Origin of the sequence: Taibaiella lutea, assembly GCF_008629695.1 — a bacterium.
GTDB lineage: Bacteria > Bacteroidota > Bacteroidia > Chitinophagales > Chitinophagaceae > Taibaiella > Taibaiella lutea.
Map to the genome: position 1 here is coordinate 1358762 of NZ_VWSH01000001.1, position 230686 is coordinate 1589447.

Annotated in this window: 188 protein-coding genes and 2 tRNA genes (2 of these 190 cut by a window edge); 80 read left to right on the forward strand and 110 right to left on the reverse strand. The window is 39.0% G+C overall.

Annotated features, from left to right (window positions below; translation table 11 throughout):
* The 4 genes from F0919_RS05845 to F0919_RS05860 all read right to left on the reverse strand — a co-directional run.
* A protein-coding gene (locus F0919_RS05845; RefSeq protein ID WP_150031771.1) for an efflux RND transporter permease subunit crosses the window boundary here: on the reverse strand, positions 1-1662 show its start. It extends 2073 nt beyond the left edge of the window; the window shows 1662 of its 3735 coding nt (coding positions 1-1662); the start codon lies at positions 1660-1662; its stop codon lies off the left edge, out of view.
* 104 nt (positions 1663-1766) lie between these two features.
* Entirely contained in the window at positions 1767-2957 is a 1191-nt protein-coding gene (locus F0919_RS05850) for an efflux RND transporter periplasmic adaptor subunit (protein WP_150031772.1), read from the reverse strand.
* A 78-nt stretch (positions 2958-3035) separates the two neighbouring features.
* A complete protein-coding gene (locus tag F0919_RS05855) occupies positions 3036-4382 on the reverse strand; it encodes a TolC family protein (protein ID WP_150031773.1) in 1347 nt (448 codons plus the stop codon).
* 50 nt (positions 4383-4432) lie between these two features.
* On the reverse strand, positions 4433-4918 hold the full coding sequence (locus F0919_RS05860; RefSeq protein WP_150031774.1) for a MarR family winged helix-turn-helix transcriptional regulator: 486 nt from the start codon (positions 4916-4918) through the stop codon (positions 4433-4435).
* 549 nt (positions 4919-5467) lie between these two features.
* Between F0919_RS05860 and F0919_RS05865 the strand changes: the two genes are divergently transcribed.
* Positions 5468-6724 (forward strand): pyridoxal phosphate-dependent aminotransferase, encoded by a 1257-nt coding sequence (locus F0919_RS05865; protein ID WP_150031775.1) that lies wholly within the window; start codon positions 5468-5470, stop codon positions 6722-6724.
* Positions 6725-6784: 60 nt separating this feature from the next.
* Positions 6785-8050, forward strand: coding sequence for an aspartate kinase (locus F0919_RS05870; protein WP_150031776.1), 1266 nt, complete (start codon positions 6785-6787; stop codon positions 8048-8050).
* A 126-nt stretch (positions 8051-8176) separates the two neighbouring features.
* On the opposite strand, the gene F0919_RS18815 is transcribed toward F0919_RS05870, so the two are convergent.
* The 7 genes from F0919_RS18815 to F0919_RS05910 all read right to left on the reverse strand — a co-directional run bounded on the left by F0919_RS18815 (position 8177) and on the right by F0919_RS05910 (position 18149).
* On the reverse strand, positions 8177-8908 hold the full coding sequence (locus F0919_RS18815) for an NAD(P)/FAD-dependent oxidoreductase (protein WP_394349705.1): 732 nt from the start codon (positions 8906-8908) through the stop codon (positions 8177-8179).
* Between the two features lie 1043 nt (positions 8909-9951).
* On the reverse strand, positions 9952-11166 hold the full coding sequence (locus F0919_RS18590; protein WP_235903462.1) for a TraR/DksA family transcriptional regulator: 1215 nt from the start codon (positions 11164-11166) through the stop codon (positions 9952-9954).
* Between the two features lie 2 nt (positions 11167-11168).
* Positions 11169-14660 (reverse strand): isoleucine--tRNA ligase, encoded by a 3492-nt coding sequence (ileS, locus tag F0919_RS05890; protein ID WP_150031778.1) that lies wholly within the window; start codon positions 14658-14660, stop codon positions 11169-11171.
* Positions 14661-14770: 110 nt separating this feature from the next.
* Entirely contained in the window at positions 14771-15280 is a 510-nt protein-coding gene (locus tag F0919_RS05895; RefSeq protein WP_150031779.1) for a hypothetical protein, read from the reverse strand.
* Positions 15281-15567: 287 nt separating this feature from the next.
* The gene (locus tag F0919_RS05900; protein WP_150031780.1) at positions 15568-16014 is read right to left on the reverse strand and encodes a hypothetical protein; all 447 of its coding nucleotides are present in this window, start codon (positions 16012-16014) and stop codon (positions 15568-15570) included.
* 237 nt (positions 16015-16251) lie between these two features.
* The gene (gene hisS, locus F0919_RS05905) at positions 16252-17637 is read right to left on the reverse strand and encodes a histidine--tRNA ligase (RefSeq protein ID WP_150031781.1); all 1386 of its coding nucleotides are present in this window, start codon (positions 17635-17637) and stop codon (positions 16252-16254) included.
* Positions 17638-17681: 44 nt separating this feature from the next.
* Complete coding sequence (locus F0919_RS05910) at positions 17682-18149, reverse strand: low molecular weight protein-tyrosine-phosphatase (RefSeq protein ID WP_235903463.1); 468 nt, start codon at positions 18147-18149, stop codon at positions 17682-17684.
* A 240-nt stretch (positions 18150-18389) separates the two neighbouring features.
* On the opposite strand from F0919_RS05910, the gene F0919_RS05915 reads away from it, so the two are divergent.
* On the forward strand, positions 18390-20318 hold the full coding sequence (locus F0919_RS05915) for a polysaccharide biosynthesis protein (protein ID WP_150031782.1): 1929 nt from the start codon (positions 18390-18392) through the stop codon (positions 20316-20318).
* Positions 20319-20371: 53 nt separating this feature from the next.
* On the opposite strand, the gene F0919_RS05920 is transcribed toward F0919_RS05915, so the two are convergent.
* The 3 genes from F0919_RS05920 to F0919_RS05930 all read right to left on the reverse strand — a co-directional run bounded on the left by F0919_RS05920 (position 20372) and on the right by F0919_RS05930 (position 22128).
* Positions 20372-20812 (reverse strand): energy transducer TonB, encoded by a 441-nt coding sequence (locus F0919_RS05920; protein ID WP_150031783.1) that lies wholly within the window; start codon positions 20810-20812, stop codon positions 20372-20374.
* Positions 20812-21630, reverse strand: a complete 819-nt coding sequence (locus F0919_RS05925; protein ID WP_150031784.1) for a peptidase associated/transthyretin-like domain-containing protein — start codon at positions 21628-21630, stop codon at positions 20812-20814. The genes F0919_RS05920 and F0919_RS05925 overlap by 1 nt, the downstream gene beginning before the upstream one ends.
* A gap of 63 nt (positions 21631-21693) precedes the next feature.
* A complete protein-coding gene (locus F0919_RS05930; protein ID WP_150031785.1) occupies positions 21694-22128 on the reverse strand; it encodes a GNAT family N-acetyltransferase in 435 nt (144 codons plus the stop codon).
* A 262-nt stretch (positions 22129-22390) separates the two neighbouring features.
* Between F0919_RS05930 and F0919_RS05935 the strand changes: the two genes are divergently transcribed.
* From F0919_RS05935 to F0919_RS05950, 4 genes are all read left to right on the forward strand, one after another.
* Positions 22391-25762, forward strand: a complete 3372-nt coding sequence (locus tag F0919_RS05935; RefSeq protein ID WP_190277284.1) for a DUF7948 domain-containing protein — start codon at positions 22391-22393, stop codon at positions 25760-25762.
* Between the two features lie 41 nt (positions 25763-25803).
* A complete protein-coding gene (locus F0919_RS05940) occupies positions 25804-26940 on the forward strand; it encodes a DNA polymerase III subunit (protein WP_150031787.1) in 1137 nt (378 codons plus the stop codon).
* A gap of 304 nt (positions 26941-27244) precedes the next feature.
* Positions 27245-28738, forward strand: coding sequence for a cysteine--tRNA ligase (gene cysS / locus F0919_RS05945; protein ID WP_150031788.1), 1494 nt, complete (start codon positions 27245-27247; stop codon positions 28736-28738).
* 774 nt (positions 28739-29512) lie between these two features.
* Positions 29513-34987, forward strand: a complete 5475-nt coding sequence (locus tag F0919_RS05950) for a T9SS type B sorting domain-containing protein (RefSeq protein ID WP_190277285.1) — start codon at positions 29513-29515, stop codon at positions 34985-34987.
* A 16-nt stretch (positions 34988-35003) separates the two neighbouring features.
* Here the strand turns inward: F0919_RS05950 and F0919_RS05955 are convergent, their stop codons facing one another.
* On the reverse strand, positions 35004-36017 hold the full coding sequence (locus F0919_RS05955) for a formimidoylglutamase (RefSeq protein WP_150031790.1): 1014 nt from the start codon (positions 36015-36017) through the stop codon (positions 35004-35006).
* A gap of 146 nt (positions 36018-36163) precedes the next feature.
* Here F0919_RS05955 and F0919_RS05960 point away from each other — a divergent pair, with 146 nt between their 5' ends.
* On the forward strand, positions 36164-36580 hold the full coding sequence (locus tag F0919_RS05960) for a BrxA/BrxB family bacilliredoxin (RefSeq protein ID WP_150031791.1): 417 nt from the start codon (positions 36164-36166) through the stop codon (positions 36578-36580).
* 84 nt (positions 36581-36664) lie between these two features.
* On the opposite strand, the gene cphA is transcribed toward F0919_RS05960, so the two are convergent.
* The 3 genes from cphA to F0919_RS05975 form a co-directional block, all read right to left on the reverse strand.
* Positions 36665-39283, reverse strand: a complete 2619-nt coding sequence (gene cphA / locus F0919_RS05965) for a cyanophycin synthetase (RefSeq protein ID WP_150031792.1) — start codon at positions 39281-39283, stop codon at positions 36665-36667.
* A 267-nt stretch (positions 39284-39550) separates the two neighbouring features.
* Positions 39551-39880 carry a 2Fe-2S iron-sulfur cluster-binding protein gene (locus F0919_RS05970; RefSeq protein ID WP_150031793.1) on the reverse strand — a complete coding sequence of 110 codons (330 nt, stop codon included), beginning with the start codon at positions 39878-39880 and terminating at the stop codon, positions 39551-39553.
* Positions 39881-40029: 149 nt separating this feature from the next.
* Positions 40030-41040, reverse strand: a complete 1011-nt coding sequence (locus tag F0919_RS05975; RefSeq protein ID WP_150031794.1) for an NAD(P)/FAD-dependent oxidoreductase — start codon at positions 41038-41040, stop codon at positions 40030-40032.
* Positions 41041-41370: 330 nt separating this feature from the next.
* Here F0919_RS05975 and F0919_RS05980 point away from each other — a divergent pair, with 330 nt between their 5' ends.
* From F0919_RS05980 to F0919_RS05990, 3 genes are all read left to right on the forward strand, one after another.
* Positions 41371-42393 carry a rod shape-determining protein gene (locus F0919_RS05980; protein ID WP_150031795.1) on the forward strand — a complete coding sequence of 341 codons (1023 nt, stop codon included), beginning with the start codon at positions 41371-41373 and terminating at the stop codon, positions 42391-42393.
* 86 nt (positions 42394-42479) lie between these two features.
* A complete protein-coding gene (gene mreC / locus F0919_RS05985) occupies positions 42480-43397 on the forward strand; it encodes a rod shape-determining protein MreC (protein WP_150031796.1) in 918 nt (305 codons plus the stop codon).
* A 20-nt stretch (positions 43398-43417) separates the two neighbouring features.
* Entirely contained in the window at positions 43418-43972 is a 555-nt protein-coding gene (locus tag F0919_RS05990; RefSeq protein WP_150031797.1) for a rod shape-determining protein MreD, read from the forward strand.
* 69 nt (positions 43973-44041) lie between these two features.
* Here F0919_RS05990 and F0919_RS05995 read toward each other — a convergent pair whose 3' ends face one another.
* A complete protein-coding gene (locus F0919_RS05995; protein ID WP_106521565.1) occupies positions 44042-44263 on the reverse strand; it encodes a DUF2795 domain-containing protein in 222 nt (73 codons plus the stop codon).
* A 321-nt stretch (positions 44264-44584) separates the two neighbouring features.
* Between F0919_RS05995 and F0919_RS06000 the strand changes: the two genes are divergently transcribed.
* Both F0919_RS06000 and F0919_RS06005 read left to right on the forward strand, forming a co-directional pair.
* Positions 44585-45526 carry a glycosyltransferase family 2 protein gene (locus F0919_RS06000; RefSeq protein WP_150031798.1) on the forward strand — a complete coding sequence of 314 codons (942 nt, stop codon included), beginning with the start codon at positions 44585-44587 and terminating at the stop codon, positions 45524-45526.
* Positions 45527-45627: 101 nt separating this feature from the next.
* Positions 45628-46305, forward strand: coding sequence for an ABC transporter ATP-binding protein (locus tag F0919_RS06005; protein WP_150031799.1), 678 nt, complete (start codon positions 45628-45630; stop codon positions 46303-46305).
* A gap of 47 nt (positions 46306-46352) precedes the next feature.
* Here F0919_RS06005 and F0919_RS06010 read toward each other — a convergent pair whose 3' ends face one another.
* Positions 46353-46829 carry a septal ring lytic transglycosylase RlpA family protein gene (locus tag F0919_RS06010; protein WP_150031800.1) on the reverse strand — a complete coding sequence of 159 codons (477 nt, stop codon included), beginning with the start codon at positions 46827-46829 and terminating at the stop codon, positions 46353-46355.
* Positions 46830-47050: 221 nt separating this feature from the next.
* Positions 47051-48832 (reverse strand): DEAD/DEAH box helicase, encoded by a 1782-nt coding sequence (locus F0919_RS06015; protein ID WP_150031801.1) that lies wholly within the window; start codon positions 48830-48832, stop codon positions 47051-47053.
* Between the two features lie 131 nt (positions 48833-48963).
* On the opposite strand from F0919_RS06015, the gene ftcD reads away from it, so the two are divergent.
* A complete protein-coding gene (ftcD, locus tag F0919_RS06020) occupies positions 48964-49971 on the forward strand; it encodes a glutamate formimidoyltransferase (RefSeq protein WP_150031802.1) in 1008 nt (335 codons plus the stop codon).
* A gap of 5 nt (positions 49972-49976) precedes the next feature.
* Here the strand turns inward: ftcD and F0919_RS06025 are convergent, their stop codons facing one another.
* The gene (locus F0919_RS06025; protein ID WP_150031803.1) at positions 49977-50636 is read right to left on the reverse strand and encodes an NAD(P)H-binding protein; all 660 of its coding nucleotides are present in this window, start codon (positions 50634-50636) and stop codon (positions 49977-49979) included.
* A gap of 386 nt (positions 50637-51022) precedes the next feature.
* On the opposite strand from F0919_RS06025, the gene lpxK reads away from it, so the two are divergent.
* Both lpxK and F0919_RS06035 read left to right on the forward strand, forming a co-directional pair.
* Entirely contained in the window at positions 51023-52105 is a 1083-nt protein-coding gene (gene lpxK, locus F0919_RS06030) for a tetraacyldisaccharide 4'-kinase (protein WP_150031804.1), read from the forward strand.
* Between the two features lie 82 nt (positions 52106-52187).
* Positions 52188-52436, forward strand: a complete 249-nt coding sequence (locus F0919_RS06035) for a 2TM domain-containing protein (protein WP_150031805.1) — start codon at positions 52188-52190, stop codon at positions 52434-52436.
* 189 nt (positions 52437-52625) lie between these two features.
* On the opposite strand, the gene F0919_RS06040 is transcribed toward F0919_RS06035, so the two are convergent.
* Positions 52626-53153: an AAA family ATPase gene (locus F0919_RS06040; RefSeq protein ID WP_216629374.1), complete on the reverse strand. Its 528-nt coding sequence runs from the start codon at positions 53151-53153 to the stop codon at positions 52626-52628.
* A gap of 79 nt (positions 53154-53232) precedes the next feature.
* Between F0919_RS06040 and F0919_RS06045 the strand changes: the two genes are divergently transcribed.
* Both F0919_RS06045 and F0919_RS06050 read left to right on the forward strand, forming a co-directional pair.
* Complete coding sequence (locus tag F0919_RS06045; protein WP_150031807.1) at positions 53233-54924, forward strand: S41 family peptidase; 1692 nt, start codon at positions 53233-53235, stop codon at positions 54922-54924.
* A gap of 21 nt (positions 54925-54945) precedes the next feature.
* Entirely contained in the window at positions 54946-56991 is a 2046-nt protein-coding gene (locus F0919_RS06050) for a gliding motility-associated C-terminal domain-containing protein (RefSeq protein ID WP_150031808.1), read from the forward strand.
* An 83-nt stretch (positions 56992-57074) separates the two neighbouring features.
* On the opposite strand, the gene mdh is transcribed toward F0919_RS06050, so the two are convergent.
* From mdh to F0919_RS06070, 4 genes are all read right to left on the reverse strand, one after another.
* Positions 57075-58010: a malate dehydrogenase gene (gene mdh, locus F0919_RS06055; RefSeq protein ID WP_150031809.1), complete on the reverse strand. Its 936-nt coding sequence runs from the start codon at positions 58008-58010 to the stop codon at positions 57075-57077.
* Between the two features lie 111 nt (positions 58011-58121).
* Positions 58122-58811 (reverse strand): YdcF family protein, encoded by a 690-nt coding sequence (locus tag F0919_RS06060; protein ID WP_235903464.1) that lies wholly within the window; start codon positions 58809-58811, stop codon positions 58122-58124.
* Positions 58812-58822: 11 nt separating this feature from the next.
* Positions 58823-60142, reverse strand: a complete 1320-nt coding sequence (locus F0919_RS06065; RefSeq protein ID WP_150031810.1) for an MFS transporter — start codon at positions 60140-60142, stop codon at positions 58823-58825.
* A 65-nt stretch (positions 60143-60207) separates the two neighbouring features.
* The gene (locus F0919_RS06070; RefSeq protein WP_150031811.1) at positions 60208-61374 is read right to left on the reverse strand and encodes a sigma-54-dependent transcriptional regulator; all 1167 of its coding nucleotides are present in this window, start codon (positions 61372-61374) and stop codon (positions 60208-60210) included.
* A 199-nt stretch (positions 61375-61573) separates the two neighbouring features.
* Here F0919_RS06070 and F0919_RS06075 point away from each other — a divergent pair, with 199 nt between their 5' ends.
* Positions 61574-63817, forward strand: a complete 2244-nt coding sequence (locus F0919_RS06075) for a patatin-like phospholipase family protein (protein ID WP_190277286.1) — start codon at positions 61574-61576, stop codon at positions 63815-63817.
* Positions 63818-63877: 60 nt separating this feature from the next.
* Here F0919_RS06075 and alaS read toward each other — a convergent pair whose 3' ends face one another.
* Complete coding sequence (gene alaS / locus F0919_RS06080; protein WP_150031813.1) at positions 63878-66604, reverse strand: alanine--tRNA ligase; 2727 nt, start codon at positions 66602-66604, stop codon at positions 63878-63880.
* Between the two features lie 258 nt (positions 66605-66862).
* Here alaS and F0919_RS06085 point away from each other — a divergent pair, with 258 nt between their 5' ends.
* The 5 genes from F0919_RS06085 (at position 66863) to F0919_RS06105 (ending at position 72510) form a co-directional block, all read left to right on the forward strand.
* Positions 66863-67726 (forward strand): DUF4271 domain-containing protein, encoded by an 864-nt coding sequence (locus F0919_RS06085; protein ID WP_150031814.1) that lies wholly within the window; start codon positions 66863-66865, stop codon positions 67724-67726.
* A gap of 56 nt (positions 67727-67782) precedes the next feature.
* The gene (locus F0919_RS06090) at positions 67783-68580 is read left to right on the forward strand and encodes a uroporphyrinogen-III synthase (RefSeq protein WP_150031815.1); all 798 of its coding nucleotides are present in this window, start codon (positions 67783-67785) and stop codon (positions 68578-68580) included.
* Positions 68581-68707: 127 nt separating this feature from the next.
* The gene (locus F0919_RS06095; RefSeq protein WP_150031816.1) at positions 68708-69493 is read left to right on the forward strand and encodes a C40 family peptidase; all 786 of its coding nucleotides are present in this window, start codon (positions 68708-68710) and stop codon (positions 69491-69493) included.
* 61 nt (positions 69494-69554) lie between these two features.
* Positions 69555-70577, forward strand: a complete 1023-nt coding sequence (locus tag F0919_RS06100) for an acyltransferase family protein (protein WP_190277287.1) — start codon at positions 69555-69557, stop codon at positions 70575-70577.
* A 130-nt stretch (positions 70578-70707) separates the two neighbouring features.
* The gene (locus F0919_RS06105; RefSeq protein WP_150031818.1) at positions 70708-72510 is read left to right on the forward strand and encodes an ABC transporter ATP-binding protein; all 1803 of its coding nucleotides are present in this window, start codon (positions 70708-70710) and stop codon (positions 72508-72510) included.
* Positions 72511-72616: 106 nt separating this feature from the next.
* Here F0919_RS06105 and F0919_RS06110 read toward each other — a convergent pair whose 3' ends face one another.
* The 4 genes from F0919_RS06110 to F0919_RS06125 form a co-directional block, all read right to left on the reverse strand.
* Positions 72617-73609 carry a T9SS type A sorting domain-containing protein gene (locus F0919_RS06110; protein WP_150031819.1) on the reverse strand — a complete coding sequence of 331 codons (993 nt, stop codon included), beginning with the start codon at positions 73607-73609 and terminating at the stop codon, positions 72617-72619.
* Positions 73610-73666: 57 nt separating this feature from the next.
* Positions 73667-77602, reverse strand: coding sequence for a trifunctional MMPL family transporter/lysophospholipid acyltransferase/class I SAM-dependent methyltransferase (locus F0919_RS06115; RefSeq protein WP_150031820.1), 3936 nt, complete (start codon positions 77600-77602; stop codon positions 73667-73669).
* A gap of 182 nt (positions 77603-77784) precedes the next feature.
* Positions 77785-79599, reverse strand: a complete 1815-nt coding sequence (gene rpsA, locus F0919_RS06120) for a 30S ribosomal protein S1 (protein ID WP_235903465.1) — start codon at positions 79597-79599, stop codon at positions 77785-77787.
* A 146-nt stretch (positions 79600-79745) separates the two neighbouring features.
* Positions 79746-81950, reverse strand: coding sequence for a choice-of-anchor L domain-containing protein (locus tag F0919_RS06125; RefSeq protein ID WP_150031822.1), 2205 nt, complete (start codon positions 81948-81950; stop codon positions 79746-79748).
* Positions 81951-82224: 274 nt separating this feature from the next.
* Between F0919_RS06125 and F0919_RS06130 the strand changes: the two genes are divergently transcribed.
* A complete protein-coding gene (locus tag F0919_RS06130; RefSeq protein WP_150031823.1) occupies positions 82225-84153 on the forward strand; it encodes a gliding motility-associated C-terminal domain-containing protein in 1929 nt (642 codons plus the stop codon).
* Between the two features lie 23 nt (positions 84154-84176).
* Positions 84177-84929 (forward strand): SDR family NAD(P)-dependent oxidoreductase, encoded by a 753-nt coding sequence (locus tag F0919_RS06135; RefSeq protein ID WP_150031824.1) that lies wholly within the window; start codon positions 84177-84179, stop codon positions 84927-84929.
* Positions 84930-85207: 278 nt separating this feature from the next.
* On the opposite strand, the gene F0919_RS06140 is transcribed toward F0919_RS06135, so the two are convergent.
* Positions 85208-86884 (reverse strand): OmpA family protein, encoded by a 1677-nt coding sequence (locus tag F0919_RS06140; RefSeq protein ID WP_150031825.1) that lies wholly within the window; start codon positions 86882-86884, stop codon positions 85208-85210.
* Between the two features lie 385 nt (positions 86885-87269).
* On the opposite strand from F0919_RS06140, the gene F0919_RS06145 reads away from it, so the two are divergent.
* The 6 genes from F0919_RS06145 to F0919_RS06170 all read left to right on the forward strand — a co-directional run bounded on the left by F0919_RS06145 (position 87270) and on the right by F0919_RS06170 (position 93294).
* Positions 87270-88238 carry a polyprenyl synthetase family protein gene (locus F0919_RS06145; protein ID WP_150031826.1) on the forward strand — a complete coding sequence of 323 codons (969 nt, stop codon included), beginning with the start codon at positions 87270-87272 and terminating at the stop codon, positions 88236-88238.
* A gap of 117 nt (positions 88239-88355) precedes the next feature.
* Positions 88356-89099 (forward strand): acetoacetyl-CoA reductase, encoded by a 744-nt coding sequence (gene phbB, locus F0919_RS06150; RefSeq protein ID WP_150031827.1) that lies wholly within the window; start codon positions 88356-88358, stop codon positions 89097-89099.
* Between the two features lie 172 nt (positions 89100-89271).
* Complete coding sequence (locus F0919_RS06155; RefSeq protein ID WP_150031828.1) at positions 89272-91224, forward strand: glycosyltransferase family 2 protein; 1953 nt, start codon at positions 89272-89274, stop codon at positions 91222-91224.
* 113 nt (positions 91225-91337) lie between these two features.
* Positions 91338-91411: transfer RNA gene (locus F0919_RS06160), tRNA-Asn, on the forward strand.
* Between the two features lie 111 nt (positions 91412-91522).
* Positions 91523-93100: a Na+/H+ antiporter gene (locus F0919_RS06165; RefSeq protein WP_150031829.1), complete on the forward strand. Its 1578-nt coding sequence runs from the start codon at positions 91523-91525 to the stop codon at positions 93098-93100.
* Between the two features lie 120 nt (positions 93101-93220).
* A tRNA-Asn gene (locus F0919_RS06170) sits at positions 93221-93294 on the forward strand.
* Positions 93295-93393: 99 nt separating this feature from the next.
* Here the strand turns inward: F0919_RS06170 and F0919_RS06175 are convergent.
* From F0919_RS06175 to F0919_RS06190, 4 genes are all read right to left on the reverse strand, one after another.
* Positions 93394-93789, reverse strand: coding sequence for a helix-turn-helix domain-containing protein (locus F0919_RS06175; protein WP_150031830.1), 396 nt, complete (start codon positions 93787-93789; stop codon positions 93394-93396).
* 256 nt (positions 93790-94045) lie between these two features.
* Complete coding sequence (locus F0919_RS06180; protein ID WP_150031831.1) at positions 94046-94480, reverse strand: VOC family protein; 435 nt, start codon at positions 94478-94480, stop codon at positions 94046-94048.
* Positions 94481-94537: 57 nt separating this feature from the next.
* Positions 94538-95035 (reverse strand): SRPBCC family protein, encoded by a 498-nt coding sequence (locus F0919_RS06185; RefSeq protein ID WP_150031832.1) that lies wholly within the window; start codon positions 95033-95035, stop codon positions 94538-94540.
* On the reverse strand, positions 95032-95349 hold the full coding sequence (locus F0919_RS06190; protein ID WP_150031833.1) for an ArsR/SmtB family transcription factor: 318 nt from the start codon (positions 95347-95349) through the stop codon (positions 95032-95034). The genes F0919_RS06185 and F0919_RS06190 overlap by 4 nt, the downstream gene beginning before the upstream one ends.
* A 206-nt stretch (positions 95350-95555) precedes the next feature.
* Between F0919_RS06190 and F0919_RS06195 the strand changes: the two genes are divergently transcribed.
* Positions 95556-95879 carry a hypothetical protein gene (locus tag F0919_RS06195; RefSeq protein ID WP_150031834.1) on the forward strand — a complete coding sequence of 108 codons (324 nt, stop codon included), beginning with the start codon at positions 95556-95558 and terminating at the stop codon, positions 95877-95879.
* Between the two features lie 177 nt (positions 95880-96056).
* On the opposite strand, the gene F0919_RS06200 is transcribed toward F0919_RS06195, so the two are convergent.
* The 4 genes from F0919_RS06200 to F0919_RS06215 all read right to left on the reverse strand — a co-directional run bounded on the left by F0919_RS06200 (position 96057) and on the right by F0919_RS06215 (position 99529).
* The gene (locus tag F0919_RS06200) at positions 96057-97037 is read right to left on the reverse strand and encodes an electron transfer flavoprotein subunit alpha/FixB family protein (RefSeq protein ID WP_150031835.1); all 981 of its coding nucleotides are present in this window, start codon (positions 97035-97037) and stop codon (positions 96057-96059) included.
* Positions 97038-97169: 132 nt separating this feature from the next.
* Complete coding sequence (locus F0919_RS06205; RefSeq protein ID WP_150031836.1) at positions 97170-97913, reverse strand: electron transfer flavoprotein subunit beta/FixA family protein; 744 nt, start codon at positions 97911-97913, stop codon at positions 97170-97172.
* Positions 97914-98072: 159 nt separating this feature from the next.
* Positions 98073-98951, reverse strand: a complete 879-nt coding sequence (gene porG, locus F0919_RS06210; RefSeq protein WP_150031837.1) for a type IX secretion system protein PorG — start codon at positions 98949-98951, stop codon at positions 98073-98075.
* A 197-nt stretch (positions 98952-99148) separates the two neighbouring features.
* A complete protein-coding gene (locus F0919_RS06215) occupies positions 99149-99529 on the reverse strand; it encodes a hypothetical protein (RefSeq protein WP_150031838.1) in 381 nt (126 codons plus the stop codon).
* Positions 99530-99659: 130 nt separating this feature from the next.
* Here F0919_RS06215 and F0919_RS06220 point away from each other — a divergent pair, with 130 nt between their 5' ends.
* Positions 99660-101639, forward strand: coding sequence for an alpha-ketoacid dehydrogenase subunit alpha/beta (locus tag F0919_RS06220; protein WP_150031839.1), 1980 nt, complete (start codon positions 99660-99662; stop codon positions 101637-101639).
* 71 nt (positions 101640-101710) lie between these two features.
* Here F0919_RS06220 and F0919_RS06225 read toward each other — a convergent pair whose 3' ends face one another.
* Together F0919_RS06225 and F0919_RS06230 are read right to left on the reverse strand one after the other, a co-directional pair.
* Positions 101711-102202, reverse strand: coding sequence for a gliding motility-associated C-terminal domain-containing protein (locus tag F0919_RS06225; protein WP_150031840.1), 492 nt, complete (start codon positions 102200-102202; stop codon positions 101711-101713).
* A 138-nt stretch (positions 102203-102340) separates the two neighbouring features.
* A complete protein-coding gene (locus tag F0919_RS06230; protein WP_150031841.1) occupies positions 102341-102775 on the reverse strand; it encodes a hypothetical protein in 435 nt (144 codons plus the stop codon).
* A 373-nt stretch (positions 102776-103148) separates the two neighbouring features.
* Here F0919_RS06230 and rpmH point away from each other — a divergent pair, with 373 nt between their 5' ends.
* The 5 genes from rpmH to F0919_RS06255 all read left to right on the forward strand — a co-directional run bounded on the left by rpmH (position 103149) and on the right by F0919_RS06255 (position 105590).
* Entirely contained in the window at positions 103149-103304 is a 156-nt protein-coding gene (gene rpmH / locus F0919_RS06235) for a 50S ribosomal protein L34 (protein WP_150031842.1), read from the forward strand.
* A gap of 30 nt (positions 103305-103334) precedes the next feature.
* Positions 103335-103754: a ribonuclease P protein component gene (rnpA, locus tag F0919_RS06240; RefSeq protein ID WP_190277288.1), complete on the forward strand. Its 420-nt coding sequence runs from the start codon at positions 103335-103337 to the stop codon at positions 103752-103754.
* A gap of 37 nt (positions 103755-103791) precedes the next feature.
* Complete coding sequence (yidD, locus tag F0919_RS06245) at positions 103792-104004, forward strand: membrane protein insertion efficiency factor YidD (RefSeq protein ID WP_150031844.1); 213 nt, start codon at positions 103792-103794, stop codon at positions 104002-104004.
* A gap of 115 nt (positions 104005-104119) precedes the next feature.
* Positions 104120-104962: a sulfite exporter TauE/SafE family protein gene (locus F0919_RS06250; RefSeq protein WP_150031845.1), complete on the forward strand. Its 843-nt coding sequence runs from the start codon at positions 104120-104122 to the stop codon at positions 104960-104962.
* A gap of 100 nt (positions 104963-105062) precedes the next feature.
* Positions 105063-105590 (forward strand): ferritin, encoded by a 528-nt coding sequence (locus F0919_RS06255; protein WP_150031846.1) that lies wholly within the window; start codon positions 105063-105065, stop codon positions 105588-105590.
* Between the two features lie 71 nt (positions 105591-105661).
* On the opposite strand, the gene scpB is transcribed toward F0919_RS06255, so the two are convergent.
* Entirely contained in the window at positions 105662-106471 is an 810-nt protein-coding gene (gene scpB / locus F0919_RS06260; protein ID WP_235903466.1) for an SMC-Scp complex subunit ScpB, read from the reverse strand.
* A 163-nt stretch (positions 106472-106634) separates the two neighbouring features.
* Here scpB and F0919_RS06265 point away from each other — a divergent pair, with 163 nt between their 5' ends.
* A complete protein-coding gene (locus tag F0919_RS06265; protein WP_150031847.1) occupies positions 106635-107108 on the forward strand; it encodes a ribonuclease H-like YkuK family protein in 474 nt (157 codons plus the stop codon).
* Positions 107109-107210: 102 nt separating this feature from the next.
* On the opposite strand, the gene F0919_RS06270 is transcribed toward F0919_RS06265, so the two are convergent.
* Positions 107211-107522, reverse strand: a complete 312-nt coding sequence (locus F0919_RS06270) for an HU family DNA-binding protein (RefSeq protein ID WP_150031848.1) — start codon at positions 107520-107522, stop codon at positions 107211-107213.
* A 456-nt stretch (positions 107523-107978) separates the two neighbouring features.
* Here F0919_RS06270 and F0919_RS06275 point away from each other — a divergent pair, with 456 nt between their 5' ends.
* The 8 genes from F0919_RS06275 to F0919_RS06310 all read left to right on the forward strand — a co-directional run bounded on the left by F0919_RS06275 (position 107979) and on the right by F0919_RS06310 (position 113096).
* The gene (locus F0919_RS06275) at positions 107979-109169 is read left to right on the forward strand and encodes a DegT/DnrJ/EryC1/StrS family aminotransferase (protein ID WP_150031849.1); all 1191 of its coding nucleotides are present in this window, start codon (positions 107979-107981) and stop codon (positions 109167-109169) included.
* Between the two features lie 106 nt (positions 109170-109275).
* Positions 109276-109506 (forward strand): DUF433 domain-containing protein, encoded by a 231-nt coding sequence (locus F0919_RS06280; RefSeq protein ID WP_150031850.1) that lies wholly within the window; start codon positions 109276-109278, stop codon positions 109504-109506.
* 1 nt (position 109507) lies between these two features.
* A complete protein-coding gene (locus tag F0919_RS06285) occupies positions 109508-109864 on the forward strand; it encodes a DUF5615 family PIN-like protein (RefSeq protein WP_150031851.1) in 357 nt (118 codons plus the stop codon).
* 68 nt (positions 109865-109932) lie between these two features.
* On the forward strand, positions 109933-110703 hold the full coding sequence (gene rsmA / locus F0919_RS06290; protein WP_150031852.1) for a 16S rRNA (adenine(1518)-N(6)/adenine(1519)-N(6))-dimethyltransferase RsmA: 771 nt from the start codon (positions 109933-109935) through the stop codon (positions 110701-110703).
* The gene (locus F0919_RS06295) at positions 110696-111634 is read left to right on the forward strand and encodes an NAD(P)-dependent oxidoreductase (protein ID WP_150031853.1); all 939 of its coding nucleotides are present in this window, start codon (positions 110696-110698) and stop codon (positions 111632-111634) included. Before rsmA ends, F0919_RS06295 begins: the two co-directional genes overlap by 8 nt.
* Positions 111635-111752: 118 nt before the next feature.
* A complete protein-coding gene (gene greA / locus F0919_RS06300) occupies positions 111753-112226 on the forward strand; it encodes a transcription elongation factor GreA (RefSeq protein ID WP_150031854.1) in 474 nt (157 codons plus the stop codon).
* Positions 112227-112306: 80 nt separating this feature from the next.
* Positions 112307-112696, forward strand: coding sequence for an HIT family protein (locus F0919_RS06305; RefSeq protein ID WP_150031855.1), 390 nt, complete (start codon positions 112307-112309; stop codon positions 112694-112696).
* 16 nt (positions 112697-112712) lie between these two features.
* Positions 112713-113096: a ribosomal maturation YjgA family protein gene (locus F0919_RS06310; protein WP_150031856.1), complete on the forward strand. Its 384-nt coding sequence runs from the start codon at positions 112713-112715 to the stop codon at positions 113094-113096.
* A 4-nt stretch (positions 113097-113100) separates the two neighbouring features.
* Here F0919_RS06310 and pnuC read toward each other — a convergent pair whose 3' ends face one another.
* Positions 113101-113748, reverse strand: coding sequence for a nicotinamide riboside transporter PnuC (pnuC, locus tag F0919_RS06315; protein WP_150031857.1), 648 nt, complete (start codon positions 113746-113748; stop codon positions 113101-113103).
* A 114-nt stretch (positions 113749-113862) separates the two neighbouring features.
* On the opposite strand from pnuC, the gene clpX reads away from it, so the two are divergent.
* Together clpX and F0919_RS06325 are read left to right on the forward strand one after the other, a co-directional pair.
* The gene (gene clpX, locus F0919_RS06320; RefSeq protein WP_150031858.1) at positions 113863-115110 is read left to right on the forward strand and encodes an ATP-dependent Clp protease ATP-binding subunit ClpX; all 1248 of its coding nucleotides are present in this window, start codon (positions 113863-113865) and stop codon (positions 115108-115110) included.
* Between the two features lie 107 nt (positions 115111-115217).
* Positions 115218-115454 carry a hypothetical protein gene (locus F0919_RS06325; protein WP_150031859.1) on the forward strand — a complete coding sequence of 79 codons (237 nt, stop codon included), beginning with the start codon at positions 115218-115220 and terminating at the stop codon, positions 115452-115454.
* Between the two features lie 135 nt (positions 115455-115589).
* Here F0919_RS06325 and F0919_RS06330 read toward each other — a convergent pair whose 3' ends face one another.
* The 9 genes from F0919_RS06330 to F0919_RS06370 all read right to left on the reverse strand — a co-directional run bounded on the left by F0919_RS06330 (position 115590) and on the right by F0919_RS06370 (position 124585).
* Positions 115590-116639: an aldo/keto reductase gene (locus F0919_RS06330; protein WP_150031860.1), complete on the reverse strand. Its 1050-nt coding sequence runs from the start codon at positions 116637-116639 to the stop codon at positions 115590-115592.
* Positions 116640-116768: 129 nt separating this feature from the next.
* Positions 116769-117989: a beta-ketoacyl-[acyl-carrier-protein] synthase family protein gene (locus tag F0919_RS06335; RefSeq protein ID WP_150031861.1), complete on the reverse strand. Its 1221-nt coding sequence runs from the start codon at positions 117987-117989 to the stop codon at positions 116769-116771.
* A gap of 48 nt (positions 117990-118037) precedes the next feature.
* The gene (locus tag F0919_RS06340) at positions 118038-119285 is read right to left on the reverse strand and encodes an ABC transporter permease (protein WP_150031862.1); all 1248 of its coding nucleotides are present in this window, start codon (positions 119283-119285) and stop codon (positions 118038-118040) included.
* 84 nt (positions 119286-119369) lie between these two features.
* A complete protein-coding gene (locus tag F0919_RS06345; RefSeq protein WP_190277289.1) occupies positions 119370-119792 on the reverse strand; it encodes an OmpA family protein in 423 nt (140 codons plus the stop codon).
* Positions 119793-119926: 134 nt separating this feature from the next.
* Positions 119927-120622, reverse strand: coding sequence for a response regulator transcription factor (locus F0919_RS06350; RefSeq protein ID WP_150031864.1), 696 nt, complete (start codon positions 120620-120622; stop codon positions 119927-119929).
* Between the two features lie 2 nt (positions 120623-120624).
* Positions 120625-121908, reverse strand: a complete 1284-nt coding sequence (locus tag F0919_RS06355; protein ID WP_150031865.1) for a sensor histidine kinase — start codon at positions 121906-121908, stop codon at positions 120625-120627.
* Between the two features lie 141 nt (positions 121909-122049).
* The gene (locus tag F0919_RS06360; RefSeq protein ID WP_150031866.1) at positions 122050-122823 is read right to left on the reverse strand and encodes an alpha/beta fold hydrolase; all 774 of its coding nucleotides are present in this window, start codon (positions 122821-122823) and stop codon (positions 122050-122052) included.
* A 39-nt stretch (positions 122824-122862) separates the two neighbouring features.
* Positions 122863-124059 (reverse strand): lipoprotein N-acyltransferase Lnb domain-containing protein, encoded by a 1197-nt coding sequence (locus F0919_RS06365; protein WP_150031867.1) that lies wholly within the window; start codon positions 124057-124059, stop codon positions 122863-122865.
* A gap of 52 nt (positions 124060-124111) precedes the next feature.
* A complete protein-coding gene (locus tag F0919_RS06370; protein WP_150031868.1) occupies positions 124112-124585 on the reverse strand; it encodes a GAF domain-containing protein in 474 nt (157 codons plus the stop codon).
* 167 nt (positions 124586-124752) lie between these two features.
* Between F0919_RS06370 and F0919_RS06375 the strand changes: the two genes are divergently transcribed.
* The 8 genes from F0919_RS06375 to F0919_RS06410 all read left to right on the forward strand — a co-directional run bounded on the left by F0919_RS06375 (position 124753) and on the right by F0919_RS06410 (position 131973).
* Positions 124753-125103, forward strand: a complete 351-nt coding sequence (locus tag F0919_RS06375) for a DUF983 domain-containing protein (RefSeq protein ID WP_235903467.1) — start codon at positions 124753-124755, stop codon at positions 125101-125103.
* 59 nt (positions 125104-125162) lie between these two features.
* On the forward strand, positions 125163-125948 hold the full coding sequence (locus F0919_RS06380; RefSeq protein ID WP_150031870.1) for an SDR family oxidoreductase: 786 nt from the start codon (positions 125163-125165) through the stop codon (positions 125946-125948).
* A 52-nt stretch (positions 125949-126000) separates the two neighbouring features.
* The gene (locus F0919_RS06385) at positions 126001-126726 is read left to right on the forward strand and encodes a shikimate dehydrogenase family protein (protein ID WP_150031871.1); all 726 of its coding nucleotides are present in this window, start codon (positions 126001-126003) and stop codon (positions 126724-126726) included.
* Positions 126727-126889: 163 nt separating this feature from the next.
* Positions 126890-127198 carry a PadR family transcriptional regulator gene (locus tag F0919_RS06390; protein ID WP_216629375.1) on the forward strand — a complete coding sequence of 103 codons (309 nt, stop codon included), beginning with the start codon at positions 126890-126892 and terminating at the stop codon, positions 127196-127198.
* A complete protein-coding gene (locus tag F0919_RS06395; RefSeq protein WP_150031873.1) occupies positions 127191-127889 on the forward strand; it encodes a hypothetical protein in 699 nt (232 codons plus the stop codon). The genes F0919_RS06390 and F0919_RS06395 overlap by 8 nt, the downstream gene beginning before the upstream one ends.
* Before the next feature lie 2 nt (positions 127890-127891).
* Positions 127892-128545 (forward strand): alpha/beta fold hydrolase, encoded by a 654-nt coding sequence (locus F0919_RS06400; protein ID WP_150031874.1) that lies wholly within the window; start codon positions 127892-127894, stop codon positions 128543-128545.
* 95 nt (positions 128546-128640) lie between these two features.
* Positions 128641-131208, forward strand: coding sequence for a DNA gyrase/topoisomerase IV subunit A (locus F0919_RS06405; RefSeq protein WP_150031875.1), 2568 nt, complete (start codon positions 128641-128643; stop codon positions 131206-131208).
* Positions 131209-131361: 153 nt separating this feature from the next.
* Entirely contained in the window at positions 131362-131973 is a 612-nt protein-coding gene (locus tag F0919_RS06410; RefSeq protein WP_150031876.1) for a bifunctional nuclease family protein, read from the forward strand.
* A gap of 71 nt (positions 131974-132044) precedes the next feature.
* Here F0919_RS06410 and F0919_RS06415 read toward each other — a convergent pair whose 3' ends face one another.
* The gene (locus F0919_RS06415) at positions 132045-133799 is read right to left on the reverse strand and encodes an Ig-like domain-containing protein (protein WP_150031877.1); all 1755 of its coding nucleotides are present in this window, start codon (positions 133797-133799) and stop codon (positions 132045-132047) included.
* 21 nt (positions 133800-133820) lie between these two features.
* A complete protein-coding gene (gene lnt, locus F0919_RS06420; protein WP_150031878.1) occupies positions 133821-135332 on the reverse strand; it encodes an apolipoprotein N-acyltransferase in 1512 nt (503 codons plus the stop codon).
* 156 nt (positions 135333-135488) lie between these two features.
* Here lnt and F0919_RS06425 point away from each other — a divergent pair, with 156 nt between their 5' ends.
* On the forward strand, positions 135489-136019 hold the full coding sequence (locus F0919_RS06425) for a hypothetical protein (RefSeq protein ID WP_150031879.1): 531 nt from the start codon (positions 135489-135491) through the stop codon (positions 136017-136019).
* 35 nt (positions 136020-136054) lie between these two features.
* On the opposite strand, the gene chrA is transcribed toward F0919_RS06425, so the two are convergent.
* From chrA to mraZ, 15 genes are all read right to left on the reverse strand, one after another.
* Complete coding sequence (gene chrA, locus F0919_RS06430; protein WP_150031880.1) at positions 136055-137275, reverse strand: chromate efflux transporter; 1221 nt, start codon at positions 137273-137275, stop codon at positions 136055-136057.
* Positions 137276-137356: 81 nt separating this feature from the next.
* A complete protein-coding gene (locus F0919_RS06435) occupies positions 137357-138196 on the reverse strand; it encodes an MBL fold metallo-hydrolase (protein WP_150031881.1) in 840 nt (279 codons plus the stop codon).
* 181 nt (positions 138197-138377) lie between these two features.
* Positions 138378-140030: a cell division protein FtsZ gene (gene ftsZ, locus F0919_RS06440; RefSeq protein ID WP_150031882.1), complete on the reverse strand. Its 1653-nt coding sequence runs from the start codon at positions 140028-140030 to the stop codon at positions 138378-138380.
* Between the two features lie 105 nt (positions 140031-140135).
* The gene (ftsA, locus tag F0919_RS06445; RefSeq protein ID WP_150031883.1) at positions 140136-141572 is read right to left on the reverse strand and encodes a cell division protein FtsA; all 1437 of its coding nucleotides are present in this window, start codon (positions 141570-141572) and stop codon (positions 140136-140138) included.
* A 17-nt stretch (positions 141573-141589) separates the two neighbouring features.
* Entirely contained in the window at positions 141590-142669 is a 1080-nt protein-coding gene (locus F0919_RS06450) for a cell division protein FtsQ/DivIB (RefSeq protein WP_150031884.1), read from the reverse strand.
* Between the two features lie 22 nt (positions 142670-142691).
* Positions 142692-144050: a UDP-N-acetylmuramate--L-alanine ligase gene (murC, locus tag F0919_RS06455; RefSeq protein ID WP_150031885.1), complete on the reverse strand. Its 1359-nt coding sequence runs from the start codon at positions 144048-144050 to the stop codon at positions 142692-142694.
* Positions 144051-144065: 15 nt separating this feature from the next.
* Positions 144066-145157, reverse strand: coding sequence for an undecaprenyldiphospho-muramoylpentapeptide beta-N-acetylglucosaminyltransferase (gene murG, locus F0919_RS06460; RefSeq protein WP_216629376.1), 1092 nt, complete (start codon positions 145155-145157; stop codon positions 144066-144068).
* A 43-nt stretch (positions 145158-145200) separates the two neighbouring features.
* Positions 145201-146367 (reverse strand): FtsW/RodA/SpoVE family cell cycle protein, encoded by a 1167-nt coding sequence (locus F0919_RS06465; protein WP_150031887.1) that lies wholly within the window; start codon positions 146365-146367, stop codon positions 145201-145203.
* 109 nt (positions 146368-146476) lie between these two features.
* Positions 146477-147835, reverse strand: a complete 1359-nt coding sequence (gene murD / locus F0919_RS06470; RefSeq protein ID WP_150031888.1) for a UDP-N-acetylmuramoyl-L-alanine--D-glutamate ligase — start codon at positions 147833-147835, stop codon at positions 146477-146479.
* A gap of 11 nt (positions 147836-147846) precedes the next feature.
* Positions 147847-149118, reverse strand: coding sequence for a phospho-N-acetylmuramoyl-pentapeptide-transferase (gene mraY, locus F0919_RS06475; protein ID WP_150031889.1), 1272 nt, complete (start codon positions 149116-149118; stop codon positions 147847-147849).
* Between the two features lie 28 nt (positions 149119-149146).
* A complete protein-coding gene (locus tag F0919_RS06480; RefSeq protein ID WP_150031890.1) occupies positions 149147-150610 on the reverse strand; it encodes a UDP-N-acetylmuramoyl-L-alanyl-D-glutamate--2,6-diaminopimelate ligase in 1464 nt (487 codons plus the stop codon).
* 15 nt (positions 150611-150625) lie between these two features.
* Positions 150626-152713 carry a penicillin-binding protein gene (locus F0919_RS06485; RefSeq protein WP_150031891.1) on the reverse strand — a complete coding sequence of 696 codons (2088 nt, stop codon included), beginning with the start codon at positions 152711-152713 and terminating at the stop codon, positions 150626-150628.
* Between the two features lie 3 nt (positions 152714-152716).
* On the reverse strand, positions 152717-153175 hold the full coding sequence (locus tag F0919_RS06490) for an FtsL-like putative cell division protein (RefSeq protein ID WP_150031892.1): 459 nt from the start codon (positions 153173-153175) through the stop codon (positions 152717-152719).
* 10 nt (positions 153176-153185) lie between these two features.
* Positions 153186-154115 carry a 16S rRNA (cytosine(1402)-N(4))-methyltransferase RsmH gene (gene rsmH / locus F0919_RS06495; protein WP_150031893.1) on the reverse strand — a complete coding sequence of 310 codons (930 nt, stop codon included), beginning with the start codon at positions 154113-154115 and terminating at the stop codon, positions 153186-153188.
* A 46-nt stretch (positions 154116-154161) separates the two neighbouring features.
* Positions 154162-154617, reverse strand: coding sequence for a division/cell wall cluster transcriptional repressor MraZ (gene mraZ, locus F0919_RS06500; RefSeq protein WP_190277290.1), 456 nt, complete (start codon positions 154615-154617; stop codon positions 154162-154164).
* Between the two features lie 254 nt (positions 154618-154871).
* Here mraZ and F0919_RS06505 point away from each other — a divergent pair, with 254 nt between their 5' ends.
* Together F0919_RS06505 and F0919_RS06510 are read left to right on the forward strand one after the other, a co-directional pair.
* Positions 154872-155264 (forward strand): group III truncated hemoglobin, encoded by a 393-nt coding sequence (locus F0919_RS06505; RefSeq protein WP_150031895.1) that lies wholly within the window; start codon positions 154872-154874, stop codon positions 155262-155264.
* 35 nt (positions 155265-155299) lie between these two features.
* Positions 155300-155992 carry a TIGR02117 family protein gene (locus F0919_RS06510; RefSeq protein ID WP_150031896.1) on the forward strand — a complete coding sequence of 231 codons (693 nt, stop codon included), beginning with the start codon at positions 155300-155302 and terminating at the stop codon, positions 155990-155992.
* A 59-nt stretch (positions 155993-156051) separates the two neighbouring features.
* On the opposite strand, the gene F0919_RS06515 is transcribed toward F0919_RS06510, so the two are convergent.
* From F0919_RS06515 to F0919_RS06540, 6 genes are all read right to left on the reverse strand, one after another.
* Positions 156052-156783 carry an acyl-CoA desaturase gene (locus F0919_RS06515; protein ID WP_150031897.1) on the reverse strand — a complete coding sequence of 244 codons (732 nt, stop codon included), beginning with the start codon at positions 156781-156783 and terminating at the stop codon, positions 156052-156054.
* Positions 156784-156945: 162 nt separating this feature from the next.
* Positions 156946-159774 carry an excinuclease ABC subunit UvrA gene (gene uvrA / locus F0919_RS06520; protein WP_150031898.1) on the reverse strand — a complete coding sequence of 943 codons (2829 nt, stop codon included), beginning with the start codon at positions 159772-159774 and terminating at the stop codon, positions 156946-156948.
* 81 nt (positions 159775-159855) lie between these two features.
* Entirely contained in the window at positions 159856-160161 is a 306-nt protein-coding gene (locus F0919_RS06525; protein WP_150031899.1) for a type II toxin-antitoxin system RelE/ParE family toxin, read from the reverse strand.
* Positions 160158-160406 carry a hypothetical protein gene (locus F0919_RS06530; RefSeq protein WP_150031900.1) on the reverse strand — a complete coding sequence of 83 codons (249 nt, stop codon included), beginning with the start codon at positions 160404-160406 and terminating at the stop codon, positions 160158-160160. Before F0919_RS06530 ends, F0919_RS06525 begins: the two co-directional genes overlap by 4 nt.
* Before the next feature lie 111 nt (positions 160407-160517).
* Positions 160518-162617 carry an NAD-dependent DNA ligase LigA gene (gene ligA / locus F0919_RS06535; protein ID WP_150031902.1) on the reverse strand — a complete coding sequence of 700 codons (2100 nt, stop codon included), beginning with the start codon at positions 162615-162617 and terminating at the stop codon, positions 160518-160520.
* 247 nt (positions 162618-162864) lie between these two features.
* Positions 162865-164094 (reverse strand): aminotransferase class V-fold PLP-dependent enzyme, encoded by a 1230-nt coding sequence (locus F0919_RS06540; protein WP_150031903.1) that lies wholly within the window; start codon positions 164092-164094, stop codon positions 162865-162867.
* A 182-nt stretch (positions 164095-164276) separates the two neighbouring features.
* Between F0919_RS06540 and F0919_RS06545 the strand changes: the two genes are divergently transcribed.
* Entirely contained in the window at positions 164277-165482 is a 1206-nt protein-coding gene (locus tag F0919_RS06545) for a glycosyltransferase family 4 protein (RefSeq protein WP_150031904.1), read from the forward strand.
* 11 nt (positions 165483-165493) lie between these two features.
* Here the strand turns inward: F0919_RS06545 and F0919_RS06550 are convergent, their stop codons facing one another.
* Positions 165494-166063 (reverse strand): hypothetical protein, encoded by a 570-nt coding sequence (locus tag F0919_RS06550; RefSeq protein ID WP_150031905.1) that lies wholly within the window; start codon positions 166061-166063, stop codon positions 165494-165496.
* Between the two features lie 211 nt (positions 166064-166274).
* Between F0919_RS06550 and F0919_RS06555 the strand changes: the two genes are divergently transcribed.
* Genes F0919_RS06555 through F0919_RS06565 form a run of 3 tightly spaced genes read left to right on the forward strand, consistent with a single transcriptional unit; the run spans position 166275 to position 172072 of the window.
* The gene (locus F0919_RS06555) at positions 166275-169388 is read left to right on the forward strand and encodes a tetratricopeptide repeat protein (RefSeq protein ID WP_150031906.1); all 3114 of its coding nucleotides are present in this window, start codon (positions 166275-166277) and stop codon (positions 169386-169388) included.
* A gap of 18 nt (positions 169389-169406) precedes the next feature.
* On the forward strand, positions 169407-171059 hold the full coding sequence (locus F0919_RS06560; RefSeq protein ID WP_150031907.1) for a porin family protein: 1653 nt from the start codon (positions 169407-169409) through the stop codon (positions 171057-171059).
* Between the two features lie 53 nt (positions 171060-171112).
* The gene (locus F0919_RS06565; protein ID WP_150031908.1) at positions 171113-172072 is read left to right on the forward strand and encodes an HU family DNA-binding protein; all 960 of its coding nucleotides are present in this window, start codon (positions 171113-171115) and stop codon (positions 172070-172072) included.
* Between the two features lie 148 nt (positions 172073-172220).
* On the opposite strand, the gene F0919_RS06570 is transcribed toward F0919_RS06565, so the two are convergent.
* The 10 genes from F0919_RS06570 to mce all read right to left on the reverse strand — a co-directional run bounded on the left by F0919_RS06570 (position 172221) and on the right by mce (position 181439).
* Entirely contained in the window at positions 172221-172985 is a 765-nt protein-coding gene (locus F0919_RS06570; protein WP_150031909.1) for a DUF2490 domain-containing protein, read from the reverse strand.
* A 132-nt stretch (positions 172986-173117) separates the two neighbouring features.
* The gene (locus tag F0919_RS06575) at positions 173118-173453 is read right to left on the reverse strand and encodes a nucleotide pyrophosphohydrolase (RefSeq protein WP_150031910.1); all 336 of its coding nucleotides are present in this window, start codon (positions 173451-173453) and stop codon (positions 173118-173120) included.
* 27 nt (positions 173454-173480) lie between these two features.
* Positions 173481-174137: an SCO family protein gene (locus tag F0919_RS06580; protein WP_150031911.1), complete on the reverse strand. Its 657-nt coding sequence runs from the start codon at positions 174135-174137 to the stop codon at positions 173481-173483.
* Positions 174138-174294: 157 nt separating this feature from the next.
* On the reverse strand, positions 174295-175209 hold the full coding sequence (rsgA, locus tag F0919_RS06585; RefSeq protein ID WP_150031912.1) for a ribosome small subunit-dependent GTPase A: 915 nt from the start codon (positions 175207-175209) through the stop codon (positions 174295-174297).
* A 6-nt stretch (positions 175210-175215) separates the two neighbouring features.
* Positions 175216-175947: a gliding motility-associated ABC transporter permease subunit GldF gene (gene gldF / locus F0919_RS06590; RefSeq protein ID WP_150031913.1), complete on the reverse strand. Its 732-nt coding sequence runs from the start codon at positions 175945-175947 to the stop codon at positions 175216-175218.
* Positions 175948-176116: 169 nt separating this feature from the next.
* A complete protein-coding gene (locus tag F0919_RS06595) occupies positions 176117-176785 on the reverse strand; it encodes a hypothetical protein (protein WP_150031914.1) in 669 nt (222 codons plus the stop codon).
* 49 nt (positions 176786-176834) lie between these two features.
* Positions 176835-177491 (reverse strand): hypothetical protein, encoded by a 657-nt coding sequence (locus F0919_RS06600; RefSeq protein ID WP_150031915.1) that lies wholly within the window; start codon positions 177489-177491, stop codon positions 176835-176837.
* Positions 177492-177525: 34 nt separating this feature from the next.
* Positions 177526-177924: an SET domain-containing protein gene (locus F0919_RS06605; protein ID WP_150031916.1), complete on the reverse strand. Its 399-nt coding sequence runs from the start codon at positions 177922-177924 to the stop codon at positions 177526-177528.
* Between the two features lie 126 nt (positions 177925-178050).
* Positions 178051-180918: a DEAD/DEAH box helicase gene (locus F0919_RS06610; RefSeq protein WP_150031917.1), complete on the reverse strand. Its 2868-nt coding sequence runs from the start codon at positions 180916-180918 to the stop codon at positions 178051-178053.
* A 113-nt stretch (positions 180919-181031) separates the two neighbouring features.
* The gene (gene mce, locus F0919_RS06615; protein ID WP_150031918.1) at positions 181032-181439 is read right to left on the reverse strand and encodes a methylmalonyl-CoA epimerase; all 408 of its coding nucleotides are present in this window, start codon (positions 181437-181439) and stop codon (positions 181032-181034) included.
* Positions 181440-181627: 188 nt separating this feature from the next.
* On the opposite strand from mce, the gene F0919_RS06620 reads away from it, so the two are divergent.
* From F0919_RS06620 to F0919_RS06655, 8 genes are all read left to right on the forward strand, one after another.
* The gene (locus tag F0919_RS06620; RefSeq protein WP_150031919.1) at positions 181628-182773 is read left to right on the forward strand and encodes a cysteine desulfurase family protein; all 1146 of its coding nucleotides are present in this window, start codon (positions 181628-181630) and stop codon (positions 182771-182773) included.
* Positions 182774-182839: 66 nt separating this feature from the next.
* A complete protein-coding gene (locus tag F0919_RS06625) occupies positions 182840-183166 on the forward strand; it encodes a HesB/IscA family protein (protein WP_150031920.1) in 327 nt (108 codons plus the stop codon).
* Between the two features lie 224 nt (positions 183167-183390).
* Complete coding sequence (gene cyoE / locus F0919_RS06630; RefSeq protein ID WP_150031921.1) at positions 183391-184302, forward strand: heme o synthase; 912 nt, start codon at positions 183391-183393, stop codon at positions 184300-184302.
* Between the two features lie 38 nt (positions 184303-184340).
* Complete coding sequence (locus F0919_RS06635) at positions 184341-184907, forward strand: cytochrome c oxidase subunit 3 (protein ID WP_150031922.1); 567 nt, start codon at positions 184341-184343, stop codon at positions 184905-184907.
* A 207-nt stretch (positions 184908-185114) separates the two neighbouring features.
* Positions 185115-185858: a cytochrome c oxidase subunit 3 gene (locus F0919_RS06640; RefSeq protein ID WP_150031923.1), complete on the forward strand. Its 744-nt coding sequence runs from the start codon at positions 185115-185117 to the stop codon at positions 185856-185858.
* 83 nt (positions 185859-185941) lie between these two features.
* Positions 185942-186382, forward strand: coding sequence for a cytochrome C oxidase subunit IV family protein (locus F0919_RS06645; RefSeq protein WP_150031924.1), 441 nt, complete (start codon positions 185942-185944; stop codon positions 186380-186382).
* A gap of 59 nt (positions 186383-186441) precedes the next feature.
* On the forward strand, positions 186442-187137 hold the full coding sequence (locus F0919_RS06650) for an SCO family protein (RefSeq protein ID WP_150031925.1): 696 nt from the start codon (positions 186442-186444) through the stop codon (positions 187135-187137).
* 44 nt (positions 187138-187181) lie between these two features.
* Positions 187182-187769, forward strand: coding sequence for a DUF420 domain-containing protein (locus tag F0919_RS06655; protein WP_150031926.1), 588 nt, complete (start codon positions 187182-187184; stop codon positions 187767-187769).
* 45 nt (positions 187770-187814) lie between these two features.
* Here the strand turns inward: F0919_RS06655 and F0919_RS06660 are convergent, their stop codons facing one another.
* The 11 genes from F0919_RS06660 to F0919_RS06710 form a co-directional block, all read right to left on the reverse strand.
* Positions 187815-188555 (reverse strand): ParA family protein, encoded by a 741-nt coding sequence (locus tag F0919_RS06660; RefSeq protein WP_150031927.1) that lies wholly within the window; start codon positions 188553-188555, stop codon positions 187815-187817.
* A gap of 22 nt (positions 188556-188577) precedes the next feature.
* Positions 188578-189204: a deoxynucleoside kinase gene (locus tag F0919_RS06665; RefSeq protein ID WP_150031928.1), complete on the reverse strand. Its 627-nt coding sequence runs from the start codon at positions 189202-189204 to the stop codon at positions 188578-188580.
* 148 nt (positions 189205-189352) lie between these two features.
* The gene (locus F0919_RS06670) at positions 189353-193249 is read right to left on the reverse strand and encodes a beta strand repeat-containing protein (protein ID WP_150031929.1); all 3897 of its coding nucleotides are present in this window, start codon (positions 193247-193249) and stop codon (positions 189353-189355) included.
* 777 nt (positions 193250-194026) lie between these two features.
* Positions 194027-201067 carry a T9SS type A sorting domain-containing protein gene (locus F0919_RS06675; RefSeq protein ID WP_190277291.1) on the reverse strand — a complete coding sequence of 2347 codons (7041 nt, stop codon included), beginning with the start codon at positions 201065-201067 and terminating at the stop codon, positions 194027-194029.
* 971 nt (positions 201068-202038) lie between these two features.
* Positions 202039-202527: a 2-amino-4-hydroxy-6-hydroxymethyldihydropteridine diphosphokinase gene (gene folK / locus F0919_RS06680; protein ID WP_150031931.1), complete on the reverse strand. Its 489-nt coding sequence runs from the start codon at positions 202525-202527 to the stop codon at positions 202039-202041.
* A 23-nt stretch (positions 202528-202550) separates the two neighbouring features.
* A complete protein-coding gene (locus tag F0919_RS06685; protein ID WP_150031932.1) occupies positions 202551-203108 on the reverse strand; it encodes a 3'-5' exonuclease in 558 nt (185 codons plus the stop codon).
* A 6-nt stretch (positions 203109-203114) separates the two neighbouring features.
* Complete coding sequence (locus F0919_RS06690) at positions 203115-203624, reverse strand: DUF2480 family protein (protein WP_150031933.1); 510 nt, start codon at positions 203622-203624, stop codon at positions 203115-203117.
* An 85-nt stretch (positions 203625-203709) separates the two neighbouring features.
* A complete protein-coding gene (locus tag F0919_RS06695; protein WP_150031934.1) occupies positions 203710-204510 on the reverse strand; it encodes a DUF3108 domain-containing protein in 801 nt (266 codons plus the stop codon).
* A gap of 43 nt (positions 204511-204553) precedes the next feature.
* Complete coding sequence (locus F0919_RS06700; RefSeq protein WP_190277292.1) at positions 204554-206347, reverse strand: tetratricopeptide repeat protein; 1794 nt, start codon at positions 206345-206347, stop codon at positions 204554-204556.
* Between the two features lie 423 nt (positions 206348-206770).
* Positions 206771-208201: a hypothetical protein gene (locus F0919_RS06705; protein WP_150031936.1), complete on the reverse strand. Its 1431-nt coding sequence runs from the start codon at positions 208199-208201 to the stop codon at positions 206771-206773.
* 160 nt (positions 208202-208361) lie between these two features.
* Complete coding sequence (locus tag F0919_RS06710; RefSeq protein WP_150031937.1) at positions 208362-211163, reverse strand: TonB-dependent receptor; 2802 nt, start codon at positions 211161-211163, stop codon at positions 208362-208364.
* 365 nt (positions 211164-211528) lie between these two features.
* Between F0919_RS06710 and F0919_RS06715 the strand changes: the two genes are divergently transcribed.
* Both F0919_RS06715 and F0919_RS06720 read left to right on the forward strand, forming a co-directional pair.
* On the forward strand, positions 211529-212176 hold the full coding sequence (locus F0919_RS06715; RefSeq protein WP_150031938.1) for a DUF47 domain-containing protein: 648 nt from the start codon (positions 211529-211531) through the stop codon (positions 212174-212176).
* Between the two features lie 63 nt (positions 212177-212239).
* The gene (locus tag F0919_RS06720; protein WP_150031939.1) at positions 212240-213703 is read left to right on the forward strand and encodes an inorganic phosphate transporter; all 1464 of its coding nucleotides are present in this window, start codon (positions 212240-212242) and stop codon (positions 213701-213703) included.
* A 221-nt stretch (positions 213704-213924) separates the two neighbouring features.
* Here the strand turns inward: F0919_RS06720 and F0919_RS06725 are convergent, their stop codons facing one another.
* On the reverse strand, positions 213925-216057 hold the full coding sequence (locus tag F0919_RS06725; RefSeq protein WP_150031940.1) for a PKD domain-containing protein: 2133 nt from the start codon (positions 216055-216057) through the stop codon (positions 213925-213927).
* 349 nt (positions 216058-216406) lie between these two features.
* Between F0919_RS06725 and F0919_RS06730 the strand changes: the two genes are divergently transcribed.
* The 3 genes from F0919_RS06730 (at position 216407) to F0919_RS06740 (ending at position 219197) form a co-directional block, all read left to right on the forward strand.
* The gene (locus F0919_RS06730; protein WP_150031941.1) at positions 216407-217180 is read left to right on the forward strand and encodes an enoyl-CoA hydratase/isomerase family protein; all 774 of its coding nucleotides are present in this window, start codon (positions 216407-216409) and stop codon (positions 217178-217180) included.
* Positions 217181-217241: 61 nt separating this feature from the next.
* A complete protein-coding gene (infC, locus tag F0919_RS06735; RefSeq protein WP_150031942.1) occupies positions 217242-217790 on the forward strand; it encodes a translation initiation factor IF-3 in 549 nt (182 codons plus the stop codon).
* A 258-nt stretch (positions 217791-218048) separates the two neighbouring features.
* Positions 218049-219197, forward strand: a complete 1149-nt coding sequence (locus tag F0919_RS06740) for a hypothetical protein (protein ID WP_150031943.1) — start codon at positions 218049-218051, stop codon at positions 219195-219197.
* 83 nt (positions 219198-219280) lie between these two features.
* On the opposite strand, the gene F0919_RS06745 is transcribed toward F0919_RS06740, so the two are convergent.
* The 3 genes from F0919_RS06745 to F0919_RS06755 all read right to left on the reverse strand — a co-directional run bounded on the left by F0919_RS06745 (position 219281) and on the right by F0919_RS06755 (position 221420).
* On the reverse strand, positions 219281-219784 hold the full coding sequence (locus F0919_RS06745; RefSeq protein ID WP_190277293.1) for a hypothetical protein: 504 nt from the start codon (positions 219782-219784) through the stop codon (positions 219281-219283).
* An 84-nt stretch (positions 219785-219868) separates the two neighbouring features.
* Positions 219869-220771, reverse strand: coding sequence for a tRNA (adenosine(37)-N6)-dimethylallyltransferase MiaA (gene miaA / locus F0919_RS06750; protein ID WP_150031944.1), 903 nt, complete (start codon positions 220769-220771; stop codon positions 219869-219871).
* A gap of 76 nt (positions 220772-220847) precedes the next feature.
* Positions 220848-221420 carry an IS1096 element passenger TnpR family protein gene (locus F0919_RS06755; protein WP_150031945.1) on the reverse strand — a complete coding sequence of 191 codons (573 nt, stop codon included), beginning with the start codon at positions 221418-221420 and terminating at the stop codon, positions 220848-220850.
* 190 nt (positions 221421-221610) lie between these two features.
* On the opposite strand from F0919_RS06755, the gene F0919_RS06760 reads away from it, so the two are divergent.
* Both F0919_RS06760 and F0919_RS06765 read left to right on the forward strand, forming a co-directional pair.
* Positions 221611-221949, forward strand: coding sequence for a hypothetical protein (locus F0919_RS06760; protein ID WP_150031946.1), 339 nt, complete (start codon positions 221611-221613; stop codon positions 221947-221949).
* A 223-nt stretch (positions 221950-222172) separates the two neighbouring features.
* Positions 222173-224671, forward strand: a complete 2499-nt coding sequence (locus F0919_RS06765) for a TonB-dependent receptor (protein ID WP_150031947.1) — start codon at positions 222173-222175, stop codon at positions 224669-224671.
* Between the two features lie 79 nt (positions 224672-224750).
* Here the strand turns inward: F0919_RS06765 and F0919_RS06770 are convergent, their stop codons facing one another.
* The 6 genes from F0919_RS06770 to mqnC form a co-directional block, all read right to left on the reverse strand.
* Positions 224751-225785, reverse strand: a complete 1035-nt coding sequence (locus F0919_RS06770) for a glycosyltransferase family protein (RefSeq protein ID WP_150031948.1) — start codon at positions 225783-225785, stop codon at positions 224751-224753.
* Between the two features lie 50 nt (positions 225786-225835).
* The gene (locus F0919_RS06775; RefSeq protein ID WP_150031949.1) at positions 225836-226678 is read right to left on the reverse strand and encodes a UDP-2,3-diacylglucosamine diphosphatase; all 843 of its coding nucleotides are present in this window, start codon (positions 226676-226678) and stop codon (positions 225836-225838) included.
* 165 nt (positions 226679-226843) lie between these two features.
* Positions 226844-227986 carry a methionine aminotransferase gene (locus F0919_RS06780; protein WP_150031950.1) on the reverse strand — a complete coding sequence of 381 codons (1143 nt, stop codon included), beginning with the start codon at positions 227984-227986 and terminating at the stop codon, positions 226844-226846.
* An 81-nt stretch (positions 227987-228067) separates the two neighbouring features.
* Positions 228068-228418 (reverse strand): hypothetical protein, encoded by a 351-nt coding sequence (locus F0919_RS06785; RefSeq protein ID WP_150031951.1) that lies wholly within the window; start codon positions 228416-228418, stop codon positions 228068-228070.
* 97 nt (positions 228419-228515) lie between these two features.
* A complete protein-coding gene (locus F0919_RS06790) occupies positions 228516-229481 on the reverse strand; it encodes an AAA family ATPase (RefSeq protein WP_150031952.1) in 966 nt (321 codons plus the stop codon).
* Between the two features lie 186 nt (positions 229482-229667).
* Positions 229668-230686 carry the 3' portion of a cyclic dehypoxanthinyl futalosine synthase gene (mqnC, locus tag F0919_RS06795; protein WP_150031953.1) on the reverse strand. Its footprint extends 103 nt past the window's final position, so 1019 of the gene's 1122 nt are visible here — the last part of the coding sequence; its start codon lies off the right edge, out of view; it ends in the stop codon at positions 229668-229670.

Consider the following 230686-nt stretch of genomic DNA (forward strand, 5'->3'; position numbering starts at 1 on the left):
ACCGGACATTTTAGCAATGAACCCGAATAGTACAAAAAGCAAACCACCGATGAAAGGAATAAGGAATGCACGTTTTCTGAAAATGGCTTTCTTAGGTTCAGGTTTTGCATGTTCTTCAGGATGGTTCATGAAGTCAACGGCAAATACCGGGTTCATGATAAAGGCTACAATCAATGAAGCTGCAAGGGTAAAGATAAGCATGGTAGGCAGGTACACCATAAACCGCCCGATGATTCCCGGCCAGAAAAGCAATGGTATAAAGGGAGCCAATGTGGTAAGGGTACCGGACAATACGGGTACAAATACTTCACCGGCGGCCATCATTGCTGATTTTACAGAGGTTATCTTTCCTTTGTGTTCAACAAAAATGCGGTGTGTGTTTTCAATAACCACAATGGCATCATCCACAATAATACCGAGGCCGAAGAGCAGGGCAAAGAGTACGATAAAGTTGAGGGTAACATGCGAACCGACTATGAGGTCGGCAGCAGGCAGGAAGAAGAACGCTACGAACATACTTAAGGGTACGGACAATGCCACGAAGAAGGCATTGGTTACACCCATAAAGAACATTAAGATGATCAGTACCAATACGAAACCGATAACGATAGAGTTCACCAGGTCTTTAAAGGAAGTCCTTGTGGTATTACTCTGGTCGCCTGTAATTCTCACTTCAAGGTCTCTCGGAAACTGAGCCTGCTTCACTTCTTCTGTAACTCTTTTTACATTGTCAGACGTTTCAATCAGGTTTTCTCCGGAACGTTTAATGATATTGAGAGTAATTACATTTTTACCATCCAGACGTGCAAAGCTTTCATGCTCTTTGACGGTATCTTTAATGTCAGCAATATCTTTCAGGTAAATAGGAGAGCCTTTGGTGTTGCGGACTACGATTTGAGAAATATCTGCAGCTGTTTTTATTTGCCCTTTCAGTTGCAGTGTACGTTTCATGTTGCCTACCTGCAGCAAGCCTCCCGAAACGTCCATATTCTCGTTAGCTACAGCAGTGGCAATATTGTCGAAGGTAATGCCGGCGGCCTGCATACGCAGGTTGTCGACATTGATTTGAAATTCTCTTTCAGGGGCACCGACAAGATCCACACGGTTGATAGCAGGCAGTTCTTCGAGCTTATCTTTTAACTGATCGGCATATTTTTTAAGGCGCATCATGTCGTAGTCGCCACTAACGTTTACGTACATGATGGGCTGATCGGAAAAGCTGACTTCAATGGCTGTCGGTTCCTGTGTAAGGTCTGTAGGCAAATCCTGCTTGGCTTTATCAATCGCATCTTTCACTTTTTGCACTGCCACGTCTACCTTTACGTCGGTACCAAATTCCACCATGATTGCTGAATAATCCTGCACGGAGGTACTTGTTACTTTATTGATCTTGGCTCCTGTAATGCCTTTGATTTGTTTCTCAATAGGCTGCGTTACAAGGTTCTCCATGTCTTTCGGAGAGTTACCTACATAAATGGTTTGTACATAAATGGTAGGAATTACGATATCGGGGAATTGTTCTTTTGGTAAGGTTATAAATTGAATGATTCCCCAAAGACTCAATATTACCATCAACAGGTAAATAGAAGTCTTGTTACGCACACTCCAACTGGTTGGCCCAAATTGCTTGAATTTGTCGCCGATATTTTCTAAAACGCTCATGAGTTATAATGCTAAGAGGTTGTTGATAATTAATTCGAAAAAGTACCCGGAATGTTTCCGGTGATCGCTATTATAAAAACAGCATCATGAAAATCTATGTTTGGCTATTTACCTGAATCAATAATAATGGGTTGGCCTTCATATAGATTCTGGAATCCGTTAACGATAACAATATCGCCGATTTTCAATCCGCTTTTCACTTCCAGTCTGTCGCTGTATAATTCTCCGATAGTGATTTGTCTTTTACGCGCAAACCATTTTCCTTTTTCGTTTGAAGCAACCATAATGTATTTACCTTTTTCATCGTTCTGAATTGTATTTACAGGAATGGTTATAGCGTCAGGTGCGGTATAATCTCTGATGCTGACTTTTGCAATCTGGTTAGGGCGTACGCTTTGGTCAACCGGTATTTTTCCTTCTACATAAAAGGAACGGTTAACAGGGTCGATCAGTTTACCTGTAACGTTTACCTTGGTATTGATAACTTTATTACCTGCTTCAGGCAATGTTACTTTCAGGTCTGAACCCACTTTTATTTGTTCCAGATAATTTTCAGGAACGTTAACGGTAACTTTAAGGTCGCTGTTGCTTACGATCTGTACCTGATTCCCGCCTGTGAAAACTTCGCCTATTTTTACGTTTACAATATTGGCAACGCCGCTGATAGGTGCGTGTATGTTTGCAAAGCCTAATTGCTCCTGTGCTATCTTAAGGTTGGCAAGCGCTGCATTATATTGGCTTTGCATGGCTTCAACACTTGTTTTGGCATTTAATACCTGTAATTCGGTACCTATGTTTTGCGACCACAGGTTTTGCTGACGTTTATATACACTTTGCGCCTGGTCTAATTGTGCTTTCGCGCCATTAACCTGTTGCTGCATGGCAATTACATTCTGGTTTTGTGTGCTTGATTCCAGCTTCAATAATAACTGGCCTTGTTTTACAGGATCGCCTTGCTTTACCATAACGGCCGTTACTACTCCACCCTGTCCGCGCGGTGCAACATTGGCTGTGTTCAAGGCATCAATTTTTCCCTGAAGGTCAATATAGTGGTTGAATGTTTCGGTACCGATGGTTTCAACGGAAACGAGTTTGGTTTTTGCACTTACAACTGTTGAGGGATCAAGTTTTGCAATCTCATCCTGAAGCTTTGTTATTTTATCGGAAAGTGATGATTGTTCTTCCTGTAATTTTTCCAGATCGGCTTTCTTCTTTTTCAGGTCATTGCCGCCGCAAGAGGACAAGAGTCCCAAGGCTAAGGCAACAGTCGGTAAAATAATCAATGCTTTTTTCATTTGAATGTATTGAATTGAATAAATTAATGTTTGATTGAAAGCCGCACCTTAAAAGAAGCACAGCATTTATGTTTTGATTTATAGGTTGCCTGTAGCTTTTAAGAAATCAACTCTGGCAATTACAGCATCGTACAATGAGTTGACATAATTGCTCTGAGCGGTTTCAAGTCCTGCCTGGGCGGTCACAACTTCTGTCTGGGAACCGGTACCGACTTCGTATTTCTTTTTGGTTTGCTGATAAACCCTATCAGCCAGTTCCATGTTTTTCTTTTGATAGTCCATCACTGCAATAGCGGTTTTGAAATTGTTGGTTGCAGTTATAACATCATTATCAATTGTGTGCTTCATGTCTTCCAATTGATTTTCTGTTTTCTGCAATTTTAATTTAGCCTGTGCTACTCTTGAATGAATGGCAAAACCTTTGAACAATGGTACAGAAATACGCAGGCCAACATAAGAAGAGCTGTACCAGTCTTTGCTGTAATCTATTTTATCGCCATAGTTCTGCGTAGCGTAGGAAGCATTCAAGGTCAGTGCCGGTAGTCTGCTGTATTGGTAACGTTTAATATCGTATTCATTAAGCTGCCGGGTAAGTTGCAGGTATTGGTATTCCTTTCTGTCTTCATAGTTGTATGCCTGATTGATAAGCACCTGGTCTTTAATCTGGTCATCACTAAGGCTGTCTGTCAATACCAGCATGTCTTTAGGCGACATGCCCAACAATATTTTCAGGCCGTTGTATCCGTTTGCAACGGAAAGCAATACTTTTTCCTTTTCTGTTTTCAGGTTAGCAAGCTGCACATCATTCTTATCAACATCGAGTTGCTCTGCAAAACCGTTTTCATACATGGCTTTTGTATCGTGCCTTTGCTTTTCTACCAAACCGATGTTCACATCCAGAAGTGCTATCTGCGTTTTGCTCAGTACCAATTGGTAATAAACTTTTATGACATTGGCTTTGATGTTTTGCTTTGTGATTTCGGCGTTTAAGGTTTGCCATTTCATGGATGTGCTGCGAGCCTGTAAGCCTACAAACACCTGTCCGTCAAACACAACCTGACTTAAATCCAGGCTTCCCGAGGTAGCATATTGTGTTCCGAATTTAAGCGGAATAAAAGTACCTGCAGGCTGGCCCAGAAATTCGCCGGGAATTAATTGCACGGGTAATTTAAGGTTATCTGTAAATGAACCATTTGCTGCCAGGGAAGGATAAGCGGTAGCGGTAATTTCATTATTACTTTGCTTTTGGAGTAAAATATCTACCAGCGCATTCTTTACCTGCACATTATTCTGCTCTGCATATTCCACGGCTTCTTTTACGGAAAGCCTGTGAATTACAGCAGTAGTATCTGCCTGGGCATTAGCATGCAAGCCCAAAAAAGATAGGCTACAAATAATCATCGATGTCTTTAAGAGTAACTTCATTGCAACGTATGTTTCAAAAATAAAGTATAATATACCTGTTGATACTTCAACTAATGTTTCAACTGCTCCAGCTTATCAGCAGTTTCTTTTATGGTATTAATGGTATTCAATCTGTCTTCGGAGTTGAATGCCGAGAAAATTTCCGTTTCCACCTTCTGCATAATGTCTTTGATCTGCAATGCCACGAATGTGCCGGTCTTTGTCGTTCTCAGATTATTCTTACGTTTGTCGTTCTTATCCGGGGCTATGCTTATCAACCCTTTCTTTTCTAACACAACCACTGTCCGCTGCACCGATGATTTGTCCCTGTGTACCATATCGGCTATTTCCTGCTGGCTGATACAACCACAACTGTGAATACACATCAGTATAGGAAGTTGTTCCATTTTAACCGGAACGGAGGCCTCTTCAATAAGCCGGTTGGCTACTCTGAACATAACGCAATGAATGCGGTGCATCTGAAAAATAAGGGTGTCTTTCATTTCTGAAAAAAAACCTTCCCAATGCTTCGAGTCTACTTCACAATTATTTTTCACTTAATAAATTTTACTAAATACATCAAAATGACTGTATCATATTAAAGTCATAGTAAAACGTGGATAATTCAACTAAGAAATAAAAATCTTCCTTAAAGAAAAGCTAAAACCGCGTTTTCACTAAATCGCCGCAAAGATATTATTAAGTTGACCTATCAACCAAATTTAATTTTTATCTTTTTTTACGTTGCAAATGTAGAATCGAAACAGATGGCAATGAATTTATATTATGTCAAACAACTATTGCCTTCGACGAATGCAGGTATTTTTTCGGTGAATGAAGAAAACAAAAGAAAATAATTCAACCTGACAGTGCTAAAATGTTTTTTATGAAAGCTTTTGCTTCATCCCTATAGCCCAAATTTTGAAATACAAAAAACACGATTTATCTTCGTCGTCCGATTATGAATATGAACATGACATATAAGAATGTGAAACGCATTACCCAAAACAGGTAATCCTTGCATTGTATTATGTGTTATCAACTAAATACAGAGAGGCTTACCTGATACGGTGAGCCTCTTTTTTAACTTTAAAAATTGCGCGTCGATGAGCAAACTCAGCAATCTTGCAGAATCTTTAGTGGGTTCTGAAATCGTAAAACTCGGTAATGAAATCAACAACCGTATCCGCAACGGTGAAAAGATTTACAATTACACTATCGGTGATTTTGCTCCTGCAATTTTCCCGATTCCCGTACAGCTGAAAGATGCTATCATAAAAGCTTACAATGATGGATTTACTAATTATCCCGCTGCCGATGGCATTTTACCTTTAAGAGAAGCGGTGAGCGCTTTTATTGAGACAAAGGAACATATCAAATATGATGTTTCCGAAATTCAGATTGCGAGTGGCGGCCGTCCGTTAATTTACTCTTTGTTTGCTACGGTTGTCAATCCCGGCGATAAAGTGATTTATGCGGTACCATCCTGGAATAACAATCATTATACGAATCTGAATCATGGAAAGGCTTGTGAGATTGTGGTTACACCTGAAAACAACTTCATGCCAACGGCGGCTGACATTGCGCCGCATATTGAAGGTGCGGCATTGCTTTGTTTGTGCACGCCCCAAAATCCTACGGGGACAACTTTAGGCAAGAAAGAGCTGGAGAAAATTTGTGATATGGTTCTTGCAGAAAATGAAAAACGTGGCGCGGATGAAAAGAAATTGTATGTGCTGTTCGACCAAATGTATTTCACCCTTTGTTATGGCGATACTAAGCATTATCATCCGGTGGCATTGCGTCCTGAAATGAAGGCTTATACCATTACAGTTGATGGTATATCCAAATCGTTTGCTGCAACGGGTGTGCGTGTGGGTTGGTCATTAGGACCTGCGCCTGTAATGGCAAAAATGAAGGCGTTGCTGAGTCATATCGGGGCCTGGGCACCGATGGCGGAGCAAAAAGCAACGGCAGATTTCTTAGTGAATACGGAAGCGGTTGATGCTTATCTTGCTGATATCAAAGGAAAGCTGGAAACAAGGTTATGGAAGATTTATAATTCTTTTGAAGACCTGAAGGCAAAAGGTTATAATGTAGATGCTATTGTTCCGCAAGCAGCTATTTATCTTACTGCAAAGATTGATTTAAAGGGTAAGAAACTGGGTGATAAAGTACTGGAAGCACAAGCTGATGTTACTCAATTTTTATTGTCGGAAGCATGTGTGGCATTGGTACCGTTTAATTGTTTCGGCGCTGATAAAGAATCACCATGGTACCGTATAAGTGTTGGTACTTGTACTTTAGAGGATTTGGATATTGTATTCAAGAACCTTGAAAATGCATTGAGCAGATTAAAATAAAATTCCAAATTCCAAAACACAAATTTCAAAACACAAATTCCAAATTTCCAATTAATCTAAATGCAAGTTTATAAATTCGGAGGCGCTTCTATTGCTACACCTGAGAGAATGCGTGCGCTGCTTCCTATTATTGATTATGGTAAAACACCTTTAATCATTGTGGTTTCTGCTTATGGCAAGACTACGAATGCATTGGAGGCAATTGTAAATGCTGCCAATGAAGGCAACCGTGAGGAAGCTTTAAAAAAGATTGAGCTTTTAGAACAGGCACATAACGAGTACGCGTCTGAAATACTTACAGAACAAGGTTTTCAGGACATTCAAATCAAATTGAATGAATACTATACCGAAATGCATTGGGCTATTGATGATGCAGGCAGGCAATCGAAGGATTATGTGTATGACCAGATAGTTTGCATCGGAGAAATTCTTTCTACTTCTATTTTCAGTGCATTCTTAAATGAACAGGGTTTTAAAAATCAATGGATGGATGCGCGTGATCTGATTCGTACGGATGATAATTATCGTGACCCGGAAGTTGATTTTGAATTTTCAAAGAAGCAGGTGCAGGAAAAACTTGTACCCGTTTTGGAAAAGAATGGCATTGTTGTTACACAAGGTTTCATCGGAAGTACTGCGGATAATAATTCCGTTACTTTAGGGCGTGAGGGTTCCGATTATTCTGCGGCCTTGCTGGCAGCAATGACGGGCGCTTCCAACGTAAGCATCTGGAAAGATGTGGAAGGCTTGCTGAATGCAGATCCCAAGCTTTTTCCGAATACAGTTAAGATCGAGGAAATTACTTATGATGAGGTAATTGAAATGGCTTATTACGGCGCTCAGGTCATTCACCCTAAAACCATTAAGCCATTACAAAATGCCAATATTCCGTTACACGTAAAATGCTTTCTGGATACTAAACTGAAAGGGACTGTTATTCAATCGAAGACAGATACTTTTGTTTATCCGCCATTGATAGTATTGAAAAAAGAACAGGTGTTGCTACAGGTTACAAGCCGCGATTTCTCTTTTATTACGGAAGAAAATTTGCGGAACCTGTATGATATATTCAATGGCCAGCATGTAAAAATCAATCTGATTCAAAATGCGGCTATCAGTCTGGTTGTTTGTGTGGATAACCGTCCGGAGAAAATTCAATCATTAGCAGATGAGCTTGAAAAGGGTTACAAAGTCCTTCGCAACGAGGATGTACAATTGTTGACCATCAGGCATTATACGCCTTCTATTATGGAGGAGATGACTAAAGGCCGCGTGATTTTATTGGAACAAAAGACAAGGAATACGGTTCAGGTTGTGATCAAGTAAGTACAATGGGCGTTTAAATAAAGTATAACATCAAATACACTTTTGCTTCATTCAAAGAAACCTATGAGGTTTTAAAAATCTCATAGGTTTATTCAAAGGCCTGAATTAAATGATGTTCTGTTATTATCACAAAGTGGCAATTTGCAAGGCTACTCTCTCCCCGTCCATAGCGGCAGAAATGATACCCCCTGCATAACCTGCCCCTTCGGCACATGGATACAGGCCTTTAATTTGTGTATGTTGCAAGGTTTCATTATCTCTCGGAATCCGCACAGGTGAGGACGTCCGTGATTCTGTTGCGGTTACAATGGCTTCGTCTGTGAAATACCCTTTCATCTTTTTACCAAAAGTTATAAAGCCTTTGCTTAATGACTGATAAACTTCTACCGGCAAAACTTCCTGCAATAGTGTGCTTGTTACGCCCGGCAGATAAGAACATTCCGGTAAAGATGCTGAGCGTTTCCTGTTTACAAAATCAGTCATTCGCTGAGCAGGGGCTTTTAATTTTCCGCCGCCTGCCTGCCAAGCTTTTTGCTCTACCATTTGTTGGAAATGCATGGCGGCAAGTGGTCCGGTAAAACCATATTTTGCAAAATCTTTTTCATCCACAGCAACTACCATTCCTGAATTTGCATATGGGTTATCGCGTTTGGAAGGTGACCATCCATTGACAACAAGTTCGCCTTCCGTTGTAGATGCCGGTGCAATAATGCCTCCCGGACACATACAAAAAGAAAACACGCCGCGCCCCATTTCCTGGCTTACTAAAGAATAGGAAGCGGGACCAACCATATCACCAAAAACAGAAGGGTCGCATTTGTATTGCGCCTGGTTGATTAAAGCTTGCGGATGTTCGATGCGGACACCTAATGCAAATGGTTTGGATTCGATTTCAATTCCTTTTTCATGCAGCAAAAGAAAAATATCACGAGCCGAATGACCGGTAGCGAGTATCAGCGCATCTGCATATATCTTTTCATTGCCATTAACAATAGCACCTTTCAGTGTATCGCCTTCTATAATCAAGTCCGTCAATTTGGTATCAAACAGAACCTGACCGCCACATGCCACAATAGCTTCACGCATTGCCACAATGATGCCGGGCAATTTATTGGTACCGATATGGGGATGCGCTTCAAACAAAATCCTTTCATCTGCTCCAAAGTGCTTAAACCATTGCAGGCTGCGCAAAACATTGCCGCGTTTCGTGGCTCTGGTATATAATTTACCATCACTGTAAGTGCCAGCCCCGCCTTCTCCAAAACAATAGTTGGATTCGGGATTTACGATGCCTTGCTTATTCATAGCTGCTAAATCCCTTCGACGGTTCCTTACATCTTTCCCTCTTTCTATAATTATGGGACAAAAGCCTTGTTCAATCAAAGTCAATGCAGCATACAACCCTGCAGGGCCGGCACCGGCAATCAATACAGGCTTTTTATTAGTTACATTTTGCAACTTAGGCTCAAAGGCGAAAGCATCTGCAAAAGGCTCCTCAACAAAAACATTGACTTGCATCTGCATCATAATCTGGCTGCCACGCGCATCTATAGAACGGCGAATGACTTGTGTGGCGGTGATTTTGTTAATTGAAACCTGTAATTTATTCGCAGCATGCAGGTGAATGATGTGTTCCTGTGCAGCATCGGCAGGACTGAGGCGAAGTGTAATTGTCTGAGGCATTCTATTTATGAATGAATTCGTGAGCTGCAAAAATATTGAATTTTGTTTTCAGATGGGTATCTTATCCGGACGGGTATTGCATTTCTTCTGAATACAATAGCTATTAACTGTTCAAATTCTTTCGCTGCGAGGCGACGACGGCATTACGAGAGAATAATATCCAAAAAAATGCGCCCTCTTTCGGAGGACGCATACTATAAATGATTTGTGTAAAAATCTTATTTGTTCATCACGTTTTTAGCTTCAATGCTCAATGTAGCATGTGGCACAGCACGTAAACGCGCTTTATCGATCAATTTTCCTGTAACGCGGCAGATTCCGTAAGTTTTGTTTTCGATACGAATCATTGCTTTTTCAAGGTGATTGATAAACTGAATCTGACGACCGGCCAATTGAGACAATTGCTCACGCTCCATAGCGCCGCTTCCGTCTTCCATGTGGTTGAAACGGTTGTCGGTATCATCGGTACCCGCTTCATCTTTACGCGTAATCAAACCTTGTAAATAGGCCAATTCTTTTCTTGCGTTGTCCAATCTTTTGTTGATCAACTCTTTAAATTCATTCAACTCTTCATCACTATAGCGATAAACAGGTCCGGAGGTCTGTTCCGGCTCGTCCAATAATGAACGTACAGATGGATTATATTCTTTCATAGTTAGTCCTGGTTCTTCCTGAGGAGCTTTTTTTTCTATTATACGATGCGCTATTACGACACCCGGCTTTGGAGCGGTTTTACGTGGCAATTGTCTTACTGCGTCTACAATTTCTGACCTTGCTGAAGGTACAGATGTTACGACATGTTGCTGTTGTGATTTCCTCTTCGGAGCCGGTGCCGGTGCTTGTTTTGTCATTTTTGTTTCTTTCACCGGAGCTTCGGCTGCTTTTTCTTTAGCTGTTACTTTTGTAACGGGTTCTGCCTTTTTTTCAACCGGTTTTGCTGCAATCTTTTTAGCAGGCGTTGCCGGAGCTGCTTGTTTCTCAACCTTTTTTACTGGCGCGGGAGCTGCTTTTTTCGCAACAACTTTCGCCGGAGCTGCTTTTTTTGCAGGTTTTACAGCAATTGCTTTCTTAGGAGCAGGTGCTGCTTTCTTTGCAACTACTGCCGTTTTCTTTGCAGCAGGTTTTACAACGGCTGTTTTCTTTGCAGGAGCAGCTTTTGCAGCCGGTTTTGCAGGAGTAGTCGCTTTTTTAGACGCAGGAGCTGCTTTTTTAGCCGCTGCCTTTTTTGCTGCTACTTTTACGGGAGCCGCTTTTTTCGCCGGAGCTGCTTTCTTAGCCGGAGTAGCTGTTTTCTTAGCTGCAGGTTTTACTGCGGCTACCTTTTTTGCCGGCACTGCTTTTTTCGTAGCCACAGACTTCTTGACAGCAGCTACCTTTTTTGCGGGTGCGGCTTTTTTTACAGTCTTCGAAGCTGTTGATTTTTTTGTGGCCATGATTATGAATTTTTAGTAATTAATACTTTTAATGTTATATCATTAACTTCTATCGTCGTGCCATCACTTTCCATAACAGGCACCATATTAACGGTATCTGCAAGAATTTCCGCACGAATATAATCATTAAAGTTTATGATTGCAGGTTTTAATGCCTCATTTTCTTCAATATCCACTACAATTCTGTCAGTAAGTTCCAGTCCTGTATCTTTTCGTATTTTCTGTATTCTGTTAATTATTTCCCTCGCATTACCTTCATTTTGCAATATAGGACTAATCGTAATATCTAACGCTATTGTTAAGTTGTCTTTATTTGCCACTGACCATCCGGGAATGTCTTCTGCTATAATTTCAACGTCACTTATGTTCACCATAACATCTTCGCCATCCACCAAAATATGCAAACTTTTCTCTTTTTCCAACTGAGCAATCTGATGCTGGTCCAGGGCTGTAATTACTGCCGCGGCAGCCTTCATTTTGCCGCCTAACCTTTTTCCTAATGATTTAAAGTCGGGCTTTATTTTCTTCTTTATAAAACCATCATTATCAACTAAATATTCAATAGCTTTTACATTTACTTCAGAAAGGATAATATCTTCCACTTTTTCTATCTGATGCTGAATATGTTCATTTAACACCGGCACCAGTATTTTTTCAAGCGGCTGACGCACTTTGATATTTACTTTTTTTCTGATGGATAATACCAGAGAGGAAATATCCTGCGCCAATTGCATCCTTTCTTCCAAATCTTTATCAATGGCACTGTTATCGCAAACAGGGAAATCAGCATGATGTACTGATTCTGCATTGATATTTTGGGTTACCGAATTCAGGTTATTGAATAACCAATCGGCGAAAAATGGCGCAACCGGAGCGATTAACAAAGCTAATTTCTCCAGACATTCAAATAAAGTCTGATATGCGCTTATCTTATCCTGCTCATATTCTCCTTTCCAGAAACGGCGGCGACAAAGCCTAACATACCAGTTGCTTAAATGTTCATCTAAAAACAATTCGATAGCACGGCCTGCCTGTGTAGGCTCGAAATCATCCAGCGATTTTGTAACCGTATCCACCAAAGTATTTAAGGAAGACAAAATCCAGCGATCAATTTCCGGCCTTTGTTCCAACGGAATGTAAGCCTCTTTGAAGGCAAATCCATCCACATTGGCATATAATGCAAAGAAATTATAAGTGTTATACAGCGTTCCGAAGAATTTGCGTTGCACTTCTCTAATCCCTTCAATATCAAACTTCAAGCTGTCCCAGGGCGATGCATTGGTGATTAAATACCAACGGGTTGCATCAGCACTGTATTTTTCAATGGTTTCAAACGGGTCGATTACGTTACCAACGCGTTTACTCATTTTGTTACCATTCTTATCCAAAACCAAACCATTGGAAACAACGGCTTTGTAAGCTACGCCCGGATATTTTTCTTCTGAAACGGGTAATCCTGCTTTTTTCAGCTCTTCATGTACCGATTCTTTTAGTAGAGAACCCAAAGCATGAAGGGTATAGAACCAACCTCTTGTCTGATCCACACCTTCGGCAATGAAATCAGCCGGATAATTCTGGGCAAAAACTTCTTTATTTTCAAACGGGAAATGCCATTGTGCATAAGGCATAGCACCGGAATCGAACCAAACGTCTATTAAGTCGGGTTCGCGTTGCATTGTTTTACCGGAATCAGACACTAATTTGATATCATCTACAAATGGTTTGTGCAAATCCGAGGTCAAACGGTCGATATCGCTGTCTTTTGGCATAACACCGGCTTCGATAGCTTTTGCCAGTTCTGCCCTCAATTCGGCAATCGAACCAATGCATTTTTTTTCTTCACCATCTTCTGTCACCCAAACCGGTAATGGAGTGCCCCAAAAACGGCTACGGCTCAGGTTCCAGTCCACCATATTCTCTAACCAGTTACCAAAACGACCTTCTCCGGTTGCTTTAGGTTTCCAGTTAATGGTTTTGTTCAATTCTACCATTCTGTCTTTCAGGGCAGTAGTACGGATAAACCAGGCATCTAAAGGATAATATAATATAGGTTTGTCCGTTCTCCAGCAATGCGGGTAACTGTGCTCATATTTTTCTACTTTAAATGCGCGGCCCTCCAGTTTCAATTTCACGGCAATATCCACATCCACATCGACATAATTCGGGTCGTCTTTGTAATTTTTCACATAGCGACCTGCAAATTCTCCGCTTCCTTCAATAAATTTACCTTGTTTATCTACCAAAGTAAAAATACCGATGTTGTTTTTCATGCCAACCTTGTAATCGTCCGCACCAAAAGCAGGCGCCGTATGCACGATACCGGTACCGTCTTCCGTTGTAACGAAATCGCCAGTTATAACGCGGAATGGGTCGCCGCCGCTGGTTTCAGCCGTATTGCTCTCAAAAGGCAATATTTGCTCGTATCTGATGCCTTCCAGATCCTTGCCTTTGTATTCGGCAACGATTTTATAAGGTAATTGCTTTTTCTTTAATAATTGGTCGAATGCAGCTTTGATTTCTGCATTTTGGTCAATTAAATTGCTGTCATTCCCTCTTTCCAGCCAATTAGTAATGGCATCAAACAAATCATTGTTTTCGCCTTCCTTCCATTCGTCGAGATGTTCAGGAAAATATTTATGTAATAATGCTTTAGCCAAAACCACCGTACAAGGCTTGCCTGTATATGGATTGAATGTCTTAACCAAAACATAATCTATATTAGGTCCGACAGTCAGGCCGGCATTCGAAGGTAATGTCCATGGCGTAGTTGTCCAGGCCATGAAGAAGACTTCATCCGATCCATCTAATCTAACTATTTCATTAGGAACTACTTTAAACATTACGACCGCAGTCGTATCTTTTACATCTTTATAAGTTCCGGGCTGATTTAGTTCATGTGAACTTAAACCGGTACCGGCAGCAGGAGAATAAGGCTGGATGCTTACGCTTTTATATAAAAATGCGTTGCCATTCTCATCTTTCTTATTATATAGTTCTTTTAAAGCCCACCAAAGACTTTCGATGTAATTATTTTCGTAGGTGATGTATGGATTTTTCAAATCCACCCAATAACCCATTTTTTCAGTAATATCTTCCCACTTGTCGGTATATTTCATTACCTCACGGCGACAAGCAGCATTGTATTCTTCAACAGATATTTTTTTACCGATATCTTCTTTCGTGATTCCCAACAGTTTCTCTACACCTAACTCTACAGGTAAGCCATGTGTATCCCAACCGGCTTTACGTTTTACCTGAAATCCCTGCATGGTTTTGTAACGGCAAACCAAATCTTTCAGCGTACGTGAAATAACGTGGTGAATGCCGGGCATACCATTAGCACTTGGTGGTCCTTCGTAAAATACAAATGGTGTTTTTCCTTCTCTGATTTCAATACTTTTCTCAAAAAAACGCCCTTCTTTCCACTTATTTAACCATTCCTGCTCGATGGCAGGCATATTTAACTGCTTAGATTCCTGATATTTCGATGCCATTATTACCCTAAAACTGAAAAAAATTAGGCGCAAAGGTATGAAAAAATATATAATAAAAAACAAGGCTTTCTGCCCGTCTTATCTGTACGCTGATAGATACAGAAGTGAAATTAGTCACGACGGTTATGCATATCTAGTTTTTTCAGGCGTAAATTGATGTATGCGGAAAAATGAATGCCACTTTTCGCATCGTCTTTAAGACAGGTATTATAGCCGACCATCAGATGCACATCTTTCCGAATTGCTGTAATACCGGCAGAAGGTGTAAAATAAAGTTCTCCACCCATGAGCCAGAAATCTGCTTTTCCTGTAAGGAAAACGAGAGAAACCTCATAACCAACCTTGGGTATAATCCTAAATTGCCGATTTTCATAGGCAAAAGTGACTGTGGCCGAAGGTCCCTGCAGAAACAAATTGCCATCACGACAATAATGGAATCCAACCTCCAGGCCATTTCTGAATTTATTGTCTAGTCCCAGACCACCCGTATAACCCAACTTTATAGCCGGAATCCATTGATAATCCCCGAAAAAAGGGGTGCTTTCGTAAGGCAAAACTGTAGCCTGCAATTTTATAGAAAAGAAACAACACAAGATAATCTGCAGGCATATTTTTCGCATAGCACTATGTTAAATCAGTTTAAAGAAGGTTCCCGATATTCTTTTAGAGCAGTGTTGGCCTCCATGCCTTTGTATTCATATCTGTTCAGCCAGTTCGTTTAAGCCGTTATATGCCCACAAATGTCATATAACATTCATAAGCATACTTCGCTTGTTATCAAATTTAGCTTTTATCTGATAATATTGCGAATTATTCCAGTATAACGCGATCCATAACAAATCCACTAATGGCTATTTTGCAAATGGTTTCAATTTTTACAAAAATGATTTTTTATTGAAGATATTGGTTAAGGTTTTTTCTTAAAAATATAGCGTGTGATAAAAATGCCTTTTCCGTCTTTCTCACCGGCATCGCTTTCCACACCACTGGCAACAAAGGCCAGTTCCCATCCCTCATCGGCAACGGCATTGAGTTTTGACATAATTATGGCATCATTCGAAGCAATATTTTGAAAATTGATACCTACAAAACTGTAAAAGTTAAGCAATTTGGTTTCCTCCAATTTATCGGTTTTTGCATCGCTGCGGTCTATGCTTCCCTGATCGCTGTCTTTTCCATTGTCACGGCTTGTGGTTAGCTGTCTGTAATCTACCTGATCTTTACTGTCAATAATACGCGAGCGGCCAACGCCGCCCGGAACGATAGACTCTATGGTTGTAATGATACGATAACTCTGGGCATGTAATGCAGATGCTGATGCAAGCAATGCAAAAGCAAACAAAATTTTCTTCATAAATTGATTTTTTTATTGTGAATGAGATGCTGTGAATTAAAACAATTCTCAAAGCTTAAACGCAGCTGTTTCATTTTACCCCTATAAAACTAAAAACTTTATAGAAAATCTATAAGTAAAAACGGCAGGAATTATTTCCTGCCATTTTTAAATGAATCAAAGTCCTTCCGGCAAAAAAGAAGAGGGTTGCCTAGTTAGACAGCCCTCTTCTTTTACTTGCAATAATTAACGTATGATCTATATAGAATCAGCTAAAACATTTGCCAATTGCATTAAATTGACCGTTTCCTGCTCACCACTTATCATATTTTTCAATTTAATTACATTGTCTTTCATTTCAGATTCACCAACAATACCTACAAATGGAACATTCCTTTTATCGGCATACTTCATTTGTTTGTCAAATTTGGCTTTATCCGGATAATATTCTGCTGCAATACCACTTTTACGCAATTCATTTACATAACCCAGGATAGCTGTTTCAGCAGCCGGCTCAATATTTACAAATATAATTTTTGTAGAAGACGATAATTGTTCAGGAAAAAGGTTCAATTCTTCCATTACATCATAAATCCTGTCAACGCCAAAAGAAATACCTACGCCGGAAAGTCCTTTCAAACCAAACAGACCTGTCAAATCATCATAACGGCCACCGCCGCCAATGCTGCCCATTTTTACAGCATTAGTGGTGACTTCTGCAATAATGCCTGTATAATAATTCAGCCCCCTTGCCAGCGTAAAGTCAATCACGACATTGCTATTCCAGTTTTTATCGGCCAATTGATTATGATACGCCAATGTGGTCCGCAATTCCTGAATGCCTGTTTGCGCTATTTCACTTGAAGCCAGTAATTGGCTCATTTGTATTAGTTGCGATTCAGCATCACCGGTAATATTCAGATAATTATTGATAAAATTCAACTTGTCTTCGGTAATTCCCCTTTGTAATAATTCTTTTTGCACACCATCCATTCCGATTTTGTCCAATTTATCAATAGCAACGGTTATATCGGTCAATAATCCGGATGCACCACAACATTCTGCCAATCCTGCCAGGACTTTACGACTATTAATTTTAACTTCGATTCCGGGGACACTCATTTTATGAAACGCCCCCTGGTATATGCATAACAATTCAGATTCATTTATTAGGGAATCAGAACCAACCACATCTGCATCGCATTGCCAGAATTCACGATAACGGCCTTTCTGAGGCCTGTCGGCACGCCAAACCGGCTGCATCTGGTATCTCCTGAACGGAAAAGCAAGATCATTCTGGTGCATGACAACATAACGGGCAAAAGGGATGGTTAAGTCATAACGCAAGGCGCGCTCCGTTAGATCGGGACTGTTCTTTCCTTCCAGTACTTTTTCAAAGCCTATTTTCGCTTTTTCCTGATTCTTGGGATCATTTAATCCATTATTAATAATTTTGAAAATCAAACGATCGCCTTCTTCCCCATATTTACCCATCAAGGTTGTCAGATTTTCCATAGAAGGTGTTTCAAGCGGCTGATAACCATATAATTCAAAAATAGCTCTGATGGTATTTAATATATATTGTCTTCTTCTGACTACTTCCGGCGAAAAATCACGGGTGCCTTGCGGAATAGATGGCTTCATTGTAAGGATAATTAATGTAAAAAATAAAGGGGAGGCAAAAGTATTTAAAATAGCTCAGATTTATATTTTGCCACGATTTTTTCACAAGTTTTGTTAATTAAATCATAAACTATTACATAATCCTCTTCCTCTCCATACCAGGGATCCGGTACAGATCGGTTCTCGCTCGGATATAATTCGTTAAGAAACAGTGATACTTTATTTTCATCAAAACTGCTACCAGCCTGATGTTTCACAATATTCATTACATCTTTTGACATGCAATAAATTTTATCAAATAATTTAAAATCCTCCACAACAAATTGTCTCGCTTTTTGTTGAGAGATGTCGACGTGATATTTCTGGCATATTTTTTGCGAGTAAGGATGAGGTGGCTCGCCAACATGATAACTTTCGGTACCTGCAGAATCAACCATCCAATTAAGGTGGTTTATTTGAATCATATTTTTCATAATACCTTCTGCAATAGGAGAACGACAAATGTTGCCGAGACAAACCATTAAAATGCGCATTACTATTTAAATTTTATTTATGAAAACCTCACAATTGTTTATTAATTGTCCATTATCGACAATCCTGACAAAAAACAAAAATCTACTTTTACTTCATTCAGAATTGATAACAAACACTATATAATTAAATAAAAAAACGTAGAATAATTAGGAGAAAATGAAATGAAATTTATCTAATTTATTGTAAAATAACTGAATTTATATCTTTACATTTGCTTCATAATTCAAGACAGATTCCCTATGGCCACTCAAAGAATACGTCTCGCCCCCAGATGGATCATATTCCTCATTGATTTAGGTTGTTGTGTTTTAGCGATGTCCGCGGCATTCCTTCTGCGTCTGAATTTTAACATTAATGAAATCAATCATTATCCATTACCTAAAATATTAGCAATTACATTAGCTGTAAATGCTTGCTTATTAATTGCATTTAAAACATATGCCGGCATTGTACGTTATACTTCCGTTGAAGATACAGGAAGAATTCTGTCTGTAAACACATTAGTATGTTTAATATTTTTACTGATAGAAAACATTTACCCAAAAAGTGTCAATACCGGCAGCGCTGCTCTGTTTCCGGCATCCGTACTCTTAATATACTTCCTTTCAATAAATTTTTTATTGATTATTTATCGTCTGTTTGTAAAAAGGGCCTTTCATTATTTGTTTTCCGTTCGCAAAAAATCAATTAAGGCAGTTATTTACAGCGCTGGTTTTGAAGGAATTCTTGCAAAGAAAATGATTACGGATAATCAACGTTCCGATATTAAAATTATTTCTTTTATTGAAGACAACGAAAGGCTTATCGGCAAAATAATTGAAACAACTTCGGTTGTCAGGGCTAATAAAGCCAATATGGAAAGACTTAGCCGAGAAGGTGTGGAATTATTGATTATTGCCGATCCTTATATTAAAAAGCAACGCTTAAATGATCTGGTTGATATTTGTCTGGAGCTTAACATCAGGATTCAACAGGTTCCTTCAAGTGAAAAATGGATTAACAATACGCTTGAGCCCGATCAACTGAAAAATGTAAACATTGAACAGTTATTGGAAAGAGATATTATTAAAATAAAGAACGAACAGGTAGGTAAAGAAATCAGAGGTAAAAAAGTATTGGTAACAGGGGCAGCAGGTTCAATAGGAAGTGAAATTGTCAGTCAGTTATTACAATATAATCCGGCAATTATTATTGCCTGTGATGTAGCTGAAACTCCTTTACATGAGTTAAGTATTTCATTGGATCATGAAGCAAAAGTGAAAACCTTTATCGGTGATATTTGTGACAGAATAAGGATGGAGCAGATATTTGAAATTTATGCTCCTGATATTGTTTATCATGCAGCTGCATATAAGCATGTGCCGTTAATGGAAGAGCATCCTTCCGCCGCTATTCTGAACAATGTATCAGGAACAAAAATATTGGCGGAATTATCTGTTGCCTATAATGTTGAAAAATTTGTCATGGTTTCAACAGACAAAGCTGTTAACCCTACAAATGTAATGGGCGCTTCGAAAAGGGTTTGTGAAATCTTCATTCAATCTCTTTACAAAAACATTGCAGTTACCCAGCATAAATCAGGTAATTCCAAAGCCCAGCCAAGAGTTACCAAATTTATCACTACACGCTTCGGAAATGTATTAGGTTCCAATGGCTCTGTTATTCCATTGTTTAAAAAACAACTGGAAGAAGGTGGCCCATTGAAAGTAACACATCCTGAAATTACCCGTTATTTCATGACTATTCCCGAGGCTTGTCAATTGGTTTTGGAAGCCGGCGCGATGGGTAAAGGTGGCGAAATATTTGTTTTTGATATGGGAAGCCCGGTGAAAATTGTTGATTTGGCTAAAAAGATGATTCGCCTTGCAGGCAAAGAACCTGAAAGAGATATTGCAATTGAATTTACAGGTTTGCGTCCGGGTGAAAAATTATATGAAGAGCTGCTTAATAATGCAGAAAACACCATGCCGACCTATCATGAAAAAATATTGATTGCCAACGTAAGGGAATATGATTTCGCTACTATTCACAACGACATCAATAACTTAATAGACCTGGCGCAAAAACATTTCTTAATGGAGACAGTGATTAAAATAAAAGAAATTGTTCCGGAATTCATCAGCAACAATTCCATTTATCAAAAACTGGATATACCACCGGGAAAATAATTTTCTTTAAGATTTAAAAAAGGCAATTCTATGATAGAGTTGCCTTTTTTAAATTACCTGTCTATCTTAAACACAACAGGCAATACCTGTAAAGTCCTTATTGGCTTTCCTTTTAATAAAGCCGGATGCCACAAAGGCATTTGTTTTATTACACGGAGCGCTTCTGCACCACAACCTGCAACAAGATCCCTTACAATTCTGATATCTTCTATTTTACCTTTCTCTGTTATAATAAAAGATAAAAACACCCGTCCCTCAATTCCATCTTCTTTAGCTTGTTCCGGATACCTGAGATTATCAGTAAGATATTTCTTTAATTGCTCTTTGCCACCGGGAAATTCGGCATCTCTAATATTAGCCGTTTTCTTTGAAGATTGTTCCTTACTAATGCGTTTTTGTGCATGGACAGGCACAGAGAGACTCAATGCTATGGCAAATAAAAATACACATAGCGGCAAAGACCGTAATTTAGAATGGAATGTAGCTTTAGTCATCAATGCTTTTTCTTTTTAAAAATATTTTTGATGCGTTGAAAAAAGCTCGGTCTTTCGATTTTTATGACCATATCACCACTTGTAGAATTTTCTCTTAAATAAATTCCCCCAGCTACAGGTGGACCATATGGTATCTCCATAATAAAAGGCTCCATCTCAGAAAACGGATAACGATAAAGTTGTATCTCCTTTTGTTGTTCACCTTCATCAAACGTAACATATTCTTCTCTGATAATAGTCCCTGCTATTTCAGGAGAAGCGCTTGGCTGATAGTTTGCACTTATAATAATTTTCTTTCCCTGAAAAGAATCAGGCAGTACAAATTGAAAATGTCCTTCTGCATCTGAATATTTCACATAGCTTATTCCTGAAACGGTGATTTCCATACCTGTTAAAGGTTTCTTTGTATTAAAATCCTGAATACGTCCCTTGATGATCAATTTCCTGCCATCTCCGGTATTTGTGTGAGCAGTTTGTTCTATGGATGAAACAGGCAGCTTTTGGCCGAAAGAATTGTTTACCAATGTTTGCAATAAGATAAATGATGCAGCGACTTTTGAAATAACAAATAAAAAAGGGCCTGATGATTTCTCTCTGGCAATAGCTATTGGCCGGTTCAATTGCGATTCATCAAATCTTCCGCAAGCCCTGCTGCCAGTATTGCTGATAATCTTTATCAGTTCGGAATCAGTCATGTGACTGAAATCAATTACTATCTTTTCACAACTTGTACAGAAGCGTCCGCAGGCATTGGGCTTCATTCCTTCCCAATTTTCGTGGCAGGGTTCGGGTATTTGAATAATTACAGACCTGGACATGTTAAGCAGACTGATTTTCTTTAAGACATTACTTTATACGATAGACGAGATTTCTTTACTTTCTCAGACCAAAGCCTTTGTCATTTTCTTATGAGGCAACCCCACTTCATAAAAAATTTCTCCCACAGTAAAGTAACCAAGCTTTTCATAAAAAGGAACAGCCGTTTGGCGGGCATGTAAAATGATATTCTTTTTGCCAAGTTGAATAGCATATAATTCCGCAGCCTCGATTAACCTTCTGCCAATTTGCTTTCCCTGTTCGTTTATATCAACAGCCATTTGCCTTAACTTAAAAGTTTCAACATCGTAATGTTGCATCAATACACAACCTTTAACGGTTTGTTCTTCTTCAAAAACAAAAATCAATTGATCCGTTTCAGCAGCCAAATCATCATCATAAATATTCAGACCCAAAGGAGCTCTCAGTATTCTTTGCCTTAATTGAATTACTTGTTGATAGAAAGGATGGTCAGTTGCAATAATCAGAATGGAATGCATGAAAGCCTGTTTGGTTGAAGAATTAAAACTACAAAATAATAGGCTTTGAAGGGGAAATTATATTTTGAAAAATAACAAAGCCAACATCATAAATACCACATAAGAATGGAAATTTTGAAGCCCTTCTATTATAAAAAAATAAAAATGTAGTATTTTGACAGAGAAATTTTGCTCCACAATGGGGAAAAGCGATGCTAATCACCAACTTTTTGTTAAATATCAAGGTCTTATAAAGACCGCCATTAACCAAAAAACCATCCTTATGAACCTGAAGTATATGCTCTCCTTTTGTATTTTATGGATTTATAGCAATGCCGTTTTTGCGGGACCCGGGCAAATAGATTTCGTACGGAATGAAAATCAATTCCCCAAAGAAGTACTCTTTAAGGCTGATCTGCCGGGTGGTGCAGTTTTTCTTACACAGCAAGGATTTACCTATAATTATTTCCAGCTTCAGGATCTTGAACACATTCATGACCGGATGCATGAAAAGCAAAATGTAGAAAATGATATTGTTCATTTTCATGCTTATCAGGTTTCCTTTGCGAATGCAAATACCAATCCTGCTATTGTTGAAGAAGATAAACAACCTTATTACAACAATTATTTTTTAGGAAATGACGCTTCAAAATGGGCAAGTCATGTTCCATTATTCAAAAAAGTAACCTGGAAAAACATTTACAATGACATTGATGCGGTTGTTTACAGTAAAGGCGCCTCATTAAAATACGATTTTATCATCAGCCCTCAGGCCAATGCAGCGCAGATTATTTTAGACTATAAAGGCCTTACACCAACAATCAACAAAGAGGGCGGATTAGTACTTAAAACTTCGGTAAATACGGTAATTGAACAAGCGCCTTATGCTTATCAAATAATAGATGGCAAAGAAGTAAAAATCAATTGTAATTTCAAAAAAACATCTACAGGACAAATTACTTTTGAATTTCCGGATGGTTACAATAAAACTTTGCCACTTGTAATCGATCCCATTCTTGTCTTCAGCACTTTCAGCGGCAGTACAGCAATGACTTACGGGTTTAGCGCAACTTATGATTTGTCCGGAAGTTTATACGCAGGAGGAGAATGCTTCGCCGTAGGTTGGCCGGTTAGTTTGGGGGCTTATCAGGGGATATTTGGCGGCTCTGTGGATGATGGCATCAATAAATACAGCAGCGATGGTACAACCAGGATTTATTCTACTTATTATGGCGGCAGCTCGGTAGATTACCCCAATAATATGATGGTTAACCTCAATAATGAATTGGTTGTCAGCGGAGCCACGGGTTCTACAAATTTACCTACCACTGCAGGCTGTTATGATAATACTTTTAATGGGCAAACAGACATTTATATTGCCCGTTTCAGCATGGATGGCAGTCAGTTAAAAGCAGCCACTTACCTGGGTGGCAGTGGTAGTGATGGTACTAACTCATCGGTCCTTAGCCCTAATTATGGAGATGCCAACAGGGGCGAAGTGCTTACGGCAAATAATGGCCGTATTTTAATAGCCAATAGTTCCAGCTCGACTGATTTTCCTGTAACATCCAATGCTTATCAGTCTGCAAATGCAGGCGGCCAGGATGCGGTTGTTTGTGAATTGGATTCCAACCTTACCACCTTGTATTACAGCACTTATTTTGGCGGAGTTTCAGAGGACGCAGCCTTATCATTAGTAATGAACAGCAGTAATCAGATTGTAATTTGTGGTGGAACCAGAAGTACAAATTTTCCTGTAACCAGCGGCTCTTACCTTGTCACACCTCAAGGCGGAACGGACGGATTTGTAAGCATATTAAGTCAGACAGGCGGACTCGTCCACTCCAGCTTTTTGGGAACTTCAACTTATGATCATGCTTACAAAGTACAAATAGATGAACTGGACAATGTTTATGTTTTAGGACAAACCACTAACACTTCTACTTTTCCGGTTTCTGCCGGAGCATTTAATGTTGCCAATGGTAATATTTTCATTCAGAAATTGAACCCCACGCTTTCCACGTCATTATTATCAACAAGAATGGGAAATGCTACGGCAACGTTATTTGTACCGACTGCATTCATGCATGACGTTTGCGGCAATACCTATTTCAGTGGGTTTGACGCATCAAATAACAGTCCCCTTTCTGCTAATGCTTATCAAACAGCTCCGGGTAGTTTCTGGTTAGGTGCTTTAAGTCCGGACTTCACTACATTACTTTACGGTACTTTTTTTGGCCCGACCGGAACACATGTGGATGGCGGCACCAGTCGGTTTGATCCGTCAGGTATTATCTATCATTCCGCCTGTACTTCAAATAGCGCTTTCCCTACCACACCAACCGCTGTTTCTCCTACTAAACTGACCGGAAGCTGGGATATAGCCAGTTATAAATTCAATATGGAAGTGGGTGCTGTTTTAGCTGATTTTACATTGGCAAACAATGCAAATGATACCGGCTGTGCCGATTACCATGTCACCTTCGAGAATCTAAGCCAGGGCGCTACCAATTACTGGTGGGATTTCGGGAATGGAGATACCAGTATTCTTTCCAATCCTTCTTATACATTTCCGGAAGGGCCGCATACTATTACATTGGTTGCAAGCCGCGCCACAGGTTGTCATTTGAAAGATACCGCCACGATGGAAATCTTTGTAAAACCCGGTAACAAACCTTTGTTGCACCTTCGTGATACTTTTCTCTGCGACCCCGTTTCCCTTCAGTTAAACTCTAATGTCAGCAATATCAGTACAGCACTCAGTTTCCATTGGGAACCTACAAATGCTATCCTTACCAATCCCAATCAGCCATCAGTTATAGTTAATCCTTCACTTGCAACCGACTTTACGGTTTATGTAGATAACAATGCAACAAGCGAATGTGTAGATACTGCTATGGGAACGGTTCATATTACTTTAAAAGATTACAGTACTATGAAAGCCCTTCCCGCCGACACTATTATTTGTCCGGGAGATACAATTTTAATCACCGCTTACGGCGGGCATCAATATACATGGTCGCCCAATGAAAGAATGGAAGACCCGAATCTTGCTGCAACTCACGTTTGGCCGAATCAGGGAATGCTGTACATCGTTACAATTACAGATGACATGCTTTGTAAAACCGACAGGACCGTAAACATTCATATGGCGCCGCCTCCAACCATTTTCGCAGGTCTGGATCATGACATAAAACGCGGAGAATCCGCACAGATAAATGCAAATGCTATCGGTACTTTTTACTGGATGCCTGCAGGCGCTATTATTCCCGGAAATATTTTAAATCCTGTAGTTACGCCACAGGTAACCACAACCTATTATCTCTATGTGACATCACCAACCGGCTGCTCCGCAATGGATTCGGTGACGGTAAATGTAACCAATGCTTTATTGCCTAACGCTTTCAGTCCAAACGGAGACGGCACTAACGATATTTTTAAATTGGCTATTCAGGATGAACGCGTTCATCTGAAAGATTTTAGTGTTTACAATCGTTTTGGCCAGAGAGTATTCTTTACAAAAGATATCAACGAAGGATGGGATGGTTATTATAACAATAAAATAGCCGATTTAGGCGTCTATTTTTACTACGTAAACTATATTATAGGCGAAAAAACTTATAACTTAAAAGGTGATGTCACGCTCATCCGGTAATTTTTTGCTTCCATAAAAATATCCCCGCTTATCTTTGTCGCATGCAATTCAAAGAAGTTATCGGTCAGGATTTGGCAAAAAAAGGATTACTTAACCTTTGGCATTCAGATAAATTGCCCCATGCGTTAATGTTAGTCGGCAAGGAAGGCACAGGTGGCCTGCCTATGGCATTGGCATTGGCGCAATTCATTTTTTGCGAAAACAAACAGGCAAATGATTCCTGTGGCGACTGTGCAGGTTGTCATAAAGTCGGCAAGCTGGCACATCCTGATTTGCATTTTTCCTTTCCATCCATTTCACCTAAACCCGGACAAAAAGCTTCGAGCAATGTCTTCATGAACGATTTCAGGGAGTTTGTAAAGCAATCTCCCTACGGATCCACTTTTGACTGGTTACAGTTTATTAATGCCGAAAATAAACAAGGCAATATTACCGCAGAAGAATGCCGTGAAATGATTGATACGCTTAACCTTACTGCATTTGAAGGAGGTTATAAAATCCAGATTATCTGGCGGCCCGAATATTTAGGCAAAGAAGGTAATATCCTGTTGAAGCTGATTGAAGAACCTCCGCAAAAGACTTTGATATTGATGGTGGCGGAAGATGTAGAAGATGTATTAAATACTATTCTTTCCCGCACGCAACAAGTACATCTGTTGCCTTTAATGCCCGCTGAAATAGGCGAAGCTTTGGTTTCAAAATACAATACCGAACCAAGAAGAGCGGCTCAGGTAGCACAATTGGCTGATGGTAATTTTGCGCATGCGCTGCAATTACTACAATATTCCGGCAATGACTTGCTGTTGCCATTAAGGGAATGGTTTAATGGTATCTTCACCAATAACGGACTGACTTTAAACAAATGGGTGGAAGACCTGGCTAAACTTGGTCGCGAACAGCAAAAGAATTTTTTGTTGTTTACCCAACAATTGCTGGCCCATGCATTGAGGATGAGCCTTATTCCAAATCATCATCCTGCATTGCCCGATGACGAAGCTACTTTTGCAGGGAAATTAGCCCAGAGAAATTTTGCGCCTTCCGTTTTTCAGGCAATGGACGAAGCCATCAATAAAACCGTTTACCACATTGAAAGAAACGCCAACTCAAAAGTACAATTACTGTATCTTTCTATACAAATGCAATATCTGATTCAAGGCAATGAACTGAAAGCATTTTAATAGAGCTGAAAACTATCGTGACGCGGCTTTTTAGATTTGTCAACTTTCAAAAAGTTGACAAATCTAAAAAGTTGACAAATCTGAAAGCCGGCTATTAAAATTCTGATGCAATTTGACTCAATATCTCTGCGCAGCTTCGCGCATTTCTCCAATGCTTCCTTGCTCCGGAAGATTAAAAGCCGGATCGGAGGCAGGGCTTGCAACATAAGCCATTAAAGCGGTCATAGTTCATTTTTGACTATTGAAATAGCCTGCCGAACTTATTCCCAACTAAACCTTATTTTTGCGGGTCATAATAAATACTATGTCCAGTTTACATCTATATAATTCGTTCAGTCGCCAGAAAGAGGAATTCAAACCCATTACCCCCGGTCATGTCGGGCTATATGTGTGTGGCCCTACTGTCAGCGGTGAATCGCATCTGGGACATGCCCGCCCATATATCACATTCGATATCGTAAATCGTTATTTGCAACATCTGGGCTATAAAGTGCGCTATGTACGTAATATAACAGATGCCGGCCACTTTGAAGAAGAAGGCCGTGAAGCGGAAGACAAAGTGGCAAAAAAAGCCATTCTTGAATTGCTGGAGCCAATGGAATTAGTTCATAAATACACCGAACTTTTTCATTGGGGCATGCGCAAATTCAATAACCTTTCACCTTCCATTGAGCCGACAGCAACGGGCCATATCATAGAACAAATCAACATGATTGAGGATATCATTGCAAAAGGCTATGCTTATGTAGTGGATGGTTCCGTTTATTTTGATGTAAAAAAATATGCTGCCGGATATCCTTATTTAAAACTTTCAGGCAGGGTATTGGAAGACTTGCTGGAAACCACACGTGAATTGGAAGGCCAGAATGAAAAACGCGATAAGGCTGATTTTGCTTTATGGAAAAAAGCGCCGGAAGAACATATCATGCGCTGGAAAAGCCCCTGGGGCGAAGGTTTCCCCGGCTGGCATATTGAATGCTCCGCTATGAGCAGTAAATACCTGGGCAAACAATTTGACATTCATGGCGGCGGTATGGATTTACAATTCCCACATCATGAAAGCGAGATTGCACAAAGCACGATTGCACATGGTTGTGCTCCGGTAAATTACTGGATGCACAATAATATGATTACTATTGATGGCCGTAAGATGGGTAAGAGCTATAACAATGTCATCAAACTGACTGAATTATTCAGTGGGGAGCATCCTATTTTAGAACAGGCTTATCATCCGATGGTGATACGTTTCTATATTTTGCAGACACATTACCGCAGCACATTGGATTTTTCAAATGAAGCTTTGCAAGCCTCTGAGAAAGCGTTGAAACGCATCTGGGAAGCTTATGAAGTGTTGAAAAAATTAACTTCACCTGAAAGCGAAACAGCAACGGATAAAGATCTGGATAAAAAGGTTCAGGACTTTTGCAATGCTTGTGCAGATGATATGAACGATGATTTCAACACGGCAAAAGTGCTGGCAAACCTGTTTGAGCTTGCACCCATTATCAATGGTATTAAAGGTGGGCAAATAAAGCCGGATGCACTAAGCGCAACAACATTTGCATTATTGCAAACCACTTTCAAAACTTATCTTGAAGATATTCTTGGCCTGCAACCATTGCAACAAAACAATGACAGCAAACTGGATGATGTATTGCAATTGGTTATTGAAATGCGCAAGGAAGCCAGACTCCGGAAAGATTACACCGCTTCTGACAAAATAAGGGATATGCTTGCTGCTTCCGGCATTTTGCTGAAAGATGAAAAAGGCGGTGAGATGAGTTATACCATCGAATAACAGGCGTTTAAAAATCATATTATACTAAGGCTGTCCGGAATTCCGGACAGCCTTTTTTGTTCGTTCAGTTATCTGATTTCTTGAAGGCATGTATTTTATATTTTAAATTGCCTGACATGAATGGCAACAAACACCCCCTTTAACTCGTCTGAACATAGCTCTTAGCCCGTCCGAATGGCGCATACCCCTCGTTCCGAGACAGGTCACACCCCGTCCTACTAATGCTTTTACCCCGTCTGAACATAGGCCTCACCCCGTCCTGATGGTGCATTACCCCCGTATGCCTATGGGTCAAAACCCGTTCAATCTATATTCATACCCCGTACGGGAATGAATCATAAATCGTTCCGCTAATGCTTTTAACCCGTTCCGGGACGGGTCAAAACCCGTAAAAACTATAATGAGCACCCGTAGCCGACGGGGTTTGACTACCTCTCTTACGGGTAAAGACCTACGTCCGGAAGGGTAAAGACCTATTCTAACAGATATGTGGAAGTAAAAAAAGGAAGGAGCCTAAAATTCAGACAGCCTCTTTTTATGCTACAAGATGTTTAAAGCCGGGATGCTTCTCTTTAAACCGCTTTTCAACAGAGCATAATATCAAGCCACCAAACCTTTTGCTAAAATTATGCAGTCTTACATAATTAAGCATTAAATAACTTATCTTTAAGTTTAAAAAATCTCCATTTTAATCTCAAAATAGATTAAAATGGAGAATTCATTGTATTTAATATTAATATTTCGCATACAACTATTTTATAAAAAATGAACTATATGATCAAATTTCTTCGATTTGCACTACAAATAACACTTCTATGTCTTGCATTAGTACATGAAGCAGGAGCGCAAAAAACAGATATTGGTCCTGAAGCAAGCAAAAGTAATTTCACATCATTCAATAAAAAGAGGCAGGCAACAAATATGGCATTATGGCGTCAGCTAAATGATCCCAAATACTATAACCATCCTGAATTCGGGATATTGCCTGCAGATGCTCCTAATGAAAACTGCATTGAAATTTACAGCGAAAGAACGGCTGATAAACGCTTTTTCCGGGATGCTGCTGATACTACAAAGTATTATTCGCAACAAGCCCTTGGCCATCTCAACATCTTAAAGAGCGGCCATTGGGAAACGATTGATCACCGGCTGCAATCCGTCGGTTATAAGATATACAAGTCAGCAAATTGTGCGGAACCTGTCGTATTCAATCTGAACACCAACGATCTTGCCATAAATACTGCATTAGGAAAAATTTCCTTTAACCGCTGGCATTTGATTGCAAAAGACGGGATGCAGGAACAACGGCTGGCAGAAGCAAATCTGCAGGACTATACTGCAGGAGAAGACGGCATTTACGTAAACAACATTTTTAATGGTATAGATGCCGAGCTAAAAGTATACAGAGGTGCTGTTAAAACAAATTTCATAATCAAAAGCATGCAATATGGAAAGCATGATATGCTGATATTCAGGGATGAGTTTTCGGGAACAGGGAATACAAAGCTGGAATTCATGGCTGACCCTATGCAGAAGTACGGAACAGGTGAAGTTGCAGTATTTCATAATGGCAACGATGTGCTGCACATTAACCAGGGGGTTGGATATGTGAAAGACCAGGGCAAAGACGCAATGATAGAACTGCAATATCAGCTCAATGGTAGTACATTAGACATATTGGTGCCGGGTCAATGGATTGAAGATAATGCGGGACATCAAATCATAATCGATCCTTTAGTTACCGGTACCGCGACTCTTGCGGCAAATGCTATAGTTGGTTCCGGATTCAGTTTCAATTGTTATAATGCTTACTGTGCTTATAACCTTAATGCCAACGTCCCTCCCGCAGCTACAATAACCAATGTGGCTTTTACCTTCACATATATAGCGAGTGGAGCTTGCTGGAGAAATGATGGAGGGTTTTCTTTTCATACCGGGAATTGTATGAGCCCTTCTGCCAATGGAGCTATTTACTTCTGTAATCTTGCAGGTGGCGGCAGTTGCTCGGGCACTAATTTTTCTATAATGGATGATGTAGCAAATTGTTTGCCTGCCCCTTCCTGTGCAGCTCAAACAATTCCGTTTCAGATGAGGTTTTACCGTTGCTTTAACCCTTCACCGGGTTGCAGTGGTACCTGTATCGGAGCGGGTTCTCCCTGGACTATGACAATTACAGGGCGTACGGTAGAATTTCAAAATCCAAATAATGCCATTACGCTTTCTGCAGCCAGTATTTGTCAGGGCGAATCTGTTACTGCAACAGCCGCAGCCGCGGTATTCGGCGTTCCTCCATATACTTATTCCTGGAGTCTTAATCCAACCGGAGTTCCGGTGGCAGCTACAGGATCACCTGCCAATATTATACTTAATAATCCCGGAAACAACACGATATATCTAAGGGTCAGGGATGCATGTGACAATACTATCACAGCACAACGTAATATCACAGTACATCCTGTTATTACTGCGAATGAGAACATCACCATCTGCGCCAACCAATTGCCTTATACATGGAACGGCATGATGGTAAATTCAGGCGGCAACAATGCTGCGACTTTCACAAGTCCTGCAACAGGCACAGGATGTGATAGCATTACCACACTTAACCTTACAGTTAATCCAATACTTATCGTAAATGAGAATATTACCATCTGCACCAATCAATTGCCTTTCACATGGAACGGCATGATGGTAAATACAGGTGGCAATAATGCGGCAACCTTTACAAGTCCCGCAACAGGTACGGGATGTGATAGTATCACGACACTCAATCTGACAGTCAATCCGACGCTTGCTGCAAATGAAAACATTACCATCTGTGCCAACCAATTGCCTTTCCTATGGAACGGAATAATGGTGAATATGGGCGGCAACAATGCAGCGACCTTTACAAGTCCCGCAACAGGTACAGGATGTGATAGTATCACCACACTCAATCTGACAGTCAATCCGACGCTTGCTGCAAATGAAAACATTACCATCTGTGCCAACCAATTGCCTTTCCTATGGAACGGAATAATGGTGAATATGGGCGGCAACAATGCAGCGACCTTTACAAGTTCTGCGACAGGCACAGGGTGCGATAGTGTAACCACACTCAATCTGACAGTCAATCCTACACTTACCGCAAATGAGAACATTACCATCTGCGTCAACCAATTGCCTTATACTTGGAATGGCATAATGGTGAATATGGGCGGTAACAATGCGGCTACTTTCACAAGCCCTGCAACAGGTACAGGTTGCGATAGTGTAACCACACTCAATCTGACAGTCAATCCGACGCTTGAAGCGAATGAAAACATCACTATTTGTTCCAGTCAATTGCCTTTCCAATGGAACGGCATGATGGTAAATGCAGGCGGTAACAATGCGGCAACTTTCACAAGTTCTGCGACAGGCACAGGGTGCGACAGCACAACCACACTCAACCTTATAGTTAATCCGACGCTTGCGGCAAATGAGAACATCACTGTTTGTTCCAGTCAATTGCCTTATACATGGAACGGCATGACGGTAAATGCGGGCGGTAACAATGCGGCGACATTCACAAGTCCCGCAACAGGCACGGGATGTGATAGCATTACGACACTTAACCTTACAGTTAATCCTACACTTGCTGCAAATGAAAATATTACTATCTGTGCTAATCAGTTACCGTACACCTGGAACGGAATAATGGTGAATATGGGCGGTAACAATGCGGCAACTTTTACAAGTCCTGCAACAGGCACAGGGTGCGACAGCACAACCACACTCAATCTGACAGTCAATCCTACACTTACCGCAAATGAGAACATCACCATTTGTTCCAACCAATTGCCTTTCCAATGGAACGGCATGACGGTAAATGCAGGCGGTAACAATGCAGCGACTTTCACGAGTCCCGCTAATACAACAGGCTGTGATAGTATTACCACACTCAATCTTACAGTTAATCCGACGATTGCTGCAAACGAAAACATCACCATCTGCGCCAACCAATTGCCTTATACTTGGAACGGAATAATGGTGAATATGGGCGGTAACAATGCGGCAACTTTTACAAGCCCTGCAACAGGCACAGGGTGCGACAGCACAACCACACTCAATTTGACAGTCAATCCTACGCTTGCGGCAAATGAAAACATCACTATCTGTGCCAACCAATTACCTTTTCTCTGGAATGGGATGATGGTGAATATGGGCGGCAACAATGCAGCGACTTTCATAAGCCCTGCTACCGCAACGGGATGTGATAGTACAACAACTCTGAACCTTACAGTCAATCCTACACTTACCGAAAATGAAAACATCACAGTTTGTGCCAATCAGTTGCCTTTCTCATGGAACGGAATGATGGTGAATATGGGAGGCAATAATGCAGCAACTTTCACAAGTCCCGCAACAGGCACGGGATGTGATAGTATCACGACCTTGAATCTGACAGTTAATCCTACGCTTGCGGCAAATGAAAACATCACTATCTGTGCCAACCAATTGCCTTTTCTCTGGAACGGGATGATGGTAAATGCGGGTGGTAACAATGCTGCGACATTTACAAGCACTGCGACAGGTACAGGTTGCGACAGCACAACAACCCTAAACCTTACAGTTAATCCTACGTTTACTGCTAATGAGAATATCACCATCTGTGCCAACCAATTGCCTTTTTCCTGGAACGGAATAATGGTGAATATGGGCGGTAACAATGCGGCAACCTTTACAAGCCCTGCAACCGGTACAGGTTGTGACAGTGTAACTACCTTGAACTTAACAGTTAACCCAACGCTGGCGGCAAATGAAAACATCACCATCTGTGCCAATCAATTGCCTTTCCTTTGGAACGGGATGATGGTGAATGCAGGAGGCAATAATGCTGCGACATTTACAAGTCCTGCAACAGGCACGGGATGTGATAGTATCACGACCTTGAATCTGACAGTTAATCCGACACTTGCAGCGAATGAAAATATCACTATTTGTTCCAGTCAATTGCCTTATACATGGAACGGCGTGATGGTAAATGCGGGAGGTAATAATGCGGCTACTTTCACGAGTCCTGCAACAGGCACGGGTTGTGATAGTATCACGACTTTGAATCTGACAGTCAATCCGACACTTGCAGCGAATGAAAATATCACTATTTGTTCCAGTCAATTGCCTTATACATGGAACGGCATGATGGTAAATGCGGGAGGTAATAATGCGGCTACTTTCACGAGTCCGGCAACAGGCACGGGTTGCGATAGCGTAACAACATTGAACTTAACAGTCAATCCCGTACTTATGGCTAATGAAAACATTACTATCTGTGCAAATCAATTGCCTTTTCTCTGGAATGGCATAATGGTAAATATGGGCGGCAACAATGCAGCAACTTTCACAAGTCCTGCAACAGGTACGGGCTGCGATAGCGTAACTACACTTAATCTGACAGTTAATCCTCCACCTGTTATTGCCCCGATATTAACAATAACAGATTGCGACTCTGTCACCTTTGAAGGCATTACTTATATAGCAAGTCAAATATTACAGGACACTTTTTATAATGTGAATAATTGCGACAGTTTATACAGGACGATAGATATCCGGATATCAGAATCATCAAAAACCGAAATCATCGCAGAGATTTGCCAGGGAGAACAGTATCGTTTTGACGGTGAGTTTTATCAAAACCCGGGAGTCTATACTAAAACTTATAATGGCAGCGGCGGCTGTGATTCCATCCGGGAACTTACATTGACAGTACACCCTCTTCCTGTATTAACCATCGACATTGCGCACGACCCATTAATTTGTGTCGGCGATACATTAACGATGACGGGCAGCGGAGCAGACCGATACAATTGGTTTGTAAACAATGTACATGCTTCAGCGTTTAATCCTGCTAACATTCCGCTTCCATTGAAAGAAAACACTATTGTAATTCAAGGTGAAAGCACTTTTCAATGTGTTGATTCAACAAGTATTTTCGTTGCCGCCGAAGATTGCTGCGGTATTTCAATCCCAAATGCGTTCAGCCCGAATAGCGACGGCCTTAATGATAAATTCGGCGCCATTACGGCAGGACATCCAAGGTCATATAAGATTCAGATATTTGACAGATGGGGTAAAAAGGTTTTTATTTCTTACAATATTTACAGTCAGTGGGATGGAACTTTCAATGGTATAATGAGCGATGTAGGGACGTATTTTTACCTGATTCAATCTGAATGTACAGATGGTTCCTTGTTTCAGAAAAAAGGCGAGGTGATATTGTTACGATAACAAATGCTTATAACAATTATTTACGTTCTGTTACACCTTTGCAAAAAGCCTGTACCAGATAGTTCAATAATTTGCCTGTAAAGATGTTTTGCCATCCATCTGTCCGTTGGCTGATGCCTTCAGGCAGATGTAAATAGGAAGCATCAGGATTCAGGCCACATTGATATAAATACTGCAACGCCTGTTGTGTGCTAATACCAACAGGCGTTGCAGCACTGCTTAACACATTTTCAATACAATCTACATCCAATTCTACACCGAATGAATCTTGCTTCACAAAGCTCAATGATGTTGAGATGGCATCACTCCATGTCATTTTATTCCGCAAAAAAACATCTTCAAAAAACAAAGGCTGCAGATCATTATTGACCTGAAGTTCATCAACTATATGCTGACCATTGTAAGCTTCGTGTAAACCAAGCATGGCGTATTTCTTCAAATAACCTTCCTGATAAGCATACCTGAACCCATTACCGCTATGCCTTCCTTCTGACTGCCTGAAATCGGAATGTGCATCAAGATTCACCACATTTATTGTTTTACCTTTTGCTGACGAAAGCGCTTTGAGTAAAGGATATGCATTATTATGCCCGCCACCGATTACAATCGGAATTTTATTATGACTGATAATTTCCTGAATAACAGGTGTAACAATATCATCAATCCGGGCAGTACTCTCTCTTAATTTTTCTATTGTTGCGTCTTTAGAATCTTTCATTAATGGCTCAAAATTTATTGAACCCAAAATGAAAAAGTCTTTACCGCTCAATTGTTTTGTTTCCTGGATATTTACAAAGCTTTTAAGGAAAGGAAGCCATGCAGTCTGAGTGCCACCGATACCACCGTTTGCCCGTACACCGATATCTTCGGGCAACCCGATAACTACAAATTTGCCCTGAAATGCAGCAAGAGCATTTTTCATATCATCTCCCTGAAAAAAAAGACAGCATTCTCCCAGTTTGATTTCACCCGTTCTTCTGGAAATTAAAGACTGCAAATCCTGAGCTTCAAACGATTGTAAATAAGGCATAAGTAAAAGAATTCTATGCAAACTTACACAAGCGGCAACAAAAAATTGATTACAGTATAGAAAATGATGAATCGGCAAAGAAAGGAAAGCAAAAGAAATGACTTAATTTTGCGGAGCAATTATTCAAAAAACAGAACTTTAATATTATGTATCCTGCAGAATTAGTGAATCCGATGAAAGCCCAGTTAACTCAGAATGGCTTTAAGGAATTATTGACACCACAAGAAGTAGACAATATCATTCCGAAAGAAGGTACTACTTTATTAGTTATAAATTCGGTTTGCGGTTGCAGCGCGGGAACGGCTCGTCCGGGCGTTTTGGAATCGTTACAAGGCGAAGGTAAAAAACCGTCACAAGCTGTTACAACATTTGCCGGTTTTGATTTAGATGCTGTAAAACAAGCTCGTACTTATTTGTTGCCTTACCCTCCATCCTCCCCTGCTATTGCATTGTTCAAAGATGGAAAATTGGTTCATATGATTGAGCGTCATATGATTGAAGGTCGCTCTGCTGCTATGATTTCAGCTAATTTGAAACAAGCTTACGAAGAATATTGTAACTAATTTTAATTAAGGGAAAAGACAAAAGGCTTTCTTATGAAAGCCTTTTGTCTTTTTAGAATTTCCCGGAAAGAAGGATCTGTTTTTTTAAAAAATAGATCCTTCTTTTTCTTTCATGCTTTTTACTTGCTCCAATGCATCAGGTACTACATCGCTTATAATAGTAATGAAGGAATCTTTCTTCGCATTTGTCAACGCGTAGTCAATGGCTTCACTTTCTTTTGGAATTACATGGATAGGCAAATCTTTATTGATATTACGTATTCCCTTTTCAATAAGGGCTATGATTTCCGAATCCTGTTTGCCTCTCAGGTTTTTATCCTGCCGGATAATGATTTCGTCAAACATCTTAGCGGCTTCTTCACCCAGTTCAATCGTATCTTCATCACGCCTGTCGCCTACACCGGCTACAATACCTACCTTATGCGAGGCCGTTATCTGAGAAACAAATTTACCAATTGCCTGCATGCCGTGTGTATTATGGGCATAGTCCAGCATGACAGTAAAGTCATTAAACTTAAAGATGTTCATACGACCCGGCGTTAATGCTGCCGATGGTATAAATGTCTGCAACGCGATTCTTATATTCTCAATGGAAACATCAGAAACATAAGTTGCCAGAACAGCACCCAAAGCATTGGCTACATTGAACTCTGCACTTCCACCAAATGTTATGGGAACATTGCTCACTTTCTCAACCCTGATTTTCCAACCACCCTTAATAATGGTTAAAAATCCATTTTCATAAACTGCAGCCAGTCCGCCTTTTTTACAATGTTCAATCACTCTTCTGTTATTTTCCACAAGAGAGAACAATGCAATATTACATTCCAACTCTTTACGCATATCATAGACCAGGTCATCATCTGCATTCAGGATTGCATAGCCGTCTTTGAATACAGTCTTAACCGCAACAGCTTTTACTTTTGCCAGTTTTTCAATGGTATCAATACCTTGCAAGCCAAGATGGTCGCCGGCTACATTGGTCACAACAGCTACATTGCAATTATGAAAGCCCAAACCGGCTCTTAAAATACCGCCTCTTGCACATTCCAAAACAGCCACTTCCACAGTCGGATCTTTCAAAATAAATTCAGCTGAAACAGGGCCGGTACAATCGCCCATCTGCATCATCTGGTTCTGGATATAAATACCATCAGTGGTTGTAAAGCCAACATGGGCACCGGTTTGCTTCATAATATGAGCAATTAGCCGGGTTGTGGTTGTTTTACCATTAGTACCGGAAACTGCAATAATCGGAATGCGTGCAGATTTACCCGGAGGGAATAACATATCTATTACGGGCTCAGCCACATTTCTTGCCAATCCTTCCGACGGCGCCAGATGCATCCTGAAGCCCGGGCCTGCATTGACTTCTATAACTGCGCCGCCGTTCTCAGTCAATGGCCTTGTCAAATCAGGGGCCATTACATCTACACCGCAGATATCGAGGCCAATGATACGTGCAATTCTTTCAAATAAAACAATATTGCTCGGATGTACCTGATCTGTCAAATCAGTGCTTGTGCCACCTGTGCTAAGATTTGCTGTAGGCTTTAACCAGATGCTTTCACCTGCCGGTAACACTGTTTCAAGTGTAAGATTTTTTTCGGCCAGAATGTTTTCGGTTTGTTTATCAACGGTAATATTCGTCAATACTTTTTCGTGGCCAAAACCCCTGCGCGGATCGCTGTTTACAATATCAATTAATTCCTGAATTGTATGCTTTCCATCACCCTTTACAGCCGCAGGCGTACGCAATGCAGCTGCAACGAATTTGTAATTAACAACCAGTGCCCTATGATCAAACCCGGTTATAAATTTCTCACAAATGACAGCCCGTGAATGCTTCTGTGCTATTTCCAGACCCTCTTTTAATTCTTCCCATGTTTTAAGATTGGTAGTTGCACCACGGCCATGATTTCCATTTAAAGGCTTTGTCACCAATGGATAGCCGATGCGTTTTACCGCGAGTTCCAAATCTTCTTCGTTATATACTATTATTCCCTTGGGAACGGGAACTTGTGCGGCCTCCAGTAAATTCTTGGTATCTTCCTTATCGCAAGCCAATTCAACGGCAATACTGCTTGTAGTGCTTGCAACTGTGGCCTGAATCCGTTGCTGGTTTTTGCCATAACCCAATTGAACCAGTGAATGTCTGTTTAACCGAATCCAAGGGATTTTTCTCCTCATCGCTTCTTCTACAATGGAACCTGTACTTGGACCTAAGCGCTCTTCTTCCCTGAGCTCCCGGAGCTTTTGAATATCTGCATCCAAATCATATTCCTTATTGTCAATCAAAGCCTGAGCAATGGCTACGGAAGCTCTTGCAGCATACGTACCGGCTTTGGCTTCGTAATAAGAAAATACTACGTGGTACACACCATGTTTATCACTGCTGCGCGTACGCCCAAAACCAACTTCCATTCCTGCCAATGTCTGAATCTCTAATGCAATGTGTTCAATTACATGTCCCATCCACGTTCCTTCTTTAACTCGGGAGAAGAAACCACCTTCTACGCCTTCACTGCAACGATGCGTGTACAGTGTTGGCAATAATACCTCCAATCTTTCTAAAAAACCATCAATAGTATTGGTGGGCCTTTCTTCCAGCTCTTGTAAATCCAGTAGCATTACAATCAGATTATGCCTTCTTGCAGACCAGTAATTTGGCCCTTTCATCACTTTTATATCAAGTATTTCCATTCGCTTACTTTATTTTAGGTTTACATAATTAAACAACCGGAAGTTAAAATATAATTTTATTCCTTAATTCAAAAATTTTTCTTCAATTAATTTATTTCAGTTCCTGTTATTTTTATCGGGCACCAAACTACAATTTATTTTTTCTCCCAATATTTATATTATGCTTTGCCAATGAAAATGATAAGACTGAGCAGTCACATGCGGATATGAAAATAAAATAGCCACAACAGTCAGTTGCGGCTATTTGTTTGAATCAATAAAAATGATTTAAGTTTCAGCATGCAAACGCACTTTCATGTTGTGCATTTTATTGTTCAGTTTAAGCTGGCAAGCCAACCTTGAATTTGGCAATAAATCAGGCAATGTATCTAACATAGCATACTCGTCATCGCTCATTGGTTCAAGCATTTCTTCGCCTTCCATAACATCTACACAGCAGGTTGCACAAAGCGCCATGCCTCCACAGGTTGCCAGAATATCATATTCATTGGCAACCAGGATTTCCATTAAACTCAAACTCATATCTGTTGGGGCTTCTACAGGATTTACGGTACCTGCTCTGTCTTCCACGAATACGGTAATTATATTTTCGTCCATTTGATTTACATTTTATTGTTTTCAGATTGAAAATCTGTTTCAGGCTGCAAATTAAATAAATTTATTCTTCGGAGAAAGGTTAAGCATTAAATAGTAGAGACGTTGCGATGCAACGTCTCTACTATTTAAAATGAAATGCAATAAACCAATTAGAATTCCGAAATACCATTAACCGTTGTATATTTCATCGTGTATTTCACGCCCGGATTAATGTATTTATAAGCGCTGTGACTCATTAATGCCGCTTCATGGAAGCCACATAGAATCAGCTTCAGTTTATTCTTGTAGGTATTGATATCACCAATGGCCCAGATACCCGGAATATTGGTGGAATAATCTTCTGTATTTACTTCAATAGCATTCTTATCAATATTCAGATTCCAGCCTTCAATAGGCCCTAATTTCGGGCTCAGGCCAAATAACGGAATCAGATAATCAGCTTCAATTGTTCTTGCTTCTTTTGTCTTGCTGTCCTCCATTGAAACACTATGCAAAGAACCATTTCCGTGAACGTGTGTAAGGTTGGTGTTCAGGATTAATTCAATCTTTCCTTCTTCCGCAAGCTTCATTACTTTATTTACAGAATCAGGAGCGCCGCGGAAACTTTCACTACGGTGAACCAATGTTACTTTTCTGGCAATATTCGCCAGGTGAATGGTCCAGTCTAAAGCACTGTCGCCGCCACCGGCAAGAATCATGTTCTTTTCGCGATAGAATTCAGGCTCAAGGATCATGTAATTAACGCCTTTACCATTTTCAAACTCTTCTAAGTTTGCAACAACCGGTTTACGTGGTTCAAAACAACCTAAACCGCCTGCAATAACTACAGCTTTTGCTTCTATCCGAGTACCCAGATTGGTAGTCAGTACAAAATCAGCTTCCCCACGTTTTTCAAGACCTTCCACTCTCTCGCCTAATGTATAAGTCGGATGGAAAGGGGCAATTTGCTTTTGCAGGTTATCAATCAATTCCTGTGCAAGAACGGAAGGATAACCCGGAATATCATAAATTGGTTTTTTAGGATATATTTCTGAAAGCTGTCCGCCGGCTTGAGGCAGGTAGTCTATCAGATGGCAACGCATTTTCAACAATCCGGCTTCAAACACTGCAAACATTCCCACAGGACCGGCGCCGATAATAGCTATATCTGTCTGTATCATTTTCAAAATTTGGCTGCAAAATTAAGCAATCGTTTTGATATACTTATCATATAGCAGTAATGGATTTGGTGAATGGATTCATTTTGAAGAATAATTACAAACCTATGACAAACAAAAACTATAAGTAAAATGAACCGGAATTCATTCGTAACGAGGTTTTTAATGATATGTTCAGGCCATGTTCCTAAATTTGACAAAAATTTGATTTTATTATGCTTTTTTTAGGAAAAGGCATTCAAAAAGCCGTTTATTTTTCGGACTTTTGCATAATTATTCCTGATTGCAATAATTATTTCACCTCTTTCATAATATTCCAGATCCGATAATAAAATGGGATTGTTTAATTTTTTAACGCAAGAAATTGCGATTGACCTTGGTACAGCAAATACCTTAATTATTCATAATGACCAGGTTGTAGTTGATGAGCCTTCTATTGTGGCAAAAGACAGAACCACCAATAAAATTGTGGCTGTTGGTAAAAAAGCCATGATGATGCACGAAAAGACGCATGATAATTTAAAAACCATTCGTCCGCTGAAAGATGGCGTGATAGCAGATTTCGATGCAGCAGAAGGCATGTTGCGCGAGATGATTAAAATGGTTTATCCGAAGAAGCCATTATTTCCACCGAGCTGGAGAATGGTTATCTGTATTCCTTCAAGCATTACTGAAGTTGAAAAACGCGCTGTGCGTGATAGTGCTGAACAAGCCGGCGCAAAGGAGGTTTACATGATACACGAACCAATGGCTGCGGCTTTGGGTATCGGTATTGATGTGGAGGAGCCTACCGGAAACATGATCATTGATATCGGTGGTGGTACAACAGGTATCTCCGTTATATCATTGGCCGGTATAGTGTGCGATCAAAGTATCCGTATTGCGGGCGATGAATTCACTACGGACATCATGGAAGCCATGCGCCGTTACCATAGTCTGAATATCGGTGAACGTACTGCCGAGCAAATTAAAATACATGTCGGTTCTGCATTAAAAGAACTGGATAATCCACCGGATGATATTGCTGTTAATGGCCGTGACCTTGTAACAGGTATCCCTAAACAGATACAGGTTTCCTATCAGGAAGTTGCCGAAGCTTTGGATAAATCTATCTTCAAAATTGAAGAAGCGATTTTGAAAGCATTGGAAAGTACGCCACCGGAGTTGGCTTCCGATATTTATCGTCGTGGCTTGTACCTTACAGGTGGTGGCGCATTGTTGCGTGGATTGGATAAACGTATTTCTCAAAAAATAAAATTGCCGGTTCATGTAGCTGAAGATCCGCTTCGCGCCGTAGTTCGCGGAACCGGTATGTCTTTGAAGAATATTAACCGTTTTACTTTCTTAATGAAATAGTTGTAATAACGAGAGCATGCAAATCAGTGAATGAGCTGTTTATAACATTGCCATTTACTAATTTGCATTTTCTTTTTTGACAAAATATGCGCCAGTTTATACTACTCATCCGCCGTTACTGGAATATCATTCTCTTTCTTCTTTTGCAGGGGATTTGCTTTTCCATGATATCCAAGAGTCATACGATGCAGGGAAATGACATTGTCAATTCTTCCAATTCTATTTCTGGCTATGTTTATAAAAAACAAAATGATGTAGTTTATTATTTTCAGTTGAAAAGGCTTAACGACAGTTTGCTTAACGAAAATGCAAGGTTGCGTAACCTGATTGCAGGCAACAGCAATATCGATACTTTCAGGGATGCTATCGCTACTATCCCTGTTACGGCAAAAGATACTGTTATAACGACTACAAAAGATTCTACGGGTGCTATTAAAATCACGTCAACGGGTGTAACAAAAGTAGTAAGATATGCCAGCTATTATTACATACCGGCACGTGTTATTAATAACTCCATTGCAAACGATAAACAGAATTCGATTACTATTAATCGTGGTTCTGCTGATGGCGTAGGAAAAGAAATGGCTGTTGTTACCGGTAATGGAATTGTAGGGCGTGTGGAAAATGTATCTGAACATTACGCGACTATCGTTTCCGTTTTGAGCGACCGTAAAACGGCGGCTAAATTAAGTGATGGCACCGGCCCTTATTTTCCTATCTGGGACGGTAATTCACCTGATTACCTTATAACTGAAAAGGTTCCTTCTTATGTGAAAATAAAAAGAGGAGATAGTATTTATACCATTGGTTCTTCTTTTTATCCTGAAAATATATTGATAGGAACTATTGCAAAAATAGATACGATTAAAGCAAGCGGTACAAAAACTTTAAAAGTTCGTCTTTCCACCAACTTCAGGAAGCTTCAGTATGTGTATGTGGTAAAGAATAAACTTAGTGAAGAAAGAAATAAGTTAGAGGCAAAGTCAACGGAAAAAACAAAGTAGGTTATTTATAAACAAAGGATATGAGCGTATATCTGCGTAATGCATTTAGATTTATTTTGTTGGTACTTATTCAGGTCTTATTGCTGAATAAGATATCCCTGTTCTGGTGGACTTCTCCGGGTGGTATTCCTCCGTACGTGCCTTATATTTATCCTTTATTTATTTTACTATTGCCTTTTGCAACGCCTGTATGGTTCCTGCTGGTAGCGGGTTTCATGATGGGAGTAACTGTAGATACATTTATGAATACGGGTGGTATGCATGCCGCCGCATGTGTGTTAATGGCTTTTGCAAGGACTATTGTACTGGAAAGTTTATTACCTAAAAGGCTGGATGAATTCAAGACTATGTCGCCTAATGTTAAATCGATGGGATGGACGCCATTTATGACTTATGCAGCCATCTTATTAACAGTCCACCATATCTACTTCTTTGTCCTGGAAATATGGGGCTTTCAAAGCATTGGATACATGTTTATCAAGGTGCTTATTTCCCTGATAACAAGCTTGATTTTTGTTGCTTTGTATTCTTTGCTTTTTTCCTCTTCAATAAATACGATTTACTACGACAAATAACACAAGCCATACAGGCAATAAAAAAACAGACGAAGGAATTCATCCTTCGTCTGTTTTTTTATACAGAAATTAATATTCGTCTTCGTTGAAAAAGAAGTCTTCCTGAGTTGGATAATCAGGCCATATGTCTTCAACGCCTTCATACATTTCTCCCTCGTCTTCCAGTTCCTGAAGATTCTCTACCACCTCAAGCGGAGCGCCCGAACGGATGGCATAATCAATCAATTCGTCTTTTGTCGCAGGCCATGGTGCATCTTCTAAATGGGAGGCCAATTCAAGTGTCCAAAACATATTACAATAAATTTTATTTTAATTTGGATTTGTGCAAATGTAAGATATTCATTTTAAATACGAACATTTGCAGCTAATCGGTTCCTTAATTTTTGATTAATCTTAATTTATATTTACCGGTCGGAAAAACATTCCCGAGTTAACAAATTTTAATGTCAATTCAACATCTAACGTATCATTATCAGCAAATCTTATCTCCTGAAAAAGATTATTCTTTCTGAATCGATTACTCATAACGAAAGGCTATGACTATTCAGAAAGCCAATAGTTTAATTTATTTCCTACTTTTGAAACCAGGTCAATAAAATCAATATTTCACGAATGAAAATAAGCGGATTTACTATTATAAGGAATGCCATTAAGTTTGATTTTCCTATAGTAGAAAGCATAAGTTCCGCGTTGGATTTTGTAGATGAATTTATTGTTGTAATGGGTGATAATTCGGATGAGACAGAAGCACTAATCCGCAATATTCCTTCTTCAAAAATAAAAATAATCAAGTCGGATTGGGATACGAAGAAGTATCATCAACATGGCAATATTTACGCACACCAAACAGATATAGCTTTACATCATTGTGCGGGCGATTGGTGTCTTTATCTTCAGGCAGATGAAGTGTTGCAACAGGATGCAGGGAAAGTAATTATTGCTGCCTGTAATCATTATCTTGAAAAGAAAGAGGTGGAAGGCTTTTTATTGAAATACATTCATTTCTTTGGCGCTTATGACCGGTATGTTGATGCTCTTCATTTTGCCTATCCGCTGGAGATAAGAATTGTCAGAAACCACCCTGATATTCATTCCTGGAGCGATGCACAGTCATTCAGGATGATACCGGGTTTCAATCATGAAAACTATGCACAGAAAGAAGGAACCAGAAAATTAAACTGCGTTGAGTTGAATGCCTATGTCTATCATTATGGCTGGTGCCGCGACCCGCGAAAAATGGTAAAAAAAGTGGAGGAGCAGCAAATAATGCATGACGGAGTAGCCAGCGTGAAACAAGAGGCTTATTTTGATTACGGCAATTTGTCCAGACTGCCCGTTTTTAAAGGAAAACATCCTGATGTAATGCGTAACAGAATTGAACAGACGGATTGGCTGCAATATCTGCGATATACAGGCACAAATCCGGAAGTCTTAAAAAAGCAATTCCGCCTCAAATACAGAATACTTACTTTTATCGAAAATAAAATATTGGGCGGCAGGTTGATTGCCGGATTCAAAAATTATAAAATCGCAGGAAAATTCGGTTTCAAATAAACGCAGTTAATCCCTTATAAGATTCCGAACTTACAAGAATTGCGTTCAAGACTAATTTCGATATTGAAATAGAAACACGTTTCCTCCCAAAAATACAACACATGCTTTCAGCACAAAATCTTTCAAAAAAATATGGTCAGCTTCAGGTATTGAATGATGTCTCCCTTGAAATTAAGAAAGGCGAATTCGTTGCTATTGCAGGGCCTTCAGGCGCAGGTAAAAGTACATTGCTGCACTTATTGGGTTCTTTGGATTTTCCGGATAGAGGTCATGTAAAACTGATGGATAAAGATATTTTCAAACTCAGCGCTAAAAAACAATCTGCGTTCAGAAACGAACATATGGGTTTTGTTTTCCAATTCCATCATTTATTGCCTGAATTTACTGCATTGGAAAATGTTTGTATGCCATTATGGATTGCAGATAAAAATAAAAAGGAAGTAACGGAAGCGGCAACAGCGGTATTGAAGACGGTTGGGCTCTTACATCGGATGAATCATAAGCCGACAGAACTTTCAGGAGGGGAGCAGCAGCGCGTGGCCATTGCCAGAGCTATTGTTCACAAACCGTCCGTAATTTTTGCGGATGAGCCTACAGGTAATCTGGATACTGCAAATGCGCAAGCTGTTCATGAACTTTTTCTGGAATTAAGGGCTTTATATAATCATACATTCGTCATTGTAACGCACAATGAAAAACTGGCGGCAATGGCCGACAGGACTTTATTTATGAAGGATGGAAGGATTGAAATGGAAAGATTAAAGGAGGATATCGGATAAAAAAAGATTCAGGTTTTTTCAAACCTGAATCTTTTTTTATTAAAATCTTACAATTGATTTGTAGTTGAACCGCCGCTTGCTGTTTTCTGAGCTAATACCTGACGTTTCCCTTCTTCGGTTGGCACAGCTTCTATTTTCACTTTAGCTAAACCGCTTCCTCTGAATTTAAGCTTACCTGCGGCCACTTCTGCAAGGTCAATCATTCTGTTCTGATTTCCCATACGGTCGTTGACTTTCACATAAACCACTTTTCCGTTTGACTGGTTAGTTACCTTAACATAGGTTCCTAATTTAAAATGATTGCTTGCTGCAGTAAACTTATCGTTGTCAAATACTTCTCCTGTTGCTGTTTTTCTACCTTCGAATTTATCGTGATAGAAACTTGCTACACCTGTTTTTTGTGGTTGTGCTGTTTCAGTCTTTACTTCTTTCTTCACTACCATCGGTGCCTGCAAAGGCAAGTTCTGTTGTTGAATTGGCAAAGCAAATGTAAGCCAAGACCAAAGTACAAAATCAAATCCCATTACACATTAACTATTTGGTACGGATGCAAAAGTAGTGCTTTTCCCTAATATTGCACCCATCAAAATGTTAAAATTAATAATATCATAACTGAAGTTACTCACAAAAGCAGCTGAAAATATCCACAATCATTGAATAACTTCCTATAAATCAATCCATTCAACAAAAATGGGTGATGCTAAGCATCACCCATTTCAAATATTTATACTATCAACAATTTACATTAATATCTTGTATTCGGTTTTCTGGCACGGGTCGATTTCTGTGTTTCGCTACCAAATTCTTTTCGCTCATATCCACCTTTTCTGTAGCTGTCACGTGGTTTCCCATAATTGCCGCCACCGCCGCTTCCGCCACCCATTGGCTTTCTGTCGGCTTCTTCCACGCGCACTTTTCTGTTGTTAAATTTGCGGGAAGCCAGATTATCCATAATGAATTCAACTGCATCACCGGGAACGTTGAAGAAACTGCTGAGTTCCCTAACCGTAATACGGCTTACCATATTAGGCTCGATATCTGTGTTCTCAGTAATAAATTGAACTAAAGAATCATCATCGGCGCCATCTTTTGTTCCGATATTGATAAATAAACGGGTAGAACCATTACGTGGACCACTTGCGCGCTCACCTCTTTCACTTCGTTCGCCTCTCTCGCCACGATCACGACTTCTGTCATTGAAACCTGCATTCAGGTCAGGAGCATTCTCATAATCAACAATAGTATCTTTCAATTGCAACCAAAGCAAACGATTGATTAATTCATCTTTGCTGAGGTTATCAAATTTCTCATGAATGCTTTTTTGATAAATTTCACCAAAACCATTTTCAGGTTCAGCCTGTTCAATCTTATCAAGGAAATGGAACAAACGTTTACGAACCACTTCTGCTCCATCAGGAATATCGCTCTTATGAAAACGGGTTTTAGCCAGTCTTTCAACCTGACGTATTCTGCCGATTTCACGCGAAGTAACCAATGACATACAAATGCCCGATTTACCGGCGCGGCCTGTACGACCACTACGGTGCGTATAAACTTCCGCATCTTCAGGCAATTCGTAGTTGATAACGTGCGTAATATCGTTTACGTCAATACCGCGTGCGGCAACATCAGTAGCTACAATGGCCTGCAACATTTTGCGTTTGAAACGGTCCATTACTTTGGTACGCTGTTTCTGGTCCATATCGCCATGCAAAGGGCTTACATGATATCCTTCGCGCATCAGTTTTTCTGAAATGTCCTGAGCATCCTGCTTGGTACGGGTAAAAATGATACCATAAATATCCGGTGCAAAATCCAGCAAACGGCGTAATGCATCAAAACGTTGGTGTGCATTGGTTACGAAATATTGGTGGTCAATATTTTCGCTACCTGAATTTTCACGCGCTACAGAAACCTCTTTCGGGTCTTTCATGTAACGTTTAGAAATCCGGCGGACATCATTGTTCATGGTTGCAGAAAACAACCAGGTGCTTTCGCGTACCGGACTATTTTTCAGGATAAAATCAATATCATCCCTGAAACCCATGTTCAGCATTTCATCAGCCTCGTCCAATACAAGGATTTTGACGTTATCTAAACTGATAGCGCCGCGCTCCAACAAATCGATTAAACGACCCGGAGTGGCAACCACTACCTGTACACTACGCTTCAGTTCACGAATTTGTGTTCCGATTGGTGTACCACCATAAACAGCCAATGTGTTAATTCCTCTTGAAAATTTAGTGTATTTCACAAATTCTTCCTGAATTTGCATACACAATTCACGCGTGGGACTTAATACCAATGCCTGAACGCCTTCTGCTTTTGGATCTATTTTGTGCAACAATGGCAAACCGAATGCAGCAGTCTTACCGGTTCCGGTTTGCGCTAATGCAATAATGTCTGTAGTCTCAGATACCAGCAATGGTATCGCTTGTTGCTGAATGGGGCTCGGCGTTACAAACCCTAAAGCCTGCACTGCCTGCACAAGCTCTTCTTTCAATCCAATACTTTGGAAAGTTTCCATACTTCTCTAATTAATCATGTTCCTTTTTTAGAACAGGGCGCGAAGGTACGATTAATATACGGTATAATAAGGAACGTATTGTATTATGCCTTAAATTTAACGCTTTTAGGTCATAGCAAAAAACTATAATCATGCAGGCAAATCTCCCGCTTTTGGAATGCATACCTAATTTCAGTGAAGGTCAGAACGAAGCCGTGATCAATGAAATCAGGGAAGCTGTTGAATCAGTTAAAGATCAGTATCTACTGCATATAGATCCAAGTCCTGCTGCAAACAGAACAGTTTTTACATTTGCGGGAAATCCTGATAATGTTATTGAAGCTGCATTTCAGGCAATCAAAGTGGCTGCTGAAAAAATTGACATGCGTTTTCAGCATGGTACGCATCCGCGCCTGGGCAGTACAGATGTTTGTCCTTTGGTGCCTTTGGCAAATATATCCATGGACGAAGCCGTTGCTTATTCAAAAAGATTAGCAGAAAGAGTAGCGAATGAATTGAATATTCCGGTTTACCTATACGAATATTCGGCTACAGAACCGCACCGGAAAACATTGCCGCAAATAAGAAAAGGACAATACGAGCGTTTGCAGGAAAAAATAAAAACGGCCGGATGGAAACCTGATTCCGGAAATGAATTATCGGATAACTGGGAGCAGGTAAGCAGAACAGGTGCAACCATTATAGGCGCACGAAATATCCTGGTGGCTTTTAATATTTCATTAAATACCAGGGATGAACGTATTGCAAAACAAATAGCACAAAAGATGAGAAGCAGCAGCGGAGGAATACTGCCCGAATTACGCGCCATCGGATGGTTTATGGAAGATTTTGATACGGCGCAGGTGTCTATGAATTTATTGGACTACCGGGTTACTTCACCCTTAAAAGTTTGGGAAGTCTGCAAAGCGCTGGCTGCAACATTGAATGTTAAACCGATTGGTTGTGAGGTTGTAGGATTGATTCCTGAAAGTTGTGTTTTGGAAGCGGGTGGCTGGAATTTTACCGATGACCTATTAGAAGAAAACAGAAAAATTCTGATTAATGCCGGAATAAAATATCTCGGGCTTGACCTTGTCAAGCCTTTCAATCCTGATGAAAAAATATTGGAATATGCCTTGAAAAAATTTCAATTGATATAAAAAGCCTATAACTGATCAGCAATTTCCTGAATCTTGTCAGATTCATAATAGAAGGTACCTTCCAGATGCTTCAAAGACTGTGCTATCATAGCTTTTGCTACATCGGCTGCTGCAATGCTTCTGTATTTTTTAGCGCCGCCAAACAAAAACGGATTAACAACCTTCATCGCCGCAACGCCAATCTGTTCCATTGTACGCGGTTCTTTTCTTTTTCCGATAAGGATAGAAGGGCGATAAAAATGCGTTGAATCAAATTTAATGACAGAAATATTTACCTCTGTTTCTCCTTTTACTTTTAAATAAGAATTGGAAGATTTTTCCTTCGCACCAACTGCAGAGATAATGTGGAATTGCTTTACCTTATTTTCAGTAGCAATCCAGGCAATTTTTACCGGATATTCGTAATCTATTTTATAGTAAGTTTTCAGGTCAGGAGACTGTGACCTCGTAGTACCAAGGCAGGAAAAAACAACGTCCCCTTTTATATGTTCTTTGTAATTATCAAGATGTTCAAAATCAATAACAACTTCTTTTACTTTGGGATGCTTTATGCCGGAAGGTCTTCTGACTAAAATGGTAATGGCGTCAAAAGCAGGATTATCACATAGTTGATGTAATAATTCTTTTCCGACCAAACCCGAGCTACCAATAATAATTCCTTTCATTTACATTATTTATCCTTTTCGTGTGCAAATTTACGTTATCATTTGTGAAACTTATTGTTAAGCGCCTGTATTTAAAACAATTTTTTTAACACAAATACAAAGTATTTTTAAATAGATTACACCTCTATAAATCAATTAAACAATTTACTATCAAACAATTACGCTTAAATATTTTTCTCTAAAAAGGCCATTTATAACTGTATATTCTTATTATAAGTTGATATAAATCACCTGCCCATTAACAGTATATTGATATTTTATAGAAATTTTATGACCAATGTTATTAATTAATTTAGATTTTCACGGCAAATTCCAACATTTAGGCCTCAATAAATTATACTCTGCAGCGGTAATCTCCTACCTTCGTATTCAATCCTGAAAGCTATATGAACCCTCTGATGCTATTGATACGGTTGCTGAAACCAATTCTATATCCATTATCGCTTATATACGGAATTATTGTCTGGCTTCGTAATAAGCTTTATGACAATGGCATCCTGTCTTCCATTCAGTTTAGCGTACCTGTTATTTGTGTTGGCAATCTTTCAACGGGAGGAACGGGCAAAACACCTCATATAGAATACCTAATCCGCCTTTTGCAATATGAATATAAACTGGCGACCATGAGCCGGGGGTATAAAAGAAAAACAACGGGATTTTATCTGGCAGACAGGGAAACGGATTCATGGATGATTGGCGATGAACCGATGCAGTTTTATAAAAAATTTCCGGAATTAGCCGTAAGCGTATGTGAAGACAGGATGACCGGCATCCCCAGACTGTTATCTGAAAGAAAAGAAACAGAAATTGTTTTATTGGATGACGCTTTTCAACACCGCTCTGTTAAGCCCGGCCTGAACATCCTTATTACGGATTATGCCAGGCCTTTTTACAGCGATTTTATTTTGCCTTTCGGCAGCCTGAGAGAAAGCAGGAAGGCCTATAAAAGAGCCGATATTATTGTGGTTTCAAAATGTCCTGACCTTAATAATGAAACGCAAAAAGAAATCGTTTCAAGAATCCGGCCCCAGAAACATCAGCGCGTTTTTTTCTCGAAGATTACTTATGATTTTGTCGTTGATTTTTTTACCGGTGAACAGATTCATTTCAATACAAAACCAAACATAATAATGGTTTCGGGCATTGCCAAACCGGAACCTATGCTTCAGTTTTTAAGAGAAAACGTAGCCCGGAATGTTCATCTTCTGAAATATCCGGACCATCATTTCTTCTCTGAAGCCAATCTGGAAGAAATAAAGCAAACCTACCGGAACTGGAATGAACCCGATAAAATTATAATAACAACAGAAAAAGATGCGACACGTTTAGAAATTCACAAAGAAGCATTGCTGCAATGGAATATTAAAATTGCGATTCTTCCCATTAAAATTGCTTTTTTACATAATCAACACGAATTTGATGCCATCGTGAGAAATTACATTGAAACTGAAAGAGCGGAAATATTGTAATACCAATGTTTTTTGAAATTGTTTTTTGAAAAACAATCCTACTTATTATCTTTGCAATGTTTAATTCTAAAAATACAAAGGAATGCCAAAAAAATTACCTGCAACCGGCAAACAAGTTAGCGGTTGGTTGATACACTTAGTCGTATTCGCAATTGCAAACACAATTTTATGGTACATATGCTATCATGGAAAAGTGGGTTGGGTTTATCCTTGGCCGGCATGGATTACAGCAGCATGGGCATTGACAGTCATCGGACATGCTTGTTTGGTTTGGGCCAATTATGAAGACAAAGGACATGCTGAATGGACGCGTCAGGCAAATAACGGTTAATCAGTTTACCAGAATAATATTTTAAAACCCTGAAAGCTTTAGCTTTCAGGGTTTTAAATTTTACAAAAATCATCCGGTGGTGACAACAACTACAATTCCCCTTACGCTATCAGAATTACCCCAATTCTATGGTATAATAACCATCTTTCGCTATCATAATTATCCAGAGTCTATGGCATAATGACCATGTTACATATCTATTTCCAACATTAAAATCGCCTGTATAGCTCTTTTCAGTCTTTCCTGTTCATTTCCCTGCACTATTACAAACGGGACACCCGACTGAATCACAATGTCTTTGTAAATATCGAAAAAATGCTGCCGCATTTCAGGTTCCGGATGCTCCCGTAAAGGGTCATCTTCCCAGGGCATATCAATGTCCGTAAGAATATAGAGATCGTATTTTCGCTGAGCTATTTCTTGTAATATCCATTCATCGCAGGTACCGTATTTGCTTTCGCTCCAGACTTTCAGGACGTACAAATCGGTATCACAGAACAACCATTTACTATTGGTATTCTTTGCAACAGCATCTTCAAGCGCTGTTTGTCCTTTTCCAATCGCCAATAAATCCTGTTGAACATATCGGCGGTCAATATCTCTAAGGTACGTCCTTGCATATTCGTCTATACCTGTAGCATTGAAATGCCGGGCAAGTTGCTGAGTCAGCGTACTCTTTCCTGTAGATTCGGGGCCGATGATGACGATACGTTTCAATGCGTGTGGTGCGATAATATTTGAGCAGATTGCGCAAAAATCGTTAATTTGCTTATTAAATTCAAGATAAAATTCCCTCATGAGCAATCACCGGAAAGCAGTAAGAACTTTAGGCTGGACTATGGCTACCTCTTTTTGTCTGTTACATTCACCACTGAAGGCACAAGACAATGACCCAAGCGACAAATACTTTGAGATATCTAAAAATCTTGAAATTTTCTCCAATGTATTTAAAGAATTGAACCAATATTATGTGGATCCGATTCAACCCGGCAAAATGGTAAAAACGGGTGTGGATGCTATGTTGAATGATTTGGACCCATACACTAATCTGATTACCGAAGCAGACGCAGAAGATTATCAATTGCAGACAACGGGCAAATACAGCGGGATAGGTGTTTCTACAAAAGTTGTGAATGGCGAATTTGTCATTGCAGAATTGTTTGAAAATGGTCCTGTTGCCAAAGCCGGTATTAAAGCGGGCGATATTATTGTGGCGATTGACGGACAGCGCATAAAAGGAAAGGATGATGAAGACCTCGCAATATTGATGCGGGGCGCACCGGGCACTATGCTCAAAATGACTACCAGAAATCCTTTAACCAAAAAAGAAGAAACAAAAACCATTACCCGCGAAGAAATACAAATATCCAGTGTTCCTTACGCAAACCTGATTGGCGAGAAAAACAATATTGCCTATGTTTTCCTTACACAATTCACGCCCAATTGCAGCAGGGATGTACGCAATGCACTGGACAGCTTAAAAGCTGCAAACCCTGAACTGAAGGGAGTTATATTGGATTTGCGCGGCAATCCGGGTGGCTTACTGGATGAAGCAGTTAAGATTGTTAACCTTTTCAACGATAAAGGACAATTGGTGGTGAGTACACGTGGAAAAAACGCAGAATGGCAAAAGGAATTTAAAACAACGGGCAACCCCTGGGATTTGAATATTCCGATGGCTGTATTGGTCAACCACGGTTCTGCATCCGCATCAGAAATAGTTTCGGGAACGACTCAGGATCTGGATAGGGGTGTTATTATCGGAACACGCTCGTATGGGAAAGGTCTTGTTCAGAACGTAAGGCCTTTAGGCTATAATACAAGATTGAAGATTACCACTGCAAAATATTATACACCTTCGGGAAGATGCATTCAGGCATTGGATTATTCGCATCGTAATGAAGACGGCAGTGTTTCTATTGTTCCTGACTCTTTGAAAAAACCTTTTAAGACTAAAGGCGGGCGTACTGTTTATGACGGAGGAGGCATAGAACCGGATATTAAAATGGAAGATATTACGCTCAGCCCTATCAGCTTGTCGTTACTACGTAATAATTACATCTTCGACTATGTTACCGAATACTATTACAAGCATCCGTCTATAGAATCGGCTGCAACTTTCACAATAACGGATGCCGATTTTACCGACTTTCAGAAATGGCTTGAGAACAAAGATTATGGTTATAAAACAGATGGCGAAATACTGATGGATAGCCTGAAAGCTGTCTCTGTAAAGAATAAAACATTTGACAACGCGAAGAATGAGTACAATGCTTTAGCTGCCAAATTATATCATGACAAGAAACAGGATTTACAAAACAGCAAAAAGGAAATTACTTTTTTATTGAGTAATGAGATTGTAAGTCGTTATTATTTCCAAAAAGGAAGGGCTATCAATCGTTTGAAATACGAAGACGATGTGTTACAAAAAGCGCTTGATGTTTTAGCAGATACTAAAGGTTATAATGACCTATTAAAGAACAAATAAGCAAGGCCAAATTCAAATATCATGAAATCGTTTTTCAGATTCGTCTATACAATTATTGCCTTAATGGCAATAGCCACCACAGCCCGGGCCAACCATTTATTAGGCGGAGAGATAAATTACAGCTTTGTTTCAAATTCAGGCACCAGTTCTGTTTATAAGGTCACACTTACATTTTTTGCCGATTGTTCCTCCAATCTTCCCGGCCAGGCTTTCAGCGCTTTAGCGGGTGCAGACCCAAGTGTTTCTTTATTAAAAGGTGATGCGGTTATATTCACTCAAAGATTAGACTATGATGCATTATTAAGCGATATTGAAATAACGCCGGTTTGTCCTGACGAAGCCAATAACACTACGTGCATTAACATTGATAACCCTATTCCCGGCATCAAGAAATTTGTTTACAGCAGAAACTTTACACTTCCGGGTATATACCCTGACTGGCGTTTTGTTTTTAAAGGCGATATGTCTACGAACCCGCCTACTTCTGCAGGAAGAAGCTCTATTATTCAAAATGCCGTAATTGATAATTCACCGGGTGGCACAGGCTCTCTCATGTATCTGGAGGCAACATTGAACAATACTGTTGCCAACAACAATTCCACTACATTTTCATCTCCTCCTACACCTTTCTTTTGTCTGAATAAGGCTGCAAATTATACATTGGGGGCTACAGATGTAGAAAATGATTCGCTGCATTTTACATTGATTCCGGCAAAGTCCACAACACAAAATTCCGCACAGGTATTTAATGTTGATTATGTACCGCCCTTTACTGCTCAACTTCCGTTACCAACTGCTGCAGGCAATTTCTTTTTCAGCGACTTTAACGGGCAAATGTCTTTTACGCCAAACCTTGTTAGAAATTGTCTTGTAACAAATCTGGTAGAAGAATACAGAGACGGCATAAAAATCGGCAGCAGCATGCGTGAGATGACCTTTGTCATTCTTGATAATTGTAATAACGACGCTCCCAATTCGCCCGTAAGTAATATTCAAAATGCAAGCACAACACTTGATGCTGCAGGCAATATACGTTTGTCGGTTTGTGAGGGACAGGTTGAGGATGTTGGTTTTGAAATTGACTGTGTTGATCCTAATTCTGATAATGTTACTGTTACTTTTTCAAATTTACCTCCCGCCGCTTCCATTACAATCGACAACAATAATACAAATCACCCGACTGCCCATTTTACCTGGAATTTAACTGATGCTGCACCCGGAAATTATATATTCTATATTACTTATAGCGATGACGGATGTCCTTTAGCTTCGAAAAAAACCATTGCATATACTGTTACTATTATTCCACATCCGGTTCCGTTTGATACTGGCACTTTTAATGCATGTATCGGGGAAACAAATGGTAAAGCATGGGCTGTTCCAAGTAATGGCGTAACGATAGATTACAGCTATAAATGGGAAGATGCGGGTGAAACACAATTAAGAAATGTAAATAGTACAAGTGGCGATTCTTTGTTAAATATTGCGGCGGGCATATATAGGCTTCACATAAGAAATGCCCAGGGTTGTGGTAAAAATATTGAATTTAATGTACCGGAGGTTCCATTGCCTGTTTTTAAACTTAGAACCGATACATTAGTTTGTCAGGGTATTCCTATTCCGCTTAGTCCTGACGTTCAGGAATCATTTACCGGATACAACTGGAATACCGGCGATACTGTTTGTTGTATTGTTGGACGGGAAACAGGTAATTATGTTCTTACAGCAACAAATATTTGTGGTTCAACATCGGATTCGGTCTATCTTGATTTCGTAAAATGCAATTATTGTCTTTTTGTACCAAATGCCTTTACACCAAATGACGATGGCAATAATGATGTTTTCAAAATCACACCGACTTGCGTTATGTATAAGTACAAGCTAATGATATATAACCGCTGGGGACAAATGATTTACAAATCCTATAATCTGGAAGATAGCTGGAATGGTACTTACAACGGCAAAGCAGCAGATGTGGGTGTGTATTATTATCTGATAGATGCCATACCCGAAGATCCCGCTAAAGGTGAAATTCACTTAAAGGGCGATGTTACAGTAGTAAGATAATTGACGACAGAAAATAGCTCTCAATAAAATAGAGAAACCCTTCATCTTCATGAAGGGTTTCTCTATTTTACAAAGCTTAAATATTAGTTTGCCAATGTGCTCAATACATCGTTCATACTTCTTACAGCTTCTGCTGATTTATCAAACAATGCCTGTTCGTCTGCACTCAATTTGAAATCAAGGATTTTCTCCCAGCCATTTTTTCCGATAATAACCGGAACGCCTAAACATATATCAGATTGACCATATTCACCTTCAAGATAAACACAGGAAGTAATTAGTTTTTTCTGGTCACGCACAATGGACTCAACCACTGCTGCTCCTGCAGCTCCGGGAGCATACCATGCAGATGTGCCAAGCAATTTGGTAAGTGTAGCGCCACCTACCATCGTGTCGTCAACAATTTGTTTTTGCTGTTCTTCCGTAAGGAAATGAGTAACAGGAACACTATTCCATGTTGCAAAATTAATCAACGGTATCATTGTAGTATCACCGTGTCCGCCAATAACTACTGCGTTCAAATCGCGCGGGCTTGCGCCAAGATGACGACATAATTGATATTTGAATCTTGCACTGTCCAGTGCACCACCCATACCTATAATTCTGTTCTTCGGAATACCTGTACTTTTCAATGTAAGGTAAGTCATGGTATCCATAGGATTGGATATTATGACAAAGATGGCATCCGGTGAATATTTCAAAATATTTTTGGCAACGTCTTCAACAATGCGTGCATTCGTTCCGATTAATTCTTCACGAGTCATACCCGGCTTACGTGGCAAGCCTGAAGTAACTACAACAACATCTGAATTTGCTGTTTTGGAATAATCGCCGGTGGTACCGGTAATTTTTGTGTCGAAGCCTAACAAGGCTGCGGTTTGCATCATGTCCTGCGCCTTACCTTCAGCAAAACCTTCTTTAATATCTAATAATACCAGTTCTTCAGCTAACTCTCTGCGAGCAATGTTATCGGCACATGTAGCGCCTACGGCACCTGCGCCTACTACAGTTATTTTCATACTTTGACGGAATAAAATTTTTAAAATGAATAACTGCAATATACTAAAGTTCGTCTATATTTTGCAACAATTTATTATTGCCAATCGAGGTATTATACGGCAGAAAAGCATTTACAATGCCGGTACTATACCATCAGGATATTTATCAAAAGGAATATATTTTCCTCTCGTGCCGCGCAGCCTTTCCCAAAAACCCTGCCGCTCTGTTATGGATTTAAAATGTTTCTGAAATGCAGGTGCAGGATTTATTTCAGGAGAAAGATAATTGTATTGCCTCAATGAATCTATTACAAATGGCAAATGAACAACAGGAGTTGCAAAACGCTTTTTTGTAAAGGCTTTCAACATAGAGGATTGAAACGGATCGGTTGCCAGCGCAATACTTTTAAATCCTGCATTCCGTGCTAATCCATAAGAATAGTAAATGTTCTCCGTGCTATGTTCAGCCATTGTATCATAAAAAATATGTTCAGCAGGAATACCTAATTGCATAGCATATAAACCCATAATTTTTGCTTCGTAATAAGGTGAATACACAGCGCCACCGGAATAAATTACATTTCTTACAATGCCGTTTTTATACAGAACATAACTCCATATTACCCTGCCCTTCATTACGCTGTCCCATGTATTATTTTTAAATGGAGCACCCGGAACAATAACCGCATCAAAGGTCTGGCCATTTTCTACAACTTCCTTCAACAAACGTCTCGGCCGTTTTTTATAGAAAACACAACCGAACTCGAATAGCGCAGATATTATAAACCCTATCATTAAAACCCATTTAAGTATATAACTCATGGCTTAAGCAATTATAATTGCTGCTGTACAGAACGACTATATTTTCGTTGGGCAAATAACAGAAACAGAAACCCGAATGCAAAGAAAATAGTCAGTGCAAAAATAGAATTACGCATATTGCCGGTAATGTGTTCAATCAATCCGAAAGAGAACATCCCAATTACAATGGCTACTTTCTCCGTAACATCATAAAAGCTGAAAAACGATGTCGTATCGTTGGTTTCTGGCATTAATTTAGAATAAGTTGAACGGCTTAATGATTGGATACCACCCATAACAAAACCAACCAAAATAGCAACAATGTAGAAGCCTATATCTGTCATTATAAAATAAGCTATGATACAGATAAGAATCCACACTGTTACGGTTATCATTAAGACTTTAATATTACCTAAAATAGCTGAAAGCTTTGCCATTAAATAAGAGCCTGCAATAGCTACAATCTGTATCAGTAAAATACAAATAATTAATTTTTCTGCCGCCAGATGTAATACCTGACTTCCGAACAATGTGGCCGCCAACATTACTGTTTGCACACCCATACTATAAAAGAAGAATGCGCCAAGATAGTTACGCAAAACGGGCATTTGCCTTACTTGCTTCCAGACTTTTTTTAACTCTAAAAATCCATTAGAAAGAATATTTACATTGTTTTTGGCATGTAAAGTTTTGTTCTTAGGTAAAACTGCAAAAGGAATTTGAGCAAAACCCATCCACCATAATCCTACTAACAAAAATGATAATCTTGAAGCAAAACCTGCATCCATTTCAAATGGTTTCACCAACACAAATACAAAACAAATAACCTGCAAAATGACGCTTCCAAAATATCCGTAAGCAAAGCCCTGAGCACTTACTTTATCTTGTTCAGATTCAACGGCGATTTCAGGCAGATATGCATTGTAAAACACAAGGCTTCCGCAATAACCTATTGCTGCAATAACACAACATATAATGCCAAGGGACAGGGTATCTTTTGTAAAAAAGTATAAAGCACAACAAGCAAGGCTCCCTATATAACAAAAGAACTTCATGAAGCTCTTTTTGTTTCCTTTATAGTCTGCGATTGAAGAGAGAATGGGAGATGCAATAGCAATTACCAGATAAGCAAATGCAATAGCGTAAGTATATAAGGCGGCACTATCAATTTTATATCCAAAGAACATTACATTATTACCAATAATGTTTCCGGAAACATCTTTAGTTGTAGTAATAGCATCGTAATAGGCCGGGAAAATAGTAGAAGTAATGACCAGATTATAAGCTGAGTTAGCCCAATCATACATGCTCCAGGCACGATGCAATTTTCCGGCGTTATTTTTTGGTTCCATAATTTTTAGCTTCACAAAAGAATTAAAAAAAACCTGCTTAAATATGCTCAAGCAGGCCTTCGGGATTATTTAAGAAAAATATATTTTTCGACATTCTGACTTGTAATAACCTTATCAGATAATATTATCAGACGTTCAATAACATTCCGGAGTTCACGTATATTACCTGTCCAGTTATGCGTCTTCAACATTTCAATAGCCGAATCGTCAATCATTTTCTCCGGCATTCCGTATTCTTCGCAAATCTGTTTCAAAAAATGTTCCGACAATGCCTTTATGTCCTCTTTGCGTTCGTTTAAAGACGGCACATGCAATAAGATGACACCAAGGCGGTGATATAAATCTTCTCTGAATTTCCCCTCGGCAATGGCGGCTTTCAAATCTTTATTAGTAGCAGCTATTACTCTTACGTTTACACTGATTTCCTTATCACCGCCTACACGCGTAATTTTACCTTCCTGCAAAGCCCGCAACACTTTTGCCTGAGCGGACAAGCTCATATCACCAATCTCGTCCAAAAATAAAGTACCTCCGTCAGCCTGTTCGAATTTACCAATGCGTTGCTTAATCGCTGATGTGAAAGAACCTTTTTCATGTCCGAATAATTCGCTTTCTATAAGCTCAGAGGGAATTGCAGCACAGTTTACTTCCACAATGGATGACTTATTCCTGCTACTGAAATCATGGATTCTTCTTGCAATCAGTTCTTTGCCTGAACCGTTGCTTCCGGTAATTAAAACACGGGCATCGGTAGGCGCAACTTTTTCAACGATTTCTAAAATAGCTTTCAGCGCATCTGAATCTCCAATAATTTCATAGCCTTTAGAGATTTTTTTCTTCAATGTTTTTGTTTCTGCTACCAAAGTCTTTTTCTCCATTGCATTGCGCAAGGTAATAAGCAAACGGTTCAGATCGGGTGGCTTTGATATATAATCAAATGCTCCTTTGCGTACCGCTTCTACGGCAGTTTCAATATTACCATGACCTGAGATTACGATGAATGGCGTATCAGGTTGCATCTCTTTGGTTTTTTCCAATACTTCAATACCATCTGCTTTCGGCATCTTAATATCACAAAGAATGCAATCGTAATGGGTATCTCCTGAAATCAATTTCAATGCTTCTATGCCGTCTGAAGCTTCGGAGATCTGATATCCTTCAAAACTTAAAATTTCGGATAAAGTACTTCTGATGCTTCTTTCATCATCTATAATAAGAATATGTTGCGCCATATTTTTCGTAAGGTTAACGTAACAAAGATAATAGTATGCTATAAATATAACGTCACTACAAGTAATAATTTACCTTTAAACAAAAGATACAGGATTTAAAGGCCTGAATCTTTGGGAAGGCTGATTGTGATTGCATCAGGGCAAACGTTCTAATTCCGTTAATTATGCTTACCTTAATAGCAAAATACCTTAAGCATGTATGCGTGAACGTCTGCAACCTTTTTTCCGTTTCCTTCCTGTGCAGCTGCTGTTATTGCACTTCCGAAAGTATCAGATGATCCTAATTTTCTGGCTGATGCTTTTCGCTGCGGTTACCGGAAACCTAGCTACTCATTTCGGCGCGCAATCGTTATTTGTTTCTCCTGAGTACATGGGGGCTATAAGCCCGAACAGCTTTTTTCTTTTAGGCGGTTGCATTGCAATATTTGCAATGAGCTGGCACATCACTACTTTCATTATTCATAGTAAAAGGGTGCCTTTTCTCGGTTCTACACACCATGCTTTTTTAAAATATTGCATCAACAATTCCATTATTCCGTTAAGCTTTCTCATTACTTACGGAATAGTAACAGCAAGGTATCTGATGATTAATGAAGGCGCTCCGACGTTGACAATCATAATGAATTTATTTGCTTTTTACATGGGGTATATTATCATGCTTTTGTTATCCTTCTTTTATTTTTTCAGGGCCGATAGAAATATCCTCAAAATACTTTTAAGCAATGTTGCGAATCCTTCTATCATCAGGGAAATTATTCCTTATGATTCGCTTGATAATGAATTTGAGCTGGTAAGGGCCGACAGTTATATGACGCATATTTTCCGGATAGAGAAAATAAAAACGCCTTATGAATACAATCGCAGGTTCCTGAATATGGTTTTGCGCCGCCACCATCGTAATGCGGTCTTTGCAATCTTCATTGCTATTGTTCTCATTCTGCTTCTTGGTATTTTTATGGATAATCCTTTCCTGAGAATACCGGCTGCTGCGGGTTTCATGATATTATTCAGTATCATGCTTTGCGCTGTAGGAGCTTTTAAATATTATTTACAAAGCTGGGAAATCATTGGCTGGATATGCATTTTCGGTCTTGCAAGTTATTTGGCAGGACACGGCCTTTTTGATTTAAGAAGTATTGCATTTGGCATGAAATACGATTACAAAGCTGCTCCTGCATACAACTACAGCAATCTTAAAAATACATTTACTGATTCTGCTTATTTAAAAGATAAAAATACCGAAATACACAGGCTGGAATTATGGAAACAAAAAGCAGGTAAAGATTCTTCAGGTTCAACATCAAAGCCGCCGTTAGTAATCATAAGTGTGAGTGGTGGCGGTTCACGTGCATCCTACTGGACTTTTCGCTGCCTGCAATATGCCGACAGCATAACGCATGGTCAATTATTCAGGCACAATGTTTTTATAACGGGTGCTTCAGGTGGCATGATTGGCGCTGCCTACTGGCGTTCTGTTCATACTCAGGCTGCATTAGGAAAAATAGAGCAGCCATACAATCCTGCATATCAGCAATTAGTCGGGAAAGACTTACTGAATGCTGTTATATTTTCTCTGGCGTGTGTGGACATCATATCGCCTTTCAATAAAATAACCATTGCAGGCAAAAGATTCAATAAAGACAGAGGCTATGCTTTTGATAAAGAGCTTGCATCTAACTCAAAGGGCTTGCTGAACTATACACTGAAAGATTATAAAGGATATGAGGCAAGCGGATTATCGCCGATGTTACTGATTAACGGTACTATTATTAATGATGCACGCAGGATATTGATTTCCCCGCAACCAGTCAGCTATCTTACCCGTTCTGTAAATAGTCTTGGCAATCCAAATCCCATTATAGATGCTGTAGATTTCGCAGCATTCTTTAAAAATCAGGATCCGATGGATATGCAGATCATGTCAGCTTTACGAATGAGCGCTACATTCCCGATTGTATTGCCTGTGGTAAAACTTCCGTCCTATCCGGAAATGAATGTGATGGATGCAGGGCTTAGGGATAATTTCGGAACAGAAAGCAGCATGCGCTATCTCTGTACTTTTAAAGACTGGATGAATGAAAATGCCGGCGAAATCATTTTTTTACAAATCAGAGATACCAAGGCAAACGAACCATCGGAAAATGATGTTGAAAACTCAATGGCTTCTATGCTGTTCGACCCGATGTTTGCCATTCAACAAAAATGGAGCGGCTTCCAGACCTATCATCAGTCTTATCTTGCCGACTATGTAGGAGATGCTTTTCCCGGAGGAAAACTTAAAAAAATAACACTGCAATATGTGCCTCAGGATAAAGATAAATCTGCCGCTTTAAATTTTCATCTTACCGGCAGAGAGAAGAAAGATCTGATGCAATCTGTTTTCAATGTAGATAACCAAAAAGGCTTTGAAGCACTTAAAGACATCTTAAATAAAGAAAAATAATTTAAAAAAATAAGGACATGCAACATTGCATGTCCTTACGAAATATCAATCCGTCTATTATCAAACCAGTGAAGCTTTTACCTGCTGAATCACTTCTTTCAACTGACCAACTTCTGTTCCACCTGCTGTAGCCAAAGTTTTCTGGCCACCACCACCGCCTTTAATCAACGGTGCAACAATATTCTTAATAACTTCTCCCGCATCGATTGTTGCAGCATTTGCAACAGTATCGCTGATAGCAATTACTACATTGGCTTTGCCGTCAATATTGGAACATAATACAATTACATGATCACGCAGATGATTTTTGAAATCTCCTGCCAATTTCCTCAAAGCATCCATACTGCTTACCTCCACAATATCACCAATAAAATTGATGGCAAATTCCTGACCGGCAGTTGTTTTAATGTTCACCATTTCATCTTTCTGCAACAATTCATTACGCACACCAACTAACTGACGGGCTTCCATGCCTTCCAATCTTTTCTCCAAAGCAGCCTTATCTTCCATCAATTTCTCGATAGCTTTTATCGGGTCTTTGGCTTTCAGCAATTCAGTTATCTGTTTGCTTTGAGCCACTTTATCTGCATAATATTGAATAGCAGCGGGCCCTGTTAATGCTTCTATACGTCGAACACCTGCGGCAACGGCACTTTCAGCGTTTATAGAAAATACACCAATCATCCCTGTATGCCCCACATGCGTACCGCCACAAAGCTCTATACTGTAATTCGGATCAATTATAACAGTTCTAACAGTATCACCGTATTTCTCTCCGAACAATGCCATAGCTCCCATTGCGATGGCATCTTCTTTCGACATTTCCTTAATGACAACAGGAATGTTCTCCCTTATTTTTTCATTTACAATCTGCTCTACTTTTCTGATTTCTTCGTCCGTCATCTTTGCAAAATGAGAGAAGTCAAAACGCAAAACATTTGCATTCACCATCGAACCTTTTTGTGCAACATGCGCACCTAATACCTGACGTAATGCAGCATGCATAAGGTGTGTGGCAGTATGATTATAACTTGTAAGTATTCTTCTTTCCCAATCCACTTTCGCAACAACGGCCTGTTCAGGTTGCGCCGGAATTTTATCGGCAAAATGAATAATCAAATCATTTTCTTTTTTGGTATCTGTAACCGAAATTTCTTCATCTCCAAAAACAAGAACACCTGTATCGCCCACCTGTCCACCGCTTTCAGCATAGAAAGGTGTCGTTTCCAATACCAATTGATATTGTTCTTTGCCTTTTGCTTTTACTTTACGATAGCGTGCCAGCCTGGTATCAATCAATAAATCATTGTAACCAACGAAAGTTGATTTGTCAATTTCATTAACAGTTACCCAATCTTCCGTATCAATAGCAGTAGCAGCACGGCTTCTGTCCTTTTGTTGCTTCAATTCAGCTTCAAAAGCATTGATATCGACAACTGCATTTACTTCCTGTGCCATCAGGCTTGTTAAATCTACCGGAAAGCCGTAAGTATCATTTAATTCAAAAGCAAATTTGCCGTCAATGACAATGCCATTATTTTGTTCCTGAATCTGACTGATAACATCATTGGTACTTGTACCCAACACTGCATTGCCTTTATGTTCCGGCAGTTCAGCTAATTTGTTATTGTAGTATTCATCAAAACGCTTGATACCCTTTTCCAGTGTCCGCAAGAAAGATTCTTCCTCTTCTTTAATAACGCGTGTTACAAAATCTTTTTGCAGGAACAATTCCGGAAATACTTGTTCGAATTGATTAGCAATATGCGGCAGCAACTGAAACAATAACGGTGTTTTATAATCCAGATAAGAATAATAATAGCGAACCGCTCTTCTTAAAATTCTGCGTATAACATAACCGGCTCCGTTACTTGAAGGCAATTGTCCATCGGCAATGGTAAATGCTATAGCACGGATATGATCGGCCAGGACACGAAAAGCCACAGCTTGTTTGCTATCGCTGAAATCGTATTGTTTGCCTGTAATTTGTTCTGTCAACTTTATGGTTTCAGTAAAAACATCGGTATCATAATTGGAAGTTTTACCTTGAAGCACACGCACCAATCTTTCAAAACCCATACCGGTATCCACATGCGTAGCAGGTAATGGCTGTAAAGAACCATCTTTCAAACGATTGAATTGCATGAATACGTTGTTCCATATCTCAATCACCTGCGGATGATCAGCATTTACCAAAGTTGCACCTTCAACAGCAGCACGCTCTTCGTCGCTTCTGCAATCCACATGTATTTCGCTGCAAGGTCCGCATGGGCCTGTATCGCCCATTTCCCAGAAATTATCCTTTTTGTTACCTTTTAAGATGCGTTCTTCAATCGTCCATTTTTTCCATTCGTCATAAGCTTCCTGGTCAAATGGTAAATTCTCTTTAGCATCTCCTTCAAAAACGGTAACGTACAATCTGCTTTTATCAATCTTGTAAACTTCTGTCAATAATTCCCAGCTCCATGCAATCGCTTCTTTCTTGAAATAATCGCCAAAACTCCAGTTGCCCAACATTTCAAACATGGTATGATGATAAGTATCCACACCTACTTCTTCCAAATCATTATGTTTACCGCTAACCCGTAAACACTTTTGCGTATCAGCTACCCTTTTCGCATCCGGTGTTTTATTACCTAAAAAATAATCTTTGAACTGATTCATTCCGGCATTGGTAAACAAAAGTGTCGGGTCATTCTTCACAACAATAGGAGCCGAAGGAACAATCTGATGTCCTTTTTCTTTGAAAAAGTCTAAAAATTGTTGGCGTATTTGAGCAGCAGTCATTTTATAATAAGATATTAGATATTAGATGATAGACATTAGAAAGGAGATATTGTATGATACTATGCGGGATGAAAATGTCATTTTGTTTCAAAATAAAAATTTCTTCCTTGTTTCTAATATCTAACATCTCATACTATAAGTCTAATAGGGTTGCAAATATCTGTAATCTTACCTAATATTCACAATCTGTTCATCAGCAGAACGGTTTTTTGCAGAAATTGCCCTTACATTTGCAGCGGAACAAGGCTTTCCAAATACATGCGTCTTACAAAATATTTACTTCTGCTGTTCAGTTTCTTATTATGCTCGGTTTCGGTCAGATCGAGAGTGCTGTATGGTTATAATATTCCGGAACAGGTTTTGGAAGTAAGGGCTAAAGAGCAGTTTAAAAAAGACATGGCTCACAATCCCATCCTGACAGCGAAAACAGTCACGAATGCTATTGAAAGGCCTCATAAAACAACCGACCGTTCTTTTGACTTCCTTATTATATTATTATTAATTACTGCAATTGCGGTTTTCAGGTTTTCCAATCCGACATATTTCAAAAATCTATTTCGCGCGTTCAGAAATCAGACATTAAGTGCCCGGCAATTAAAAGACCAGATTAGCCAGAATAGTGCTGCCGGATTGGCCATGGACCTTGTTTTCTGCATTTCCATGGCGCTTTATCTGTATTACGCCATTGCTCATTTACAGCACAATAATTTCATAAGCAGATATTCTGACGGAATTATTTTGCTGGCCATTGTGTTATTGTTCAGTGCTGTTTATGTAATACGATACTTATTTCTAAAATTTACGGGTTGGGTTTTTAATATATCTGAAATTACAGATAACTATACGTTTAATGTATTCCTTATCAACAAAATAATGGGAATCTTAATCATACCGTTCACTATAGTATTGGCTTTCGGGCAAGGCGCATGGGTGCAGGCAGCCTTATTTTTATCCCTTGTTTTTATTGTAATCTTATTTTTGAACCGCTATTTGCGTTCCGGCGTCGTATTTGGATATTTTATAAAATTTAGCAAATTTCATTTTTTTATGTACCTTTGCGCCTCCGAATTACTGCCTCTTGCAGTTCTTATGAAAGTTATAAAACAATGTTTTTTCTCATAAGAAAGGCGAGAAGTGTAATGGTTTAATTTTTTTGCAATATTCCTTTTCAAAACGCAATGGCTAAAGCAGCAAAATCACAGTCAAAGATAATAGAGAAGAAAAGGGTTGAACATATACTTATTACACAACCCAAGCCTGAAAGCGATAAATCACCTTATTACGATTTGGCGAAAAAACATAACGTAGCATTGGAATTCTATCCTTTTATACGTGTGGAGGGATTGAATGCCAAAGAATTCAGAAAGCAGAAATTAGACCTTGCCGAGTTTCCTGCAGTTATATTGGTTAGCCGTAACGCCGTAGATCATTTTTTCCGTATATGTGAGGAAATGAAATTTAAGGTTTCTCAGGACATGAAATATTTCTGTGCTACGGAAGCTGTTGCACTTTATCTTCAAAAATTCATCCTTTACCGCAAAAGAAAAGTATTCTTCTCTCCTGACGGAACTTCTGAAGGTTTGGTAGATGTTTTGATGAAATATAAGGATCGTGAACGTTTTATGCTGCCGGTTTCTGAAAATACAAAAAATGATCTTTCTCCATTATTGATTGAAAAGGGTTTCAATTTCTCTGAAGCTGTTTTATATCGTACGGTTAGCAATGATGTAGATTCTGTTTTGAAAAAAGAATATGATGTAATCGTTTTTTTCAGCCCGTTCAGCGTAGATACATTGTTTCATAACGATCCTAAGTATAAACAAAATGGCACGCTGATTGGCGCATTTGGTCATACAACATCAAAAGCTGTTGAAGACGCAGGCCTGAAATTAGCCATAAAAGCACCGGCGCCCAATGCTCCTTCAATGGTTGCCGCACTGGATAAATTGCTGGCAGAAACCAATAAAGAAAAATAACACGGAATACTTATCATGGTAAACCGGAAAATATATTAAAGGGCTGTAATGAAAAATTGCCGCCCTTTATTTTTATCAAAACAATAAAGCAGTTATTTTCGCCAAAGCAATCCTGACCAATTCCAAAATGATTTTAGCTTACGCCGTTTGTTCCGTTTCTGTAATGCCTATGCGGGCTGAACCTTCGCACAGGGCAGAACAGGTTTCCCAGGTATTGTTTGGGGAAAGAATGGAAGTGTTGGCAAAAGATAAAAACGGCTGGCTTCAGATTCGTTGTGAATGGGATGAATATGAAGGCTGGGTAAAAGAAGGCCAGGTAACCTGCATTTTATACAAAGAATACAGGAAACCTCTTTTGAATTATTCTGCAACAGCCACCGATGTTATTCAGATAGAAGACGGTCAGTTCCTGCTAAGTCCGGGCAGCAGCCTTTTTCATCTAAAGAAAAGACAAATCATCTGGTCTAAAAGGGAATTTACCTTCAAAGGAAAGAAACTGCCGCTAAAACTTGCCGAAGCTACGGAAGCAAATATCCATCATTTCAGTAAAATGTTTATAGGCACTCCCTACAACTGGGGAGGCAGAAGCTTAATGGGAATCGATTGTTCGGGTTTAACACAAATAGTGTTTAAGCTTATGAATATCCGCATACCGAGAGATGCTTCTCAACAAGCTGAAATAGGCGAAACAATCGGCTTTTTGCAAGAAGCCAGATGTGGCGACCTTGCATTTTTTGACAATGCCGAAGGCAAAATAACGCATGTAGGCATATTGCTGAATGACCATACTATTATTCATGCTACAGAAACAAGTGGTTGTGTTGTAATTGATCCAATTGACAATGGCGGTATTATAAGCAAGAGGCTAAGAGTTCGCACACATAACCTGCGGTTGGTGAAAAGAATATTGTAATGCATTTCGCCGGAAAATTAATACTTTAGCAAGGCTTATCGCTTCTTATAATCTGATCCTATTGGAAACCGCCGCTTCACATAAAAACAACTTTGATTTCCTAAGATTTCTCTTTGCATCACTCGTAATTTTTTCGCATTCTTACGCATTACTGCTGGGCAATATTGCTTTGGATCCATTTGTAAAGCGAAGTGACCGGGCTTTGTCCGAAATTGCTGTCTGTGGCTTTTTTGTTTTAAGCGGCTTCCTGATTCGCCAGAGCCAGGAACGCAGCAGTTCTGTCTTTTCCTTTTTCCGCAAAAGAGCCTTGCGCATTGTACCGGGGCTTTGGGTCGCCATAGTTGTTACAGTTTTTGTAATTGGTTGCCTGACCACCGAGATACCTTTAGCTGCATACCTCAGCAATAGCCAAACATGGAAATATCTTTTCAGTAATAGCTTTTTAATGCCTGTTGCTAAAGAACTTCCCGGTGTTTTCAACCACAATCCGGAGACTGGAGTAAATGGTTCTTTATGGACCTTACGTTATGAAATTCTGTTTTATGCTTTATTAAGCTTTCTGTTTTTTATACCAAAAAAAAACAGCAAAGCATTTACGATTGCAGCCTTAATCATTTGCATTGCCGGCTATATGGCTATCAAAATGGATTTGGTCCCTGTTAAGGGCAATTTTCTGTTCTATTTTTTCAATCTTGGAATTTATTTTGCGGGTGGGGCCTGTCTTTCTTTATTCACAGATTTTATAAAGCAACGAAAGAGTTTGCTGCTTTGCATTTCATCTATTATCTTTTTCGCTTTTACATTTATTTTCAAAAAGGAATATGAACTTATAAACATGTTCTCTTTTACGTTATTGGTAATATCTTTCGGACTACATTATTTTAAATTCCTGAATTTCAGTCAGTACACAGGCGATATATCTTACGGCACATACATATATGCCTACCCTATTCAACAGGCATTGATAATTTGGTTGCATCCTGCAAATATCTGGACATTGATGATTCCATCTTTTCTGGTTGCGTGGCTTGCAGGTTGGCTTTCCTGGCACTTCATTGAAAAGCGCTTTCTGAAAAGAAAATAATACCTCCGCAGCAAAATGGCATAATCAATATAAACAATAGAATCGTTCAACAATGCATCAAAAGGAACTAATCCTCTATTTCCTATACCTTTGTTGGAATTTTCAAGCACAATATCACGGCAAATAGTCCATGAAGCATATTCCAAAATTATTAGGTTATCTCAAACCATTCAAGAGCAAGATTGCACTTTACTTCTTTACTACTTTACTGGCAATCGTCTTCGGGCTTTTTTCTTTTGGTATGTTGATTCCGGTGCTTCAGGTTTTATTTAATGGCGACCAGAAACCACAGACGTCCGGCACAGGGTTTGTGACAAGAACCACCAATTTCATAAATGATTTCGCCATAACGCATGGAAAATTGAATGTGCTGTTTTATATCGTTCTTGCGTTGGTTATAACAACGATACTCAAAAACCTTTTTGTTTATTGTTCACTGCTTATATTAAACCCCATACGCAATGCCGTAATGCGTCAATTGAGAGATGATCTTTACAGCAAAACATTATCATTACCCATCGGTTTTTTTACAGAGGAAAGAAAAGGCGATCTGATGTCGAGAATGACCAATGATGTGAGTGAGGTTGAGGTTTCTATTTTAAGTGTTGTGGAATCTTTGATAAGAGATCCACTCATGATTCTGTTTACACTTACCACAATGTTGTTTATAAGTCCGATGCTGACCTTGTTTCTTGTTCTAATTTTACCAATCGGTGGATTGGCAATAACAAAGGTCGGCAAATCATTGAAACGCCCTTCTAACCAGGCTCAGGAGCAATTAGGTGAAATGCTTGCCAATGTAGAAGAAACATTAGGTGGCATGCGTATTATCAAAGCATTTAATGCGGAAAGGCATCAACAATTAAGGTTCCGTCACATCAATAACACTTTATTCCGCATCAGGAATAATATTGCCGCAAGGCGCGAAGCTGGTTCACCCATGTCTGAAACACTTGGCATCATAGTAGTTTCAGTGATTTTACTATGTGGGGGATATTTAATTTTTTCAGGAAAATCATCTTTGACCGGAGCTTTTTTCATTGGTTATATTTCATTGTTCTACAATCTTATTACGCCGATAAAGTCATTGTCGCAATCTTTCTACAACATGCAAAAAGGCTCGGCTGCATTAGACAGAATTCAGGAATTATTGCAGGCTGAAAATACCATCGTCGAAATACCGGCTGCCAAATCCATAAACAGTTTCAACACTTCCATCGAACTAAAGAATGTTGGTTTTAGCTATGGCAAAAAGGAAATTTTAAAGAATATAAACCTTACCATTCAAAAAGGAAAAACCATTGCTTTGGTTGGTGCGTCTGGCGCAGGCAAAAGTACTTTGGCCGATTTGATTCCCCGTTTTCACGATGTATCAAGCGGTGAAATTTTAATAGACGGTCAAAATATCAAAGACCTGAAAATTTATGATTTAAGAAGACTGATAGGTGTGGTTTCGCAGGAACCGATATTATTCAACGATACGCTGTCCAACAATATTACTTTAGGTACCGGGGGTATGAATCAACAACAGATTGAAGATGCCGCAAGGATTGCCAACGCACATAATTTTATACTGAAAAAGAAGGAAGGTTATGAAACGTTTGCCGGCGACAGGGGTTCGCGTCTTAGTGGTGGGGAGCGTCAAAGAATTACTATTGCCAGAGCCGTTTTGAAAAATCCGCCTATTTTAATTTTGGATGAAGCCACCTCATCTTTAGATACGGAATCGGAACGTATAGTGCAGGAAGCAATTAATGTATTGATGCAAAACCGTACCTGTATTGTAATTGCGCATCGTTTGTCAACTGTCCAGCATGCAGACGAAATTATTGTATTGAATCATGGCGAGATTATTGAAAGAGGCTCACACAATGATCTTATAGAGTTAACCGGTACTTACCGGAAATTGGTGGAGATGCAACAGTTGAAGTAGTTATAATTAAACTTATATTTTCCCGGGGTAAGTCTTTAAAATCCTGCATATAAATGGCCGTCTTAATTAAGACGGCCATTTATATGCAGGGAAAAAGAAGTTGTATTTATTTAACTACAAACTTCTTGGTAAATATCCCGTTCTTAGTAGTAACCTTAGCTGTATAAATACCGGAAGCAAGGCTTCGGATATCTAATTTTGACAAGGAAGTCTTTGCATTTGCATTCAGTACTTTTTGTCCAAAAACATTGAATACATCAATATTATTAATTACTTCATCTTTAACAGAGAAGCTAATGTAATCTTTACCCGGATTAGGATACAATGAAACTATACTGCTATTTTTCTCAACATTATTAATACCACTTACATTTTCAGTAGTAACTTTTATATCGTCTATATAATAAGTATTGACTAAATCAGGATTATCTTCATCCTGATAGCTAAAAAAGTCAAATGCAGCTACAGATTTTTTTGCACCCGGCCAATCATTACCTACCTGTGGTTGAAAATAAACTACTTCTGTTCCATCCACATATAAGCTGAGTGTCAGATTATCCAAATCCATAACTTGCTTTAAAGTAAACCATTGATCTGTTACTAATGGCGCGTATGCATACAGATAACCTACAGTATCTACTGCAAAAGTCCACACTAATTTATGAGCTAAGCTTTCACCTCCCGGAAGAGTATCTGTTGCAGCATAAGTATTAATATAGCATTGAAAACCAAATGAACCACCCGGAGTAGCTTGTTCCTGTAAGTTATAATAAGCAACAGAATCTGCCGGTACAAACATTTTCCATTCTGCTGTGATTTTTCCATGAGTATAAACCGACGGCATTTTTAATAATGCATCCTGACCATTGCCATCATTATGTGGCCCAACATAGCCGGATTTGGTGCCACCTGGTGATGCTCTTACATCACTTACCATCATGTTTAAGGTTTCATCGTCCGCAAGCTGCCAGTTGCTCCAATTACCTCCATAAAGCGAACCGATATTGTAACTTTCAAAACCATCGTCGATAACCGTGGTCTGTGCATTGGCCATTGAAATCATCGTGAGAGCAAGGCCTAATAGATAAATCTTTTTCATAAGTCAATATTTTTGCAATAAAGATACAAGTTTTACCTTCATCTTCCAAACTGTAAATCACTGCAATGCACTTCTTATATTTCTTTTTTTCATAAAAAATATCAAATTACTTGTCTTTTTTGTCCTGTCTATTATTTCGAGCGTCATTCCTTTTTCGTCGGCCCAATCTTCAATAAACTGCTTACTGATAAAATGCAAGTCATTTTTTGTTTTATTGAAATTTAGAATCCGGGTGCTCCATTTTTCAGTACGTTTTGTGCCTTCATGCCGTTCCTTTAAATCTTCCACACCATCCCGCACAATTAGGACTCCTTCATCTTTCAACGCTTGAAATGCCTTATCCAACAAAGCTTTTTGTTCATCCGGCAACATATAATGCAATACATCGCTGATGATTATACCATCACATTCCTTGAGCTGATATTCTGTCAAGTCTGCACATTCAAAATTTATTTTCGGAGCAATCGAGGCTGCCGTCTCATCCAATAATTTAGATTTTTGTTTACGTAAATACAACTTCTTCTCTTTCTCTCTTAAATAAACATTTTGTGCAGTAACAATTTTTTCCTCATCATAATCAACACCGGTGAAATGCCTGCCTTCCGATGCCCAATGCAAAGCATAAGTCATAAATCCATAGCCGCAGCCAAGGTCATAGAACTTACCTTTTTCTGGCAATAATCGGTGAAACGGTTCATAGTAATCTTCCAATGCAATCTTTATTCTGCAATACCACTCCAATACAGGTCCTTTATAAATATAACCTTTGATAAGCTGTTCTCTGAAATATCGTGGTGTTTCGTTTTGTTCTTTTATTATTTGAAATTCCTTCTTGAAATAACGATTTATCATCTTTGTTCTCTGACTATACCCTGTTCCCATGGCAATATCTGAAGATTTTATTGATGGAAGCATTTTCATTGTTGTAGTACCGTTTTTCAATAACCAGTCACTTTTTTCCATTGTGTAATGCACCCCATGAAACACCAATGGAATGATATCCAATTCCAATTGTTCTGCAATGTAAAACGCGCCTTTATGAAACCTGTGAATGGTATCGTCATATGAACGCGTACCTTCAGGAAATACGATAATACCATAACCCCTGTTTATCAAATCGCGCAATGGTTCAATGCTATCTTCCGCTCCGTTTGCCACCGGATAATATTCTGCCATTCTTACAATTTTCCCAAACACAGGCGAACGCCACACCCATTTATTAGTAAGTAAAACAAGTTTTGGATGTATCATCGTAACCATCAGAATATCAAGAAAAGAAGAATGGTTAGCAATATAAACGGCAGGTTTCCTGAAAACATCTTTATCAGGAATTTCAACCACCTTTTTTACATTCATCATAATATACATCAGGCTTCCTGTATATTTACTCAACATAAAATGAAACAAATATTTGCTGCGCTTCTTTCCAAAGGGCCTTAATCCGATTAATATTATGCCAAACAAGGTTAGAAGAATGCATCCTGCAAGGAAATAAACGAAAGCAAATACAGATTTCGATAAGCTCCATAAAGTAAAAGGCATAAAACCCTTATCCGCTCTGCGTTGTATCAAAAAATTAAACAAAACAGGCTGCAATACCTGCGATACAAAAACAACACATAACAATCCCAAAATAGATATAGCTGCAATCGATTGCAAGGCAGGGTGCCTGGCAAAAACCAATGTGCCTAAACCAATGATAGTAGTCATTACAGATAAATAGACCGCAGATCGGGACGAAGACAAACTATTCTTACCTGTCCGGTATTGTTCCATCAAACTATCCATCATAAAAATGCTGTAATCGTCGCCAAGGCCAAATATTAATGTGGAAATGATGATGTTTACAATATTGAACTTGAGTCCCGCAATAGCCATTATACCTAAAATCCATATCCAGGTCACAACCATAGGTAGAAAAGAAATAAGAGCCAGTTCAATACGGCCGTAAGCAATAAGTAAAGCCAGCAATACCAGAGCACCGGAGAAGAAAAGAATTTTATTAAAATCGGTGTTCAATAAGTTCAATAATCTTTCGGAAACGGATTGCTTATCGGTTATGATGACTTGTCTATTTTTTTGAAGTTCATTTAATACCTCACGACGAGCTTGCGGTTCTACTTTTAAAGTCGCAATTACATAATGTGCATTATCTTTTTCACTAACTGCATTGGGAAATAATTGCAATAAAAAAGTGCGTGCATCTTTATCGAAAGGGTAATATTGTTGTTTAATGGTTTGCGCAAAGGCATCGAAAGCATGAACGTTGAAACCCGCTGCTACAGCATTATCAGAAACAGCATTTAAGGTTTGCCTGACACGAGCTTCATTCCAGAATCGTTGCCATCTCTCAATTCTGAGACGTTGTTCTTTTTCTGATGGCAGTAATGTAACAGGATTGATTGCATTCCTTATTTTACCAGATTGCTTTAATTGCTGTAACAGTTGTTTGGTTGATTCTAATTTCTGTGAAGCAAGCTCACCGCTGCTATCTTTAGCCACTACAAAAACAGCGCTTAAGGCGTAAGCATTGTTTTTATTCAATTCATCTTGTGCCTGTTTTAATTTCGGTGACATATAATTCAGATGCATCAAATCTCCATCGAATTGCACTTTTTTTGCAAAATAAAACAGGATAGGCGTCGCAATCAGAACAAATAGTAACAGCCATTTGCTGCCTTCCGGTTTCAGCAAGGCAAGTTTATCAATCAGGTTTAATTTAAACTCAGGATGATTTTTCTCTTTTGACGATTTTTCATTTAATAAATGCGGTAAAAAAATCAGCGTAAATAACGATGCGCCCGCAAGGCTTGATGCTGCAAACGTTCCTAAATCCTGCAATAACGGAGCATTAGCCAAACGCAATGCAAGAAAGGCTCCCACCGTTGTCAGTCCGCCTAATGTCAAAGGAAAAACAAGCGTACGTACATTTTCACGCATATCAGGATGCGTACGGGCATGGCTCATAAAATGTACCGAAAAGTCAATGACAATTCCAAGAATAATAGCCCCGGCTCCAATTGCAATAATAGAAACAGAGCCTTGTATCAACGCGGTTAACGCAAGGCCAAACAGGCCACCGAAAACAACAGGCACCATTAATAGTAAAGGTGTGCGTTTACGACGAAATACATAATAGGTTAGCGCCAGTAAAAGCAGGATTGTGATACTCAATGTAAGAATTGTATCATCACGCATCTGAACAGCATTGCCCGCAGCCACAGCGGGACCTCCAAAATAACTGATATGAAGATTGGGATATTTACGCTCCCATTTTGCAATCAAAGCGTCGAGGTCTTTAAAGAAAGCCGCATTTTTCCCTGTTGCAGAAGCAGGATTTTTTAAATCAATAAAGAAGGTTAAACGCTTTGCATCGCTGCTAAAAATATAACCATTATACAATTCGTAGCCGGGGTCAAACTGTAAAGACTGAAACTTTTGAAAAGCAAGCGGCATAATCCCTATCGGGTCCTGAGCAATCCATTGCTTCGCCACCATTCCGGCTGGTGACAGCAGAAGCTTATGTTCTTTTTCCAGCGTCGATCTTATCCGGGCAGGCTGTATTAAAGAATCAATTTTCTGATAATCGCTTTCTTCTAAAAATAAGGGCAGATATTGTAAAGCTATTATTGAAAACTGCTGTTCTTTTTCATCATTAATTTGAGATTGTATTTGCCTGATATTATCTTTTGCGTTCTTATTTAAATCTGCTTCTAATGATTGCTGCAGTATTATTAAACTATCCGGATTACTAAGCAAACTATCTTTAAAAGAAAGTGTAAATATTATCTGTTCCCCCGTTTTGGTTTTATTCAGCACGTCATTCATTGCTTCAATGGAAGCATCGTGCGGAATCATTTTATTGATATCATTTTCAAACCGGATACGTGAAGCACCGATACCGCAAAGCAGAAATAAGCTTATAAAGCAAATCCAGTATAGCGTTTTGCGTTTTTCGAAGAAATCAAAAATGGAGGTAAATATTGATTGCATAATGAGTGACAAACTTACAAAATTGTCGGAACTGTGATTATTTGATTTACAGGATTAGTATTGCAAGATTGAAATAAAGAATTTCATTCCTGATAAGACTAAATTTGATAAAACATAGTTTTAATAAAAAAAATCCCGCTCGAAAGCGGGATTCTTCAATATTCGAAAACGTGAATCGGAAATTATTTTCCTTCTTCTTCGTTTTTCAATTTGTTTTTAAGATCAGCCAAAGCACCTAAATCACCTAAAGTAGCTTTTTCAACTTTAGACTGGATGTTTTTAACAGCTTTCTTTGTGTTATCAGCGTCAGCCTGAGCAGCTTTGTTTTCAGCTTCTTTTTCTTCAGCTTTTACTTGCTCCCAAACACGGCTATGAGAAACCATGATGCGTTTGTCGTTACGATCGAATTCGATGATTACGAATGGTAAAGTTTCATCAACACCAACTATAGAATCATCTTCTTTACGAAGGTGACGTGCAGGTGCGAATGCTTCCAGACCATATTGCAATTGAACAACAGCGCCTTTATCATCTTTACGGATCACAGTACCTTCATGTTGAGAACCGATTGGGAAAATACCTTCGAAAGTATTCCACGGATCATCTTCCAATTGTTTGTGACCTAAAGATAATTTACGGTTTTCTTTATCGATAGAAAGGATGCTTACTTCGATTTCATCACCAACTTTAGTGAACTCACTTGGGTGATTGTAACGTTTAGTCCAGCTAAGGTCGCTGATATGAATCATACCACCGATACCAGTTTCCAATTCAACGAAAACACCATAAGGAGTAATGTTTTTCACAGTTCCTTTATGACGGCTTTCTAATGGGAATTTAGCTTCGATATCTCCCCAAGGATCATCAGTCAATTGTTTGATGGACAAGCTCATTTTGCGTTCGTCTTTATCAAGCGTCACAACTTTTGCGCTATATTCATCGCCCATTTTGAAGAATTCCTTAGCGTTGATTGGCTGAGAGCTCCAAGTGATTTCAGACACGTGAACCAAACCTTCAACACCCGGCATTACTTCCAAGAAAGCACCGTAATCTTCAATATTTACAACTTTTCCTTTTACGGTTGCGCCTTCTACTATTTCAGCAGGAAGGTTATCCCAAGGATGAGCAGTTAATTGTTTTAAACCTAAGCTGATACGTTTTTTCTCATCATCGAAATCCAATACTACCACGTTCAGTTTCTGACCGTTTGATAATACTTCGTTCGGGTGAGAAATACGTCCCCAACTGATGTCAGTGATATATAACAAACCATCTACGCCGCCAAGGTCAACGAATGCACCGAAATCAGTAACATTTTTGATAGTTCCTTCAAGAACCTGACCTTTTTCAAGCTTAGACATAATCTCGCCGCGTTGTTGTTCCAAATCGCTTTCAATAAGCGCTTTGTGAGAAACCACAGCATTACGGATTTGTTCGTTGATTTTTACAACTTTAAAATCCATTGTTTTACCTACATATTGATCGTAATCCGTTACAGGTTTTACGTCAATTTGAGAACCAGGTAAGAACGTTTCCAGACCATTAACGTCCACAATAAGACCGCCTTTGGTTTTAGAAGTAATTGTACCGGTAACCACTTCGCCTGATTTGAAGTAATCCACCACATTTTGCCAGCTACGTACCTGACGAGCCTGGCGACGGCTAAGGCTTAGCTGGCCATCGCGGTCTTCTTTTTCCAATACCAATACTTCGATTTCGTCGCCGATTGCAAGGTTTGGCATGTCACGGAACTCGTTCAAAGAAACAAGACCGTCTGATTTAAAACCGATGTTTACGATAGCATCTGTTTTAGTTAAACCAACAATTGTACCCTGAATCAATTCTGATTCGGTAATATTTTTGAAGGTTGATTCGTAGCTTTTTTCAAGCTCTTCGCGTACTTCTTTAGAGTAAGTAGCGACGTTTCGCTTATCGACGTTCCAGTTGAAATCGTCATGAGCGCTGTTTTGAGTGTTAAGAATTTGAGTTTCTTCCAATGTTAAAGTCCTCCTTTTAATAGAAATTTGGACGGCAAAGGTAAGATTTTTTTATAATAGAAAAATTATTTTCTGAAAATAAATAAAACCGCCCGGATCGGGCGGTTTTACTATTAAAATTAAATGCGATTATTACAACAGTTTCTTTATCTGATCAAAGTAACATCACCTTTATATTCTACTTGCTTACCTCCTGGTAAAGTCAATTTGATATGGTAGTAATAAACGTCTGCAGGCGCAGGTTTATTATTAAATGTACCATCCCATCCTTTAGCCGGATCTATACCATTATAAACAAGCTGACCATAACGGTTAAATACTTTGAATTGCGTCATTTTCTCATATTGGATATTACCGATTTTAAATACATCGTTTGTTCCGTCACCATTAGGAGAGAACGCATTTGGCATTCCTGTCTTAGGATCGTAAACTACTTTGATGCGGATTTCAGCTGTATCTCTGCAACCATATTTATTAATACCCACCACTTCATAGTTCATATCTTTTAATGGAGAAGCCCACGGTTGACGCGTCATCGGATCATCCAGGTAGGTAATCGGATCCCAAATCCAGTAAATCGCCTCGCTTTCAGAACTCAATTTTATTTTATCGCCATATTTAATGGTAGTGTCCTGAGGAGTAACCGATTGAAATTCAAATGGCGGTACCACGTGGATGTACATGCTGTCTTTATTAGAACAATGCGCCACAGGTGTCGCAGCTGTAATTACATATTTATAATCACCAACTCCTCCATAAAATTTATTGTTATTAGAGAAATCGTTTCTCAGGTTTGATGCAGGGCTCCAATTGTAACTATAAGCAAGACCAAGCGGTTCGGCAAAAACTTCCAAATCAATAGAATCTGCCAGACAAATTATAGTATCGTGTGATGGCAATCTAAGTTGCGGAATCGGTTCAACGTTTGCATGATAAGTGCGGCTTACCGGTTGGCAGGTTATAGGCGCATTTGGCTGAGTAACCGTAACAGTATAATTTGTCGGAACTACCGGTTTAGGATGGATAGTCAATCCTAAGGGCAACGGATCAGGGATTAACGCAGCAGGGCTCCAGCTAAAATTCAATGAAGGATCGATATCAGCAGTAATAGCGATTTCAGTTCTTGGACAAACAGTTATAGGGGCTGTCGGAATACTTGCAAACAAGGAATCATAAATCCAGATAGAAGTAGTATCAATGATAGTAGGGAGACCGGTGGTTCCGCAGTTATATGGAGATAAAACCTTAATAATAACTTCTTTAGGCCCTGATGCATATTGCACCAACAAAGGTTTAATAGTAATTATTGCTTCAGTCTGATTAGCCGGTATAATAACACTATCGGGAATCATCTGATAATCTACACCGTTTACGGCAGTACCTTCAATCAAATATTTTACTGTTAGAGGAGTTATACGTGGCGCATTACGGGTAACTCCGACATGTCCAGATCTGCAACCTCTGATACAGTGTGGTGTAGGTGTATTAGCACCGGCTGTAGATTCAGGCGTTAATTGAATACCGGTTGAATTTAAGCTACCTGCTTTAAGAAACACACCGGAATCATAAACATCATCAGAAGCGTCGGCAATTGCTAATTTAAGGTGATAAGTATCGCAAGGTATTACAGTTGATACGGCAGAAAATACTTGTGTCATTCCATTATAGGTAATAGAGGTGGAAGAGGCCGTATTATCCACATAATAAGCAGTATAAGGACCATTTCCAAAAGTATTTTGATAACATGGGTTGCCGGGTGCTGCTGACGCGCCGTTATTTACAGTACTGATTCCCACCATTGTGTTTGCCGTACCGGGTACCAAAGCTATATTTTTAGGTGTAGCAAATCCGGGGCCTGAAATGAAAAATCCAAACACATCATTGATTGAACAGTTAAAGGCGGTATATTCATCAGAACCCATTACATAATCAAATTTGATAGTGTCTCCTGAAGGAATAAAATCAAATTCCAAAATACAAGCGTCATGTGTTTGTATAGAACCACCTGTATTTGAATTGATTAAAGTAGTTAAATTCGCATCACCGGGAAAACCTGTGCTGGTTGAAGCGAAATTACCGGGAACGCCATTAACACCATACGCTCCTCCTGAAGTCATTGCCCTTCCTGTTGCTAAAACAATACCGCTATCAATACCAAGATTGCTTGATATTGTTGTAAATTTCCCATTTGCTATCCCGGCGCAGTTCAACGTCGGATTCATGAGAATGACACCGGCTCCGGTAAGCGTTTGTGCTAAAGCTTGTGCCGTTTGATTATCAACAACATCAATTTGAGCGGAAGCACTTATACTCCCACTAATGATGCCTAATAGTAGTAATAGTTTTTTCATGAATATTTTTTTAAAAAATTTTGCAATGATTATTTTTAGATGTTTTGGTAAAGGCCAAGGTAAAGAAAGAATACATCGTCCTATTCTTATGACATGGTGAAAATGAAAACGGTTGGTTAACCAACATTATTTTCAGGAATCGTAAAGTTAAATAAAAATCAATACAACTTTACCTTATTATTAGCGTTTAATGGAAAAACCAACTTTATTTAAACTTTTTTGTGTCTTATCTTTGTAGTAAGGGCATTTGAATTTTATTAGATCTTATGATACAATGAATAAAAATAACAGAGTTTTAAGGTTTATACCTTTATTGATAGTATTTTTTCTTTCTTCTTTCATTTCAAATGCCTCACACATGATTGGAGGCGATATTACTTATGTCTGCTTAGGTAATAATCAATTTTTGATAACATTAACACTTTATCAGGATTGCCTGAATGGTCAGCCTCAGGCAATAGCGGAAGACAATCCTGCCTACATTTCCATTTTTGAAACCAATACTGATCAATTAGTTATTGCAGATTCCATTGAGGCTGAATCATCAGAGATTGTGCCACCTAATTTTAGTAATGACTGTATAAAAAACTATCCTAATACCTGTATGCGCAAACAGGTATTCCGCAAAACAATAACATTGGCTCCAAGTAATAACGGCTATTATATTGTTTATGAAAGATGTTGCAGAAACGCAGCAATCAATAATATTTCCAATCCGGGAAACGTCGGTGTAACTTATTTCGCTACTATTCCCCGATTCGTAAATAATCAATGTCCTAATAAAAGCGCTGTTTTTAAAAATTTTCCGCCGCAGATTATATGTGCTAATAATCCTTTCAATTATGATTTTTCAGCTACAGACCCCGACGGAGATTCTTTGACATATAAGCTTTGTTCTGCACGTCCCGGCGGCTCTCCGGGCAATGCAAAACCTTATGGCAATGAAATGATGCATCCCGTATCAAATTCAGTAAATTACCTTGGCGCCTACTCAGCTGAATTTCCCATGACAGGGGTTCCTCCATTACAAATCAGTCCTACTACGGGTTTAATGACGGGTACACCTATTACAACGGGCAGATTTGTTGTTACCGTATGTGTGGATGAATGGAGAAATGGCGTTGTAATCAATACTATATCCAGAGACGTACAATTTGTGGTAACTAATTGCAGTAAAACGGTTGTTGCAGATATTCCTGAATTGCAAAGCGAACCTAATACATATATAGTTCAATGTAAGGGATTCACGGTTCACTTTATCAATAAAAGTATCGGAGGGTTTACTTATTTATGGAATTTTGGCGCTAACGATGCAACTTCAACAGAATTTGAGCCTACTTTTACTTATCCTGATACAGGTACATATGTAGTTTCTCTGGTCGTTAATAAAGGTTCAACTTGTGAGGATAGTATTAGCCGCCTGGTAAAAATATACCCTGAATTTCATGCTGATTACTCATGGTCAGGAAAGCTATGCCCGGAAGAACCTATTCAATTTACTGATCTGTCTGTAGCTACATACCCGCCTGTTTCTTATTGGAACTGGACATTCGGCGATGGCACAAGTAATAACAGTCAAAACCCTGCCCATATTTATAACAGACCGGGCGGCCCAATGATTGTTACGCTAATAGCGAAAACCGTACTTGGTTGTACTGACACAGTTAAAAAGATATTGCCATTGCCTTTCTTTGATCCCAATGCAGGAAATGACACCATTATTGTAAAAGGCTATCCATTTAATCTTCATGGGAGCGGTGCAGAATTCTATCAATGGGCACCACCCGATTTTTTAAGTGATCCATTATCTCAAAATCCGGCTACAAATTTTCCGGAGACAGGCTATTATACTTATGTCCTGACAGGTTCAAGCAAGGAAGGTTGCACAGGAACAGATTCTGTTACGATTCAGGTAGTTGATTATGGAAATGTATTTATTCCAAATGCATTTTCTCCGAACGGAGACGGCCTGAACGACAATCTGATTCCAAGAATAGTGGGTTATTCAAGAATTAATTATTTCCAGATATTCAACAGGTTTGGACAACAAGTATTTTCATCCGCAAATGAAAACCGTCCTGTCTGGAATGGCACTTTCAATGGCGGCATTTGCGATCTTGGCACTTATTATTATGTCATAAATCTTACCGCGGCCAATGGTGCGAATGTCACAAAAAAAGGTGATATCACCATAATCAGATAGTCAAAAATCACACATTCAGATACATGAATATATTTATAACCGGAGCTACATCAGGCTTTGGAAAAGCAATTGCAGAAAAATTTGCTCAAAAAGGAAATAAGCTTTGGCTGACCGGCAGAAGAACAGATCGTTTAGAGGAAATAAAAAAGAAATTGACCAATGAAACGGACGTAGAAATTGAAATCAGTCAGTTGGATGTCAGGAATAAAGCAGATGTAGATACGGCTGCCGGGGAATTAATAAACAAATGGGGTCGACTGGACTTGTTGGTAAACAATGCGGGTCTTGCATTGGGAATGAGTACCATTGATGAAGGAAATACAGAAGACTGGGATACAATGATTGACACAAACGTAAAGGGCCTGTTATATATCACAAGGGCACTTTCTCCTCTCTTCCGGGAGCAAAAGCATGGTCACATTATTAATATTGGTTCCACGGCAGGTAAATCTGTTTACCAAAACGGGAATGTGTATTGCGCTACTAAATTTGCAGTTGATGCTTTAAATCAATCAATGCGTATTGACTTGTTACCTTATCACGTAAAGGTTACTGCTATTAATCCCGGAATGGCAGAAACAGAATTTTCACTGGTAAGATTTAAAGGTGATGCAGAAAGAGCACACAAAACATATGAAGGGTTTGCAGCACTAAAACCACAAGATATTGCTGATGCAGTTTTCTATTGTGCTATGCTTCCTTCTCATGTCTGCATTAATGATTTAACTATTACCTGCACTCAGCAAGCCAATAGTGTTTACAAAACAAATCTTTGATTTTATTGCCAAAACTGAAATATCTAAATAAAACAGTGCTATCCAAAATAAGGATAGCACCGTTTTATTTAGATAACCATCAACCTCGTATCAATTAAAAAATCTTATTGACAATTTCCAAATGAGCAATTTGCCTTATAGCGCTCTATCTAATCTATCAGGCTTAGCGTGAGAATTATATTCTAAATTCTTTTGGAAGAAAAAACTACATAAATAGACAATAAAAAAACTCCGGAATTATTCCGGAGTTTTTTTATTGTTATTGCAAAAGCAATTTCTTAGTTTTTAGTTCCCAATTGTGGGTGTGGAGGAGGTAAGTTTGAAGGACCTTCTTCACCTGGCATTGCAGTGCGGAACATTACGCAATTTGCATCACCTGTGCCACCTTGATATTGGAAGATAAACATATCACGACTGATTTGTTGAGTTTCGCTCATGTAGTTGATAACTGCATTAACGCGATCCCAAGAACGTTGTTGTTGAACTTTGCTATCACCTGCATTACCCAATACTACTACTTTACAAGTAGGATTAGTTTTCATTTGAGCAGCAAGGTTTGCCAATTGATTGTTTGCATCGCTGCTCAATTTAGCAGAGTTAGCTTTGAAGCAGATTGAACCTGCACCAACATTACAACCACCACCCATGCCAATGTGCTTGCAGCACTCAGGATCCGGGCATTTACCAACACCATCAGCATCAACTGGTTGACATTCTGTAGGAGTGATTAATTGTTTGTCTTTGTAATCAGGAACGCCATCACCATCTGTATCAAGCGGACAACCATGAGCATCAACAGCTACACCAGCCGGAGTATCAGGGCATTTGTCAAATTGATCAGTTACGCCATCACCATCAGAATCAGGAAGAACCGGATCAGGAAGACGCATGTGACGAGGATCAGCCAATTCACTGTAAACGTGATCCATTGGGTTAACCCACCACAAAGGCAATACGCTACGTTTTTTGTTACCTAAGTTGAACGCAAGACCAACAGATGCATAGTTAAGAACATCTTTATCCTGAGACAAAGCCATACCACCTGGATCTCTTTGTACACCGTCCAATTTATCAATACCAGACCATGTAATCTTATCTTCAATCTGTAAGGAAACGCGGTTACCTAATTTGAATTGAACACCAATACCACCAACTAATACAGGGCTAATTGCATTGTCTCCCCAAGTCATGCCACTGTTAGTGCCATTTCCGTTAGGAACCTGATAGTTGTAGTTATCAGCGTCTTTCAACCAGCTTTTATATTCGCTTTTTCTGTCAGCATTAGTCATTGCATCCAGACTCCCGAAATTATAGTTTGCACCGTTTGCATCCATTGTAGAGATTTTGGTATTCCATACCATTAAACCTGCACCGGCAAAACCATACAAACTTGCACTGTTTTTAGATTTGTGAAAATTAATGTTGTTGATAGCTCCTACAAATTGCAATGAAAGCTCATGCCCTGTGTATTTGTAGTTGCTGTAAATGTTACCGGCATAAGAACCGTTATTCCATGGAGCTTCTACAGAAGCCAATCTTGCACGGGTATCAAAACCGGATGCGTTTTGGAAGTTGTAGTTTAAACGTACAGACACGGCATAACCCAATGCTTTACGCAAACTGGCGCCAAAACCCATTGCATTCATAAACTTAGGAGCATTCCAAGGACCTTTAGATGTAACATCACCAAAGATGTTTACAACACCTGTATTGATTCCCAACTCCCACATATTGCGGGGCTTTGCTGGGAAAGCATATTGATGATTAAGGTATTGACGTTGTTGCTCCATTCTGCTTGAAGGAATGTACGTAGTATCCAAAGCGTCATAGCTTTGACCACGGTAAGTCATATCACGACCACTCCATGAAGCCTGATTTGATTCTTGAGCAAATGCCGGCTGTAAAGCTAATGCTGAACATACGCCTGCAAGCAAGATGTACTTTTTGTTGACCATAACGAGAGTTGTTTATTTAAAAAAAATTATGCGTTTTTTTGCAAAGTTCGCGACAAAGGTAAATCACCCAGTCCAAAAAAAAAAAAAATATTACTATTTTAAAACTTTAAATTATTGCCAAAATATTCTAAAATATATACAAATACATTGAACTAATAATAATTCCAGAATAAATATCTAAAGAATTCCGACTATAATTTCCGCTTCAAAATTTATTCATTTTCTTTAGGACAAAAATCGTGCCAAAAAGTTCAATTACGAAATATTTTTTTTCGGCTAAATCATTCAGCTTATATACTTTAGCGGTTCAAAACGGAAAATATCCATAAAATAAAGGGTAAAATAATGTTTTTTTTCACAAAACAACAATAATTTGAAAAATAAAATGAATGTTAACACCGCAAAAAGTCCGATTGCACAGGAATTAGAGTTGTTTGAAAAGAAATTTTCGGAGAGCGTACAAAGCAAAAATGCTTTATTGGATCGTATCATGCGGTTTATAATAAAGAGAAAAGGAAAGCAAATGAGACCTATGTTTGTTTTTCTTGCTGCAAAAATTTGTGGTGAAATTACTGAAGTAACTTATCGTGCATCTTCTTTAATCGAGTTATTGCACACCGCCACATTAGTTCATGATGATGTGGTTGATGATGCAAACCTGCGCAGAGGTTTCTTTTCTATCAATGCATTATGGAAAAATAAAGTGGCAGTATTGGTGGGCGATTATCTTTTATCGAAAGGCCTTTTACTTTCTTTGGAAAATAATGATTTTCAAATTTTAAAAATTGTTTCTACTGCGGTGAAAGAAATGAGTGAGGGTGAATTATTACAAATAGAAAAAACCAGAAAGCTCGATATAAAAGAAGAGATATATTTTGAGATTATAAGAAGCAAAACCGCATCCCTGTTGGCGTCTGCATGTGCGGCAGGTGCATGGTCTTCAACCGAAGACAACGAAATGTCTGAACGTTTCAGAAACTTCGGAGAGAAAATAGGCATCAGTTTCCAAATCAAGGACGATCTTTTTGATTATGGCCATGACAATATAGGGAAGCCAACAGGTATTGACATTAAAGAAAAGAAAATGACATTACCGCTTATATATACATTGCAACATGCTGACGAAGAAACCAAAAGACGTATTATTTACATTGTAAAGAACCAAAATAAGGATAAAGAAAAAGTCAATGAAGTAATTGATATCGTAAAAAAGAGCGGTGGTATAGAATATGCACATGGTAAAATGATGCAATATCAAAAAGAAGCAATGGATATTCTCTATCAATTTCCGGAATCCCCTTCCCGCACAGCTATGGCTGAATTAGTACAATATGTTACAGAAAGAAGATATTAATTTGACCTTTATCAAGATATACTCCTTCTTTACGTTTCTATTATTTAACTATTTTTTTTTGATATTTCTCTTCTTTTACAAAGCAATTTTATAATTTGGTTAAAATTTGCATATTGTATGGAAAACAAAAAACACATTGCACTTGTCACAGGCGCAACAGGAGGACTTGGTACACATATTTGTAAACGCCTTGCGAATGACGGATATATTGTATGCGCCAATTACAGATCAAAAGAAAAAGCAGATGCATGGGCAGCAAAAATGAAAGAAGATGGTTATGATTTCCATCTTTATCAGGCCGATGTTTCCGATTATGATTCTGTAGGCGAAATGGTTAAAAAAATCGAAGCCGATCATGGAACCATCGATATCCTGGTGAATAATGCAGGTATTACAAAAGACGGCGCTTTCAAAAAGATGTCTTATGATAATTGGGCTGCAGTAATTGCAGCAAACCTTACAAGTGTTTTCAATTGTTCCAGACACGTTATCAATCCGATGTTGGATAAATCTTACGGAAGAATCATTAATATCTCTTCTGTAAACGGCCAACGTGCTCAATTTGGCCAGGTTAACTACGCTGCCGCAAAAGCAGGTATGCACGGCATTACAAAAACACTCGCTATTGAAACGGCATCAAAAGGCATTACAGTAAATACCATCTCTCCCGGCTATGTTGCTACAGATATGGTTATGGCTGTAGCTCCTGAAGTACGTAATAAAATTATTGAAGGTATTCCCGTTGGCAGAATGGGAGGAACTGAAGAAATAGCACATTTGGTGTCGTTTTTAGCATCGCCGCAATCGGCCTTTATTACAGGCGCCAATTATGCCATTAACGGCGGACAACACGTTTTTTAATTACAATATTTCCGCAAGTCATATTCTTTTATATTTATCAAACTTTGCAATCCTTTACAGAAAATTTATTTTTGTGAATGGATTGCATTTTTTTACCCGGAAAATGCAGTTCTTTATAGCGGGATTTCATCTGGACAATTGAAAATATCAAGGATTTATACAGCGGCAAAAAATGTTACAAAATAAGATTACCGTCATCATAGTCAGTTACAATGTGCAATACTTCCTTGAATTGTGCCTGCATTCTGTAATCCGTTCGCTGCAAAATATGAACGGAGAAATAATTGTGGTGGACAATAATTCTTCTGACGACAGCTGTGAACTGGTACGTACTAAATTCCCTTCTGTAACTTTAATTGCCAATAAAGACAATGCAGGCTTTTCCAAAGCCAACAACCAGGGCCTGGATATTGCAACAGGAGCCTATATTCATTTTTTAAATCCTGATACGGTTGTTCCTGAAGATTTTTATCAAAAAACCATTGCCTATTTTGATGCCAATGAAAATGTAGGCTGTATCGGACCTCGCCTGATTGACGGCCGTGGGATTTATGCTGTTGATTCCAAAAAATCATTCCCCTCTTTCTGGACATCTGTTTTTAAGCTTACCGGTCTATCAAAATTATTTCCAAAATCCACCACCTTCAATAAATACTATGCTGCACAGGTAGATGAGTATGAAACGGCGGCTGTGGATATCCTTTCAGGCTGCTGCCTGTTGGTAAGAAAAAACGCCATGACAGAAGCAGGTGGCGGTTTTGATGAAAGCTATTTCATGTATTGCGAGGATGTTGATTTATGCCACAGAATCGGTATGAAGGGATATAAAAATGTTTATTTTCCTCAGACAAATGTCATTCATTACAAAGGTGAGAGCACCCGCAAATTAAGCTACCGCTACATGAAGATTTTCTATGAAGCGCATGCTCATTTTGTAAAGAAATATTATCCTAAAAACCTTGGCATTATATATATAGCCGCGCTCAGGAGCGTATTGGCTTTAAGAAACTTACTAAACTGGATCAAACATCTTTTAGCCATTTTCAAAATGTTTATCCTTGATGCTATTTTATTGACCTTAGTAACCATTTTTATTAAGAATTTCTGGTTCGACACCATTGCACAGGTAAAGCCGCAAAGCAATGCCGTTTTTTTCAAAACAATTCCTGTTTTTGTTGCTATATGGATGATCAGCCTTTTCTTTAATGGCGCTTATGACAAACCGTTCAGTCTCTTCAAAGCGGGCAGAGGCATGGTTTTGGGAACAATTATTGTATTGGCCGGTTATGGCCTGATGCCTTTGGAATTCAGATATTCACGTGGCATTGTTTTGTTCAGCGGCATGACGGCAACAGTTGTATTGCTGATGGCGCGCTGGCTGCTGGCTTTAATGAAATGGATTAAACTGGTTCCGAGAGGCAAAGTAGATTATAAAACAGCAATTATCGGTAGCAAAGAGGCTTATAATGAAACGGTAATCATCCTCAAGGAAAACCATTACAATCTTGAAATAATGGACAGGATTGCTGAAACGCCCAGTTTTGAAAAACAAGATCTCGGAAGCATTACAAGCCTGCCCTACATTCAGAAATTATACAGGATAAATGAACTGATATTTGACAGTGGCTCGCTCAGCTATCTGCAGATAATGGAACAGATGGAAAAATGCGCACCGGCTCCTTTTTACAAAATACATGTTCCAAACAGCAAAGGCATTGTCGGCAGCAATAATTCCAGGCACCATGCCGAGGAATTTTCATTAAACAAAAAATACAGTATCGGCGCTGCCTCCAATAAAAGAAACAAAAGACTGATAGATATATTGATGTCATTGCTTTTCATTCCGGCATTTCCACTTATTTGTTTCGGCGTAGCCGAAAAAGGCCATTTCCTGACCAATATTTTCGGTGTGATTGCGGGTAAAAAAACATGGGTTGGTTATAGAAAAGAATTACAACAATTGCCCCCGCTTAAAACGCCTGTTATTCCACCCTATATTATTTTAGGCGATCAGGAATTAGACAGCATTAATAACTTTCGCTTATCGCAGGAATATGCTCAGAATTACAGCGTGCTTGATGACATCCGCCTGTTATGGATCAATTTGAAATATTTAGGAAATTAATATTTCGCCTGATTAGAAGGCAAAAATAATCTCAGAATTTCTTTTCCATTTTTTTGGGAATTTTAAAATTAGTATTTACCTTTGCACTCCCAAGTACGAAGGGTACACAAAATTCTTCCTTAGCTCAGTTGGTTAGAGCATCTGACTGTTAATCAGAGGGTCGCTGGTTCAAGTCCAGCAGGGAGAGCAAAAGCCACTTACAAATGTAAGTGGCTTTATTTTTTTTGTTATTATGACCGCATCATAGTGTTTTGTATTTTCACCCTCAGTACTATAACATTTGATAAGAAAGTCATAGATGGAAAATTTCCCTTTTTACCTGTGTTTAATCGTAGCCATTGTGCTATTGATTATGCTTGCCAATAAAATTAAGGTAGCTTATCCGGTGCTGCTTGTAGTGGCAGGCCTGGCGATAAGTTTTATACCCGGCATTCCTTTAATACATGTCAACCCTGCGCTGATTTTCATTGTATTCCTCCCGCCATTGTTATATGAAGCGGCATGGGCCATTTCATGGAAAGAATTGTGGCGCTGGCGCCGTATTATATGCAGCTTTGCATTTGTGGTTGTTTTTCTTACCGCATTATCTGTTGCCTTTATTGCCAATCATTTTATACCCGGATTTTCACTGGCGCTGGGTTTTTTATTAGGAGGCATTGTTTCTCCGCCCGATGCCGTAAGTGCAGGCGCCATTTTGAAATTTGTAAAAGTACCCAAGCGTATGTCTTCCATTCTGGAAGGCGAAAGCTTACTGAACGATGCTTCCTCATTGATTATTTTCCGTTTTGCAATGATAGCCGTAGCTACCGGCCAGTTTATATGGTATAATGCTGCCTTTAGTTTCAGCTGGATGCTTATTGCCGGTGTGGGCATAGGTTTATTAATCGGCTGGGTATTTATGAAAGCACATAAATATTTGCCGACCGATGTAAATATGGATATTGTGCTGACCATTGTGGCGCCTTACATCATGTACATAGCAGCTGAGGAAATACATGGTTCGGGTGTACTGGCAGTGGTAAGCGGCGGTTTACTATTGTCCAATAAACGACACCGTTTTTTAAGTAGTACAGCCCGCCTGCGTAGCGTAAATTTCTGGGAGAGCCTCGTTTTTATTTTGAATGGATTGGTATTCTTGATGATTGGACTTGCCTTGCCTGAAATTACGGCAGGTCTTGCAGTTGAAGGCATAAGCATTTCTACTGCCGTAGGCTATGGCTTGCTTATTACGGCTATCCTTATAATAGGCAGGATTTTATCGGCTTATGGTGCCGTAATAGTAACGCTCATTATGAGAAACTTTATTACCGTGGCCGACACAAGAAACCCCGGATATAAAGTTCCTTTTTTATTGGGATGGACGGGAATGCGCGGTGTGGTATCGCTTGCTGCCGCATTGTCAATTCCGGTTCAACTTAGCGAAGGGGTACCTTTTCCGCAGCGCAACCTTATTTTGTTTATCACATTTATTGTTATACTAACCACTTTGTTATTGCAGGGCTTAACGCTTCCGTTTTTAATAAAGAAAATAAAGCTTCCTGAGTTTGATGATTATTTACCGGAAAATGAAGCAGATGAAGTGATAAAAAAAGAACTGGCAAAATACTCCCTGCAATACATTACGGATAATTACAACGAGCAAACAAACAATAATCATTTATTGCAGCAAATAGCCGATAAATGGAAATACAAAAGCGACGATAATATAGATCCCGAAATACCGGCGGAAATGAAGACAGTTTATATGAGTGTATTGAATGAGCAAAGACAATGGCTACTTAACCATAACAACCTTCATCATCATTTTGATGAAGATGTTATAAGAAAGCATTTAACACAAATAGACCTGGAAGAAGAAAAACTGAAATTTGTATAAAGTTTACAACCCATGCGCAGATTGCTTATTAACTGTCACGAAAAAATCTAATCAATTTTGATGTAGGATTTAAAATTTGTCATTACATTTGCACACCTCAAAAGAACGGGGTATAAACATTCTTCCTTAGCTCAGTTGGTTAGAGCATCTGACTGTTAATCAGAGGGTCGCTGGTTCAAGTCCAGCAGGGAGAGCAAAATAAAAAAGGGTTTCAAACTATATGTTTTGAAACCCTTTTTTATTTTTCCAGAAGGCAGATTGCTTCACAAAACGAAAGTTTCCTTCCATTATTTCTACTTCATCTTTTCCAGAATCTCTTTCATCAGCTCTACCTTTTCGCGCTCGCTTGCCAACAAGCGTTCAAACAATTCCATTACCTTATCAAGAGGATTAAAAGTACAATTGAAATTAGCCGTTCCTGCATTTGCTACTGCACCATCATGAAATGTATTGGAAATAATATTTATCGCCTGTTCTTCATCAAAATTCTGAAAAGCCTCTACCGGTATTTTCAGCACGGTAGCTATTTGTTGCAATATAGGAGTGTCTATGGTTTCTTTCTGCTCCAACAGCGAAATCTTTTTCTGGTTCCAGTCCTCGCCCAAATCATAGGCCAAAGCCTCTTGTTTAATACCCATCATTTCCCTGAAGCGTTTAACGTTACGGCCTTCGTGTATTTTTTTATCCATGTGCTTCTCTATTTTCAAAACTCAAATGTAAGTTTTTCCCTGCATAAAATTGTTCACGGAAAGGCAACGATATTTTGTTTAAGATGGTACCAGCCCGACCGTCGGAGGGGTCAGATGGCTCCAATCCATTTCCAAATAGCCGTCGGAGAGGTCAGATGGCTCAGTTACTTCCAAAATGCAGTGTCCCAAAAAGTTAGACACTTATTGGGACACTGTACAATGCAAGCGGCTTTATTATTTCTTATAAAATAATTTCCTATTGCTGCTCCGAATAATTGAACATCCAACGGATGCCAAAACGATCGAGGCAACAGCCCCAATAACCCCAAAATTCCTGCCGCATCGGCGCACAGTCTGTAGCTCCCTGAGAAAGTTCATTATATAATCTGTCTGCTTCTTCTTTGCTGTCCGGCTCCAGATTAATGGTAGTGTTATTTCCAACCACAAGTTTATGGCCCATGCTTTCGAGCATGTCCGTACCCATAATATTTGTTCCGCCCAAAATTGGCAGGCAAACATGCATTACACTATTTGCATCTTGTTCTGAAAGCGGCGGCATTCCTTCCGGAACGGGAACGTCTTTCATTTTCATTACCGGTCCTATAAATTCTGTTTTAAAAACATCTTTATAGAAGTTAAATGCCTCTTCGGTATTACCTTGAAAATTAAGGTAGATGGATACTTTTGCCATGTTGTGAAATTGTTTTTTGCTGATTGATGATATTACAAGAACAGTTTTATGTTGCAATTAAAATTTACGATTTGCAAGCAAGTCATTCAGTTGTTTAAAGCAAATAGTAATACCTTGTTCAAAGCCCATGTCTACAATGGTTTGCAAGGCTTCCTCTGTAGGATAATACAATTTAAATTCAACCGTTACACCTGTGGCGGTTTCTGTAAAAACATTTTGTCCTTTTGATACAGGCATAGCTGCATTCATATTCCCGTTTTCATCACAAAAACCATCTTCAACATTAAAGCTTTTGTGATTATCAATTGCAATATAATTCATCCGGGCCCAGTGCTTTTCATTTTCAGGACCTACCATAGCGTAAAGCCAGGATCCGCCTACTGAAAAATCCATAGATTTTGTTTCGGCCCTCCAGGGAGCAGGCCCCCACCATTGGTCCAATAATTCGCTTTCGGTGAAACAACGCCATACATTTGCGATAGGCGCTTCAAATTCTCTTGATACAAGAATGCTTTTTTCTTTAAAGTCTTTTACGACATTGGTTTTGCTGTTCATTTTTTAGATTTTATTTGGTTTAAAACGATATCAAGTTGATTAAATCTGGTATCCCACATTTTTCTGAAAGGCTCTATGAAATCTGCAATCTCCTTCATCTTCTGCGGTTCAAAATGATAATAAATCTCACGTCCTATTTGTTCCTGCTTCAAAATCTGACATTCCGTCAAAATTTTTATGTGCTTTGACACAGCTTGTCTTGTAGTATTAAAATGTTCTGCCAATGCGTTGGGCGTCATTGCCTGTAAGGCTATCAGCCCTATAATGGCTCTTCGTGTAGGGTCGGCAATTGCCTGAAATACGTCTCTTCTCATGCTGTAAATTTATACTGAAACCAATCAGTTGCAAATATAAGCGCAACTATTTGATTGCACAAGTTTATTTTAAAAAATTATCATAAAATCTGGAACAGCCACTCTATGGAATTATGTACGAGTTACTGCCATGCCTGAATATGCCAAAACCAAAACTGTTATCGATAAAAATCTGCGATATTTGCCGGTATTAATCATTTGTTTCAATGACACCGGAAGAATCATTATATCTCAGCATCGGACAAAGCATGAATGACACTGTGCAAAGCCAGTTATTTGGCAAGCCTTGTTTTAAAACCGGCGGGAAAGCTTTTATTTGTTTCTTTCAGAATGAAATGGTTTTTAAGCTTATGGGAGATGTGCATAAGGAAGCCATCGAACTGCCCGGCTCCACGTTATTTGATCCTTCAGGGAAAGGAAGACCTATGAAGGAATGGGTGCAGGTTTCTTACAACCATAAAGATAAATGGCAGAAGTTTGCCGAAGCTGCATTGAAATATGCAATAGGAAACAGGAAAACCATGCAATGATATTTAGTTAGGAAGATGCAGCAGAATGTTATAAAAAAGATTTGACAACTTTTTGAAAGTTGTCAAATCTAAGTGGTGAAGATTTCGTAAATCCTCATTAATATTCAATAAAAAAGGTTTGACAACTCACATAAAGTTGTCAAACCTGTAAAATTAAAATTTGTATAAAATAAAATCTTAGTGTTGTGCAGCCTTAAATTTCTTAACCGCTTCAGTCAGCTTAGGCAATATTTCAAATGCATCACCAACAACTCCATAATCAGCAGCCTTAAAGAACGGCGCTTCAGGGTCTTTATTAATAACTACAATTGTTTTAGAGCTGTTTACACCTGCAAGGTGTTGAATAGCGCCTGAAATACCCACAGCAACATACAGATTAGGACGGATAGTACCTCCTGTTTGTCCAACGTGCTCATGGTGCGGACGCCAGTGAGCATCTGCTACCGGACGGCTACAGGCCAATGTTGCACCAAATGCTTTTCCAAGATCTTCAAGGATACCCCAATTTTCAGGTCCTTTCAAACCACGGCCACCGGAAACAACCAACTCAGCTTCACTCAACGGAACTTCACCTTTGATAACATCTTCAGAAACTTTCTTAACACCGAAGTCAGCATCTGTAAGGTTTGCATTCAATGCTGCAACAGCTACGCTGCCTTCGCCTTTGGTAACTTTAAATGTATTGGGAACCAAAGAAATAATCTTCACATCTGAAGTAACTTTTACAAATGCAAATGCTTTACCGGAAAACACTGTTTTCTTAACCACGAAACCATTATCGGTTGTCGGGTAGTCAATAGCACCGCTTACCAGACCGGCTTTCATTTGAGCAGCTACCATACCGGCAACGGATTTACCACTTACATTGTAAGAAAGAATAATCACTTTTGCACCGCATTGCTGCGCAGCAGCAGTAATTGCCTTGCTGTAAGCTCTTGCATTGAAGTTATCAAAACGGGCATCATTCAAATGCAACACCTGCGTTGCACCATATTGACCCAAAAGATTTAATTCATCGTTACTGACAGTTCCAAGAACAGCAGCAACTACCTCTCCGCCACCAATGCGCTTTGCAGTTTCGGCAGCATAGTTAACGGTTTCGAAAGCTTTCTTTTTAAAACTTCCTTGTGTATGATCAACAAATACTAATACTGACATCTTTATTTGAAATTGGAAATTTGAAAAATAGTATCAAGATTTTAGTATTTAGTATCAAGATTCATATTTTAAATAGATGATTTATACATCTCTCAATCTTGATACTTAGTACTTGATACTCTATACTTATAATTAAATAACTTTTGCTTCGTTGTGAAGTGCTTCTACCAACTCATCCATTTGGTCGATAGTAAATAATTTCACACCTGTTTTTGCAGGCGGTAAATCATAAGCAACAATTTCAGTCAACGCACTTACAGCAGCAGGTTCTATTACGTTCAACGGTTTGGTACGGGCAGCCATGATGCCACGCATATTAGGAATACGGGCTTCGGCCATTCCTTTCTGACAAGAAACAACCAATGGCAAAGCTGCCGTAGAAGTTTCTTCGCCACCTTCAATTTCTCTTTTTACGGTTACAGCACCGCCTTCCACATTAAGAGCAGTAGCAAAACCAATGAAATTATAATCCAGTGCACCTGCAATGGTAGCACCGACAGAGGCATTATTATAGTCAATAGATTCTTTACCGGCAAGAATAAGGTCATAACCTTTATCTTTTGCAAATGCGGCAATTTGCTCAGCGATCAAGTAAGTATCGCTGCTTTCTATGTTGATACGGAAAGCCTGATCTCCACCTAAAGCCAAAGCTTTGCGCATTACAGCTTCCGCTCCCGGATTGCCTGCAGTAATCAAATGCACTTCTGTAGCAACGCCGGTTTCCTTCAATTCAAGCGCACGTACCAAAGCATACCACTCATCATAAGGATTGATGATATAAGTAACACCTTGTTCGTTGAATTTGGTATTATTGTCTGTGAAGGCAATTTTAGAAGTAGTGTCCGGAGCCTGGGCAATACATACAAGTATTTTCATTAGCTTTTATTTTTTGCTTACGCGATTCTTTTAAAATGGTCGCAAAGATAAATAAGAAATATTATTGGAAAAGTAATTTTACTGTCAAATTCGGGAATAAATACAAAATGGACTGAATTATCAGCCCATTTCATACACAACCTATATTTTAAATAAACACTATCTTGCTCCGAAAATGCGCGGGCATTTTGTCTGGATATATCGTTTTATGTTAGGAAACGCATCAAAGTAAATTGTAGCGGAAACACCTGCAGTCCAATACCAATCATTACGTTTATAATCGCCACGTTGGAATTTGTAGTTTGGATAGTTACCGTCCCAATCAGGATTTGTATTACCTCTGTATGCCATATCTACCGCTTTTTGTCCTTTGTATGCAAGCAAAGTATCCATATTCACATAGGAACGGCTTACATCATCCAGATAATCGCTTGTAGTATAGCGCAATCCTACTTCGGCCGTAAGCATTACCGTATTACCGATAAAGCATTTAATACCACCGCCAAAAGGGAACATTGCATTCACCAACGGATAAACCTTGCGGTCAGGGTACATAGGCAGGCCCTGGCCTTCCGTTCCCAAATCACGAAGATTTGTTTTATTGTCCAGTGCATCTCTGGTAAATGGTTTTCCGTAAAACGCACCTATGCCGGCAAAGACAAATGGTGTGAAATGGAATTTCTCCATGTCAATAGGCAACAAGTTAAGTTCAATACCACCGTAAACCTCAACCAAATTATTAGTAAAGTTCAGGTTTCTCAATTTGTTTGCAGCAATATCTGAAAGGCTGTCGGCACCGGTGATACTTATATACGATGCACCAAAACGGAATCCGACTCTCGGATTTACAAAGTATTTATATATAATACCTCCACTGGGTTTATATGTGCTGGCATTTTGAATACCTGTAGGTACCCATTTCGTCTGCAAATCACCGTAGTAGTTAGAGGCACCAAGCCATATACCAATCTCATGATGCTTTTGCGCCGATGCAAACAAGGGAAGCGCCATGAGGCAAGAAAGTAATAGTCTTTTCAAGATAACAATTTTAGTATTTAGATAATGCAAATGCAAGCCTTCATGGCCGGCATATTTAATACTCGAAAAACAAAAGACGTTACAAATATAATTTTTAGAATCGAAAAACAAAAGGAAGCTTACTTTTTTTTTATCCCCGACAACTGATATGGCAAATGTTTCGTCCTTTTCCCAAAAAATGCAATTAATAAAACATATCAGGTATTGTATTTATTATTGATTTCCACAACCCATTGCTTTGTTTTTGCAAGAGCCATAAATACTATTGCCGTAACAAAACCTATAAATATAAAACCAAGAATCCAGAGTGTTTGTTCCCCACCCGGCAATTCTTTCTTCTGAGCTACAAATACAATGCCTATTATTTTGAAAGCTAAACCGGCAGCGCCCATTATAACTCCACTAATAATAAGTATAGGATTGAATAACAGCCGGAATATCTGTTCAGGATTTTGCTGTCCGGAAGACAATGTATGTGTAAATATTCCGGAGAGAACCTGTATATATTGTGTCATAAAAACTAAAAAAGCAATAATGCTCAAAAAGAAACACAGGATGAAAACGCGATAAAGATTCATAAATTGATGATTGCGTAAGTTAATAGCTGATGAAAGTACAAAATCTTATTAGATTACGTGCAATCTGTTTCCGCAATTGGAAGTGAGTTGGTTGCAATTTTCTTTTACCTTTGCGCCAAATTTCGAATATATGCAGTTTTCCCGCCAAGGCTTGTCGGATGATTTGTTATTAAGCCTTTACAGTGAAATCATTAAACCTCGTATGATTGAGGAAAAAATGTTGATCCTGCTCCGTCAGGGAAGGGTGAGCAAATGGTTTAGCGGTATTGGCCAGGAAGCCATTTCAATTGGCGCTACTATGGCAATGGACAGTGATGAATATATCATGCCGCTGCATAGAAACCTGGGAGTCTTTACAGCACGTAAAATGTCTTTTGCAGAATTGTTTCTGCAATGGCAGGGAAAAAAAGAAGGCTTTAGTAAAGGCCGCGAGCGCTCTTTTCACTTTGGAAGCAACAAACATCATATTTGCGGTATGATATCGCACCTCGGCCCTCAACTGGCAATTGCCGATGGTATTGCCCTGGCTCATAAACTGCGTAAAGAAAACAAAATATCTCTTGCATTTTCGGGTGACGGCGGAACGAGCGAAGGCGACTTCCATGAAGCGCTGAATACTGCTGCCGTATGGGGACTGCCGGTTATTTTCATGATTGAAAACAATGGTTATGGCTTAAGTACACCCATCAACGAACAGTTTGTCTGCAAACAACTGGCAGATAAGGGCATAGGTTATGGAATGAAGAGTATTGTAATTGATGGCAATAATCTTCTGGAAGTATATAAAACCGTTCAGGAAGCGCGTCAATATTGCATTACAGAGCAAAAGCCGATTTTAATCGAAGCCATGACCTTTCGTATGCGCGGGCATGAAGAGGCAAGCGGCACCAAATATGTACCCAAAGAATTGTTTGAAGAATGGGGCAAGAAAGATCCGGTTAAGAACTATGAAGATTTTCTGTTGAATGAAAAAGTCCTGACACCTGAAAAGATAGAAGCCATTAAGCAAACAATTCAACAGGAAATTGAAGCCGGTCTGGAAATCGGCTTTGCTGCTCCTGCAATTGTTGCGAATACAGAAGAGGAAGTTGCAGATGTTTACAAACCTTTTAAGGCGGCAAATACAGATACTTCCGCTATGCCCAAATCTGAAAAGAAAATGATTCAGGCACTAAGTGAAGGCATGCGTCAGGCAATGGAAAAACATGACAACCTTATCCTGATGGGGCAAGATATTGCCGAGTATGGCGGTGCTTTTAAATTGACGGAAGGATTAGTCGAAGATTTTGGTAAAGGACGTGTAAGAAATACACCTTTATGCGAAAGTGCAATTGTAGGAACAGCGTTGGGTTTATCTATCAAAGGTTTTAAATCCATGATGGAGATGCAATTTGCCGATTTTGTTACGGTTGGCTTCAATCAGATTATAAATAACCTTGCCAAAATCTATTATCGCTGGGGGCAAAATGCAGATGTAGTTGTCCGTATGCCAACGGGCGGTGGCGTAGGTGCAGGCCCTTTCCATTCCCAAAGCAATGAAGCATGGTTTACGCATACTCCCGGATTGAAAGTAGTTTATCCTTCTACTCCTGAAGATGCCAAGGGCCTGTTGTTAGCTTCTTTTGAAGATCCGAACCCGGTTATGTTCTTTGAGCATAAAGCATTGTACAGAAGCATCAGCGGTATGGTTCCTGACGAGTATTATACGATTGAAATAGGTAAGGCAAAAGTGGTTCAGGAAGGTGAAGACATGACCATTATTACTTATGGCAGTGGTGTTCATTGGGCGGCAGACTATGCTAAACAGCATCCTGAATTATCGATTTACATTCTTGATCTGCGCACTTTATTGCCGTTGGATTACGATGCCATAAAAGAGGCAGTAATGGCAACAGGAAAGGTTTTATTACTCCATGAAGACACTTTAATCGGCGGCATTGGCGGTGAATTGAGTGCATGGATTTCTGAAAATTGTTTCCAATATCTTGATGCGCCTATTATACGTTGTGCAAGCCTGGATACGCCTGTTCCTTTTGCTATCGAACTGGAGCAAAACTTTCTGGCGAAGAAGAGATTGGGAGAAAGTGTGGAGAAATTGATGAGGTTTTAAAAATGTCATATCAATAATTAAAATGTCCGGACAATGCTGTCCGGACATTTTAATTATTACTAACGGCTATATTATTTACAAAGCAAAAAGGTTTCTGCAGAAGAACCTTTCAAATAACCATCTGGCGCATTTGGGTCATACTGGTCTCCAAAGACCAAAGTCGAAGCATCAAATCCTTTTGGTAAACATTTATAAACATAGAAGTCACCGCAACGGTTGTAAGTATATCCCTGATGGCTTTTCGCCATTACTTTATAATGGTATAAGGTCAATCCGGATTCAGCATTATCCGGCATCCAGCCCTTGTACAATTCATGAGTTTCAAATATTAATCTGTTATCAGTATCATAAACTGCAAAATGAACAGAATCCATATTTCTCGTAAATGGAACGAAAACATCATTTAACCCATTCCCATCCGGCGAAAATGCATTGGGAATAAATAAGGAACTGCTATCGTCTGCGGGCGCCATTTCATTTTGGACACCGCATTCAAATTTGTCTTTCTTGCCGCAGGAATAAAGCGATATGAGTAGTAAAATACTGTAAAAAATACGTTTCATGAGTAGTGTTTATGGAAATTCAGCAAAATCAGAAGCCAAAATAATAAAAATAGGATTACATCAGATTGAATATAGGGTATTAATTATAAAAAAAGCATAGGTAGTGCAACTACCTATGCTTAAATTTTTCACTTAGTTCTATAGAACATTATGAGCAACAGACATTGTAAATTGCTTATCTGCTATCTTTTTAATATAAACCGTATATTCATCAGTCATTGATGTGTTATACACATCGATTGTAACCACATCGTTAATTACTGTAGGCAAGGCCGGAAGAGGTGCTGAGTTTGTATAACCTGTAGCACCAATAGTCACTTTAATATATTTACACAGAGCCAAATGTTGTTTTGTATCTCCGGCAAGATATGAATTTGTTGAAGCCAGTCCTCCTGTACCGGAGCTTGTTGATATCATTTTTAAGGTAACTGTTCCGCCGTCATAGCAGCCATTACCGCTTATTGGACAGGTTGTTCTTGTTATTGTGTTCTGTGTTGCTTGTTCTTGTCCAAAAGAAGTAAAAGAAAAAGCAAGGCAAATAATTGCCAATAGGGACATTAATCTGGTTTTCATTAGTTTTTTTGTTTAGTTGGTTAAATTAATCAGTACAATTATTTAAGACTGTGCACCGCCTCAATGTATCGTACGTATTGCATTTCAAATGTCTGTCAGTTTGGGTTTTCTCAGGATAATTTTCTTGAAAGCGTAGATTTTTTTCTTGACAACGTTTACACTATGTTTTCGTAATGAAAACTGATTAGTGAGTAGATTAGCATAATTTTGCTTTATCTGGTAAATATTCCGGACATTTTTTGCTTTGGCAAGATTGTGTAAATTTATTTTTGCCATTCAGAAATTTACTTATACCTTTGCATTCCTTTTGAAAAATGTTGCCGAGGAGGGTTGCATTTTTTATTGTAAAGAAATTGCTTAATAAAAGAATATTATGAAACGTACTTATCAACCTTCACGTCGTCGTCGTAAAACAGTTCACGGATTCCGTAAACGTATGGAAACCGCTAACGGACGTAAAGTATTAGCTGCACGCCGTAAAAAAGGACGTAAGAAACTTACTGTTTCTGACGAGCTTCGTTTGAAATAAAATCATTTCAAATTCTAAATACCGTTCATCTTGAGTACCAATAGTATTCAGCAACGGTACACGCTGCAAGCAATTGAAAGATTGAAGCTGCGTAAACAAATTGAAACGCTTTTCCAAACCGGAGAGGCGTTTTCTGTTTTCCCGTTGCGCATTGTTTATCGCCTCATTCCATTATCGGATGCATCTGCCTCGCCGGTGCAAGTGGGCTTCAGCATTCCAAAAAAAAGAATTAAAAAAGCCGTCGGACGCAACAGGGTACGCCGGTTGCTGAAAGAAGCCTGGCGTTTGCAAAAGCATCCGCTTTATGAAGCAATGCCCCAAAACCAACAATTACACTGTTTCTTAATCTATACAGGTGAACCATTGCTTACCTTTGAGGAGGCTAAAAAAGCTGTGCTGAAATTGCAGCAAAAGTTAATACCTAAATTGAAGACTGATATTAGTATTTAGATTTCAGATATTAGATTGGTTGTTGTCAGAATTCAATATGTTCAAAGTATTCTTCATATTATTAATAAGGGCTTACCAAAAAATACTATCTCCTGTTTTGGGGGCTAATTGCCGCTATACACCTACCTGTTCGCAATACGGAGTTGAAGCCATTCAAAAATACGGCGCTTTCAAAGGCGGCTGGATGGCTTTGAAAAGAATTGCATCCTGTAATCCGTGGGGAGGTCACGGACACGATCCGGTACCTTGATTTTTCAGGAATCAAAGAGCTGATGCCTAAATCAGAAGCTGAAATTTAGTTTTTGAAATCCGGGCTTTGGATTTCATTTTGACTTTTAACGTTTGACTTCTACCTTTACTGGCTCATGTCGGTACTTACATTTTCCATCATATCGTTTTTAGGTTCTTTTCTGGCCGGATTATTAGGCGCGCTTACAGGCCTTGGAGGTGCAGTTATTATTATTCCCTTGCTTACATTAGGTCTTGGTGTTGATTTTCATTATGCTATCGGAGCAGGATTGGTATCTGTTATTGCAACATCTTCGGGAGCAGCGGCAGCTTATGTAAAAGAAGGCATAACTAATATGCGTATCGGTATGTTTCTTGAAATAGCCACCACTTTAGGAGCAGTAGTTGCAGGTGCTTTTCTCACTAATTATTTAGACCCTAATATCCTGAGAATTATTTTCGGATTGATTCTTTTGTTTTCTGCTTTCATGTCTTTAAAGAAAAAAATAAACCATGAAGACCACGGCACACCGCAAAAATGGTCAAAGACATTTAAACTGAACGGAAGCTACCCTACGCACGAAGGCATTAGTTTTTACACCGTACGAAATGTTATCGGCGGATGGTTTATGATGCTGATAGCAGGTATAATGTCGGGTTTGCTGGGCATCGGCTCCGGGGCATTAAAGGTTTTGGCAATGGACAATATCATGCGTGTTCCTTTTAAAGTTTCCACTACTACCAGTAATTTCATGATTGGCGTTACTGCGGCAGCAAGTGCGGTTATTTATTTCCAGAAAGGTTATATCAATCCGGGCATTGCAGCGCCTGTTATGTTAGGTGTTTTGATTGGCGCTATGTTTGGCGCAAAAATATTAGTAAAAGCTCAAACCAAATGGTTGCGTTACGGCTTTGCCATTGTTGTAACCTATCTCGCCATCCAAATGATTTATAACGGCATGATGCATCCGAAAGCATAATTTTTCTTTACCTTTATTTTGTTGGAAACAAGCGTAATCTTCCAAATCATTATCAATACTCCGGGCAAGATTAAACTTAAGAACTAAAAATATTCAAGCTATGTTATCAAAAGTAATTCAGGAAGCACTTAACAGACAAGTGGCTATGGAAGCCGAATCTTCACAAGCATATTTAGCTATGGCATCATGGTCTGAGATTCAGCCGGGACTTGACGGCGTGACCGACTTTTTCTACAAACAATCTGATGAAGAACGTATTCACATGCTGAAGCTGATTCGTTATATCAATGAACGTGGCGGATTTGCAGTAGTACCGGCTTTGCCTCAGCCAAATATCACTTTTCAATCTTTGACCCGTGTTTTCCAGGAGCTATTGAAACATGAGGTAAAAGTTTCGGAAAGCATTAATGACATAGTAGATCTTGCTTTAAGGGAAAAAGATTTTTCAACACACAATTTCCTGCAATGGTATGTTTCTGAGCAGATTGAAGAAGAAAGACTGGCACGCACTTTAAACGATAAATTAGAATTAGTGGGCGATGATAAAAGTGGCATTTATTTATTTGACAGGGATATCATGTTGTTCAGGACAGCAGCTGCAAAGCCGAAAGGCGGTTCGGCAGAATAAAATTCCCTGCATAAGAAAAGCCTGCATTCATTCAGAGTGCAGGCTTTTTTATTTTATTCAGAAATCAAAGATTATACTCCGAATTCCTCCGTATCATTTTCAGCTTCCTTATCATTTGCATCATCTTCATCTTTTTCCATCCTCAATTCTCCCGAATCATCCACCATCAGCTTGCCGCTGATGTGCTCATCAGGAATAGCTTCTTCGCCTTTTGTCGGGAATACAATTTCAGAATTTGCCACTTCATTTAATTTAGGCAAATCATTGGTGCTGTTCACGCCGAGATAATCCATGAAATTCTTTGTGGTGGCATAAATCAATGGTTTGCCCACAGCATCTTCATTACGTCCTGCAATTACAATCAATTCTTTTTCCAGCAATTTCTGGATAGAATAATCAGAACTTACGCCACGGATAAACTCAATTTCCGATTTTGTAATGGGCTGCTTGTAAGTAATAATAGCCAATGTCTCCATTGCGGAAGAAGAAAGTTTCTTGATATATTTATCACCATTCAGCTGCATTACAGTCTGATGATAGGTTTTCTTTGTAAGAAACTGATAACCACCACCGGTTTCTCTCAATTCAAAAGGATAATAATCCGTATTATATTTATCTCTTACCGCTTCAAGGCAAACAGAAATTTTATCAGATTCCAAAGGCTCATCTATAACATTCCCCAATAGTTCCACCATTTCCATTTGAGGCAAAGGACGGTCGCTTGCAAAAATAAGCGCTTCAACATGCGGCATCAATAATTCCAGTTCCATAGTTTGTTTCTTGATTTTCCTGTTCGAAAATAATACAGCTTTTGCATCTTGACTTAAAAAGTAATACACAGATGTGCATAAATTCAGGGTTTGGTAAGCTAAGTTTTTCACTTACTGATAATTGCACGAACCCTTGAAAACAAACAAGCGATATTCATGCCGTTAAAATGTTTATAACTTGTGCAATTCATCTTTTCATAATATCACAAAACCTGCACTCCTTTGTTTTTATGGGTAACTTTAGTAATATTTTCAAATCAAAACACAATTTTCTATGCGTTGGAGAACTTTTAAAGGTGATAGTATTACGTTGCCGATTAAGACGGCTGTAGAACAAGCTATTGTGCGCGAAACAAAAGCAGGATATAAACTAAAGGTATGCATCGGCACCGACTCTCAGGTACATGGTGCACATACCGACTTTGCTACAGTCATTGTATTCCTGAGAGAAAAACACGGCGGGTTTATGTTTATTCATAACGAACGTTCGCATCATCCATTTTCCTTAAAAGAAAGAATGCTTACGGAAGTTGCGATGAGCATTGAAATTGCGTATGAGCTTTGTGATCTATTCACTACTTATGATGTGGATATGGAAGTTCATGCTGATATTAATACGAATCCTCAATTCAAAAGCAACGAAGCATTGAGAGAAGCTACCGGTTATATCCTCGGAATGGGCTTTGCATTCAAAGCCAAACCTGAAGCATTTGCAAGCAGCTGCTGCGCAGATAAGGTTATAAATTAACTTATTGAGTATTCTCCAATAAGTCAGTGATAGAACATCAAAAAAAACTGCAACCTTAAAATCAAGGCCGCAGTTTTAAAATTTCTTTGTCTGAATCAAAAATTATTCTTCCTCAGTTCCGTCAGTTTCTTTGGTTGCATGTTCTTTTACGGTCTGCATAAACTCTTTTGCCGGTTTAAATGCCGGAATAAAATGCTCCGGAATTTCAACAGCTACATTCTTTTTTATATTACGGCCTATTTTAGCTGCTCTTTTTTTAACGATAAAACTCCCAAAACCTCTTACATAGACGGCTTCTCCATCGGTAAGAGATGTTTTGACTTCTTTAAAAAAGGTCTCCAAAGTAACTAAAACGTCCACCTTGGGAATTCCCGTTTTATCGGCTATGCGTGCAACCATGTCTGCCTTTCTCATAAACTAAGTTTTTGATGTTTTTGGATGGATTAAATATTAAAAATTGTACCAATTTAAAATGAAGAAAGGTTTCTTTAAAGGGCCTTTTCAGTCCTAAATGTGCAACAATCTCAAAACTATAGAATTGTACAGCAAATTTATGTTAAAGAAAGCATTATCATTATGAGTTAAGTAAATTTTTAATTTGTTTTAACTTTTTCTTATTGATTTTACGGGTTTCTATTAGTCCGTTTTCAACAAATATCTATTGAACAAATATGTACTTGAAATTTTGTATTAAAACTGACTCATTTTAATACACAACACAAAATTCCGGGGAATGTTCATATTCCGGTAATGTAAGCCTCAAAATTATATATTAAACGTCTTACATTTTAAAAATCGCCCCGAATCAGTCTCATCTTTTCCGCAATTAATATTCCTTACTTTTGCAGCCAATAAAAACACATTAAGAATATGCCCGGATTTGAATTTTTTGGAGCAGAGGAACGAAAAGAAGTAAATGAGGTTTTAGAAAGTGGTATACTGATGCGCTACGGTTTTGACGCGCAGAGAAACGGCCATTGGAAAGCAAAAGAACTGGAACTGGCATTATGCGAAAAACTGAATGCACCTTATGCTCAGTTAACTTCAAGCGGAACATCAGCATTAACAACGGCGATGGCTGCTTTGGGTTTAGGTGCGGGTGACGAAATTATCATGCCTACATTTACTTTTGTTGCAAGTTTCGAATCTGTACTGTCTGTAGGAGCTATTCCTGTTCTGGTTGATATTGACGATACGTTGACTTTATCTCCGGCGGCGGTTGAAGCAGCTATTACACCAAAAACAAAAGCCGTAATGCCTGTGCACATGTGTGGCTCTATGGCTGATTTGGATGCTCTAAAAACTATTTGCGACAAACATAACCTTATTCTTCTGGAAGATGCCTGCCAGTCTTTTGGCGGCACCTATAAAGGTAAAGCCCTTGGCACTATTGGTGACGCGGGTACATTTTCATTCGATTTCGTAAAAACCATTACCTGCGGCGAAGGCGGGGGCATCGTTACCAACAGCAAAGATGTTTATACAAAATGTGATGCTTATCAGGATCATGGGCATGACCATTTAGGCATTGATCGTGGCGCAGATTTACATCCTTATCTCGGTTATAATTACCGTATTTCAGAATTGCATGCTGCTGTAGGTTTGGCACAATTGCGAAAGCTGGATACTTTTCTTGAAATACAAAGAAAGACAAAGAAGATTTTTAAGGATGCTTTGTCTGCCATCCCGGAAGTTTCATTTAGAAGATTGCCTGACGAAAGCGGCGATACAGCAACCTTCTTAGGATTTTTCCTTCCTGATGAAGATACAACACGCAAAGCTGCAGCAAATTTAAAAGCAGCAGGCATTGTGAATTTTTATTATTACGACAATAACTGGCATTATATCCGCAACTGGCAACATTTCAAGCAATCACAATCTTTAAGCCGCTTCGGCAGTGAACTACAGGCGGCAATGAAAGTTTATGAAACAAAAGAATTTCCGGTTTCAGATGCATTGATAAGCCGTTGTATTTGCACACCGATTAATCTTGGCTGGAGTGAACCAGAAATTGTTGAAAGAACGGAGAAAATGGTAGCAGCTGTAAGAGCGGCAATCTGATTTTGAAACTTCAGCAAGTTCAGATAATGCTTTTACGTTGAGTTTGTTAAAACAATAACTCATTCGTATACATCTAAACTGAACTGTAAAAATCGTAATTTGCAATATGAACTGGCAAGAATATATAGTTTCTGACAATCAGGTTTTGCTTGGTAAACCAACAATAAAAGGAACGAGAATATCTATTGAGCTTATTCTGGAATTGCTTTCAACAGGCTGGACAGAGTATCAAATTTTAGAATCATATCCCTCACTTTCAGTTGAATCCCTGAGAGCTGTATTTGCTTATCTTAAGGCTTGTATCCAACAAGAACTATACTTTCCAATTTCAGCTTAGTATGTTTTTAGCAAATGAAAATTTCCCTAAGCCGAGTACAATAAAACTGCGCACGAATGGATACGACGTCAAAAGCATTCAGGAAGACTCGCCCGGCATTTCAGATAGTGAGGTAATCAAAATTGCATCAGAGCTTAATCTGATAATTCTTACTTTCGACAGCGATTATGGTGAATTAATTTTCAAATATGCTAAAGAAACTCCACCTGCGGTAATTTTTTTCAGGGAAAAAGGCTATGATCCTGAATTCGCAGGTGCTGCTCTTTTATCTTTACTTAAAAGCAAATCACTAATCTTTTCAAATGCCTTCACAGTAATTGAAAGTAATAATGTAAGGCAAAGATTTTACAAAAAATAACACTCTCTATTCTTGCTGTTAATTAACAAAATAAGCAACAGCTACCAATTTCTATAAAATAACCATCAATGGCATTAACGCTAAAAAAGAGTTTGGGGCAACATTTTCTGCATGATGAAAACATGTGCAGAAAAATCGTGGAGCAGGTAAATCGTTTCAATAATTTGCAATTATTGGAGATTGGCCCCGGTGGCGGCGCTATTACCAAATATTTGCTGCAATGGGAAAATACCAATTACAAAGCCATTGAAGTGGATGATGAAAAGGTGGAATATCTCCCCAAAGCATTTCCTGCTATTGAAGGCAAACTGATTCACAAAGATTTCCTGAAAGCAGATAAACCATTTGAAGGTCATTTTTCCATCATCGGCAATTTTCCTTACAATATTTCTACGCAAATACTGTTTAAGATATTGGATTGGGAAGAAGAAGTGGATGAAGTAATCGGAATGTTTCAGAAAGAAGTAGCACAAAGAGTTGCATCGAAAGAAGGTAGTAAAGTTTATGGCATTTTGAGTGTGCTGATACAAGCATTTTTCACAACCGAATATTTGTTTGACGTTCCGCCGGGATGTTTCAACCCGCCGCCGAAAGTGATGTCTGGCATTTTGAAAATGACGAATGCACAAAACCCTTACAAGATTGAAGACAAAAAGGTTTTTCTGAGAATAGTGAAGGCGGCATTTAATCAGAGAAGAAAAATGCTGCGCAATGCGTTAAAAGGTATCTTCAGTCCTGAAGCGCTGGAACAGGATATTTTTACTAAAAGAGCAGAGCAATTGTTGGTGACTGATTTCGTGGGCTTGTATAACGATTTTATAAATCAAAAGAATGGGTAGGAAAGTACTGATTGCAGCACCTGTACACAATGTTTTACTGGAAACATTGCAGACGTTGGGCTATGAATATGATTATAAAGAAGAAACGACACAGCAACAGGCTTTGGAAATTGTTGGGGATTATGAAGGTGTTATTACTTCCACAAGATTGAATATTGACAAGACCTTCATTGATAAAGCCACAAAACTGAAATGGGTGGGGCGCATGGGTTCAGGCATGGAAATTATTGATGTGTCTTATGCGGAATCAAAAGGAATTCAATGTTTCAGCAGTCCGGAAGGTAATGCCAATGCAGTAGCGGAACAGGCATTGGGAATGCTTTTGGCCTTACAGCATAAGATTTTCAGCTCACATACTGAAATGCAGCAAGGTATCTGGCTCAGGGAAGAAAACAGAGGTACAGAAATTGAAGGGTTAACCGCAGGTATTATCGGTTATGGAAACAACGGGAGTGCTTTTGCAAAAAAACTAAAAACATCAGGGCTGAAGATTCTGGCTTTGGATAAATACAGAAATGATTTTGAAGAAGAAGGCATCACCGAATGTAAATCCATAGAACCGATTTGGGAACAAGCCGACATTATAAGTTTTCATTTGCCCTTGACAACGGAAACCCAGTATTATTTTGATGAAGGATTTCTGAACAGGATGCAAAAGCCGTTTACTTTATTAAACCTTTCCAGAGGTAAAGTTGTGGAACAGGCAAGTTTATATACCGGATTAAAATCGGGCAAAATAAAAGGTGCAGCTTTAGATGTGTGGGAAATGGAACCTGTCGGAAAAATGGAAGGTGTAATGAAATTACAATTAGAAGAAATGTTGCAAATGCCTAACTTTATCGCAACACCTCATATAGGCGGTTATACCGTTCAGGCGCTTTATAAAATGAGTTATTTTTTGGTTGAAAAAATAAAAAAAGCCGTTTTATAGTCCCGTTTTATCATTTTGGATTTTCAAATTAATTACTTACCTTTGAAATGCACATGCAACGCATCCTCGTCGGATGCGTTGCATGTTTCTTTTAATATCAACTAAAACTACATACGACATGGCAGATATAAACTATGTTACGAAAGAAACTTTGGATCACATGAGAGATGAACTTACCCAATTGAAAACTGCGGGTAGAGCGGAGATTGCAAGAGCTATTGCCGAAGCGCGTGAAAAAGGTGACTTGAAGGAGAACGCAGAATATGATGCAGCGAAAGAGGCACAAGGTTACCATGAAGCAAAAATTGCACAACTGGAAACAGCAGTTATCAATTCCCGCATTATAAATATGAAGGATATTGATACAAGCAAAGTATCTATTTTGAGCAAGGTTAAAATTACAAACACGAAAACCAAAAAGTCATTTGAATATCAGATTGTTTCTGAAACAGAAGCCGATTTAAAATCAGGCAAAATATCAGTAGGTTCTCCGATTGCCAAAGGATTGCTTGGCAAGTCGGTGGGCGAAACTGCTGAAATTGAAGCCCCATCAGGAAAAATGAAATTCAAGATCGATTCTATCGGAATCTAATCTTTGATTAGAAACATTTTATAAACAAAGAGTCTCGTTTGAGGCTCTTTTGTATTTTTGTAAATATCAGCACATTCCTCATGACTATATTTTCAAAAATAATTGCCGGCGAAATACCATCTTATAAAATAGCAGAGAATGACAAGTTCTATGCCTTTCTGGATATTTTTCCATTAATGGAAGGACATACGTTGGTCATTCCTAAAATAGAGGTAGATAAGATATTTGATCTGGATGATGAAACGATTGCCGCATTTATTGTTTTTGCAAAAAAGATTGGCAAAGCCATAGAAAAAGCATTTGATTGTAACCGTTGCGGCATCAATGTAGTAGGCCTTGAAGTGCCGCATGCGCATATCCACCTTATTCCCATCAATCAGCCTTCTGATATGAATATAGCCAATCCGAAACTGAAACTGACAGAGCAGGAGTTTAAAGCTATACAGCAAAAGATTATAGACGCTTTGTAATTCGTCTTTCATAAACATGCTCCGATTTCATAAAGGCTATTTCCTGCTTGCGGCTGTCATTTTCATAACCGAAGTATGCATCGCTGTATTTTTGCATGACCGCATTGTGCGACCTTACATCGGCGATGTTTTAGTAGTAGTATTGATTTATTGCTTTGTAAGGACATTTTTCAATTTCAGTAAAGCAGCAGTTGCTATAGGCGTGCTTTTATTTGCTTTTATGGTAGAATTTGCACAGGCCTTTTTACTCGTAAACAAGCTGGGCCTGGGGCATTCCCGCATCGCAAGAATAATACTCGGCACTTCTTTTTCATGGACAGATATGCTTACTTATATTGCCGGCATTGCAATTGTGTCAGGTGTAGAATATTACAGAGAAAGAAAAAAGTTTCAGCCTTGAATTTTTATCGGTTCATTTGAATATCAAATGAACCCAAGGCAGTTTCTGTATTTTCGGCTTTCATAATGCGCTTCCATTTAAAATAGCCGAAAACCGCGACTATAAATAAAACAATTGTCAGCAAAGCATAAATCGAAAGCCCTTTGTAAAACAATAAAGGAATAGCCACAATATTGGAGATATTCAATAAAATCCAGTTTTCCAGCTTACGCCTTGCCAGTAAATACATGCCCGACCATGCAGTTGCAGATACAAATGCATCCATAATAGGAACGGGAGAATCTGTAAAGTTCTTCAGTATCAGGAATATCATCACAAAACCACCCAAGCAGATAGCAGTAACAATTCCCCAGTCTTTTGGGTTTGCCTTTGTGATTGGCAAATGTGTGGATGTCCTGGTTCGTTTTTGCCATTGTATCCAACCCCAGATGCTCATGATGAAATAGTAGGCGCTCAATCCTGATTCTGCATACAGCTTACTTTCATACATCAGAAAAATAGACAGGCAGCAGGAAATAATGCCGGCAGGATACAATAAAACATTGTTTCTGTAAGATAACAGGACCTCTGTTACACCAAATACTACTGAGACGATTTCTATTATCCGTTGCCAGTGAAGCACAATATAATCAAGCATTTCTTGCCAATTCATGTTGCGAAAATACATGCTTAAACTTTATTAGCAAGATGCCAACAAACATTTGACAATTCTACACAAACTTTAAATTCGTACCTTTGTATGCTTAATAACAGTGGATAAATTATAATGGCTAAACAAAATAACTCAAGAAAATGTTCCTTTTGCGGAAAGCCCGAAAGTCAGGCAGCATTGCTGATTACGGGACTGGAAGGTAATATCTGTGATGAATGTGCGGAACAGGCTCACTTAATGGTTTCAGATTCAGGCGCCCAGACTAAGAAATCGACCAATACAAAGTACGATGTAAATAAGCATAAAGTTTACAAACCAAAGGAAATAGCTGAATTTTTAGGTCAATATATCATTGGTCAGGATGATGCCAAGAAAGTAATGGCGGTTGCGATGTACAATCACTACAAAAGATTGATGCATCCGGTAACAGATGATGTTGAGATTGAAAAATCAAATATCATCATGGTAGGTGAAACAGGAACCGGCAAAACACTATTGGCAAAAACCGTAGCACGTATCCTGCAAGTGCCTTTTGCTATTGCTGATGCAACCGTTTTTACGCAGGCAGGTTACGTAGGCGAAGATGTGGAAAGCATTTTGTCCCGCTTATTACAGGCATGTGATTACGATGTGGCTGCTGCCGAAAAAGGTATTGTTTATATTGACGAGATAGACAAAATCGGCCGTAAGAGCGATAACCCTTCTATAACGCGTGATGTAAGCGGAGAAGGCGTACAACAGGCTTTGCTGAAATTACTGGAAGGCTCTGAAGTACTGGTTCCACCACAGGGCGGCCGTAAGCATCCGGAACAAAAATTACTGAAGGTAAACACACAAAACATCCTGTTCATTTGTGGCGGCGCTTTTGAAGGCATTGACAAAATGATTTCCCGTAGAATGGAAGCATCTACTATCGGGTTCAAAAATATGGATCAGAAGGACAAACTGGACAGAACCAATCTGCTGCAATATGTGAATCCGCAGGATTTACGCACTTTCGGACTGATTCCGGAATTATTGGGGCGTTTGCCTGTCGTAACTTATCTGAATCCTTTGGATAAAGAAACTTTACGCCGCATTCTTACCGAGCCTAAAAATGCTTTGATCCGTCAATACAAACGTTTGTTCGAATACGAAAACATCAAATTGGAAATTGATGACGATGCTTTGGATTATATGGTGGATAAAGCTTTCACTTATAAATTGGGCGGCCGCGGTTTAAGGACTATTTGCGAAATGATTCTGACAGATGCCATGTTTGAATTGCCTTCCGAAAACCATAACGGCAAATTCCATCTAACACTGGATTATGCAAAGGCAAAACTGGAACATGCGAAGCTGGAGTATATGAAAGCAGCGTAGAAAACACTAAGAACAAGTTTCAAAATTCAAATTCCAAATAGCAGGAATCAAAAATTTAAAAACACGGTATCTAAAATCTAACTTTTAATATCTAACATCTGATAACAATGCAAGAGCTGATAAACACTATAAAAGAAAAAGCAAATCTTTCGGAAGAAGATGCAACCAAAGCGGCTCAGGCTGCTGTCGATTTTGTAAAGTCTAAAGTGCCTCCTTTTTTTGCCGATAAAATTGAAGAGCTAATCAATGGCAAATTTGACCTGGGCGCTATGATGGGCGGCTTTGGCGGCGGGAATGCCGGTGAAAGTCCTTTGGATAAATTAGGAAGTATGTTCGGAAAATAATTTCTCTTTGAACTTAACTTATAGAAAGAGCCGGAACTTTTATCAAGTTCCGGCTCTTTCTTGTTTTATCGCTAAATGTTTTTAATGCAGCACCGAAAATCATTCCATATTATAAACATTCAACAATTCAGCAATTTAACCATTTAAATGTCCATACAAATTAGCTGCTGTATTAAATTCAGGGTTGGAGCTTTGATGCCAATAGGGATAAACAGGAGGCACCGCACTTGCTGCATCCAGTTTTTGCACCTGTGCTTTATTCAGGTTCCACCCTACTGCTTCAAGGTTTTGTTTCAGCTGTTCTTCATTTCTTGCGCCAATGATAATATTGGAAACAGTCGGCCTTTGTAACAACCAGTTTAAAGCTACCTGCGGAATCGTCTTGCCTGTTTCTTCCGACACTTCCTGCAACGCATCCACAATATCATAAAGCAATTCAGGATCGGCTTCGGGACCATGACTTCCTAATTGACTGAAGCGGCTGCCCGCAGGAGGTACAGGATTTTTACGGTTTATCTTGCCCGACAATTGACCTCCCGAAAGCGGACTCCAGATAATGCTGCCTACTCCCTGATCTATTCCCAAAGGCATTAACTCCCATTCGTATTCCCGGTTCAATAAAGAATAATAAACCTGATGCGCGATATATCTCGACCAGCCATGTTTTTCAGATGCAGAAAGTGATTTCATTAAATGCCATCCGGAAAAATTGGAACAGGCTATGTATCTGATCTTACCGCTCTGAACCAAATCGTCCAAAGCCCTTAAAGTCTCTTCCACCGGAGTATTTGCATCAAAGCCATGCATGTGGTACACATCAATATGGTCGACCCCTAAACGTTTCAGGCTATCTTCACAACTCTTTATAATATTCAGACGTGATGAACCATAATCGTTCACGTCCTCACCCATTTTAAAAGTGCTTTTTGTGGAGATCAATACTTTCTGTTGCAACCCTTTTATAGCTTCGCCCAGAATTTCTTCTGCCAGACCTTTTGAATAAATATTGGCGGTATCAAAAAAGTTAACGCCCGCATCAAGACAGAGATTTACCATTTTACGCGCTTCCGAAGCCTGTGTGCCGCCCCATGCCTTAAAGAAATCGCCGCTGCCGCCAAAAGTTGCCGTTCCGAAGCTTAGTACCGGCACGCGTAATCCGGAGTTTCCTAATTGTCTGTATTCCATCTATTATTGTTTATCGTTTTGAAAATCAGAAGACAAATGTAGGCGGCAATATCGAAGGCAGTACTAAAGAAATATTTATGTGGTGTTAGAAAGCGTTGATAGAGAATAATTCTATTTACTGCAAAAAGCTTATCCTTTCCATTTCCTCACAATCAAAGAAGAATTAGTCCCGCCAAACCCAAACGAATTGGAAAGAAAAGTATCAAATCCCTGCTCTAATGTTTCCGGCAGAATATTAATCTTGGCAGAATGTTCGTCGGGATTATGAAAATTAATATTGGGCGCCATAAAATCGTTTTGCATCATCAGTATGGAATACACAATTTCACTTGCACCGGCCATCCAGCATTCATGACCTGTCATGGATTTTGTGGAGCTTACCGGAGTTTGGTTTCCAAAGACTTCAAAAATGGCTTCAGCTTCGCTGCCGTCGCCGGCAGGTGTAGAGGTAGCATGTGCATTGACGTATTCAATATCTTTTGCCATCAAACCGGCATCTTTCAAAGTGCGGTGAATAGAGCGAACCTGACCATCCACGCTCGGGTTGGATATATGTTCGCCGTTGGAAGAAAAACCATAACCCAATACTTCCGCAATGATAGTAGCGCCACGTGCCTGGGCAGATTCAAGACTTTCAAGAATGACAGTTGCAGCCCCGCCACCAGGAACCAACCCGTCACGATCTCTGTCAAAAGGACGCGAAGCTAAAGTAGGCGAATCTTCACGCGTGGAAAAGGTTGCCAATGCATCAAAGTTCGGCATCGAATAATCGTTTATTTCCTGAGCGCCGCCACAGATAACCCTTTCCTGCATGCCATTTTTTATAAACATATAGCCCATCCCAATGGAATGCGACCCGCTTGCACAGGCAGCGCTGATGCTGAAATTAACGCCGCGCAATTTGAAGATAGTGGCAAGATTCATTGTAACAGTAGAATTCAATACCTGAAATACAGAACCGGAACCAATCATCATGGAATCTTTCTTTTCCCTCAATACATCCATCCCTTCAATTACCGATTTGGCGCAGCTGTCATTACCGTAAATAATACCGGTTTCATGCTTATGAATATCTTCCATGCTTAATCCTGCCTGCTGCAAAGCCTCGATAGTAGCCATGTAGGCAAATTCAGCCTGTTCTGGCATCATGATACGCGAACGCCGGTCCAACAAGCTTTTTAAATTAGGACGCTCTACAAACCCCGTCAGGGCCGACCTGTAACCCAATGCCTTGCGTTCAGGGCGGAAAATAATACCGGATTTACCTTCAAACAACGATTTTGTAACGGCTGCCTGCGAAGTGCCTAATGAAGAATAAATACCTACGCCTGTTATAACTACTCTGTTCATTGATGTTGATTTTCAATATTGATTTCAGGGATAAGCTGAAAGCAATAACTATTCATACCTTAAAGATTCGATAGGATCAAGTTTGGAAGCTTTTGCAGCAGGATAATAACCCGAAGCCAGCCCCACTATGCTACACAATATCAATCCGACAATAATCCAAAACCAAGGCACGATAAAGCCTACTTTCAGAAGCATGGCAACACCGTTACCAATCAGCATTCCAAATAAAATCCCGATTACGCCGCCGGCAATGCTTATCAAAATTGATTCTGTAAGGAATTGGTTTTTAATGGTACTGTTCATGGCTCCCAAAGCCTTGCTTACGCCTATTTCGCGTGTACGCTCCGCTACGGAAACCAACATGATATTCATTAATGCTATTGCAGCGCCCATAAGAGTAATAATAGCAATAAACAAAGCCGCGCCGGTTACTTTGCTGATATTTTCAACAACCATAGCAGCGAGGCTGTCGTTCTTGTTTATACCAAAGTTTGGTTCTCCGTTCAGCGGTATCTTACGTATAACCCTGAATACACCTTCCGCTTCGTCGGCTGCCACATCCATCGTTGCCACATTATGCACTTTCACATTAATGACAAATGAATTTTCGCCACCATAAACCGCCCTTGCGTTTTGCAGGGGTATAAAAACGTTGTTATCTGCATTTGAAATCATGCTGCTTCCCTTACTCGCGGCAACGCCTATGACTCTATATTTTGTCGCGCCTACAGTAACAACACTATTGATTGCATTTTGAATTTTACCGTTAAATAATTTACCGGCAATACTGCTTCCCAAGACACAAACATAACTTCCCGTAAAAATTTCATTGGAAGAAAAGTTGCGGCCTGCGTCGAGATCCGTAGATGAAATAACGGCATAACTTTCATCCACACCTTTTACCTCTATATTGGGATTTGTTTTTTGAGAGGCATATTTTACTGTGGCAGTACCGGTTCCGGTCATGGTTACGCCCACTTCTGCGGGAAAAGAATAGCGCTCTTTAAATTCGTGCGCGTCTTTATAGCTTATATTTCTCTGATCAACCGTGTAAACATTCAGGCCGCCTTTCCGCGATTTGCTTTTCAGGATTTCATTGGTAATCTCAAAAGTGTTGGCACCCATGCCGCTAAAATTGGAGTAGATGCTGGCTTTCAACCCTTCAATAGCCGTAAGCGTCCCTACAAGGGCCATCAAACCTAATGCAATAATGCCTACCGTAATTCCTGTACGCAGTTTATTGGTACGGATAGCACGATAGGCAAGCGTTGTATTAAATAGAATATTGTTGGCCATCCAATTCGTTTAAAATGATGTTGCGAATTTAAGCAAATGGCCGTGGTTTTTAAATGGTAATTTTGAACAAAGAACAATAATAGTCTATTCCTCCACTTTGTAGAGTACAAGAAATTCTACACGCCTGTTCCGCGCCTTACCTTCTTCTGTGGCATTGTCGCTTATCGGGTTATTGCTGCCATGCCCCCAAAAGGACAAACGTTGCCCGGGCACCTTATATATCATGAGCGCCGCACCTGCGGTATCGGCTCTTTCTTTTGATAATTTCCGGTTTGTTTCGGCGCTGCCGGTATTATCAGTGTACCCATTGATTAAAATATCCGTTTTTGAATATTTCAATAATACATTGGCAAACCGTTCCATTACGGGGAAAGTTTCCTTATTTATACCGGTGCCGCCTGTTTCAAATAAAAGATTACTGGGAAATAAAACCTTTAATGAATCATTGATAATGGTAACCTCAGCCTGGTTGATAGCTTTTTTTACATCAGCATAAGTATGTTCCATGTAAACATGCTTTTTCCTTGCCAACCGCTTCTGCGGATTACAAGAAAACAATAATGCTGTAAATAACATTAAAACAACAAAGACTATATACTTATGCATAAACTACATTTCTCATACACAAATATACCTCAAACTTATTTTGGCTGCAAAATAAGTTTGAAACCTACGCCATGTACAGTTGATAATTCCACGCCTTCAGCGTCTCTGAGATATTTTCTGATTTTGGTCATGAATACATCCATGCTACGGCCCAGGAAATAATCTTCTTTACCCCAAACGTTCATCAGCACATCTTCCCGTTTAACAACTGAATTGGCATGCTGGCAAAGGTATTGAAGCAAATCAGCTTCTTTTTGCGTAAGCTGTTGCTTATGTGTTCCGTCTATCAATAAAAGGTTATTGTAATCAAAAACCATGCTGCCCAATTCAAATTTTTCGGCAACATCGCTTGGCTTGGCTTTGGTATGTTTCAGGAAAACCTCAATCCGCAAAAGCAGTTCCTGCATATTGAAAGGTTTGGTGATATAATCATCGCCACCAGCTTTAAAGCCTGCAATCCTGTCTTCATCCATGCTTTTGGCGGTAAGAAAAAGAATCGGAATTTTATCGTTCTTCTTTCTGATTTGACCTGCCAGAGCCATGCCGTCTTTCTTTGGCAACATTACATCCAACAAACAGATATCAATATTATGACGCATAAACTGCTGCCAGCCATTTTCACCATCCGAACTAAAAATCACTTCATAACCATGTTCTTCGAGGTTATCTTTAATGACAAAACCAAGAGAACTATCGTCTTCGACTAAAAGTATTTTTGCTTTAGGTTGCATATCTATTTATTGTGTTTAATGATTTTAGGAAAAATGATGGAAAAAGTGCTTCCTTTTCCGAGTTTACTATTGCAATTTATTACGCCTCCATGTGCCTTTACTATAATTCTGACGTAATTAAGCCCCAATCCAAAGCCTTTTACGTCATGTATATTACCCGTTGGAACACGGTAGAATTTTTTAAATAACATTTTCTGATGTGTTACATCGATTCCGATGCCGTTATCCGAAACGTCAATTTGTATCTGCTTATTATTTTCCTTTAAAGAAATATTTATTTCAGGCTTTTCTTCCGCATATTTCAACGCATTATCAATAAGGTTACTGATTACGTTTTTAAGATGCAACTTATCTCCTGAATATTTAACCGGTTCATTAGGAAGATGTAAGTGTAGTGCTGCTTCCTTTTTTAATAACAGATTTTCAAAACTGGTAACTGTTTCCTTTAATAAATCCTGCCAGATAAGGGGCTGCGACCTTAATTGAATCTCACCTTTTTCGGCATGTGCCATTTGCAGAACGCGCTCCACCTGCAAAGCCAGTTGCGATGCTTCATTATCAATAATAGTAGCGTAATTTAAAAGGCGTTGCGGTTTATGAACAATGTCAGGATTTTTCAGGACTTCTGCAGACAATTGTATGGTAGCCAAAGGTGTCTTAAACTCATGTGTCATATTGTTGACAAAATCCTTTTGCACTTCGCTCAGGCGTTTTTGCTTTAAAATCACGAAAACAACATATCCCAAAAATACCAAAACACATAATAAAACCAAAGAAGACAATATCCAGATGGACAGGCGGGAAGCCACAAAATTCTGGCGATGAGGGAAATAAACGCCAAAATAATAATTGTTCCGTGTCATATCAGGGAAATGCAGCGTTGGCGTAAACCGCTCTGCATTGCCGCTCATCTGAACATAATGATAATTCATCACTTTATCGCTCATGCAATCATACATACCAAATTCAAAATCGGTAATGATATTGCGCTTTTCAAACTCGACTCTCAGAAAATGGCTTAATACTTCTGCATCCACGTGGTCGTTAATCTGAACAATGAAATATTCCGGCTCAATCTGATCCACTACATTATAGACCATCGGCTGAATCATTTTCATCTCCCAAATCTGCATGGCAACATTGCGAAGTGCATTGTTTACATTCAGATTGAACTCTTTTTCTTCCAAATCATAGGCGCGCTTCACCCAATAGGCTTGTGTAGCAATAATACCCGCAGCTGATAATAATGCCAGTAAAAAAATCAACCTGATTGCCCTGTTCTTCATATCTCTTAACAAATGTAAATGTTAACGCAATGCGATGCGCAATATATTTCCATATTCACAAATCGTTAAAAACAAAAAGAGATGCCGTTTTTTTATAAACAGCATCTCTTTCAACATTATTTTTCTTCTTTCGGGCGAAAATCAATAACACAATTCCATAAAAGCAATTAAATCGCTTGTCAGCCGCTGCGGCATTTCCACAAAACTCATATGACCACAAGGCTTATAAATACTAACGCTATTCGTTTTTGCCTGATGGCATTGTTCCATAGCATCTTTCATGGGCGTAGCATTATCATGATTGCCAATAATCCATTGAACAGGGAAATCCAATTTTTCCAACAAAGCAGTTCTATCTGTGCGAAACATAATAGCAGTGTAAAAATCACTCAATTGCGCTGTCGACAGTCTCATACCATTTGAAACAACAGCTTCCAACGCCTCAGAATGTTGTTCTGCAAATCCACCATCAAAAAGATTTTGAGCCATTCCTTTCAGAAACATCCTCTTTTCAGCTTCGCCTTTCTGCATTAATGCAATCGATTTCCGGCGCAGTTCTTTCTTTTCGTCGTTATCAGCTGAAGCCAAGGAATGAATCAAAGAAATACCTTGTATCCGTTCCGGGAAAATATTGGCACATTCCATAGTTGTATATCCACCCATAGAGTGTCCGGCTAATACAGCCTTTTCAACACCTTCTTTGTCCAGCATAGCTTTGATCTCCAATGCCATCAGTTCCATTGTAAGCGGCCGGTTTAAAGACATGCTTTTACCCGCTCCCGGTAAATCAGGAAGGAATACACGGAATCTTTTAGTCAATTCAGGAAGTATGGGGTTCCATGCGGTACTATCATTTGGGAATCCATGAATTAATACCAATGGGTTACCCTGGCCTTGTATGCTATAATGAATCATGAATTAAAAGTCAAAAGTCAGAAAGGGGAACAATATCCTTTAATCTTTGTTCGCTTTTGGTGCAGGAACGTTTCGTTTATACATATCTACATAAACATACATCATCGCCAATAACAATGGCGAAATCTCAATCAGCGGCATTTGCTGAAACCCGATAAGATGTACTATCAAAGCCACTATCAATAAACTTATAGCTGCCAATGCGTATATACGTAACCAAAAACTTTGCTTATGTGCAAAGAAAGCGGCAAATGCATTTAATGGCAATGCCCAGAGAATATTGTAGTTATCAGAACATCCCTGATTGTCCGTACCAAGCCACATAAACAATATAAACAACCCTAACAGTCCGGTAATGAATAGCAACACAAATCGCATAAAGGATTTCAGGTAATGGAAAGCCGGAATCAGAAAAGCAAGTACGGTAAGTATCAATATGCCAATCATAGTCCACAAAGGCCCGTTCAATGTTGATTGATAAATATGTTTATGTGCTAAAATAACCTGGTCTGAACCTACGATATGTTCATTTTTATATTTGGCATGTTCCAGTCCTTTGTGTAAAAAATCAGGCAAAAACATCACGCCATCTTCTGACATAGTACTGTCAATGCGGCTACCAAGCAATAAATCAATACCGAAACGTTCCCAATGTTTATTCATCAGATACTGATTAATGATATTACGGTAAGTAATTTTCTTTCCGGTAAGAATGTCACCGAAATAAAATTCTTCGCCCAACACTTTCGGAAAAATATCGCGTACTCTGGTGCAGCAATTATCCCACATGAAATCATACTTGTAAGCCCTGTTTTCAGGCTTCAGGTTGTTTTCCAGATAGGCGAGAATCTTCAATTTATGCACTGCGCTTAAATTCATTACCTGCTCTTCCACATTCCTCTTTTCTTCAATATAAGTATACATGAAGTCATTATAAGAACCTTTGTCCAGATAATAAGGCAATTTGCCTAACACAAATTTTTTATAAAAATGAGGGTCGCCGAAATCGAAAGTGCCGTAGTTATAAACATCGTCCGTATGATGAACGCTATCAATCACACGAACACCTGTATGCCCGAAAGACGAATACAATTCATCGCCGACACCGCATGTAAGAATGCTGATTCTTATATGGCTTGTATCGTCCTGAACAAGCACCAGCGTATCATCAGCATTATGCGCAAACATGGCAAATGAAAAGAAGCAAAAAATAACCGAAACGATATAACGCATCATGAATTGAATATTGAAATCATTAATTAAGGCTGCAAAGGTATTGCACAAATGTTTAGATGGAAATTAATCGTACTAAACGTTCCAGATATAACTTGTCGGTATCGTCAAAATGATTCAGCAATTCACTGTCAACATCAAGCACAGCAACTACTTCGCTGCCTTTAACTACAGGAACCACAATTTCCGATCTGGACAAGCTGCTGCAGGCAATATGCCCCGGAAACTGTTCAACATCCGGAACCACAATCGTTTCAGCTTTCTCCCAACTCGCACCGCATACTCCTTTACCTTTCCGGATGCGCGTACAGGCCAATGGTCCCTGAAAAGGCCCCAATACCAATTCGTCTTGTTTCACCAAATAGAATCCGACCCACCACCAGTTGAATTGCGTTTTCAACATTGCCGCAATGTTCGCAAGATTAGCTATTACATCTGTTTCTGTCGAAATTATAGCTTCTATCTGAGGCAACAATGCTTCGTACTGTTCTGTTTTTGTCCCTGTTATCACATTCAAATCTTCTGCCATTCTATATTGTATTTCAGTTTGTAAAAATTTTGTTTGAGTTACAAATTTGAAACAAAAAGACGGAATATAGATACCTTTGCCATCAAATTCCAGATACGATGACGCATAAACCGGGTTTAATTTCCAGCATCTTAGGCATGAAATGTCCTAATTGCCGAAAAGGGGCTATGTTTTGCAATAAAAGTATTTTCCCGTTAAAAGAAATGATGCAGATGCCTAAAAACTGTGCTGAGTGCGGGCAGAAAATGGAATTGGAAATTGGTTTTTATTACGGCACCGGTTATGTAAGCTATGGTCTTTCCGTAGCTATTGCCGTTTTTAATATAGTATGGTATGCTGTTCTTGTTGGTTTTTCATGGAAAGACAATAGCGTATGGTGGTATTTAGGTATTACCGTCGGTATGCTGATATTATTGCAACCTTGGCTGATGCGGCTTTCACGGGTCATCTATTTATATATGTTTGTAAAATACGGCAGTAATTCAGGCAGGTTTGAACAAAGGACCAATAGTGAATGAGGGTTAGTCTCATTTTCAAGCTTTTTGAATTTTAATTTTGACTTTTTAATTTATAAGAAATGCAATTATCATTAACCGGCAAACATGCATTGATCGGTGGCAGCACACAAGGCATCGGCCTTGCCATTGCACAGGAACTGGCTTTATTGGGGGCAACCTGCACTTTAATCTCAAGGAATGAAAGTTCTCTGCAAAAAGCTGTTACAACATTAAATACAGATCAACAACAACAGCATGACTATCTGGTAGCGGATTACAGCAACTATGAAGAAGTAAAAGAAGTTGTTGCAGCTTATGTTGCAAAGAATAACATACACATCTTAATTAATAACAGCGGCGGCCCGGCAGCCGGCCCTATTACGGAAGCTACGCCGGAAGCATTTTTCAGCGCATTCCAGCAGCATCTTATCTGTAATCAATTGATCACACAACTGGTTATTCCCGGTATGAAAACCGATAATTATGGCCGTATCGTTAATGTCATTTCAACTTCCGTAAAAATTCCGTTGAAGGGATTAGGCGTAAGCAATACGATTCGTGGAGCGGTGGCATCCTGGGCAAAAACGATGTCGAACGAATTAGCTCCTTTTGGCATTACAGTAAACAATATTTTACCCGGCGCTACAGCCACCGCGAGATTAGAGACAATTGTAAATAATAAGTCTGCAAAAACGGGTCATGCAAAAGATGCGGTGGAACAGGAGATGATAGATGAAATACCGATGAAGCGTTTTGGTCAACCGGGTGAAATAGGTGCTGTTGCAGCGTTCCTTACGACACCTGCGGCTGCTTATCTTACGGGTGTTAGTATTCCTGTAGATGGTGGCAGGACAGGAAGTCTATAAATAATTAAGTGCCTGATTCTAATATCTGACATCTGACTACTAATATCTAAAAATGTACGGCATCATTGGTTATCCTTTACTGACAACATTTTCTCCCGGATATTTTCAGGAGAAGTTCAGGCAATTGGATATTGATGAAACCTATCATAAATTTCCATTAAAAAAGATTGATGATTTAAAAGAACTATTAAAACTGCATCCCTCATTAAAAGGCCTGAACGTTACAATTCCATACAAACAAACTGTTATCCCGTTTTTAAATGCATTGGATAATACAGCAAAACAGATTGGAGCTGTTAACACCATTCAATTCAAAGAAGGAAAACTTATCGGCCATAACACAGACACTATCGGTTTTTATAATTCGCTGAAACCTTTATTGGATAAACATCACGACAAAGCACTCATCTTAGGAACCGGCGGGGCTTCAAAAGCGGTTGCTTATGCGTTACAAAAATTAGAAATTCAATTTCAATTTGTTTCAAGAGAAAAAAAAGAAGGCCAATTGATTTATGCTGACTTGGATAACGATGTTATTAAGTCGCATAGGCTTATAATTAATACAACTCCTCTCGGCATGAAACCTTTTGAAGGTATGTCTCCCGAAATGCCATATGCCGCTATAGACTCGGAACATTTGCTGTACGATTTAATTTATTCGCCTGCTGAAACTCCATTTTTACAACAAGGAAAAATAAGGGGTGCGACTATTAAAAACGGATATGAAATGTTGATAGCGCAAGCCGAAGCTGCATGGAAAATCTGGAATTCCATATGAAAAAGGTTGCCAACTTTTACAAAGTTGGCAACCTTTTTCATCTCTCTGTTTCAGAAGTAAATAGATTTCCATCCCAAATTTGATTATGCCTAATTTTTTTAGGTATAAAAATATTTCTTAGTTTTGAAAAAGGATGGAAGCAAGCAAAATTATTAAAGGAAGCATGTCGGCCATTATTTTGCAATTACTGCAAAATAATGGCCGGATGTACGGGTATGAAATAACCAAGGCTGTAAGAGATGGCAGCAGAGGTAAAACAAAAATTACGGAAGCTGCATTATATCCGGCTTTACACAGATTGGAAGAAGCCGGTTTTCTGGAAACGGAAAGTGAAATAGTGGATGGCAGAATACGTAAATACTACAAACTAAACCGGCAGGGTAAAAAAGAAACAGCTTTACAAATAGATGCTTTAAAAGAATCTATTCTTTCGTTGCAAAAAATATTAAAATACAAATTGAAAAATGGATAGCAGGAAATTATCAGGAGAAGAAATAAAGGAAATGAAGCTTTTTATCATTTCACGTTCGAAAAGATTTGAAGAGCCCAGTATCCTTATCGAAATATTGGATCACTTTGCCTGCAAGACAGAGGAAATATTAAGCGAGGATAAATCCATCTCTTTTCGTGATGCCATGCAGAAAGCGCATCATTCTTTTGGAGTAAAAGGCTTCGCTCCGATTGCAGCTGCCTGGGAGGCACATACATTCAAACGATATAAGGCATGGAGAAAACAAGAAATCAGAAACATAGTATTCTCACTTCATGTATTAGGCATATCAGCTTTTAGTTTGTTAGCTGCTAAAATATTTCTCATGCTCAATGCCAGTCAGTTGTTACCGACACATGGGCTTGAAATAATGCTGCCGATTATGATAATTTATTCAATCACAGTTTATCCGGTTATAACTAAAAAATCAGCCGGCAATAAACATCCGTTACTTTATGAAAAGGCACTGGAAGCCAATTATAGTATCTTCGTTATACTTGTCATTTTAATACCATTAATAAATGATTGCGTGAACATTTCTCCTGTTGTAGGCGCTTTGGTAATCGGGACACTTACTATGACATTTGGCATCAACATGATATTAAACAGGAATATGTTGAAGAAAGTAATGGAGGAATCTGTATTCGCAGAAAAACAATTAAGTATGCTTTAAGAATGAATGCTAAAACCTATTTCATCGGTGGTATTGCGACTGATGGGCAATTATACAGGTATCAACTGGAGCACATTCCCAATAGTGTTTACCTGCCCTTCCCCCGACATGATGTTTATGATACAATGGAAACTTATGTTCAAAAGTTTATTCCATTAATTGACACCTCAAAGCCTTTCAATATTGCAGGATGTTCTATGGGCGGGATTATGACTATGGAACTTTTAAAGCATATCCATCCTGAAAAAGTTATTTTAATTTCTTCTGTAAAATGCAGAAAAGAAATGCCTTGGAAGTTAAGGCAGCTGAAACACACAAAACTTCACAGGTTGTTTTCAGGCAGCATGTTTATTAAGAGCATTGAATATGGGAGCCGATTTATCAAAGAAGTAAATACAACCCAACATCTGAGAGAACAGATCATTTCAATGGCAAAAAATAACAGCCCTGATTTCCTTTATTGGTGTGTAAATGCCATCGTAAATTGGAATAGCAACTCAGATTACAGAAAGGATATTATTCATATTCACGGAACGAATGATAAAATGTTTCCGATAAAAAATCTGAAAAATGTAATTCCTGTAGAAAAAGGGACGCATAATATGATTTTGAGCAATCCTTCCTATTTCACTGATTTTCTGCTGAAAACTTTGTAATATTAAATAAATATCCATGCTTATTTATTAAAATTTTCCCTTGCTGCCAATTTCTTATTTTTGCATCCGCATTCTCAAATAATATTACCGGAAAGATGACTGATACTGAAATCGAACATGAAGAACACAGCGCTGCGTCCATTAATAAAATGTACGAAAACTGGTTTCTGGAATATGCAAGTTATGTAATTCTCGAAAGGGCTGTGCCGGCTATTGAAGACGGATTAAAGCCTGTACAACGCCGTATTTTCCATGCCATGAAAGAGATGGATGACGGCCGATATAATAAAGTTGCCAATATCATCGGGCAAACCATGCAATATCATCCGCATGGCGACGCTTCGATAGGAGATGCTATCACAAATCTTGGACAAAAAGATTTGATGATTGATATGCAGGGTAACTGGGGCGACGTGCGTACGGGTGACAGTGCAGCTGCTGCGCGTTATATTGAGGCACGTCTTTCAAAGTTTGCACTGGATGTGGCTTTCAATGGCAAGACTACGGAATGGCAATTAAGTTACGATGGCCGTAAAAATGAGCCTGTGACTTTGCCTATGAAATTTCCATTGTTACTGGCACAAGGAGCAGAAGGTATTGCCGTAGGGCTTTCCACCAAAATATTACCGCATAATTTTATTGAAATATTAGATGCTGCCATCAAACATCTGAAAGGCAGAAAATTTGAATTATATCCCGATTTTCAAACCGGCGGTATGATTGATGTAAGCAATTACAATGATGGTAACCGGGGCGGAAAAGTGAGGGTAAGAGTACATATTGAGGAATTGGACAAAAAGACTTTATTGATTAAATCAGTTCCTTATGGCGTAACAACACAGCAGTTAATTGACAGTGTACTTAAAGCAAATGACAGCGGTAAGATCAAAATAAAAAGCATTGTTGACAATACGGCGAAAGACGTAGAACTATCCGTACAACTGGCCCCGGGGGTTTCGAGTGACCAGACGATTGATGCGTTGTATGCTTTTACTGATTGTGAAATTTCTATTTCTCCGAATGCCTGTATAATTGTTGCCGACAAGCCAAACTTCGTTGGCGCAACAGAACTATTGAAACATTCTGTTGAACACACGAAAGATTTATTGAAAAGTGAGCTGGAAATCAAATTGAGAGAACTGGAAGATGACTGGCATTATTCCTCACTTGAAAAGATTTTCATCGAAAAGCGCATCTATCGCGACATCGAAGAAGAAACAACCTGGGAAGGTGTTTTGAAAGCTATAGATAAAGGTTTGTCTCCTTATAAGAAATTGTTCAGAAGAGCAATCACACAAGAAGATATTACAAAGCTTACAGAAATAAGAATCAAACGTATTTCTAAATTCGATTCGTTTAAAGCGGATGAACATATCAAGGCAACGGAAGATAATATTGCCCAGACCAAACATCATATTGAACATCTTACAGACTTTGCAATTGCATATTATGAAAATATTCTAAAGAAATATGGCAAAGGCAAAGAGCGTCAAACCGAAATAAAAATATTCGATACCATTCAGGCTACAAAGGTTGCCATTGCCAATGCAAAATTGTATGTGAATTACAAAGAAGGTTTTATTGGAACAGGACTGAAAAAGGATGAATTTGTTTGTGACTGTTCTGATATTGATGATATCATTGTATTCCGCAAAGACGGGACAATGATTATTACTAAGGTGGCAGATAAAACATTTGTTGGAAAAGACATTTTACATTTGGCTGTTTTCAAAAGAAATGATGAACGCACAACTTACAACATGATGTATATGGACGGGGGAAGTGGTGTTGTGTATGCAAAACGTTTTAATGTCACCGGCATTACTCGCGATAAAGAATACGATTTAACCAAGGGCAATAAAGGCAGCAAAGTTTTATACTTCAGTGCCAATGCCAATGGAGAAGCAGAGGTAGTGAGTGTTACACTTTCACCGGGCAGCAGCGCAAGGGTGAAAGTTTTTGATTATTATTTTGAAGAACTTATCATTAAAGGCCGCAGTTCGCAAGGCAACCAGGTTACTAAATATCCGATACGCCAGGTTAAGTTCAAAGAGCAGGGTCGCAGCACGCTTTCTGCTCCAAAGATATGGTATGACAATCAGGTTGGCCGTTTGAATACGGATGGCTATGGCAAATTACTGGGCAGTTTTGAACAGGATGACAGAATTATTGTTTTCTACAAAGATGGCCAATATGAGTTGACTGACTTTGATTTGGGCAATCGCTATGAAGTATCACAAATTGTGCGGATTGAAAAATTCAACCCTGAAAAAGTTATTACAGCTGTATATTATGATGCAGACAAAACACAGTACAGTGTCAAAAGATTCCATATTGAAACGCAAACATTGAAAAGCAAATTTTTGTTTATAAAAGAAGGCGCTAAAAACAAACTGGAGTTAGTTACAACAGATCCCGAGCCTGTGGTAACATTAAAATTGGGTAAGAAAAAATCGGACGCAAGAGAGGAAGTGGTTGATTTAACGGAAAAGGTAGGCGTAAGCGGATGGAAGGCTGTAGGTAATAAGCTTTGCGATAAAGACTTACTGGAGATTGTCTTTGAAGAGAAAGAACCGGAACCTGATAAAGATGAAAGTGCCGCAGAGAATGTGCCTCATAAAGAAAGAAAAGAAACCAATGATGATGCACCAACGCTTTTTTAAGGGAGCTCCGAAATATTTTCAGCTGATTTTGCTTAAAATATTTATTTCGACAATACCTGAGAAAGCATATTGGTGTTCTCAACAACAACGATTAACTTCACAATTGCATTGAAAAGAAACCGGCTTTTTGAAGCCGGAGCGATACATTAAAAGATGAAAAAAATTGAACTTGAAATAGTGGCTTTGTCAAGCAGCGTAACCCAAACACATTCATACGCTGTTGTACTTGGTGAGATTAATGGCCTTCGACGTTTACCTATTGTAATTGGCGCGTTTGAAGCACAGGCAATCGTAGTTGCGTTAGAACGCATAAAGCCCAGCCGTCCGCTTACGCACGATCTTTTCTATAATTTTATGCTGTCCTTCAATATTGAATTGAAAGAGGTATTGATTTACAAACTGGAAGAAGGCATTTTCTTTGCACAATTAGTTTGCACCAACGGGAAAGAAACCATTGAAATTGATTCAAGAACTTCTGATGCTATGGCGTTGGCGGTCCGCATCGGTTGCCCCATTTTTACTTACGAAAACATATTGGATGCTGCAGGTTTGTTCATGGATCAGACAAATGCACCAAAACCTTCTGCATCGGGAGATATCAATGAAGAAACGATAGAAGAAATTGAAGAAAGCACTGCTTCCGATTTAAAATCATTGACTTTAGATGAATTAAACGATTTGTTGCATCAGGTTTTGGAAAGCGAAGATTACATGAAAGCCATTGCCATAAGAGATGAAATAAAGCACAGAACAGGTAAGGAATAAAATACCAAAGAAATATAACAAAGAAAGGGTTTGCAATAATGCAAACCCTTTCTTTGTTCATACGATTACATTTATCTTCTGATTTCAAATTTTTGAATTACAGAGCCTTTATCAGTATTAATTTTCATGGAATAGATACCATTTGATAATTGAGTTACCCGAAGCGTAATACCTGATGCCGAAACAGTATAAGGCAATCTGATTTTTTGTCCTAAAATATTGAAGACTTCTATGTCCTCTATTTTTAAGGCATTATCAAACGTAACATTTACAGTTTCATTTGCAGGATTAGGATAGAAACTAAATACATCTTTCAAAGCAGTATTACCAATACCTGTAGTACTTGCCGCATCATAAACGTCCACTGTTCTCTGACGATACGAGTTGGAAGTTGAATCACAATCTCCCACCATAGTCAGGTGAACTGTATAAATCCCGTTATGAGCATAAGTATGTTGCTGGAAAAAGCCCAAAGCTACAGGAGAGCCATCGCCAAAATCCCACTGATATTCTGTAGCGAAAAGCGCTCCCAAAACATTAAATGTATAAGTGGCAGGAGAACCTTTCACGGCATTAATCTCGCCCAATGGGAAGCTCTTAATAGTAATGCTCACATTATCTGTTGCTGTACAATTAAATTCGTTAGTAACAACAACAGCATAATTACCTGTTTCGCCAACATCACGTGTTTGCGCAGTAAATCCGTCATTCCACAAATAAGTGCTGCCTGCATTTCCTGCATCTAAAGTAATAATAACCCCGGGGCAGACAATTGTATCATTGCCGAGATTCACAATCGGAAGCGGATTATGATTTACTATAACAGTATCACTCTTTTTGCAATTTCCGATACCGGTTACCGTAACAAAATAAGTACCGGGCGCATTTACTGTTCTTGTAATATTTGTGCTTCCATTGTCCCATAAATAAGCATAGGACCCGCCTGCATTAAGCGTCACAGGTACATTTGAACATACTGTAACATTTGGCCCAAGATTAACCGAAGGAACAGGATAAATAGTAGCGGTCACGGCCGTTCTCGGACTTTCACAAAAAGGCGTTATATTTCGTTTTGCGGAAACATAATACGTAGTCGTTGTACTTAATGATGGTGTGGTAAATGAATTCCCTGTAGTCAACAGATTGCCTCCGGCGGGAGCATCATACCATTGAACCGTCGCATTGCCGGTACATGTAGCGTTTAACGGAACGGTACCCGGACCACAACTACTACTGTCATGCTTCGACAATATCATAGCACCGATACATCCGGTATTTATCTGAGGATTAACGAGTGCAAGATCTTCTTGCCCCGATATCTGAAAAATATAGGTCGTATTAGGAAGTGCATCAAGTGTAGGTTTAATAACCCATTCCATTTCCGTTCGTGCTGCATCTCCCAGATTCATAGAGGAAGGTCCGGCACTACCGGCAATAATATGCCCTGCAACAAATGTTCCGAAAGTAGTGGAGCCCATCTGATTGGTGGTTGCCTGATTATTTGATACATTGAGGCTTGTAGTATAGGCAAAAGCCTGACCTGCACTATTGTCCATAACGGTCCAGGTACTTCCGTTATCCGAAGAATATTCCAAAGTATTTTCTACAATTGAAATATCACCGTCAGCATTGTCATTATCCAATTCCAGACGCAGCCTGAACCTTGAAGTGTCATTTACGGTAATTGGTGTGTTCTCTGCTGCTTTCCATGTAGCAGTGGTTTCGTTTCCATCATCATTCCGCCACCTGTATTTAGTTTGCCGTAAGGATGCAAACATTTGGGTTGCGAAAAGTAAAAAGAGTAAAGAAAGTAACAATTTTTTCATATTGGGCAAAATTTGATTTGATTACTTAAAGAGAAATCTAAGAGAGGCAAATATGATTGTCAATATACAAAGAACAATCAACATAAAGTTAGGAATTTTTGATATTAAACTTCTATAATCATTCTTTGTTAACACTATTTTGGATACAAACCCTTCGTCGCTTTGCTTTGAGTCTGTAATAACTCCGGTAGCGGCAATTTTTCCTGAAATACCTAAGTTGCTGTTGACAGCAATATCCCGCCTCACTTCAACGGCTCGTAAGCGGGCACTATTGAAATGAAAGTCTTTCATAAATGACACTTCGCTAAACCATCCATCGTTGCTGATATTCACCAAATAATCAGCATCATTTCTTACCATGTCAATTGCGGAGGCAGCAACAAAGGCTTCGTTGCATATCAAGACACCAATTTTGCCTTTCGGAGTTGGCAATGGCACTGTCGAACTTCCTTCTTTCGCATAAAAACCGTCTGTACTGTTTAAAAAAGGCAATAAAAAAAATGATATTGGTTTTTCGGCAAGGCTCAGCAAAAAACGCTTATCGTACCGGCCCGAGACTTTCCCGTCAGGTAATATACAGTACGCAGAATTATAAACTGCGTTACTGTCATAAACAGAATTCATGCCTAAAATCTGAATAGTATTTGCAGCACCGGCATTCTTCATTACTTCCTGTACAAATGCGTCGTCCGGTTTATAAGTCCAGGGGACGGCAGATTCTGTCCATACGACAACATCCGGTTTTAAAGCATTGGCTTGTTGATTAAGAGCCAATAAATTTTTAACCATCTGCGGACCGTTGTTATTATTCCATTTTTCTTCAGGGGCAGTATTTTCACACATGATTGCAATAGAAACTGTTTTAGATTCATTGCTTTCATTTAATCCTTCTGCATGTTTGAATAATAAAAAGCAACAGCCTAAATAGCAGGCAAAGAAGGCTGCAGGCTTCCATAATTGTTTCATACCTGATTTCACTAAAAGTAATCCTGCCCAGGTGTTGATAAAGACAACCAGAAAACTTAACAGATATAATCCACCCCATTCGGCAGGTTGAATAAAATACAGATTGCTCACCAAAAGATTTCCCATCTGAAATCCAAACCACGGCATTCCATTAAAAATATAGGCAAGAACCCATTCAGACAAGCTCCATAAAGCGGCTAATAAAACAGCATTTACCCATGCCGGATATTTTTCCTTTTTCAACAAGGAAAACAAGAATAAAACACCTCCAAAAAATAAAGCACTTATAAGTATTGCAACCAAACTAAACAGCCAGCCAAGCATAGAAGTATCACCCACAAAACTTGAAATAATTTTGGGGAACGGATAAAAGGTTGCGATACCCACAATTGTACCATAAAGAAGGCCGGCCCTGAATAATGAATGTTTACCGGAATGGTTCATACCATAAATAAGCGGGATAAGGCAAACCCAGGCTAATAGTGAAACACCATTGTAAAAAATAATAACATACAGTATAGCGGATATCGATACAAACAGATTATGCTTTGTAAAAAGGGTTTTCATAGAGAATTATTTAACTGAAACTATGCTTTTGCAATGGCAGATTGAACCCTCAAATTAAGCATTGATTTCGCTGAATAAAAATTTACAGGAAAATATTTTCTAAAGGCGAGTATGGAATTCCAAAAACAAATGCATCCTGTAATAAAATCAAAAATCATGACAAATAAGATAAGTATTCCAAAACCATGCCACGAAGACTGGAACAATATGTCGCAGGAAGCACAAGGCAGGCACTGTATGGCCTGCAGTAAAACAGTTATAGATTTCACGGATTGGGATGAACATCAGATACTCAGCTATCTTGAAAACAGAAACAATGGAAAGGTTTGCGGACGTTTTAATGCTTCGCAACTGGAAGCTACGCAGGATCGTGAAAATATCTTTCCGGTTATTCTGAAAAGCAATATTTCCATTCTTAAAAAGATTGCGGCCATTGTTTTGCTTTGTTTTGGTGTAATGTCGTCCACACAAAGTTCAGGGCAAGAAAAGATGGGAAAGGTAAAATGTATAGAACAACCTGCGCAAGTAAAATTATTAGGAGAACCTGCCGTCATGCAAACCGATTCAACAAAACAGGTGCATATAGACACCACAAAATATGAACCTCAAATTATGGGAATGATAAAGCCATATCAGCCACCCAAGAAAACAAAAATGCTAAAAAAATCAGCACCTGAAAAACAATAAATAAGCCACCTCTGATATCCGGTGAGCAATGGATATCAGAGGTGAAGTGTAAAGCCCAGAAGTAACCATGCCAACACAATTAACGGCGCCGGTATTTTTGTGAATTGCAATAAGCAAAATGAAATAAATGCAACTACAATGCTCATAAAATCAAAACTACCTTTATTAATTCCCATCATCAATAGAATAGCAGAAGCCCATATTACGCCTACAATAATAGCGTTCATTCCTTCTAACGCCCTGTAAATAACAACATGTTGCTTCAGGTTTTGATAAACAGGAAAAAGAAACAATAGTAATAGTGTGCTTGGTAAGAATATAGCGACAATACTTACAAAACAACCAACGCCCTGCCATACCGGTCCATATTTACTCATGGCCATTCCACCAACATAAGCGCATAAGGAAAAAACCGGACCGGGCATGGCTTGCACCAAACCAAAACCGGTAGTAAGATCTCCTGCACTCAGGTAAGGCATGCCTCCTCTTTGTATCGGAAGCGTTACAAACTGTATCAGCATCATAGGTATCAAAGCCTGTCCACCACCGAAAACAATACTGCCAAAACGATAAAAGTTTTCAAACAAGTTGAATATACGACGATGCTCCCACTGCTGTTGACGCGCTAATTCCGAACAAATACCTGCAATAATAAAGATGATACCAAACAGCCAGAGATTCAGCCATTTAACGGGTTTGGGTTTCCCGGCTTCAGCTACAATCCTTTTATTACTGAAATTCGAGATCAATCCGCCTAAAAACAATAACGCCGGAAAAACCCAGGGTGATTTAATCAATATGGTAGCAAATACAGCAAAAAGCATGATGCCGACAGTAGCTTTGTTAGTAATGCTTCTTTTCATCATCTTGTAAGCAGCATAAGCAACAAAGCCCACTGACATAGGCTGTATATAAAGAAAGAGATTGGTCTGCAATGATTTCTTATCGATATAGGTAACAAGAAATGAGAATGCAGACATTAATAAAGTGGCAGGCAAAATCCATATTAATAATGTAAGGATTGCCAATGGAACACCTCCTCTTTTATATGCAATTAAGGTGACAGTTTGCGTAGAAGAAGGACCGGGCAGCATCTGGCAAAAGGCGTTGAATTCAATCAATTCGTCTTCAGTTATATCTTTACGCTTCTGGACAAAAGTCTTCATCATCATTCCTATATGCCCCTGAGGACCACCGAAGGCGGTGAGCGAGTAAGCAAATACTGCTTTCAGGAATGGAATATGACGAAGGAACATTGTGAATTGTCAGTTATAAATAGTCAATAATAATGTGATATTGAACGGTAAACTGCCTATTGACAATTCACTGTTCATTATTTACAAATCATTCACCGTTAAAACCTCACCGGGACGAATGCCTTTTTCTGTTTGCTGAAGATGGCACATTTCATTTTTATAATCGTGTTCGAAGAAGAGAAGCCAATCGTTTGCAGCAGCTTCGCTCAACAATTTCTTCTTTTCATTTAAAGTATCCAACGGACGCATATCATAGCCCATTATCCAGGGCAATGAAATATGATGCATACTCGGCAACAAATCGGCAGCATAGAGAATCGTTTTGCCATTGTAGTTTATTTGCGGCAACATCATAGCTTCCGTATGACCATTCACATAGCGGATGCGGAAATTATCTATCCATTCCTCTCCATCTTTCACATCTATAAAATTCAATTGCCCGCTTTCCTGCAAAGGCATAATATTTTCTTTCAGGAAAGAAGCTTTCTCTCTGTCATTCGGATGAACAGCCCAATCCCAATGTGCCTCATTACTCCAATATTTTGCATTCTTAAAAGTGGGAATTAATTTTTCGCCAATTCGTTTCACAGCTCCCCCTACATGATCAAAGTGAAGATGGGTAAGAAATACATCAGTTATATCATCCATGCTATAGCCTTTGGATTGAACAGATTTCTCCAGACTGTCATTCCCGTGCAAATAATAATGACCAAAGAATTTTTCATCTTGTTTAGTACCAATCCCCGTATCTATTAGTATTAATCTTCCATCTTGTTCAACAAGTAAACAACGCATGGCCCAGGAGCACATATTATTTTCGTCTGAAGGGTTTACTTTATTCCACATAGACTTTGGAACAACGCCATGCATGGCGCCGCCATCCAATTTAAAAAGGCCCGTATCGATAGTATGTAACTGCATATTTGTGAATTGTCTATAATGAATTACGATTCGGGAGTAAAAGTAATAATTTGGGAAAGGTTTGCAAAGTATGATTTTTAAGAGAATAACAGGATTAGTAAAAACAACATATAGCTAAAAAACGGCAAGGCGCTTCGGGAAACCGAAACGCCTTATTTGTTAGCCATAAACGGATCAGGAATTAATCCGGTTTCTTTCCATCAAGGAATGTATTGATGGTACCGATATTTCCTTTGTTACCTTCTTTATCTGAATTAACAGAATAACCTGAAAGAAACGCATCATTAGAGTTATGCTGGTTATCTAAATTAGTCTGACGACGCATATAAGCAGGTACATTTTCCACTTCTGCAGCATTATCATTGCTTTGAATATTAAAGCTCATCCTGCGCAAACGATCTGCACGTTCTTCCAATGCACGCTTTTGTTCTTCAAAACGACGTTGTTCTTCAATTTCATCAGGTGTCAGGACTCTTTCACCACGCTTTATAACTACTTCTTCCTTAGCAGGAATTTCATTTTTAATAATCAATTCCAGTTCAGGTGCCTTATACTCTTGCTGAGGTTTGGCAGCTTCCGGCGCTGCAACATTATTATTATTAATGTTAGGAAGTTCCAGATTGAAGTTCAATTTGTTTTCTGCAACTGGCGTAGGAGCCGGTGTAGCAGGTGCAGTATAAGAAGGCACATTGAAAGCAGGTGAAGGAGCCGGAGCTTCCACCAATACTGGCGCCATCGGATCTGCCACAACTACAGGCACTTCCGGTGCTTTTGCTTCCACTAAAGTAGAACCGCCTATTTGTCCCAAAGGCACAACGATTTTTTCTACTACTGCTTTTTTAGGTTCCAGAACATCAGCATTAATTTCATGATGCTGGAAGCCTGTAGCAATAATTGTTACAGCAATATTTTCTCCTAAGTTCGGATCATGTCCCATACCTAAAATGATATCGCAGGTATTTCCTGCTTGTTGCTGTACATAACCCTGAATCACTTCCAATTCATCCAATGTGTGTTCAAAATCACCCGCAGCAGAAGTTACATTCAAAAGAATCCATTGTGCACCTTCAATTTCACTATCATTCAATAATGGAGAGTTCAACGCTTCTTCAACTGCCTGACGCGCACGTCCTTCACCCGAAGCCTGAGCGCTACCCAAAATGGCTACACCGCCATTTTTCATTACAGTCTGAACATCATTAAAGTCAAGGTTCACTTTACCATCCACCGTTATTAAATCAGTAATACATTTTGCAGCAGTAGCCAACACATTATCGGCTTTGGAGAAAGCTTGCGTAAACGGAAGATTGCCATATTGCTGACGCAATTTATCATTGGAAATAATAAGTATCGTATCAACATGTTCGCGCATAAAAGCTATACCATCCTGCGCTTGTTTCAATCGTTTACGACCTTCATAAGCAAAAGGAGTAGTAACAATACCAACAGTAAGAATGCCCAATTCACGACATACTTTAGAAATGATAGGCGCAGCACCTGTTCCTGTACCACCACCCATACCGGCAGTGATGAAAGCCATGCGTGTGTTGACTTTCAGAATTTTTGAAATCTCATCAACAGACTCTTCTCCTGCCTGTTTTCCGATTTCAGGATTTGCACCGGCACCCAACCCTTGCGTAAGATGTGGTCCCAACTGGATTTTATTTGGCACGGCACTTTGCGCCAAAGCCTGAGAATCGGTATTGCAGACAATAAAATCTACACCGTCAATTCCAAGACTGTACATGTAATTCACTGCGTTGCCGCCGCCGCCGCCTACTCCTATCACCTTGATGATAGAGGACTGATTTTTGGGGATTTCAAAATGTATCATACTATAAGCTGTTTTAAATGTCCTCGCTCCAAAAGAAGCAATGAGTATGGGTTAGTTAATAATGGGGGTTAGTAAAAATTTATTGATTAACGGTTTAATTTGCAATTAAATTTGTTGGTCGCCCGGCTCTTCAAACAGGCTCATGAAACCACTTTTTATTTGATAAATTACTTTTTTGATAGTGTCGGAACGCTTATTGTTCCTTTCTATTTTTTCCTTTGTTTGTTCTGTTTCTTCCTCTTCAAAAACTTCATCTTTATAAGAAGTAGTTACTATTTTTTCTTTAGGAATTTCAACTTTTACAATAACATCGTTTGTTACAATATCTTTCTGAATAGAAATTTCTTTATTGCTGCTATTGAAATTAAAGCGGCCGGTTTCAAAATCAGAATAACCACGCAGAATCAACCCTATACAAGTAGCATACATCGGATGTTTCAACTCTTCATGGTGCCCACCTGCAAGGTGTTCATTTGGTTGGCCGATACGCGCGCCCATACCGGTTTTAAATTCTGTCAGTTGAATCAGGTGATTCAACTGGCTACCGCCGCCTGTAAGTATAATTCCGCCAAATAATTTTTTATCAAGATTGATTTGTTTTAAATGATACATCACATAATCCAGAATCTCTTCGGTGCGTGCCTGAATGATATGTGCCAGATTTTTTACAGAAATCTCTTTCGGCGGCAAGCCCCTTAATCCAGGAATTGTGATGTAAGCATTGGTCTTGGCTTCATCAGCCAAAGCCATACCAAACTGCACTTTCATAGCTTCTGCCTGGGCACGTAATACACCCAGACCCTGACGGATGTCATTAGTAATATTTGTACCTGCGTAAGGAATCACCGCAGTATGTTGCAATATACCATCGTAGAAAACCGCCATGTCTGTAGTACCGCCACCAATATCAACGATCGCAACGCCTGCTTCCAAATCTTCATTGTTCATTACAGCCGCAGCAGACGCTAAAGGTTGTAATACCAGATCATTGGTTTTAAGATTAGACTTATCTACACAACGTTTGATATTACGGATCGCATTACGATCACCTGTTACAATGTGAAAATTCGCGCCGACCTTAATACCGCTCATCCCGATAGGATTGTGTACGTTTGGTGTATTATCAATCATAAAATCCTGAGGAATGATATCAATGATTTGATCTCCGGCAGGAATATATGTTTTGTATTGATCTTTGATCAATTTGTCGATATCATCTTTGGTAATTTCTTCTTCCGTATCTGTACGAACCCTGTCACCACGGGTTTGCAGACTTTTGATATGTTGCCCGGCAATACCAACATACACTTCATTGATCTCAAGATTCGGATTGGATTGAACGCACTTTTCAATTGCCTGCTCAATAGAACGGATGCATTGTTCTATATTAAGCACCACACCATGGCTCACTCCGGCCGATTCAGCTTTGCCGAATCCCAAGACTTCCAACTTGCCGAATTCATTTTTGCGGCCTGCAATAGCAACTACTTTTGTGGTTCCAATGTCAAGTCCAACAATGATAGGTTGTTCTTTTCTGTTCATAATGATTCCTTATATAATTAATGATTGCCTTTTTTTCCCTGATAAATATATTTTGGTGATTTTGTTTCTTTATCACCTTTAGGTTTTGCTGTTGTTTTTTCCTTCGCTCCTGCTTTAGCCTGCAATGTAGTTTTTGATGGCGCTACAGGTTTTGATATAACTTTCTTCTGGGCTATCTCTTTATTTACTGTTGGTTTTTCAACCTTTGTTACCTGATTAGTTACAGGTGTCACAGGTTTCACAACTTCTACGTTTGCAATAACCGGTGGGCCTTCTAAATCCCCCATTGCAGTATCAGCAATTCTTGGCGGTACCCATCCTACGGAAGGACTTGCCACAACTTGTCCTTTAAACCTGACATCTAATATCTGGTATTTATCCCAGCCTATTTTTGACGAAATATTTTTATAGAACGCCAATAAATTACTCAGTTTATTGGCAACATCTGTTGTATCGCCAAACAATACTTTTTGATCTCCGAACAGTGTACTCATTACAAAGGTCTGATCCGGCTGTACCTCTATCTGTGTAATTTGTGCGCGCCAAAAACTATCATTCCCGATGCGTTCACCCAAATAAACTATCTTAGAATTCAATGCATTACGCAGTTCATCATTCTTTAAAACCGGCACAGATGTAAATACCGGCAAAGGATATGCATAGCCAATACCAACCGGCATTATATGTAATGAACTATCCATATAGCAACTGCCGCCATTCACGTCAAACAATCGCGCAACCGGAACACGCTGCGTAATATTTACTTTCAATATTGCTCTGTTATCTACGAATATTTCCGCTTTTTCAACCCATGGATTTGTCTTTGCTACTGATTCCATTAATCGTAAGTCAAGCTTGCCTATGGATGTTTTCTTCAGATCTATATTCCTATTTCTGAGCAATAATGTTTCAATATCTTCCCTTTGTAAAAAACTAAACTCTTTATCATCGTTCAGGCTCACTTCCAGACCTTTAATTGTATCGGTATCCTGTCGATTAGACGCAGCTATCAGGGCAACCATAAAAACGATTACCAACATAGCACCGATAGAAAACCGAAGTACTTTTTTTGATGATATTTTTTTCTTTTCACTCATTCTCTCGAACGTCTCTTATTTATTATCTATTCAGTATGGCTTCCTTCATAGGTTGCACTAATTTATCTATATCCCCCGCTCCTGCTGTAATCAGCAATTCAATCGGCGCAACGGCAGCATATTCAACCAATCCTTCTTTACTCAAAACAGTATGATTGGGATTAGCCATTCTTTCTGTAATTGTTCTTATGGATATTCCTTCCATTGGCAATTCCCTTGCCGGATAAATATCCAATAACAAAACTTCATCAGCCATATCCAGACTATGCGCAAATCCTTCCGCAAAGTCTCTTGTCCTGCTAAACAGATGCGGCTGAAAAGCAACCACACATCTTTTGTTTGGAAACAATGCTTTTGCACTTTTTATCAATGCGGCCAGCTCTTCGGGATGATGTGCGTAATCATCAATAAAGACACGTTTTTCATCTTTTATAATATATTCAAAACGACGCTTTACACCCTTGAAATTCGAGACAGCTTGTTTAATTAAATCCGCATCAATCTCCATTTGTTTTGCTACTGCAATTGCTACTGTAACATTCTCTACATTGTGCATTCCACCAATATTCAAATGCACATCTTCTATTTTCCATTCATCACCTGTAACATTAAAAATATATCCTCCTTTATTAAGCCTTATTTCACTCGCATAAGCTGTTGCTGCATCGTTCTGAAGACTGTAGGTAAATTTGTTTTTTGCCTGTAACCGACTTCCGTGTTTCAAGCCATGTTTCGCCCAAAGGCTACCATCAGCTTTAATGTTTTTTGTGTATTGAATAAAAGCTTCCTCCATTGTTTCCAGGTCACCATAAATATCCAGGTGATCCGCATCCATTGCTGTTAAAACAGCAACATCAGGTTTTAATTTCAAAAAACTCCTGTCATATTCATCTGCCTCAATAACTGCAACTTTATTTTCGGAACCCCAATAGTTTTTTTCATAATTAGCAGAAATACCTCCAAGAAAGGCATTACAGCCAAAACCTGTATCTCTCAATATATGAGCAATCATGGTACTGATGGTTGTCTTGCCATGTGTACCCGCAACAGTAATGGCAAACATACTTTCCGTAATCCATTGCAATACATCCGATCGTTTATAAACAGGATAATTATTATCTCTGTACCAATTCAATTCTTTATGATTGGCAGGGATAGCCGGTGTATAAACAACCAATTGGACATCCTTATCCAATGCATCAATATTATCTTCAAAATGAATTTTAATACCTTCACTCTTTAAGCTATTTGTAAGCTCTGTTTCTGTACGATCATAACCTTTTACTTCAGCGCCTCTTTCGTTGAAAAACCTTGCCAGTGCGCTCATGCCAATGCCGCCGATACCTACAAAATAAACTTTTTGAATGCTGTCAATATTCATTTTACGATCTTCATTTTATTTACCACTAATTGCAATTACCTGCTTCGCAATTCTTTCATCTGCATCCTTAATGCCTTGTTTCACAATATTTTCAGATAAGATTACCTGCATTCTGTCATCCGACATCAAGGTCTGTAATTTCTTTATTAACTGCTCCTGTGCGTCATTATCTCTTACCATCAAAGCTGCATTGTGCTCCACTAATGCCAACGCATTGCTTGTCTGGTGATCTTCAGCGGCAAACGGATAAGGAACAAAAATCACCGGTTTCCCTGCAATGCAAAGTTCTGCACTTGCCAAAGCTCCGGCTCTTGAAATAACCACATCAGCCGCTGCATAAGCGTACTCCATATTTTTTATAAAATCCATCACCACAAAACCACTGCCATATTTTTCAGAACTCTTTCTTGCCTCCTCAATAAATAATTTACCTGTCTGCCAGATTAGCTGTACATTCATTCCCTTCAACATCTCCAACCCTTTGGCAATAGCTTCATTAATCGATTTGGCACCCAAACTTCCACCAACAACAAGAACAGTTTTCTTTTCAGTACTTAACCTGAACGCATCCAAACCTTCCTGCTTCGTAATACGTGATTGTGAAATCCTTGCACGAACCGGATTTCCGGTAATGATTATTTTCTCTTTCGGGAAAAACCGTTCCATGTTATCATATGCAACACAAACAGCTTTCGCTCTTTTTCCAAGAATCTTATTGCTTTTACCTGCAAAAGAATTCTGCTCTTGTATCAATGTCGGAATGCCTTTATTCTGTGCGACATATAACATTGGGAAACTTGCAAAACCGCCAACACCGACAACCACATCAGGTTTAAAATCTGCAATTACATTATTGGCCTGCTGTCTGCTCTTCCAAAGTTTGAACGGCAATGACAGGTTTTTCAATAAATTGCTTCTGTTAAATCCTGCAATATCCAATCCCACAATTTTGAAACCTTCCTGTGGCACTTTTTCCATTTCCATCTTACCGTTTGCTCCTACAAAAAGTAATTCAGTACCAGGATTCAGTCGTTGTAAAGCATGGCCAATAGCCACTGCAGGAAATATATGCCCGCCTGTACCACCACCTGCTATTACTACTTTCATTTGTATTATTGAATGATAAAACTGTTGTTATTCAATGTCTTTTTCAATTAATCATTTGTTGCTTTCCTTCCATTTCATCTACATATCTGCTCACACTCAGGATAATTCCAATAGCTATGCTGTTGAACCAAATAGAAGACCCACCCATACTAACCAAGGGCAGCGTTAAACCTGTAACCGGCATCAGACCCACATTTACTGCCATATTCATCAATGCCTGAAAAACTAATGTAAAGCTTAATCCTATAGACAAAAAAGCGCCGAATGCATAAGGACATCGCCTGAAAATCATGATACTGCGCCATAGAAAAAGCAGGTATATAAAAATCAATACGCTTGCTCCGATAGTGCCATATTCTTCAATGATAATAGCAAAAATAAAATCCGAATAAGGATGGGGCAGGAAATCTCTCGCCCAACTTTTGCCCGGTCCTCTTCCTAAAAAACCACCATTTGCAATTGCAATATCCGCCTGATCTCTCTGGTAATTATGATCTGCCGATTCCTGGCCTGCTACTGTTGTTTCTTTTCCCGCAAAGTTCTCTATACGCTTCTTCCATGTTCCGGCACGGCCAATGTTAAAAGCCAGGCAAACAGAAAAGAATATACCTCCTGCAAGAATAGCAACACCCGCAAAAACCATAATATGCTTTATGGAAACGCGACCAATAAAGAATAATACGCAACATGTAAAACCCAATGTCAGCGCCGTAGAAAGATTGGCCGGAGCAATCAAGGCACAAATAATAGCTACAGGTGCTGCTAACGGCAAGAATCCATTTTTAAATTCTTTTATTACTTTTTGTTTTACGCTCAATTGTCTTGCCAAAAACATGAAGATGGCAAGTCTTGCCAAATCCGATGTCTGGAAAGTCAGATTAATTAATGGTAAACGAATCCAGCGTGAACCTTCATTCAACTTAGTTCCAAAAAATAAGGTATAAACAAGTAAAGGAATACATATCAAAAATAACACCACAGAGAATCTTGCAAACTTTGTATAGTTAATACGATGTACTACAAAAATGATACCCAAACCTGCTGCCAATACACCCAATTGCTTTACCAGATAAAATCCGGAACTCTTATCCATGCGCCAAGCCAAAGAACCTGTGGCAGAATAAACTGCAAGCAAGCTCAACAGTGATAGTATCAATACTATCGACCATATTACTTTGTCGCCTTTAATTCTTTGTAATACTTGTTGCATTTCTTTTAAATCTTTAGAGTTTAGATTTCAGATGTTAGATAACTTGGTTTCCTAATAATAGTTCGAACTAATTTCATGTTATCTTTTGTCTGACATCTCATACCTACATTTATAGTTCTCTTACTGCTTGTTTAAACTGTACACCTCTGTCTTCATAGTTCTTAAACAAATCGAAACTTGCGCAACCCGGAGATAAAAGAACGACATCACCTTTTTCAGCTAAAGCATAAGCCGCTTTTACTGCATCATCCGCACTTGCCGTGTCTACAATGTTTTTAATCACGCTGTCAAAAGCCTTATGAATAGGGGTATTATCAACGCCCATACAAACAATGGCTCTCACTTTTTCCTGAACCAAATCCATTATTTCATTATAATCATTGCCTTTGTCCTGTCCTCCTAAAATCAATACTACTGGTTGTTTCATACTTTCCAACGCAAACCATACAGAATTCAGATTCGTCCCTTTACTATCGTTGATAAAATCTACACCACGAACAGTCGCAACAAATTCAAGTCTGTGTTCCAACCCTTCAAAAGAAGAAAAGCTTTCTCTTATTTTTTCTTTACGAATACCCGCAACCCTTGCTGAAATCCCCGCTGCCATTGAATTATATTGATTATGCCTTCCTTTTAAAGCCAAATCGTGAATAGAAATATTTATGTCTTCACCTTGATACTTAAGATGTAATTCGTCATCTTTCATAAATGCTCCTTCGTCCTGGGTTAGATTTTGATCGCTCATCGTAATTGGGATTAGTTTCGATTTTATTGGGTTATGCTCTAAATAATTCTTAATCTCAGGATCATCAATATTCAATACCAGTATATCTTCTTCGTTTTGGTTCCTGGTTATCCTAAACTTCGATGCTATGTAATTTTCAAATTTGTAATCGTATCTGTCTAAATGGTCCGGTGTAATATTCAACAGTACTGCTATTTCCGGCTTAAATTCTTTTATATCATCTAACTGGAAACTACTAATCTCCATTACATACCATTCAGTAGGATTAAGCGCAACTTGCTTCGCAAAACTTACACCTATATTACCCACCATCGAAACATTCAAGTCTGCATTCTTCAGTAAATAATACAATAAACTTGTCGTGGTACTTTTACCGTTACTTCCTGTTATTGCAATGATTTTACTTGTTCCTTTATACCAGTATCCAAATTCAATTTCACTTATAATTTGCTTTCCCGCGTCCCTCAAAGCTTTTACCAACGGGGCTTTATCGGGAATACCGGGACTTTTGATTATTAAATCGGCTTGCATAACCCTCACCTCATCATGCCTACCCTCTTCAAATTCAATACCGTTTTCCGTAAGCTCCTTTTTATAATTGTCCTTTATTTGTCCCTTATCAGAAACAAAAACATTCAATCCTTTTTGCTTTGCCAGAATAGCTGCTCCATTGCCACTTTCGCCTGCACCCAAAACAATAATATTCTTATAATTATGCTCCATTTCTTATCTCTCTATTGCATTTTCAATGAAACAATACTCAATACCACCAATATGATTCCTATAATCCAAAAGCGTGTAACAATCTTGCTTTCATGATATCCTAACTTTTGATAATGATGATGCAAAGGCGACATCTTCAGTATTCTTCTTCCTTCGCCATACTTACGTTTAGTGTACTTGAAATAACTAACCTGAAGCATGACGGATAGATTTTCAACAAGAAAAACACCGCAAATAATAGGTATCAACAATTCCTTACGCACAATAATAGCTAATGAAGCAATGATGCCTCCCAATGCAAGACTGCCTGTGTCTCCCATAAAAACCTGTGCCGGATAAGAATTATACCATAAAAAACCGATACAGGCTCCTACAAATGCACCTACAAAAATGGATAATTCACCAAGATTGGGAATATGCATAATGTTGAGGTAGCTCGCAAAAATATAGTTGCCCGACAGATAAGCGAAAACTCCGAAAGCCAGGCCTGCTATAGCTGAAGTACCCGTTGCCAAGCCATCAATGCCATCTGTTATATTTGCTCCGTTTGAAACAGCAGTAATAATAACGATTACAAAAAGAATATAAATTGTCGGTGTCAGCCACCCCATTGCTTTTGTACCGAATATAGATGCAATCTTTGCATAACTCAATTCATGATTCTTGGAAAAAGGAACGGTTGTTACAGCTGTCTGAACCTGCACATAGTTATGAATAACACCTTTTTCATCTGCACGGCTATAAGGTGTTCCTGCCATTTTTTCCGTTGAATTATACAGAATAGGCTGCCCTTCCCTGATTTCTCTGGTAGTTACTACATGAGAATTATAATACATCGTAAAACCAATGATCGCTCCTAACCCAACCTGACCTAAAATCTTAAACCTGCCTGCAAGACCTTCTTTATTCTTCTTAAAAACTTTAATATAATCGTCTAAGAATCCAATCAAACCAAGCCATACCGTAGATAGTATCATCATAACGATATATACATTCTCAATACGTGCAAATAACAATGTAGGAATCAGAATACCTGCGATAATAATAATGCCACCCATTGTTGGTGTTCCGCGTTTTGTTTCTTCGCCTTGTAAGCCAAGATCGCGGATTGTTTCACCGATTTGTTTCTTTTGAAGATAGCGAATCAGCCTTTTGCCAAATACCAATGTGATAATTAAAGACAACACCACAGCCATACCTGCACGGAAAGTGATGTATTGGAACAATCCTGCACCGGATAGTCCGAATTCATCTCTCAGATATTTGAATAAATAGTATAGCATGAACTGCGTTTTAAAATTTTATCTTCAGTTATTTTTCTAATAATGCGAATGTTTCGAGTAAAACTTCTTTATCATCAAAGTGATGTTTCACTCCTTTTATTTCCTGATAAGTTTCATGTCCTTTACCGGCAACCAATATCACATCATCTTCCTGAGCCAATGAACAAGCGGTCTTTATTGCCTCTCTTCTATCTGAAATCCTTATCACTTTTCTTTTATGGGCAAATGATAAGCCGCTTTCCATTTCATTCAATATAACTTCAGGATCTTCGCTTCTCGGATTGTCTGAAGTAAGAATGACCTTGTTGCTATGTTCACAAGCCACTTCAGCCATTATCGGACGTTTGGTTTTATCCCTGTCTCCACCGCAACCTACAACTGTTATAATCTGTCTTTCACCACCAAATTGTTTGATTGTTGCAAGCACGTTCAACAAAGCATCGGGCGTATGAGCATAATCGATTATGCCAAGCACTCTTTCATTAGGTGAACGATAGGTATCAAATCTTCCGGCAGCGCCACGCATATCACTTAGTTTCGCCAAGACATCCATACTGTCTTCTCCCAACATAGTGGCAGCGCCATATACAGCCAATAAATTGTAGGCGTTGAACAATCCACTCAACCTGAAATGAACATCCACTTTATTAATATTCATCTGCAATCCATCCAAATCATTCTCCAGCACTTTTCCTTTATAATCTGCAGGAACCCTTAATGAATAAGTCTTACGTACCGCTGCGGTGTTTTGCAGCATTACTAATCCACGTTTGTCATCCACATTTGTAATAGCAAAAGCATGTTTATGCAAGCCATCAAAAAACATTTTCTTTACGCGTATATATTCGTCAAACGTTGCATGGTAATCCAGATGATCGTGGGTAATATTTGTAAAAATGCCGCCGTCAAAATCAATACCACCGATACGATGCTGATGAATGGCATGTGAACTTACTTCCATGAAAACATGTGAACAACCGGCATCTGCCATCTGTCTGAACAAACTTTGAATACTAATTGCATCGGGTGTTGTATGTGTACTTGCTACAATTGTATCACCGATGTGATTTTGCACTGTTGATATCAGGCCGCAAACATGTCCTAATTGCTGAAAAAGCTTATAGAGTAATGTTGCGACAGTTGTTTTACCATTCGTTCCTGTAACACCTACCACTTTCATATCTTCTGAAGGATAATCAAAGTAAGCAGCGGCTAAAGGGCCTATCGTTGCAGCAACATTTTCGACTTTGACATAGGTCACATCTGCCTTTTGCTCCTGCGGTAAAACTTCACAGATAATAACTTTAACACCGGCTTCTATAACTTGCGGAATAAAAGTATGGCCATCTGTTTGTGTACCTTTCTGAGCAAAAAATAAAAATCCGTTTGCGGCTTTACGGGAATCAATTATGAGCCCATGAACCTCCATATCATTGTTTCCAATGATTTGCAAAGTCTTAATGTTACCCAATAATTCCTGTAGCGCTTTCATAATTTACTATATGCTCTAACCTAATTGCAAATGAATATTTTGTCCTTTTATAATTCTGTTCCCTGCGGGCACAGACTGATTCAAAACCTTACCCATGCCGCTTACCGTTACTTTCAAACCTGCAGCTTCCAATACCAGCAGCGCATCCCGCAATCCCATTCCATTTACATCAGGCACCGTACTTCTGATATCATTTTGTTTTCGAACAGTATATCTGTTGGAACTATCACGTGCATAAGTAGTTATTCCTGCCAAATCTATATTGGTAGGCTTTGCGAAGCCTAATACCTGCATCACTTCGCTCAAGCTTGCTCCTGTCCCCTTCTTTGCAACAATGCTTTTTTCTTTCACCAACGAATCAGCAGGAGTATTCCACCCACCGATATGCGTAGCATATAATTTATCAGCGATGGCTTTAAACACCGGAGCGCCTACAACCGCGCCGTAATAAGCGCCATGCGGTGTTGACCTTACAACAACTGCAATAGTATATCTTGGCTTATCAAAAGGAAAGTAGCCTACGAATGAACCTTGCCTTACACCATCTGAATATCTGATACCTTTGTCTGCAACCTGTGCTGTGCCTGTCTTTCCTGCTGCATCATAATAAGGAGACTGGATTGCTTTAGCCGTTCCTTCCAAAACCACAGCATGCATAGCTTCCTGCATTTGCCTGATTGTTTCGGGCTTACCCAGTTGCTCAATTAATACTTTTGGCTCGAATTGCTGAACAGGCAATCCATATTCCTGTATAGAACTTACCAGATAAGGCTTCATCATTTTACCACCATTTGCAATGGCATTATACACCATCAAAGTATGCATGGGTGTAATCTTGCTTTCATAACCGTAGCCAATCCATGGCAGAGATGTAACGGTGTTCCAGCTTTTACTTGCAGTGGTTTTAATCAAAGGATTTTGCTCTCCTGTCAAATCAATCCCTGTCCGTTTATTCAATCCCAATTTCTGAAGATGACGAATATATTTCATCGGATTATCGTGGTAATGCTGGTTCACCATTTTCGCAAAAGCAACGTTTGAAGACAACGCAAAAGCCTTCTTTACAGTCATCATACCTAATCCCTGATGGTCGTCCACCACTGTTTGCGTTCCCACTTTCCATCTTCCGTTTCCTGCATCTACGGTTGAATTTATATTCACATAACCATCTTCCAATAAAGAATACAGTGACATCAATTTAAATGTGGAGCCCGGCTCGGTTGGAATCAATGCATAATTATAATCTTCCCAATAACTGCCGTCAGGCTGCCTTCCAAGATTTGCCATTGCTCTTATTTTACCGGTCTGCACTTCCATCACTATTGCGGTACCATATTGACAATTATATTTTTCCAGCACATCTTTCAATGAATGTTCTGCCACATCCTGAATGTTGATGTCGATTGTCGTAACAATATCCTGCCCGTTAACCGGATCCACTTCAGAGCCTTCAATCGGCATCCAGGTTGCACCGGTCGTTTTCCTTATAATCCTGGTTCCTTCCTTACCACTTAAAATAGAATCGTATTTATGCTCCAGACCCACATTGGCTGCATTCTCACGCCAAAGTCCGATTGTACGATACGCAAGCATTCCGTAAGGATTCACTCTTTTTGAATGTGGCTCTACAATAAAGCCCCCTTTATTTTTACCTTTATTCAGAATAGGGAAATTTCTCACTTCCTGATATTGATAATAAAGAACATTCCTTTTAATCAGCCAATAACGATCTTTACTGTTAAATGCCAATCTCAACTGACGTTTATAATCATCAGAAGAACCATCTTTAAAAAGTGAAGACATGCATTTTGACAATGTATCAAGATAAACATGGAACGTATCCTTATTCATTGCGCCAAAATCAATCCTCAAATCGAATTGTGGAATAGTAGATGACAGCAATGTTCCGTCTTCGCTATAAATATTACCACGTTCAGGAAACAAGGTTTCTTTTTTCGTGTGCGCCCTGTCTGCTTTTGCCCTTAATGCTTCTCCTTCACCCAACTGAATAGACAAGGCCTTGGCGATGATTGCTACCGCCAGTATTACTATTCCGGTAAAGGAAATGTAAACTCTAAACCGTATGTCCTTTTTTACATCCATTTATTAATTTTCTTTCGCAGCGGGTATTTTTACTTTCACTTCAAATGCAGGCCTGTCCAATGGTTTTAGGCCTAATGCGGCAGACCTGTTTATCATTTGCGTTTCTGAAGTCTGATACATCAGCCTTGACTGAATATCCATATACTTCCAACGTAATTCTTTCAGCTCTTTCGACTTATCATTAATACTTCTGGTCAATGATATAGCACGATTATTATTGGTAATATAAAGGATGCACAACACTGTCAGAAACATCAGATAAGGCATATTTTTTACAATGCCTTTGTATGAAATGCGATCTAAAACTTCTCTCCAGGAACCTTTAACAGGTACAGGTACTACAATGTTTTCTTTCTTTTCCTTGTTTACAACAGGTTCAATCTCAGGAGCAACAGCCTCAACAACAGGTTCATCCTGTGTTTCAACCATTTCTTCCATTTTATTTAGTCTGTTGCCGCTCACTTCTGTATGTTTAATTTTTTGATTTTTGATTTTGAATTTTTTCTGCAATTCTCAATCTTGCGCTTCTGGACCTGTTGTTTACTTTCAATTCCTCTTCTGATGGTGACTGGTCTTTTAAAGCTTTCAGAGGATTTTCAAAAAGATTTCTTCCGAAAGGATCTGTATTGACTTCTTTTTCAAAATTTCCGTTCTTCATGAATTGCTTCACCATTCTGTCTTCCAATGAATGAAAAGTAATAACAGCAAGCCTTCCGCCGGGTTTCAGGCATCTGGGTGTTTGTTCCAGAAAATCCTGCAAAACACCCAATTCATTATTTACTTCAATTCTTATAGCCTGAAAGACTTGTGCCAGATAACGATTCGGATTCCCTTTTATACAATCTGCAATCAAATGTTTAAAGCTGTCAATCGTCTGAACTGTCATTTTTTTTCTTCCTTCCACAATCGTCTTTGCCAGTGTCTTTGCATTCCTCACTTCACCATATACCTCAAACAGCTTATGTAATTTTTCCTCCGGATAATCGCGTATTAAATCTGCCGCTGTAAAATCAATCCTGTCATCCATCCTCATATCCAGTGGCGCATCGAACCGAATGGAAAAACCGCGCTCCGCCGTATCAAACTGAAAAGAACTTACACCTAAATCAACCAATATCCCATCAACCTGCGGCACTTTATGCAACTGAAGGAAACGGCGCAGGTACCTGAAATTCTCTTTTATCAACGTTATCCTTTTATCTTCGGGTAAATTTTTCCAGGCATCTTTATCATGGTCAAAAACAAACAACCGTCCGTGTTTCCCCAATCTTTTTAAAATCTCCTTGCTATGTCCGCCTCCACCAAATGTTCCGTCAACATAAATCCCATGCTCCTTTATATTCAAGGCATCCACCGCTTCGTGTAACATTACGGAGGTATGATAAAAAGGTTGTTCGCTCATGCTTGGAAAATATATTACCGTTGTCCCGGCTTATGAATTGAATTTACTACTTGAAGGGATTGTCTCCGAAAATGCCATTTGCCAGGTCTTCGATATTAGCGCTCGTTTGTGCAATGTGATTGTAATAAGTATCTTTATCCCAAATTTCGACCTTGTCGCCCATTGCACTAAATACCAAATCTTTGTCAAGTCCGGCATGTACCTGTAAAGGTTTCGGAACTAACATTCTGCCTGCCGAATCCAATTGCACTTCTGTTGCTCCGCCACGCATTACCCTTACAAAATTTGCAACATTGGGATTAAAATCATTCAGCGACGAAAGTTTCGCATCAAATATTTCCCAGGCAGCTTTGGTATACAAGCTTAACATTTTACCCATTCCACGACTGATAACGAAGGCATTATCTTCCCCTTCCGCCAATTGCTTGCGGAATCCGGAAGGGACAAGAAAGCGATTTTTCGAGTCCAGGGATACTTCGTATTCTCCTAAAAAGCCTGCCATTACAGCGTTAGATATAAATTTGACACAAAATAACACAATTTCCCACAATTTACCACCCATATTTATTGGATATTTTTTCCACATATTAATTGAGGTAAAATGTAGTACAGAAAAGGGTTACAGCAAATTGAGCCTAAAAACAATTACCAAAATGTGAATAACATGAAAAATATGTGCATAACCATTCCATGACTGTGACTTACACTGCCTCCATTGTGCGAAACAATACAATTAACAATAGATGAACGTATTAAATGAAGAAAGAAATAACCATCCGGGCTGATATTGAATTATTGGTAAATGAATTTTACAAATCAGTACAGGCTGATAACATTATTGGGCCGATTTTCAATGCAATAATCGGGAACAGATGGCCGGAACATTTATCGAAAATGTACAGTTTCTGGGAAACAATCCTTTTAGGAAACCATACTTATAATGGAGCTCCGTTTTTACCGCACGCAAAGCTGCCTTTGGATGAATTTCATTTTGAACGATGGCTGCAATTATTCCGTCAAACTGTTGATACCTATTTTGAAGGTGCCGTAGCTGAAGATGCTAAGCTAAGAGCAGATAAAATGGCTGTTTTATTTCTATCGAAAATTAATTATCTGAAACAAAACACTCAACACAAACCATTGATTTAATGGCCTATTAAATTCATTTAAAATCATTTCCATAAATGCTCAAAAAAATCTTTAAAAAGGCAGGCTATACGCTTCTTACCATAATAGGCCTACTTTTAATATACGTACTTGCAGCATGGCTTTTGCCATACATTCCTGTGAATAAAAATGCACAAAAGGAAGGCCCGGAAGAAATTTCAATCTATATAAAAACAAATGGCGTACATACTGATATTGTCGCTCCGATGCACAGTCCGCTTATAGATTGGAATACCATTGTACCTTTTGAAAATACAGATTCAAAAGATACTACTTTCCAATATGCCTCTTTCGGCTGGGGCGATAAAGGCTTTTATCTTGAAACACCCAACTGGTCGGACCTTAAGTTCAGCGTGGCTTTCAAGGCTATGTTTCATTTAGGAACATCTGCCATGCATGTTACCTTTTATAAAGACATGCCGGTTACGGAAAAATGTAAGGAAATAAAAATCAGCATGCGGGAATATGAACAGTTGATTATTTACATTAAGAAGAGCTTTCAATATGATGCAAATGATAAAACGATTCAAATCATTACGCATAACGACGGCTATGGAACCGATGATGCTTTTTATGAGGCAAAAGGGGTTTATGATTTATTCCATACCTGCAATACATGGGCGAACAATGCGTTGAAAGCCGCCAATCAAAAAGCTTGCCTCTGGACCGCTTTGGATAAGGGAATTTTCTATCAGTATAGAAAAGAATAAATAAAAAAACGCCTCCCATAAATTTGAGAGGCGTTTCTGTTTAATAGTATGTTTAAGTATTATTCTACTTTTCTGAGCTTGATAACTTTGGTCTTATGCAATAATAATACGACACTGTAAACCGGATCAAACTCAAACCATTTTTTTGCAAAGTTCACACTATTTGGGCTTTTATGATGATTGTTCTGCATCAATTCGCCCAATAAGAAGATATCAACCGGAATAGTATTTTTACTGTGGTCGTTATTATCAAAACTTGAATAACCATATTTATGACCGCACCAATTTACGATGGCACCGTGTACAGGGCTCATGAAAAAATGAATGGGCAGGAGAAGAAACATCCACCAATGAGTGGCAAATGCAACATAAAACGCAATATATCCCGCAACAAACAATAAACGTGTTATCCATGCATCGCTGATTTTATCCATAATCGGCCAAACCGGATAATCGCCACGGAAGGCTTTTTCAGGTTCAGTGCCATATTTTGCATAATTCAGATAAATATCTTTAGTATGCATCATCATGTGCCAGACATCTTTAAAGAAATGTGGAGAATGCGGGTCTTTTTCGGTATCACTGTAAGCATGATGCATGCGATGCATGATGGCATAAGCACGTGGATTCAGGAATGAAGAACCTTGAGCGAGGAAACTAAAAAAATAAAAGAATTTTTCGGTGCCTTTACCCATCGTAAACATCTTATGGCTTGCATAACGATGCATGAAAAAGGTTTGTGTAAATAGCGATAAAAACCAATGCGCTAAAAAGAAAATTAAAATAGGCATAATGTATTCTGAAAATTAAAATGGCTTTGAAAGAATTTCCAAAGCCATTTTGAAAGGCGCAAAGATAGTCTTTAAAAAGAAAAGTTTAAGGACTGGTTAATAATAATATGGAATAAATAAGACTAAATTAATATTTGTCAGCACATTTGAATATCTTGTCCCTTATAAATATTGTGCTGTAAAGCTTTCTTTTACTTTCTTTAATCCTTCAGGCTCACCGCTGTATAATAAATGTCCGCCACCTGCACCGCCTTCAGGACCGATGTCAATAATCCAGTCGGCATTTTTAATTACATCAGTATTATGCTCAATTACAATGATGGAATGGCCATGTTCAATCAACTCATTGAATGATTTCAGCAATTTATTGATATCGTGAAAATGCAAACCTGTGGTTGGTTCATCAAAAATGAAGAGTATTTTATCTTTTGTATTGCCTCTTCCCAGAAAAGAAGCAAGCTTTACCCGTTGTGCTTCTCCGCCACTTAATGTATTGCTGCTCTGACCTAATTTTACATAACCCAAACCTACGTCAGACAAGGGTTGCAGCTTTTGAGCCAATGCTTTTTCATCCTGAAAAAACACGATCGCTTCATCTACACTCATTTCCAAAACATCATGAATGCTTTTTTCACGGTAAGTAACTTCCAGTACTTCATCCTTGAAACGTTTGCCTTTACAACTTTCACAAAGCAAATGCACATCCGCAAGAAATTGCATTTCAACCACTACTTCACCTTCTCCTTTACAAGTATCACAACGTCCGCCATCTACATTGAAAGAAAAATGTTTCGGTTGGAAACCACGCATCTTTGCCACTCTTTGTTTGGCGTATAGATTCCTGATTTCATCATAAGCTTTAATATAAGTAACAGGATTGCTTCTTGATGATTTACCAATCGGATTCTGGTCCACCATTTCAACATGGGTAATACTTTTCAAATCACCTGTTAAAGACTTATGTGCTCCCGGCCTGTCCGTACCTTCGCCAAAATGTTTCATCAGCGCAGGATACAAAGTTTGTTTTACCAATGTTGTTTTACCCGAACCACTTACACCCGTCACTACACAAAGCATGTTCAATGGAAACGCAATATCAATATCTTTCAGGTTGTGCTGACGACAACCTTCTAATTTTATAAAGTTGATAGCTTTTCTCTTTTTATTGTTTTCTTTACCACTAACAACTTTCAGTTCACCTGACAAATAACGTCCCGTAAGGCTTTCAGGAGCTTTCAAAATCTCTTTATAATTGCCTGCTGCAATAACTTCGCCACCTAAATGTGATGCCAATGGCCCCATATCGATAATATGGTCTGCTTCTTCCATCATCATTTCATCATGCTCTACAACTACAACTGTGTTATTCAAATCACGAAGATGCTTTAGCACTTTAATCAATCGTGCTGTATCTCTCGGATGCAAGCCGATACTTGGTTCGTCTAAAATGTAAAGGGAATCGGTAAGATTACTCCCCAGAAATTTGGTCAATTGAATACGTTGGCTTTCACCACCTGAAAGGGAATTAGCCAGACGATTTAAAGTAAGATAGCTTAAACCCACATCTAATAATGTTTTCAGACGTTGGTTAACTTCTATCAATATTCTGGAAGCAATCGTTTCTTCATTTTTGGTTAGTTTGATTTTCTCAAACCAGTTATTCAGATTTTCGATGGGCATATCGCTCAATTCAGCAATATCTGCACCATTCACTTTCACATATAAAGCATCGGGACGCAATCGGGAACCCCCACAGGTAGGGCATTTCGTACGACCACGATATCGTGCCTGCATGACACGGTATTGAATCTTGTACAAATTTTGTTCTACCATTTTGAAAAAATCATCAATCCATTTTTGCAAAACAGCTTCTTGTTCTTTGTTTAATTCCTGTATGGGTTTATGAATCGGGAAACCTTTTTTGCCTTCCTGCCTGATAAATGCATCTTTCCATTCTCCCATCTTCTCACCTTTCCAGCAAACCACCCCATCTTCGTACACACTCAATCGTTTATCAGGAATCACCAAATCAATATCAATACCTAAAACCTGCCCAAAACCTTCACAGGTTGGACATGCGCCATAAGGATTATTATAAGAAAAAAAGTTTGGTGTTGGTTCTTCAAACACAATGCCATCGGCTTCGAATCTATGGTTGAAAGTATGCCATTTGCTTCCGTTCACTTCCAGCAAGCATTCACCTTCACTCTCATAAAATGCAGTCTGTACACTATCCGCAATGCGATGCAAATCATCTTCGTCAAATGCTTTCTTGGCTACGATACGATCAATCAGCAAATAGATTTGAGATTTAGCAGATGAGATTAAAGAAGCATCTTCCAATACGTCTTCAATGCGCATCATTTCGCCGGCTGTGTTTTTCTTTATTACTACGTAAATTCTGGAAAACCCTTTTTGCAACAATACATTCAGCTCTTCTTCCATCGTTCTTCCGCTCAATGTCCTGAATGGAACCATGATTTGAACTTTAGAACCTTCATCCAGTTTTTGAATGAAATCCACGACATCACTTACATCATCTTTCTTCACTTCTTTTCCCGAAACAGGAGAATAGGTACGGCCGACGCGTGCAAATAATAAGCGCAGATAATCCTGCAATTCAGTCATAGAGCCGACTGTAGAGCGTGGTGTACGTGTGGTAACTTTTTGCTCGATTGCAATAGCAGGGCAAATGCCTTTAATGAAATCTACATCAGGCTTATCCATCCGCATCAAAAACTGACGCGCATAAGAACTTAAGCTTTCAGCATAACGGCGTTGACCTTCGGCAAAAAGCGTGTCCATTGTAAGTGAAGATTTCCCTGAGCCTGAAACGCCTGTAACCACGACCAGTTTATTTCTTGGAATAGATACGGTAATGTTTTTCAGGTTATGCATTCGCGCTCCCTGAATGACAATAGCATCTTGTTCTGGAGATTTTTTAACAGGTTTTGTGGCTTTATTTTTTGGTGGTTTTATTGTTGCTGGCATTGAATTTTGATAATATTGAGTATTTGAAAATGCTTTGATTCTCAAATAAGATAGTTATGACTTAGGCGAGCTTTCTAAGCCCTACCTAAATTTTTTCTTTACACTTCTTTTTGTATGAAAAATGGATACGATATAAATTTCATTTTTTATCGCATTTATTTTGAAAACAATAATAAATGGAAAATCATTTACTGATGCTTCCCTATAAGGCCTTTTTGAAAAACCATAGAATTGAGGCTGAATGGTTAGTTTAGTCAGAATAATTTCAACTTCTCCCTCAAATCTTTCACCCAGGCCTATAAGTTGTTCCTCATACCAATTATATGATTGATTATACTCTTCTTCTGCAAGAGGATGAAATACAATAGAATATTTAGGAAGCGTCATCTTTTTAAAGAAGCTTTGGCTCTTTGTTTTACTTCCTCCCAGGTATATCCCTTTTCGGAGCCATCTTCTAATGAAAGCGAACGACGATTCAATTCAGTCACGAATTCATCTGTATAAACTACATCTGTATTTTCATTTAGGGCAAATGTTTTAGCGACCGCTAATAATGCTTCTTTTTGATGTATTGTTAATACACCGAGATATTGGTTTATTTCCTTATCCAAACTTCTTGCTGTATTCTTCATACATTTCTATCCTTTGTATCAAAATTAAGTATTTATCACTGACGAAATCTGTCATAAAAACTTTAAGTTTAATTTGTGAACTTTGAGTCACAAATTGATTGAATGATGTTCCTATTCCTCCAGCAAATCTCCAAACTCATCTTCCGTTAAAACCTTTACAGTACCAAGCTTTTTAGCCTTTTCCAATTTGGAACCCGCATCAGCACCAACAATCAAATAATTCAACTTGCTGCTTACGCCACTTAACAATTTTCCGCCGCGCTCTTCAACCAGTGCTTCCGCATCACTGCGCTTGAATCTGGAAAGTGTGCCGGTAAACAGAAATGTTTTTCCACTCAAAGCACCGTTCTCCTGGTTCCCATCTTTTTTATGCTGATTGGTTAAAGTCAAACCAAGCACTTCCAGTTCATCCAGAATATGAATGTTTTCATGTGCCTGAAAAAACTGATAAACAGAGCCGGCAACTTTCGGGCCTATATCTTCCAGGGTACAAAGTTGTTCAACAGTCCATGTCTGAAAATCCTTCAAATGATTTACCGCATTAGCTAAAGTCTTTGCCGTGGTTTCGCCTACATATCGAATTCCCAGACCAAATATCAAACGATTGAGCGGTTGTTGCTTTGATTTTTCAATGGCTACCTTTAAATTTTCAACGGATTTCGCCCCAAACTTTTCAAGTCCGTTTAATTGTTCGTAATCTATTTTATAAATCCCCGCTATATCTTTTACAATGCCCATATCATGAAACCTGCGAATATTGGAATCTCCAAAACTGCGGATATCCATCGCATCTTTCGATGCAAAATGAATCAGTCTTTCTACTACCTGTGCTTCGCAACTTACATTGATACAACGCCATGCAGCTTCACCTTCGGGCTTAAACAGTTCTTCTTTACAAACCGGGCAATGTGTAGGAAAAATAATTTCCTCTTCCGTACCATTTCTTAATTCCGGATTGGATTTCACTATATAAGGAATAACATCTCCTGCACGTTCTACCAAAACGGTATCGCCAATCTTTAAATCTTTTTCTTTAATAACTTCTTCATTAAATAAAGATATACTACCAACAGTAACACCGCCAATAGGAACAGGTTCAATTTTGGCAACCGGTGTAATGCTTCCTGTCCTTCCTACCTGAAATTCCACGCGCAATAATTTACTGGAAGCTTGTCTGGCCTTGAATTTATAGGCAATAGCCCAACGCGGATGATGAGTGGTTTGACCTAATCTATCCTGCAATTCAAGGCTGTTCACTTTGATAACCATACCATCTATTTCAAATGGCAAATCGTCACGGTGCTGCTCAAAATCCAACACATAATCAATTACTTCATCAATGGTTTTGCAACGTTTCATGTTTTTAACAGGAGAGTTGAAACCTATATTGTAAAGCCATTCCAACGTTCCGTAGTGCGTTTGCATAACTTCCGGGTCAGCAACATTATTTTCAGTAGTATGATAACTGACATGATAAAGAATGGCGCTCAATCCTCGTTTTGCAACTTCTCTGGGGTCTAACATACGCAAAGTTCCCGAGGCCGCGTTTCTTGGATTAGCAAGCGGGGCAAGGCCTTCGGCAATTCTTTGTTCATTATAGTTCTTAAAAGTGTCTTTAGGAATTATTACTTCACCGCGGATTTCTAAAGATTGTATATGTTGTTTTGATAAAGCAGCCGATAAAGGAATGGATTTTATCTGTTTTACATTTGGTGTAATATCTTCACCCATTATACCATCACCACGCGTCGCGCCACGAACCAATTTATCATCTTCATAATATAATGAAATCCCTGCTCCATCATATTTTGGTTCGACTGTATATTCAATTTCCGACTCCTTAGATGTTTCTCTGCAACGTTTATCCCATTCTCTTAAATCCTCTGCGTTATAAGAATTTTCCAGACTCAGCATCGGCACCAAATGCGATACCGAAGTAAATTGCTCGCTTAAGCCTTTTGCAATTCTCTGAGTTGGAGAATCTGCCGTAATTAAGTCCGGATGTGCATTTTCAAGTTCCTTTAATTGTTTGAATAAAGTATCATACTCCACATCGGCCAATACAGAATTGTCTTGAACATAATACTTCCAGTCATTGTAATTAATAACCGAACGCAACATATCTAATTGCGTTTGTACGTCTTCATTTGAAGACTTCAATAATTCTTTTGCCCAAAGTGACAGGCGTTGTTCGTCTTCAGGTTGGTACATATAGATTGTTAGATATTAGTATTTAGACAGTAAATTCAATGTTGTATTGTTAAGGAGCAATAGTTTATTTGATTACAATTTTTCCTCTCCCGTCAATCCTTACAAGTTTCAAAACCTATAAGGATTCTAAAAGGCATTAATATTAGGTTCTTGAAATTGGAAATTAGGTTGAGACAGAAAAAGATTAGAACAAAGAGGAATTATGTTTTATTCATCCGGTTATCTAACGTCTGAAATCTAATCTCTCCTACCCTAACATAGCAGCGCCCCTTTCAATTCCTTTCACTAAAGCATCCACTTCTTCCTTTGTATTATAAAAAGAAAAAGATGCACGAACCGTTCCCGGAATCTGATAATGCTCCATAATCGGTTGACAACAATGATGTCCGGTTCGAACTGCAATTCCTTGCTTATCCAGTATTTCACCCAAATCAAAAGGATGGATATCATTTATCAGAAAGGATAAAGTACCGGCACGTTCTTTTGGATTACCGATAAATCTTAATCCTGAAATAGTCGAAAGCTTTGCTTCGGCATATTCCAGCAATTCATGCTCCGCATCGAAAATGGTATCTAAACCAATTTCATTCATATAATCCAAAGCTTTACCAAGCCCGATGATACCGGAAACATGCGGCGTTCCGGCTTCAAATTTAAAAGGCAAGTCAGCCCAGGTAGTTTTTGCAAAAGTCACCTGTTTTATCATAGAACCACCTCCTTGATATGGCGGCATTTCATTCAATAATGCTTCTTTTCCATACAAAACGCCGATTCCGGTCGGAGCATAAATCTTATGTCCGCTGAAGACCAAGAAGTCTGCATCCAAAGCCCGTACATCGACATGCGTATGTTGTATAGCCTGCGCCGCGTCCACTAATACCTTTGCGCCTTTCGCATGAGCCATCTCAATGATTTGCCTGATAGGATTCACCGTTCCTAAAGTGTTGGAAACCCATGTCACAGCAACAATGCGTGTTTTATCATTCAGGAGTTTATCAAACTCGTCCAGCATCAGTTCTCCGTTCTCATCTATCGGAATTACGCGAAGCGTTGCACCACGGTCTTCACAGGCAATTTGCCAGGGAACAATATTAGAATGATGTTCCATTGCCGAAACAATAATTTCATCACCCGGCTTTACATATTGCTTGCAAAAAGAATATGCAACCAGATTAATACTTTCGGTTGTTCCCCTTGTAAAAATGACTTCATATTCATGCTTTGCATTGATGAAGTGTTGCACCTTTCTTCTTGCTGCTTCCTCCGCATCTGTTGCTTTCTGACTCAGGAAATGAACGCCACGATGCACGTTACTGTTGTATTCATTATAATATTGGGAAACAGCGTCAATAACTTGCTTTGGCTTTTGAGTAGTTGCTCCATTGTCAAGATACACTAATGGTTTGCCATAAATCGTCTCATTCAAAATCGGGAAATCAGCACGTATTTTTTCTATATTCAATTTTGTTGTCGGCATTTTATATACTTAATAGATTGACAACTTTTTGAAAGTTGTCAATCTTATTGTGAATGTTGTTTCCAATGTTATAAAACTCTAATCGATGATTTGCTTCTCGATTTCCGGGCAAAGTTAGGCAAAAGGGCAGCGGATTTATTATCTTGCGGCCTCTAATTACGATATCCATTTTCTATTCCTGCATGAAAATTCTTCAATTGGTCAACCGTATTCCTTTTCCGCTGAATGATGGCGGAAATATTGGTGTGCATTATTATACAGAAGGCTTTCTGGAGGCGGGTATTGAATTAAGCATGCTTGCAATGAATACCACAAGGCATTGGATAGATATAGAAAAATTGCCCGCATTATATTCAAAATTAGCATATTTCAAAGCCGTAAAAGTGGATAACCGCATCAAACCGGTGGATGCTTTATTGAACTTATTCAAAAAATCCTCTTATAACATTGATCGATTTATTTCCAGAGCGTATGAACAGGAGTTAATACAACTTTTGCAAAATAACGATTATGATGTAGTTCAACTGGAAGGATTATATCTGGTTCCGTACATAGAAACCATTAGAAAATACAGCAAAGCAAAAATCACTATACGACAGCATAATATTGAATTCAGGATATGGGAACGCTTGACGGAACAAGCGAAAAATCCACTCAAAAAAGCATACCTGAATTTGCTGACCAACAGATTAAAAGCTTATGAAATAGATCACAAAAATGATTACGACCTCGTATTAACTATTTCAAAAGAAGACGATAACTTTTTCAAAGCTTTAGGACAAACAAGCCCGACTTTTCTACATCCCTTTGGAATCAAAATGACCGATATTCCTTTTAGTCCGGCCTCAGAACAACCTTTAAGTTTGTATCATATAGGTGCCATGGATTGGCTGCCTAATCAGGAAAGTGTGAATTGGCTTTTGAGGAATGTAATGCCTTTGGTCATTGAAAAAATGCCGGACGTAAAGCTATATCTCGCAGGTAGAAATATGCCGCAACATTATTTTCAGGAGCAAAACAAAAATATTGTTGTATTAGGTGAAGTGCCCGATGCACAAGCATTTGAACGTGATAAGAGCATTTTAGTTGTGCCACTCTTATCAGGTGGCGGCATTAGGATTAAAATCTTCCAGGCGATGGCAATGGGCAAAACGATTGTTACTACGTCCATTGGTGTGGAAGGCATTGAGGTTGAAAATGGAAAAGAAGTTTTTGTAGCGGATAATGCAGCTGGTTTCGCTGAAAAGATCATTGAAATAACCAAACACCCCCAATTGATAAGATCGACAGGATCGGCTGCAAGGTTACTTATTGAGCAAAAATACAACCGGCAAATCCTGATAAAAGAGTTACTGGACAAGTATAAGGAATTAATTAACAAGCAATAATGTCCAAATTATTACTCGTCTAAAGAACTCATAGCATTCCCTTTCAAGTCATATACAAACCTGTAATCCTTTTGGGAAGCCTTATCCAATAAAGTGATATAATAAAAAATACCTGTTTCTTTTGAATTCATCTGATGCTTGGAACTTACCACTGCAGATACAAAAACAGGGTCTTTTATTTGTTTCTCCTTTGCCAGCTGAGCTTTTGATTTTTCAAGCAAATCGCTCATAGTCGAAAGGCTCACTTCTTTATTCAACTGAAACATGAATGATTTGGCTTCAGCACCTTGTACAGAAAATATAACATCTGCTTGCTTTTCCCATTCTCCACCACCATAACGCAACCATTGTTCCTGCTTCATGGAAGAAGGATCTTTCGTTTCCGTCACCAAAGCAGAAACCTCAGATTCTGTGGTTAATGTCAATTGTATATCCGTATAATAAGCATCTGCACCATATTTTGAAATCAGTTCTGTCTGCAGTTTTTCAAAGCCTGTTTTGTTAGGCTCAAGTTTTCCGCCGCAGGACAATATGCTACAAATGCCACAAATTAAAAGTATATAACCAACTGCTTTCGTCATTGTTAGAAAGTTTAATGCAGGAATAAAATATTTTTAAAATAAACAATACAATTTTTATCTTTAAAACACACAGTTTTCAGGCTAACAAATCTTTATATTTTGGTTACACAAAACACAATCTCAATTGTTTATCTTTGCTGCATTTGATAAAAATGATTAATTTACATAATCCGTAAAACATACGCGTTTTACAGTATAACACAATCATTTAATGGGCCATTCACTAAAGCGATTTTTTATATATTCCGGCGTTTTTTCCGCCTTTTACTTATCTTCTTTTTCCCCTGAAGCTTGCGGTCAGATTCCCGTAAGTAACAGTAAAGAGTACAATTTGTTGAAACATGGCATTGAACAATTTCAGCAAAGCCATTATATCCTTGCTTGCAAAACTATTCAGGAGTTTTTAAGCCAACATATTCAGCCCACTGAAACACTTAATGATAAAACGTTATCGCTTGCTATTCAGCAGGCTAAATACATTTTGTCATTAAGCAATCTCAAAGCTAATAATAAAAATGCAGTTCCTGAAATTACGCTTTACATTGATGAAACAGTCAATCCTGTTTACAAGCAACGTGCGGCCTTTGCGCTGGCGCAATACTATTTCCAGCAAAACAATCTGGAAAATGCTATCACTTATTATGAAATTGCCGGTATCGACAATCTGAGTAATAATGAAATCGCAGATGCAAAATTTGAACTGGCTTACAGTTATTTCAACGAAAAGAAGTTTGACAGGGCAAAACCACTATTTGGCACCATAAAAGAATTGCCTGAAAATAAATATTACCTGGCCGGCAACTATTATTATGGTTTACTGGCTTATAATGATAAGGATTATGAGTTGGCATTAAAGAGTTTTGAACGCATCCATAATCAGGAAGAATACAAAGACATTATTCCTTATTATGAAGCCGAAATCAATTACTTCAAAGGAAATTACGACCAGGTGCTGACCTTATCCAACAGATATTTGCGCAAATCTGACAAATTGTTTTACGACAAGGAAATGCATTTGCTGACGGGACAGACTTATTTTGAGCAAAAGAAATTTAAAGAGGCATTGCCCTTCTTTGAACATTATTACGACAATTCGGAAAAAATCCGCAAAGAGGAACTATATGAATTGGCTTATACCTATTACCGTCTGGAAAAATGGCAGAAAGCTATTGAAAGATTCCAACCTTTAAGCAATGCACAGGATTCTCTCGGACAGACTTCCATGTATTTATTGGGCGATTGTTACCTGAAAATAGGCGACAAAAAAGGGGCACGTAATGCCTTTGAAACTTGCGCCAACATGGACTACAATCCTTCGCAGCAAGAAGCCGCAAGTTTCCTTTACGCCAAGCTTTCTTACGAGTTGGGCATTGAAGGCCTTGCTACGCGCAAGCTATATGACTTTATCAAAGTTTATCCAAACTCTAAATTTACACCTGAAGCACAAAAGCTGCTTACAGGCTTACTGACAAAATCGAGCAATTACAGCGAAGCATTCGCCATCATGAGCGACATGGCTGTAAAAGATGATGCCATGTGGGCATTATACCAACAAGTAGGTCTGGGCCGCGCTATACAACTGATGCAGAGCAATCAGAATGCAGCAGCAGACAGCGTGCTAAACCTTTCTTTGCAACAACCCATCAATAATACTTATGAAGCAATTGCCTACTTCTGGAAAGGCGATATTGCTTACAAAGAAAAACGTTACCCGCAGGCTATCCAGTTCACCCAGACATTTCTGGACAGAGTAAAAGGGCAGGAAGATGCTGCGCGAAGAATAAGCCCCCAGGCAACGGTACAGAATGCAAACTTTAATATCGGGTATGCCCAACTGGAGTTAGGTCAATACAACGATGCTGCTACGGCCTTTGCTTCCGTGCAAAATACAACCAGCAATTCAGGGTATAACGATTTGGTTGCTTCGGATGCTATTGTGCGTCAGGCAGATGCTGCCTTTATGCAGAAAGACTTTGACAAGGCTATACAGCTTTATGACAAATTCATCAATGCCAATGTGGGCAATACGGATTATGCCAAATATCAGAAGAGCCTGATACTTGGTTTGCAAGGCAATAACGATGCAAAAATCCAGATACTGAATAACCTTGTCAGCAAATATCCTGTTTCAGAATACAAAGATGAAGCTCAGTATGAATTAGCCGTATCTTATCTGGAATCGGGCAGGAACAGCGAGGCAATCGACCTTCTGAAATCACTGTCGGAAAATACATCCATTCAGGATAACCTTCGTGCGAAAGCATTATCCAAATTGGCTTACAGTTATCAGGTAGCTGATAGGGATAAGGAAGCTATTACCACTTACAAAAAATATATTGCTGCTTATCCTTCGGCTCCCGACAGAGCCGCAGCGACTGATGCTTTACGCAATTTATATATCAGCACAAGCCAGCCTGAAGCTTATGCACAGTTCCTGAAAGAAAACAATATGCCGGAAGAAGGCGATGCAGGCATCGAACAAACCTATTATGCTGCTGCGGAATCTGACTTCGGAAACAACAACTGGACAAAAGCCGTAGATGGTTTTACAAAATACCTGAATCAATTTCCGAATGGCAATAATGCCAACAAAGCGCATTATTACAGAGCTGAAAGCTATTATCAGTTAAAGGACAAAACAAAAGCCCTGCCTGATTATGATGCTGTTGTAAATGCAGGATGGAGCGACTTTTCGGATGATGCAGCTGCACGCGCTGCTGAAATAGCTTATCAGAATAAAGACTATGTTGCCGCTCAGAAATATTATAAAGCCTTGCGCAGCGCAGCGTTGGACAACAATAACTTACAAAAAGCATACACAGGTTTGCTGATTACAAGTTACGAAAACAAAGATTTTGCAGCTTCCAATGCGTATGCAGACACGCTTTTATCGCTACCGGAAATAAATGTAAATGCCCAGAACGAAGCGCGTCTTTACAAAGCCAAATCTTTGCAGAACAACAGTCAGTTTGACGAAGCCATGTCTTTGTACCAGGCTATTGATAAAATGAATTTAGGTGTGGCAAGCGGAGAGGCAAGATACCGGATGGCGGAAATACTTTTCTCGCAACATAAATTAAAAGAGGCCGAAGAGCAGGCCAGCTATGCCGCACAGGCTTCGGGCGGTTCCGATTACTGGACCGTGAAAGACTATATCCTTATTGCTGATATACTTACTGAACAAAAAGATTACTTCAATGCAAAAGCTACTTTACAAAGTATTGTAAAGAACACAAGCTATGCCGATGTTAAAGACGAAGCGACCAAGAAACTGGCAAACGTAAAGCAGTTGGAAAAATCCACTTCAAAACTTTCAGAAGAATAAACAGCACAATATTTATACATGCGCAAGTACACTAAATATATTTCGTTTCTGGCCTGTTCGTTTTTTATAAACGACATTGCATTGCATGCACAGCAAAAGAACGATACTACTATAGATAACCAGACAATTGAAATTACCCAGACATATAAACCTGAAATTGCCAAACCTTCCAAACCGGTTATCATACCGTCTTTGCCAAGAGTTGATACTGTCAAGCCCAGATTTCAGTATGAAGTACCGCAACAGACTTTAAGTTATACCTATCATTCTGTTCCTATCAGGCCTCTGGCTTTGGGTGCTTCCAAGTCTCCCATGCCTTTTCAGAATTATGTAAAGCTTGGTTACGGTAATTTATCTTCGTTATATCTTGATGCAGGCGTTGGCAGCGTTAAAACAAACGATTATGAATTGAGCGCTCATTTCTCCCATCTTTCGCAAAAGGGGAATATAGAAAACCAGCAATCGTCAAGGACAAATCTTGATGCCGGCGGGAAGTATTTTACATCGGGCCATGCTATAGGAGCTTCCGTTAATTTCCTTCGTAACGGCAATACGCTTTACGGATATGACCATGACCTTTATGAATATCAGAAAAATACCATCAAACAGGCATTTACGGGCGTCAACCTGACATTGAGCGCAGAGAATACGCAAATGAATAACAGCATGAACATCTGGTACAAACCAAATGTAAGCTTCGGTTTGTATGGCGATAAATTTGAAGCAAAAGAAAGATACTTTGCTTTTGACATACCGGCCTATATGCCGATTGATGATTCTTCCATGATTTTCAGTCTGGGGTTGAAAGGTAATTTCACGCGATTTGAAAACAGCTTTATAGCTACCAATAATAATTACCTGCAGGTAAATCCGGCTTTGGATATCATTACCGAAAAATCGAATATCCATATAGGCGTGAGCCCGACCTGGGGCAAAAACAGCACTTGTTATTTATTGCCTGATATCTCTCTGAACACAAGAATTTTCAAAAAAGGACTGGCATTGGTTGCGGGCTGGAAAGGCGGCCTGAATCAGAATACTTACCAACAGTTAAGCCAGAAAAATCCTTTTATTTATAATGATTATAATATACAGCAAACCAAGACCGACCAGGTGTATGGAGGCTTCGAGTCTGCATTCGGAGAGCACATTTCATTCGGAGGAACAGCTGCATGGCACCAGTATAAACATCTTGCCCTATTTGTAAATGATTATGTAACGGAACAGGATGGCAAGGTTTTTGATGTAGTATATGACAATAAAGTACAGGCCATCAGCATAGACGCATTTATCAGGTATCAGGTAGGGAATACCTTCGGCGTAAGCGGAAGCGCATCCTGGTATAATTTTTACAAAACCACCACCTTTGACAAAGCTTACCATGAACCGGCTTTCAAACTGACCGGCAACCTGTATTTCCATCCTTTGCAGCAATTGCATTTAAATGTGAATATGGATTTCTGGAATGGCATGTATGCGCTTAATGCAGATGGCACTAACCGTACGATGCCGGCATTTGTGGACCTGAGCGCCAACGCAGAATACAATATTATACCAAGGCTTTCTGCTTTTGTTCAATTGAACAACATTTTCGGAAGCCATTACCAGCGTTGGAACCAGTATGATTCTTATGGTTTTAATATAATTGGCGGAATCAGGTTTAAATTTTAAATGAAATTGTACATTCGGCCTTAATTGAACGGGGCTTTAATAAATCAGAATCGATGGACATAGCAAATTATGTTGGATTATTCCTACTGAAAAATGAATATTGCTTTTTACCGGGCATCGGCAGCCTAATAGTACAAAAGCGCCCGGCTGTATATAATAAAGAGACAAAAGAAATGTCTGCTCCTGCTTATGATATTGTTTACCGGCAGGAAGGTGGCTCCATCGATGATTCTTTTGCGAATTTCATTGCGAATAATGAACGCATCAGTATTGCACATGCCGCCAATCACCTGAAAGATTTCTGTGCAGCAGCAAAAGCAGATTTAAAGGAAGGAAAATCAGTAATCATTCCCGGCATCGGCAGCCTGCAGCCAAATAACGGCAGCATTCAATTTGTAAAAGATCCATCATTGCACATTGAAGGAAAGGCGATTCCTTACTTCAGAAACAGCGATGCTGTAACTGCAAAGAAAGAGGAAGCATTAAGCAATATCATTGAACGTACCAATATCCGCGAACCGAAGGCAAATGAGCAGATTGAATACAAAGCACCTTCTGTTAACTGGGGCAAGATAGGTGCGCTGGCCGGTATTCTTATAATACTTATTGCGGGTGGCATTTACCTGTTCATGACCTTAAATAAGAACAAAACAGAAGATGCTGTTCCTCCGGTTGATACCGTTCAGCAGGAAGTTGCTCCGCCAACAGTTGTTATTCCGGATAGCACAGCTTCATCGGTTGATACCGTTGCTGTGACCAATGCGCCTGCAAGTGCAGATGGAATGATTCAGTATAAAGTTGCCCTGAATTCTTATCCTACAAGGCAGGGAGCCGAAGGCCGCGCAAACAAGCTGAAATCTTACGGCCATGCTGAAGTGGAAGTATTCGCCAAAGATTCAGGCAGTTATTTTGTTGTAATTCCTGTTACCTCTTTAGCTTCGGACACTACAAAGATTGTAGATTCATTAAAAAGGCTTTATAATCCGAAGGGTACATTGCCTATTATCAGATAAAAAGCATTTTCGCTATAAAAATAATAATGGCTGCATCTTTCGGTGCAGCCATTATTATTTCAGGTAATTCCGGCGAACAATATGTTTATTCAATAAGGCAGATAGAACATTAACTCGGATACAATTCCCATAAAATTATCCATGAAGCTTAATTCCAGTTAAAGTTGGCATTCAGCATAAAGCCATTATTATACTGAAAAACAGATTTGCCATCTATTTGTGCGCCTTGCTGAACGGTCTGGTTAAATGCCACAACTTCAAAACCAAGACGCTTATTGAGTTTATAACCCAATGCCAGGCCTATCCTATTCTGGTCAAAAACATTTGCATTTACATTTTTACCAAAACCGATAAATATCTCATCAAATGCAGCGGTATAAAAAGTATTGTCAGTCAGGGTTGCATTATTAAGGGGTAGTGTAACCCTCAGCTGATACCTCAATCTGTTCAGGTAATTCCATTTTGTAATAGCTCTCCCGTCAGTTGCCGCAGGGTCTAAAACGCCCAAAAAACGTTGTTCCAGTCTGCCGCGATGATTCAGCAGTACCCTTCCTATATTATCGTTCCATATTACCTGCTCATAAATTCTGTGTTCAGGAAAAGGCTGCGCAGCTTTGGGTGGATAATCGCCGTAGGGAAAGGTTTCGGTCCATGCGTAACCGGCCAACACACTCAGTCCGTTTTTGAATTTATACTGAATGCCGCCGCGTAACAGGCTTTGTTGCCATGATTTCAACCCTTCGGTCCTGCGCCATTGATATTCGGCCAGTACTGCAATATGCTCGTTAATATTAATTGTATGAAATTGATTAAGCCAGATGACGGTATTATTTGTCTTAAGTCTGTTTTGAGCAAAATTTAATTTAGGAATACAAAATAGCAATAGGAATAAGCCTGCAATTTTTCGGTTCATTTAAAACAAAGATTGTTGAAGGCTTCAAAAATAAAGAAAAATACCCGCATAGTTTGGGAGCTTTGCGGGTATTCAAAATATAAAATTCATTTTGGCAGCATGTTTACCGGTTATTGCCGGAGCCGGTTATCCTTACATCAGCTTTTCATTATCCTGATGACGTTGTTTGTCTCTGTTCGTTTTCTTTTCAAAATTCTTCTGTAAAGCTTCGTTCAGGTTAACGCCTGTCTGATTAGCGAGACACATCAGAACCCAAAGTACATCAGCCATTTCATCTGCCAGCTCTTTTCCTTTATCCGATTCTTTAAAAGACTGTTCACCGTATTTACGTACCATCAATCTGGCAAGCTCTCCGGTTTCTTCCATCAGAATACCCAGATTGGTAAGCGGTTCAAAATACCTTACGCCAATGGTTTTAATCCATTCGTCCACCTTTTGCTGCGCTTCCGTCAGACTGAGTTCCTGCATTTTCTGAATCGATAAAAGGATGAAAGGTTATTCTTCGTTTTCCAACAGCTTGATATCTTCAATCAGTTGTGCCACCGATTTTTCATTGGTTCCGTCATAAGCTTCCGCTTCGCCTTTAGATGTCAGGCGCATACGCAACCTACCTTTTTTATCAACCAATACGAATTTCTGCGTATGAATAAAGTCTTCGTCAATATTGGGATTTCTTTCTTCAACAGCGGTCATCATATAACTGTAGTAGGCTTGGTCATACAGCGCTTTCTTGCTTCCCGTAAGAAACATCCAATGTTTGGGGTCTGCATCAAAACGCAGGCTGTAAGCCTTCATGGCGGCAACAGAGTCACGCTCGGGGTCAACCGTATGAGAAAGGATTACAACATTGTCATCATTCCTGAATGCCTGATACACTTTTGCCATGTTCTCATTCATTTTCGGACAAATACCTTTACAAGTGGTAAAGAAGTATTCCACTACTGCAACCTTTCCTTTCATCACCTTTTCGGTAATGGTATCGCCTTCCTGATTCAAAAAAGAAAACGGCCTGATATTCTGGCCCGGTTCACCTACCACGGCTATGTCCGGTTGTTTGCTTTTTTTGATTGCGGGATAGTAAAAAATAAAGAATCCTGCTCCAAGTAATATAAAGAAGGAAACCAGAAAGACCGTAATCCGTTGATTTTTCATCCGTAATTTTTATTTTTTTATAGTCGGATGGAACTTATCATTATAAAATCTTCATCTTTTGTTTATAAAAACGAAAACTTATTATGAACGTTTCATTGTAGTTTGACAGCCGCAAAGGTACAGGCACATCAAGCATTAAGATGATAAGTATTTGTTATTAAAGACTTGAAAGGATGGCAATATAACTTTCAAATCGTTCCATACTTACTTCTCCTGCTGCCACAGCTGCTTTTACAGCACAACCCGGCTCGTTTATATGAATACAATTATTAAACTTACAATCATTTATCAGCACTTTCATCTCGGGGAAATAATGCGAAAGCTCTTCCCTTTCCATATCTACAATTCCAAATTCCTTTACGCCGGGTGTATCAATAATACGGCCGCCTTGCGGCAAATCAAACATTTCGGCAAAAGTGGTGGTATGCTGCCCTTTGCCGCTCCATCCCGAAACTTCCTGTACTCTTAAATTCTGATTCGGTATGAAATAGTTGATTAATGTACTTTTCCCCACTCCGGAATGCCCGCTGAACAAAGTGGTTTTATCTTTCAACATATCTGCAAGCGCATCAAGGCCAAGTCCTTTTTCTGCGGCTGCAAGAAAGGTTTTGTAACCTATCTTTTCATAAATGGCTTTCCTGTTTTCATATTCCTCCATGCTTTTGCCTTCCAGCAAATCGGATTTATTGAAAACAATAATTGCCGGAATATGATAGGCTTCTGCGGTTATGAGGAAGCGATCAATAAAGCCGTTTGAAGTGCGCGGCTCTGCCATGGTAGCCACCAATAATGCAAGATCGATATTCGCTGCGACGATATGTTTCTGATGCTTGTTATGAGGAGAAGTACGCACCATGTAATTATTGCGCTGCTTTATATCCATTATAATAGCGCTGTCTTCTCCTTCATTCTCTACCGTCAACGCTACTATATCGCCAACAGCTATAGGATTGGTCGAAGAAATATCGGTGTCGATTTTCAATTTACCTCTTACGCGGCAATTCCATTTCCTGCCCGATGCATCATAGGCGAGGTAAAAACTACCGGTAGATTTATATATGGTTGCAATCAAAGGTATCTATGCTTTTTTCTTTACAAGGGTGAATTGCGTAAGTGTTATAAACAAAGCAACTAAGGACAGAAAATATACTACGTCGCGGGTATCAATAACGCCACGGTTCATACTGTTGTAATGGTAATCCACGCCGATAAGACTCAGGTAAAAATCTGCACCGCCACGGAATGCCGCCACACGGCTCAATGCTTCAAAACCAAAATACAGCAGGAAGCAGCAGAAGAATGCAACGAGAAAACTTACAATCTGATTATCGGTAAGCGCAGAACAGAAAATACCAATTGCCGTAAATGCTGCGGACAAAAATAACAGCCCGATATAGGAGCCTATTATGCCACCCATATCCAGAGCAGCATTTTCCATTGCCAGATAATTGATACTGAATATATAGAGCATGGTAGGCAAAATTGCAATAATTACCAAGCTCAATGCGGCAAAGAATTTACCAAAAATAATTGCTCTCGTGGAAAGAGGCTTTGTGGAAAGCCATTCTATGGTTCCTCCTTTAAATTCGTCAGCAAAGGAACGCATGGTTATGGCAGGAATAAGGAATAACAATAGCCATGGCGCCACCGTAAAAAACTGCTCCATAGATGCATAACCGTAATCCAAAATGCTGGTATCTGTGAAAACCCAGAGAAACATTCCTGAAGCAATCAGAAACACTAATAAAACCACATATCCGACTATAGAACTGAAAAAGGAACGGAGTTCTTTGAAATATATACTTAGCATAATAAAAAACTAAAGGTCAGCAAATTTACTACCTTCTTTTACTTAACCTAATAATATACTCCGGTTTGGAGGAAAATAAAGCAGCAATATTTATAATAAATTTCAAAAATGACAAAAAAAAGCAGGACCTCTGTTTCGTGTCCTGCTTTTCAAAGGAGATTATCTTCTGTTAGAAACGATATCCTAAAGTAACGGAAAACTGTCCGGTAACGTCCATTCCTTTACTGTCGGTATAGCCGCCGTAGGTTTCTCTGTCAATATATCTTACACCCAAGCCCCCTTGTAAGCCAAGGTTGAAGTTCTTTGTAAACTGAAAATTCAAATAGTTGTTGATAAGAATGCCCAACCTGAATTTTGATATTTCCTGGGTGTACATGTAACCATTCATATCGTATTGCACTTCTTTTCCTGTACCGCCTCCAACAAATAAATTCGGACCGATAGCATAAGTTGTTTTGCGTTGCCCAAAAGGATACACTTTTAAGCCCGGGGCAAAGTAAAAATAAGAACCTGAATTATTATCGTTGTAATAGGAGTCATTTTCAAAATCATTAAACAAAATATAAGCAGGTAAGACAATTCCAAGATTCTGGTCTGCACCAAAAATCTTCTCATAACTTATTCCGACACCAACACCCACATCCAATACCGCAAACGGAGCGAGGCTTAAGATATTAGTTCCGTAATCTGTAACAGGCTGCTGACGCATTTGTTTTTTTTGTTCTCTTTCCTGTCTGGCCAATTCGGCTCTCTCTTTTCTGAAATCTCTTTCCTGAGCAGACAAGGATTGAAAAGTCAAGGCAATAATTGAAGTTAACACTGCAATTTTTCGAAGCATAATGTGTATTATTTGTTGTTTATTTAAATGTACTATCCTGAAAAGGAGTTTAAAACTTATAACCTATGGATAAAGAAAACTGACCGGTTATATCTACTCCTTTATTTTTGGAAGGGTCGCCCGGATAGAATTCAGGACCTTTGTAGCTTTCTCTGTCGAAATAACAAACACCCAAACCGCCTTCCAGCCCAATATCGAAATATTTGCCGAATTCCAGCGTTACATAATTATTAGCCAAAACTCCAAAACGCTTACGGGCATATCTTACAGTTGCGGTTATGGGCTCGCCCTTATCGTTTGTGCCCGGAATCTCAAATTTGCTGTTGCAAAAACCGAACATCAGCGATGGACCAAAAGCATAGGTTAACTTTTTATGTCCTTTAGGGTAAAATTTAAATCCGGGAGCAAAGTAAAAATAAGCATCGTAGCTTTTATTGTTTTGATCGACCGTTGCCGGGTTGGAATTGCTTTGCAGTATTAAAAAGCCGGGCAATACTAAACCGAGATTCTTTTTTTGGCCGAACAATCTTTCGAAGCTTGCACCAACGCCTACTCCTACATCCATCACAGCGAACGGATATAATCTTGCGATGTTGTCTTTTGGTGTTGCTGCAGTAGTTTGTGTAATAGCAACATCCTGATTTTGCGCATATAAGCTGTTATACCCAAATGTTAAAGTCAACAGAAAAATGTAAAATCCTTTCATTATTTCTCCTTTTTTAAAAATAAAAACGGACAGATTATTCAATATGGGTTTCAAACCAAACCGGTTTTTTATCATCCCAATCACCATTGTAATTAATGGTCAGTTCCTCGCCTTGTAATATTTTTCTTACGGTTTTGACACTTATAACATTTTTATCAAAATCCATAAAATATTCACAATTAGCTTCATAACTGTGATTGTACATAGAAACATACCCCCAGGCAACACAACATTGATTTTCGTCGGAACCCCATTCAAAAATATAGTCGTGCAAGGTGGTCTGATCTAATAATTGCCGCGCAGCGGCATCCATCACCAATACAGACGATGTTTCTATTACTTTCATTGGGGGCAAATCTTCACGTGTAAAAACGCCACGGCCTTTTCCCGGTGTTTCATCAATGAATAAGGAATGGGCGATTTTTATTTGCATGAATGGCAGAATTCAAAAAATACGTGTATAAGATATTTATCAGCTTTTCGACAAATATGAATGCAAAAATAAAAAATTTAAGGACTAAGAATCATTATTATTTCACCGGCGAATTCCACATTGTTGTTATCCAAACAAATAAGCGACGTCTTCTTCACTTAAGTTCTTTACAAAACCTTCTTCAGCGCTGATTAAATCTTCTGACAAGGCCCTTTTCTTCTGTTGCAAGGCTATGATTTTTTCTTCAATTGTGTCCTTGCAAATCATTTTATAAGCAAATACGTTTTTAGTCTGCCCGATACGATGTGTTCTGTCTATGGCTTGCTGCTGAACGGCAGTATTCCACCATGGGTCAACAAGGAAAACATAATCGGCAGCTGTCAGGTTTAAACCTGCATTTCCGCTTTTAAGGCTTATTAAAAATACTTTTGTATTGTCCTCTTCCGATTGAAATTCACTTACCATTCGTTGTCTTTCCTCCACAGGCGTATCGCCGTCAAAATGGAAATAAGAGATATTTTGTTCCCTGCATTTTGCTGCAATTAAATGAAGCATGCCTTTGAATTGGGAGAAAACAAGTGTCTTGTTATGTTTAAGATTTTCCAATTCTTCCATCAATATTTCAATTTTGATCGACTCCTGAAAATCTTTGTTTTCTTCCATTAAAGAAGGCGCTCCGCAAACCTGCCGCAGCTTCATAATGCCGGCAAGGATATTGAGTTTATTTTTTTCTAACCCGCTGGATTTTATATTAAGAAAAATACTGTCCCTGATTTGATTTTTCACAACTTCATACAACGCTTTTTGTTCCTCACCCATCTGGCACCAAAGCACACTTTCCGTTTTTTCCGGAAGATCGGGGGCTACCTGCTCTTTCGTACGGCGCAGCACAAATGGCGCTGTCATTTTTTGCAATGCTTTTATTTTCTCTTTATCTCCGTCTTTATCAATCGGGTTGGCATATTCTCTCCTGAAAAATTCCTGTCCGCCAAACATACCGGGCAATAAAAAGTTAAGCTGCGCAAATAAATCAAAAGTGTTGTTCATGATGGGCGTACCACTCAAAGCTACTTTCGCTTTGGCATCCAACTGATTGGCAGCTCTGGTTATTTGTGCCTGCACATTCTTTATATTCTGGCTTTCGTCGACTACTGCCGTATCCCAGGGAATGATTTTTAGCTCCTCAATGTCGCTCCGCATCGTACCATAACTTGTAATAAGCACGTTACAACCCTCTGTAAAAAAGGATTCGAGGTTTCTTTGCAAGCCATTATATACAAAGATTTTTAATGCGGGAGCAAACTTTTCCAATTCATTTTTCCAGTTGTAAATAAGAGAAGCCGGGCAGGTGATAATATGCCTGGATTCCGGGTTTTGCTGTAGCCGCCAGGACAAGAAAGTAATGGTTTGCAAGGTTTTCCCCAAGCCCATATCATCTGCCAGACAAGCGCCTGCACCTATTTCAGACAACAAAGCCAGCCATTCAAAACCTTTATGCTGATAAGGCCTTAGCGTAGCATTAATATTTGCCGGAATTTCATAAACCGTTTGATTTTCGTCCTGCCAGTTCTGCCAACGCTGCAACCATTCTTTGTTTATAGTTGGTTCCAAAACATCTTTAGCTTCTCCTTTTTCAAGGCTTAACATCATCCATTGCGGAATGGTAATTTCGTCTTTTGAAATTTTCCCATGCTTAACAATCGGAGCATATTGCGCCATCCAGGCATCTTCAAAAATGGCGATGGAATTATCTTTCAGCAATACGGAGTTTTGTCCCGCCAGTAATAATTTCTGCAACTCATTCAGGGCTATCTTTTCTTTTCCGAAAGTTACCTGAAATTGTAAGGTAAGTGTTTCATCCTCCTGTTTTAAAACAGCCATTGCAGTATTTGCTTTGTATTCCGAATACCTGAAATGACGCAGCATTTCCAGACCGATAATTTCACAATTCTGCTCCAGCAATCCATGATAAACTTTTAAAAACCATTGCTTCTTTTTGGCATCTGCAAAACTGAGGTAGAAAAATTTATTACTCTGTTTTGCAAAATTTGCATGAAGCGATTGGAGGTATTGTGTAAAATCGGATTCATTTTTTTGCCTGCGTACGATGGAATAAGCTTCACCATTTCTTGTAGTTTCATGTCTTTCCTTCCATTCTCCGTCTACAATAATACCATCGTATTTCCACCTTGGGGTAAACATCAACATTGTTTCGCTTATCTCGCTCAGGTAAACACAATTTACAGGTTCCGCATCAATCTCCCGTTTAGAGAAAAGATTGTTCCGGTTTACTTTATGTGTTTCTTCCAGCTTCTGAACAATCCGCTGGGCAAGCATTACAGGATTATGGCTGTATTGCTGTGGCTGACTGGCTTCCAACCAATCCAATGTCAGATAATCATTGGGGTGCAGAAGATAATAATCTGAATTGTTTTCTATGAGGAAACGATATCGTTTCACTTTGTCCAAAGGGAAAATAGTATCGCCGCATTGCAGGATGGGTTGAATATACAAACCTCCGTCACTATCTTTTTCTACTTCAAACCGTAATGCAGGCAAGGCCTTATGAATGGTACATCTCGATATGAGGTAGCTTTTGTTTTCAGGATTTTTAATGCGGTGATACGTACGTAAATCCGGTTCAGCCTTCATCAAATCACTTAACAATTCATGAATATAACGCGTTACCGTTTTATCGAGAAAACGTTCTAAGGGAATGCCGGATTTTTCTTTTGCATGTTTTTTCTTTAACTGGCTTACTTCAAAAGCAATGTCTTCGTCATTAAATCTTGATAATAAAGTTCTGGCTGCATCCGAATATTTATTAAAATAACGTTCAATCTGCGAACCATCTAAAGGAAACATTTCAAACGGAACCTTTTGGTTGGCCCGGACATGTAAAGAATTAAAAATACTGTTGTGATTAAAAATTTCATCCGGACATAAAACCAATGCGGCTACAGGTACGGTTCTTACAGGAACAGATGGGGGCATTTTATTTGATGTAAGATATTAGATGTTAGATTTTATATATTAGGAAATGACAATTTGATTCATCAGGATTAAAGGAAAATTAGTAAATCATAATAATCTTTTAATCCAATAAACTATAGTGAGGATCTTTCCTGACATAATTCTATCAAAACGCCATTCGTTCCTTTGGGATGCAGGAAACAAACCAGTTTATTATCGGCTCCTTGCTTTGGTTTTTCATTTAAAAGCACAAAACCTTCTGATTGTAATCTTTTCATTTCTGCTTCTATATCCTCCACATCAAAAGCTATATGATGCATACCTTCTCCTTTCTTTTCCAGAAATTTAGTAATAGGACTTTCGGCTATTGTTGCCTCCAGTAATTCAATTTTGGTTTCGCCGGTTTGAAAAAAAGCTGTGTTTACGCCTTCGCTTGCAACAGTTTCTGTTTTATAGCAAGTTGTGTTCAATAATTTTTCAAATAAAGGAATGGAAACTTCCAAGTTATTTACAGCTATTCCAATATGTTCCACTTTCTTCATTTTTACTAATAGTTTTTATAGATATGAAAATCAATACAGGCAATGGTTACAAAAGGGCGAAAATAAAACATTAAAGCTAATTTTGTCCGAATGCATTAATTCGAAATTGAAATAAACAGCTTTGTGTTTAACAAGAATTGAAATAATTGCGGGGAAATTTTATACTTTGGAACGGAAGCTAATGAACTATGATTTATCTGGACTATAATGCTACCACGCCATGCGACGCTGAAGTATTGAAGACCATGTTGCCTTATTTCACAGAGAAGTTTGGGAATGCTGCATCAAAAACACATCCTTATGGTTGGATTGCAGATGAGGCTGTGACTAAAGCAAGAAAAGAAATTGCCCGTTTGATAAATGCCGCTGATAGTGAAATTGTATTTACTTCAGGCAGTACGGAAGGGTGTAATCTTGCGCTGAAAGGCATTTATGAAAACTATGCTTCAAAAGGCAATCATATTATTACTTGCCGGACAGAGCATAAAGCGGTTTTAGACACTTGCCAACATCTTGAAAAACAAGGCGCTGAGGTTACGTATTTGGGAGTGGATAGTAAGGGTTTAATAAATCTTTCGGAACTGGAAGAAGCCATCAGACCGGAAACGATTTTAATAGCGCTGATGTATGCCAATAATGAAACAGGTGTTATTCATCCGGTTAAAGAGATAGGAATTATTGCAAAACGGCATAAGGTTTTATTTTTTTCGGATGCTACACAGGCAATCGGAAAATGTAAGGTGGATGTGGAGGAAGATGAAATTGATATTCTGGCAATGAGTGCACATAAATTTTATGGGCCAAAAGGTGTCGGAGCTTTATATATCAGAAGAAGAAATCCGAGAGTTAGTATTGCTGCTCAGATAGACGGTGGCGGACACGAACGGGGATTCAGAAGTGGGACATTAAATGTACCCGGTATTGTGGGGATGGGTAAAGCGACAGCGCTTTGTTTTGTGCAATTGCAGGAAGAGCGCGATCATATAAGAAAATTAAGAGACAGATTGGAAACCGGTTTGGTTAATTTGGGAAATGTTATAATAAATGGAGATACGGCAAAAAGATTGCCTAATGTTACAAACCTTTCTTTTGAAGGGATTGGCGCAGAAAAGCTACTAAGCCTGCTGAATGGCGAAATTGCATTTTCATTGGGTTCAGCTTGTACATCGGCAAGTAAAGAACCTTCACATGTTTTGGCGGCAATGCATCTGGAAGATTCGATTATTAAAGAATCCATCAGGTTAAGCCTGGGAAGATTTACAACGGACGAGGAAATTAATATGGCAATTCAGATTTTCGGGAAAGCCATAAAACGATTAAGACATATTGATTGATTTATTTTAAATAAAATTTAACTTTGCGGAAATCGCCGCTTAAGCACACAGATTAAAAACTTTATCATGATTTTTATTACGGACAAGGCCAAAGAAAGAGTATTGCAAATACACGAGGAAGAGCATTTGGGGCCTGATTACTTCCTCAGAATCAGTGTTGTGGGAGGAGGTTGTTCCGGACTTTCCTATAAACTTGACTTTGATAATGAGCCTCAAAAGGGCGATCAAATCTTTGAAGACAAGGGAATAAAGTTGGTAACGGATATCAAAAGTTTTCTTTATCTTTGTGACACTACATTAGAATTTACAGCAGGCCTGAATGGAAAGGGCTTTCACTTTATAAATCCGAATGCAAGCAGGACTTGTGCATGCGGAGAGAGTTTTGCGGTGTAGGTGATACATTGAACGTTGGCCATAGCGGAACTAAGCCTAAACTGCAATTTTTGGCGGGAGCAATTAGCTCCCGCTTTTTATGGCTTATACTTGATTGATATTCATTATAAGTCATTATTAATCAGCAAGATTCGACACTTTCCAAAATTCTTCCGTCAAAAAACTGTAAAACTTTTACCTTTGCGCCTCGATACCGTCTTCCATAATCAATTTTAATACAATTCATGCTTCGGGAAGAGCCTATAAAAGTAAAAGAATACTCCTTTGCAGTTGCGAAAATCCGCGATTATGCTCAGCTAATGAAGCCTAACCTGAGCTTCATGGTAGTATTCTCCAGTGTGGTAGGATATCTGATAGCTCCCGGCATCCCTTTTGTTTGGTCAAAGGTGTTATTGCTCTTCATGGGTGGCATGTTGATTACAAACGGCGCCAATATTATCAATCAGATTCTGGAACGATACAGCGACCGGATGATGAAACGCACCATGAACCGTCCATTGCCTACAGAGCGTATGGGAACTACGGAGGCATGGGCTTTGTGTTTGGTTTCAGCTGTCAGCGGCTTCTTCATTCTTGCTTATTATTTCAATTTATATTCCGCTTGCCTTAGTTTGTTATCATTATTGCTTTATGGTTTTGCATATACGCCCATGAAGAAGATACATCCTATTGCAACATTCATTGGAGCAATTCCGGGTGCATTACCGCCGCTTATCGGATGGGTTGCAGCAACAGGAACCCTTTCGGGCCAATTGGGCTTAGGCGGATGGGCTTTATTTCTAATCCAGTTTTTCTGGCAGTTTCCGCATTTCTGGGCTATTGCCTGGGTGGGTTATGAAGATTATCTGAAAGCCGGCATCCGCATGTTGCCCTCGGCTCAGGGCAAAACATCTTTTACTGGATTACAATGTATTTTTTACAGCCTTACACTGATTCCATTGGCAATGTTGCCACATCAGTTAGGCTTAAGCGGCCAGACCGGTATGTGGATTTGTATTGGTTGCGGTTTTATGTACACATTCACTTCCTTTTTATTCTATTTGAAAAACGATAAGGCATCGGCCAAAAGACTGATGTACTCTTCTTTTATATATCTTCCGACCGTACTACTGGCTTTGTTGATTGACAGGCCCTGATTAACCGGAAGAATTAATCTTGCAAAAATTTACACGCAATGATGACTGCACAAGAAAGCACACAAAGAAAGAAAATCAATCCGAAGAAGTTTGCCATGTGGATAGCAATAGGCAGCATCATAATGATGTTTGGCGGATTGACAAGCGGTTATATTGTACGCAGATCTCAAGGCAACTGGGAAAATATTAAGCTTCCTGTTGAATTTTACATTTCCACAGTAGTTATATTATTAAGCAGTGCCACTCTTATGCTTGCATTGAGGAGCTTCAGGCAACGGAAAATGCAATTACACCGTAGCATGGTAGGTATTACTTTTGCGTTGGGCATTACATTTACAGTATTACAATATTTTGGCTTCAAAGATTTATTGAACCATATGCAATGGGCAGACAATGTCTCGTTCCAGTATCTGATAGTAATTATTTTAGTACATGCCTTGCATATATTGGGTGGCGTGGTAGCGTTATTTGTTTTATTCCTTCAGACTTACAGCAGAAATGTAAAAAATTACAGTTCCAATGCATTGGAAATTGCAGGTACTTACTGGCATTTCGTTGATATTCTCTGGATATATCTTTTCATATTTTTCCTTACAAATAGGTAAAATAAAATCGACTCGTTCTGTCTTCGACAAGATGAGTCGTTACATAGTTATTGAGCTTGTTGAAATGGGAAACAGATAAAACAATTTAATAATAAGGGAGCATTTTCTGCTGATAAATAAAAAAATATTGCGCGGTTCCTTTAATTAATAAACAACAAATACTAACTTGCAGCGTCTTTCGAGCTATTAAAAAAATTTTACAGTCTTATGACACAAGCTTCTACAGCTACAGCGGATACAAATAAATGGAACGGAGGGACCTCTCCCTTTAACCTGAGTTACGGTAAAATAATGATGTGGTTTTTCCTGCTTTCGGATGCATTGACATTCGGGGCATTGCTGATTAGCTACGGTACCAAACGTTTCTTCAGTAATGTCTGGCCTGATTCCAACCACGTATTTAAGTCATTTCCCGGCTTTGGTGAAAAGAACCTGCCATTGATGTTTGTGAGTCTGATGACTTTTATTTTGATTATCAGTTCCGTTACAATGGTATTGGCGGTGCATGAAGGTCACCATAATAACAAGAAAGGTGTTATTAAATGGTTGCTTTGGACTATCATCGGCGGTATCGCATTCCTTAGCTGCCAATGCTGGGAGTGGGTTCACTTACATGGTGAAGGTGCCTGGTGGGGAAGCTTTGTTGACCCTAAAACAACTTCATTACACGATTTAGAACATTTTTACAATCCTAAGGTATGGGCTTCCATGTCTATTCAGGATGGTGTGAATGCAACTACAAGCTTCTTCAACTTCTTCTTTACGATTACCGGTTTCCACGGTATGCACGTATTATCCGGCGTGGTATTGAATGTAATGATTCTGGTAAATACAGTAAATGGCACTTACCAACGCCGCGGCCACTACGAAATGGTTGAAAAAGTAGGTCTTTACTGGCACTTTGTGGATTTGGTTTGGGTATTTGTGTTTACTTGTTTCTATCTATTGTAATAAAGTACAAAAGATAAAGTACTTCCTATCAGGATTTCTGAATTTCAATTTGCATTTTTAAAATATTATAAAGCTTAAAAAATATGTCTGCACATCATAACAGCGACGACTTATTACATTATTACGAAGGCGATCAATCAAAATTATATTCCGGCATTCTGGCTCATCATAGCGATGAAGCAGGCAGCAAAAAGCAAGTAAGGAGAATTATGATGATTACGCTTTGGCTTACAATCATCACTACTGCAGAAGTGTTGGTAGGTTTATATGCACACTATAATGGCAATATCAGTAAAGTTGCGCTTGCGTTTTATTTCCTTGGGCTTACTGTATTTAAAGCTGCTATGATCGTAAGAGTTTTCATGCACCTTGGAGATGAGAAAAAGAACTTTGTAATGGCCGTTATTATTCCATTGTCATTGTTTATCTGGTTTATCATTGCATTTATTTCAGATGGTGCTTTCTGGTTAAGAATGAATAACACACAAGCTCATACAAAAACGGAGCAGGTACAAAAATGGTAGTTACTTTTTAGGATTTGCCCTCTTATTCTTTAAAATAAGTATCAGTTAAGTTTATTACAATGCGTTCCAACAAAACATTAAAATATATTATAGGAGTTTTGATAGCGGCAGCCGTGCCGCTATCTTTTTTTTTCGTCACAAGACATTTCTCTGACGGGAAACTGAAAATTCCGGGTTATTACCGCCCTGAAGGAACACATGTGGTTATGGAAGAGGGAAAACCTTTTACGGATACCGTTTTCCACAAAGTAAAAGATTTGCAGCTTACTAATCAGCTGGGTAAAACCTTTAGCCTGAATAAGGATTTACGTGGAAAGATTCTGGTAATAGATTTCATTTTTACTACCTGTCCTTCTGTTTGTCCGAAGCTGACTTCCAATATGAATGAAATTCAAAAAGCTTATATTCAGAAGAATCCTGATTTAGTTCAGTTCATTTCCATTTCCGTGGATCCGGTGAGAGATTCCGTTGCTGCGCTAAGGGCTTATGCTAACCGTTTTCATGCCGACCACGACCGTTGGTATTTTTGTACAGGCAACCAGGACAGTATTTTTGATTATGCCAAGAATGAGCTGGGGCTTTCGTTAGATAATGCAGATGTGGCGGGCGATTTCATTCATTCCCAACAAATGGTTTTATTGGATACAGCAAGAAATATCAGAGGTTATTTTGATGGTCTGGACAGAAAAGAAACAGGCCGTCTTGCTGATGATATTTACATATTGAATATCGAAAAACGGAAACACGGCAGATAAAAACAGCAAACTCAAACAAAAAATTTCAAGTAATAAATCAAAAGATGTTAACTCCCTTATTTAAGAAGAATGATAAAAAAGCCAATTGGCTTATCGGTATTGTATCAGCAGTTATAATTTTAGTAGTGGCATCTTTAAGCCGGATACATCCCCCGAAGTTTCCATTTGATTTCAATGTGCATGTTTTTGCTTTTATTAATGCACTTATTAATTCTGTTGTAGCTGTATTACTAATTGCAGGGCTTTGGTCGGCTAAGCAAAGGAAATATACATTGCATCGCAATATTATGATTGCTGCACTGCTGTTATCTGTTCTTTTCCTGGTTTTTTATATCAGTCATCATTTATTTGCGGGCGATACTAAGTTTGGCGACATCAATCACGATGGTATTTTATCAGACATGGAAATTGCAGCTGTTTCAAATGTCCGCACAGTTTATTTCTTCATCCTGGCGAGCCATATTATTTTGGTGACTGTAATGCTGCCATTCATATTATTTACGGCTTACAGGGCTTTAATAGGAGAATATAGCCGCCATAAGAAACTGGCAAGATACACATGGCCTTTGTGGCTTTATATAGCCATTACGGGTGTTGTGGTTTACTGGATGATTATGCCTTATTACAATTAAGTTTCCCTCGTAATCGCAAATTATAAAAGAAGGTGTTTTGTTCAGCTACAAAACACCTTCTTTTATTTCAGTCCATAAGTCAATGAAACATTGTGCCGCTCTGCCATTGGGAGCAAAAGCAGTTACAGGCGCCTGCTCTATGCCCATTTTTTCAACCTCTGATAAATAAGGAATAAAATGTTCAAAGAAGCGATGGTCTTTTGAAAGAGATGCCATAACTTCTGTATGCAATTTCTTACGCATGTCAACCATAGTGAAAAAGCACATCAGCTTTTCAAGAGGTAAATCTTTTTGCTCGAAATAAGCCTTTACAATTTCATAAGTCCTGAGTGAAAGCGTGGTTGGAATGGTAGGCAATAAAATAGCATCTGCAGCTTCAAAGATATTGTCGGCCAAAACGGAGAATCCGGGCGGGCAATCGATAAACACAAAATCATAGTTGTTCTTCGCTTGCCGGAGCATTTGCTTTATCTGTTTCTTTGAGTCTTTATGTTCATCTAAAAGAATATCAAGTTTACGCGAACTTTGATCAGCAGGAATTATATCCAGATAGTCATATTCACTTAACTGCATCAATTCATCCAACGACAGGTTTTTCTCCAATAGCTTTTTAATGCCGCTTTTGGTATTTGCTTCTGTTTTATAATAATAGCTTGCTGCGCCTTGCGGATCAAGATCCCAAAGCAAGGTCCTGTAACCATCATTGGCAGAAAGGTGTGCCAGATTTACACAGGAAGCCGTTTTACCTACGCCGCCTTTTAAATTATATAATGCAATTACAAACATATCAGGAATTGAAGAATCAAAATTAAAAAGTCAAAATACCTTCAGGTAAAGACCCTTCTGATTCTATATATTTAGTTAATTGGTTAAAGTATTGTGGTTCATTAAAATCTACGGTGGTATTGTCCAGCCATAAAACATTGTCCGGGTGCTGTTTGAAATACTGCAAGTATGCATCTTCAATTTCCATCAGATAGCGGGCTGAAATATTCTGCTCATAAGACCTGCCTCGTTTTTTAATGTGTCTTTGCAACCTTTCTACCGGAGTATGAAGATAGATGAATAAATCGGGTTTCGGAAGCGTTGTCTTCATCATATCATGAATGTCGCAAAACAACTTAAATTCTGCTTCATTCAGGTTATTTTTTGCAAACAAAGGGCTCTTTAATATCGTATAATCAGCAACAATCAATTCCTGCTTATCCTGAAACTCTTTTAAGCTTGACTGCAATTGTTGGTACCTGTCTTTGAGAAAAGATAATTCGAGGGGCAGTGCATATTTTTCTTTGTCTTGATAAAACAAGGGGAGAAAAGGGTTCTCCGCAAATTGTTCCAATAAAAGTGCTGCGTTGTAGTATTCGGCCAGTTGTTTGGCGAGTGTAGTTTTGCCGGCACCGATATTTCCTTCAACTGTAATGAAATGGTATTTCATGCTATAAAGATAAGAAAGCAACGTGTAAGTTTAAATTACAATTGCAAAGCCACAAGTGTTGACCTGAGGAGCAGAAGTTGCATCTTATAAAATGTAAAAGGAGCTGTCCAAAAAATGAACAGCTCCTTTTTTATCTAAGAAATAGATATTAGTTCTTAGTCACTTTTATTACAGATGAGTTACTGTTATCATTATACTTAATGATGTAAGTACCATTGGACAAAGCGCTCATGTCAATATTTGTATCATTTGAGGATACTTGTATTTTCTGAATTATTTTGCCTGTAATGTCAATCACCTGAATTGTTGCTTTACCATCTATTTTACCATTTACAGAAACGTTTAATGTCTGATTAACCGGATTTGGACTGGCAACCAATGAAAGTCCTGCAGATGATTTTACGGATAATATTACAACATCAGAAAGAACAGATTTACCATTCGCATCCACCATGTTCAGACGATAGAAATTCCTGCCTTCAAAAGGTTTAACATCGGTAAATTCATATTTGCTGCCTGTTGAAACGTTCTGTGCATTAACAGTAGTCAGTTTTTCAAACTTGCTGCCGTCATTGGAACGCATAATATCAAAATGGCTTGCATCTTTTTCATTCGCGGTTGTCCAGTTCAGAATATTAACAGCACCGGCATTACGACCTGTAAAGGATGACAATTTAACCGAAAGCGGTGTGCTGGTCAACAACAACACGAAGTCAGAAAAGCCTGTTACACCTGTTCTTGAAACGGTGAAATTTGTAGCCGAACCGGTTGCTGCAACAGCAGTACCGACAAGTGCCCAAGGATCTGCCGAAGTAGATCTTTTACCAATCGTAACTGTAGAATAATCAGGAGCATCGCTACCACCGGTAAGTGTCATTGCAACTGTATAAGTACCACCGGCAAGTCCATCTCCTGTACTTACAGTCCAGTAACCGTTTGCAGAAGTATTGGTGTATGTATTACCACCTTCTGTCAATGGCAAACCTGCAGAACCCGGCGCACCTGAATTCCATTTAGCAGTAAGGCTTCCTCCTGTAGTAGGTGCTGTAGTAAAGTCTATAGAAACTTTCCTGCCTACATTTCCCATTCCTATATCAAAAGCCCTCGCCCCTGTTGAAGAACCCAGCCATCTTTTAAACCCACCGATTATTACACCAGCGGAATAAGTATAAGTTCCGGTTGATGAAGCAGAAATTCCTAATACAAAAGTATTTGAGCCTACATTAATTTTACCGGCAGTCATTGTTAAAGTACCGGATACTGTTCCTGTATTTGTACCGCTCAACAACGAGTTGGCATCAGCAAAGGTTACACCTGTTGCATTTGTGTTATTAACTGTCAAAGATGCGAAGTTTGCAGTAGGGCTTGTAGCAGCATTTCTAAATATACCGGAACCTGAAATTACCTGCGCATTTGTTGAAGGTGCAATAGTTGATGTACCGGTATAATAGTATAAACCAAGCGTAGAGGTACAGGTGAAATAACTATTTTCAGTTACAGTAAGATTTCCATTCAGATGCACGATACCAGATGTCCTGAATTCACCACCATTTGTTATCAACAGATTGCCATGTATAGCAGTTGAATAAACTGTTGTAACAAACCTGTTATTTGCAGCTGTACCGTTGATGGTGATATTACCAAAATTCAATTTATTGGATCCCACATAGTTATTTACATAAAATCCGTTAGTAGATCCTCCAGCATCTGATGACACACCATTTCCGAATGCCATTGTATGTGTAGCCGGTACTTCTATGTTAGCAGTACTATTACTGTAATAGAAAGCATAATTCGTACCAGAAGCTGCGTGAGGATCGACGATAGTAAATGTTCCACCTGTCCAGTTAACGTTTTGAGTGGAAATACTTACAAGATAAGTTCCTGAAGCTACACTATTGGCCGTTACCCCGGCGGCATTACCATCTACGTTGATATTACCGCCGCTTTGATTGAATGTAGAACCGGAGTTGATTACCATATTACCATTTAAGTTTAAAGTACCGCCGCTTACAGTCAATATGCCGCTGCTTGTAAATACTTTTTTATCACCGCCTGCAGCACCCATTGTCAAATCGCCGGATGAAATAATCAAAGAAGCACCTGTATTTACTGTTACATTTGACGCAACATTTCCTGAAGTAGAAACGGTAACAGCATTATTGATGTTTACGTTTGAAGAACTTGTAGGAATATTACCACAAGCCCAGGTAGCAGGAGAACTCCAATCTCCGTCAGCAGCAGTGTTATAAGTAGTTGCTGTTATGATACCTTTTTTGATATTGGTTGATGGCGCAGCTACACTAATTGCCGAGATATTTGTTGTAATACTTACCGGAGTGGCTATAACAGAATCGACACCTACTACTGTACCTGCATTGCAGCTTATATCATAGGTCAACCAGAAATTATTGCCGGTACCTGCTGCCAATGCTTTTGACCCGTTAAATGTAATATCTCCATTAGGATTTAGTACAGGAGTACCGAATAAACTGTCTGTATTAAATGTTGTACCCGTGGTGTAGTAGCATCTTGCACGGCTTATATCGGCAATAGTAGAACCAGCCGTATTAAACTTCACAGAAGTAACGCTTGTGTTACAATTATCACCTGCAATATTAATCCTGCCCAAAGTGATATTTGTATTTCCTACCGCTGCAGAAGTTGTAGTAGTAGAAGTATAAGTAGGAGCAACTTGCGCATTTACTTTCTTTTTAGCATTGGTTGAAGGTGTGGCAACGTTCAATAACCCAACATTGGTTGTAATACTCACAGGAGCTCCAACCACTGAATCGACACCTACAACAGTTCCTGCACTGCAACTTATGTCATAAGTTAACCAGAAATTATTACCTGTACCTAAAGCCAATGCTTTTGATCCGTTAAATGTAATGTCTCCGTTAGGGTTTAGAACCGCAGTACCAAACAAGCTATCTGTATTAAATGTTGTACTTGTAGTGTAATAACACTTTGCAAGACTTATATCGGTAACAGGAGAACCAGCGGTATTAAATTTAACAGAAGTAACAGCTGTATTACAATTATCTCCTGTAATATTTATTCTGCCCATAGTAACATTTGCAGTACCCACAGTTGTTGATGTGGTAGTTGTGGCAGTATATGGAGGAGCAGAAGCAGCTACAATATCACGCGTACCCGTAGGATTAGGAGTGGCGGGAACTGAAGGAGTACCTGCAAAAGTATAAGTTGTAAGTCCTGCGTCCAGAACATCTGTCAATGTTGCATTACAAGCGACATCATAGGTCAGCCAGAAATAACCTGTAGAACCGGAAGTTAAACTCTGTGTTCCTACAACAGTAAAGCTACCATTAGGGTTTGCAACAGCGCTACCAAACTGAGATGATGATGAAAATGTTGTAGAACTGGTGTAATAAACCTTTGCATTTGAAATATCTGCCGCATTGGTACTTCCTGCCGTTGTAAATGTAAGACTGGTAACATCACCTGCCGAGCAAGCCGGAACATCAACCCTTAACACCTGAATGCCCGGTGCACCTATAGCAGCACTTGAAGTTGATGGTTGGTTAGTACCCGCGGTTGAAGCACAAGAGTTACACTGCATGGTAAAATAGTTACATTCATTACCTGAAGAAACACACCCTGATTTAAAATTCTTCGTGTAAATAGTAGTTGTTGTAGCAACAAATGTAACCGAAATAGGAAACGTCGCATTTGTAGTAGATGCCAGAGGTGTAGTGCCAGATGTAATAGCTGTATAAACACCTAATGTAAATGGCCCACCGGCAGTTGTCGTTGTATTAGTCGTAGTAATTGTATAAGTTTGTCCAACTGTAAGTCCATTAAAAGTAGCATATTCACTAAAGTAATGGCATTGTTGTGTTCCGGTAGTCGTCGGAAGACATGACGTTCCTGCAGTCCCCGTTCCATAAAGAGCACCTGTATTCCAGTTACATTGTGCATTAGCGGTACCAGCGCCTGTCATTGCGAAAAGCGCTAACATCAAAATCCACTTACTTAAAAGTTGTGGTTTTTGTAAAAAAACATTTGTAATTTTTTGTATCATAAAATCATATTTAATAACACCTACTATTAAAGGGTTTCAGCTTTCCCTGCTTACTCTTGCGGATTTTCAGCAACCTCCTTGGACTTGTGTTTTTTTGCCTTGGATAAATTTTTGAGGTTAAATAATTTGGTTAAAAAAAAGGATCAGGTATTTATTCATGGAATAAATGCCCTTGGAAAAAAAAGAAAAAGAATCTGGTGGTTAAACTCTCAGTATAATTGTGGTTAAAATTTTTACTGCAGCTGCAGCTAAATAAACAGTTTTAACCCTAATAAGTTTTATTTTAGTTTATGTATTCTCAAACCAATCAGGGTTGAATTTTTACGGTTATAATTAAACAGAATAGCTCTTTATTGCTTTATAACCGATGAATTACTAGAGTACCTGAAGGCAATGCCCTCATATAAATACAGTATCATTTGATAAAAATAACTATCTCCCGAACTGCTTTACCTGTGTAATATCAACTACCTGAATCACTACTTTATCATCGTTCTCGGCGTTTATTGAAACATTCAATAAACGGGTAACGGCATTGGGACTTGCAATCAATGAAAACCCTTCAAAATAATTTTACTGATAATACCACAACATCGCAATAAACAGATTTTGTCATTCAGAGCTTCATATTCAGAAACTTAAAAAGATATACTTCATTTCGTTCATACTTCCCTGTGTCCAGACGGCATTTCGAGGCTGATAAAATTTTGTATGCTGTTTTAATTAAGAGGCTGCCATCTTTTGACAGCCTCTTAATTTCAAACTGAAAAGCAGCGATTATTGTTTGTTCATTTTTATTGTTTCGCTATGTGAATCATCCACATATTTCAACAAATAGATGCCATCAGCTACTTCATGCATATCAAGTGTTGCAGTATTACCTGCCACTTTTATTTGCCTGATAATACGTCCGGAAACATCCATAAGCATTAATTGTGCATTGCTGCCTTGTGTGCCTGATACTTTAATGTTTACCAGGTCTTTGGCCGGGTTAGGATACGCTTCTACTACAAAATCATTTGCAGTATGTACCATAAGCGTAACAGTTTTACTAAAGTCCTGATTTCCTTTAGTATCTGTCATCAGCAAACGATACTGATTCATACCTGATGCCGGATTTTCATCGTAGAAAGTATAGGCGCCTTTACCGATTGCTGCAACTGTGCCTATGCCTGAGAAGTTACGTCCATCTGTACTACGTTGAACAGTGAATTTATCTCCTATACTTTCTTTGGCAGTTGACCAATCCAAACGATTGCGTTTGCCTTCATTAACACCTGTAAAATCCAGCAATTTAATTTCAAGTGGTATTGCACCGCCTGCGTAAATAAAGAAAGTAGAGAAACCTGGAGTGTTCACAGTAATTTCCCACCAGCTTTTCGCCGCATTCCAGTTAACAGAAGTCGGTGTCAGCATTATGCCTCCGGTACCTGGTGTTGCAGTAGCATACTTGGCAACCTTAACATTTGCAATATTAGGATCACTATTGCTACCTGTAACAGGCAAATGAAGCGCACTTGCACCTGCTGCAGTGTTGTATGCATCAAACTCACCTTGCGTAGCATATAGCGTAACCATTGCCGGACCATTGGTCGCCGGTGTAATGGTATAATGGCGCTGTACATAAGGAGCACTGTTATAGGTTTGTACTGTCGGGTCAATTGTTACGCTTGCAGTAACTGCACCAAGCGAATTGCCGGAGGTTGTAATGCCTGCAATAAGATCACAGGAGCCATCTGTATAAAGATAAGAGGTACCTGATGCTTGTGTGTTATTACCACTTGTACCTGTAGGTGCGAGTGTTGGAACAGCGTTAACTGTGACCGGAACCACGTTGGAAGTTAAAGGACAACCCATCGCTGTTGTTGAACAGGTATAATTTGTATTAACAGTTGGATTTTTAACCAATGGATTGGTCGTTCCGACTGTAGTGCTTCCGTCGCTCCACGAATAGGCTTGTGTATTTGGAGTAGCCTTTATTGAAACGTTATCAAGTAACCAACCATAATATGTAACACTGCCATCTGATAGAATCCTGAATCTGATTTTGAACTGAGAAGTCAATGCAGCGGCAGGGATATATATTAATTCATTCTTCCACAAAGTATTATTAGGCAGAGATGAAGAACCTGCGCCGAAAGCTGTAATCCAGTCAGGATAGCTAAAAGCAGAGAATCCAACCTGTGAATTATATAAATTGGTTGCACCGCCTCCATAGCTTGATGCAGGGAAGGTTGTCCAGTTCGTACCACCATCACTGGAGTATTCTACAATACCTTTATCAGAAAAGGCTGCATAACTTTCAAGACAAGCAATGTGCGAAAAAGTAAGAACTGCACCTGTAGAGGTACTCAAATCAACATTCGCATTCATAGTCAGGCTCACATCTGCATTAAAGCTTGATGTTTTGAACAACATCGACGCTGCTCCTGACTTAAAGTAAGTTATATCTTGGGTAGCACTTGCGACACCTGATACTGCGCTTGTACTAAATGTTGAAACAGGAAACGTTGTTTCAAAACCTTCAGTAGTTGTAGGTATATAAACCTGCATATTCAGACTTGTAGCACTTCCCAAACAAATAGTTGACGGAGTAGCAGTAGCCATTGAAGTAACAACAGATAAAGGATCATTTACTATTACATTAACTGTATCGATAGTTGTACAACCACCATCTACACCGGTAATGGTATAAGTATAAGTACCTCCGACAGTCGGAGTTACGGTTACCGGAGTAGATAAGCTACCTGCTACACTTGTAGGAATACCGCTTCCGGCAGAAGGCGTAGCTGTCCATGTGAGGCTATAGGTATTTGAAGAACCTGTTTGCGCAACAGATAGACTTGTACTTCCACCTACACAGGTTAATGAAGTATTACTTGCCGATGCAATCAGAGGATTACTTGTAAACGAAACCGATACAGGTGTACGGGGGCTTTCGCAACCGCCTGTTCCTAATTCAGAAACATAGAACGTAGTAGCGCTTGGTATAGAACTTTGATAAGTTGTATAACCCGGAACTATATTATTTGTTTTAATGATCAAATTATCCAATGCAAAACCTCCGGCAATACCTCCGCTGCGAGCTTTAAAGATATGTGACCATGTAGATTTATTAGCATTTATGAAGGCCGCCGGCAATTGAACATTGGTAAATATTGGATTGCCTGCAAGTGATAATGAAATTTGTCCGGCTGCATTTATAGAAACAGTAACATGACTTGTTTGTGATGTAGCACTGGTAGGTATCCAACTTACATCAGGAACATAGGCTAAAACACCCGGTGTTGTACTGGTATAATTTGTCGAAGAGCCATCTGCTGTTGCATTATACATTACATATATACCTTTCCCGTTATTGCCGTTTATTGCATCGTAGGTATCAAAGCTAACTTTCAGCTTCGTACCGGTTCCATGTTCTGCACCAGGAGATGTACTGCTTGCAGAGCCATCGTCAGAGAAACTGTAGCTAAGTCCGTCTGCTACATCAGTACCTGTAGACGTAACTGTCATATCAAAATCAACCTGATATTGATTAGAATTAACATTACTCGCATTTACGGTCAATCCGCCTGCCTGACTTGTGGTTGCAGGTGTCAATGCCAGACTACCCGATGCAATTGCAGCATTACCTGTTATTGAAGAGTTGCTCAATGTAGCAGAAGAAAAGTCGTTGGTATAATAATTACTTAAAGGACCATATGCTTCACCTTGTAACTTATTACCACCGGTTGGCGCATCATACCAATAAAAAGTTCCTGAACCTGCAGCGCCGGCAGTAGAAGCTACGGAAGCGGTTGGAATACCGGCACCGCATTGTGAACTGTTGGTAGCAGCCGGAGCTGTTGGCAAAGCAATTGTGTTGACTGTAACCGGATTGGTAACAAAAGGACATCCTGAAGCCGTTATTGTAGCCGTATAAGTAGTATTGCTGCTGACATTTACACTTAAGGGGTTCGTAGTTCCGACAACTGTACTTCCGTTTGAAAAAGAATACGCTGTAGCCGGCGCCGGTAATTGACCTGTAAAAATAATATTAGGCCTTGTTGCGTATGCAGTTCCCGCATTGGTACTGTGATTTGCTACTACTGTATTGGCAACAGTGGTAGTATAATACGTTTGTGCATTGGTTGATGCGTCAATGCCACTATAGCTTAGATCCACTATTACGTTAGATGCACCATCCCAGTTATATGGAGTTGTAAAGGTAATCTTGTTAAATCCTATAGCATGCGTATAATTTGCAGCAGGGAATACCGGAGTATATCCTGAAGTGGAAACATAACCAGTTAATGAAGTAGCATTTGTGGCACCCATCAATACGGTATAATTTGTATTGGATGCACTGGAGCCTATGGTATTAACTTTGAAAGTAATAGCAGATATCTGACCTGCAGAAAGCCCTGCAGCTATCAAATCTGCAGCCGTGTATAAAATCTGCATATGGAATGTCGGCCATCTGTTACCAAAAGCCGTTACATCGTCATTATCCCCTGTCAAGGTAGTACCTGCTCCAATGGATGAAGCATCGCCGGGAGATGCTAAAACTGCACTTAAAGTTGTAGCATTGCCTGTACATACCGTTGTTTGAGAAGCGCTCAAAATTGCGTTGGCACCCAAAAATGGATTATCATTATAATCTGTTCCGGTCTGTGTTTTAGTCAGGCCATTTGCATCTGTTGCGGTTATTGACCATGAAACCGTAGCATTAACAGGAGATACGGTAGGAATTGTTCCGGACCAGTTATTACCGATTGTATTAGTCATACTTACAGCAGGTTGAGCCGTTCCGTTAACTGAGTAATTAATAACAACTGTAGATATCGCAGCACCACCCGGTGTTACAGTAGCAGTAACTGTACGTGTAACGTTTGTACATTGATTTCCTGTCGGAGAGATAGCTAAATTGCTAATAGTTGCTGCAGCACGGGTACCAAATACATAGTAACCCAACAGACTTGTCAGGCCCGGGTTTGTAGTAGTTATAGATGTAGCAGTAACTACAGGTGTAGTTCCTCCAACTAATCCATATGCTCCTGTTAATGTACTGCTTCCTGCAATAGCATCAGCAGAACCAGGTGCATCATACAAGCGCATGTTGCCACTTGTAAAGTTTGCAGCTCCATTTGTAGCACTTATTGCCCAATATCTGTTGGAATTGATTGCGCTTATACTTGTGCCTGCAGCACCACCGGAACCTGCATCAATTGCTTCAGCAGAAATTGTCACAGTACCACCTGCGTTAGTTAAAGGGTTAATCAATTCCATTTGATTATAAGTGCCTTTACCAATCGGGAACAGATAGGTTGAGCCTGTTGCAAGACTTGCAGGCAGGCTTCTTGCAACTGCTCCTTTAACATATGCAGTTGCAGAACCTCCGGTAACACCACCTGTTGCGGTATTTGCAACAGATATCGTATTTCCTGAATTATTCAATATACCCGCAGTCATTGCCAATACACCACTGGTACCTAAAGTTCTGCTGAATGGAATATTAACCACATTATTCGGAGCAGTAGCAGTATTATTAATAGTTAAGCTGGCAGGGCCATTTGTGGTCGGGAATTCTATTGCATTAGCTGTTTGAGTGCCGGCTGTTCCATTATATATTAATTTACCTGAAGTAGCATTATAAGAAACAGTACCTGTACCTGTAACGTTACCATTGGAAATAGTTAAAGTAGCACCATCATTTACTAATAAGTTACCGGTAAGGTTAACACCGGCAGCATTGTTGATCCTTACATTAAGGGCCCCTGTACCCATTGTTCCTATGGTTGCATTCTGAGCTGCAGTACCATTGAATTCCAAAGTATTGCTGGTTCCATTTGCATCCAATGTACCACCGGTCTGATTAAAGTTACCGGCAAGCTTTACACTGCCGGCACCAGCAATCTGAAGTGTACCACCACTCAGGTTTATGTTTCCTAATACTGTTAATACACCACTGGAAACAGGACGAATATTTCCAGTACCGGACGCTACGATATTAAGGTTACCGTTAATAGTAACCGTGGATGAAGTAAACAACCCGAGGTTAGCGGTTAAGGTAGTTGTGTTAATAGTAACGTTACCAAGTGGCGTAGAACTATTGGATACACCTGTTCCTGTAGTTCCGCCCGATAAAGTTATGTTAGAGTTGTTATTCCATGTAGCAGTCGGGATATAAGTATCAGATGTTGTATAACCTGATGCGTTATAATTGGAACCGAAAGCAAAATTTAAGGTAGTTGTACTTCCCACTAATAATGCAGTAGATGAAGCAGCCGTAGAATTTACTGTACCACCTGTTTGCACGGTCACCAATGTTCCGGTGCCACCTGTGGTAGTAACTTTATTGCCGGTACCGCCTCCTAATGTAAGTGTACCTGAAATGCTTCCTGTATTACCGGTACCTGTAAACACTATAGCAATTGCGTTAGTGGCATGGTTCATGATAAGGCTGCTTCCTGCAGTGATATCAAGATCATTTCCTGCACCGCCTGTTATGGTTAAAGTACGTGTAGTCGAGGAAGAAGACTGAAGGTTAACAACAGTGCTGTTAGTAATTCTTAAAAGGCCGATAGATGCACTTGCACTTATATTGATTGTAGCAGCAGTACCCGATGTTGTACCATCACCATCAATGATCAATGCATCTGTTGCATCAGCAACTGTTCTTGCTGCACCTGAACCATCTGCAATTGTATTCCAGTTGGTACCTGTATTGAAATCCGCACCACCGGTTCCAACCCAATAATATGTAGCCGCAGCTGAAGTTGGTTGTGTTCCATTCAATGATGTAGCACTTAAAGCGCCTTCACTTACAGAAAAAACCTTCCAGAAATAGTTTGTTCCCGGAACAAGGCCTGTTACTGCAAGTAGATTAGTTCCGACGTTTACCGTATTTACATAGTTATAGTTAGTACCATCTGTTGAATTATAAACTACATATTTCACGATACCTGTAGCTGGAGAAGGCTCTGTCCAGTTTAATGTCATTGCACTGGCAGCTACAGATGTAAAGGTCAAATTGGAAGGGGCAACTACCGACGGAGCCGTGAATATATATTGCGTCCTGCTTCCATCAGCATTTGAGTTCAAACCAGCCAAAGGGCCTAATGCTGTAACAGACGGATTACCCGCATAAGGAGATGTTGTGGAGACTGTTTGTGTTGCATATAAAACTGAAGCAAAAGCTCCGCTTGCAGAACCTGTATAAAATCCGATATGCGGCGCCCTGTTACCTCCTGCTCCAGCAGTTGTTACATCTGTTGCGGACATGGTACCATATACATATTGGATCTTTCCTGTAGATTCATACATCCTCATTTGAAAAGTGGATGTTCCTGCAGCGGCGGCAGAAGTGTAAAACAAGGTCATGTTCTGAAATTCTATGACAAGCACACGGTTAGGCGCAGTTCCGATAAGTTTGTAATGTATTTTACCATTTGTACCGGTCCTCATATCACCACAAAAAGGTGAAAGCCTGGGCGCAGTAGAAGTTCCGCCTGCAATAGTATAAGTATTGGTTGAAGGCGCAGTACCGCCTAATTGCACGATCCCATCTTCCTGAACACCAAATTGAGTATATCTGCTACCCATAAAGAAGAAGTCAAATCCGATATTGGTTACAGCCGAAGCACCGGCATCCACACCGGAAGCAACAAGTTGAGTGGTTCCCGTGCTCATATCAATCGGGTTGGCATTCAAGTCTACAGCCATTGAGCCCGTTAAATTGGTTGAAAAAGCGTAGTTGACGGTTGATTGTGCCCACGCTACACCATTTGTGCCAAAGAAAGCAATCATCATTAGCAATATGCTGAGCCTTCTTTTCATTCTAAGTGTATAAATTTTATACATAAGATTGGTTTTTGGTTAAATAATTTTTTAATTAAGAAGAGTTTTGCAAACAAAGCGATTTTAAAAAACGAAAAACAGCAAACTTTATAACGCCGGATCCTGTCTTATCAATTGTTGCAATAATTATATCATTCTAATTCTTCAGGCTGCCTGATATTAAAGGTGACTATCCCTCATTTCTATACTGAGCCTAATCAGTCAATTGTTTCGCATGTTCTTTTGCCATAATGGAGTTTACCGGTTAAATAAAATGATTGGTTTTTAGAAAAAATTTCAAGGCATTCCAGTTGTTATTTGGATGCCTGGAAAAACATTAATAATTTTAAAAGAGTAAAGAGTTAAATTTTATTGGTCGATATAAATATAGAAATAGCTTTTTTAATATCAAACCGTGCAAAAATCACTTATTGATATTTTATTATCCATACACTATGTATTTTAATAAACGTAATATATAAATATTCTGATTACTTATGCCGATGATTAAAATCAATTTGTTAACAAATGCATAATGTTATCTTAACACCACATCATCATGCAGTCCATTAAAATGTAGTTTAATTTAATTACAACCGATATCTCTAAACAGTTAATAGACAATGACTTAATAGAAAAGGACATTATTATACTACATGAATATTATTTCATTTTATTGTTATTCGTATCTAAGCAAAGTGTTATTTACTCTTTTTCTGAGTAAAGGAGAGTTGAAATATAGATATTTCGAGATTTTATCAGAATTGTCTATGTTTTCATTTAACTCAATTTGATATAAATAAAATATATAAAACAACAGTAGTTAAATGTCGGCGCGTAGTATTTATTGTAAATGATACACACAATAAAGCAATGTTTTATTGTGTGTATGAAGAGAAAATCAAACTGTAATCAATATGAATTTCCATCTATCACAATGAACAGATGTATTAATCAGGAGAAGGAAGGGATTATTTACCGGTAACAGGAGTAGCTTTCAGCTTATCTTTAGATTGCTTCAGCAACTGCTTATTGCTTACAAGGAAGACAGGGTGCAACATATCGGGGGCAATTTCGGAAAGAGGCGCCAATACGAAATTTCGCTCCTGCATTAAGGGGTGTGGAACTATAAGTTCCGGAAGACGGATAATCTTATCTTCAAAATAAATGATGTCAATGTCAATAGCTCTTACGCCCCATTTATCCTGCCTTACTCTTCCTAACTTTGCTTCGATAGCATGAATGGATTTCAGCAAATCCAATGGCGGCAATAAAGTCTTTATTAAAACGGCCTGATTTAAATGCGCAGGAAGATCTTCGTTGCCCCAGGCTTCTGTTTCGAATACGGAAGAAGTTTGTTCAATAAAGCCAATATGCTCTTCCAACTCCCGAATAGCTTTGGCAAGCTGTTCTTCCCTGTTACCAAGATTGCTGCCTGTCAACAAAAAAACGGAATACATAAAAAGGAAAGATTTAATGCTTACTAACTTTGTTGCGGTTGTTTAGCCGGATGTAATAATTCCATTTCCTGAACCATGGCGGCAGATTTACCTTCAAGGTGCATCATGAACAATTGGGCGCATGCTTTCGCATCTGACAATGCATTGTGATGGATCAATTCAATGTTATACTGATTGCAAAGGAGAGAAAGTTTCCTTTTATATATTTCGACGGTACAATGCTGTTGAAACCGGACTCTTGGTAATTTGTAATATTCCAGAGTATGCCTGAGGCTTGTACAATCAAAAGAGGCATTATGCGCCACTACATGCTGGCCGGAGATATAAGGTTTTATTTGCGGCCAGATAGCTGCAAAATCGGGCGCTTCGGCGGTATCTTTTTTTGTAATGCCATGTACTCTTGAATTGCCCCAATGATATTCATTACCGGGAGGCTGCACCAGTATTTCCAATTCTTTTACAATAACACCTTGTTCCACACGAACCAGACCAACCTGGCAGATGCTCCAAAATTTCCCGTTTGCCGTCTCAAAATCTATTGCCGTAAAATTGGCTAATGAGGAAAAATCCTTCAAATGCATGTAAATTTATTTTCTTTTAAACACAGGTACTGTCGAACAAGGCTCACCATACATCAGGCTTTTAACCACGGGTCTTAATTTTTGAGTAATAGCAACAAAGGCCGCTTCGGGCAGGCTCCTGTCACCGCAACCTTTAATGACTACTCTTTTATCAATATATTCTTCTACGCTGATTTCTTCAATTGATTTTAATATCAGATGCTGCAACAATGCATCTTCTGTACCAAAATACACATTATTTGCAAAAGGATGCAATGAAGATGCGACTAACATATACGCCCACATCGGAATAATGGCATCTGCAGTACAAACGACAGCAACATGCTTACCTTCATATTGTTGCCAATCGTGTTCCGTAACAAATTGCCTGAAGTCCTTTTCTTTCACAATCATCTCCTTAAATAAAAACGGCTTTAAATCGAAAGTTGCTATTAAATCTGCTGAAGGTATATATTGTTCTAGGTTCAAAGTAATAATTCCGCTATCGGCCACTTTATTTACTATAATGCTATCCATGTTCAAACTGATATGCTGTTTTCAGGAAGCAAAATTACGCAATAATATTCCGGCAAATGGTAAACAATAGGACTATTGTAAAAAGCTATCCTTTTTTAATCAGGGAAGTAAGGGGAAATTTGAGGCCGGAATAGTCAATCATATCGACTTTTACGCTCCCTACGAGAATCGGACTGTTTACACGGAGCGGGATATGGTTTTTATCATCGCTTACCCAAACTTCCATATCTTCCCCACCTTTGAAAATGGTGCCTTTTATAAGCAGAGGGGCAATTTTTATAGCATTGAATGTACCATATTTTGTTTTTACTTTTGTTTTCCCGATGTAACGGATATAAAGGTCATATACTTTATCATCCAAAAACATGGAGAAAGGAATTTTAGTGCCGGGCTTCAGATTGTCGTAGTCAATGTTGCGGGCAAAATAAATGGCGGAAAGCACATCCTTTACGCATTTGGGCACATCAAATGTCTTTTTGTTTGAGTAAGCTTTTTGTTTTTCCTGATCAAAAGATACGTTATTGGTAAACTTATAACCGCCTTCATCTACATTACGTACAAATTTAAGCGGCCATAGGTTGTCCGTTCTCATAAATGTCTCATACTTATCTCTCACCCTGAATATCCAGTCATAGGAGCTATAGGTGTTTCCGATAGCTGTTATATGAAAGACGGATTGGCCATTCAATGTTTCCTGCTGGGTATTGAAGGTGGCTTCACCTGCCGGAACCCATAATGCACTGAGGTTATAATAAACTTTAAAAGTGAGTAGTTCTCCGGATTTAAGGCAAATACTTTTAACATCGCAAAAATCATTTTGCGCATGTACGTATTGAGGAATAAAAAAGAGCCATGTAACAATTAAGGTACTGCGAAATATATTCATACTGTTTCTGACACAAAAATGAAATGAAAGTTTAGCGTTCTTTTCAGGATGCGGCTTTATTCAGTTTCAATTTTTGATATTTGACCCTTGCTATCTGGATAAAGGTACTGCCGGGAAAATCTGTTATTAATTTCTCATAATAAGTAATGGCTTTCGGAATGTCTTTCAATTGTTCTTCATAAACAGAGGCAAGTTTATATACGGCATCATCTGCCAGCACATCATCGCCGTATTTTGTTACAATTGTTTCCAGAAAAGCAATACCGTCTGCATTGCGTCCTTCTTCCAATGCTATTTTGCTGCGCTGCATCAGTATATCGTCCTGCAAGGCGCTTTCGGAAAAATGTGTGGCTATACTGTCCAGCAATATATCCGATTCTTTAGTCTTATTCTGAAATAATAAAAGGTCAGCAACGGCAAAGCGCATTAAGGGAACAAGATTGCTGTCGGCCGGTGTATTTTCAGTGATTAATACGGAAAGGTATAGGGCATCATTGGCAATAAGCTCTGTTGTGGAAGCTTTCAGTACGGATAACTGCGTTTGTGCCCAGGTAAAATCGCCCCGGTAGTAAGCGAGCTTTGCATTTCTGAAACGGGCTTCTTCGCCTAACTGGTCTTCTTTAAAATCTTTATCTACCTGCGAATACAGTAATGTAGCGTCCCAAACTTTATCTTTCAATATGTAATAATCGCCTAAATCGAGTTTACAATAGCCTATAAAGTCATTACGGACATTAGGTGCAGCAATAGCCTTCTCCAGTGCGGCAATGGCAGTATCTACATTGCCTGCAAAACGAGCCTGTACTTTAGCATATATACGAACGAGGGGTGAGGTAAAGTATTGCGGATAAGCGGTAAAGCAATCATGAAACTCGCGTAAAACTTCCTTTAACAAAAGCGGGTCAACGGGCTTTTTCATTTCGAGCTGCGCAACCAGTGTTTTTATTTTGCCCAATCTTGCCAGCTCATACATTTGCTGTTCGGGGCCTTTGTCTATTATATACTGATAAGCTTTCAAAGCAATGATATACTGACCTTCGGCAGCTATATTATCACCAAAACGAAGCACGCGTTCGCCCGATTCGCCGAGGTTTTTATCAATAGCTGTTATTTGCTTGTATGCTCCTTCATAATCTCCTTTCTGAATATACATCCATGTGAGCAATTCGTTCCAGTAAGGATTGGAGGGATCGCCTGAAATACGTTTTAAGATCTGCTTATGGACTATTGCAAGTTTCTTGTCGTCACCGTCAATGAGTTGCAGCAAGGATGATTTTATGTTATCGAGTTCATTGGGTTGTGTTGTCAGCACATCCATCATGGCGTTGGAAGCGTCTTCGGTATTGCCTTCTTTTCCGTAAAGCAAGGCCAGTTGGGTGCCGAACAAATACTGGTTTTGCATCAATACTCTTGCGCGTTTATATGTTTTGATGGCATATTCGTTATTGCCTAAATGTGCAAAAGCATCGGCAATCTTCAATGTATTAAAATCATCGCCGCTTACTTTTTCCAATGCGAGATCAAATTGTTCTGCCGCTTTCTTTTTTTTACCTGCAAGGGCATATACATTTCCCAAATCAATCAATACCGTAGGGTCTTCCCTTCTGATTTTGGACATGTAAAGTACCAAAGCTTCTGCATCATCGTATCTGGTGGCCAACAATAAAGCATCGAGATATTCATTGTAGGCATCTTTGTCAAAAGGGGCATAATCATACAGCTCTTTCAATATGGGAATAGCTTTTTCATATTCCTTGCCTTGCATAAACTGACGGGCAAGGGCAAGCTGCTTTTGTTCCTGTGTCTGCTGCTGTGCATTTGCATGATTGCAAAACAAACATGAAAAAAAGAGAAAAAAGGCTATTATTTTATATCGCTTCCGTTGCATTAATAAGGTTATTACTGATTGCTAATGTACGAATATTTGCGGGAGCGGTGGAATAGCATAAGGGAGAGATTATCCTTAATAAGTATTTAACGCTCTCCGGGAACAGATGCAGACTCTAAATGCTGTTTACATTACCTTGAATTACACTCTTATGCTGTCTGCAAATTGCGCATGGTTTCTGCAATTTTATAAATGGACTTTGCATCTTTGGGAACGCGCGTTGAAACTTTTCACATGCACATTAAATCTTTGGGAACGGAGCAATTTGTGAAGCGGTAAGACGATTATTCAAAATATAAAAAAAACCTTCGGAGATAAATCCGAAGGTTTTTGATTCCAATGGTGAAGGAATTACAGTTATGCGTATGATTATTAATATGCAGTGTTTTCAGCAGCCCAGTTTGTCCAGTTTGCAGTCCAGTCAGTTGAACCGTCAAATGCACCAACATAAGTTGTAGTAGCAGTAAACATAGTAAGACCTGTAAAGCTTGCAGCACCCAATGCAGGAGAAGTAGAGCTTAACAAGAAGTTAGGACGACCTGCAGAAGCAGAAACGGCAGGAGAATATTTGAAAGGATCAACTAAACCCGCTTTATATGTACTATCCAGAATCTGGTTGTTATTAGCACCTACATAAGTTACCAAATCAGCCTGGAAAGAAGCTGTAGAAGCTTTAAGCGGAGTTGTGCAACCTGCAATGATGTTGTTTTTGAATTGCAATGTACCTGCAGTTAAATTACCTGAAGTAGATGTTCCTTTTGTATCATCGATATACAAACCATTAGGGTAACCCATAATGATAGAGTTGTAAATAGAGATAGAAGAGTTACGACGGATTTGAGCTGCCCAAACGTAGTTAGCGTTGATTGCTGTATTCAGTTGCGCCATTGGCCCAACAATTGTCATGTTAGAGAAGTTAGCTTTAGTTTGCGGTGCGTTGGTAGAACCGTTTGCATCGTTATCAGACTCAAAGCTTTCAGATTTACTTTGGTCAGCGATGGTAGGAACACGCAAAGCAACACCAAATTGTACGTTACCGGAGAAACCGTTATCTGTATCGAAATCATCATCCCATGTATAAGCAGCTACAAGGTGATCGCAGTTTACTGTACCGCCAAACCACTCGTAAGCATCATCACCGGAACGGTAAACTTCTACGTAGCTGATAGTAGTACCACTACCAACGCCACCCATTGTCAAACCGTTGATTTCATTATCAGGAGAATAAGCGATACCTGCAAATTCAATACGTACATATTTGATTATACCTGAGTTGTCAGCAGCGTTTGTACCACCAAACCAGATGTATTCTGTTTCTTTAGAAGCATCTGTTGGTACTAAACCACCTTCGATTCTTGCTGTACCACCTGTTGGATTGATTGGAGCGCTACCCAAGATGATAACACCACCCCAATCGGCTTCGCGACGTGCACCTGCAGGTTGGTTAGATGTAAAAATGATTGGTTTGTCAACAGTACCCTGAGCATCAATTTTACCGGTACGGGTAATAACCAAAGTTCCTTTGCTGGCTTTATCACCTTTGATGATAGTTCCTGCAGGGATTGTCAATGTTGCTCCGTCTTTTACATATACGAATCCTTGCAACAAATATTTTCTGTCAGCAGACAAAGTCATATTGGTTGTAATGTCGCCAGAAAGGATAATAACGGCGTTAGGATCAGTTGTGTCAGTTGTGTCAGTTGTGTCAACCGGTGGCGGAGGTACTACGATAGGGTTCTTTTTGTCACAAGATGCCATATATAAGGCTATGGCGCCAAAGCTAAGCAGGACAAGCTTTTTCATAATTTTCTGTTTTGTAATTTGAAGCAAAAGTAGCGGGCCATTGTTACCGAAATATTACGTCATTATTATGCCTGTATGAACATTTCAGATGGCTGAGGGGACAAAAACAAAAAGGGCAACGCTTTACGCATTGCCCTTTTCAGTTATTTTATAATAAGACTTAGAATTTCAAAGCGTAAGTCAGAGAAATAGTTCTTCCCGGTTTATACTGTTGATATATCATATCTTTTGTCGGGTCAATATTGCCATCAGCAGTCAGACCTGCACCTGAAAATTTCTTATCGTTATCCTGGTCAAAATAGAATACTATAGGATTATTGAAAAGGTCTTTCATGTTCAACCTGAATTCGCTGCGCTTGGTTACATTGTAGCTTATCTGCAGATCCATAAGGTTACGGGATCTTTCATATACGTGTCCTAAAGCATTACCACCTACAAGATACAATCTCTGACCGATACGGTTATATAGCAAATTAAAGTTCAATTTACCGTTTAAGGCTGCATAGCTAAGACCACTGTTTATGGAATAAGGCGCTTGTCCGGCCATCGGGCGGTCTGTAACCAGTTTGTTTGCAACAACTGAAATGGTATCATAAGTAACTTTAGACTGAATGATAGCAACATTGGTATAGAAAGTAACATCTTTCAGGAAAGATTTAGGTGCAATAAAGGCAAGGTTCTTCCTGATTTCAAATTCAAGCCCTGCATCATAAGCTTTCTGGAAGTTCTCAGGCTTAATTTCGTAGATACTGAATGCGTACACTTTATTTTCAATCTGCTGATCAAAGTTTTTATAGAAGACAGATGCGGATAGTACACCACCTTTTTCCATATACCACTCATATCTTAAGTCGAAGTTGTTGATATGTGTGCGTTGCAAAGCAGGGTTACCCAAAATGTTTGCAGACAATTCGTAATCATAGTAGCCTAAGTTAGTTAATTCACGCAATTCAGGACGGGCAAGGCTTCTGAAATAAGATGCTCTCAGGTTTGCCTGGTCGCTCAAGCTATATGTAAGGTTTACGGAAGGCAAGATGTCAGTCCATGTCTGGTCTGCTTCTGTTTTGTCAACGGAATTTACAACGATGTTGTATGATTCTAAACGTGCTCCCCATACAGCTCTGAACTTATCTGTAAACTTATTGTCAATCATAGCATAACCACCCATTGTTTTTGCAGTTGCATCATAAGCATCTGCATTACCTGATTGATCCAAAAGTGTGTAATAACCCTGGTCAATAGCATCTTGTCCGAATAAAGTACCTATTGGTCTTGCTTCAATATCAGCAGCACCCAATTTACTTTCATTCATTTGCAAGCCCAAATAGCGGTTGTTGAAACTACGTGTTCTGTACTGGCCAAATGCACCAATCTTAATGCTGGTCTTTTTAAATAAAGAAACAGGTTGAATATAATTAAGAGCAGCGTTAACTACACTCTCATTCATATCACTGAATAATCTGTTGTTTGATTTACCGATTGAAGATAGTTGTGCAATATATTGCTGGCTGATATCATCGTATGAGTATGCTACTTTACGTTGATCGGGTTGATTATTATTAATATAGTTGTAAGATACTAACCAATCAATTTTGGCATCTTTTTTACCTATTGAGTGTGTTCCGTCCAATGAAGCCTTAAATAAGGATTTTTGAATCAGGTCATAAGCATAATATCTTATATCGGAAGAGTTACTGTTGTTAGTACCTTCACGATAAAGGAAGTTGTCGTCAAAATTGCGGTTGTAAAGTGTTTTCAGATTAAACTTGCTTTTACCTACGTAATAACCAAGGTTCAATAAACCACCAAGATTTGTAGAATACACATAGTTATTGTCTGTATAATTATAATCACCGTATTGACGCAAAAGGTTTGGTTTAATGTTTTCGCTATGATTATAGGTCACTGCTGCGGTAACACCAAAACGACTATTGCCCTTCAGGTTATACAAACGTCCTACAGAACCCTGCAGATTTATCTGAGGTAATGCACTGTGTTCGCGAACGCCATAATCATTGTTCAATGCATTGATGTAAGGAATGGAACCTTTTCCCGGATCAGGATAGGTAGATAAAGTCTGAAGACTTTGAGATGTCGGAAAATAAGGACTCAACTGACGTTTACCGTTATCAAAACCTAAGAAATCGGTTGGAGAACGATAGCCTGACTGGAATTTTTTGAAAGTAGATGCGGTGTTTATACCGGTACCGATAGAGAAATTGTTGAAATTCTCTTCAGGAACTTCTTTGGTAAGGATATTTATGGCGCCGCCTGCAAAATCTCCCGGCAAATCAGGGGTAGCTGCTTTTGTGATGATGATATTATCAATCATGTTAGCAGGAATGATATCGAATGAGAAGGCCTTACGGTTAGGCTCCGTACTTGGCAAAGGCGCACCGTCAACCATTGCTGTATTGTAACGGTCACTCATACCGCGAATTACCACAAATTTATTATCGACAATTGTTGTTCCGCTGATTCTTTTCAATACATCACCTGTACTGCGGTCAGGAGATTTCCTAATAACGTCTGCAGAGATACCGTCGGATACGGCAACTGCATTTTTTTGCATGGTATAAAGTGCACTTACCGATTCCTTCTTCATAGAAGACTGGATTACAACTTCTTCCAGGTCGGTGCTTGCTTTATCGCTCATGGTAATATCCATTTTGGTATTCTTACCATTTACTACAACGATTTCGGTTACTCTTTGTGTCTGAAACCCCATGTACTTTACTTCGATTTCATAAGTGCCTGCTTCGGCTTCGAAGACATAGTGTCCGTCCACATCTGTTATAGCGCTTAACAACGGGATGTCGGCGCCTTCTTTAAATAAAGAAACAGTCACACCAATGAGTGTTTCTGCAGTAGTACTGTCCGTGACGGTACCCTGAATATTTCCATTTGCAAATGCCTGTGCAGTAATGACTAAGCACAGAATAAGAGAGAATAACTTACGCATAACTATGTTATATAGAATTTGAGTGCAAAAGTCGACTCTCAATATTACCACAGCATTAGCTGTATGTTACGACTGAGTTACCTTAATGTTACGTAAATATTAACAGGCGTAATAATGAAGCCAATATGTAATATTTAAATTTACCTGACAATCTGATGCTGTTTACAGGTAAAAGTTTTGAAGACAACCGGTGGTTTTAACCATTATATCTTGCTAAAAAATGGTATAAATTATTGATTTACAATGGGATTATTTTTACAACATTTCAACGTTATCAAATTATTAAGAATTGCCAAAACAAGTAATTTGCGGTGCAGGAAAGGTAATTTTGCGGCCAATTATAATAATGTATTAACTAAGACTTTATGGGTTTAAATTCCATTATCAAAATCTTCCTTCCAAAGGACAAAGTATTTTATAGCATTTTTGAACAGATGGGCGCCAATCTTATTGAGATGGGAGGAGCTTTCAGGACAGCTATTGAAGAAGAAAATCCGACAAAACGTACTCAACTGTTGCGTGCGTTAGAAGATTTGGAACATAAAAATGATGAGTTGACCCATAAGATTTTTGTTGAATTAGGTCAGAATTTCATTACTCCGTTTGATCGTGAAGATATCCATTACCTGGCAACTTCTTTAGATGATGTGGCTGACTTCATTTATGCTTCTTCCAAAAAAATAGTGAACTATCAGGTTAAGGAAGTAGATCAATATATGAAGGATATGGTAATTGTTATTCAAAATGCCATTAAGTCTCTGGCGAAAGCTTTGCATGAGTTACGTAATATGAAAAACCTTCATGCTATTACCGAAGCCTGCGTTCAGATCAACAGCCTGGAAAATCAGGCGGATGATCTTTTGGATGATGCGATTATAAGATTATTTGCCAGTAATATAGATGCCATTGAATTGGTTAAACTTAAGGATATTTATCAGGACATGGAGGTTATTACAGACAAGTGCGAAGATGCGGCGAATGTAATTGAATCCATCATTATTAAATATGCTTAATCATAAGTAAAAGCAATTTCAGGTATTGCTTATTGCCTATTCAAAACCGCTTCTTCCGGCATTATGAGTTTACTACTAATTATCATTATCATACTGGCTCTGATATTTGACTACATCAATGGTTTTCATGATGCAGCCAACTCCATTGCCACGATAGTTTCCACTAAAGTACTTACACCTTTTCAGGCGGTACTCTGGGCGGCATTATTCAATTTTGTTGCGTTCTTTATCTTTAAGGATCATGGCGTTGCCAATACTATTGCAAAAACGGTAAAAGAAGGGCAAGATGCCGCAGGCGTTCCTTTCATTACATTAACGGTTATTTGTGCGGGCCTTATTGCATCTATTGTATGGAACCTCATCACATGGTGGTTTGGTATTCCTTCCAGTTCCTCTCATACCTTAATCGGAGGCTTTGCAGGCGCGGCTATTGCCCATGCAGGTTTCGGAGCTATTGAAGTTGGTACTATTATTAAAATTACCAGTTTTATTTTCCTTGCACCGCTGATTGGGTTAATCATGGCATTTATTATTTCGGTCTGGTTCCTCAATTCTTTCCGTAAAAGTATTCTGCCAAAAATCGTTTCCGTTCTTGTTATTGCCGGCTCCCTGTTTATGATTTCGCAATGCCTTGAAACAAGTACTTCTAAAATCCTCGGTGTTAAAAAAACCGAGAAATCTGAAAAAGGTCTTGTAATCAAAGACGTGGTGAATAAGACGCCTGCTCAGGTTATGGGCCTGAAGAAAGATGATATTGTTACCAATATCAATCCGGTAAATGTAATTAATGAAAGAACGCTGGATGCAGCTTTTAATTATCACAAGCAAGATGAGGCCATTGTGATTAATGTAATAAGAGATGGTAAACCGGTACAACTCGAAACGACTTACCAACCGCGATTCGCATCGAGGACAATAAGCATGCTTGTGTTTGGGGAGAATGTAAAATGGTTATTGATTGCATTTATCGCTACTGCGATGGCTATATTCTCCTTATTTTTCAGCATTATGAATTATGCCCAGAGCGAACGCTGGTTCAAACGTATGCAATTAGTTTCTTCTGCAGCATTCAGTATCGGGCATGGTGGTAACGATTCTCAAAAGGTAATGGGTATCATTACGGTGGCTTTGATTGCCGGCGGACAAATTAATAATTTTGAAGCAATGCCTACATGGGTTCCCCTGGCATGTTATACTGTTATTGCATTGGGAACAATGAGTGGTGGATGGAAAATCATTAAAACAATGGGAACGCGTATTACTAAAGTTACACCGTTTGAGGGCGTAGCAGCAGAAACAGCAGGAGCTTTGACATTATTCATTACCGAAATGCTGAAAATACCTGTTAGTACTACACATACCATTACCGGTTCCATTATTGGTGTTGGGGCCACTAAAAGGCTTTCTGCTGTAAGATGGGGTGTTACTATCAATTTACTTTGGGCCTGGATTATTACAATTCCGATAAGTGCGTTGATGGCAGCTCTGGTTTACTGGGTATTGAAATTAACAGGTGTAGGCGTATAATCCTATTATAATATTTATAAGATAAAGGAGTCAGGCTGCGTAGTCTGACTCCTTTATCTTTATAGAATGTTCTCCTCTTTAAGAAACAGGAATAATCTTTCAGCATAAAACCTGATGTTTAATTTCAAACCGAATAGTTCCAAAGCATACGTTCAAATAAGAAAGCCGCGACCTTTTTACAGAATCGCGACCTTCACCCATTAAACCCAATGCAAGAAATCTTACAGCTTGCTGAATTTTCTGAATTCAGCTTTATGCTCCTTCTCAAATTCCATTTTCAGGAAGTAAATTCCTTTGGATAATGAGGAGATATTAATTTTATTGTCTTTCAGGTTATTGTAAATCTTAACCACTTTTCCTTCAAGATTCATTATAGTTACCGATTGAATTTTAACACCTGCCTGCAGTTCAAAATTCAGATAGTTATCGGCAGGGTTCGGGAATACATTCAACACTTTATTTAGTGTTTGTTCTTTAATGCCTGTTGTAGTACCATTAGTAACTGTAATGTATGCTGTTTTTGTAGCCGAATCAGATCCTAAGTCGTTTGTTGCCTTTAACTTAATGGTATAAGTACCTGCGGCTGTAAATATGACTTTCGGATTCTGAACAGTAGAATTCCCATTATTCTGGTACACGAAGGTATTGGGGGTAATAGTCCAATACCAGGAAGTAGGAAGATGTTGACTCAAATCGGTAAATGATACTACAGTCTGGTTTTTAATCGCGTTTGTAACATCAGCAGCGAAATCAGCATCAGGAACAAATATACTCGGCACTACATTGATGTAATTCGTTTTGGTAACGCTGTCCGTTCCTCCATTATTAGAAGCCACCAGTTTAACTGAATACATGCCCGGATTATTAAATGTCACTTCCGGATTTTGTGAAGCAGCAGATGTACCATTCACATAAGTTACCGTATTAGGTGTAAATGTCCAGGCCCAGGTAGTAGGCCCGTTGGTAGTAAGGTCGGTAAAATCAAATATGGTCTGGGCAGCATTACCATTTGTAGTATTTACATTGAAATCTGCATCTGGCGGCTGATTTAAAATAGTAATATAGTTGGCTGCTACAGAAGAATCTGTTCCTACATTATTGCTTACCGCTAATTTAGCAGTATATGTACCGGCTTGTGTAAATTTCACAACCGGATTTTGCGATGTAGCGGAAGTGCCATTCTGGTAACTTACATTATTAGGTGTAAACGTCCAGCTCCAACTTGTGGGGTTATGAGAACTCTGGTCCGTGAAAGTAATATCGGTTGCGTTAGAAACACCATTAAGCGGGTTAGCTATGAAAGCTGCATCCGGCGCCTGTGGCGGAGAAGCTGTAATATAATTTGTCTGTGTCAACGAATCTGCACCGAAAGCATTGGTTACTTTCAATTTAACTGTATAAGTGCCATTAGCAGTAAAAAGTACCTGCGGGTTTTGAGAAGTTGCAGATGTGCCGTTTTGATAGGTTACTGTATTCGGTGTTATTGCCCATTGCCATGCTGCAGGAGCATTGATGCTTTGATCGGTAAGCGTAACGGTGCTTATGCCTGTTGTAGGATTAAGGTTATTAGCTGTAAAAGCTGCATCGGGAGGCGGAGGGTTAGTAATAGTAATGTAATTGTTCTTGGTATGTGTATTGTTACCTGCTGCGTTGGTCGCTGTCATTGCAACAGTATATGTACCTGCTGCAGTGAATCTCACCACCGGATTTTGAGAAGTAGCAGATGTGCCGTTTTGATAAGATACGTTATTGGGTGTGAACGTCCATGCCCATGATGTTGGGTTATTGGTACTTTGATTAGTAAAAGTGATATTGGTGATATTTGTCTGTCCGTTTAGCGGATTGCCTGAAAATGCTGCAACCGGTGCAGGTGCGCCTGCTCCTTCGTCGCCTGCAGCAATAGCTGTATTGACAGTGCTCTGATAGCCATAACTTTTAACGGTAAAAGTATAAAAAGGTTGAGCTGCACCGGCAACGCTAACCTTGAACCAGCCATACCTATAATTACCCGTAGCACCCACCCTGAATCCTAAATATTTATCTGTCACTGGGTATGGGTTATTGCTTGGCCATGCATCTACGTTCCATGCATTAGTTGGACCAATCATATCTCCCTGATTCAATACGGCTATCCAATCAAAACCATTATCAATGACCATAACATTTTGCCCACCGAAGGGATCAGTGGCAAACACACCGGAACCCCATCCGCCAAAGGTAAATGTAGTACCTAAAACGGCTTGTTGTACAGATGTCCCATTTAGGTCGGGAACGATATCCTGATACACGATTTGCCCTTTTGCATTGAATGCAAAGCTTAATAGGAAGATGAATAATAATTGAATCTTTTTCATTAATTTAAAATTTATAAAATGAATTTATTAGTACTTTACTAAAGACTAAATAATGACTATTTTGGCTAAAAGACTTTATTAATGGCTTATAAGGTTGGTTTTGAAAGCATATTTTTTATTTAAAATCACTGTAGTATGCTTAGAAATAAATATACAAAATGTAATTACTTGCCGCAAACTCTGATAAAATGCTTTTCATATGAGGTAGTACAAATATCGTGCCAAACTTTACCAACCGGAAAAACGAGGGGTATTCCCAGCCTTTTATTTTGAATATTTACAAAAAAGGATTCCGTTTTCTTTAAATCTTGTTATACTTTTACCGCATTATTTTAATTTGATTACACTTATGATCGCAAAACATCCGGAAGGATACGTGCATACTTCCATTGAACACGGAATAGGAAAAGTTGAATTTTACCATCCTTCAAGCAATTCTTTGCCTGCAGCTATTTTAACCGATATTGCCCGCGCCATTAACGATGTAGGTACAGACGACAGGGCCAAAGTAATTGTGCTGCAAAGCGCAGGAGAACGTTCTTTTTGCGCCGGCGCATCTTTTGATGAATTGGTGGCTATTGAAAATGAAACCGCCGGGAAAAAATTCTTCAGCGGATTTGCTTTGGTAATCAATGCCATGCGCAAATGCCATAAGTTTATAATTGTGCGTGTGCAGGGTAAGGCAGTTGGTGGCGGTGTAGGCATTATTTCTGCTGCAGATTATGCTATTGCTGTTGATACTGCTTCTATTAAATTAAGTGAGCTTGCCGTAGGTATCGGCCCGTTTGTGGTAGGGCCTGCCGTTCAACGCAAAATAGGTGTTGCCGGATTTTCTGCACTGGCTATTGATGCAACAGAATGGCGCAGCGCTGAATGGGCACGCAGGCATGGTTTATATGCCGAAATACACACTGATGTTGCACAAGTCAATGAAGCGGTATCGGTACTGGCCAATAAACTTGCTCATTCCAATCCGGAAGCAATGACACAGTTAAAAAAGGTTTTCTGGGAAGGCACTGAAAACTGGGACGAATTGCTTACACAACGTGCTGCCATCAGCGGTAAACTTGTTTTAAGTGAGTTCACACACAACGCAATACATTCATTTAAGAAAAAAAGCTAATTTTTTATTTTGGTTTTAATTAAAACCTATCTTTGCTCCATACTTAACATTTAAAAACTTAATGCAGAAAAGAGTAAAACCGAGATTACCCATTAGGAAAGAAGCGGAACACCGCATAAATCAACACATTAGAGCTACTCAGGTTCGTGTTGTGGGTGAAAATATAGAACCTGGCGTTTATTCCCTTGAAGAAGCCCGTAAAATGGCGGAAGAACTTGAAGTGGATCTTGTGGAAATCTCGCCTAATGCCGACCCTCCGGTTTGTAGATTGGTTGATTATAACAAATTCCTTTACGAGAAGAAGAAGAAAGAAAAGGAGCAAAAGGCAAAAGCAAAACAAACGGAAGTAAAAGAAATCAGGTTTACGCCAAATACGGATGACCATGATTTCGACTTTAAAGCCAAGCACGCAGAAAAGTTCCTGCAGGACGGCAATAAGGTAAAATGCTTCGTACAATTTAAAGGTCGTTCCATTTTGTTTCAGGACAGAGGTCAATTGCTGTTATTGAAATTTGCGGAACGTCTTGCAGAATGGGGAACATTAGAGGCTATGCCGAAGATGGAAGGTCGCAGAATGCTTGCGATGTTCACTCCGAAAAAGAAAAAATAGAACAAAAAAAGAAGTTTAGTAAGGAAAAGCTCCTTGCGATTTTTCTGTATTTGTTTTATATTTACACTTTGTTTTCATGGTGATAGGGTTTATAGGGGCTGACTCATTCTTGGGTCAGCTTTCCATTTTTACAGACTTCCCGACAATTGCTTTTTTAAATGTTAAGAGGTTATAACTAATATGCATAAAATGCATTTATCTTAAAGCCATTTCTTACTTTTACGCTGTACCCACCTTTTCAAACAAGATACACTTAGGATGAAAATAAGATTTACCCTGTTCCTGTTGCTGCTTATTTCTATAAGCGAATCAAAAGTAAACGCACAGCTTTCTGCTTATACTAATTTCCAGAACCAGTTCATGGTTTTTGATAATGCTATCATCCGCAAAATTGAATACCTGGTCCCCATACAATATAAGGTAGGCCGCATTGCCATTCCATATCTTGACAATTCAAGAAATTTTAAAATTTATTATAATGGCGGTTCTACTAAAATAAACGATGGCTTTACGTCTAATTTTCAGGTAACAGACAACTTGCTCACTTACCAAAATGCAAAAGCACTATGGGTTTGGGATAAAGGTAGTGTCATGAATCTATCTAAATATTGCGACCAGTTTTATACCGGAGATAGTGTGGTTTTGTTTTTTGAAGGCGTACAGAAAGAGTTTAAGGCTTATTATAATGGCGAGATCTATCCAATTGAAAACTTCCTGGCAGCAACCAGCAGTGATTTATTTTCACAAGACACTACCGTTGTTATTTCCAATGAAATGGATATTGCATCGGGGGCTTTGCCCAGCATAAAGGTGTCTGATAATATTGCTGCCTATGTAAATTACGCCGACCAATTCCGTATTTTTTATCATGGTGCAATAGTAGAACAGGAAAATAATCTTGTCACAAGTTTTGACGTGGGCAGAAATACAACTGCTTATGTTGACATCAATAAAACATTCAAGATTTTTCATGGCGGTAAAACCACAAAGGTGGACGAATTTCAGCCGTATAGTTATTCCGCAGGAGATGATGTAGTGGCTTTTGTAGGTTATGATAATTATTTTAAGATATTCTATCAGGATTCGGTTTATAACATAGGTTATTTTCAGCCTGACTTCAGGGTAAAAGACAATGTAGTAGCTTTTCAGGATGCAACAGGCTATTTCAAGGTTTTTTATAAAGGAACAATATATACTTTGGAAAGCTATTATCCTGCAGACTTTAAAGTAGCTTACAACTCAGTAGTCTATAAAAACAGGTCAAATGTTTTGAGGCTATTTTCTGACGGCAATATATACGATGTAACAAGTGCTGACATCACCGATTGGCGCCTTGATTATGATGTGCTTCAATATCGCTTCGGAGCCAATATGTACAAGGTATTTTATAAGGGGCAGACTTATTAAACTACTTTATTCATTTAGTGATTTACAGAATTGTGCCGGATATTTCATATCCGGCACAATTCTGTAAAAAATAATTACTGACATTATTCAATAAAAGGTTTGTCTTCTTCGATGTTAGAACCTTCTTTACCTTCAAAACTAATTTTCCATTTAGATTCTATTTTAACCAATTTGATAAGATAAGGAATCAATAATATTAATTCTAACCTAAAAATAAATTTGGTATCTGGCGTAATTAATACCATTGTCATCGAAACAATGCAGGTCAAGATTCCGACAATCGCATCTATTACTCCGACTTTTATAGCAAAGTCTTTTTCAAACCATAAAGCATAGGAAGCGATACCTTTTAAAAGGGTAAGTCCAATGATCATTAAACCTGTTATTGAGTAAGGATTATGAGTTTCAAAACCATATAAACTTAAATTCGGTTGAAATCCAAATAAGCTGATAAGAAGGCAAACAATAGCCAATATACCAATTAACATAAAAAACCAGCAGAATATTTTAATCCACCAAGGCAATAATTGTCTTCTGCTTAATCTTATTTGATCAATATTATCAAAAATACTTGTTGTGTTTTCCATTGTATGTTTTAGAATCCATAATTAGCCGCTAAAATAGTAATAAATGTAAAATCATGCATCGCAATATGCAATAAGTTAAAAAAGTTAGCTTCTCTCCACCGCCGATAAAATACCTTTTAAATCAGTCGGCTCAAACCATTTAAAATCTTTATCCTTCCTGAACCAGGTTAATTGTCTTTTGGCATAGTTGCGACTATGTTGCTTAATCAGTTCAATGCTTTTCTCTTGTGTAATAACACCATCAAAGCATTCAAATATTTCGGTATAGCCAACCGTTTGCAGGTTCTTCAACGCCCTTTGCGGATAAAGCGCAACAGCTTCTTCCCAAAGACCCTGCGCCATCATAATATCTACCCTTCTGTTGATTCTATCATATAAAATTTCACGTGGCAAATCAAGGCCGATTTTAATGATATCAAAATATCTTTCCTTTTGATTGCCACTTCTGAAATGCACAATGGAAATACCTGTGCTCCGCCTAAAAGCAATGCCCCTTATCAGCCTTGCAGGGTTTTGCTGTTCTGCAGCGGCATAAAATTCAGGATCTTCTTTTGCTACTATGTTCTGCAACCATTCCATACCATTTTCATCATAACCATCCTGCAATGCCTTTTCTATTGCGCGGTCTGTTTTAGGCATTTCATCAATGCCTTCACATAATGCCTTGATGTATAAACCCGTTCCACCACAAACAACAGCATAATCACTTTTGCTGAAAACAGCATCGCAATAACCCAATGCCAATTGCTCGTAATCACCGGCATTCAATTCTTCTGTAATACTATGGGAATTTATAAAATAATGATGAACGGCTGCAAGCTCCGCCGCGTCAGGCTTTGCAGTGCCAATGCTCATCTCACAGTAACATTGCCTTGAGTCGGCAGAAATAATTTCTGTTCCGAAATGCTTTGCTACATGAATAGCCGCAGCCGTTTTGCCAACAGCCGTAGGTCCTGCTATTACTATGAGTTTTTTCTTGTTATGCATATCCAGCATTCATCAAAATTTGTAGAGACGTTGCTATGCAACGTCTCTACAAATTTATCCTATAATAATGTTTTTATTAAAATGCCTCATCGCCATCTGTTACAAATCCTGAAGTATCATCATCAGAACCATTTTTCTCCTCACCTTCATCGCTAAAACCTTCGCTCATATCTTCAGAAGTCAAATCATATTTTTCCTCAATTTCCACCAAACGCTCATTAGCCAAGCCTTTTATACCTGTCTGCGCAGGCGCAACGCCTTCTTTTTTGAAGCAATAAGGATATTCTTTTCTGCTGTCTTCTTCCTTTTCGACTCCGATTAATTCTATCAAAAATGTCCATTTTTTTACTGGATCATAAGTATAAACAAATTTTTCATCAGGCTTTTCCACCAGTGCAGAAACAGGAGTCTTTATCATAGACAAGGCCGGCGCTTCTTTTTTGTTGACCAACACTTCGGAAGAAATTTCCCTGCCACGAATCCATTTGTCATTACTTGTAAAAAAAGAAGCACTATGCTTTTTATCAAATTCATAAGCAGTCAGAATAGCTTCATGGAAGGATTGAAATGACTGCCCCGTTTTCAATGCGATGTCTCTATATATATTATCATCATCTTCCCAGTAAACCCGGAATTTTAAAATTGGCATGTGGTGTGTTTTTTTCAGAGGCAAAAGTAATCAATAATGAGATATCAGATTTTAGAAATTAGAAATTGAGTTTAAGGATTTAAGGGATTTTGTAAAAGGTAAGAATTCTGTAAGGAATGTTTTCATTCAGTTAAGCTTATTGCATCTTAGTTGCATTTAAAAAGATTGATTACCTTTGCTTCGTTAATTCATGTTGAAGCGCATCCTAAATATATTTATTGCTGCATCTTTGGTTCTGCTAATGATGCTGTCGGGCGTTGCGCATGAATTTGTCCATAGCTTTATTGGCCATCAGGATACCATTGACCATGTTCAGGATGGAAAGCATCCCGGTGCAATGTCATTCGAGAATGAACACCATCACTGTGATTTCCTTCAATTCCCTTCACCTGTATTTTTATCTTCTTCATTTAACTTACAATTTCATCCGGCATTAGAACATACCGAAAAGTTCCTGTTGGCTGATTTACCTGTTGTTTCAAGGCCCGGCCTATACACTACACTTCGCGGGCCTCCATCTATCGTTTGATTCCATTTAGCTTTAAATTTTCAATCTGCCGGGATATGTTATGCCTGCTGATTTCGTTGATTTTTTTCAGATACTCTATATTTCTTTGATTTCAATTAAGAATTCAACGAAATTCTATGTTATCTGTAAGCTATTAATTCCTGAGTTTAATCTTTCAAAAACATACAGCATGCTGCATTGAATCTTATTGTTCTTTGCAATATGCTCTCAAATAATAATAACAATGAAATTCAAGCTATTTTATTGCTTCCTATTTCTACTTCTCAATATTAACGCATTTTCAAAAGAACCGCCAATAACGGGTACATCCAATAATGGTGCTCTGAATGGTACAATTACAGACAAATCCGACAGCAGTGCCATTGTTGGTGCAACTATTTACATTCCGGATCTAAGAATTGGTATCAATACGGATGCAAACGGGAAGTATATGCTTAGTGATCTGCCAAAAGGTGTTTATCTGGTTCAAGTGAGTTATATAGGTTATGCAACCGTAAACCAGAAAGTATCCATCAATGAAAATGCTGTATTGAATGTACAACTTAATGAATCGTCTATTGAAGCGGACGAAGTTGTAATTACAGGTGTCAGCAAAGCCACCGAGATTAAAAGAGACCCCGTACCTATGTTGGCAGTAAGCAAAGCTTATATGGATCAGCATGCTGCTTCGGGCAATATCATAGATCAAATTGCCAATATGCCGGGCATTAGCGCCGTATCTACAGGACCTAACGTTTCCAAGCCTTTTATCAGAGGACTTGGCTATAACAGAGTCGTTACTGCTGTTGATGGCATTCGTCAGGAAGGTCAACAATGGGGAGATGAACATGGTATAGAAGTGGATCAAAATTCCATTGACAGGGTAGAAGTAATCAAAGGGCCTGCCAGTCTGAGTTTCGGATCTGATGCCATTGGGGGCGTAGTCAATCTTATAACAGCACCACCTGTTCCAAATGGTAAGATTCTGGGGTCGGTTAGCGGAATCTATGGAACCAATAATGGGTTGGTTAATGGTTCCCTGAAACTACAAGGCAATAACAATGGCTTGATATGGGGTACCGTTCTTTCAGCAAAAGAAAGCAAGAATTATCAGAATGAACATGACGGTCGTGTATATGCCACCAATTTTAAGGAAAAGGATGCCAGGGTTATGCTTGGTATCAATAAAGCATGGGGCCATTCTTATTTCAATGCTTCTTTGTATGATGATGTTCAGGCAATTCCTGATGGTAGCCGGGATTCGGCTACGCGCCGCTTTACAAGAGCCATTTCAGATGATGACATGGAAATTGTTCCTGCATCAGCATTGAATAGCTACTCTATTCCGGATTTGCATCAACATGTACAATTGTATAGAATTTACAATAACAGTAATTTTCATATCGGCAACGGAAACCTATTGGTAAACCTGGGTTATCAATATAGTCACAGAAGAGAGTTTACGCACCCTGAAGCAACAGATATTGCAGGCCTTAACCTGGAACTGAGCAGCTACACATATGACCTGAAGTACAATTTTGAAATTGGCAATGGTTACGAAACAACCTTTGGTATCAATGGAATGTATCAACATAACGGTATCGGTCCTGGAACAGACTTTCCTATACCTGTTTATAATCAGTTTGATATAGGACCTTTTTTCGTGATGAAGAAAACATTTGGCAAATTAGACCTTTCAGGTGGCGTACGTTATGACACCCGTTCTTTCAGTGGAAAAGCAATGTACCTCGATACAAGTAATGCCGATTTTCCCAAACTCTATACAGGGTCTAATCCTGAAGGTGCAGCTAATGTAACGCAACAATTCGCAGCATTAAGTAAAAACTTTTCGGGTATTACAGGAAGCATTGGTGCCACTTATAATTTCTCAGATAAATTTTTGCTGAAAGCCAATATCGCACGTGGCTTCCGGGCACCAAGCATTGCCGAGTTATCAGCAAACGGTGCAGATCCGGGCTCGCAGATATACCATCTGGGCAACAGCAATTTTAAACCGGAATTTAGTCTGCAAGGCGATATCGGGGCATTTCTTACTTTGCCTAATATATCTGCAAGTGCAGAGTTATTCCACAATACAATTGACAATTATATCTTCCAGCAACAATTGCTGAATCCTGACGGCTCACCTGTAACTACACAAGGCTACAATACTTTTACTTATGTTCAGACGAAAGCCCGCATACAAGGTGCGGAATTCGGCCTTGACATACACCCTTTGCCCTGGTTACATTTTGAGAATGAAGCTACGCTTACTTATGGCACTAACTTAGGCAATGGCAGCACTGTTGATAATGACTTGAAGTATTTACCATTTATTCCACCTTTCCATCTGCACTCTGAACTGCGCGGCACTTTTATTAAAGGGTTCAAGCGGGTCAATAATTTATATTGCTTTGTCGGTTTCGATCATTTTAATGCGCAAAACAGATTTTTTGCGGCATACGGAACCGAGACTTACACCGCAGGATATAATTTGCTGAGCGCAGGTATAGGCGCCAGTCTCGTAAATGCATCAGGCAAGAAGATACTTGATTTATTTATAGAAGGTACTAATCTGGCTAATGTAAATTATCAATCCAATATGAGCAGGTTAAAGTATTTTGATAATCCTGAAGTTCCGGCGGGTGTGCAACCTGGCATTTTTAATATGGGGAGAAACATCAGTTTCAAACTTGTTGTGCCTTTTGACTTATCGCCAAAAACAAAAAACACAGGTTCTTAATACATCCGTTAAGATCAAAAATAAAATAGCTCCGTCAACAGATGATGGAGCTATTTTTATTTAAGTATAAATATTTTGCCTAATAGAAATCCGGCATGGGATTACCTAATCTCTTTTCTACTCCTTCTAAAAAATCATGTATCAGTTGTTCCACAGCAACAGCAGCTGTCTCTTTTGAAAAAGTTACTTCTACTTTACTGTCATTTAAAATCCATTCGTTTACTTTCTCAAAATATTTTGGTTGCAGAGAAGGTATTACGGGAACACCTAATTGCTCTAAAGCAGCGGCATTACATTGCTGCTCTATCTGACGCATCATCGGTACAACCATTAATTTCTTATTAAGATACAGTGCTTCTGAAGGCCCTTCAAAACCCGCACCTAATAAGGCTCCTTTACATTCAGATAAACTTTTAAGGAATGCATCATTTGATATAGGGGAAACTGAGATATTCTCGAACTGAAATGCTTCTTTGGTGTGTTTACAAAACACCTGCCATTCCACTTTCTGTGTCTTACTTAAAAACCTGACAAGCGCTTCTGCATTATAAGAAGGTAGGTAAACCGTGTAATGTTTGCCTGTACTACTTTCCAGAGCTTGTACTTCTTTTCTTATAACAGGCAGGAACACATTTGAATCGTATCGCTTAAAATGAAAACCGTAATGAGAAGAAAAAGGGGCATAGTATTTGAGGATACTACGGCCAAACCAGCCATCTTTTTTAGGTTTGGGCACAGCCTCATGTACTACTGCCGACTGATGACTTAATGCAATACAGGGATGACCATGAAACTTACAAGCCCATGCAGAAATCGGTTCAAAGTCATTTACTATTAAATCATAATCTTCAACAGGAAGACGATAAGCATCTCTCACAAATTGAAACAGATTCAATCGCTTTGCTGTCTGCATCAACGAGACACCACCATGTTTCCCAAAAATAAAACTCAGTCCTTTCAATCGGTACTTAACAGGAAATGGCAATGGAATATCACTTTGATAACCACTTACAAGCAAGTCTACTTCGCCATATTTCTGTAGTTCGGGATAAATATCTTTGGCTCTGCAGAGATGTCCATTTCCTGTTCCTTGAATCGCATACAAAATTTTCATAGTAATGACAGAACGTATTATATAGGGGCTTTTATATTTGGTGAAAGCGGTTAAACAGTGATTTTCATTTCAGCAAGAAGGCTGTTAAAAAGCGCCTTATTACTTTCTTTATTTTTTGAACGATGCTCCAGCTCTACGCTCTGAGCAACTTCATCTTCATAATAGCGATAAATTTTCCATTGTGCATCATTGTACTCTAATGCAGTCAGGTTTTCAATCCAGTCGCCGGAATTCAAATAACAAACTGTTCCTTTATCTGTAACGACATGTTTTAATGCAGGTTCATGTATATGCCCGCAAATCACATACTGATAATTATTTTCAGCAGCAATCTCGCAAACGGTTGATTCAAATTTATTGATGAATGCAACTGCGCTTTTTACACTGTTCTTAATTCTTTTTGAAAGCGAAAGTTTACCTCTTCCCATCTTTTCAGAAAAGAAATTCATGAAGCGATTAATGAGTATAAGTGTATCGTATCCAACGGCACCAAGCTTTGCAAGCCATTTGGAATGTTGCATTACCACATCGAAAGCATCGCCGTGAAACATCCATGTTCTTTCTCCATGAAGGTTCAATGACAGTTTATTTACAATCCTCAATGAACCCAGTTGCGTTCCTTTGAACTTACGCATCATTTCATCATGGTTGCCGGGAATGTAATAGATGGGTGTTCCTTTTGCTATAAGCCCGATAAGGTGCTTTATCACCATCATGTGCTCAGAAGGCCAATAACGTTTACTGAATTGCCATACATCGATGATGTCGCCATTCAACACAATAGATTTTGGTTGAATGCTTTTCAGGTATTGAAGTAATTCTTTGGCATGGCAGCCATAGGTGCCCAAATGAATATCGGACAAAACCAGCAACTCAATTTCTCTCTTTATCATAAGGTAACAAAAATAAATTCGTCATTTCCTATATGCAAAGAGCGGAAATAAACATTGCTTAATAGTTAATACGCAATGAAGGAATTATTAATAATAAGTGTATAGCGGCAGCAATAAAATTTCACCTACTTGTTATACATTCGGAAAGCGGGCAGGAATTTTCCTCTAAATACTTTTGAGATTTTCTACTGCAGCCATTAATGTTTCTTCTTTTTTTGCAAAACAAAAACGGACCCATTTTTCATTGTTGTCGTCCTGATAAAAGGAACTTAACGGAATACAGGCAACACTATAATTTTTTGTGAGCCATATTGCAAATTCCATACTTGGCAAATCTGAAATGGCTTCATAATTCATCAATTGAAAATAGCTTCCTGCGGCAGGTTTCAGCCATTTGAATCTGGTTGCCTTCATCTGTTCCAGAAAAAAATCCCTTCTTTGTTGCAGCATGCGGGTTGTCGTTTCAAGATGACTCAAATCATCTAAATATGTTGCAATACCTTGCTGCATAGGCGTGTTCACGCTAAAGGCAAGATATTGATGAATAGCCCTGAATGCATGCATCAATTCAGCCGGCGCAATGCAATAACCCATTTTCCAACCGGTACTGTGAAATGCCTTACCGAAAGAATGAATAACAAAACTCCTGGAACGCAATTCAGGATATCTTAAAACAGAAATATGCTCTTTGCTATCAAAAACCAAATGCTCATAAACCTCATCCGAAACTACATACAAATTATGCTTTTCCACCAAAGTTATTAAATGCTGAAAGTCTTGCTCAGACCATGTTACGCTACAGGGATTATGTGGGTTGTTGATAATGATTGCTTTTGTTTTAGTGGTTATTGCAGCATATATTTTGTTCCAGTCTATTTCAAATGTTCCATCGTTTAACGTTATCCGTACAGGAGTCGCACCGCAGGTATAGATATTAGGCACATAACTATCATAGGCGGGTTCTAAAACAATAACTTCGTCATCGGGCTGAAGGATAGTTGCAAAGGCGGTATAAATGGCGTAAGTAGCGCCGGGAGTTATCGTAATTTCCGTATTAGGATTTACTTCTACTTTCTGAAAATGCAGGATTTTATTGGCAATAGCTTCTCTCAGGTTCTGTAAGCCAATCATAGGTGCGTATTGATTAAACCCATCCATGATAGCTTTATTTACAAGGCTCCCGAGCATTTCATCAATTGGAAAATCGGGAAAGCCCTGCGATAAATTGATTGCCTTATGTTCATTTGCAAGAGCAGACATTATACTAAAAATAGTAGTGCCAGTTGCAGGATATTTTGGGATAATCATTTTGCCAGATAATTTTATGCTTAAAACAAATTTGACAACTTTTTTAAAAGTTGTCAAATCAATTATGGTCATTCAATATTTTTATTCGATTCCGAAATATTCCAGAATATACTCTTTCAGTAAAGCATCTTGTGCCATCAGTGTATCCTGGTCTGTTTCTACATGTTTCAATTGCCTGAAATGCGGCCAGCCTTCATCATCATATCCTTCTAACTGATAATAACCATCTTGTGCCAGTAGTGTGCAAACCGCAACATGCATCAGATCCTGTTTCTGCTCTTTTGAGAATTTTATTTTGGGAATCCTGCCTCTGTATTCATTCATGCCAATCAAAAACAAAATGGCTTCCATATTGGGTTTCTTGCCAAATTTTTCCACCAAATCAGCTTCTAATATAATCCAACGCTCAAATATTGCTCTTGTCTTTTCCATTTTTAAATTGTTTCATTGCCAAAATGATTAAATTGTTATTGCGATGTTGCATTCACAATATGGTTTGAACAATTAAACCATAAAACCATTTAATCCATTACAATAATCTGTCTATCAACTCAGCAATTGAAATGCCTTCTGCTTCTGCCTTGTAGCTTCCTACTACTCTGTGCAAAAGTACGGATTGTGCCATAGCTTTTACATCTTCAATATCAGGAGAATATTTGCCATGTAATAAAGCATAGCATTTAGCAGCCAATATCAGATTCTGCGAAGCGCGCGGACCTGCGCCCCAGGCCAGGTACTGAGTTGCAAGGCTATTACTGTCGTTTTTATTTGGCCTTGTTTTCTGAACCAGTCTTACAGCATATTCCAACACATTATCAGGTACCGGAACTCTTCTCACCAATTGCTGGAAATATAAAATCTCTTCTGCATGCAAAACCTTGGGTAAATTAATATTCTGCGGACTTGTGGTCTGTCTTACAATCTGAACTTCCTCTTCAAAAGCCGGGTAATCCACAATTATCTGAAACATAAAACGGTCCAGTTGTGCTTCAGGCAAGGGATAGGTCCCTTCCTGTTCAATCGGATTTTGTGTGGCTAATACAAAAAAAGGTGCGGGCAATTTAAACTCTTCGCCTGCAGTGGTTACATTTCGTTCCTGCATGGCTTCCAGTAAGGCTGCCTGAGTCTTGGGCGGTGTACGGTTTATTTCATCGGCCAAAACAATATTTGCAAAAATGGGTCCTTTTAAAAACTTGAACCTGCGGTTTTCGTCTAATATTTCTGCACCTGTAATATCGCCCGGCATAAGGTCGGGTGTAAACTGAATACGCTTGAATGACAAATCCAAAGCATCTGCAACTGTTTTTACCAATAATGTTTTTGCGAGCCCGGGAACACCCACCAGCAAGCTATGTCCATTACAAAGAATAGAAATAATCAGCTTTTCTATCACATCCATTTGCCCTACAATAACCTGCCCAACGGCACCACGCAGTTCTTCGTATTTCTGTTGCAGGCCTTTTACAGCTTCAACATCAGATGAATAATTTACCATATTCCAAAGTAAGGGGATAATTGGGAAATGAGCAAATTAGTCTTTTAGCCGTTAGTGAATAGAGATTAAAGGTTAGTAATTAGTGGTCAATCATGAGAAGTAATAGAGATATGAAACTGATTCAACTGAAAATGCCAATCTTAAAAGATTGGCATTTTCTATAAAAACAAATTTAAAAACTATCGACTAATAATTAATCACCTGCTGTTCCAGCAACGGCATTTCGCGGAATTCATATTGCTGGTTACGCAATTGCGGTTCGAAACCCGCTTCCCGAATAGCCTCCTGAATACCTTCGGCGGTAAAACGATGTGGTGCACCTGCGGCGCTCACTACATTTTCTTCAATCATGATAGAGCCGAAATCATTGGCTCCTGCATGTAAACAAAGCTGTGCTGTCTGTTTACCAACGGTCAGCCAGCTTGCCTGAATGTTTTTCACATTTGGCAGCATAATACGGCTCATGGCAATCATTCGGATATATTCTTCGGGTGTAGTATCATTTTTAGCCCGACGAATACGTTTCAACAAAGTATCGACATCCTGGAAAGTCCATGGAATAAAAGCAAGAAACCCTTTTGCATCTTCCGGTTTTTTGGCCTGCACTTCACGCAATTTTACTAAATGCTCGAAACGTTCCATAATGGTTTCCACATGTCCGAACATCATGGTAGCGCTGGTTGTAAGCTTTAACTGATGCGCCACTTCCATAATATCCAGCCATTCTTTTGCACCACATTTCCCTTTGGAAATCAGACGGCGTACCCTGTCATCCAGAATTTCAGCACCCGGGCCGGGCATACTGTCCATACCGGCCTCTTTCAATGCTGATAAAGCTTCATAATAAGTTACACCGCTTACTTTGCAAATATGTGCAATCTCCGGTGGCCCTAACGCGTGAAGTTTCAGATTTGGATATAGTGCTTTTAACTGCCTGAATAAATCCACATAATAAGGCAGACCCAAATCAGGATGGTGACCTCCCTGCAATAAAAGCTGTTCGCCTCCGTAGCGGAAGGTTTCTTCTATTTTACGTTTATAGGTTTCAATATCGGTCGTATATCCTTCGGCATGGCCGGGAATGCGGTAAAAATTACAAAACTTACAATTGGCCGTACAAACATTGGTTGTGTTCATATTACGGTCAATAATCCAGGTGACTTTATTATACGGCACCTGAATTTTACGCAGTTCATTCGCCACAA

What these genes read in the sequence shown, in the direction of transcription:
- F0919_RS06390 (WP_216629375.1), top strand. Translation starts at nt 126,890, where the DNA reads ATGTCGGCCATTATTTTGCAATTACTGCAAAATAATGGCCGGATGTAC.
- F0919_RS06770 (WP_150031948.1), bottom strand. Translation starts at nt 225,785, where the DNA reads ATGAAAATTTTGTATGCGATTCAAGGAACAGGAAATGGACATCTCTGC.
- F0919_RS06625 (WP_150031920.1), top strand. Translation starts at nt 182,840, where the DNA reads ATGATTTTTATTACGGACAAGGCCAAAGAAAGAGTATTGCAAATACAC.
- F0919_RS05975 (WP_150031794.1), bottom strand. Translation starts at nt 41,040, where the DNA reads ATGATACAGACAGATATAGCTATTATCGGCGCCGGTCCTGTGGGAATG.
- F0919_RS06005 (WP_150031799.1), top strand. Translation starts at nt 45,628, where the DNA reads ATGCTTTCAGCACAAAATCTTTCAAAAAAATATGGTCAGCTTCAGGTA.
- F0919_RS06065 (WP_150031810.1), bottom strand. Translation starts at nt 60,142, where the DNA reads ATGGAACCAAAAAATAACGCCGGAAAATTGCATCGTGCCTGGAGCATG.
- gldF (WP_150031913.1), bottom strand. Translation starts at nt 175,947, where the DNA reads ATGCTAAGTATATATTTCAAAGAACTCCGTTCCTTTTTCAGTTCTATA.
- F0919_RS06540 (WP_150031903.1), bottom strand. Translation starts at nt 164,094, where the DNA reads ATGCCGACAACAAAATTGAATATAGAAAAAATACGTGCTGATTTCCCG.
- lnt (WP_150031878.1), bottom strand. Translation starts at nt 135,332, where the DNA reads ATGAAAACCCTTTTTACAAAGCATAATCTGTTTGTATCGATATCCGCT.
- F0919_RS06060 (WP_235903464.1), bottom strand. Translation starts at nt 58,811, where the DNA reads ATGAGTTATATACTTAAATGGGTTTTAATGATAGGGTTTATAATATCT.
- F0919_RS06230 (WP_150031841.1), bottom strand. Translation starts at nt 102,775, where the DNA reads ATGAAAACCAGATTAATGTCCCTATTGGCAATTATTTGCCTTGCTTTT.
- F0919_RS05920 (WP_150031783.1), bottom strand. Translation starts at nt 20,812, where the DNA reads ATGACTAAAGCTACATTCCATTCTAAATTACGGTCTTTGCCGCTATGT.
- F0919_RS06650 (WP_150031925.1), top strand. Translation starts at nt 186,442, where the DNA reads ATGCGTTCCAACAAAACATTAAAATATATTATAGGAGTTTTGATAGCG.
- F0919_RS05855 (WP_150031773.1), bottom strand. Translation starts at nt 4,382, where the DNA reads ATGAAGTTACTCTTAAAGACATCGATGATTATTTGTAGCCTATCTTTT.
- F0919_RS06745 (WP_190277293.1), bottom strand. Translation starts at nt 219,784, where the DNA reads ATGGAAAACACAACAAGTATTTTTGATAATATTGATCAAATAAGATTA.
- F0919_RS05950 (WP_190277285.1), top strand. Translation starts at nt 29,513, where the DNA reads ATGATCAAATTTCTTCGATTTGCACTACAAATAACACTTCTATGTCTT.
- F0919_RS06130 (WP_150031823.1), top strand. Translation starts at nt 82,225, where the DNA reads ATGAATAAAAATAACAGAGTTTTAAGGTTTATACCTTTATTGATAGTA.
- F0919_RS06515 (WP_150031897.1), bottom strand. Translation starts at nt 156,783, where the DNA reads ATGCCTATTTTAATTTTCTTTTTAGCGCATTGGTTTTTATCGCTATTT.
- F0919_RS06565 (WP_150031908.1), top strand. Translation starts at nt 171,113, where the DNA reads ATGGACATAGCAAATTATGTTGGATTATTCCTACTGAAAAATGAATAT.
- F0919_RS06090 (WP_150031815.1), top strand. Translation starts at nt 67,783, where the DNA reads ATGGCTAAAGCAGCAAAATCACAGTCAAAGATAATAGAGAAGAAAAGG.
- F0919_RS06685 (WP_150031932.1), bottom strand. Translation starts at nt 203,108, where the DNA reads ATGCATTTGAAGGATTTTTCCTCATTAGCCAATTTTACGGCAATAGAT.
- F0919_RS06180 (WP_150031831.1), bottom strand. Translation starts at nt 94,480, where the DNA reads ATGGCAAAAGTATCCATCTACCTTAATTTTCAAGGTAATACCGAAGAG.
- clpX (WP_150031858.1), top strand. Translation starts at nt 113,863, where the DNA reads ATGGCTAAACAAAATAACTCAAGAAAATGTTCCTTTTGCGGAAAGCCC.
- F0919_RS06140 (WP_150031825.1), bottom strand. Translation starts at nt 86,884, where the DNA reads ATGGTCAACAAAAAGTACATCTTGCTTGCAGGCGTATGTTCAGCATTA.
- ftsA (WP_150031883.1), bottom strand. Translation starts at nt 141,572, where the DNA reads ATGAACAGAAAAGAACAACCTATCATTGTTGGACTTGACATTGGAACC.
- murG (WP_216629376.1), bottom strand. Translation starts at nt 145,157, where the DNA reads ATGAAAGTAGTAATAGCAGGTGGTGGTACAGGCGGGCATATATTTCCT.
- uvrA (WP_150031898.1), bottom strand. Translation starts at nt 159,774, where the DNA reads ATGCCAGCAACAATAAAACCACCAAAAAATAAAGCCACAAAACCTGTT.
- F0919_RS06225 (WP_150031840.1), bottom strand. Translation starts at nt 102,202, where the DNA reads ATGAAACGTATTTTTTACAGTATTTTACTACTCATATCGCTTTATTCC.
- F0919_RS06035 (WP_150031805.1), top strand. Translation starts at nt 52,188, where the DNA reads ATGCCAAAAAAATTACCTGCAACCGGCAAACAAGTTAGCGGTTGGTTG.
- F0919_RS06670 (WP_150031929.1), bottom strand. Translation starts at nt 193,249, where the DNA reads ATGATACAAAAAATTACAAATGTTTTTTTACAAAAACCACAACTTTTA.
- F0919_RS06640 (WP_150031923.1), top strand. Translation starts at nt 185,115, where the DNA reads ATGACACAAGCTTCTACAGCTACAGCGGATACAAATAAATGGAACGGA.
- ftsZ (WP_150031882.1), bottom strand. Translation starts at nt 140,030, where the DNA reads ATGATACATTTTGAAATCCCCAAAAATCAGTCCTCTATCATCAAGGTG.
- F0919_RS06790 (WP_150031952.1), bottom strand. Translation starts at nt 229,481, where the DNA reads ATGGTAAATTATTCATCTGATGTTGAAGCTGTAAAAGGCCTGCAACAG.
- F0919_RS05925 (WP_150031784.1), bottom strand. Translation starts at nt 21,630, where the DNA reads ATGTCCAGGTCTGTAATTATTCAAATACCCGAACCCTGCCACGAAAAT.
- F0919_RS06385 (WP_150031871.1), top strand. Translation starts at nt 126,001, where the DNA reads ATGTACGGCATCATTGGTTATCCTTTACTGACAACATTTTCTCCCGGA.
- F0919_RS06675 (WP_190277291.1), bottom strand. Translation starts at nt 201,067, where the DNA reads ATGAAAAGAAGGCTCAGCATATTGCTAATGATGATTGCTTTCTTTGGC.
- F0919_RS06070 (WP_150031811.1), bottom strand. Translation starts at nt 61,374, where the DNA reads ATGGCGCAACATATTCTTATTATAGATGATGAAAGAAGCATCAGAAGT.
- F0919_RS06195 (WP_150031834.1), top strand. Translation starts at nt 95,556, where the DNA reads ATGACACCGGAAGAATCATTATATCTCAGCATCGGACAAAGCATGAAT.
- folK (WP_150031931.1), bottom strand. Translation starts at nt 202,527, where the DNA reads ATGTATTCCGTTTTTTTGTTGACAGGCAGCAATCTTGGTAACAGGGAA.
- ileS (WP_150031778.1), bottom strand. Translation starts at nt 14,660, where the DNA reads ATGGCATCGAAATATCAGGAATCTAAGCAGTTAAATATGCCTGCCATC.
- F0919_RS06760 (WP_150031946.1), top strand. Translation starts at nt 221,611, where the DNA reads ATGTTGAAGCGCATCCTAAATATATTTATTGCTGCATCTTTGGTTCTG.
- F0919_RS06145 (WP_150031826.1), top strand. Translation starts at nt 87,270, where the DNA reads ATGAATGTTAACACCGCAAAAAGTCCGATTGCACAGGAATTAGAGTTG.
- F0919_RS06295 (WP_150031853.1), top strand. Translation starts at nt 110,696, where the DNA reads ATGGGTAGGAAAGTACTGATTGCAGCACCTGTACACAATGTTTTACTG.
- F0919_RS06725 (WP_150031940.1), bottom strand. Translation starts at nt 216,057, where the DNA reads ATGAAAAAGATTCAATTATTATTCATCTTCCTATTAAGCTTTGCATTC.
- F0919_RS06045 (WP_150031807.1), top strand. Translation starts at nt 53,233, where the DNA reads ATGAGCAATCACCGGAAAGCAGTAAGAACTTTAGGCTGGACTATGGCT.
- F0919_RS06730 (WP_150031941.1), top strand. Translation starts at nt 216,407, where the DNA reads ATGATCGCAAAACATCCGGAAGGATACGTGCATACTTCCATTGAACAC.
- F0919_RS06075 (WP_190277286.1), top strand. Translation starts at nt 61,574, where the DNA reads ATGCGTGAACGTCTGCAACCTTTTTTCCGTTTCCTTCCTGTGCAGCTG.
- F0919_RS06510 (WP_150031896.1), top strand. Translation starts at nt 155,300, where the DNA reads ATGCTCAAAAAAATCTTTAAAAAGGCAGGCTATACGCTTCTTACCATA.
- F0919_RS06275 (WP_150031849.1), top strand. Translation starts at nt 107,979, where the DNA reads ATGCCCGGATTTGAATTTTTTGGAGCAGAGGAACGAAAAGAAGTAAAT.
- miaA (WP_150031944.1), bottom strand. Translation starts at nt 220,771, where the DNA reads ATGCATAACAAGAAAAAACTCATAGTAATAGCAGGACCTACGGCTGTT.
- F0919_RS06645 (WP_150031924.1), top strand. Translation starts at nt 185,942, where the DNA reads ATGTCTGCACATCATAACAGCGACGACTTATTACATTATTACGAAGGC.
- F0919_RS06605 (WP_150031916.1), bottom strand. Translation starts at nt 177,924, where the DNA reads ATGCAAATAAAAATCGCCCATTCCTTATTCATTGATGAAACACCGGGA.
- F0919_RS06505 (WP_150031895.1), top strand. Translation starts at nt 154,872, where the DNA reads ATGAAGAAAGAAATAACCATCCGGGCTGATATTGAATTATTGGTAAAT.
- F0919_RS06285 (WP_150031851.1), top strand. Translation starts at nt 109,508, where the DNA reads ATGTTTTTAGCAAATGAAAATTTCCCTAAGCCGAGTACAATAAAACTG.
- F0919_RS06340 (WP_150031862.1), bottom strand. Translation starts at nt 119,285, where the DNA reads ATGGCCAACAATATTCTATTTAATACAACGCTTGCCTATCGTGCTATC.
- F0919_RS06370 (WP_150031868.1), bottom strand. Translation starts at nt 124,585, where the DNA reads ATGGCAGAAGATTTGAATGTGATAACAGGGACAAAAACAGAACAGTAC.
- F0919_RS06550 (WP_150031905.1), bottom strand. Translation starts at nt 166,063, where the DNA reads ATGACGAAAGCAGTTGGTTATATACTTTTAATTTGTGGCATTTGTAGC.
- F0919_RS06380 (WP_150031870.1), top strand. Translation starts at nt 125,163, where the DNA reads ATGCAATTATCATTAACCGGCAAACATGCATTGATCGGTGGCAGCACA.
- F0919_RS06365 (WP_150031867.1), bottom strand. Translation starts at nt 124,059, where the DNA reads ATGATGCGTTATATCGTTTCGGTTATTTTTTGCTTCTTTTCATTTGCC.
- F0919_RS05995 (WP_106521565.1), bottom strand. Translation starts at nt 44,263, where the DNA reads ATGTTTTGGACACTTGAATTGGCCTCCCATTTAGAAGATGCACCATGG.
- F0919_RS06375 (WP_235903467.1), top strand. Translation starts at nt 124,753, where the DNA reads ATGTTTTGCAATAAAAGTATTTTCCCGTTAAAAGAAATGATGCAGATG.
- mdh (WP_150031809.1), bottom strand. Translation starts at nt 58,010, where the DNA reads ATGAAAATAACTGTAGTAGGCGCAGGTGCCGTAGGCGCTACATGTGCC.
- ligA (WP_150031902.1), bottom strand. Translation starts at nt 162,617, where the DNA reads ATGTACCAACCTGAAGACGAACAACGCCTGTCACTTTGGGCAAAAGAA.
- F0919_RS06695 (WP_150031934.1), bottom strand. Translation starts at nt 204,510, where the DNA reads ATGAATATATTTCGCAGTACCTTAATTGTTACATGGCTCTTTTTTATT.
- cysS (WP_150031788.1), top strand. Translation starts at nt 27,245, where the DNA reads ATGTCCAGTTTACATCTATATAATTCGTTCAGTCGCCAGAAAGAGGAA.
- F0919_RS06125 (WP_150031822.1), bottom strand. Translation starts at nt 81,950, where the DNA reads ATGAAAAAACTATTACTACTATTAGGCATCATTAGTGGGAGTATAAGT.
- F0919_RS06690 (WP_150031933.1), bottom strand. Translation starts at nt 203,624, where the DNA reads ATGGATAGCATTATAGTAAATAAAGTGGCCGATAGCGGAATTATTACT.
- F0919_RS06560 (WP_150031907.1), top strand. Translation starts at nt 169,407, where the DNA reads ATGCGCAAGTACACTAAATATATTTCGTTTCTGGCCTGTTCGTTTTTT.
- rsmH (WP_150031893.1), bottom strand. Translation starts at nt 154,115, where the DNA reads ATGAGCGAACAACCTTTTTATCATACCTCCGTAATGTTACACGAAGCG.
- F0919_RS06655 (WP_150031926.1), top strand. Translation starts at nt 187,182, where the DNA reads ATGTTAACTCCCTTATTTAAGAAGAATGATAAAAAAGCCAATTGGCTT.
- F0919_RS06025 (WP_150031803.1), bottom strand. Translation starts at nt 50,636, where the DNA reads ATGAAAGGAATTATTATTGGTAGCTCGGGTTTGGTCGGAAAAGAATTA.
- F0919_RS06085 (WP_150031814.1), top strand. Translation starts at nt 66,863, where the DNA reads ATGCGTCTTACAAAATATTTACTTCTGCTGTTCAGTTTCTTATTATGC.
- F0919_RS06200 (WP_150031835.1), bottom strand. Translation starts at nt 97,037, where the DNA reads ATGTCAGTATTAGTATTTGTTGATCATACACAAGGAAGTTTTAAAAAG.
- F0919_RS06780 (WP_150031950.1), bottom strand. Translation starts at nt 227,986, where the DNA reads ATGATTATCCCAAAATATCCTGCAACTGGCACTACTATTTTTAGTATA.
- F0919_RS06265 (WP_150031847.1), top strand. Translation starts at nt 106,635, where the DNA reads ATGCGTTGGAGAACTTTTAAAGGTGATAGTATTACGTTGCCGATTAAG.
- F0919_RS05990 (WP_150031797.1), top strand. Translation starts at nt 43,418, where the DNA reads ATGAGCGTATATCTGCGTAATGCATTTAGATTTATTTTGTTGGTACTT.
- F0919_RS05865 (WP_150031775.1), top strand. Translation starts at nt 5,468, where the DNA reads ATGAGCAAACTCAGCAATCTTGCAGAATCTTTAGTGGGTTCTGAAATC.
- murD (WP_150031888.1), bottom strand. Translation starts at nt 147,835, where the DNA reads ATGGAGCATAATTATAAGAATATTATTGTTTTGGGTGCAGGCGAAAGT.
- F0919_RS06435 (WP_150031881.1), bottom strand. Translation starts at nt 138,196, where the DNA reads ATGCAGTTACATACTATCGATACGGGCCTTTTTAAATTGGATGGCGGC.
- mraY (WP_150031889.1), bottom strand. Translation starts at nt 149,118, where the DNA reads ATGCTATACTATTTATTCAAATATCTGAGAGATGAATTCGGACTATCC.
- F0919_RS06115 (WP_150031820.1), bottom strand. Translation starts at nt 77,602, where the DNA reads ATGCAATCAATATTTACCTCCATTTTTGATTTCTTCGAAAAACGCAAA.
- F0919_RS05895 (WP_150031779.1), bottom strand. Translation starts at nt 15,280, where the DNA reads ATGCGAAAAATATGCCTGCAGATTATCTTGTGTTGTTTCTTTTCTATA.
- F0919_RS06705 (WP_150031936.1), bottom strand. Translation starts at nt 208,201, where the DNA reads ATGAAAAAGCTTGTCCTGCTTAGCTTTGGCGCCATAGCCTTATATATG.
- F0919_RS06190 (WP_150031833.1), bottom strand. Translation starts at nt 95,349, where the DNA reads ATGAGAAGAGACGTATTTCAGGCAATTGCCGACCCTACACGAAGAGCC.
- F0919_RS06410 (WP_150031876.1), top strand. Translation starts at nt 131,362, where the DNA reads ATGAAAAAAATTGAACTTGAAATAGTGGCTTTGTCAAGCAGCGTAACC.
- F0919_RS06740 (WP_150031943.1), top strand. Translation starts at nt 218,049, where the DNA reads ATGAAAATAAGATTTACCCTGTTCCTGTTGCTGCTTATTTCTATAAGC.
- F0919_RS06050 (WP_150031808.1), top strand. Translation starts at nt 54,946, where the DNA reads ATGAAATCGTTTTTCAGATTCGTCTATACAATTATTGCCTTAATGGCA.
- F0919_RS06165 (WP_150031829.1), top strand. Translation starts at nt 91,523, where the DNA reads ATGGAAAATTTCCCTTTTTACCTGTGTTTAATCGTAGCCATTGTGCTA.
- cphA (WP_150031792.1), bottom strand. Translation starts at nt 39,283, where the DNA reads ATGGAAATACTTGATATAAAAGTGATGAAAGGGCCAAATTACTGGTCT.
- F0919_RS06485 (WP_150031891.1), bottom strand. Translation starts at nt 152,713, where the DNA reads ATGGATGTAAAAAAGGACATACGGTTTAGAGTTTACATTTCCTTTACC.
- lpxK (WP_150031804.1), top strand. Translation starts at nt 51,023, where the DNA reads ATGAACCCTCTGATGCTATTGATACGGTTGCTGAAACCAATTCTATAT.
- F0919_RS06755 (WP_150031945.1), bottom strand. Translation starts at nt 221,420, where the DNA reads ATGCCAATTTTAAAATTCCGGGTTTACTGGGAAGATGATGATAATATA.
- F0919_RS06405 (WP_150031875.1), top strand. Translation starts at nt 128,641, where the DNA reads ATGACTGATACTGAAATCGAACATGAAGAACACAGCGCTGCGTCCATT.
- F0919_RS06270 (WP_150031848.1), bottom strand. Translation starts at nt 107,522, where the DNA reads ATGAGAAAGGCAGACATGGTTGCACGCATAGCCGATAAAACGGGAATT.
- F0919_RS06425 (WP_150031879.1), top strand. Translation starts at nt 135,489, where the DNA reads ATGACAAATAAGATAAGTATTCCAAAACCATGCCACGAAGACTGGAAC.
- F0919_RS06215 (WP_150031838.1), bottom strand. Translation starts at nt 99,529, where the DNA reads ATGAATCTTTATCGCGTTTTCATCCTGTGTTTCTTTTTGAGCATTATT.
- mreC (WP_150031796.1), top strand. Translation starts at nt 42,480, where the DNA reads ATGCGCCAGTTTATACTACTCATCCGCCGTTACTGGAATATCATTCTC.
- F0919_RS06595 (WP_150031914.1), bottom strand. Translation starts at nt 176,785, where the DNA reads ATGCTTCGAAAAATTGCAGTGTTAACTTCAATTATTGCCTTGACTTTT.
- F0919_RS06350 (WP_150031864.1), bottom strand. Translation starts at nt 120,622, where the DNA reads ATGCAACCTAAAGCAAAAATACTTTTAGTCGAAGACGATAGTTCTCTT.
- F0919_RS05870 (WP_150031776.1), top strand. Translation starts at nt 6,785, where the DNA reads ATGCAAGTTTATAAATTCGGAGGCGCTTCTATTGCTACACCTGAGAGA.
- F0919_RS06205 (WP_150031836.1), bottom strand. Translation starts at nt 97,913, where the DNA reads ATGAAAATACTTGTATGTATTGCCCAGGCTCCGGACACTACTTCTAAA.
- F0919_RS06395 (WP_150031873.1), top strand. Translation starts at nt 127,191, where the DNA reads ATGGATAGCAGGAAATTATCAGGAGAAGAAATAAAGGAAATGAAGCTT.
- F0919_RS06000 (WP_150031798.1), top strand. Translation starts at nt 44,585, where the DNA reads ATGAAAATAAGCGGATTTACTATTATAAGGAATGCCATTAAGTTTGAT.
- rsmA (WP_150031852.1), top strand. Translation starts at nt 109,933, where the DNA reads ATGGCATTAACGCTAAAAAAGAGTTTGGGGCAACATTTTCTGCATGAT.
- mce (WP_150031918.1), bottom strand. Translation starts at nt 181,439, where the DNA reads ATGAAGAAAGTGGAACATATTGGAATAGCTGTAAATAACTTGGAAGTT.
- F0919_RS06525 (WP_150031899.1), bottom strand. Translation starts at nt 160,161, where the DNA reads ATGACGCTTCCTAAATATTCTATTGTATTTCATCCTCTTGCAGAAGAA.
- alaS (WP_150031813.1), bottom strand. Translation starts at nt 66,604, where the DNA reads ATGACTGCTGCTCAAATACGCCAACAATTTTTAGACTTTTTCAAAGAA.
- F0919_RS06250 (WP_150031845.1), top strand. Translation starts at nt 104,120, where the DNA reads ATGTCGGTACTTACATTTTCCATCATATCGTTTTTAGGTTCTTTTCTG.
- F0919_RS06345 (WP_190277289.1), bottom strand. Translation starts at nt 119,792, where the DNA reads ATGGAACATACTTATGCTGATGTAAAAAAAGCTATCAACCAGGCTGAG.
- chrA (WP_150031880.1), bottom strand. Translation starts at nt 137,275, where the DNA reads ATGTTCCTTCGTCATATTCCATTCCTGAAAGCAGTATTTGCTTACTCG.
- rpmH (WP_150031842.1), top strand. Translation starts at nt 103,149, where the DNA reads ATGAAACGTACTTATCAACCTTCACGTCGTCGTCGTAAAACAGTTCAC.
- F0919_RS06775 (WP_150031949.1), bottom strand. Translation starts at nt 226,678, where the DNA reads ATGATAAAGAGAGAAATTGAGTTGCTGGTTTTGTCCGATATTCATTTG.
- F0919_RS06110 (WP_150031819.1), bottom strand. Translation starts at nt 73,609, where the DNA reads ATGAAAAAGATTTATCTATTAGGCCTTGCTCTCACGATGATTTCAATG.
- F0919_RS06175 (WP_150031830.1), bottom strand. Translation starts at nt 93,789, where the DNA reads ATGGATAAAAAAATACACGAAGGCCGTAACGTTAAACGCTTCAGGGAA.
- F0919_RS06545 (WP_150031904.1), top strand. Translation starts at nt 164,277, where the DNA reads ATGAAAATTCTTCAATTGGTCAACCGTATTCCTTTTCCGCTGAATGAT.
- F0919_RS06665 (WP_150031928.1), bottom strand. Translation starts at nt 189,204, where the DNA reads ATGAAATACCATTTCATTACAGTTGAAGGAAATATCGGTGCCGGCAAA.
- greA (WP_150031854.1), top strand. Translation starts at nt 111,753, where the DNA reads ATGGCAGATATAAACTATGTTACGAAAGAAACTTTGGATCACATGAGA.
- F0919_RS06635 (WP_150031922.1), top strand. Translation starts at nt 184,341, where the DNA reads ATGATGACTGCACAAGAAAGCACACAAAGAAAGAAAATCAATCCGAAG.
- F0919_RS06710 (WP_150031937.1), bottom strand. Translation starts at nt 211,163, where the DNA reads ATGCGTAAGTTATTCTCTCTTATTCTGTGCTTAGTCATTACTGCACAG.
- F0919_RS05980 (WP_150031795.1), top strand. Translation starts at nt 41,371, where the DNA reads ATGGGATTGTTTAATTTTTTAACGCAAGAAATTGCGATTGACCTTGGT.
- F0919_RS18590 (WP_235903462.1), bottom strand. Translation starts at nt 11,166, where the DNA reads ATGGCCACAAAAAAATCAACAGCTTCGAAGACTGTAAAAAAAGCCGCA.
- F0919_RS06610 (WP_150031917.1), bottom strand. Translation starts at nt 180,918, where the DNA reads ATGCCCCCATCTGTTCCTGTAAGAACCGTACCTGTAGCCGCATTGGTT.
- F0919_RS06355 (WP_150031865.1), bottom strand. Translation starts at nt 121,908, where the DNA reads ATGAAGAACAGGGCAATCAGGTTGATTTTTTTACTGGCATTATTATCA.
- F0919_RS06785 (WP_150031951.1), bottom strand. Translation starts at nt 228,418, where the DNA reads ATGGAAAAGACAAGAGCAATATTTGAGCGTTGGATTATATTAGAAGCT.
- F0919_RS06305 (WP_150031855.1), top strand. Translation starts at nt 112,307, where the DNA reads ATGACTATATTTTCAAAAATAATTGCCGGCGAAATACCATCTTATAAA.
- pnuC (WP_150031857.1), bottom strand. Translation starts at nt 113,748, where the DNA reads ATGAATTGGCAAGAAATGCTTGATTATATTGTGCTTCACTGGCAACGG.
- F0919_RS06570 (WP_150031909.1), bottom strand. Translation starts at nt 172,985, where the DNA reads ATGAACCGAAAAATTGCAGGCTTATTCCTATTGCTATTTTGTATTCCT.
- F0919_RS06555 (WP_150031906.1), top strand. Translation starts at nt 166,275, where the DNA reads ATGGGCCATTCACTAAAGCGATTTTTTATATATTCCGGCGTTTTTTCC.
- F0919_RS06185 (WP_150031832.1), bottom strand. Translation starts at nt 95,035, where the DNA reads ATGAACAGCAAAACCAATGTCGTAAAAGACTTTAAAGAAAAAAGCATT.
- F0919_RS06015 (WP_150031801.1), bottom strand. Translation starts at nt 48,832, where the DNA reads ATGGAAACTTTCCAAAGTATTGGATTGAAAGAAGAGCTTGTGCAGGCA.
- infC (WP_150031942.1), top strand. Translation starts at nt 217,242, where the DNA reads ATGCAGAAAAGAGTAAAACCGAGATTACCCATTAGGAAAGAAGCGGAA.
- F0919_RS06660 (WP_150031927.1), bottom strand. Translation starts at nt 188,555, where the DNA reads ATGTTTGTAATTGCATTATATAATTTAAAAGGCGGCGTAGGTAAAACG.
- F0919_RS06620 (WP_150031919.1), top strand. Translation starts at nt 181,628, where the DNA reads ATGATTTATCTGGACTATAATGCTACCACGCCATGCGACGCTGAAGTA.
- murC (WP_150031885.1), bottom strand. Translation starts at nt 144,050, where the DNA reads ATGAATATTGACAGCATTCAAAAAGTTTATTTTGTAGGTATCGGCGGC.
- mraZ (WP_190277290.1), bottom strand. Translation starts at nt 154,617, where the DNA reads ATGGCAGGCTTTTTAGGAGAATACGAAGTATCCCTGGACTCGAAAAAT.
- F0919_RS05930 (WP_150031785.1), bottom strand. Translation starts at nt 22,128, where the DNA reads ATGCATTCCATTCTGATTATTGCAACTGACCATCCTTTCTATCAACAA.
- F0919_RS06105 (WP_150031818.1), top strand. Translation starts at nt 70,708, where the DNA reads ATGAAGCATATTCCAAAATTATTAGGTTATCTCAAACCATTCAAGAGC.
- F0919_RS06575 (WP_150031910.1), bottom strand. Translation starts at nt 173,453, where the DNA reads ATGCAGGAACTCAGTCTGACGGAAGCGCAGCAAAAGGTGGACGAATGG.
- yidD (WP_150031844.1), top strand. Translation starts at nt 103,792, where the DNA reads ATGTTCAAAGTATTCTTCATATTATTAATAAGGGCTTACCAAAAAATA.
- F0919_RS06765 (WP_150031947.1), top strand. Translation starts at nt 222,173, where the DNA reads ATGAAATTCAAGCTATTTTATTGCTTCCTATTTCTACTTCTCAATATT.
- F0919_RS06330 (WP_150031860.1), bottom strand. Translation starts at nt 116,639, where the DNA reads ATGGAATACAGACAATTAGGAAACTCCGGATTACGCGTGCCGGTACTA.
- F0919_RS05940 (WP_150031787.1), top strand. Translation starts at nt 25,804, where the DNA reads ATGCAATTCAAAGAAGTTATCGGTCAGGATTTGGCAAAAAAAGGATTA.
- F0919_RS05935 (WP_190277284.1), top strand. Translation starts at nt 22,391, where the DNA reads ATGAACCTGAAGTATATGCTCTCCTTTTGTATTTTATGGATTTATAGC.
- F0919_RS06450 (WP_150031884.1), bottom strand. Translation starts at nt 142,669, where the DNA reads ATGAGTGAAAAGAAAAAAATATCATCAAAAAAAGTACTTCGGTTTTCT.
- F0919_RS06715 (WP_150031938.1), top strand. Translation starts at nt 211,529, where the DNA reads ATGGGTTTAAATTCCATTATCAAAATCTTCCTTCCAAAGGACAAAGTA.
- F0919_RS06480 (WP_150031890.1), bottom strand. Translation starts at nt 150,610, where the DNA reads ATGAAAGCGCTACAGGAATTATTGGGTAACATTAAGACTTTGCAAATC.
- F0919_RS05915 (WP_150031782.1), top strand. Translation starts at nt 18,390, where the DNA reads ATGGCCACTCAAAGAATACGTCTCGCCCCCAGATGGATCATATTCCTC.
- F0919_RS05900 (WP_150031780.1), bottom strand. Translation starts at nt 16,014, where the DNA reads ATGAAGAAAATTTTGTTTGCTTTTGCATTGCTTGCATCAGCATCTGCA.
- F0919_RS06530 (WP_150031900.1), bottom strand. Translation starts at nt 160,406, where the DNA reads ATGAAGAATACAGCAAGAAGTTTGGATAAGGAAATAAACCAATATCTC.
- F0919_RS05970 (WP_150031793.1), bottom strand. Translation starts at nt 39,880, where the DNA reads ATGGACGAAAATATAATTACCGTATTCGTGGAAGACAGAGCAGGTACC.
- F0919_RS05850 (WP_150031772.1), bottom strand. Translation starts at nt 2,957, where the DNA reads ATGAAAAAAGCATTGATTATTTTACCGACTGTTGCCTTAGCCTTGGGA.
- F0919_RS06400 (WP_150031874.1), top strand. Translation starts at nt 127,892, where the DNA reads ATGAATGCTAAAACCTATTTCATCGGTGGTATTGCGACTGATGGGCAA.
- F0919_RS05955 (WP_150031790.1), bottom strand. Translation starts at nt 36,017, where the DNA reads ATGCCTTATTTACAATCGTTTGAAGCTCAGGATTTGCAGTCTTTAATT.
- F0919_RS06135 (WP_150031824.1), top strand. Translation starts at nt 84,177, where the DNA reads ATGAATATATTTATAACCGGAGCTACATCAGGCTTTGGAAAAGCAATT.
- F0919_RS06415 (WP_150031877.1), bottom strand. Translation starts at nt 133,799, where the DNA reads ATGAAAAAATTGTTACTTTCTTTACTCTTTTTACTTTTCGCAACCCAA.
- F0919_RS06255 (WP_150031846.1), top strand. Translation starts at nt 105,063, where the DNA reads ATGTTATCAAAAGTAATTCAGGAAGCACTTAACAGACAAGTGGCTATG.
- F0919_RS06095 (WP_150031816.1), top strand. Translation starts at nt 68,708, where the DNA reads ATGATTTTAGCTTACGCCGTTTGTTCCGTTTCTGTAATGCCTATGCGG.
- F0919_RS06335 (WP_150031861.1), bottom strand. Translation starts at nt 117,989, where the DNA reads ATGAACAGAGTAGTTATAACAGGCGTAGGTATTTATTCTTCATTAGGC.
- F0919_RS06465 (WP_150031887.1), bottom strand. Translation starts at nt 146,367, where the DNA reads ATGCAACAAGTATTACAAAGAATTAAAGGCGACAAAGTAATATGGTCG.
- F0919_RS06310 (WP_150031856.1), top strand. Translation starts at nt 112,713, where the DNA reads ATGCTCCGATTTCATAAAGGCTATTTCCTGCTTGCGGCTGTCATTTTC.
- hisS (WP_150031781.1), bottom strand. Translation starts at nt 17,637, where the DNA reads ATGAAGCCATCTATTCCGCAAGGCACCCGTGATTTTTCGCCGGAAGTA.
- F0919_RS05910 (WP_235903463.1), bottom strand. Translation starts at nt 18,149, where the DNA reads ATGCGCATTTTAATGGTTTGTCTCGGCAACATTTGTCGTTCTCCTATT.
- F0919_RS05960 (WP_150031791.1), top strand. Translation starts at nt 36,164, where the DNA reads ATGTATCCTGCAGAATTAGTGAATCCGATGAAAGCCCAGTTAACTCAG.
- ftcD (WP_150031802.1), top strand. Translation starts at nt 48,964, where the DNA reads ATGCAGGCAAATCTCCCGCTTTTGGAATGCATACCTAATTTCAGTGAA.
- F0919_RS06325 (WP_150031859.1), top strand. Translation starts at nt 115,218, where the DNA reads ATGCAAGAGCTGATAAACACTATAAAAGAAAAAGCAAATCTTTCGGAA.
- F0919_RS06220 (WP_150031839.1), top strand. Translation starts at nt 99,660, where the DNA reads ATGCAGTTTTCCCGCCAAGGCTTGTCGGATGATTTGTTATTAAGCCTT.
- cyoE (WP_150031921.1), top strand. Translation starts at nt 183,391, where the DNA reads ATGCTTCGGGAAGAGCCTATAAAAGTAAAAGAATACTCCTTTGCAGTT.
- F0919_RS06600 (WP_150031915.1), bottom strand. Translation starts at nt 177,491, where the DNA reads ATGAAAGGATTTTACATTTTTCTGTTGACTTTAACATTTGGGTATAAC.
- F0919_RS06580 (WP_150031911.1), bottom strand. Translation starts at nt 174,137, where the DNA reads ATGAAAAATCAACGGATTACGGTCTTTCTGGTTTCCTTCTTTATATTA.
- F0919_RS06720 (WP_150031939.1), top strand. Translation starts at nt 212,240, where the DNA reads ATGAGTTTACTACTAATTATCATTATCATACTGGCTCTGATATTTGAC.
- F0919_RS06360 (WP_150031866.1), bottom strand. Translation starts at nt 122,823, where the DNA reads ATGATTCATTATAGCATACAAGGCCAGGGTAACCCATTGGTATTAATT.
- F0919_RS06010 (WP_150031800.1), bottom strand. Translation starts at nt 46,829, where the DNA reads ATGGGATTTGATTTTGTACTTTGGTCTTGGCTTACATTTGCTTTGCCA.
- F0919_RS06280 (WP_150031850.1), top strand. Translation starts at nt 109,276, where the DNA reads ATGAACTGGCAAGAATATATAGTTTCTGACAATCAGGTTTTGCTTGGT.
- F0919_RS06155 (WP_150031828.1), top strand. Translation starts at nt 89,272, where the DNA reads ATGTTACAAAATAAGATTACCGTCATCATAGTCAGTTACAATGTGCAA.
- phbB (WP_150031827.1), top strand. Translation starts at nt 88,356, where the DNA reads ATGGAAAACAAAAAACACATTGCACTTGTCACAGGCGCAACAGGAGGA.